At 48.4% G+C, this 230,686-nt stretch carries 206 protein-coding genes, 2 tRNA genes, 2 other RNA genes and 1 pseudogene (2 of these 211 only partly in view); 81 read left to right on the top strand and 130 right to left on the bottom strand.

The window, feature by feature from the left end; genetic code table 11:
- Positions 1–840 carry the 5' portion of a sensor histidine kinase gene (locus AC4QZR_RS07450; RefSeq protein WP_494480329.1) on the bottom strand. Its footprint begins 513 nt before the window's first position, so only the first 840 of its 1,353 coding nucleotides appear in the window; the start codon lies at positions 838–840; the stop codon falls past the left edge of the window.
- Positions 830–2,188, bottom strand: coding sequence for a sigma-54-dependent transcriptional regulator (locus AC4QZR_RS07445; RefSeq protein ID WP_494480328.1), 1,359 nt, complete (start codon positions 2,186–2,188; stop codon positions 830–832). Before AC4QZR_RS07445 ends, AC4QZR_RS07450 begins: the two co-directional genes overlap by 11 nt.
- A 289-nt stretch (positions 2,189–2,477) precedes the next feature.
- Here AC4QZR_RS07445 and AC4QZR_RS07440 point away from each other — a divergent pair, with 289 nt between their 5' ends.
- From AC4QZR_RS07440 to AC4QZR_RS07420, 5 genes are all read left to right on the top strand, one after another.
- Entirely contained in the window at positions 2,478–4,898 is a 2,421-nt protein-coding gene (locus tag AC4QZR_RS07440) for an ABC transporter permease (protein WP_494480327.1), read from the top strand.
- A gap of 187 nt (positions 4,899–5,085) precedes the next feature.
- Positions 5,086–6,339: an efflux RND transporter periplasmic adaptor subunit gene (locus tag AC4QZR_RS07435; RefSeq protein ID WP_494480326.1), complete on the top strand. Its 1,254-nt coding sequence runs from the start codon at positions 5,086–5,088 to the stop codon at positions 6,337–6,339.
- 130 nt (positions 6,340–6,469) lie between these two features.
- Positions 6,470–7,189: an ABC transporter ATP-binding protein gene (locus AC4QZR_RS07430; protein ID WP_494480325.1), complete on the top strand. Its 720-nt coding sequence runs from the start codon at positions 6,470–6,472 to the stop codon at positions 7,187–7,189.
- Positions 7,190–7,663: 474 nt separating this feature from the next.
- Entirely contained in the window at positions 7,664–7,825 is a 162-nt protein-coding gene (locus AC4QZR_RS07425) for a hypothetical protein (RefSeq protein WP_494480324.1), read from the top strand.
- Between the two features lie 166 nt (positions 7,826–7,991).
- Positions 7,992–9,836 carry a PLP-dependent aminotransferase family protein gene (locus tag AC4QZR_RS07420; RefSeq protein WP_494480323.1) on the top strand — a complete coding sequence of 615 codons (1,845 nt, stop codon included), beginning with the start codon at positions 7,992–7,994 and terminating at the stop codon, positions 9,834–9,836.
- Between the two features lie 304 nt (positions 9,837–10,140).
- On the opposite strand, the gene AC4QZR_RS07415 is transcribed toward AC4QZR_RS07420, so the two are convergent.
- From AC4QZR_RS07415 to AC4QZR_RS07400, 4 genes are all read right to left on the bottom strand, one after another.
- Positions 10,141–11,202, bottom strand: coding sequence for an LLM class flavin-dependent oxidoreductase (locus tag AC4QZR_RS07415; protein WP_494480322.1), 1,062 nt, complete (start codon positions 11,200–11,202; stop codon positions 10,141–10,143).
- Positions 11,203–11,375: 173 nt separating this feature from the next.
- Positions 11,376–12,122: an NADPH-dependent F420 reductase gene (locus tag AC4QZR_RS07410; protein ID WP_494480321.1), complete on the bottom strand. Its 747-nt coding sequence runs from the start codon at positions 12,120–12,122 to the stop codon at positions 11,376–11,378.
- Positions 12,123–12,150: 28 nt separating this feature from the next.
- Positions 12,151–12,987 carry an NADPH-dependent F420 reductase gene (locus AC4QZR_RS07405; RefSeq protein WP_494480387.1) on the bottom strand — a complete coding sequence of 279 codons (837 nt, stop codon included), beginning with the start codon at positions 12,985–12,987 and terminating at the stop codon, positions 12,151–12,153.
- Positions 12,984–14,369, bottom strand: coding sequence for an NtaA/DmoA family FMN-dependent monooxygenase (locus tag AC4QZR_RS07400; protein ID WP_494480320.1), 1,386 nt, complete (start codon positions 14,367–14,369; stop codon positions 12,984–12,986). Before AC4QZR_RS07400 ends, AC4QZR_RS07405 begins: the two co-directional genes overlap by 4 nt.
- A gap of 219 nt (positions 14,370–14,588) precedes the next feature.
- Here AC4QZR_RS07400 and AC4QZR_RS07395 point away from each other — a divergent pair, with 219 nt between their 5' ends.
- The 3 genes from AC4QZR_RS07395 (at position 14,589) to AC4QZR_RS07385 (ending at position 17,227) form a co-directional block, all read left to right on the top strand.
- Positions 14,589–14,939, top strand: coding sequence for a winged helix-turn-helix transcriptional regulator (locus AC4QZR_RS07395; RefSeq protein WP_494480319.1), 351 nt, complete (start codon positions 14,589–14,591; stop codon positions 14,937–14,939).
- A 525-nt stretch (positions 14,940–15,464) separates the two neighbouring features.
- Positions 15,465–15,962 (top strand): DinB family protein, encoded by a 498-nt coding sequence (locus AC4QZR_RS07390; RefSeq protein ID WP_494480318.1) that lies wholly within the window; start codon positions 15,465–15,467, stop codon positions 15,960–15,962.
- Positions 15,963–17,059: 1,097 nt separating this feature from the next.
- Positions 17,060–17,227, top strand: a complete 168-nt coding sequence (locus tag AC4QZR_RS07385; protein WP_494480317.1) for a hypothetical protein — start codon at positions 17,060–17,062, stop codon at positions 17,225–17,227.
- Between the two features lie 40 nt (positions 17,228–17,267).
- Here AC4QZR_RS07385 and AC4QZR_RS07380 read toward each other — a convergent pair whose 3' ends face one another.
- From AC4QZR_RS07380 to AC4QZR_RS07365, 4 genes are all read right to left on the bottom strand, one after another.
- Complete coding sequence (locus AC4QZR_RS07380) at positions 17,268–18,320, bottom strand: c-type cytochrome (RefSeq protein WP_494480316.1); 1,053 nt, start codon at positions 18,318–18,320, stop codon at positions 17,268–17,270.
- Between the two features lie 160 nt (positions 18,321–18,480).
- On the bottom strand, positions 18,481–20,136 hold the full coding sequence (locus AC4QZR_RS07375) for a bifunctional metallophosphatase/5'-nucleotidase (protein ID WP_494480315.1): 1,656 nt from the start codon (positions 20,134–20,136) through the stop codon (positions 18,481–18,483).
- 4 nt (positions 20,137–20,140) lie between these two features.
- Positions 20,141–20,599 carry a DsrE family protein gene (locus AC4QZR_RS07370; protein ID WP_494480314.1) on the bottom strand — a complete coding sequence of 153 codons (459 nt, stop codon included), beginning with the start codon at positions 20,597–20,599 and terminating at the stop codon, positions 20,141–20,143.
- 222 nt (positions 20,600–20,821) lie between these two features.
- Complete coding sequence (locus AC4QZR_RS07365; protein WP_494480313.1) at positions 20,822–21,208, bottom strand: hypothetical protein; 387 nt, start codon at positions 21,206–21,208, stop codon at positions 20,822–20,824.
- A gap of 161 nt (positions 21,209–21,369) precedes the next feature.
- Between AC4QZR_RS07365 and AC4QZR_RS07360 the strand changes: the two genes are divergently transcribed.
- The 4 genes from AC4QZR_RS07360 to AC4QZR_RS07345 all read left to right on the top strand — a co-directional run bounded on the left by AC4QZR_RS07360 (position 21,370) and on the right by AC4QZR_RS07345 (position 25,900).
- The gene (locus tag AC4QZR_RS07360; protein ID WP_494480312.1) at positions 21,370–21,762 is read left to right on the top strand and encodes a rhodanese-like domain-containing protein; all 393 of its coding nucleotides are present in this window, start codon (positions 21,370–21,372) and stop codon (positions 21,760–21,762) included.
- A 3-nt stretch (positions 21,763–21,765) separates the two neighbouring features.
- Complete coding sequence (locus AC4QZR_RS07355) at positions 21,766–22,704, top strand: YeiH family protein (RefSeq protein ID WP_494480311.1); 939 nt, start codon at positions 21,766–21,768, stop codon at positions 22,702–22,704.
- A gap of 99 nt (positions 22,705–22,803) precedes the next feature.
- Complete coding sequence (locus tag AC4QZR_RS07350; protein WP_494480310.1) at positions 22,804–24,252, top strand: bifunctional metallophosphatase/5'-nucleotidase; 1,449 nt, start codon at positions 22,804–22,806, stop codon at positions 24,250–24,252.
- A 127-nt stretch (positions 24,253–24,379) separates the two neighbouring features.
- On the top strand, positions 24,380–25,900 hold the full coding sequence (locus tag AC4QZR_RS07345) for a bifunctional metallophosphatase/5'-nucleotidase (RefSeq protein ID WP_494480309.1): 1,521 nt from the start codon (positions 24,380–24,382) through the stop codon (positions 25,898–25,900).
- 74 nt (positions 25,901–25,974) lie between these two features.
- Here the strand turns inward: AC4QZR_RS07345 and AC4QZR_RS07340 are convergent, their stop codons facing one another.
- The 19 genes from AC4QZR_RS07340 to AC4QZR_RS07250 all read right to left on the bottom strand — a co-directional run bounded on the left by AC4QZR_RS07340 (position 25,975) and on the right by AC4QZR_RS07250 (position 41,977).
- Positions 25,975–26,421 (bottom strand): DsrE family protein, encoded by a 447-nt coding sequence (locus tag AC4QZR_RS07340; RefSeq protein ID WP_494480308.1) that lies wholly within the window; start codon positions 26,419–26,421, stop codon positions 25,975–25,977.
- A 127-nt stretch (positions 26,422–26,548) separates the two neighbouring features.
- Entirely contained in the window at positions 26,549–27,184 is a 636-nt protein-coding gene (locus AC4QZR_RS07335; RefSeq protein WP_494480307.1) for a TlpA family protein disulfide reductase, read from the bottom strand.
- Between the two features lie 55 nt (positions 27,185–27,239).
- Complete coding sequence (locus tag AC4QZR_RS07330; protein ID WP_494480306.1) at positions 27,240–28,124, bottom strand: DoxX family membrane protein; 885 nt, start codon at positions 28,122–28,124, stop codon at positions 27,240–27,242.
- 144 nt (positions 28,125–28,268) lie between these two features.
- On the bottom strand, positions 28,269–28,631 hold the full coding sequence (locus AC4QZR_RS07325) for a hypothetical protein (protein WP_494480305.1): 363 nt from the start codon (positions 28,629–28,631) through the stop codon (positions 28,269–28,271).
- Positions 28,632–28,713: 82 nt separating this feature from the next.
- Positions 28,714–29,979 carry an MFS transporter gene (locus tag AC4QZR_RS07320; protein WP_494480304.1) on the bottom strand — a complete coding sequence of 422 codons (1,266 nt, stop codon included), beginning with the start codon at positions 29,977–29,979 and terminating at the stop codon, positions 28,714–28,716.
- Positions 29,980–30,079: 100 nt separating this feature from the next.
- A complete protein-coding gene (locus tag AC4QZR_RS07315; RefSeq protein ID WP_494480303.1) occupies positions 30,080–30,493 on the bottom strand; it encodes a DUF6691 family protein in 414 nt (137 codons plus the stop codon).
- Between the two features lie 49 nt (positions 30,494–30,542).
- Positions 30,543–31,100 (bottom strand): YeeE/YedE family protein, encoded by a 558-nt coding sequence (locus tag AC4QZR_RS07310; RefSeq protein WP_494480302.1) that lies wholly within the window; start codon positions 31,098–31,100, stop codon positions 30,543–30,545.
- An 80-nt stretch (positions 31,101–31,180) separates the two neighbouring features.
- Positions 31,181–31,507, bottom strand: a complete 327-nt coding sequence (locus tag AC4QZR_RS07305) for a rhodanese-like domain-containing protein (RefSeq protein ID WP_494480301.1) — start codon at positions 31,505–31,507, stop codon at positions 31,181–31,183.
- 172 nt (positions 31,508–31,679) lie between these two features.
- Positions 31,680–33,092, bottom strand: a complete 1,413-nt coding sequence (locus AC4QZR_RS07300; RefSeq protein ID WP_494480300.1) for an MBL fold metallo-hydrolase — start codon at positions 33,090–33,092, stop codon at positions 31,680–31,682.
- 127 nt (positions 33,093–33,219) lie between these two features.
- Complete coding sequence (locus AC4QZR_RS07295) at positions 33,220–34,083, bottom strand: sulfite exporter TauE/SafE family protein (RefSeq protein ID WP_494480299.1); 864 nt, start codon at positions 34,081–34,083, stop codon at positions 33,220–33,222.
- Positions 34,084–34,237: 154 nt separating this feature from the next.
- Entirely contained in the window at positions 34,238–34,885 is a 648-nt protein-coding gene (locus tag AC4QZR_RS07290) for a Crp/Fnr family transcriptional regulator (RefSeq protein ID WP_494480298.1), read from the bottom strand.
- Between the two features lie 21 nt (positions 34,886–34,906).
- Complete coding sequence (locus AC4QZR_RS07285) at positions 34,907–35,146, bottom strand: hypothetical protein (RefSeq protein ID WP_494480297.1); 240 nt, start codon at positions 35,144–35,146, stop codon at positions 34,907–34,909.
- Positions 35,143–36,132, bottom strand: coding sequence for a thioredoxin-disulfide reductase (gene trxB, locus AC4QZR_RS07280; RefSeq protein WP_494480296.1), 990 nt, complete (start codon positions 36,130–36,132; stop codon positions 35,143–35,145). The genes AC4QZR_RS07285 and trxB overlap by 4 nt, the downstream gene beginning before the upstream one ends.
- A 451-nt stretch (positions 36,133–36,583) precedes the next feature.
- Positions 36,584–36,895, bottom strand: a complete 312-nt coding sequence (locus AC4QZR_RS07275; RefSeq protein WP_494480295.1) for a rhodanese-like domain-containing protein — start codon at positions 36,893–36,895, stop codon at positions 36,584–36,586.
- Positions 36,896–36,953: 58 nt separating this feature from the next.
- A complete protein-coding gene (locus tag AC4QZR_RS07270) occupies positions 36,954–38,297 on the bottom strand; it encodes an MBL fold metallo-hydrolase (RefSeq protein ID WP_494480294.1) in 1,344 nt (447 codons plus the stop codon).
- 174 nt (positions 38,298–38,471) lie between these two features.
- The gene (locus tag AC4QZR_RS07265; RefSeq protein WP_494480293.1) at positions 38,472–39,869 is read right to left on the bottom strand and encodes a porin; all 1,398 of its coding nucleotides are present in this window, start codon (positions 39,867–39,869) and stop codon (positions 38,472–38,474) included.
- A gap of 56 nt (positions 39,870–39,925) precedes the next feature.
- Positions 39,926–40,768 (bottom strand): universal stress protein, encoded by an 843-nt coding sequence (locus AC4QZR_RS07260; protein ID WP_494480292.1) that lies wholly within the window; start codon positions 40,766–40,768, stop codon positions 39,926–39,928.
- A 53-nt stretch (positions 40,769–40,821) separates the two neighbouring features.
- A complete protein-coding gene (locus AC4QZR_RS07255; RefSeq protein ID WP_494480291.1) occupies positions 40,822–41,427 on the bottom strand; it encodes a class I SAM-dependent methyltransferase in 606 nt (201 codons plus the stop codon).
- A gap of 163 nt (positions 41,428–41,590) precedes the next feature.
- A complete protein-coding gene (locus AC4QZR_RS07250) occupies positions 41,591–41,977 on the bottom strand; it encodes a DUF302 domain-containing protein (RefSeq protein WP_494480290.1) in 387 nt (128 codons plus the stop codon).
- 428 nt (positions 41,978–42,405) lie between these two features.
- Between AC4QZR_RS07250 and AC4QZR_RS07245 the strand changes: the two genes are divergently transcribed.
- Together AC4QZR_RS07245 and AC4QZR_RS07240 are read left to right on the top strand one after the other, a co-directional pair.
- A complete protein-coding gene (locus AC4QZR_RS07245; RefSeq protein WP_494480289.1) occupies positions 42,406–42,888 on the top strand; it encodes a DUF2243 domain-containing protein in 483 nt (160 codons plus the stop codon).
- 6 nt (positions 42,889–42,894) lie between these two features.
- A complete protein-coding gene (locus AC4QZR_RS07240; RefSeq protein WP_494480288.1) occupies positions 42,895–43,698 on the top strand; it encodes a cytochrome c oxidase assembly protein in 804 nt (267 codons plus the stop codon).
- Positions 43,699–44,178: 480 nt separating this feature from the next.
- Here the strand turns inward: AC4QZR_RS07240 and AC4QZR_RS07235 are convergent, their stop codons facing one another.
- Positions 44,179–44,799: a GIY-YIG nuclease family protein gene (locus AC4QZR_RS07235; protein ID WP_494480287.1), complete on the bottom strand. Its 621-nt coding sequence runs from the start codon at positions 44,797–44,799 to the stop codon at positions 44,179–44,181.
- A 233-nt stretch (positions 44,800–45,032) separates the two neighbouring features.
- On the bottom strand, positions 45,033–45,689 hold the full coding sequence (locus AC4QZR_RS07230; RefSeq protein ID WP_494480286.1) for a GIY-YIG nuclease family protein: 657 nt from the start codon (positions 45,687–45,689) through the stop codon (positions 45,033–45,035).
- An 86-nt stretch (positions 45,690–45,775) separates the two neighbouring features.
- On the opposite strand from AC4QZR_RS07230, the gene AC4QZR_RS07225 reads away from it, so the two are divergent.
- Positions 45,776–46,033, top strand: a complete 258-nt coding sequence (locus tag AC4QZR_RS07225; protein ID WP_494480285.1) for a helix-turn-helix domain-containing protein — start codon at positions 45,776–45,778, stop codon at positions 46,031–46,033.
- A gap of 162 nt (positions 46,034–46,195) precedes the next feature.
- Here AC4QZR_RS07225 and AC4QZR_RS07220 read toward each other — a convergent pair whose 3' ends face one another.
- The 5 genes from AC4QZR_RS07220 to AC4QZR_RS07200 form a co-directional block, all read right to left on the bottom strand.
- The gene (locus tag AC4QZR_RS07220) at positions 46,196–47,671 is read right to left on the bottom strand and encodes an SNIPE associated domain-containing protein (protein WP_494480284.1); all 1,476 of its coding nucleotides are present in this window, start codon (positions 47,669–47,671) and stop codon (positions 46,196–46,198) included.
- A gap of 158 nt (positions 47,672–47,829) precedes the next feature.
- Positions 47,830–48,759, bottom strand: coding sequence for a BRCT domain-containing protein (locus AC4QZR_RS07215; RefSeq protein ID WP_494480283.1), 930 nt, complete (start codon positions 48,757–48,759; stop codon positions 47,830–47,832).
- 379 nt (positions 48,760–49,138) lie between these two features.
- On the bottom strand, positions 49,139–49,804 hold the full coding sequence (locus tag AC4QZR_RS07210) for an SOS response-associated peptidase (protein WP_494480282.1): 666 nt from the start codon (positions 49,802–49,804) through the stop codon (positions 49,139–49,141).
- A 62-nt stretch (positions 49,805–49,866) separates the two neighbouring features.
- Complete coding sequence (locus tag AC4QZR_RS07205) at positions 49,867–50,460, bottom strand: SH3 domain-containing protein (protein WP_494480281.1); 594 nt, start codon at positions 50,458–50,460, stop codon at positions 49,867–49,869.
- Positions 50,461–50,546: 86 nt separating this feature from the next.
- Positions 50,547–51,740, bottom strand: a complete 1,194-nt coding sequence (locus tag AC4QZR_RS07200) for an HNH endonuclease (protein ID WP_494480280.1) — start codon at positions 51,738–51,740, stop codon at positions 50,547–50,549.
- A 115-nt stretch (positions 51,741–51,855) separates the two neighbouring features.
- Between AC4QZR_RS07200 and AC4QZR_RS07195 the strand changes: the two genes are divergently transcribed.
- From AC4QZR_RS07195 to AC4QZR_RS07180, 4 genes are all read left to right on the top strand, one after another.
- On the top strand, positions 51,856–52,563 hold the full coding sequence (locus AC4QZR_RS07195; RefSeq protein ID WP_494480279.1) for a hypothetical protein: 708 nt from the start codon (positions 51,856–51,858) through the stop codon (positions 52,561–52,563).
- A gap of 1 nt (position 52,564) precedes the next feature.
- Positions 52,565–53,422 carry a toxin-antitoxin system YwqK family antitoxin gene (locus AC4QZR_RS07190; protein WP_494480278.1) on the top strand — a complete coding sequence of 286 codons (858 nt, stop codon included), beginning with the start codon at positions 52,565–52,567 and terminating at the stop codon, positions 53,420–53,422.
- A gap of 299 nt (positions 53,423–53,721) precedes the next feature.
- On the top strand, positions 53,722–55,206 hold the full coding sequence (locus AC4QZR_RS07185) for a fibronectin type III domain-containing protein (RefSeq protein WP_494480277.1): 1,485 nt from the start codon (positions 53,722–53,724) through the stop codon (positions 55,204–55,206).
- A gap of 121 nt (positions 55,207–55,327) precedes the next feature.
- Complete coding sequence (locus AC4QZR_RS07180; protein WP_494480276.1) at positions 55,328–59,674, top strand: NACHT domain-containing protein; 4,347 nt, start codon at positions 55,328–55,330, stop codon at positions 59,672–59,674.
- Positions 59,675–59,954: 280 nt separating this feature from the next.
- Here AC4QZR_RS07180 and AC4QZR_RS07175 read toward each other — a convergent pair whose 3' ends face one another.
- The 7 genes from AC4QZR_RS07175 to AC4QZR_RS07145 all read right to left on the bottom strand — a co-directional run bounded on the left by AC4QZR_RS07175 (position 59,955) and on the right by AC4QZR_RS07145 (position 69,792).
- Positions 59,955–60,587, bottom strand: a complete 633-nt coding sequence (locus tag AC4QZR_RS07175) for a recombinase family protein (RefSeq protein ID WP_494480275.1) — start codon at positions 60,585–60,587, stop codon at positions 59,955–59,957.
- Positions 60,588–60,874: 287 nt separating this feature from the next.
- Positions 60,875–62,899, bottom strand: coding sequence for a heavy metal translocating P-type ATPase (locus AC4QZR_RS07170; protein ID WP_494480274.1), 2,025 nt, complete (start codon positions 62,897–62,899; stop codon positions 60,875–60,877).
- A gap of 17 nt (positions 62,900–62,916) precedes the next feature.
- Positions 62,917–63,282 (bottom strand): DUF3703 domain-containing protein, encoded by a 366-nt coding sequence (locus AC4QZR_RS07165; protein ID WP_494480273.1) that lies wholly within the window; start codon positions 63,280–63,282, stop codon positions 62,917–62,919.
- Positions 63,283–63,312: 30 nt separating this feature from the next.
- Positions 63,313–63,762 carry a Fur family transcriptional regulator gene (locus tag AC4QZR_RS07160; protein WP_494480272.1) on the bottom strand — a complete coding sequence of 150 codons (450 nt, stop codon included), beginning with the start codon at positions 63,760–63,762 and terminating at the stop codon, positions 63,313–63,315.
- Positions 63,763–63,772: 10 nt separating this feature from the next.
- The gene (locus tag AC4QZR_RS07155) at positions 63,773–64,960 is read right to left on the bottom strand and encodes an efflux RND transporter periplasmic adaptor subunit (RefSeq protein ID WP_494480271.1); all 1,188 of its coding nucleotides are present in this window, start codon (positions 64,958–64,960) and stop codon (positions 63,773–63,775) included.
- 21 nt (positions 64,961–64,981) lie between these two features.
- Positions 64,982–69,367 carry a CusA/CzcA family heavy metal efflux RND transporter gene (locus AC4QZR_RS07150; RefSeq protein WP_494480270.1) on the bottom strand — a complete coding sequence of 1,462 codons (4,386 nt, stop codon included), beginning with the start codon at positions 69,365–69,367 and terminating at the stop codon, positions 64,982–64,984.
- Positions 69,368–69,474: 107 nt separating this feature from the next.
- Entirely contained in the window at positions 69,475–69,792 is a 318-nt protein-coding gene (locus AC4QZR_RS07145) for a DUF6660 family protein (protein WP_494480269.1), read from the bottom strand.
- Positions 69,793–70,368: 576 nt separating this feature from the next.
- On the opposite strand from AC4QZR_RS07145, the gene AC4QZR_RS07140 reads away from it, so the two are divergent.
- The 3 genes from AC4QZR_RS07140 to rhuM all read left to right on the top strand — a co-directional run bounded on the left by AC4QZR_RS07140 (position 70,369) and on the right by rhuM (position 72,554).
- On the top strand, positions 70,369–70,848 hold the full coding sequence (locus AC4QZR_RS07140; protein WP_494480268.1) for a LexA family protein: 480 nt from the start codon (positions 70,369–70,371) through the stop codon (positions 70,846–70,848).
- Positions 70,845–72,122 (top strand): Y-family DNA polymerase, encoded by a 1,278-nt coding sequence (locus AC4QZR_RS07135; RefSeq protein ID WP_494480267.1) that lies wholly within the window; start codon positions 70,845–70,847, stop codon positions 72,120–72,122. Before AC4QZR_RS07140 ends, AC4QZR_RS07135 begins: the two co-directional genes overlap by 4 nt.
- A gap of 273 nt (positions 72,123–72,395) precedes the next feature.
- Positions 72,396–72,554: a RhuM family protein gene (gene rhuM / locus AC4QZR_RS07130; protein ID WP_494480386.1), complete on the top strand. Its 159-nt coding sequence runs from the start codon at positions 72,396–72,398 to the stop codon at positions 72,552–72,554.
- Between the two features lie 1,306 nt (positions 72,555–73,860).
- Here the strand turns inward: rhuM and AC4QZR_RS07125 are convergent.
- The 6 genes from AC4QZR_RS07125 to AC4QZR_RS07100 all read right to left on the bottom strand — a co-directional run bounded on the left by AC4QZR_RS07125 (position 73,861) and on the right by AC4QZR_RS07100 (position 79,197).
- Positions 73,861–75,285, bottom strand: coding sequence for a hypothetical protein (locus AC4QZR_RS07125; RefSeq protein WP_494480266.1), 1,425 nt, complete (start codon positions 75,283–75,285; stop codon positions 73,861–73,863).
- Between the two features lie 298 nt (positions 75,286–75,583).
- A complete protein-coding gene (locus AC4QZR_RS07120; RefSeq protein WP_494480265.1) occupies positions 75,584–76,039 on the bottom strand; it encodes a helix-turn-helix domain-containing protein in 456 nt (151 codons plus the stop codon).
- A gap of 437 nt (positions 76,040–76,476) precedes the next feature.
- A complete protein-coding gene (locus AC4QZR_RS07115) occupies positions 76,477–76,785 on the bottom strand; it encodes a helix-turn-helix transcriptional regulator (protein WP_494480264.1) in 309 nt (102 codons plus the stop codon).
- Between the two features lie 118 nt (positions 76,786–76,903).
- Positions 76,904–77,836 carry a hypothetical protein gene (locus tag AC4QZR_RS07110; RefSeq protein ID WP_494480263.1) on the bottom strand — a complete coding sequence of 311 codons (933 nt, stop codon included), beginning with the start codon at positions 77,834–77,836 and terminating at the stop codon, positions 76,904–76,906.
- Positions 77,837–77,858: 22 nt separating this feature from the next.
- Entirely contained in the window at positions 77,859–78,926 is a 1,068-nt protein-coding gene (locus AC4QZR_RS07105; protein ID WP_494480262.1) for a site-specific integrase, read from the bottom strand.
- A 199-nt stretch (positions 78,927–79,125) separates the two neighbouring features.
- Positions 79,126–79,197 (bottom strand) — tRNA-Glu (locus AC4QZR_RS07100).
- A gap of 197 nt (positions 79,198–79,394) precedes the next feature.
- Between AC4QZR_RS07100 and AC4QZR_RS07095 the strand changes: the two genes are divergently transcribed.
- The 3 genes from AC4QZR_RS07095 (at position 79,395) to AC4QZR_RS07085 (ending at position 80,911) form a co-directional block, all read left to right on the top strand.
- Entirely contained in the window at positions 79,395–79,670 is a 276-nt protein-coding gene (locus tag AC4QZR_RS07095; RefSeq protein ID WP_494480261.1) for a hypothetical protein, read from the top strand.
- Positions 79,671–79,745: 75 nt separating this feature from the next.
- Positions 79,746–80,054 carry a hypothetical protein gene (locus AC4QZR_RS07090; protein WP_494480260.1) on the top strand — a complete coding sequence of 103 codons (309 nt, stop codon included), beginning with the start codon at positions 79,746–79,748 and terminating at the stop codon, positions 80,052–80,054.
- 146 nt (positions 80,055–80,200) lie between these two features.
- On the top strand, positions 80,201–80,911 hold the full coding sequence (locus AC4QZR_RS07085; RefSeq protein ID WP_494480259.1) for an SIMPL domain-containing protein: 711 nt from the start codon (positions 80,201–80,203) through the stop codon (positions 80,909–80,911).
- Between the two features lie 86 nt (positions 80,912–80,997).
- Here AC4QZR_RS07085 and AC4QZR_RS07080 read toward each other — a convergent pair whose 3' ends face one another.
- The 5 genes from AC4QZR_RS07080 to AC4QZR_RS07060 all read right to left on the bottom strand — a co-directional run bounded on the left by AC4QZR_RS07080 (position 80,998) and on the right by AC4QZR_RS07060 (position 85,282).
- On the bottom strand, positions 80,998–81,996 hold the full coding sequence (locus tag AC4QZR_RS07080) for a hypothetical protein (RefSeq protein ID WP_494480258.1): 999 nt from the start codon (positions 81,994–81,996) through the stop codon (positions 80,998–81,000).
- 181 nt (positions 81,997–82,177) lie between these two features.
- Positions 82,178–82,378: a hypothetical protein gene (locus AC4QZR_RS07075; protein WP_494480257.1), complete on the bottom strand. Its 201-nt coding sequence runs from the start codon at positions 82,376–82,378 to the stop codon at positions 82,178–82,180.
- A gap of 297 nt (positions 82,379–82,675) precedes the next feature.
- Positions 82,676–83,067, bottom strand: an RNA gene (rnpB, locus tag AC4QZR_RS07070) — RNase P RNA component class A.
- A 217-nt stretch (positions 83,068–83,284) separates the two neighbouring features.
- Positions 83,285–84,244, bottom strand: coding sequence for a DUF2027 domain-containing protein (locus tag AC4QZR_RS07065; RefSeq protein ID WP_494480256.1), 960 nt, complete (start codon positions 84,242–84,244; stop codon positions 83,285–83,287).
- A 114-nt stretch (positions 84,245–84,358) separates the two neighbouring features.
- On the bottom strand, positions 84,359–85,282 hold the full coding sequence (locus tag AC4QZR_RS07060) for a DUF2279 domain-containing protein (protein ID WP_494480255.1): 924 nt from the start codon (positions 85,280–85,282) through the stop codon (positions 84,359–84,361).
- Between the two features lie 605 nt (positions 85,283–85,887).
- Between AC4QZR_RS07060 and AC4QZR_RS07055 the strand changes: the two genes are divergently transcribed.
- A complete protein-coding gene (locus AC4QZR_RS07055; RefSeq protein ID WP_494480254.1) occupies positions 85,888–89,331 on the top strand; it encodes a pyruvate carboxylase in 3,444 nt (1,147 codons plus the stop codon).
- A 194-nt stretch (positions 89,332–89,525) separates the two neighbouring features.
- Here the strand turns inward: AC4QZR_RS07055 and AC4QZR_RS07050 are convergent, their stop codons facing one another.
- Complete coding sequence (locus AC4QZR_RS07050) at positions 89,526–89,858, bottom strand: tetratricopeptide repeat protein (RefSeq protein WP_253403519.1); 333 nt, start codon at positions 89,856–89,858, stop codon at positions 89,526–89,528.
- 67 nt (positions 89,859–89,925) lie between these two features.
- Between AC4QZR_RS07050 and AC4QZR_RS07045 the strand changes: the two genes are divergently transcribed.
- From AC4QZR_RS07045 to AC4QZR_RS07030, 4 genes are all read left to right on the top strand, one after another.
- A complete protein-coding gene (locus AC4QZR_RS07045; protein ID WP_494480253.1) occupies positions 89,926–90,666 on the top strand; it encodes an electron transfer flavoprotein subunit beta/FixA family protein in 741 nt (246 codons plus the stop codon).
- Between the two features lies 1 nt (position 90,667).
- The gene (locus tag AC4QZR_RS07040; RefSeq protein ID WP_188502713.1) at positions 90,668–91,648 is read left to right on the top strand and encodes an electron transfer flavoprotein subunit alpha/FixB family protein; all 981 of its coding nucleotides are present in this window, start codon (positions 90,668–90,670) and stop codon (positions 91,646–91,648) included.
- A gap of 19 nt (positions 91,649–91,667) precedes the next feature.
- Positions 91,668–92,267: a bifunctional nuclease family protein gene (locus AC4QZR_RS07035; RefSeq protein ID WP_253403524.1), complete on the top strand. Its 600-nt coding sequence runs from the start codon at positions 91,668–91,670 to the stop codon at positions 92,265–92,267.
- Between the two features lie 102 nt (positions 92,268–92,369).
- On the top strand, positions 92,370–93,671 hold the full coding sequence (locus AC4QZR_RS07030) for a NupC/NupG family nucleoside CNT transporter (RefSeq protein WP_494480252.1): 1,302 nt from the start codon (positions 92,370–92,372) through the stop codon (positions 93,669–93,671).
- Positions 93,672–93,934: 263 nt separating this feature from the next.
- On the opposite strand, the pseudogene AC4QZR_RS07025 reads toward AC4QZR_RS07030, so the two are convergent.
- Both AC4QZR_RS07025 and AC4QZR_RS07020 read right to left on the bottom strand, forming a co-directional pair.
- Positions 93,935–94,678: pseudogene (locus tag AC4QZR_RS07025) on the bottom strand (ABC transporter ATP-binding protein); the annotation flags it as partial.
- Between the two features lie 42 nt (positions 94,679–94,720).
- Positions 94,721–95,452: an MlaE family ABC transporter permease gene (locus tag AC4QZR_RS07020; protein WP_253403528.1), complete on the bottom strand. Its 732-nt coding sequence runs from the start codon at positions 95,450–95,452 to the stop codon at positions 94,721–94,723.
- A gap of 116 nt (positions 95,453–95,568) precedes the next feature.
- Here AC4QZR_RS07020 and AC4QZR_RS07015 point away from each other — a divergent pair, with 116 nt between their 5' ends.
- The 7 genes from AC4QZR_RS07015 (at position 95,569) to dnaN (ending at position 102,475) form a co-directional block, all read left to right on the top strand.
- Positions 95,569–96,276 (top strand): SDR family oxidoreductase, encoded by a 708-nt coding sequence (locus AC4QZR_RS07015; RefSeq protein ID WP_494480251.1) that lies wholly within the window; start codon positions 95,569–95,571, stop codon positions 96,274–96,276.
- 69 nt (positions 96,277–96,345) lie between these two features.
- Entirely contained in the window at positions 96,346–97,059 is a 714-nt protein-coding gene (locus AC4QZR_RS07010) for a hypothetical protein (RefSeq protein WP_494480250.1), read from the top strand.
- A 22-nt stretch (positions 97,060–97,081) separates the two neighbouring features.
- Positions 97,082–97,786 (top strand): SDR family oxidoreductase, encoded by a 705-nt coding sequence (locus AC4QZR_RS07005; protein ID WP_494480249.1) that lies wholly within the window; start codon positions 97,082–97,084, stop codon positions 97,784–97,786.
- A gap of 114 nt (positions 97,787–97,900) precedes the next feature.
- The gene (gene gldA / locus AC4QZR_RS07000; RefSeq protein WP_494480248.1) at positions 97,901–98,812 is read left to right on the top strand and encodes a gliding motility-associated ABC transporter ATP-binding subunit GldA; all 912 of its coding nucleotides are present in this window, start codon (positions 97,901–97,903) and stop codon (positions 98,810–98,812) included.
- A gap of 9 nt (positions 98,813–98,821) precedes the next feature.
- Positions 98,822–99,550 (top strand): gliding motility-associated ABC transporter permease subunit GldF, encoded by a 729-nt coding sequence (gene gldF / locus AC4QZR_RS06995; protein ID WP_494480247.1) that lies wholly within the window; start codon positions 98,822–98,824, stop codon positions 99,548–99,550.
- Complete coding sequence (gldG, locus tag AC4QZR_RS06990) at positions 99,544–101,244, top strand: gliding motility-associated ABC transporter substrate-binding protein GldG (RefSeq protein ID WP_494480246.1); 1,701 nt, start codon at positions 99,544–99,546, stop codon at positions 101,242–101,244. Before gldF ends, gldG begins: the two co-directional genes overlap by 7 nt.
- 106 nt (positions 101,245–101,350) lie before the next feature.
- A complete protein-coding gene (dnaN, locus tag AC4QZR_RS06985) occupies positions 101,351–102,475 on the top strand; it encodes a DNA polymerase III subunit beta (protein WP_253403551.1) in 1,125 nt (374 codons plus the stop codon).
- A 97-nt stretch (positions 102,476–102,572) separates the two neighbouring features.
- On the opposite strand, the gene AC4QZR_RS06980 is transcribed toward dnaN, so the two are convergent.
- Positions 102,573–103,613 (bottom strand): endonuclease/exonuclease/phosphatase family protein, encoded by a 1,041-nt coding sequence (locus tag AC4QZR_RS06980; protein WP_494480245.1) that lies wholly within the window; start codon positions 103,611–103,613, stop codon positions 102,573–102,575.
- Positions 103,614–103,691: 78 nt separating this feature from the next.
- On the opposite strand from AC4QZR_RS06980, the gene gldC reads away from it, so the two are divergent.
- Positions 103,692–104,033, top strand: a complete 342-nt coding sequence (gldC, locus tag AC4QZR_RS06975) for a gliding motility protein GldC (RefSeq protein WP_188502702.1) — start codon at positions 103,692–103,694, stop codon at positions 104,031–104,033.
- A gap of 63 nt (positions 104,034–104,096) precedes the next feature.
- Here the strand turns inward: gldC and AC4QZR_RS06970 are convergent, their stop codons facing one another.
- The 5 genes from AC4QZR_RS06970 to guaA form a co-directional block, all read right to left on the bottom strand.
- Positions 104,097–104,543, bottom strand: a complete 447-nt coding sequence (locus tag AC4QZR_RS06970; RefSeq protein ID WP_253403555.1) for a DUF4890 domain-containing protein — start codon at positions 104,541–104,543, stop codon at positions 104,097–104,099.
- Positions 104,544–104,759: 216 nt separating this feature from the next.
- Positions 104,760–105,296, bottom strand: coding sequence for a dCTP deaminase (gene dcd, locus AC4QZR_RS06965; RefSeq protein ID WP_253403557.1), 537 nt, complete (start codon positions 105,294–105,296; stop codon positions 104,760–104,762).
- A gap of 198 nt (positions 105,297–105,494) precedes the next feature.
- The gene (hemL, locus tag AC4QZR_RS06960; RefSeq protein WP_494480244.1) at positions 105,495–106,793 is read right to left on the bottom strand and encodes a glutamate-1-semialdehyde 2,1-aminomutase; all 1,299 of its coding nucleotides are present in this window, start codon (positions 106,791–106,793) and stop codon (positions 105,495–105,497) included.
- A 74-nt stretch (positions 106,794–106,867) separates the two neighbouring features.
- The gene (locus AC4QZR_RS06955) at positions 106,868–108,571 is read right to left on the bottom strand and encodes an ABC transporter substrate-binding protein (protein WP_494480243.1); all 1,704 of its coding nucleotides are present in this window, start codon (positions 108,569–108,571) and stop codon (positions 106,868–106,870) included.
- Between the two features lie 188 nt (positions 108,572–108,759).
- The gene (gene guaA / locus AC4QZR_RS06950; RefSeq protein WP_494480242.1) at positions 108,760–110,289 is read right to left on the bottom strand and encodes a glutamine-hydrolyzing GMP synthase; all 1,530 of its coding nucleotides are present in this window, start codon (positions 110,287–110,289) and stop codon (positions 108,760–108,762) included.
- 1,012 nt (positions 110,290–111,301) lie between these two features.
- Between guaA and ffs the strand changes: the two genes are divergently transcribed.
- From ffs to AC4QZR_RS06930, 4 genes are all read left to right on the top strand, one after another.
- Positions 111,302–111,399, top strand: an RNA gene (gene ffs, locus AC4QZR_RS06945) — signal recognition particle sRNA small type.
- Between the two features lie 208 nt (positions 111,400–111,607).
- Positions 111,608–112,264, top strand: coding sequence for a fructose-6-phosphate aldolase (gene fsa / locus AC4QZR_RS06940; protein ID WP_007654513.1), 657 nt, complete (start codon positions 111,608–111,610; stop codon positions 112,262–112,264).
- A 134-nt stretch (positions 112,265–112,398) separates the two neighbouring features.
- Complete coding sequence (locus AC4QZR_RS06935) at positions 112,399–112,602, top strand: hypothetical protein (protein WP_007654512.1); 204 nt, start codon at positions 112,399–112,401, stop codon at positions 112,600–112,602.
- Between the two features lie 7 nt (positions 112,603–112,609).
- Positions 112,610–113,323 (top strand): cell division ATP-binding protein FtsE, encoded by a 714-nt coding sequence (locus tag AC4QZR_RS06930; protein WP_253403568.1) that lies wholly within the window; start codon positions 112,610–112,612, stop codon positions 113,321–113,323.
- Positions 113,324–113,426: 103 nt separating this feature from the next.
- Here the strand turns inward: AC4QZR_RS06930 and AC4QZR_RS06925 are convergent, their stop codons facing one another.
- The 9 genes from AC4QZR_RS06925 to pseB form a co-directional block, all read right to left on the bottom strand.
- Positions 113,427–114,902, bottom strand: a complete 1,476-nt coding sequence (locus tag AC4QZR_RS06925) for a lipopolysaccharide biosynthesis protein (protein ID WP_494480241.1) — start codon at positions 114,900–114,902, stop codon at positions 113,427–113,429.
- 31 nt (positions 114,903–114,933) lie between these two features.
- Positions 114,934–116,247 (bottom strand): hypothetical protein, encoded by a 1,314-nt coding sequence (locus tag AC4QZR_RS06920; protein WP_494480240.1) that lies wholly within the window; start codon positions 116,245–116,247, stop codon positions 114,934–114,936.
- A 3-nt stretch (positions 116,248–116,250) separates the two neighbouring features.
- Positions 116,251–117,294: a pseudaminic acid synthase gene (gene pseI, locus AC4QZR_RS06915; RefSeq protein WP_494480239.1), complete on the bottom strand. Its 1,044-nt coding sequence runs from the start codon at positions 117,292–117,294 to the stop codon at positions 116,251–116,253.
- A 16-nt stretch (positions 117,295–117,310) separates the two neighbouring features.
- Positions 117,311–118,795, bottom strand: coding sequence for a UDP-2,4-diacetamido-2,4,6-trideoxy-beta-L-altropyranose hydrolase (gene pseG, locus AC4QZR_RS06910; RefSeq protein ID WP_494480238.1), 1,485 nt, complete (start codon positions 118,793–118,795; stop codon positions 117,311–117,313).
- A gap of 1 nt (position 118,796) precedes the next feature.
- Positions 118,797–119,606, bottom strand: a complete 810-nt coding sequence (locus tag AC4QZR_RS06905; protein ID WP_494480237.1) for a cytidylyltransferase domain-containing protein — start codon at positions 119,604–119,606, stop codon at positions 118,797–118,799.
- Complete coding sequence (locus AC4QZR_RS06900; protein ID WP_494480236.1) at positions 119,600–120,367, bottom strand: SDR family NAD(P)-dependent oxidoreductase; 768 nt, start codon at positions 120,365–120,367, stop codon at positions 119,600–119,602. Before AC4QZR_RS06900 ends, AC4QZR_RS06905 begins: the two co-directional genes overlap by 7 nt.
- A gap of 17 nt (positions 120,368–120,384) precedes the next feature.
- On the bottom strand, positions 120,385–121,284 hold the full coding sequence (locus AC4QZR_RS06895; protein WP_494480235.1) for an aldo/keto reductase: 900 nt from the start codon (positions 121,282–121,284) through the stop codon (positions 120,385–120,387).
- Positions 121,272–122,468 carry a UDP-4-amino-4,6-dideoxy-N-acetyl-beta-L-altrosamine transaminase gene (gene pseC, locus AC4QZR_RS06890; protein WP_494480385.1) on the bottom strand — a complete coding sequence of 399 codons (1,197 nt, stop codon included), beginning with the start codon at positions 122,466–122,468 and terminating at the stop codon, positions 121,272–121,274. The genes AC4QZR_RS06895 and pseC overlap by 13 nt, the downstream gene beginning before the upstream one ends.
- 195 nt (positions 122,469–122,663) lie before the next feature.
- On the bottom strand, positions 122,664–123,683 hold the full coding sequence (pseB, locus tag AC4QZR_RS06885; RefSeq protein WP_494480234.1) for a UDP-N-acetylglucosamine 4,6-dehydratase (inverting): 1,020 nt from the start codon (positions 123,681–123,683) through the stop codon (positions 122,664–122,666).
- A 299-nt stretch (positions 123,684–123,982) separates the two neighbouring features.
- On the opposite strand from pseB, the gene AC4QZR_RS06880 reads away from it, so the two are divergent.
- From AC4QZR_RS06880 to AC4QZR_RS06860, 5 genes are all read left to right on the top strand, one after another.
- Complete coding sequence (locus AC4QZR_RS06880; protein WP_494480233.1) at positions 123,983–125,056, top strand: glycosyltransferase family 61 protein; 1,074 nt, start codon at positions 123,983–123,985, stop codon at positions 125,054–125,056.
- A gap of 123 nt (positions 125,057–125,179) precedes the next feature.
- Positions 125,180–125,848, top strand: a complete 669-nt coding sequence (locus AC4QZR_RS06875) for a hypothetical protein (protein ID WP_494480232.1) — start codon at positions 125,180–125,182, stop codon at positions 125,846–125,848.
- 275 nt (positions 125,849–126,123) lie between these two features.
- Complete coding sequence (locus tag AC4QZR_RS06870) at positions 126,124–126,543, top strand: hypothetical protein (RefSeq protein WP_494480231.1); 420 nt, start codon at positions 126,124–126,126, stop codon at positions 126,541–126,543.
- A 33-nt stretch (positions 126,544–126,576) separates the two neighbouring features.
- A complete protein-coding gene (locus AC4QZR_RS06865) occupies positions 126,577–126,714 on the top strand; it encodes a hypothetical protein (protein ID WP_494480230.1) in 138 nt (45 codons plus the stop codon).
- 44 nt (positions 126,715–126,758) lie between these two features.
- Positions 126,759–126,968, top strand: coding sequence for a hypothetical protein (locus AC4QZR_RS06860; RefSeq protein WP_253403603.1), 210 nt, complete (start codon positions 126,759–126,761; stop codon positions 126,966–126,968).
- Between the two features lie 17 nt (positions 126,969–126,985).
- Here the strand turns inward: AC4QZR_RS06860 and AC4QZR_RS06855 are convergent, their stop codons facing one another.
- Positions 126,986–128,611 carry an AMP-binding protein gene (locus AC4QZR_RS06855; RefSeq protein ID WP_494480229.1) on the bottom strand — a complete coding sequence of 542 codons (1,626 nt, stop codon included), beginning with the start codon at positions 128,609–128,611 and terminating at the stop codon, positions 126,986–126,988.
- Positions 128,612–129,001: 390 nt separating this feature from the next.
- Here AC4QZR_RS06855 and AC4QZR_RS06850 point away from each other — a divergent pair, with 390 nt between their 5' ends.
- On the top strand, positions 129,002–129,877 hold the full coding sequence (locus tag AC4QZR_RS06850) for a hypothetical protein (protein ID WP_494480228.1): 876 nt from the start codon (positions 129,002–129,004) through the stop codon (positions 129,875–129,877).
- 5 nt (positions 129,878–129,882) lie between these two features.
- On the opposite strand, the gene AC4QZR_RS06845 is transcribed toward AC4QZR_RS06850, so the two are convergent.
- Positions 129,883–131,217 carry a glycosyltransferase family 4 protein gene (locus AC4QZR_RS06845; protein ID WP_494480227.1) on the bottom strand — a complete coding sequence of 445 codons (1,335 nt, stop codon included), beginning with the start codon at positions 131,215–131,217 and terminating at the stop codon, positions 129,883–129,885.
- Between the two features lie 246 nt (positions 131,218–131,463).
- On the opposite strand from AC4QZR_RS06845, the gene ffh reads away from it, so the two are divergent.
- Complete coding sequence (gene ffh, locus AC4QZR_RS06840; RefSeq protein WP_494480226.1) at positions 131,464–132,804, top strand: signal recognition particle protein; 1,341 nt, start codon at positions 131,464–131,466, stop codon at positions 132,802–132,804.
- Between the two features lie 195 nt (positions 132,805–132,999).
- Here ffh and AC4QZR_RS06835 read toward each other — a convergent pair whose 3' ends face one another.
- Positions 133,000–133,476 carry a nucleoside deaminase gene (locus tag AC4QZR_RS06835; RefSeq protein WP_494480225.1) on the bottom strand — a complete coding sequence of 159 codons (477 nt, stop codon included), beginning with the start codon at positions 133,474–133,476 and terminating at the stop codon, positions 133,000–133,002.
- A 413-nt stretch (positions 133,477–133,889) separates the two neighbouring features.
- On the opposite strand from AC4QZR_RS06835, the gene AC4QZR_RS06830 reads away from it, so the two are divergent.
- The gene (locus AC4QZR_RS06830; protein ID WP_494480224.1) at positions 133,890–134,489 is read left to right on the top strand and encodes a hypothetical protein; all 600 of its coding nucleotides are present in this window, start codon (positions 133,890–133,892) and stop codon (positions 134,487–134,489) included.
- Between the two features lie 71 nt (positions 134,490–134,560).
- The gene (locus AC4QZR_RS06825; RefSeq protein ID WP_494480223.1) at positions 134,561–135,454 is read left to right on the top strand and encodes a PhzF family phenazine biosynthesis protein; all 894 of its coding nucleotides are present in this window, start codon (positions 134,561–134,563) and stop codon (positions 135,452–135,454) included.
- Between the two features lie 6 nt (positions 135,455–135,460).
- Here the strand turns inward: AC4QZR_RS06825 and AC4QZR_RS06820 are convergent, their stop codons facing one another.
- Positions 135,461–136,024 (bottom strand): DinB family protein, encoded by a 564-nt coding sequence (locus AC4QZR_RS06820; RefSeq protein WP_253403628.1) that lies wholly within the window; start codon positions 136,022–136,024, stop codon positions 135,461–135,463.
- A 206-nt stretch (positions 136,025–136,230) separates the two neighbouring features.
- Between AC4QZR_RS06820 and AC4QZR_RS06815 the strand changes: the two genes are divergently transcribed.
- The 4 genes from AC4QZR_RS06815 to AC4QZR_RS06800 all read left to right on the top strand — a co-directional run bounded on the left by AC4QZR_RS06815 (position 136,231) and on the right by AC4QZR_RS06800 (position 139,070).
- Positions 136,231–136,950 carry a class I SAM-dependent methyltransferase gene (locus tag AC4QZR_RS06815; protein ID WP_494480222.1) on the top strand — a complete coding sequence of 240 codons (720 nt, stop codon included), beginning with the start codon at positions 136,231–136,233 and terminating at the stop codon, positions 136,948–136,950.
- 78 nt (positions 136,951–137,028) lie between these two features.
- Positions 137,029–137,979, top strand: a complete 951-nt coding sequence (locus AC4QZR_RS06810) for a YihY/virulence factor BrkB family protein (RefSeq protein ID WP_253403632.1) — start codon at positions 137,029–137,031, stop codon at positions 137,977–137,979.
- A 274-nt stretch (positions 137,980–138,253) separates the two neighbouring features.
- Positions 138,254–138,574 (top strand): hypothetical protein, encoded by a 321-nt coding sequence (locus AC4QZR_RS06805; protein ID WP_494480221.1) that lies wholly within the window; start codon positions 138,254–138,256, stop codon positions 138,572–138,574.
- A gap of 4 nt (positions 138,575–138,578) precedes the next feature.
- On the top strand, positions 138,579–139,070 hold the full coding sequence (locus tag AC4QZR_RS06800; protein WP_494480220.1) for a DUF2231 domain-containing protein: 492 nt from the start codon (positions 138,579–138,581) through the stop codon (positions 139,068–139,070).
- A 60-nt stretch (positions 139,071–139,130) separates the two neighbouring features.
- Here AC4QZR_RS06800 and AC4QZR_RS06795 read toward each other — a convergent pair whose 3' ends face one another.
- Positions 139,131–140,114, bottom strand: a complete 984-nt coding sequence (locus AC4QZR_RS06795) for a pyruvate dehydrogenase complex E1 component subunit beta (protein ID WP_494480219.1) — start codon at positions 140,112–140,114, stop codon at positions 139,131–139,133.
- 73 nt (positions 140,115–140,187) lie between these two features.
- Positions 140,188–141,975 (bottom strand): tetratricopeptide repeat protein, encoded by a 1,788-nt coding sequence (locus AC4QZR_RS06790; RefSeq protein ID WP_494480218.1) that lies wholly within the window; start codon positions 141,973–141,975, stop codon positions 140,188–140,190.
- Positions 141,976–142,105: 130 nt separating this feature from the next.
- Between AC4QZR_RS06790 and AC4QZR_RS06785 the strand changes: the two genes are divergently transcribed.
- Entirely contained in the window at positions 142,106–142,324 is a 219-nt protein-coding gene (locus tag AC4QZR_RS06785) for a PspC domain-containing protein (protein ID WP_303412854.1), read from the top strand.
- On the opposite strand, the gene AC4QZR_RS06780 is transcribed toward AC4QZR_RS06785, so the two are convergent.
- The 17 genes from AC4QZR_RS06780 to AC4QZR_RS06700 form a co-directional block, all read right to left on the bottom strand.
- Positions 142,319–143,341 carry a glycosyltransferase family 2 protein gene (locus tag AC4QZR_RS06780; RefSeq protein WP_494480217.1) on the bottom strand — a complete coding sequence of 341 codons (1,023 nt, stop codon included), beginning with the start codon at positions 143,339–143,341 and terminating at the stop codon, positions 142,319–142,321. The two genes, AC4QZR_RS06785 and AC4QZR_RS06780, sit on opposite strands and share 6 nt — an antisense overlap.
- On the bottom strand, positions 143,331–143,666 hold the full coding sequence (locus AC4QZR_RS06775; RefSeq protein WP_116544553.1) for a YbaB/EbfC family nucleoid-associated protein: 336 nt from the start codon (positions 143,664–143,666) through the stop codon (positions 143,331–143,333). Before AC4QZR_RS06775 ends, AC4QZR_RS06780 begins: the two co-directional genes overlap by 11 nt.
- Positions 143,667–144,014: 348 nt before the next feature.
- Positions 144,015–144,389, bottom strand: coding sequence for a nuclear transport factor 2 family protein (locus AC4QZR_RS06770; RefSeq protein WP_494480216.1), 375 nt, complete (start codon positions 144,387–144,389; stop codon positions 144,015–144,017).
- 14 nt (positions 144,390–144,403) lie between these two features.
- Positions 144,404–146,344, bottom strand: coding sequence for a T9SS type B sorting domain-containing protein (locus AC4QZR_RS06765; protein ID WP_494480215.1), 1,941 nt, complete (start codon positions 146,342–146,344; stop codon positions 144,404–144,406).
- A gap of 241 nt (positions 146,345–146,585) precedes the next feature.
- Positions 146,586–147,095 (bottom strand): hypothetical protein, encoded by a 510-nt coding sequence (locus tag AC4QZR_RS06760; RefSeq protein WP_494480214.1) that lies wholly within the window; start codon positions 147,093–147,095, stop codon positions 146,586–146,588.
- Between the two features lie 321 nt (positions 147,096–147,416).
- The gene (gene hutH / locus AC4QZR_RS06755; protein WP_494480213.1) at positions 147,417–148,922 is read right to left on the bottom strand and encodes a histidine ammonia-lyase; all 1,506 of its coding nucleotides are present in this window, start codon (positions 148,920–148,922) and stop codon (positions 147,417–147,419) included.
- Positions 148,923–148,930: 8 nt separating this feature from the next.
- Positions 148,931–150,337: a histidine--tRNA ligase gene (gene hisS, locus AC4QZR_RS06750; protein WP_494480212.1), complete on the bottom strand. Its 1,407-nt coding sequence runs from the start codon at positions 150,335–150,337 to the stop codon at positions 148,931–148,933.
- Positions 150,338–150,393: 56 nt separating this feature from the next.
- Positions 150,394–151,776, bottom strand: coding sequence for an undecaprenyl-phosphate glucose phosphotransferase (locus AC4QZR_RS06745; RefSeq protein WP_494480211.1), 1,383 nt, complete (start codon positions 151,774–151,776; stop codon positions 150,394–150,396).
- A 184-nt stretch (positions 151,777–151,960) separates the two neighbouring features.
- The gene (locus AC4QZR_RS06740) at positions 151,961–153,274 is read right to left on the bottom strand and encodes an O-antigen ligase family protein (protein ID WP_494480210.1); all 1,314 of its coding nucleotides are present in this window, start codon (positions 153,272–153,274) and stop codon (positions 151,961–151,963) included.
- A complete protein-coding gene (locus AC4QZR_RS06735) occupies positions 153,271–154,071 on the bottom strand; it encodes a glycosyltransferase (protein WP_494480209.1) in 801 nt (266 codons plus the stop codon). Before AC4QZR_RS06735 ends, AC4QZR_RS06740 begins: the two co-directional genes overlap by 4 nt.
- Complete coding sequence (locus tag AC4QZR_RS06730) at positions 154,061–155,293, bottom strand: O-antigen ligase family protein (protein WP_494480208.1); 1,233 nt, start codon at positions 155,291–155,293, stop codon at positions 154,061–154,063. Before AC4QZR_RS06730 ends, AC4QZR_RS06735 begins: the two co-directional genes overlap by 11 nt.
- A gap of 33 nt (positions 155,294–155,326) precedes the next feature.
- Entirely contained in the window at positions 155,327–156,172 is an 846-nt protein-coding gene (locus AC4QZR_RS06725; RefSeq protein WP_494480207.1) for a glycosyltransferase family 2 protein, read from the bottom strand.
- Positions 156,173–156,209: 37 nt separating this feature from the next.
- Complete coding sequence (locus AC4QZR_RS06720; protein WP_253403666.1) at positions 156,210–157,319, bottom strand: glycosyltransferase; 1,110 nt, start codon at positions 157,317–157,319, stop codon at positions 156,210–156,212.
- Between the two features lie 117 nt (positions 157,320–157,436).
- A complete protein-coding gene (locus AC4QZR_RS06715) occupies positions 157,437–158,681 on the bottom strand; it encodes a glycosyltransferase family 4 protein (protein WP_494480206.1) in 1,245 nt (414 codons plus the stop codon).
- A gap of 3 nt (positions 158,682–158,684) precedes the next feature.
- Positions 158,685–159,620: a nucleotide-diphospho-sugar transferase gene (locus AC4QZR_RS06710; RefSeq protein WP_253403670.1), complete on the bottom strand. Its 936-nt coding sequence runs from the start codon at positions 159,618–159,620 to the stop codon at positions 158,685–158,687.
- Between the two features lie 85 nt (positions 159,621–159,705).
- The gene (locus AC4QZR_RS06705) at positions 159,706–160,407 is read right to left on the bottom strand and encodes an FkbM family methyltransferase (protein ID WP_253403672.1); all 702 of its coding nucleotides are present in this window, start codon (positions 160,405–160,407) and stop codon (positions 159,706–159,708) included.
- A 1-nt stretch (position 160,408) separates the two neighbouring features.
- Positions 160,409–161,725 (bottom strand): flippase, encoded by a 1,317-nt coding sequence (locus AC4QZR_RS06700; RefSeq protein ID WP_494480205.1) that lies wholly within the window; start codon positions 161,723–161,725, stop codon positions 160,409–160,411.
- A 284-nt stretch (positions 161,726–162,009) separates the two neighbouring features.
- Here AC4QZR_RS06700 and AC4QZR_RS06695 point away from each other — a divergent pair, with 284 nt between their 5' ends.
- On the top strand, positions 162,010–162,963 hold the full coding sequence (locus AC4QZR_RS06695; RefSeq protein WP_253403676.1) for a chain length determinant protein: 954 nt from the start codon (positions 162,010–162,012) through the stop codon (positions 162,961–162,963).
- 78 nt (positions 162,964–163,041) lie between these two features.
- Here AC4QZR_RS06695 and AC4QZR_RS06690 read toward each other — a convergent pair whose 3' ends face one another.
- From AC4QZR_RS06690 to AC4QZR_RS06650, 9 genes are all read right to left on the bottom strand, one after another.
- Entirely contained in the window at positions 163,042–164,592 is a 1,551-nt protein-coding gene (locus tag AC4QZR_RS06690; RefSeq protein WP_253403678.1) for a bifunctional GNAT family N-acetyltransferase/carbon-nitrogen hydrolase family protein, read from the bottom strand.
- 158 nt (positions 164,593–164,750) lie between these two features.
- Positions 164,751–165,407 carry a CoA transferase subunit B gene (locus tag AC4QZR_RS06685; protein ID WP_253403680.1) on the bottom strand — a complete coding sequence of 219 codons (657 nt, stop codon included), beginning with the start codon at positions 165,405–165,407 and terminating at the stop codon, positions 164,751–164,753.
- Between the two features lie 11 nt (positions 165,408–165,418).
- The gene (locus AC4QZR_RS06680) at positions 165,419–166,117 is read right to left on the bottom strand and encodes a CoA transferase subunit A (RefSeq protein ID WP_494480204.1); all 699 of its coding nucleotides are present in this window, start codon (positions 166,115–166,117) and stop codon (positions 165,419–165,421) included.
- Positions 166,118–166,281: 164 nt separating this feature from the next.
- The gene (locus AC4QZR_RS06675; RefSeq protein WP_494480203.1) at positions 166,282–167,211 is read right to left on the bottom strand and encodes a bifunctional riboflavin kinase/FAD synthetase; all 930 of its coding nucleotides are present in this window, start codon (positions 167,209–167,211) and stop codon (positions 166,282–166,284) included.
- A complete protein-coding gene (gene truB / locus AC4QZR_RS06670; RefSeq protein ID WP_494480202.1) occupies positions 167,195–167,890 on the bottom strand; it encodes a tRNA pseudouridine(55) synthase TruB in 696 nt (231 codons plus the stop codon). The genes AC4QZR_RS06675 and truB overlap by 17 nt, the downstream gene beginning before the upstream one ends.
- Before the next feature lies 1 nt (position 167,891).
- On the bottom strand, positions 167,892–168,725 hold the full coding sequence (locus AC4QZR_RS06665; protein WP_494480201.1) for an undecaprenyl-diphosphate phosphatase: 834 nt from the start codon (positions 168,723–168,725) through the stop codon (positions 167,892–167,894).
- A gap of 4 nt (positions 168,726–168,729) precedes the next feature.
- Positions 168,730–168,957 (bottom strand): DUF3098 domain-containing protein, encoded by a 228-nt coding sequence (locus AC4QZR_RS06660; RefSeq protein WP_494480200.1) that lies wholly within the window; start codon positions 168,955–168,957, stop codon positions 168,730–168,732.
- 1 nt (position 168,958) lies between these two features.
- A complete protein-coding gene (locus AC4QZR_RS06655) occupies positions 168,959–169,858 on the bottom strand; it encodes a cell division protein FtsX (protein ID WP_253403697.1) in 900 nt (299 codons plus the stop codon).
- A gap of 92 nt (positions 169,859–169,950) precedes the next feature.
- Complete coding sequence (locus tag AC4QZR_RS06650; protein WP_494480199.1) at positions 169,951–174,483, bottom strand: translocation/assembly module TamB domain-containing protein; 4,533 nt, start codon at positions 174,481–174,483, stop codon at positions 169,951–169,953.
- Between the two features lie 39 nt (positions 174,484–174,522).
- Here AC4QZR_RS06650 and tsaD point away from each other — a divergent pair, with 39 nt between their 5' ends.
- The 9 genes from tsaD (at position 174,523) to AC4QZR_RS06605 (ending at position 183,994) form a co-directional block, all read left to right on the top strand.
- Positions 174,523–175,530, top strand: coding sequence for a tRNA (adenosine(37)-N6)-threonylcarbamoyltransferase complex transferase subunit TsaD (gene tsaD / locus AC4QZR_RS06645; protein ID WP_494480198.1), 1,008 nt, complete (start codon positions 174,523–174,525; stop codon positions 175,528–175,530).
- A gap of 187 nt (positions 175,531–175,717) precedes the next feature.
- Complete coding sequence (locus AC4QZR_RS06640) at positions 175,718–176,110, top strand: thioesterase family protein (protein ID WP_494480197.1); 393 nt, start codon at positions 175,718–175,720, stop codon at positions 176,108–176,110.
- Position 176,111: 1 nt separating this feature from the next.
- Positions 176,112–176,585 carry an SsrA-binding protein SmpB gene (gene smpB, locus AC4QZR_RS06635; protein WP_253403705.1) on the top strand — a complete coding sequence of 158 codons (474 nt, stop codon included), beginning with the start codon at positions 176,112–176,114 and terminating at the stop codon, positions 176,583–176,585.
- Positions 176,586–176,779: 194 nt separating this feature from the next.
- Entirely contained in the window at positions 176,780–177,556 is a 777-nt protein-coding gene (locus AC4QZR_RS06630) for a C40 family peptidase (RefSeq protein ID WP_494480196.1), read from the top strand.
- An 83-nt stretch (positions 177,557–177,639) separates the two neighbouring features.
- Positions 177,640–178,146 (top strand): HNH endonuclease, encoded by a 507-nt coding sequence (locus tag AC4QZR_RS06625; RefSeq protein ID WP_494480195.1) that lies wholly within the window; start codon positions 177,640–177,642, stop codon positions 178,144–178,146.
- Between the two features lie 1,228 nt (positions 178,147–179,374).
- Complete coding sequence (gene rpsA, locus AC4QZR_RS06620; RefSeq protein WP_494480194.1) at positions 179,375–181,264, top strand: 30S ribosomal protein S1; 1,890 nt, start codon at positions 179,375–179,377, stop codon at positions 181,262–181,264.
- 113 nt (positions 181,265–181,377) lie between these two features.
- The gene (locus AC4QZR_RS06615) at positions 181,378–182,370 is read left to right on the top strand and encodes a S41 family peptidase (protein ID WP_494480193.1); all 993 of its coding nucleotides are present in this window, start codon (positions 181,378–181,380) and stop codon (positions 182,368–182,370) included.
- 29 nt (positions 182,371–182,399) lie between these two features.
- A complete protein-coding gene (locus AC4QZR_RS06610; protein WP_494480192.1) occupies positions 182,400–182,945 on the top strand; it encodes a dihydrofolate reductase family protein in 546 nt (181 codons plus the stop codon).
- A 131-nt stretch (positions 182,946–183,076) separates the two neighbouring features.
- Positions 183,077–183,994 (top strand): pseudouridine-5'-phosphate glycosidase, encoded by a 918-nt coding sequence (locus tag AC4QZR_RS06605; protein ID WP_494480191.1) that lies wholly within the window; start codon positions 183,077–183,079, stop codon positions 183,992–183,994.
- A 17-nt stretch (positions 183,995–184,011) separates the two neighbouring features.
- On the opposite strand, the gene AC4QZR_RS06600 is transcribed toward AC4QZR_RS06605, so the two are convergent.
- Positions 184,012–185,070 (bottom strand): acyltransferase family protein, encoded by a 1,059-nt coding sequence (locus AC4QZR_RS06600; protein ID WP_494480190.1) that lies wholly within the window; start codon positions 185,068–185,070, stop codon positions 184,012–184,014.
- A 377-nt stretch (positions 185,071–185,447) separates the two neighbouring features.
- On the opposite strand from AC4QZR_RS06600, the gene AC4QZR_RS06595 reads away from it, so the two are divergent.
- From AC4QZR_RS06595 to cphA, 3 genes are all read left to right on the top strand, one after another.
- Entirely contained in the window at positions 185,448–185,810 is a 363-nt protein-coding gene (locus AC4QZR_RS06595) for a hypothetical protein (protein ID WP_494480189.1), read from the top strand.
- Positions 185,811–185,933: 123 nt separating this feature from the next.
- Positions 185,934–186,004, top strand: a tRNA-Cys gene (locus tag AC4QZR_RS06590).
- 857 nt (positions 186,005–186,861) lie between these two features.
- Complete coding sequence (gene cphA, locus AC4QZR_RS06585; RefSeq protein WP_494480188.1) at positions 186,862–189,492, top strand: cyanophycin synthetase; 2,631 nt, start codon at positions 186,862–186,864, stop codon at positions 189,490–189,492.
- Between the two features lie 186 nt (positions 189,493–189,678).
- Here cphA and AC4QZR_RS06580 read toward each other — a convergent pair whose 3' ends face one another.
- Positions 189,679–190,659 (bottom strand): DUF8428 domain-containing protein, encoded by a 981-nt coding sequence (locus tag AC4QZR_RS06580; RefSeq protein ID WP_494480187.1) that lies wholly within the window; start codon positions 190,657–190,659, stop codon positions 189,679–189,681.
- Between the two features lie 76 nt (positions 190,660–190,735).
- Here AC4QZR_RS06580 and AC4QZR_RS06575 point away from each other — a divergent pair, with 76 nt between their 5' ends.
- From AC4QZR_RS06575 to AC4QZR_RS06565, 3 genes are all read left to right on the top strand, one after another.
- A complete protein-coding gene (locus AC4QZR_RS06575) occupies positions 190,736–191,329 on the top strand; it encodes a methyltransferase (protein WP_494480186.1) in 594 nt (197 codons plus the stop codon).
- 158 nt (positions 191,330–191,487) lie between these two features.
- Positions 191,488–192,297, top strand: coding sequence for a 3-deoxy-8-phosphooctulonate synthase (kdsA, locus tag AC4QZR_RS06570; protein ID WP_494480185.1), 810 nt, complete (start codon positions 191,488–191,490; stop codon positions 192,295–192,297).
- Positions 192,298–192,369: 72 nt separating this feature from the next.
- Entirely contained in the window at positions 192,370–193,146 is a 777-nt protein-coding gene (locus tag AC4QZR_RS06565; protein WP_494480184.1) for a DUF695 domain-containing protein, read from the top strand.
- Here AC4QZR_RS06565 and AC4QZR_RS06560 read toward each other — a convergent pair.
- Together AC4QZR_RS06560 and apaG are read right to left on the bottom strand one after the other, a co-directional pair.
- On the bottom strand, positions 193,143–193,928 hold the full coding sequence (locus tag AC4QZR_RS06560; RefSeq protein ID WP_494480183.1) for an O-methyltransferase: 786 nt from the start codon (positions 193,926–193,928) through the stop codon (positions 193,143–193,145). The genes AC4QZR_RS06565 and AC4QZR_RS06560 overlap by 4 nt on opposite strands.
- Positions 193,929–194,162: 234 nt before the next feature.
- Complete coding sequence (apaG, locus tag AC4QZR_RS06555) at positions 194,163–194,549, bottom strand: Co2+/Mg2+ efflux facilitator ApaG/CorD (protein WP_220624232.1); 387 nt, start codon at positions 194,547–194,549, stop codon at positions 194,163–194,165.
- Positions 194,550–194,647: 98 nt separating this feature from the next.
- Here apaG and ung point away from each other — a divergent pair, with 98 nt between their 5' ends.
- On the top strand, positions 194,648–195,310 hold the full coding sequence (ung, locus tag AC4QZR_RS06550) for a uracil-DNA glycosylase (protein ID WP_494480182.1): 663 nt from the start codon (positions 194,648–194,650) through the stop codon (positions 195,308–195,310).
- Between the two features lie 204 nt (positions 195,311–195,514).
- On the opposite strand, the gene AC4QZR_RS06545 is transcribed toward ung, so the two are convergent.
- The 17 genes from AC4QZR_RS06545 to AC4QZR_RS06465 all read right to left on the bottom strand — a co-directional run bounded on the left by AC4QZR_RS06545 (position 195,515) and on the right by AC4QZR_RS06465 (position 214,298).
- Positions 195,515–196,285 carry a LolA-like protein gene (locus AC4QZR_RS06545; protein ID WP_494480181.1) on the bottom strand — a complete coding sequence of 257 codons (771 nt, stop codon included), beginning with the start codon at positions 196,283–196,285 and terminating at the stop codon, positions 195,515–195,517.
- Between the two features lie 29 nt (positions 196,286–196,314).
- Positions 196,315–196,680 (bottom strand): DUF2200 domain-containing protein, encoded by a 366-nt coding sequence (locus AC4QZR_RS06540; RefSeq protein ID WP_494480180.1) that lies wholly within the window; start codon positions 196,678–196,680, stop codon positions 196,315–196,317.
- A gap of 169 nt (positions 196,681–196,849) precedes the next feature.
- Positions 196,850–198,241, bottom strand: coding sequence for an IPT/TIG domain-containing protein (locus AC4QZR_RS06535; protein WP_494480179.1), 1,392 nt, complete (start codon positions 198,239–198,241; stop codon positions 196,850–196,852).
- Between the two features lie 107 nt (positions 198,242–198,348).
- Positions 198,349–199,461 (bottom strand): outer membrane beta-barrel protein, encoded by a 1,113-nt coding sequence (locus tag AC4QZR_RS06530; protein WP_494480178.1) that lies wholly within the window; start codon positions 199,459–199,461, stop codon positions 198,349–198,351.
- Between the two features lie 185 nt (positions 199,462–199,646).
- Entirely contained in the window at positions 199,647–200,747 is a 1,101-nt protein-coding gene (gene lepB, locus AC4QZR_RS06525) for a signal peptidase I (protein WP_494480177.1), read from the bottom strand.
- A gap of 18 nt (positions 200,748–200,765) precedes the next feature.
- Positions 200,766–201,482, bottom strand: coding sequence for a 4-hydroxy-tetrahydrodipicolinate reductase (dapB, locus tag AC4QZR_RS06520; RefSeq protein ID WP_494480176.1), 717 nt, complete (start codon positions 201,480–201,482; stop codon positions 200,766–200,768).
- Entirely contained in the window at positions 201,479–202,144 is a 666-nt protein-coding gene (locus AC4QZR_RS06515) for a DUF5683 domain-containing protein (protein WP_494480175.1), read from the bottom strand. Before AC4QZR_RS06515 ends, dapB begins: the two co-directional genes overlap by 4 nt.
- Positions 202,145–202,153: 9 nt before the next feature.
- A complete protein-coding gene (locus tag AC4QZR_RS06510; protein ID WP_494480174.1) occupies positions 202,154–203,071 on the bottom strand; it encodes a ParB/RepB/Spo0J family partition protein in 918 nt (305 codons plus the stop codon).
- Positions 203,072–203,083: 12 nt separating this feature from the next.
- Positions 203,084–203,866, bottom strand: coding sequence for a ParA family protein (locus AC4QZR_RS06505; RefSeq protein ID WP_220624246.1), 783 nt, complete (start codon positions 203,864–203,866; stop codon positions 203,084–203,086).
- A gap of 7 nt (positions 203,867–203,873) precedes the next feature.
- Positions 203,874–204,554: a metal-dependent hydrolase gene (locus AC4QZR_RS06500; RefSeq protein WP_220624247.1), complete on the bottom strand. Its 681-nt coding sequence runs from the start codon at positions 204,552–204,554 to the stop codon at positions 203,874–203,876.
- 300 nt (positions 204,555–204,854) lie between these two features.
- Positions 204,855–205,388 carry a YsnF/AvaK domain-containing protein gene (locus AC4QZR_RS06495; RefSeq protein ID WP_494480173.1) on the bottom strand — a complete coding sequence of 178 codons (534 nt, stop codon included), beginning with the start codon at positions 205,386–205,388 and terminating at the stop codon, positions 204,855–204,857.
- 151 nt (positions 205,389–205,539) lie between these two features.
- Entirely contained in the window at positions 205,540–206,367 is an 828-nt protein-coding gene (locus AC4QZR_RS06490; RefSeq protein WP_494480172.1) for a YsnF/AvaK domain-containing protein, read from the bottom strand.
- Positions 206,368–206,911: 544 nt separating this feature from the next.
- A complete protein-coding gene (locus tag AC4QZR_RS06485) occupies positions 206,912–207,406 on the bottom strand; it encodes a DUF6438 domain-containing protein (protein WP_494480171.1) in 495 nt (164 codons plus the stop codon).
- 14 nt (positions 207,407–207,420) lie between these two features.
- The gene (locus AC4QZR_RS06480; RefSeq protein WP_494480170.1) at positions 207,421–208,020 is read right to left on the bottom strand and encodes a hypothetical protein; all 600 of its coding nucleotides are present in this window, start codon (positions 208,018–208,020) and stop codon (positions 207,421–207,423) included.
- Between the two features lie 105 nt (positions 208,021–208,125).
- On the bottom strand, positions 208,126–209,967 hold the full coding sequence (gene yidC, locus AC4QZR_RS06475; RefSeq protein WP_494480169.1) for a membrane protein insertase YidC: 1,842 nt from the start codon (positions 209,965–209,967) through the stop codon (positions 208,126–208,128).
- A 34-nt stretch (positions 209,968–210,001) separates the two neighbouring features.
- The gene (gene pyrG, locus AC4QZR_RS06470) at positions 210,002–211,615 is read right to left on the bottom strand and encodes a CTP synthase (protein WP_253403789.1); all 1,614 of its coding nucleotides are present in this window, start codon (positions 211,613–211,615) and stop codon (positions 210,002–210,004) included.
- Positions 211,616–211,790: 175 nt separating this feature from the next.
- Complete coding sequence (locus AC4QZR_RS06465; RefSeq protein WP_494480168.1) at positions 211,791–214,298, bottom strand: zinc-dependent metalloprotease; 2,508 nt, start codon at positions 214,296–214,298, stop codon at positions 211,791–211,793.
- Between the two features lie 312 nt (positions 214,299–214,610).
- Between AC4QZR_RS06465 and AC4QZR_RS06460 the strand changes: the two genes are divergently transcribed.
- On the top strand, positions 214,611–216,227 hold the full coding sequence (locus AC4QZR_RS06460; RefSeq protein WP_494480167.1) for a tetratricopeptide repeat protein: 1,617 nt from the start codon (positions 214,611–214,613) through the stop codon (positions 216,225–216,227).
- A 6-nt stretch (positions 216,228–216,233) separates the two neighbouring features.
- Here AC4QZR_RS06460 and dinB read toward each other — a convergent pair whose 3' ends face one another.
- Positions 216,234–217,313 carry a DNA polymerase IV gene (gene dinB, locus AC4QZR_RS06455; protein WP_494480166.1) on the bottom strand — a complete coding sequence of 360 codons (1,080 nt, stop codon included), beginning with the start codon at positions 217,311–217,313 and terminating at the stop codon, positions 216,234–216,236.
- Between the two features lie 202 nt (positions 217,314–217,515).
- Here dinB and cysM point away from each other — a divergent pair, with 202 nt between their 5' ends.
- The 3 genes from cysM to AC4QZR_RS06440 all read left to right on the top strand — a co-directional run bounded on the left by cysM (position 217,516) and on the right by AC4QZR_RS06440 (position 220,241).
- Positions 217,516–218,403, top strand: coding sequence for a cysteine synthase CysM (gene cysM, locus AC4QZR_RS06450; RefSeq protein ID WP_494480165.1), 888 nt, complete (start codon positions 217,516–217,518; stop codon positions 218,401–218,403).
- Positions 218,404–218,466: 63 nt separating this feature from the next.
- On the top strand, positions 218,467–219,159 hold the full coding sequence (locus tag AC4QZR_RS06445; protein WP_494480164.1) for a type 1 glutamine amidotransferase domain-containing protein: 693 nt from the start codon (positions 218,467–218,469) through the stop codon (positions 219,157–219,159).
- Positions 219,160–219,386: 227 nt separating this feature from the next.
- Positions 219,387–220,241: a pirin family protein gene (locus AC4QZR_RS06440; protein ID WP_494480163.1), complete on the top strand. Its 855-nt coding sequence runs from the start codon at positions 219,387–219,389 to the stop codon at positions 220,239–220,241.
- Between the two features lie 169 nt (positions 220,242–220,410).
- On the opposite strand, the gene AC4QZR_RS06435 is transcribed toward AC4QZR_RS06440, so the two are convergent.
- Both AC4QZR_RS06435 and brnQ read right to left on the bottom strand, forming a co-directional pair.
- On the bottom strand, positions 220,411–221,520 hold the full coding sequence (locus tag AC4QZR_RS06435; RefSeq protein ID WP_494480162.1) for a pseudouridine synthase: 1,110 nt from the start codon (positions 221,518–221,520) through the stop codon (positions 220,411–220,413).
- A 142-nt stretch (positions 221,521–221,662) separates the two neighbouring features.
- Positions 221,663–223,003 carry a branched-chain amino acid transport system II carrier protein gene (brnQ, locus tag AC4QZR_RS06430; RefSeq protein WP_494480161.1) on the bottom strand — a complete coding sequence of 447 codons (1,341 nt, stop codon included), beginning with the start codon at positions 223,001–223,003 and terminating at the stop codon, positions 221,663–221,665.
- A gap of 611 nt (positions 223,004–223,614) precedes the next feature.
- Between brnQ and AC4QZR_RS06425 the strand changes: the two genes are divergently transcribed.
- On the top strand, positions 223,615–223,881 hold the full coding sequence (locus AC4QZR_RS06425; protein WP_494480160.1) for a hypothetical protein: 267 nt from the start codon (positions 223,615–223,617) through the stop codon (positions 223,879–223,881).
- Between the two features lie 91 nt (positions 223,882–223,972).
- Here the strand turns inward: AC4QZR_RS06425 and AC4QZR_RS06420 are convergent, their stop codons facing one another.
- Complete coding sequence (locus AC4QZR_RS06420; RefSeq protein WP_494480159.1) at positions 223,973–225,334, bottom strand: trimethylamine monooxygenase; 1,362 nt, start codon at positions 225,332–225,334, stop codon at positions 223,973–223,975.
- Between the two features lie 716 nt (positions 225,335–226,050).
- Positions 226,051–228,486: a zinc-dependent metalloprotease gene (locus AC4QZR_RS06415; protein WP_494480158.1), complete on the bottom strand. Its 2,436-nt coding sequence runs from the start codon at positions 228,484–228,486 to the stop codon at positions 226,051–226,053.
- Positions 228,487–228,677: 191 nt separating this feature from the next.
- On the opposite strand from AC4QZR_RS06415, the gene AC4QZR_RS06410 reads away from it, so the two are divergent.
- The 3 genes from AC4QZR_RS06410 to AC4QZR_RS06400 form a co-directional block, all read left to right on the top strand.
- The gene (locus AC4QZR_RS06410; RefSeq protein WP_180336466.1) at positions 228,678–229,202 is read left to right on the top strand and encodes a c-type cytochrome; all 525 of its coding nucleotides are present in this window, start codon (positions 228,678–228,680) and stop codon (positions 229,200–229,202) included.
- 84 nt (positions 229,203–229,286) lie between these two features.
- Positions 229,287–230,189 (top strand): SMP-30/gluconolactonase/LRE family protein, encoded by a 903-nt coding sequence (locus AC4QZR_RS06405; protein ID WP_494480157.1) that lies wholly within the window; start codon positions 229,287–229,289, stop codon positions 230,187–230,189.
- Positions 230,190–230,362: 173 nt separating this feature from the next.
- Positions 230,363–230,686 carry the 5' portion of an NAD(P)-dependent alcohol dehydrogenase gene (locus AC4QZR_RS06400; protein WP_494480156.1) on the top strand. The gene runs 723 nt beyond the window's last position, so the window shows 324 of its 1,047 coding nt (coding positions 1–324); it begins with the start codon at positions 230,363–230,365; its stop codon lies off the right edge, out of view.

Below are 230,686 nucleotides of genomic sequence, written 5' to 3'. Positions count from 1 at the left end.
TTTAATCGTACTTATACCTATTTCAAGGTCTTCCACGTCATTCTGGTTGATACCAGCGGCAATAGAGTGCTGCAACCTGTTTTTCAATGTATCAGCCAGTGAAGAAATTGGCGCCACTGAATTCATTATTTCATGCGTCATCACGTTTAGCAGCTTTTGCCACGCCTGTGATTCTGTCTCGTCCAGTGCTTCATTTATATTCTGAAAAGCGACCAATTTATACTCTATTCCATCATTCTGGAAGGTAGCAGCGGATATGAGTACTTTAATAGTTCTCTTATCTCGTTGAGTGGTATGGGCGGCGGCTATCTTCGTTTGTCCAGGTTGCAATTGCTGCACTTCCAGGTATAAGCCCAAATCCCTTTTTTCGAGCGCATGTACCGATTTCATGTGAGGCACGTGAAGCAGATTTTTAAGGGATTCGTTCATCAGCAAAATTTCACCACTACCAAGCGCATACGTCATAATGCCGGTATCTATTAGCTCGGTTATTTTCTGCAGGTTCTGATACTGCGTTTGTTTTTCAAGGCTGATGGTCTTGAAAGTAGAGTTAATCTCATTGAACCCATGCCTAAGTATTTTCAGATCTGAAGAGGCATGGTTCTCGTCGAAGAAAATAGAAAAATCGCGGTAATGGATGGATTGAATGAATTGCTGAAATTCTGCTTGTGCCCGTTTGTGAAACTGAATCAGTTCGTATACCTGGAAAATGATAACAGGAAGTGTAAATACAAGCGCCTCTGTCCATTGCTTTAGAAGCAATAAAGCCGGTAAACTCAGGCTAATCACTAATAGTGCTACCCGCAGGGAAAGCTTTGATTCGTAACTGTTAAAGCTCATACTTATTCAGTCGGCGATAGAGAGCGGTGCGCGTTATACCCAATTCTTTAGCGGCTTTCGTCATGTTGCCGCCATGCCGCTCCAACACGCGGTTGATCGTAGTTTTTTCCAGTTCTTCCAGGTTTGTTTCCGCTACAGTTTCTTCCATAAGAGGGGCTGTCTCGATTGGTGAGAAAAGAATGTCTTCTGCAGATAACAATGCGCTGTCTGCCATAATCACGGCCCGTTCAATAGCATACTGAAGTTCCCGTACGTTGCCCGGGTAATGGTAACGCAGCAGCTTTTCCTGTGCTGGTTTAGACAGTTCAAGCGTTGGTTTCATATATTTTGTGGCATACACTTTCATAAAGTGCTTTGCCAGCAGAATAATGTCGTTTCCTCGCTGGCGGAGCGGCGGAATAGTTATCTCCACAGTGTTGATCCGATAGATAAGATCTTTTCGGAAATGTACGTTATTCGCCAGATCTGCCAGTGACATATTGGTTGCGCAAAGCAGGCGTACGTCTATGTCGATCGGCTCATTAGTACCCACCCGAATCACCTGCCTGTTCTGCAACACACTGAGCAGTTTAGACTGTTGGTGCAGGGATATATTGCCTATTTCATCCAGAAAGATTGTTCCACCTTTTGCAGTTTCGAACCTGCCGGGCCGATCTTCTTTGGCATCTGTAAAAGCGCCTTTTTTATGCCCGAACAATTCCGATTCAAATAGTGATTCTGTCAGCGCGCCTACATCCACTTTCACAAAGGGCTTATCGGCACGTAGCGAATGTTGATGAATAGCTTTGGCTACCAGTTCCTTGCCAGTGCCGTTCTCGCCTAGCATCAAAATGTTGGCATCTGTTGGGGCTATTTTTCTGATCTTAAAAAAAATCGCCTGCATTACTTCGGATTCGCCCAGTAAATCAAAGGCAGGTATAGTAGAAGAGCGCTCAAGACCGGATGTTTTAGTACCGTTGGCTTTAGCGGAAATGGCAGCCTGGATGGTACCGATCAGTTTTTCGTTGAGCCAAGGTTTCACTACAAAGTCAAAGGCGCCTTCCTTCAGAGAGCGTATAGCCAGGTCGATGTCGCCATAAGCGGTTATCATAATAACGGCTGTGTCAGGTTTCAGCTCTTTTATCTTCCTTAGCCAGAATAAACCCTCGTTGCCAGTGTTAATGGAACTGACGAAGTTCATGTCCAGCAGGATAAGATCGAACGCTTTTTCTTTTAAGATGGAAGGAATATGCTCCGGGTTTTTTTCGGTGACAATTTCCTGTACCTGCGGCCTTAGCAACAGCCGGACAGCTGTCAGTACATCAGTGTCGTCATCAACCACCAGAATAGAAGCCCTCTTTAATTGCATACGCGAAAGTGTTTGGCAATGGAAAAGTATATAAAAACGGAATAAACTACAATTATGCCATTAATATAATACGCTGATTTAGAGAGAGTATAACCATATAACTACTTCCGACATGTACGTTTTCGCACACTGATCGCACGGTTCTGCACACTGAAGTCTTATAATTATGAGTAATACGTTGATAATGAGGTATATGTGGTTTTGGCATTTGTTCTGATAATGAGAGTTTGCCTTAAACCAGCGCTATCAAAACCATAAATGAACTTCAGAACTATTAAGCCATCAACGTATGTTTAGAAATTATTTCAAAACCGCTTACAGAAACCTGTTTCGCCACAAGGGCTTTACCATTATTAACATTGCCGGATTGGCTTTAGGTTTAACTGCTTGTTTGCTGATCGGCTTGTTTGTACACGATGAACTGCAATACGATAAATTTCTTCCGGAAGGGGATCAGGTATACCGTGTGTACAATGATATCTCAGCCCAGGAAGCAGGTTCTGTTTTGGCGGTTGTTCCACCCATGTTCGGAACCACTTTAGAGGAAAGCATACCGGAAGTAGAGAAAGTTGTACGCATCCTGATGCTGCAGTTTGATGCAAACAACCTGGTAGAAGTGGGGGAGAAGAGTATTTATGAAAAAGGACGCTTCTTTACTGATACTGAATTCTTCGACATATTTCAGCTTCCCTTCAAGTATGGTTCTCCCGAAAAAGCCCTGGAAGATCCCTCCTCCATCGTTATTTCTGATGCTTTTTCCGAGCGGTTGTTCGGAGACATAAACCCTGTCGGTAAGGAAGTGTCCATAGACAAAGAGCCCTTTATAGTAAGGGGCGTTTTTAGTACCACGGAAAGATTCCACTTACCTGTCAACTTTGTGCTTCCGATGGCAGCAGCGGAGCTACCCACCGAGCGAATGAAATCCTGGGGATGGCAGCAGTTTTATACCTATGTAAAGTTGAAAAAGGGAGCTGACCCACAGTTGGCGCAATCAAAATTCAGAGGTATAGTAGCAAAGCAAATTGATGAGGATACGAATCAGCCATTTAAATACCTGCCGTTCCTACAGCCCCTGAACGAAGTATACCTGTATTCTGCAGGTTTTAAGTTTGACCAATCGATTAAGGGTAATATTACATATGTGAAGGCACTCAGTGTTATAGCCATCTTTATCTTACTCATTGCCTGTTTTAATTTTGTGAACCTGGCAACGGCCAAGTCTTTGCAGCGCGCCAAAGAAGTGGGCGTACGAAAAGCCATAGGTGCCAGCCGAGGCCAGTTAATGTTACAGTTCCTTAGCGAAACCGTGTTGCTGACACTCATCAGTGTCATTTTTTCTGCTGCACTCACTTCCTTGCTTCTGCCTTCTCTAAATGCCTTCACAGGTAAGGAAATGGACTTCAACGTATTCACGAACCCATCCCTGCTCTTACTGTTGATTGGCCTGACACTGGTGGTTGGTATTCTGGCTGGGCTTTATCCGGCAATGGTTTTATCCGGTTTTCAGCCTGTAAAAGTTCTGAAAAGCGCCGTTGTGGTTGACAGTACTGTAGGTAGAATCCAGTGGTTGCGTCACGGGTTGATTGTGGTACAGTTTGCCTTGTCTATTTTCCTGATCATTAGTGCCAGTGTCGTTTACAAGCAGGTAGGATACCTGCACAACAAAGACCTTGGCTTTAACAGGGAGCAGATCATGTTTTTCCAGATGAGAGGAGATAATCTGTTCACCAACCATGAAACGTTTAAAAGCGAGTTACTGAAAGGGGCAGGTATAAAGGACGTTTCGATGGGCTATGGTTTCCCGGGTGATGCAACGGCAGGTGATGGCGTCATCGTGCCTCGAAACGGAGAGCAGGTCCGACACGCTACGACGCTGTTGATGGTCGATTTCAACTATATAAACACACTGGATATAAAACTGGTAGCCGGCCGGCCTTTCTCAAAGGACTTTAAAACAGATGCTGATCAGGCTTTTATGATAAACGAAACGGCCGTAAGAGAACTAGGCTTCGAAACGCCGGAAAAAGCTTTGGGGCAAACATTGATGTGGCCAACTTGGGATAATCAAGATTCCTTAAGGGAAGGAAAAGTGATCGGTGTTGTAAAAGACTTCCATTTTAAGAGTTTGTATGATAAAGTAGATCCAACGGTACTGCAAATATACCCTGGAGCTTATGTGAAAGTGGCCGTAAAAATGGATACTGAAAATATAGGCGGTTCTATAGAGCATGTCCAAAGTGTCTGGGACAAATTCTCGCCTGACTACCCTATGGAGTATATTTTTATGGATGACAACTTCGAAAAAATGTATAAAGCAGAAGATAAGCTGAAATCACTGCTGACCATTTTTACAGCCATCGCCATTTTCGTCGCCTGCCTGGGTCTGTTTGGTTTGGCTGCCTATGCTGCAGAGCGTCGAAAGAAAGAAATAGGCATCCGTAAGGTGCTTGGTGCCGAGACGTCAACCATCGTTGTTTTGCTATCCAAAGATTTTCTGAAGCTGGTAGTTGTGGCCGCTCTCATTGCTTTTCCGATTGCCTGGTATGCGATGCAGAATTGGCTACAGGATTTTGCCTACCGCATTGATGTACCTGTCTGGATATTCCTGGTAGCCGGAATCGTAGCAGCCTTCCTGGCATTTGTGACCATCAGTATGCAGGCTATCAAAGCGGCAACTTCTGACCCGGTAAAGAACTTGAGGGTAGATTAGGTATAGGCTAACCTTCTGTATTGATTTTAGAGTTGTACGGTAGTAGACACTCTACTGTACGGTAACGCACACTATACACACCAGTGTTTACTATTATTGTGAACAATCAATTGATAATAAGCTACTTATTTGTTGTGGCATATTAATTGGCAGAGCAGAACCAACACGATTAACCAAGCCGTTTACCATGGACCGCGTTTTAGAGAAAAAGAAATTCACCCCAAAAAAAATTGCTTTAATAGCTGGTGCTTCGCTTGTGTTGATAACTGTGCTTTACAACCTGCTTTTCGCAGATCATACCTCAAAATTAAATGTAGATACCAGCCGTGTTACCATTGGAACGGCACAAAGTGGGTTGTTTCAGGATTTCATAGCCATTGACGGAACAGTAGAGCCACTCAAGTCTTTTTTCCTTGACATAACAGAAGGCGGCCGCGTGGAGAAGATTTATACAGATGACGGTCGCATGGTAGAGAAAGGTGATACTATCCTAAAACTTTCCAATACTACCCTGCAGATAGATTTTATGACGCGTGAAACACAGCTCTACGACCTGATGAACGAGCGCCAGAATTCTGAAATCTCTATGAAGCAGGACCTGATTCGAAAGCAGAATGAATTAGCTGAGATTGAATACAACTTAGCCCTGGCGAAAAGAACTTATAACAGAAATAAGCTCCTGATTGCTGAGAAAGTAATATCGCAGGAAGAGTATGAAGCATCTAAAGACCTGTATGAGTACCAGAGCAAGCGACGCGCGCTGGCAGACCGCTCCGTGAAACAGGACACTCAACTGATGAAAGAGCGCCTACGCCAGCTGGATGAGTCCATCAGGAGAATGACGGCAAACATTAACATGGCCAGAGGTACCCTTAATAATCTATATGTGATTGCACCTATTGCCGGTCAGCTTTCCACCTTAACAGCAGAAGTAGGGGAGTCCAAATCGCCGGGAGAGAACATAGGCCAGATAGATGACCTGAATGGGTATAAAGTGAATGCCAACGTCGATCAGCATTACATATCACGCATTTTCCCTGGCCTCACAGGCACCTTTGATTTAAATGGTACATCACATCAGGTAAAAGTGGCGAAGCTGTTTCCTGAAGTGCAGAACAATACTTTCAGAGTGGATATGGAATTTCTGAATGGTGCCCCTCAAGGTATACGCCGTGGACAGACATTACAGCTAAAACTTAACCTAAACGATGGAGCCAAGGCAGTCTTAATACCGCGCGGGGGGTTCTATCAAAGCACGGGCGGTAATTGGATATTTGTGATAGATGATTCTGGAGATTTCGCTGTGAAGCGGCCTATCAAGCTCGGACGACAGAACCCGCAGTACTATGAAGTAATAGATGGCCTGCAACCTGGCGAAAAAGTGGTGCTGTCCTCCTATGAAAGTTACGGCAACATCGACAGGCTTGAATTGATTAAATAGAAATGGGATGAAACATGAAATTAGTCATGGTAGAGGTTTGAAGACCAATTCAAACCTTCAGGACTTTTACTTATGTATTCAGCGCGAAATAAGACTAAGAAAATAATTAAACATTTAATAACCCACCAACATGATCAACAAAGAACTAATCATTGAGACCGAGAACATTCAGAAGAAGTATGTAACGGATACTGTGGAGACTACTGCCCTTGCTGGTGTTAATTTACGGATTGCAAAAGGGGAGTTCGTTGCTATTATGGGACCATCGGGCTGTGGCAAATCCACCTTGTTGAACATACTGGGTCTATTGGATAACCCCACATCCGGCAGTTTACTGTTCTCAGGTCAGGAGATCGCCCAAGCAAGTGAGCGCCAAAGAGCTAAAATCAGAAAACAGCACCTGGGCTTCGTTTTCCAAAGCTTTAACCTGATTGACGAGCTGACTGTGGAAGAAAATATTGGCCTACCTTTGGTATACCTGGGGGGCTCCAAATCTGAAACAGAGCGACGTGTAACAGAAGCCATGGAACGCATGGGTATAGCGCACCGCCGCTCACACTTCCCCCAACAGTTATCCGGTGGTCAACAGCAACGGGTAGCTATTGCACGCGCCACGGTGTCCAATCCGAGTCTTATACTTGCCGATGAACCAACAGGTAATCTGGATTCGGTGCATGGCCGTGAAGTAATGGCGCTGCTTTCCGAATTAAATGAACAAGGTACAACCGTTGTGATGGTGACACACTCGCCTTCCGATGCAGAATATGCGCACCGCATAATTAATCTGTTTGATGGCCAGGTTGTAACTGAGAACCTGAACGTAAGAAAGCATGCGACAGAGCAACTTTAAGCAATTAGTATAAAGTGTTGAATACTCATACCTTTCATCCTGCCTCCCGAATCTTATTACCCTGTTCGTGCAATACAATTGTTATTTATATTTTCTGAATTAAGCTAGAAAGCTACTTGCTCAACTTCCGGCGTAACATGTAACATAGCAAAGTACATGTTGCCATCAATTTAATTGGTTTAGCACTGGCATAGTGTCCTGTATGTGGGCCCCATCAGCATTTATATGATTGCATCAGGTATAAGAAACCTGGTGACAACTGATATTTTTCAGTTATTAGTGGTTGTCTTTCTGCTGAGTCAGCTTTTTTGCTTTTCGGTTTGCGCTCTGGAGAAGATCACAAAATGCGGAGTGGCACTGCTAAGGTATAATTCAGAAAATAATTTAAATTCGTTTAAGCGTATACAAAAGAATAAAACAGGAATTAAGACTCAGCAGGGTTAAAAATTAGATACTGTAAAATAAAATTGGCTTATGAGTACCAGAGCAAAAGACCAACAGAAAAAGCAGCGCCAGAAAGAATTCCTGGAGAGGAAAAAACATCAGGAGTCTCTTAAAGTCGCGGCAAAAAAGGCTAAACGCGATGCCTCTAAACATGATGATAAAATTGATCAACTACCCTCAACCGAAGACTAAACTTGTCCCTTCCTTTTGAGAGATCTTGCGAATACTCCCTATTATGTTGAGAGCGCCTGAATAAATAGTTTGTTGGCTTAGTAACCTATTCGCCATATTAAAACTAGGCAGGAAGTTATATTTTCTTCTACTTTGTATATTATAAGCTTATCTCAAGAGGAAAATTATGGAAGGAAATAAAGTGCTTAATTATATACAAGATGTCATAGGAAACAGGCCAGCTGACTGGTTGAAGTTAACGACCCATCGCCTGGATATTTATAATGAACAATTAGCCAAAACCCAATTCTTAGAGCAGTTTGAAAGCTTATTTAAAGACGGTAATTCTGATACATCAGCACTCACCGCATTGCCCACAGCTTTCGATTACATTCGGTTAGGCCATCCACTATCTTCGGTACTGGAATGGACTATTGCTAAGCTGAACAATTTAAAGCCAGAAAATGTAATCAGTTTTTCATCGAAGACGGCTCCAATCTTGGCTGTTCTGAGAAAAAACCTGCTGGATCATAAGCACACCCAAATCGTTTATACCGGTGAGTTACCTGACGCTTTCGATGCTGAAGTGCTAAAGCATGTTTACGGGTATAAATTTGACGTAACGCATGTTGAGAAAGTAGAAGAGGTCTCTGAATTTAACGGCAGTACTATTTTCGTTTCACAAGAAGATGAAATTGGTAACGTTGATCGCAACCCGAATATTGACTTTTTTATTCAGGTTCATTCTCGATTTGGGAGTATCTTATTGGTAAATGGTGAACAAAACGGGCGCTATATCTCCGAGATTCAGCATGTGCGAAGAAGAGAGACCATTGCCATGACCCCGGCCGATTGTCTTTCTGCCTTGCAGCAGCTGGTAGGAAAACCATCTTCCGAGTATGAACAGCGTGACGTCGAGATCAACAAAGCGCGTGTCTTAGCGTCAATTAGAAAGATCACCGGAACCAAATCAAAGGCGTTGGTTGCTTCATCCGGGCTGTCTATGCAGTATGCGATCATGATGGGGCTGGTGCACGAGGCCCTGGAAAATCATAAAGGGAAGGCTATCAAATTTATTGTTCCTCCCAATTGCTATGGTGGAACGAACGACCAAGCCAGACGGGTAGCTGCTTGTCTGGATAATGTCGATATAGTGGACTTACTGGTTGATGGTGAGCATGATATGGTTCAAAGTATCGATACTGTGCTTGATAAAATTGCCAGCCAGGATGCTGTCCCTTACATCATCGCTGAAATTCCAACAAACCCCAGGGTCGAAGTTCCTGATCTTGCTAAATTAAGAGATGTTTTAAGTAAGAAGCGTAAAACCGTAGCCGGTGAAGTTGCTATTGATCCGGTTTTTATCTTAGATCAGACTTTTTGCCCGAATGTACAGTTTGCGAGTGAAGACGGAATACTCTCAACAATCAGGACCATTTCCTATGCTAGCGGATCGAAATTTCCGAGTGGCGGAAAAGTTACAGCCGGCTACTGTGTAGCAAACACAAAGGCAGATGCTTTGATGGAAAAAATAGAACAGCACTTAATCCTTTGCGACAACGAGGCGACAGATCTTCAGATGGAGATACTGGCAGAGCAACTGCCTTCCATGAATCAACGGATAGCTGATGCTTATAAGAACACACGAGCGTATGTAAATTTTATCAAAGAGGTTTTACCAGCGGCGAAAATCAATTTTGTTTCAGATGAGCTGGCTAAAGAAGGATTTACGCCATCCGTATTTTCACTGGATCTTCCTACAGAAGGGGAGACGGATGAAGAAAGGGAATCTTACAAAAGAGCGTTAAATTTAAAATTGATCAATTTAATGATCGAAAAGATTCCTCATCAAAGTAAATACTGTGTGAGTTATGGGCAGTTGAAAGGATGTTACTGGACGATACCCGCCACATCCACGCAGGGAACGACGAAAGAAGACGACAAAGATTATATTGCCCGTGTCTCACTATCTCCTGATTTGGATCTTGAACTGCATAAAAAAGTCTTTCTAGATTTTGTTGAGCAAATTTAAGCGCTGGTATTCAGGTCGTGTAGATCAGGAAAGTATACGCTGGTGCTCAGCAGATAGAAAAGGAGGGAAGCAGATTAAGAGTAACCTATGGACTATAAAAAAGCCGGTTCAGGTATACCTGAACCGGCTTTTTTATAGTCCATAGGATTGAATTATCGAACATTATCAACAACAATCTTACCCCCTTAAGTGATTTTCTGGGGGTATAATAGGAGCAGAGGTAATTGTTTTGATTAAAGCTTTAACTCAGTAATACAACAGCCCATTCTTTTCTAAAAGGTTAATAGATAATGTTTTCCGCTTCTTACCCGTGGTCGTTTAGCTCCGTCATAATTTCTGCAAAGAGTCTGGTAGATTTCAGGCGGTCATTTATATCGTACATGGTGGATACAGTTATCAATTCATCCACTCCTGTATCTTCCAGAAATTCCTGAATTTGCGTTTTTACTGTTTGCTTGCTACCTACAAAAGAATATCTGAGCATTTGCTGTAATGTTGGATGTTGCAATACTCCTTTCAACTCTTCAGTCATTTCAGTTGGTGGCTGTAATGGGTCACGGGATCCAGTTAACACCCCCACAAACATTCGAATCAGTGACGTGAATAGCTTTTCGGCTTCTTCATCGGTATCAGCAACCAGAACATTCACTCCGGCGATGGTATAGGGTTTTTCTAAAAACTCGGAAGGCTTAAACTCCTGTTCATAGATTCGCAGGGCGTTGTGTAAATGTGTGGATGCAAAATGACTGGCGAAAGCGTAAGGCAATCCCTTTTCAGCTGCTATATGTGAACTATCGGTAGTCGAGCCCAATACATACAGAGGAACAGATGTACCTTCGGCAATGGGAGCCCTTACTTTGGCAGTTTTATTTTCTATGGAAAAATACTGCTGGATCTTTTCTATTTCCCGGGGAAAGGAATGAGCAGCTTCCATAAAATCTGACCGGATAGCACGAGCAGTTGCCTGGTCGGTGCCAGGCGCCCTTCCGAGACCTAAATCAATGCGGCCAGGGTATAAATGCGCCAAGGTGCCAAACTGTTCGGCTACAATTAAAGGCGAATGATTGGGAAGCATCACACCGCCTGAACCTACCCGGATGGTGGTTGTGTTTTCAGCCACGTAACCCATGAGCAGTGATGTGGCGCTACTACCAATATTATCAGAATTATGATGTTCGGCAAACCAAATGCGCTTATAGTGATGCGCTTCCGCTTCTTTAGCCAATGCCAAGGAATTATGCAGGGTTTGCTGTATGGTCTCCCCCTGCGAAACAATGGCAAGTTCTAAAATGGAATAGGCTATTTCTTTATGATCCATCGTATTCAATGCTATCTTAGTTCTTATTACTTCTTCTTTACCGGGCATAGCTATTTACTAACCAGCTAGTTGATTAATTATGTCTACTCTTGGGGCTTTTCTCGTGGCCTCCAGGTTCAGTAGGAGTTCGGTATGCTTACTGAAATAGCTATTATCAGCACTTGAGATCAACACAAAGAAGCTGATAGTAGCTCTTCAGACTTAAACAAAAACAAATATAGCTACTGCAGGTTTCCAGCGGCAACCGAACGATTGATAGCAACCATATCTTCGTGAGAAGGAAACGTCGTTAGACTCTGAAATTTCTGCATTACAGCATCCCTGGCTGCAGGACCTTTCCCTTTTTCGGCTGCAGCAAGTGCTTGTTTTAGTTCTGCTGCATTTAGTTCAGTACAATAAGCAGGAGTTCCCGGTTCTTGTCTCCAGGATTCGGCTAAACTGCCTGCATCCACGGTATCAAAACCCAGCGCGTCAACCAACTGAGCGGCTACTTTTTTATGTGCCTCGTTATCGCCAGCGACCGATATAGCTATTCTACCTTCTTCGCCGGTTGCTTTGCCTTTGTGCTTCAGAGTGTACTCCAAAATATTATTGAACACTTTGATAACAGGTTTTCCTAGGATTTCAGAAATGTACTCACTTTCTGTCTTACCTTCTAAGCCAGCAAGCTCACCATCCCGAAATGGATAATAATTACTGGTGTCCATGATAATGACTTCCTGGGGTACGTCCTGAAGTAAATTCTTTGGCAGGTCTTTATAAGCCTTGAAAGGAATGGAGAAAATAATGACTTCTACGTCTTTCACCACCTCTTCGATGGTAGCAGGCTCTGCACCTAAACTAGTAGCAATTTCTTTAAGTATGGCCATATCCCTCGTGTTGGTAACTTTTACCTGATGCCCTGCAGCAGAGAGTTTACTGGCTATCGTACTTCCGATGGCACCTGTTCCGATTATTCCTATTTTCATATCGTATCTCTTTTAAACTGTTTCCTTATTAACTTAACGTATTATGCTTTCTTGGAGGCATGTTGTTGATCTCCCTAACAATGTCTACTGCATGATCTACGAATCCTTCCGGGTAATCTCCTGACAAAATGATTTTAAAGTAGTCTTCGCCAATGTCCTGCATTTTGCTAAATAACAAGTCTTGCTTTTCTCGTAGTGTTTCTCTCTCGGCTGCTGCCCGGGCCTTAATTAGCTCAGGTAGAGTGAGGTCGGTGCAATAGGCAGGGGAGCACGCCTGTTGACGCCAAGAATCTTCTAATAGTCCGGCATCTAAGGCGTCGAAACCGGCATCATCCACCAGGCCCATCACCACTTCTTTTGCTCTTTGCTCGTCACCCGACACGGCCAGCGCAATCCTGTCTTTACTTCCTTTGGGTCTTCCTTCTACCGCCAGGCTGTAAGCGCCAATATTACTGAATGCTTTTACAACCGGTCTACCGAACTGCTGCTGCACCCATACACTGTTCACCATGCCATTTTCCACGGCCTCGACTGTAGCATCCCGATTGGGCCAGAAGTTGGTCGTCTCCACGATCACGACATGATCGGCTATTTTGCATTCCAGTGTTTTTACCAGGTCAGGGATATTGCCAAACGGAATGGATACGACCAGTACATCCACATCCGTTGCAACATCTTCTACCTCTATAGCTCTTACGTTTGCCCAGTCAGCAATGGCCTGAATGCTTGCCACACCTCTGGCATCTGCTAGTGTCACGTTGTGTCCAGCTGTGCTAAACTTTCTTGCCAGGGTCTTGCCGATCACGCCGGCTCCAATTACTCCTATGTTCATGTTGGTTATTTTTAATGATGAATTATAGCTTATTTCTCGATGCTGTCTTTGCCCCGTTTCAAAACACGAGGGTCAACACCATACTGATCCGGAGCACCAAGATGCTCGCGTAAGGTCTTGCCTTCATAATCTTGATGGAAGAGCCCACGTTCCTGTAGAATAGGAACCACTTCATCCACAAAGGCATCAATGCCATCTTCGTTAATGTCGGGAGAAATCCAGAATCCATCGGCGGCACCTGCTTCAAACCACGCTTGCATATGATCGGCGGCCTCAATACCCGGTCCTACAATCACGGGATGATAATCAATCACCCCATGGGCGATTATATCACGCAGGCTCCACCCTTCTTTTGCGATCTTCAGGGCATGGCGGGAACGAGGGTCATAAGGCGATGGGCGCGCTGCGTCCAGTTGCTCTTTTGAGAGCGGTTCGTCAAGGCGGATAAGGTCAAGGCGTATGCCAAGCATTTGCTGAAGATACGCTACCCGTTGAGGGATGAGGCTTCCTGTGAGTTTGATTCTGCGATCTAGTGCCGTGCGTCTGTCCTTGGCAATGGTGGTCATAAGGCCGGGAATATACTTGATCTCGTCAGGGTTACGACCGTAACGCTTTGCCGCTTCCCGGAAAGCATTACGTTGAGCGCGTGCATCTTCCATGGTAAACGCCGCTCCAATGACTGCATTGGCGAAGCGACCCGCCAACTCATGCGCATTGGGGCTGCCTCCTGCGTGAAAGATTATGGGTTGGCCTTGTTCCGATGGGGGAATGTAGAGCGGCCCGCGTGAGCCTACAAACTTGCCTTTAAAATTGATGGGAACGATCTGCTCTTTATTTGCAAACTGTCCGCTTTCCTGGTCATGTACCCATGCATCTTTTCCCCAACTGCCCCAAAGTGCTTGGATGAGCTGGATGACCTCACGCGCCCGCCCGTAGCGTTCCTCACTGGACGGAATGCTTTTTCCGTAGTTTGCTGCGACAGCATCACCGCTTGATGTAACTGCGTTCCATCCCGCACGACCATGGCTCATCACATCGAGGGCCTTGAACTGCCTGGCAAGGTTGAAAGGCTCGTTAAATGTGGTAGAACCCGTCGCGACTAACCCAATACGCCTGGTTTCGCGTGCGACAGCTGCAAGGGTGAGCATCACATCAAGATTAAAACTAGGCGACTCGGTTTCCAGATCAGATAGGATAGCACCAGGGCCATCCGGCAAAAATATAAACTGAAACTTACCACGCTCCGCTGCTTGAGCCTGTTTAACACGCGCATCGAAACTTGTATAACTTTTGGGGTCAACTCCCGGCATACGCCAGGCTCCCGGCTGAGAGCCGTATCCATTTCCAAGGTGTAAACCGATGAGCATCTGTTTACCTGCCTTAGCGTTGTTATTTATTGATTCATTATAAGCCATGATCCTATTTTTTTAATTCCATGTATAACACCCGACCACAGCGAGCATCTGTATCCGTATTCATTATAGCAACTGCCAATCGTTCTTGAGGACCTGCAACTACAATCTCCTGCCTTGTAAATTTTAATCTTTGTCAGGTGTTGCAAAATTACAACTAATCACTTTCCTTTGTATAGTGCTTTCCCAAAGGAAAGTGAAATAATTTAAAATGGAAGAGTTATGGCTAATAAAATGGGATACCTGTCCTGCCTGGATACAGTAAAGCCGGTGCGGGATGCAATTGAGGTGATAAATGGCAAATGGAAGCTGCCCATCATCATTTCGGTGATGACGGGCAATGAGCGGTTCACCGATATACAGGAGAGTATTCCGGGGATCACTCCGAAGGTGCTGGCTAAAGAATTAAAGGACCTTGAACAGCATCAGCTGATCAAGCGGGTGGTGATAGACGATTACCCTGTGAAGATCCTGTATAAACCGGAACCCTACGCAGATACTTTAACGCCAATCATTGAGGCTCTGAAAGGGTGGGGACTCAACCACCGGAAGAAGATTTTCGAAAAGGAGTAATCTTGAGGTAAGTGTTTTGAAGAAGGCAAAAGTCAGTATTCTATAAATGATTCGCTGAAAATCAAATAAGCTGATGTGGTGATGTGATTGAAGAAGTGCGATACTAAGCGGCACAATAGGGAAAATCAACTCAAAGGTAAAATTATCGAACCAAGAGGGTCGCTCCATTTAATGTGGAGCGGCTTTTTTATGTTGAAGAAGTCCGTAGGTTGGAATTATCGAACTTTATTCTCAAGATTTAGTGTCAGTGAGTAAGTACCTGAAGGTGGTGGAGGAGCGGTAGATCCAACCTGTCTTGGCCTAATTTATTTTATGCTATCTCAGAATTCCCCCGAATTTGGAGATGAAAAGAGGCCTCTGCCAGGTGGCAATGCAAAAGTTGCCATGATGATGCCAAGGGTAGCAGATGCAGCACTCCTTTTACTTAATGACACAGCTTACTAAATAAACAATATAAGCTAAATGCATTGGCATTCGCTAATTCATTTAGTAATATTACTCTGTCTAAACCAATATAATGAACCTATGAAACTCATCGAAAAGCTTCTGAAGGAAATCGAGGAAGAAGGGCAGAAAACCCGCAAAATGCTGGTTATCGTACCAGACGACAAATACGATTGGCGGCCTCATCCCAAAAGCATGCCTGTAAAGGACCTTGCACTGCACATTGCCGATTTGCCCACATGGGTAACCTTAGCTGTTACAACCGATGAGCTCGACTTTGCTGCCAGCCCTTACAATCCTGGGAATGTAAATAACACAGAAGGGCTCTTAACGCTGTTCAAGAAAAATCTGGCAAAGGCCAAAGCAGATTTGGAGCAGGCGACAGAAGAGCAACTGGAAGAGCCCTGGACCTTGCGTAACAGTACGGTTGTGTACATGACCCTATCGAAGTATGAAACCATCCGCCATGCGCTGGCGCAAACAATTCATCACAGGGCGCAACTTGGCTTGTACCTGCGGTTACTGAACATTCCTATCCCGGGTAGCTACGGACCAAGTGCCGACGAGCAAGGCCTGTAGACAACAGCACATGAACTGTCTTGAAACTGGCAGCTCATGTGCTACCTTCAGCTTTCTCCTGTGGTATTGTAGCCCATTGGTTAAAAGCTTACCGTAATCTCGAAAGATATTACTTCTAATTGAGTATTTCCTTTATAACACTGATACGCTACATTTTTCCAGCCAGTATTTTTTAGCCGGAATGTACGGAAGGTCCTGGGCGTTGCGCTAAGTGAATTTCGCCTCCGGATAGCGGATTTACGAATTTGACTCGCCTGGAAATAAGTTGACTAAACGTCCCAAATAACAACCAATACTAAGGTTCAGGCTGACTTCTGTGTAAATGGTGCGCCTGTGGACTCACTTTGCTGTCTCATTAATAAAAACATTTTATCTGTTTTATGAGATGCGTAAGTGAAACATATAACTGAGGGTATGTCATCGTATGTCGCCAAAGATTCTCAGTAGAGACCAGGTTTTCTTCAATAAGCAAAGGACAGCTGGAGGGGCGATGCACTTACCGTAGCCTGTTCCCACATGCTCCCTAACAGCTTAGAATTCTAGTGACTCTGTAGTAGTGAGGAGTCTGCTTTGGCGTCCGAATAATGCCCGAAGTGAAATAAAAAAAGCCGCTTCAGTTTTATCCGAAGCGGCTTTCAAGTAGTCCGTAGGGGAATCAAAGGTTGGGTGTAATATGTTGTTTTCCAGTATTTTGTAGGTGAAGTTGCAGAAGTGGGTAACAACAGGGAAACAAATCTAACATTGAGCAACCGTGTTGAAGGTATTGTACTTTACCATCTGCTTAGGTTGTAAAATTATTTATCCACAATCACAATTTTTTTTGCAGTTGATACTCTCGATCACTCAATACCTTCTGCTTTATTTACTCAGGCTAAACATAACACTTAACGTTATCATTATAGAGAGCATACTTAGTTAAGTCGAGTTCATGCTATGAATTTTTATCCAAATTATGTAAAATCATCTCCTGAGCAGTAATTTTATTACGATTTCCTGGCATTCTCATCGAGAGTACAGCTAATGCCTCCTGCCTCCCTAACCATTCCCGGTTCATGGCTGCCGAGTAAAAGCTAGACCACATGAAGTAGCAAGCCATAATGGGCAACTGCCTTTTCACCGAACGTGCACCACTACGAGATGAGGTGCTGGACATGCTGCCCGCTAAACCGAAACTACTGGATCGTAAGCCAATTGCTGAGCGCTTTACGGCAAAGGTAGTTAGGTTTGTAGAGACGTTTATCAGTGGTATGAAACTTAGACGTTAGTTTCTGTTTGCTGTCTTAATTTTTAGCTTTTTGCCCTGCTTTACTTTCCTTGTGATGTAATATTTGGCTGAAAGGGGCCATATTTATGCTGTTCTTCACTAAAGCTGTCTGTATAAGGACCAAAGGGATGATCAAAAGGTTTTTTTGAAATATCAGGCCAGTCTTTGCTGATGTCTTTCTTTGGTCGGGGCAGCGAATTTACAAAAGCAGCCACGTCCCAAGCTTCCTCATCGGTTAGTTGGGGGTTGTCATACGTTGCTCCTAATGGCATGTTAGCCTTTACATACTTGGCAAAATTGGAGATACGGTATAAGCCGGCTCCATCGTTGTAACTGTTTTGTCCCCAAAGCGGAGGATACGTATAAACAGCACTTCCTTCTGGCTTCATACCCTCGCCTTCCACGCCGTGGCATACCTGACACTTCTGTATGTATATTGCCTTGCCCAATTCCGGGCTGGCCGGGCGATCCAGCATCTCTATCTCTATCAAGCCAGATCCCTTTACTTTTTCTCCCTTCCTTACATCCTTTCCAACCCATTGGATGTAAGCAACCATGGCCTTCATTTCTCTAGAGTCTTGAGCAGGTGCAGTTCCGTTCAGACTCCGCTCAAAGCAGTCAGCTACACGCTTCGTCACATCCTCTTCCACCCCGGACCGGGCCCGAACCTTCGGATAGGTGGAGGCAACTAATGAATAATTATTCCCAAAGGGTTTTGTTCCTGCATCCAAGTGGCAATTTTGGCAATTTAGTCCGTTGGATATGTGTAGCACACTGCCATCCGGGCCAAGGTACTGAGCGGTGTTCTTTACCAGTTCATTCCCGTAGCGTATTAGATCTCCCTCAGGGGTAGCAGGCAATGTCGCCAGGTCAGGGGCCCTCCACATTTCTTCTTCAGCTTCAGGAACAGCAGGAGCATCTGTTGTACTATCCGAGAAAACCTGTGTCAGGTCTGGTAGTAAAGTATGAACGGTGGTAGCACGTAAAGCTACTACTATAACTACCAGCAAAATTGTTGCTATGGTGCTTAACCCTATCAAACCGGTAAACCTTACCAATAGGCTTCCAAAGTCTTGCTCCTGATCTTTTTCCATGATGAATTAAATAAGGTGAATATCAGTACAAGCTATCGTATAGCCGTATCATAATATGTGATAAATGTCACATAGACAGTAGTTTTTTGGTGAATTTTCACCAAAAAAAAGAGCAGGAAGCATCAGCTCCCTGCTCTAACAAACACACTAAACTATTTGCTTATCTGAAAACGTAGTCCACGTTTGGCAACTGCGACAGCACAGGCGATTCCAGGTCAAGCACCTTGGCTCTTCCGTCAATTTTAGGAGATACCGTACCATTCTTTTTCAGGTACTCTTCCATCACATCGTGCACCGTATAATCCAGTACTTTTGGATCTTTAGCGTTCGGCATGCGGCACAGCACATGGTCAGGCTCACCGGTTCTGCGGCAGGCAGCCATAGTGTATTCTTTCTTCAGGTCGAGGGGTTTGCCACCTACCGTAATAGACTGCACGCGCTCTCCTTTAGGGGCATTGGCTTTAAAGGTAAGTTCCATCCCTGAGAAACGGATAACCCAACCCCCGAAGCGCTCCAGGGGCTTTTCCGCAAACACATTGTGCAGTTCCTGCTCCATCCAGTCTTTTATTTGCTGGCCGGTAGCCTTTCCTGTTTTCACGTTCTCATTCACAGGCAGCATGTTCCAGATGTCGCTATAGGTAATAGGTGCTTTACCAGATGCATCCGGTACGATCGGCGTTCCGAAACGGAAGCCATTTGAAATGGCAATGTCAGTACCCGTCTTCCAGCGAACCGCGTCGGTGATCATGTTGTCCAGGGCATTTTCCACCACTAAGTAACGGTAGAGCGGTTCCGTGGTATAGCCCAGCACTCTTTCCATCTGCTCTTTGTAGGGGGCCATCTGCTCGTCCACTATTTTTTGCACGATTGGGTCTGCCGGATATTTCTTTGGGTCTACATCAATCAGTTCGTAGTTCTGGTCTACTATTTTACCGTCTTTCACCTGTAGGTCCAGACGACCAACGAAGGAACCGAATCCGCCCGGCTCTACTACCTGTGCATACTTGCGCTTCAGCGGCTTTCTGATTCTCTCGTGCGTATCGTTGCCCAACACAAAGTCCACGCCTTCAATCTCAGGCTGATCAGCCAGGTATATCTGCTTGGAAATGCCTAGGTGCGTAACCAGGAACAGTATGTCCACGTCTTTTTCTTCTTTCAGCTCTTTGATAAGCGGTTGCAGGTTGTCCTCTAGCCCTTTAAAAACAAGGCCTTTGCTGAATACCGGGTTTTGGCGTACAGGCACTTCCGGGTCGTTGTAGGAGATAAAACCTAGCTTCACACCTTTCATATCTTTAATGATGTAAGGGGGGTAAAGCATGGCTGAAGTAGACTCATCGTAGATGTTGGCGCATACTACAGGCTTGCCATATGAGGCCAGTATGCTGCGCATCTTCTGGCTTCCGAAAATTACTTCCCAGTTGCCTGGAATCAGGAAGTCATAGTCCATCGCTTTGATGACAGGAGCAATGGCATCACCTTCCGACATAGCGGCCACGGCGCTACCCTGTATCAGGTCACCGCCGTCAACGATCACGGTGCCTTCCGGGTTTTCCGCTTTTACCTGCTTAAAGAGTGTCTGGATATGGGCCATACCGCCACGCTCTTTAAACACAAACTCCCCGTTTTCCACGAACATCTCCTGGTGGGGCATCAGCTGCCCATGGATGTCAGCTGTCTGTAAGATGGTAATGGTTTCAACGCCATTGGTGTTTGCTGTTGTTTCTCCCTGCTCCGTTGTTTGGCAGGAGGTCATCCAGATACCTGCAAGCGGAAGAGCAGTGAGTAATGTCTTTTTAAATAGGTTAATCATGTTCATGTTGTTAAGGTTGGATAACAAGGTATTCTTTAGCCTGCAGCTGGTATAACCGGATATAACCGTTAGAAATCACGGTCGCAGCTTTTGGCAGGGTTTTCTTATCTATCTGGTGTCTGTCCAGCGCAATTTGGCAAACAGTCACGCGGAAGGCCCCGTCTGTCTTTTCTTGGATGAACTTTCCTAATTCCTGTTCTGCCGTTATGTTTTTTACAGCGTTTCCAATGGCAATTACTTCGAAGTGCTGCACCGGTACACCAGAGTTTTTAAGCTGCTGATAGGTCTCCCAAGCACCTTTTAGATGCCTTTCTTCTTTGGCTAAGAAGGCATAGGTTCTGTGCTGTTGCAAGTCAGCCTTTTCTGTAGCAGTAAGCGGGGGAAGACTTTGGGCAAAGCTTTTACCGCTCGTTAGCCACATAAGCAAAAGCACAAGGAGAGAAAGCGCGGATAGTTGATTCAACTTCATATCATTTGAGTAAGTAGGATAATAGTATCGTATGGCGGAAAGCCTGCCGTATGGCTTTATCTCGCCATCGCATCATCTAAGGTTGTGGAAGGTTACTGCATGCCAATGCAAGGCTTGCGCAGATCCTCTCGAGCAGGTATGTTTTCTGAATAAAGGAAGGAAACGACATGCTATAGAGTTGACTCCCCGAAAGGAACGGGGCAGTAATCCAATTGGAAAAATCTAGCTAAGCCGGGGCGGGTCAGGCTCCAAAAATTTACTGGGGGAGTAGTAGCTTATCTGATTGAACCCGGATTTTTGGTATGCCAGGTATAGGGGTATAAACACAAAGGCATCAGCGGCTGCCGTACTAATCAATTTTACAGAGCAATGGATTTCAACAGCCCCTTCTTTCTGCCCGTTTTGATTATCCGGTGCTTTGTTTAGCAGTTGCTTTAAATAGATGGCATTCTCAGCCGATGCCACTAACTGCTTTTGAGCTTCTTTCCTCAGACAAACCTTCTTAATAGACAATCCCGCACGGTCTCCTGGCACGAAGCTGATGATGGTCAACGTCGAAAGATGTAGGATTAACATCAAAAGGGCCCATATGCGCAAGTAGTGTTTCAAGTACAGGTGTTTAAGTTTTACAACTCAGTTCTGCGATGATATTTTACAAAACAAGCGAAAGCGCATGAGCTTCACTGTGACATTTGTCACATAGGTTCAGGATGCAATGTGTGTACTTGCAAACTATCGACTTGTTAAAAGCTAAAAATAGAACGATGCCTATGAACTATGTAGTAAAACTAATTGCCTTCCTGCTGCTTTTTGGATTTAGCAGTTGTCGGCAGGAAACAGGTAGTACAAACGTAAACTTAAATGCAACCGAAGTTAAGCAGCTTCTTGCGTCTGATCAGGGCATGGTAGTGCTGGATGTACGCACACCATCTGAGTTTCAGGACGGCCACCTGGAAGGCGCGGTCAACATAGACTACACTTCGCCGGATTTTGAACAGGAAATTGCCAAACTGGATACAGCTGCCACCTACCTGCTGTACTGTAAATCCGGGAACAGAAGTAGTAAAGCTACAGCAGTCATGAAGGAGCATAATTTCAATCACATCTATAATGCAACTGTAGGATTTGACGCGCTCAAATCAGCAGGGATACAAACAAAATAAACCGTGGAGATTACAAGTAGAAGATACATTCAACTGGGCTTTTTCTGGCTCATACTGTTGCTGATCGTAGCAACTAACCTGATCAGTGCACCGCTTGCTCTGTTCTCAGGTATCATATTAGGCCTTGTTTTCGGTAATCCTTATCCTACAAGGCTGAGCAAGGTAACCAAGTATGCGCTGCAGGCATCAGTAGTAGGGTTGGGTTTCGGCATTAACCTCTATCAGGTAGCTGAAACCGGCTTGACAGGCTTCTTTTATACGGCCATCTCACTTATTGCCACAATGGTAGTCGGTTTACTCCTGGCAAAACTTTTTGGCGTGGAGAAAAAGCTGAATCACCTTATATCGGCGGGTACGGCTATTTGTGGGGGAAGCGCCATTGCAGCAGTTGCTCCGGCCATCAAAGCATCAGAAAAGGAAATCTCCGTAGCACTGGGTGTGGTGTTCATCTTAAACGCGCTAGCCTTGTTTGTTTTCCCGTTCATTGGCAATCAGCTGCAATTATCACAGGAACAGTTCGGGATTTGGGCTGCTATTGCCATACATGATACCAGTTCCGTCGTTGGGGCTGCCACGGAGTTCGGTGAAAAAGCTCTCGAAATTGCCACTACGCTTAAACTTACACGGGCGCTGTGGATACTCCCGATGGTACTGATCACAGGCTTTCTGTTTAAGTCTGAAGGCAAAGCAAACTTCCCGAAGTTCATACTCTTCTTCCTGGTAGCATCCCTGTTCAGCACTTTTCTGAGTGGCCTGAGTGAAGTGTATAATTGGCTGACCATACTGGCCAGAAAAGGCTTGGTTATCAGTTTGTTTTTAACTGGTGCAGGCATCAGCATGTCGCTGCTCAGAACCATCAGTATCAGGCCATTCCTGCAAGGAGTAGTACTTTGGCTGGTGGTGGCCACAGGTTCTCTGCTGGCAGTCTACTATGTGGTTTAACAGATTAGCAGGAGTATTTAATCCCGTCTATTTTAAAACACTAAACTCAAGGGCGACACAGCTAGTTAAACTTAGTTGAATAGCCTTACCTCCTCAACTATGCAAAAACAAATGAACTTCACCATTCTTCAGCTCAACGATACCCATGCCTACCTGGAGCCACACCAGGAGATGTTCTGGGAGGGTGGTACAACGAAATACCGTGGAGCAGGGGGCTTCGCTAAAGTAGCAGGGTACTTAAAGCAACTCCGCTATGAAAACCAGGATGCGGTGCTGGCACTGGATTGTGGAGACACGTTTCATGGCACCTATCCGGCTGTTGCTTCGAAAGGGGAAGTGATGGTACCTGTGTTGAACGAACTTGGCCTGGCCGCCATGACGGCCCATTGGGAATTTGCCTATGGTCCGGATCAGTTTAAGAAGATCACAGCGCAGCTGAACTATCCCATGCTAGCCATCAACATTTACGATAAGCAAACCGAGGAGCTGGTATACAAGCCCTATGTGGTACAGGAGGTGAACGGGGTAAGAGTAGGCGTGATTGGGATAGCCTGTAACATCGTCGATAAGACCATGCCACCCCATTTCAGTGAAGGCATTTACTTTACACTGGGTAACGAAGAGCTTCCCGGCTACATTCAAAAGCTAAGGCAGGAAGAAATGGTTGATTTAATTGTTCTGATTTCTCACCTCGGCTTCCCGCAAAACATGAAGCTGCTTTCAGAAGTTGAAGGCGTGGATGTCTGTCTGAGTAGCCACACCCATTACCGCACCTCTGAAGCTGTAAGGCAGGGGCAGACGATTGTGATGGAGTCCGGTTGTCATGGTTCCTTCCTGGGCAGGCTGGACTTGACCATTGAGAACGGCAAAATCTCCAAATATAAACATGAGCTGGTAGAAGTCTCAACCCAATTACCTGACGACGCTCACATGCAGGAGCTGGTTCAGCAAGCTGTTCAGCCTTACAAAAAAGAGCTAAGCCAGAAAGTGGGGGAGACGGCTACGGTGCTGGACCGGAATAATATCCTGGAATCTACCATGGATAATTTCCTGCTGCAAAGTATGCTGCACGCAACAGAAGCAGAACTGGCTTTTTCGAACGGCTGGCGTTACGGAGCGCCTATTGTGCCTGGGTCTGTTACCCTGAACGACCTGTACAACATCATTCCCATGAATCCGCTTATACAAACGGTGGAACTGACTGGGCAGGAACTGCAAGACATGCTGGAAGAGAATCTGGAGAAAACGTTTTCGCCGGACCCCTACGCACAGCAAGGTGGCTTTGTAAAACGGTGTATGGGATTAAGGGCCTTTATAAAAATAGAAGCACCCAAAGGCACCCGTATCCAAAAGCTTTTCGTGAACGACGAAGAACTGGACTTACAGCGAACTTATAAGGCTTCTTTCGTGACGGAGCAGGGTGTGCCTTCAGCGTATGGTACCAACCGCGCCGACGCAGGTATAAAGGCTATCGAAGCTATGAAGCAATACCTGGATAATCACTCACCTGTCCGTGCTGACCTGCTTGGCACTTTCATGGCTGTATAAAACTCATCAATCAATCTATAATATTATGAAGTTAAGTATGCGATCCGGTATCCCATTTATGATGGCGCCACTTATACTTGCCGGCGCCTGTACAAATTCAAAACCGTCAGCAACGGCTGCAAGCGAAATGACAGGAAAAGAACAGAAATCGATCAGCATTTTGCACACCAATGACATGCACGGCTCTTACATGCCTTTCCTGACGACTACGGATAATGCTACTGCCCAAACCGGTGACGCTGGTCGTGACACGCTTATCACATTCGATAAAGCAGCCAGGATAGGGGGCTTTGCGTATCTGGCCAGCGCTGTTAAAAAAGTACGAAAAGAGAAAGGTACTGATAATGTGTTGCTGGTTGACGGGGGCGATACCTTTAGTGACGATCAACTGGGCAACCTGACCAAAGGAGAAGCCATGATCCGCTTCATGAATGCCGTGAACTATGATTTGATGGCACTCGGTAACCATGATTTTGACTATGGTTTGAAGCGCACGCGGGAACTGGAGCAAATGGCAGCCTTCCCGATGCGGGCAGCCAATATTACAGATGACAACACGCAACAACCCGTTTTCGGAACGCCTTATATCATCAAAGAAAAGAATGGAGTAAAGGTGGCGATTCTGGCGCTTGGCTACCGCAACACACCTAAAACCGGTAACCCAGACAACGTGAAAGGACTCAGTTTTAAGGTGGGGCAGGAAGTCGCACAAACTTATGTGCCGGAACTTCGGAAAAAAGCCGACATAGTGGTGGTGCTTTCGCATGAAGGGACGGCGGTGGATTATAAAATGGCCCGTGAAGTAGCAGGTATAGATTTGATCATAGGCGCCCATAGCCACGACATACTCGAGCCAGGAAAGAAGATAGGGCAGACCTATGTGGTGCAGGCGATGTCTGACGCAGCGGTTCTGGGCGAAACAGAACTAGTAGTCATGGACCAACAACTGATTGATGTGAAAACGCATCATCATTGGCTTTGGAACGAGCAGGTGCAGCCTGATGCAGCCATGCAGGCGTTGATAGACCAGCAGCGCAAACCACACTTGGATAAGCTGCAAGAACATGTGGTGGAAAGCAAGGCAACTATCGGGCGTCAGTATAAATCTGAAAGCCCGTTTGATAAGCTGGTAGGCAATCTGCTGCTTGAAGGATTTAAAGGGGATGTGGCCATCATGCCGGGAGTGGGTTATGGTATCTCTATCAAGCCAGGTCCTGTGACAAGTGAAGAAGTATACAAGCTGTTGCCACACCCCTCCAGGATTGTGACCTTAACTATGACGGGTCAGCAACTAAAGCAGACACTGGAGCAGGCAGCCAAAAACCTAAAGCCGGCTAACAAACTGGAAGCGGTGGGTGGTCTTATTCAGACAGCTGGCATTCGCTATGAAATGGACCTTACCAAGCCAGACGGACAACGAATCAGCAAGGTCCAAATCAAAAACCAGCCTATAAATGACACTCAAAACTATAAGGTTGTCACGCACAACGGCTTACTCACCGGATTGCACAACTTCGATGAGATAGGCAAGGGGCAAAACATCAACAGAACAGCGCAACCATTAACCGACTTCATCATGCAGCAATTAAAGGAGATGAAGACAGTAGACATGCCAGCTAATATGGGCGAAGTGACCATCAAACGCTAAGTATAGTTGCACACCAAATAAAAACCCCGTAATCGATTGACTACGGGGTTTTTTTTATGAGGTACTGCCTAAGTTTAAAACTTAATATAGCTCCAACCTTCCTCCTGTTTAGTTACGATTTCACCAATCCCCATGGGTACGGTAGGTGTGTTCGGCAGCAGTTGGCTCTTTTCTACTTTAGCTCTTTTCATCGTATTCTCGCAAGCGGCAAAAACTACTCCTTTGGCCTGTAGTTCTTTTATGGTGTTGGTTTGGGTTGATTTTCCGGTAACCAGGAGGTTGAGTGCCTTGCCGTGTACCACCACTTCAATTTGTGCATCGGGCCAGCCGCGCTTGATGTTGTTGAGTTGTCTTATCAGGCCGGCATGCATGGTAGTGTCAGCTACCGACAGATCGTATACAATCTTGCGTTGCGAAGTTTGTTCCGTTTTTTTAGCCTGTGACTTTGTTTGTGCCTGGGCCATGGATATAGGCGCTACCAGCGTAGCCACCAGCACCAGCATAATCAGTTTCAGTTTCATAATTTGCTTGTTTAAGTGTAAGATTAGCTAAATTCTATAGGTTGGAAGAATAACTCTTGTAAGGCATCCTGTTGCAAGCCATACGTATAGTTTACGAGAAGTGAACTATACGTATGGTTTGCAGGCATTACTTTTTCACCATCCCCTGCAGGAACTCCACCACTTCAGGTGTATTGTAATCGGCCATACCTTCCTGCTTGGCTACAATCTTGCCTTCCGGCGAGATGATAAAAGTAGTAGGGATGGCATTCGAGTAAAACTCTTGCGGGAACTGGCTAGCCGGCATGTACACTGGGAACGTGTAGTCTTTCTTATCGACGAACTTCTTCACTTTCTCTATGCCGCCTTCATCTACCGACAGCATCACAAAGGCAATTTTATCAGAGTCTACCTTGTCATATAGCTTCTGGATGTTAGGCATCTCCGCGATACAAGGCGGGCACCAGGTAGCCCAGATGTTCAGGAATACCACCTTCCCCTTCAGGCTTTCAAAGGCTATTTGCTTGCCTTGCAGATCTACCATTTGAAAGCCTGCTCCGGCCATTTCTGAATTGGCTACTGCAGCCGCATCTACAACTGCAGTAGCATCTGGGTTCTGTAATGTTTCCGGCACGTCCGCATTTTTGATGCCCGTAGCCAGTAGTACGCGCTGTACCTGGCCAATAGCCTCGGTATGTAGACCGGTCAGGTATAAAAATCCAAAAACGACTAGCATCACCGCCCAGCCGGGTATGTCTTTTATCGAAAATTTCTTCTTATTCATAAAGTTATTTCATTAATGTAGCTAAGTTAGCCCAATCTTTCAGGATACTATGTGACTAAAGTTCCACAGTCGTATAGCCTTTTTGCTTAAGGTCAAACATATAGGTCAGGCCATTCGGCGTGACTTCCACACCATCCACCAGATCCGCAGCAGAAATATTGAACTGCTTCAGCGACATGCCGCAAAGCATGTACGTAACCCCGGCAGCTCTGCCTTTTGCTATCTCTGCAGCCATCGTACCATCCTTTTTGAAGGCTTCTACCGACTTTCCGCATGCCATCACCACAAAGGCTTCACGTTTATACTTGCTGTCTTTAGTAATCGTCTCTGCCGTATTCACGGCTGCTTTCAGGTGGTTTGGCTGGCTAATGAGCACGGCAAATTTAGTGTTAGTAGCAGATACAGTTGTAGCTTGCTGTGTGGTATTTTGAGCACTTGTCGTGGCGCAGGAACCAAGTAGTACCATCAGCCCAATAGCTACGATAGTTACATACCCATGCTTTTGTGCAGGTATCGTCATGATTTTCTTTTTCTGCTCCAGGAGCGTGTCTACACTATAGTACAGCGCACCATTTATGATAAAGAAAATGAGCAGACCAATCAGCGCCACGTTCTTGAACAAAGGCCCATAATCTCCGCTGCCTACCTGCACGGTCAGCGTAATCGGGATAAGGATGGCCAGCAGACCAAAAGCGGCCAGTTTTGTTTTAAAGCCTGTCAGCAGCATAAAGCCACCTACCAGCAGGCCAATGCCTGAGAGTAGAATCAACGTTTCAGCTGGCGCTATCCAAGTGGCCAGGTGTGCAAACGGCGCGTTTTCTAACCGGGCAGCTGCACCGGCAGTTTTCATAAAGTGGCTTACACCCGCCATGATGAAAATCAGGCTGCCCAAGCTACGCAGCACAAGGAATGATATTTTTTGTTTTGGAGTGGTTTCCATGAGTTGTGATTTTTCTTAAAATAACTTTTTAGATAAAGTATAAGCATACCTAAAGCTAATCTCTTTTTGGGGAGGGATAGGTATACCAGCACCAACTGTACCTGCGATCAGTTAAGCTGATGCATTAAATCAATCAAGGGTATTTTAAGAAAGCCGGGGCGGCTCAGGATCATATTCAAGTACAGGAGAAAGGTGCTTCCGAACCAGTCGAAGCATGAAATCGTGCTGTGGTGAAGAGGGGGAAAGAGGTTCTGAAGGCAGCTCATTTACGACAGCATACACCTGCTGGCTGCAATCTGAAGCTATACCTGCTGCGTTGTTTTGTTGATTGGGGTGCGTCTGGTGTTTGAGGCATTTTTTGGCACAAGGTTTATTACCAAAACGCTTGCTGTATTGACAGTCTTTTTTCAGCGCCGTCCGCTGTGCAAAGCTGCGTATACTACCGTTCTTCTGCATTGCGAAGAGCAGTAACGTAAGGCTTAAAAATAACAGCAGGTAGTTTTTCATTTTTTTATGCGTTACAATATCTGTCTAGAAAGAAATGTGAACAGAAGTCATTGTTGCTCGATCTTTACTTTAAAGGTTACGTTTAGGTAGCTTTCAAAAAGCTGGTGCTACATTCCTTACTATGCCACAGCAGTTTCCTGGTGCAGCACATCCTGTACTCTGATAGTAATCCAGCACCGACGGTAAGGAAGGCGGTGCCAATTATAACAGCTTCCAGCCCGAACAAATCGCCAAATATACCAGCAGCAACCGCACCGGCAACGTAGCCAAAATCACGCCAGAACCGGAAGATACCCAGGCTTTCTGGCCGCTGGTTTGGGTGCGTGTTCTCGGCTACCACCGATAAAAAGTTAGGATATACCAAGGCCGTGCCTGCACCCAATAGGATGAGCGCAGCAACCAGAATAGGATAAGAGCCGGCAAATAAAAGCAGGCCTATCGCCACTCCCTGCAGCATCATGCCCATACTCAGCAACTGCTTTTTACAGAGTACATCCCCCAATTTGCCAGTTACCAGCTGGCCCAGTCCCCATACCACCGGGTAAATGCCGGCCAGTAAGCCTGTTTCGGTCAGGGAGTATCCCTTCGTACTTAACAGCACTGGCAACAATCCCCATAGGATACCATCGTTCAGGTTATTCACAAAACTGTTCAGCGTAACAGAACCTAAATTTCCATGCCGCCAGGTGGTGTCTGTCCAGATGTGTTGTAGGAGCGGGATATTGGTCTGCTTCGTTTCGGTCTGTACATGGCTGTGCGTATCCCGCACCAGGAACACGGTCAGCAGCAAACCAATAATAGAGAAAGCAATACCCGGAACAAAAGCATAGGTAACTTCGCCGGTTGTAGAGGCGATATAGCCTGCCAGGAACGCTACCAAACCGACAGCCAGGTAACCGGCAAACTCGTTGATGCCCATGGCCAGGCCTCGGTTTTTTTCACCCACCAGGTCTATTTTCATCACCACCGTGGCGGACCAGGCCAGACCCTGGTTTATACCCAGCAACAGGTTGGCGAAAATCACCCACCACCAGTTGTTGGCGTAAAGCAGGAGCCAGGGCACCGGCAACGCGAAAAGCCAGCCAATCAGAAGCAGCTGACGGCGCGTATATTTTTTGGCCAGCTTGCCCATCGCTAGGTTAGCTGCGGACTTAGCAAGACCAAACGCCACGATAAACGATAAAAGCGCGGTGTGTCCGTTAATACCGAAAACTGTTTCGGCAAACTCCGGAATCACAGAGCGTTCTAGTCCCACCATCGCTCCAACAAAGCCGTTCACGAGCACCAGCAGCCAAAACTGCCTAGCATTTTCCCGTAAACCAAGTTGTGTTTCCGATGGTTGTGTCATGTTACCAATATAGTTTGTATGCCTATTTTTACTATGCAGGAAAGCCACCAGTTACAATACCGGTGACTCTCACAACACACTCAACTTTTAGCCAAATTTCTTAATGCGGTAGTCTGTCTTTAATAGCACCGTAGAGGTAAGTACCGGCAAGAGCACCCACTACTGCTATCAGGATAGACCAATACTGGAAGCCGATGTTTACGAACATAGGACCCGGGCAAGCTCCGGTTAATGCCCAGCCCAAGCCGAAGATCGTGCCCCCGATCAGATAGCGCGGAATAGACATTTCCTTCGGTGTAAAGACAATTGGGTTGCCCTGATAATCGCGCAGTTTGAATTTTTTGATAACATACGTAATGATGATACCCAGTACTACAGCCGTACCAATAATGCCATACATATGGAAAGACTGAAAGCGGAACATCTCTTGGATACGGAACCACGATATGGCTTCTGATTTACTCATCACGACACCGAAAAGTATTCCGGCAATTATAAATTTTAATCCTCTCACAGTATAAATCTCTTTGTTTAGTTAATGACAATGCTTCGTATTGCTTCCTTTAAAATATCAGGGGCATCAATACCCATGTGGTGAACAGACCACCAATAAAGAAGCCGATCACAGCAATGAGCGATGGCAACTGCATGTTAGAAATTCCGCTGATGGCGTGGCCCGATGTACAGCCACCTGCATAGCGTGCTCCGAATCCAACGGCAAATCCACCCAGTAGCAGAATCAGGAAGCCTTTAAGTGAAAAAGCACTCTCCAGGCTAAAAATTTCCTCAGGCTGCATGCCATCCGGCGCTGCAATACCCAATGCACTTAAATCCTGTATGGTTGCCTGTGAGATCTGTACCGCCTCGCCGTTTGATAAAAACTCTGAAGCGATAAAACCACCGATGATAGCACCTACCAGGAACAACAGATTCCAAGTCTGGGTACGCCAGTCAAAATCAAAGAACTTGACCGACTTACCGGCACCGCAGGCGGAGCAAATGGTGCGCAGGTTGGATGAGAAGCCGAATGACTTCCCGAAGAACAGCAGGATCAACATCACGGAGGCAATGACTATACCTGATGTATACCAAGGCCAAGGCTGACTCAAAAATTCTAACATTTCTTACTCGTTTAGTTTAGGTTCAGTGGATAGGGCGGAAGCCGGTTATAGGTTTCCCACATTCTCATTTTTATACTTTGTTATCTTGGCCAGGCACCGATACCGCCGGCCAGGTTATGCGCTTTAAAGCCTTCCTTGTTCATGATGTCGCAGGCAGAACCACTGCGGTTTCCGCTGCGGCAGAACACGAAATACTCCTTGTTCTTGTCCATCGTTTTGAGCGCCTGTTGGAACTGTGAAGATGTCACATCCAGGTTTTTGGCCCCTTTGATAGAGCCTGAGGCAAACTCACCGGCTGTTCTTACATCCAGCAGCTCCGCTTTGGCTGCGTTCTGGAACCTGGCTCTGAAAGTTGACCCATCCAGGTTCTCGTAGTTCTTGGGCTTTGATCCGAATATGTTAAACATGGCTCTTAATCTTTTAAATGCGTGTTGAAATTATGTAATAGTACAAAGGTCGGGATATTAGCATCCTTTGTCTGTGACTTTGGTCACGTAGGGAAGTGAAAACCTCTTAAACTCAAAGGCTGGCGCAGTATCACACTACGCCAGCGCTTCAAGTGTCTTGAACTATAAGAAATTACTTCAGCGTGCTCGGGCAGACAAAAGCTGTTTTAGGCACAGAGGTCTCAGCAATAGCCTTAAAGCCTCCTTCCACGTTAACGACATTCTCATAACCTCTTGCCTTTAGGATGGAGGCTGCGATCATGGAGCGGTAGCCGCCAGCGCAGTGCAGATACATGGTGTCTTCTTTCTGCAGTTCAGCTAAGTGTTCGTTCAGGTAATCCAACGGGGCACTTTGTGCTGTCTCCACGTGTTCTGCCTGGAACTCACCTGGCTTGCGTACGTCCACCACCTTGATGGTATTGTCCTGCTCGAACTGCTTGGCAAATGTCTCTGCAGCTATTGAGTTGATAGTATCTACTTCTTTACCGGCCGCTTTCCAGGCATTCACACCACCGTTCAGGTAACCGATCGTATAATCGTAGCCTACGCGGGCCAGCCTCGTCACTACTTCCTCTTCACGGCCCGATTCCGTTACCAGTAATATTTGCTGCTTGATGTCCGGTATCAGCGTTCCAACCCAGGGAGCAAAGTTGCCATCGATCCCGATGTTGATGGCGTTCGGGATGAAACCAGCTGCGAATGTTTCCGGACTACGCGTATCCAGTACCAAGGCACCTGTTTCGTTGGCCGCTGCTTCAAATGCTTCCGGCGAAAGAGCCTGCAGACCTTGCTCCAGTACGTTTTCAATGTTATCGTAGCCTTCCTTGTTCATCTGCACGTTCAGGGGGAAATAGCTTGGCGGCGGTGTTAAGCCATCTGTCACTTCTTTGATGAACTCTTCTTTGGTCATATCGGCACGAAGGGCATAGTTGGTCTTCTTCTGGTTACCCAGCGTATCGCTTGTCTCTTTGCTCATGTTCTTACCACAAGCCGATCCTGCTCCATGAGCCGGGTATACAATCACATCTTCCGTCAAGTTCATAATCTTGTTGCGCAGCGAGTCGTACAGGTGCCCTGCTAGTTGGTCCTGTGTTAAGTCAGATTTAGCGGCAAGGTCCGGACGTCCCACATCACCGATAAACAATGTATCGCCAGAGAAGAGCGCGTAATCTTTCCCGTTCTCGTCTATCAGCAGGTAGGTGGTAGACTCCATCGTATGGCCCGGGGTGTGGAGCACTTTTATAGTGACATCACCCACTTTCAATTCTTCACCGTCTTTTGCGATGTAAGCGTCATAGGTAGTCTTGGCATTCGGTCCGAAAACGATCGTAGCACCAGAGGCCTTGGCCAGGTCAACGTGACCTGAGACAAAGTCGGCGTGGAAGTGTGTCTCCAGTACATACTTGATGGTAGCGTTATCTTTCTCCGCTTTTTCCAGGTATGGTTTTACCTCCCGCAGCGGATCAATGATGGCGGCTTCGCCCTTGCTTTCGATGTAGTAAGCGCCTTGTGCCAGGCAACCGGTATAGATCTGTTCTACTCTCATGGTAGCTGATGTTTATAGATTTTGTTTTTTAGTTTCTTAGTACTGTTGTCACCCTTTTACCTTGATGACATTACAAATTTCGGAATAAGAATAGCCCTTGTCTGTGACTTTGGTCACGCAGTCAGGCTTATGCAAAAAATATTTCTTTGATGATGATGTAGACACCCATCACGAGCACAAACCAACCAAAAGAAGTCTTCAGTTTATCGGCGTGGATCTTAGTAGACAGGTAAGTGCCAATGAAGATGCCGGCAATAGAAATGGTGGAGAAAATGCCCAGAAAAAGCCAGTCGATCTCATAGTTGAATACATCCCCGATAAAGCCGAACAGCGATTTAACAGCGATGATAAGCAGCGACGTGCCCACGGCCATTTTCATATCCAGCTTACTGAAAAGTACCAGCGCCGGGATAATTAGGAAGCCACCGCCTGCACCAACAAGACCAGTAAGCGTACCTACCACCAAGCCTTCAGCCAGAATGCCACCATAGTTGAACTTTGGTTTCGGGTGCTTTTCAGCAGGATCGGTATGCTCTACATCCAGTTCAGTATCAATGTTCTCATCTACCACATCAGCGGGTTCTGCCGGTGCTTCTTTTTTCTTTTTGATCATAGAGATCGAAGCAAACACCATCAGACCGGCAAACAGGAGCATCAGCAATACGCCTTTGGTTACCGCCAAGTCACCTACCGTGAACAGGTTTTCTGGTATGGCTGGCACCAGGTAGCGTCGTGTCAGGTACACGGCCACAATGGAAGGTATACCAAACACGACAGCCGTCTTCATGCTGACCAGTCCTTTCTGGTAGAACTTGTAAGAGCCCACCAAACTGGTGAGGCCCACTATAAACAGGGAGTAAGCAGTTGAGATAACAGGGCTCAGGCCCAGCAAATAAACCAGCACCGGTACGGTGAGAATAGAGCCGCCTCCACCAATCAGGCCCAAAGACAGGCCGATGAGCATGGCTGCGATGTATCCGAGTATTTCCATTTCTTAACGTTTTATCTTGATTTCTGATACAAAGGTAGGGTGGTGCAGGAGGGAGTACAGTGACTGTTGTCACACAGGAATCTTTGCTGTAAATTTTAAAAGCAAAAGGCGACCTGATAAATCCTCAGGTCGCCTTTTGCTTTTGTCTTTCCGTTTAGACTATATCCAGGTCATGTACTTCTATGTAATTTCGATGTAGCGTGATTGCACCGGTTTGCTCTAACTTTTTCAGGAGCCTGGAAATTACCTCCCGGGAACTGCTGAGCTCGTTTGCAATCTGCTGGTGCGATAGTTTTACTTCATTTCCGCTTACTTTTATATGGCGTCGCAGGTAAAAAATAAGTCGCTCGTCTAAGGCTTTGAAAGCCACGCTATCCAGTGTTTGCAGGAGCTCCTCAAAGCGTTGGCGATACGAAGCAATCACGAAGTTGTGCCAGGTTTTATACTTGGCCAGCCACAGTTCTGACAGGTGAGATGGTATTAGGATAATCTCGGACTCATCCACTGCTTTTGCCATGATCTGGCTCTGTTCGTTGCGGGCGGTACATATCATGGAAAGGGCGCAGGCATTCCCGGGTTCCAGGTAATACATCAAAAACTCATTGCCTTCTTCGTCTTCGCGGTACACTTTCAGCAGACCCTTAGAAAGCAGCACAGTTGATTTAATGTACTGGCCGGTGCGCAGTGCTTCTTCACCTTCTTCCAGGTGCTTAAAGGTGCTTTGTGTCAGTATCTCTTCCAGCAGGGGCTGCTCTAACTGTGAGAACTTCTGCAGTAACGCTTCTTTATCAAGACTTTCCATATTTTATCCTTTACGTTGTCCCTATTCAATAGGTCCGGTGGTATCTTTTTTGTTTTGTTTAGGCAGGGGCACGCTACAGCCTGATGGCCCGCAACAGCCTGTATTCGTAAGCGCCTGCCCGAAAAGCAAAATGGCGAATGCACCAACCAGCATATCGCTTGTCGCGATCGCCTGTACCAGCAACGCTATACCTAGCGCCAGACGAATCCAGCGGGCCAGGTGCCAGCCAGTCAGCAGTTGATACTTTAAAGTCTTTATCATGCCTTTTCAGATAAGCTGAGCGTTGTATTCTGATCCTGTTCTATTGCATGCGCTGGCTCCAACGCTGCCAGATAACGTTCCGCATCAAGCGCCGCCATACAGCCTGATCCAGCTGCCGTTACAGCCTGGCGGTACGTAAAGTCCTGTACGTCGCCACAGGCAAACACCCCGTCGATGTTGGTTTTGGAACTGCCTGGAATCGTACGGATGTACCCGTTCTCATCAAGGTTCAGGTAATCAGCAAAAATATCAGAGTTAGGTTTATGGCCAATGGCGACGAAGAATCCTTTCAAAGGTATCTCCCGCATCTCGTTAGTGAGTACGTTTCTGACTCTGATTCCTTCCACAGCATGCTCGCCCATGATGTCATCTGTTACTGTATTCCAGAGGATCTCAATGTTGCGTGTCTTCTTTACACGTTCCTGCATGATGGTGGAGGCACGCATCTCGTCGCGACGAACGATCATGTATACTTTGTTTGCCAGGTTGGCCAAATAGGTGGCCTCTTCAGCGGCCGTATCGCCGGCGCCCACTATAGCCACATCCTGTCCCCGGTAGAAGAAACCATCACATACGGCGCATGCCGATACGCCACTACCATTCAGGCGCGCTTCTGATTCCAGGCCTAGCCATTTGGCGGATGCTCCGGTGGAGATAATAACAGCTTCGGCTTCTATTACTTTTTGGTCGTCTATCGTTACTTGATGGGGTTTAGAAGAGAAATCGACAGCAGTAGCGATGCCATAGCGCACATCCGTGCCAAAGCGCTCTGCCTGTCGCTTAAAATCCTCCATCATCTGAGGACCATTAATGCCGTCCGGGTAGCCGGGGTAATTTTCCACGTCGTTTGTGATGGTAAGCTGACCACCGGGCTGTAGGCCCTGATACAATACAGGGTTAAGGCCGGCTCTGGAGGCATAAATAGCAGCAGTATACCCGGCTGGGCCGGAGCCAATTATCAAAACTTTTAACTTTTCTTTTTCCATTGTAAATAGGTTTCTCTTAGCTAATGACAGTATATTTTACCGTCTTATAGCCTGTACAGATTTATCATATAAAGCTTCCATTCAATAAGGGAGCAGGAAGCTGTCTTGCTTTACAAAGGAAGCATTTTACTTAGCACTCGTCAGTGATTTTAGTCACATAGGATAGCAGTGAAGCCCGTAATGCTCCAGTGGAAGGACTGGCTTACATACACCTACTGCCAGCACTTCATGAGCACAGGCAGTAGGTGTATAGTCTTACTGTTTTCTGTAAGTCTAAGTAAACCTCCTGGAAACTAAAGCTCCCACAACAGTGCCGTATAGGGTGCTATTAAAAGGACTGGAGCTGATGGCACAACTACCGTCACACCCGTAGAAAGCATAGAAAAGATAGCCCAGTACACCGCCAGCCAACATGCTTAGCATTAGCCTGGAGCTTGCATTGATTTTTAACTTATTCAGTTTCATAAGGCCAGTTACCGATGCCACCACTCAGGTTATACAGTTTTGTAAAACCTTGTCCCGTCATATAGTTGCAGGCCTGGGCACTTCTATTGCCTGATCTGCAGTATAGTACATACGGCTTGTCTTTATCCAGCGCATTCACTTTTTGCGGGAACTGGGCGTCCATCAGGTCTATTACCTGCGCGCCCGGTATTTTGCCCTGGCTTACCTCCATGGGAGTGCGAACATCCACCACAACGGCATCAGGCTGCTTTTCACGAAGCTTTTTAAGCTCTTCTCCGGAAATATCTTTATAGTTCATGATTGTTGTTATAGTTAAGATAAGCAGGAGACCCTTATTTAGGATCTCCTGCTTTAGGTTAATTATTCTTAAGCTCTGTGACAGCTTCGCTCATGTCCAGCACCTTTACATCAGGCAGGGCTGACTCCACAATGCTGCTACCCGCTGCAGAGCGGTAACCGCCAGCGCAATGTACTACCACCGGTTTGTTGGTAGGAATCTCCTCTACTCTTTCGCGTAGTTCCGGTAACGGAATATGGATGGCCTTATCGAAGAACTTACCAGATTTTACTTCTGAGCCGTTTCGTATGTCCACGATGGTATAGTCTTCTTTGTTGGCTTCAAAAGATGATCTGTCAAATTTATCGCTCGTCTCACCAGCCTGCTGATCGTATACAAAAGCACCTTTTATCAGCAGCTCATAGCCGATCTTAGAAGCCTTCGAGATCAGCTCATTCAGTTGCTCTTCGCTTTCACCGATCAGGTAATAGCTTTCGTTAGGACCAACGATAGATCCCAGCCAGGTCTCAAATTTGCCACCGTTCTGTATGTTGATGGCGCCTTTGTAGTGTCCTTGCTTAAATATTTTTTCGCTGCGGGCATCTACTATCACAGCACCGGCTTCCGGCTTGTAGTTCTTCTCCAGTTTAGCGACACCTTCCACGCTTGGATTATAGTCAGGCGCGCCCTGCTTGTTCAGGCTCACATCGTAGCCAAAATATTTTGGGATAAAGGGCTGGTCTTCTGTCAATACTTTTACAAACTCGTCTTCGCTCATAGGCTTCAGGGCATAGTTTCCCAGCTTCTCATCACCGATGGTACTGCTGTTGGCATCGCTCAGGCCTTTACCGCAAAGCGAGCCTGCCCCGTGTGCTGGATACACAACCACATCATCGGCCAGCTTCATCAGCATTTCGCGGGTGCTGTGGTACATCTGGCGTGCCAGTTCTTCGCGCTTGGCAGTTACGTTACCTGCGCTCTCACGCAAATCTGGGCGGCCCACATCACCAATGAACAGCGTATCGCCTGTGAATACTGCTTTATCTTTACCCTCGTGTTCCAGTACGATACTAATGCCATCAGGGGAGTGGCCAGGTGTATGCAGCGATTTTAGCTTTAGTTCTCCTAGTTGAAGGGTTGCGCCTTCATCAAAGGTTTCGTGCGGGTAGTCAGCACCTACCAGGCTATGTGTGTAGATAGTGGCCCCGGTTTTCTGGTGTATCTCCAGGTGCGAGCTCACAAAATCGGCGTGCGGGTGCGTTTCTATCACCCCAACAATTTTGGCGTCGTGCTCTTTGGCATAGTCGTAGTATGGCTGCGGATCGCGGGCCGGGTCGATCAGGATTACTTCCTTTGCGCTCTCGCTCAGGATAGCGTATGCATAGTGGGCTAAGCCCTTGTCTTCAAACTGTTTAATTTTCATAGGTTCTCTATTATTTTATAGTTGAACTAAATTCTGATACAAAATTAAAGTATACGATACCTAGGTTCAGTGATGTTTGTCACACAACTAATGATACCTTATTAGCTTCTGATTCGATATGCATGGTAAGCGTACTACCTGCTATATGTAGCTGTAACTTATGCTCGAATAGCCTTAGAAGTTAAGTTGCGTTACAAAGTTCAGATTATGAAAGTTGGTGTTGTAGTACATGGCTTCGAGCGGCACATCTGTTCCTGGCGACGTTCTGCCCACATAAAGCAACCGAAAACTCAGTCCTTTCAGCACTGGTTTTGCAGGGCTATAATTTATGTCGGCTAACCAGCCAATGTAAGGGATGGCTCTATACTTGTTGTGCTTATAGTTCTCACGGTCCGGCATCCAGGTTTTGGAAGCAGCTGCTTCTATCGTTAGCCTGTCTGACCAGCGTTTTTTTACTTTCGCAACAAGTAAATCTGATTTGCCTGTACCTTCGATTCTGCCCCTGGAGAGGGTGGCGAAGAACTGCTCACGGCCCCATTCACGCGGAAACAGGAAGCGCCCATCACCATCTATGTGCAGGTAATTAAGTGATGTGTTCCAGCTTCCGGGCTCGTATGCTAACTGACCACCTACCAGCCATTGTTGCTGATCCGGGAAATAGGTATGTGCTTCTTCCGGGCTGCCCCCAATGCCTACTTGCATTTGGTAAATCCCTTCTATACCTGCTTTCACCTGCGGTATTATTTCTATAGTTGTCCGGCCATAGCTGGTGTTCGATACATTCTCGATCCAGTAGTTCCATATTTCTGAGTTAAAGCCGTGATGGGATTGATCTGAGTTAAGCTGTAGACCAGTTACGGCAACACCTTTGGTTTTAGTATGGTGGGCATAACCGGATCGATTGCCTTGTATATCAAATCCTGCAGGAAAAGTACCGATAGACTCACCCGCTTTAAACCATTCTACTGTACTTCTGGGTGAGAAGTGATCAAACCAGGCAAGTGTCAGTAGCGCTTTTTCCTGTACTGGAAAGTGAAAACTGATACCCTGAAAGGAGTAAGGCTTCATGCGGGTGTCCTGCGGGTTCATCAGGGGTGAAGTAAAGCTGAACCGACCAGCTTTTGCGTGCAGCCAATCTGTTTTGTACTCCAGGTATAGTTCGTCCAGGCGGTCCAGGTCGGCTTTGTTTTCCGGATCCTCCACATCAAAAAGCTCCAGCTCCAGCTTAGGGTGTTTGCCTGTTACAGGGTCCTGGTGTGCCATGCCCGACGAGAATAGGTTATAGGTAAACAATCCGGCAAACCCTAGTCTGAAACCATGGAAGGGAGCTGTCTTATAGGCTATTTCTGCACCAATGGCATTGGCATAGTTATCAGAGAGTTCTTTGTGGTTCCAAGTAGCCATAAAGTAATTCCGTACATGCCCGTGCACATTGCCTTTTTTGAAGAGTTCCTGTACGCTGTTTACCTGTACAGTATCCGGTTGATGAGTTTCGTGGTGTGTTTGGGCAGAAGCTGTGCCCCAACCAATACTGGCAGCCAGCATAGCCACCAGGGTAAATCTGTTACGCATTTTGTTTGGTGTAAAAAAGATGTGCAGCCTGAGCTGCACATAGAAGAGAAAGGTTGTTAGTTAAGATGATAGGTCATCAAAGGGCGGATGCAATGGTTCACCAGCGTTTCAGCGACACTACCATACAACAGATGGCTTATGCCTTTTCTAGCATGGGTGCCAATCAGCACCAGATCCATTTCTGATACTTCGTTAAAGCTGCGTACACCGGCCGGTACTTTGTAGTTGTGATGCAGGTGCAGTTCATAGTTTTGCAAGTTCAGTTGCTCCGCAAACACTTGCATGTTGTGCTTCAGTTGCTGGGCTTTGGCTTCATCTTCTTCATCTACGATCTCCAACAAGTGTAACTTCGCATGAAATAGCTGCTGCAGCATTTTGATAATCGCTACACTTTCCTCCGGTTGCTTCTCAGCTTCAAAGTCTGCTACCCACAGCAGATTTTGAATAGGGGTAATGGCCGCACTTTTATGGATGGTGATGACCGGAATATTGGTATACCTAACCACATGTTGCGCTTCTGAACCTGATACTTTTTCAAGCCAGCCATCAGCGCCGTCTGTACCCATGATCACCAAATCAATGTTTTTATTATTGGCATAGGTAGCGAGCGTTGTGGTTAAACCACCGAACAACACTTCGCTGGTAAAACTGAAATCAACATGTTGTTTCAGCTCTGTAAACATCTGCTCAGCCAGTTGCTGCTTTTGCTTTAGCTTACCTTTGTTCAGTGCTTCCGATGCATCTACAGAACCAGCCCATTCAGCGGAATTTACCTCTATGACATGCACCAAGTGCGTATTGATGGGCGTTTTGTCCATCAGGAAAGCCAGAAACTCGATCGCTCTGTAAGACACCGGCGTGAAATCTACCGGCACCATGATGTCTAATTTGTCTTTCATTTGAGTAGTGGCTGTCAGCCTTTATGTTTTAGTTTTTTTCTTTTTATGTTCACTTATTTATTTGCCTTCTTTTTAGCAACCATTCTGGTTACATAGCCTGCACCGCTGTGGTAGGCGCCTTCATGCAACTGTATGTCCAATTCCTGTAGTAACTTGATATCAAGCAGACTGAAGTCATCCTGTAGCAATTCGGCGGTATAGAGCATACTTTCATCTTTTGGTCCGCCGGAGCTATAGCTCAACTGATTTGGGTGGAAAGCTTCCAGTATCATAGTGCCACCGGGTTTGAGCCAGCTGATCACCTTCTGGTGCAGTTGCTGGCGCAGCGCAGGCGGAAAGTGGGCATAGATAAGCGCTACCGCATCCTGGCTCTCAGGCTCACAGTTAAAGTTCAATGCATCGGTTATTTGATAGTTTATAGTTACGCCACGCTGTTCTGCCAGTACCATGGCCTTTTTGTGACCTGCTTCACTGAAATCAAATGCTGTTACCTGCCAGCCTTTCAGAGCCGCATAGACTGCATTCCTGCCTTCGCCTTCAGCTGGCAACAATAGTTTTCCGGGCCGCATCTGCTGTAGTTGCTCCCTGAAGAACTCGTTCGGTTCAGCACCGTATACCATCTGTTCCTGGCTGTAGCGGTCGTTCCAGAAGTCTTTCATAGTCATGCTTTTTAAGTTGATTGATACAAAGATGGTATTTGACCTGTCCTGGTTCAGTGACATTGGTTACACAAGCCATTATTTTTAAATGACAAGCAGCCAGGTAATAAAAAAGACTGCACTTTTCAGCACAGCCTTTTTATAATTTATAGTTGAGTAATCGCTACAACTTGTTAATGGCAGTTTTCAGCTTTTGGCTTACTTCTTCTGCTAAAGAAGAAAGGTTCGGGTTATCTACGGCAGCCATAGTCTCCATCGGGTTGATAGCGGTAACTTCCACCTCGCCATTTTCATGTTCCTGCAGCAGTACATTGCAAGGCAACATCACACCGATGTTTGGCTCCTGCTGTATGGCCTGATGTGCCAGTTTGGGGTTACAGGCACCTAGTATCTTATAGTTCCTGAAATCAACTTGCAGTTTCTCTTTAAACTTCTCCTTCAGGTCTATTTCACTAATTACGCCAAAGCCTTCCTCTTGGAGGGCTTCCTTTACCTTGGTGGTGGCATCCTCAAAGGAACCGTTTATTTTCTTAATTAAGTGGTAACTCATAGCTTTTAGTTTCTTGTAGTGCTTAATCGTTTGTGTTTGTTATAAGTTGTTGATGTCACATCATAAGCATGACAATGCCCTGCAGAGCTCGTAAGCGAAAATATGGTTGCAGGCAACCTCGGGCTATGGCTGCTGGTTCTTTCACTGTTTTGGTGGCAATAAGCGCTGCTGCGTCCGCTGCCAGTGCCGACCGTTCAATGCGGTCTGTTGCTCCTATGGTGTACATCATAGCTCTATAAGCATAGTGGTGCTGGTTGTCAGCAATGGCTATTTCATAAACGCAGTGCTTCCAAGAGTGTTCCAGTCAAATGAGATTATTGCACACAGGTAAGCACCAGTACTTTATGCTTGGGAAGGGAAAATTTGAGCAGAACAACACATTTTACCCCGCGTAGTACGGTATTAGTATTGTTCACCAATTTATGTAGATGAACCAGCAAGCAGCGCAACATTTCAAACGACGGTCAATGCAGGCGGCGGCACTTGTAGGAGTAGGCATTATGGCAGCAGTGGATGAGATCATATTCCATCAGATACTCTCATGGCATCACTTCTACGATAGGTCTACTCTCAAGGTAGGGCTGATGGCAGACGGATTGCTTCATTCGGCAGAACTGATTGCCATTGTAGCCGGTTTCTTTATGCTTATGGACTTGAGAAAAAACAGAAGCCTGATTATCCTAAGAGCATGGGCTGGTTTCTTTCTGGGGTTAGGCGCTTTTCAGTTATTCGATGGGATTATTGACCACAAGGTATTGCGGTTGCACCAGATACGATACGTCGAGAACCTGTTGCCCTACGACATCACCTGGAATACAGCAGGTTTGATCCTATTGTTAATCGGCTTCTATTTACTAAAGAAGGCTAGAGACAAAGAGATTCAAAATCAGGAAAGCGTTGATCAGCCCTAACAAATCATGCATCTCTCATCCCATGCTTCCCATACTTTTCTCTTCTCAGAATGGGTCCCCTTGCTGATTATCGCAGCTGTTACTGTCGTATACCTGTATGCTACTCTGAAGGTAAATAACAGGAAAGTGGGCTGGAACCGGTGGAGAGCTTTCAATTTCATGTTCGGCATTGTATTGTTAGCCGTGGCCATGCTGCCTTCGCTTATGCAGTGGGCGCACCACGACCTGCGAGTTCATATGGCGCAGCACCTATTGATAGGTATGTATGGCCCTTTGTTCCTGGTCTTAGGGGCTCCTATTACGCTGGCCTTAATCGCGTTGCCCGTGGAGATCGCGAGAGGTGTTACGGCTGTACTCAGGAGTAAGATATTTTACTTTCTTAGTCATCCAGTCATTGCTCTTTTGCTTAACATGGGAGGGATGTATCTGCTATACCTGAGTCCGCTTTATGTATTGAATTTAAGCAATACATACCTGCATTACCTAATACACTTTCATTTTCTGGCTGCAGGCTACCTGTTTGCTTGGTCTATAATCGGTCAAGAATCGGTGCCTAAACGACCGGCCTTCATGGTCCGGTTATTCGTGCTCTTCGTGAGTATAGCAGCACACGCTTTCCTTGGTAAGTTTATGTACGCTTACCTGTACCCGCTAAACTCTCCACACTCAGGTACCCAAATTCAGCAAGCGGCCAAAATGATGTATTACTGGGGCGACCTTTCAGAACTGCTTTTGGCCATAGCCCTGTTTGGCATGTGGTATCAGAAACGATGCTCTAATGCTACAGCAGCGCCTCCTGCGCCATCATAATTTTTGCTATAGCTTTTACCTCACTTACTGCTTTATGTTTTGCGTAGCAAACCAAAGCCATAATGTGTTTGCAGTAGCCTGTCTATCTCGTTGCAGGCGCTGCCGAAATTTAGCTATGAGCCTAAACTTAAAAAATAGGTATTCGGCTGTGGCCAATAATTTTACTTTATAGAATTGGTGGGCTTCTTTGCTAAACATGGGTGTGGATAAATTTTCTTACCAGTTACATGTCCTAGTGTGCCCTTCATGATAAGTGGGGTAGTGGGGTATAGGGAGGAAATAGTAAAGATACCATAGGGAAATGGAAGTGGATATATACTGGAATGCAATTGTACTGGCATAGCAGAGGTATATTGTCATGGAAGTACCTCATGGGCAGGAACAGCAAATTATGAGCCTTGACAGAAACATGCAAATGGTGGTGTCCATGTAGAACAACTGAGACAATTACTTCTGTTGATTACACAAGTAAGTCGGATCTCACTTGAACAACGAAAGCTGGCTAGTATTATGAAGGCCAGTCTTCTTTCTAGCTATCCTCTCCTTCTGCATCCTTGCCTCCATCTGAGCTATCCGACTTGCGGTTTCTAAATGTTTCTCCTTGAAGTAGTCCCTGGATCCCTGAAGCTCACTAATCTGGCATTTAATGGCATTCATCCACACACTGCAGGTTGGGCATATCTGCGCATACAGGTCAAAATCTGGATCATTTAGCTTTTGCTTGATGAGTGGAATAAGTTGTAAGTTCAACTTTTCTTTACCCTCATAACCGCTCAGACCTAGTTTGTTTGTGCTGACATTGAAGCCATAGCCTGCATACGCGGCTCGGTGCTTTTGGATGTAATATGTTTCGCGTTCCTCCAATAGGCGTTCCTCGCAGTACTCCAAGACGCTAAATTCCATGTGCATGTGAGAGTGCTCCTGGGTGTACTCCTGCAGCATCAGGTTCGTATGCTTTCCCCTTTCAAGGGCTCTGCAGTGGTAGATGTAGCGCGTGTACAGGTTCACTGTCTTGCCGATGTAGATACGGCTGTCTATTGAGCTAGAAATTTTATAGACGCCGCTTGCGTTCTTTTGATCTTCAGGAACGTTAAATTCCATTGTGGTACAATTTAGAGTGATAGATTTTTGTTACTTTTTGATTGTTTGAACACATTCTATTTGCCTTCCTCCTATAAGCTAGACCTATATCTTATGCTCATGGACAGCCAAGAAGCTACATGGGCAATTCCTGCACTACTTCAAGGCTAAGGTGAATCGGGAATGAACGCCTTAGAATCTTGGTTTTTTATGGAAATAGCGGTAAAAGAGTGTATGCTTTTAGGCAAATCCAACTATTGTATTACAACTGGTGCGGAATCCGGATAAGTAAACAAACAGAGCTGTTTATATTGGGGCAGCACCGATCTTTGGGTCCTTGCTTTCAATTTTTTGTTGTCAGCCTTGGTCTTGGCTTTCTGAAGTTCAGTCTTGTATTCTTCTACCTTAGCGGCAAGGGCATAAAACTCTTTCGAAATGCCTCTATAGGCCTCCTCCAAGATTTGAACTCTGTCACGGTAGAAGTTCACCTCGGTGTGGTACTGCCTGTACTTGAGGAAGCCGAACTTCTCCATTAACGCAGGTATCAGGTGCGCATTGAGTTTGTACTCTTCCCCAAACCCTCTCATATCCGCCCCACCTGCAATGATGTTGAAACCGTAGCCTTGGAATAAAGCCAGATGTTGTTCTATATGGTGCAGCTCCCGCCAATGCAACATCTTCGTTTCACATAGCTCCACCAGGTTAAACTCAAAGATTTCTAGCGAATGCACGTTGACCAACTCCTGCATCAGCAGGTTGTCGTGGGCTCCGTTGCAGAAAGCTTTCCGATGGGTAAGATATCGGGTATATAAGTTTTTTGCTTTGCCAATGTAGACACGCTCATCCAGGGAGCTTTTAATCATGTAGATGCCGCTGGCTTTCTTTACCTCATCCGGTATATTAAACTTCATATGTGCTCAAGGATATATCAGCTATGAAAAATAATTGGATACATATATGATACCAGATAAGTGAGAATACTGTTTCACTTTTGAGGGTGAAAAATCCTACGGGCATACAGGCGTTCGGCTACCACCTCAGGAGGGTTCGTGAGGCACACGGCATGAGTCAGCAGGAATTGGCAGACCTAGCGGATATTTCCAAGCTAACGGTGCAGCGAGCTGAGAATGGTAAGTTTTCGATTACGTTGGATGTGCTCCTTTCTCTATCACGTGCCTTGCAGGTTCCACTGCCTGAGTTGTTAAATTTCCAGGTGCCAGAGCAGCCATTTTACGGCAACCAATCTTCAAACTAATATTGGGTTATGTTATTTACCGACGTTAAACAGTATAAAATAGGAAAGGAAGGTCATCGCCTTCCTTTCCTATTTTATACGCAACTCAATTAAGATGACTGCTCAAATGACACATGAATAGTCAATCATTGGAGTGGATCCGTCATGTCTGTGCATACAAGCTTAGAATAGCGATTCTGAAAATTCAACGGAAGTCAACATTGGCTCAGGTTCCTGCACAGGACCGCGAAGCAAGGCAAGTGTTTCTCTATACTCCCTTGCCTCGGCCAATTTAGTAAGATGAAGCTCTACCGTGGAGTGATTCTGGATCACTGCCGCTATTTCTTCCAGGCTGACATTAAAAAACTCTTTGCGGGTATTGATCATGTTTAGCCTCCTGTTATTAAAAACCTTGTGTAGCGTATACTCCAGGGTAGGAGCATCGTCGGAGTAAACCATGGCGTGTACATCAAACTCAAAGGGCACGGAGGCATCGCTGAGTTCTTTTACCCTGTCCAGTGGTTCAAGTCGGCGGGTCATGCCGATCTTGTACTTGTTCTCCCCAAATGAGCCGATGTTTGAAATGATATACACGTGACCGGACCTGGTGGTCTGGGCCCTGGAGATAGCCCGTTCCTTCGCCTCGTGGGCCTGCGCTAGCTTGAGCTGTAGCTCCAGTATCTGCCTACTCAGCTGTTCTACCTCATCACCTTGCGCCTTCTCAAGCCTTCTATGAGCTTGCTCTAAGGCTCTCTCAAACCGTCTTTCCTCATCCTCGGCCTCCTTCTGCGCTTTTTCAAGCTCCCTCTGTGCTTTCTCCTCTTCCCGCATTTGTTCGCGTATCATGCGCTGCTCCTCCTTTTCCTCGTACTTTTTAAGCTCCAGCTCGTGAGTCAGGTGGAGCTCGTCCAGTTTCAACTGTAGATACCCGTTGGTGATATGGGTTTGATTGGAGCTGCCGAGTTTATTGATTGCCTCATGGGCGCGCTTTATCCTTTCCTCAAAAAGGGTAATGTTGTTCCAGCGCACTTTGGCAATCAAGGAGTCAGACTCTCCGTTGAAGGCGCGAAGCATGAGCTTCATATACCGGCGAACCATAAGCTCTCCCTGCTTCTCGCTACCACCCACGGTCCAGGACGTGGTGCAAATTGCCGCCTTGTTCAGCTGGACAAGTTCTTTCTGCTTATTGAGTACCTGGGTTATTTTATCCTTGTAATCCTCCGAAGTATCCAGGTTGAAGATAGGGGTGTAGATGCCAAAGTCTATCAGATCCAGTCTGGAGTCATAAAGCCCCAGTTCATGCTCGAGCTTGGCCAGAAGCTCTTTCCCTGCTTGGTATTTTAACCTGAGCTCACCCGTTTCTTTTTCTATTTCAATGAGTTCCTTGTTCTTCGCCTCCTGGGCTTGAGCAATATCCTGCTGGATGTTGTTGAGGGTGGTGGCTTGAGCCTCAAACGCCTGATCAATCTCCTTCTGTACTGTGTTCAGCTCTTGATTCTTCGCGTCCAGGGCTTTCTCCATATCCGTAATGGGAGCGTATCGAGCAAGGGATAGCTGCAATTCCTGGATGTAGCTGCTTCTCTGCTGCAGCTTTTTAAATACGATAAATAAAGCTGCTCCAAGCGCAAGGATGATGAAGGAAGCAATGGCTAGTTCCATATTTTCAAGGTTAAGTTTATCTCACGGATGGTTTAAGTACTAGAAAGGGGTGGGCCTAAGGTAGACTAGGTGTGTATCTCCTAATCCAGCAGGCTAAATAATGGAACCCCTTGGTTATTCTTTTTGGTCTTGGATAATTGGTTTAGTAAGTCCCGGTTTCATTCGCCGGTCACATACTTCGTGTCTTCCAGTAAGTCCCAGAAATCGAACTCATGTATGAGGGTGATGTTTCGCCCTTGTTTGCGCATTTTAATGGCGTTCTCCACTTTGCGGCCATAGCAGGCGAAGGCATAGCAGGGATTGCCGCTGTCCCCTACAACCAGGTAATCGGTTTTCTGAGTCACATCTTTGTGAATCGACCCGCCCAGCTCACCGATCTCCTGCTCCAGCTCTTTCCTGGTGCCTCTGCTGAAGAGGCCTGTCAGGCAGAAGGTGCTGCCATCGAATGTTACCCTGGGGTTGGATGTGCAGAGACCGCTAATTTGGATGGAGGAGATGTGGGAGTTTATCTTTTGTGTGAGCGCTTGGTCATTTAGCAGTACAAATTCATTGAAGTAAGCCATCAGCCGCGTTCGCTCCTGGTCATCAATCTTGCCATCTGCCAGAACGTTGTTTACCAGGGTATTGATTTCATCATAGGGGTAGTAGGAGTTTAGGTGCTCGTGCTGCTCCAGCCACCTGTTCAAGGCTTGAACTTCTGTGTCCCGTATCACCCCATCCGAAAGAATGCCATGGCACAGCCCCTGCAGCGTTTGCAGGTCTGCCGTTGCCACGTCATAGAAAGCAAGGTTATGATCGGAGGAGTACCGATCACAAAGCCAGAACAGATCCTCCATCAGTTCGACCCGGTTACCACGATCTTGGATGGCCGCTTGGATGGTCTGCATCAGATTTTTAAAAGGGTTGCGATTGATGAGATCCTGATGCTTTTCACACCAGAGCAGCAGTTCGGTTAACTCTGTGCCATTGACTTCATTGTCTGAAGCGATACCCATCAGAAGGCCTTTTAAAGAGTTGATGGCCTTATCCATTTCACTTTTGCCTGTGTGTTTTCTGTAGCTGAGGCTCTTGTATTGTTCTGTTTCCATAGGTGGTTAGATTATTTCCTGTTAAGTGGAATAACAATATATATAATGTATTTAATTTAAAATAAAATTTATGCTATTTTTTGCAAAGATCTGAATAGCCTGCCCCCGAGTACGCTTTGAACTACTTCAGGAGCCCGTTGAAAATCAAAAAATAATTACGGGTCTTTGTTTAGATATCTCCTCAGGAAAGTGTGGGGGTAGCTTGGGTAAATGGAAACGGGTTGGGTTAGACGGGGTAGGTTGGTTTTGCGTAGGGGCTTTTGCTATGGCTGTCGACAGTCGAGCTGGTTTTTTAACAAGTGATTGAGGAATTTAACCCATGGCATCTACTTTAACCGATATGCAGGATTCAGCTTCAATATCTGCCGAATCACGTTACCTATAGAGAATTAATAACTTCTGGAGTATTATTCAGCAGTGAGTTCACTAACATTGAGACAGGATAGGCTTTCATCTCCTGGGCTGCATATGGATGTAGCAGGGAGAGCAGTTCCTGTTGTGAATCATTCTCGTCCAGCCATAGTTCTTCTGCCTCAGAAGAGAGCATCACAGGCATGCGGTCGTGGATCGGCTTTACCACTTCGTTTGCTTCCGTGTTGATGATCGTGAATGTATGCAGCACTTCGCCTGTCTCTTTATCAGCCCACTCGTCCCACAGGCCAGCAAAAGAGAATAACTCTTCGTTCTTAAGCAGGATTCTGTAAGGCACCTTGCCATGGTCGGTAACCTGCCATTCAAAGAAGCTATTAGCTGGTACCAGGCACCTCTTCGACGTAAGCAGCTTGTGGAAAGAAGGCTTTTCTGTAAGTGTTTCTGCCCGTGCATTGATCGAGCGCTTCACTGCTTTGGCATCCTTGGCCCAAAAGGGCTGCAAGCCCCAAGAGAAGAACTGCAGCGTATCAGGCTGGGTATTAGTCACTACAGGCAGCGCCTGGCTCGGTGCTGCGTTGTAGTGCGCTTCCTTTACCTTTAGGTGCTTCTCTAGAAGCGTTGCCGCCCTAGAGTTACCCTTTGCCTTTGGTAAAACAGAGTATCTTCCACACATCGCTAATATTGTTTAGTACTTGCAGTCAGAGTTGTTGCTAGATTAAACGTGTAAAGTTCAGCTTAGTAGCAAATCTTGCAAGGATCCATTTCACTTTGGGCTTGCTTCAGGGGAATCGGATCTACAGAAGCACTGCAACGGTTAAGACCACGACAGTTGGGGCTACTGTGATATTTAACTACGTTCCCGCTGTTGCAGAAGTAGACAGATGATCCTTTGGCCTTTGCCACAGTTCTGGCGCTGGCTCTGGGAGTGACATCAGGCGATTGGCTAATGGAGGCATGATATACGCGCTCTGGGTTTTGGTACGCAAAATCAAAATCTACACCTTCAGCAGTGACCTCTTCCAGGCTAGATACTAAGTATGTTGATTTTACAAACCCTATTGTGCCATTCACGCTGATCTGGTTCCATTCCCCGTCTTCCTCCAGTAAAGTGACCCTGCTTGGGGCCTTCAAAGCCATGATAGCCTTGGCGTCAGTAGATGGGTTCTGGCGCACATTCAGCTTAGTGGCATTCACATACATCGGAACTCCAGTGGAAGGAACTGAAGCGGCGATTGAAGCTTCCACATGGCTTGCGGTTTCCTGTGCTGCTACAGAAGTAGACACTAAAAGGATGAATAATAAGAGGTGGAATGGGTAGAGCTTTTTCATGCTTAGTGATTGGATGAAAGTATAGGTTTCAAATTTCTACTATCAGTCTTTAAGCAGTATATCATAGAGTTTTACTGCTTCTTCCGTTACGTTGGCTTATCTACAAAGACCTGCTTTCTATGATATTCCAGGTAGGGTATATTCTCATCAAACACCTTTCTTAATTTCAAGTCAGGTGAAACACCTAAGGAGCTATAAGTTTTTGTAGAAAGCTGCTTGGATAAAAGGACTGAGCCATCATCTAAAAAGCTGATATAACCTTTATCGAACAAAGAGTCTAGGTTTGGTGCCAGAAGTAGACCGTTGTATGGGTCCAGTCGCTCCCTATTGTCGGAGTCTTTCCAAGGCTTTATGTGGGAGGCTATTAGAACTTCTGGAAGATTAAGGGCCGTTACAGCGCAGGTCTTCCACAAGCTAACTAAGTTCTGTCTGTACACACCCTGCCCAACTCGGCTTGAGAGCAGTGCCTGACGCATAGTAGGCCCGCCTGTTGCCTTAAAGTTTAATTTAGGGACTGTGTTGTCATCATCTTCTTCCTCAGTGTTTCCTATGATTCTGAAAACAGCTTCCATCGGGGCGTCAGCATGCTCGGTGTAGTTTTCAAGCTCAATAAAGCCTTTATAGGTGAAATCTGAGCGGTGCTCGTCTCGGAAAAAGAGATGGATAGCATCTCCGTTTGGAGATGATTCAATTATTCTTCTGTTGTTTGCTCCCTTTTTTTCTCCCTCCCAGTACAAGTAGTCGTCGCTGATGTAGTTGACATATTGGGTATAGGAGGCTGGCTTGTCCTTGGTAACAAACAGGATGATCAGGTTAGTATTGGCAGGAGTTATTATGCCACGGCTTATGGCTTCACGTCCTCCATATCCCCACATGGAAGCGAGCAGATCTCGGTCGTAATTGCCGCCAACTAAAATATTCTCAAAGTTTACATTTATCCTGTTGCTGCTTTGTATAGGAGTTTTGCTGGATATAGCAACCTTGCTCCCAGACGACGGATCGCAGGTCTTACACGCTTTTGAAATGCTCTTGAAGTTTGGTTTCTCCTGGCTCAACCAACTTTCTATCTCAGCTACAGCACTAGCCCCTAGCTTGATGTACTCTCGCTCAGTGTATCCCCCATTGACTATGCCATTTGTGGTAGCTATGTGTGGGCATCCAGAAACATGGAGAACAGAGTAGTTGGTATTCTTCCTTCTTTCTGTGTTTACCACATACGCCATCGGATTTTGCTGCATCCAAAGCAGATAAGCAGTGTCGTTGTTTTCAAAAACTTCCATTATTTATCGAACCCTAAAGGTAGTTGCTGTTTCTAGCAGTAATAATGCAAAATATAGCTAAATATAAATATATTTGATACCACAGCCAAAGGGCTGATAGTCATTTCTAGTCTATATGAAGTCATACAGAAACAAACAAGAGGGATTCAAAGAGATCCAGAAAAGCGCATTGAAGGTAACCCTGCCTCTTCTCGTCCTGGCAATAGCTGTAGGTTTTGGGATCAGCTTTTACAATACTGACAGTAGTGATTTCAGTACTCTACCCTTCATGCTGTTACTGGGATGCGTGACTGTTGGATTTGGTATGTACAAAGGGCTGAGCAGGCAGCGTAATTTATTCAACAGCTACACCTTGACTGTGGGCGAGGACTTTGTGCAAAGAGAGCAGTACAACACGCCAACTGTAACAGTCAGTAAGGCTGAAATAAAGGAGATTGTGCGGTACCCTAATGGCAGCTTGCTTATTAAGGGCAATAACCCAACAGATGCCATTGTGGTAAGCGCACATGTGGAAGACTACGATGACCTGGTGGCAACCCTTCATGAGTGGAGGGAGATCAGGAATCACGAGACGTCGGCGCAACAGAAGTGGTTAGTACCCGTCATAGTGGGCGGGCTAGTACTGATGGCAACCGTTTACATTTCCACCAATAAATACCTGGTGCTGGTTTCCGGAACAGCGTTAGTGGCAGGCCTGATATGGTCGGTCTATCAGGTACAGGTAAGCAAGAACGTGGACCGGAAAACAAAGAGAGGCACCTGGTGGTCAATAGTGGTCATTGTTTCTGTATTGGGTATTATGTACGCAAAGCTGGTGGCGTAACATGAGATACCTGCTTCTGTTCTGCTTATTTATCTTGTCACTAGCTGCCTCTGCACAGGTCATTGATACAGTTACTTACTATCCCAATGGCAACCTTAAGGCCAAACGTGTTGTGAGGAATGATGAGGTTGTACAAGAGTTCGTGTATCTGGAGAACGGAAGCAGAAAGCACAGGTGGGACCTGGACAAAAATGTGGTATACTCTTACCACTCCTTTGGAGACACAGGGGACTCATCAGCCACATACTTCAAAGAACGAAGCCCATCTTACACCATCTATCAGTACTATGGCGACAGCCCGAAGCTGTTTTTTGTGGAGCGGTATCACAACCACATCAGGCACGGGCAGGCACAATACTTCCACAGAAACGGACAACTCAAAGCAGCGGGTAAATTTGAAGACTGGAAGAAGGTGGGTTTCTGGACTTATGGTGATGAAAGCGGAAGGCGGGATATCCAGTGGCACCTGATCAACCAGGGTTTCAATGAAGAAGGGCTATCGATATTTTACACAATCCTACCTTTTCTGCTGACGGTCCTGTTTCTTGTAACAATGGGTGTTCATCTAACGAGGAAAGGGCTGTACCCGGTCTTTTACAATCTGGTGGCCATATTACCCTTCGCTTTGTTTGCTTTTGGGTTATTAGCAGCCGCAGTGCGGGGGGAGGGTTTCTTTATCATCATAGGCACGGCAATTGTAGCCTTGGTAATATTGAGCCTGATCAACGTGGTCTGGGCGAGAAAGCTACGTGTGAGGCGCTATATGAGCCTGTTGCTCTTCTTTGCAGGATTGTTCTTTGGGGTGTTCCTTATCTGGCTGAAGGTGATAAGTGCGATTGCCGGAGCCGTTGTCATGTAATACGTGGTAAGCAGGTGTTTTCTTATCAGAAGAAATCCAAATAATGACTGGTGTTTGTTTTGAAACCTCCTGTTAGAGGATTGGGGTGCCTGAGGGAAGTTAAAGTGCTTTTAGTCGACTGATTAGGTCAGGATTTTAAATCAGTTCGGTGTTTACTTCTGTGATTAGGAAACTTCTATATTCCTTTATAGAAGTTATGAAACTGTACTATATTAGCAGCATACTTGCAGCAGAACAATGTCTCTGAGTGGCATACATTAAAGGTGTCAAAATTCACAGCCCTCCGAAAATAAGCTTTTATGAAGCATTCCCATAATGCACTACTACTGATCCTGTCGGTTTTCTTTCTTTCGATAAGCTGCTCAGAGTACAAGTCTGAAATTCCTGAGCCCGCACCTGAACCCATCAACGGCGCTCCACTCGCCTTTACCGTGGAAGTATCGGGTATTACTAAAAACTCTGCCCAGATAAAATGGTCCAAGGCTACTGATCCTGAGAATGACAAGGTAACCTATTCAGTAGTGCTCGTGGGAAAGGAAGTGGCTGCATCCCTGGATTCAACCAAACACTTAGTTGGCAACCTCACGCCCGAGACTCGGTATGATGGATATATACTGGCTAAAGACACACGCAATAACTCTACCCGCACCGACTTCTCCTTTACCACAGATGATGCCTACATCAAGTTCAACAAAAAATTCGCAAAGGATGGGGCAGCGTCCATAGAAGCTGTTAGTGAAACCTCTGACGGGGGGTACGTACTGGCGGGTTCCACCTATGATTATAGCCATAGCCTCTGGGTTACGCTCATCATGAAGATTGACTCATTAGGCGGTGAGCAGTGGAGTATGACCCATGACATGAGCTCAGCGTCCAGGAAAGTCGCAATGACAAAGACAAAGGACGAGGGATTCATTATCACGACTAATAAGTCACTGCTGAGGGTAGACCCTCAAGGTAGGCGAATATGGCAAACAGCACTGGATAAGGACATCGTCATCAAGTCAGTGCTAGAGACTGATGACAATGGTTTTGTTGCAGTCGGTCATTTAGGAGAGACCAAGCATGTTGCTGAGAATATCCGGACGCAGGCGATAATGGTAAAGTTCGATGCTGCTGGAAATGCAGTATGGGAGAAGATGTATGGTACGACCCTGTATACAAATGGGACGGATGTACTACAGATCCCATCGGGGGGATATTTGATGTTGGTAGAAAAAGAAACTACTGGCATAGGTAATAGAGATGAGGCGTATAGCGGGAGGATGAACATAGACTTTGGGCTGATACAGACGGACCCCCAGGGGGTTGTCGTCTGGGAAAAAACTTACGGGGACAACAGGTACGATTTTGCCGAACAGCTGAAAGCGACACGGGATGGTGGCTTCGTCATTGCAGGTAGCAGCTGGGGGACTTATGACTTTAGCGAAATGCGTGTCATCAAAGTGGATAAGGATGGAAATGGGCAATGGGAGCAGTCATTCAATAATGGCCACTCGTTTCAAACCAATGCAATTGCCTTGACCGATGACGGGGGGTATGCCATGACAGGATATTTGAAACCCAATTCTGGCAGTAGTTTCTACCTTGGTTTCTATAAGCTTGGCGCAAGCGGCGAAAAGCAGTGGGAGAAAAGTTACGGAAAGAATTTTCACTGGAACTACGGAAGCGATTTGATTCAAACCCCTGACAAAGGCTTTATCGTTGCAGGTTACTCAGCTCCTTTAAATGAAAAGGCACAGGTCTGGGTTTTGAAACTAAACCCTAGTGGTGAATCTGAGTAATCATTCACTTCAGGCTTATTAGCTAAATATGTCAGTAGCCTATTAAAGTTGTCCCAGGATTATAATAGGCGCTTGTATTATACTCTGATCTTTGTGCTTATCAACTTTTATAAGTTTAGCAATGCAACAACAAGTTTCTTATCAATGGCAACGTCGCTGGCTTTCAATTTCTTCTCATCCTTCAGCAAAGCATCCATACCCTATAGATAACACAGGTTATATAGCAGGTACTGAATGGGGCCCTGGATTAGCCATGAAGCCTGTCGGTATAACCTTAGAAGAGCTTGAACAGGATTTGTCCTGTGTAATTTTATTGGGTGAACCTGGAATAGGTAAATCATATGAATATGATAAGCTTAGGAGTGTTTTAGAAGATAGAATTGACAACTTGTTTTTGGATCTAGGTTCTTTCACAACAGAAGATACTTTACGGAGAGAAATAGAAGAATCTGCTGAGGTTGTGGAATGGCAGAAGTCAAATGCCATTCTTACTATATGGCTAGATAGCTTAGACGAAGGATTATTGCATATCAACAGATTACAAGATGGGCTTTTAAGAGTGCTGAAAAGACTTGATTTAAATCGCTTACGTCTTCGAATCACATGTAGAAATGCAATTTGGCCAGTTGCTTTTACAGAAGAACTGGAAAGTCGGTGGAAAAAACACAGAGGTCCAACATCAAAACACGTTTCCATATTTTTACTAAGTCCACTTACACAGTATCAAGTAAGGCAGGCGGCGGAGCAAGAAGGTTTTGATGCCGAACGATTTTTATCTGCTATTGCAAATGTAAATGCCCAGCCACTGGCAAGTAGGCCAGTTACTCTTCAGTTATTAATCGACCTTTATAAGGATTATCAGCCTACATTTGGTATATCCGAAAGTTTAGGTAGAGCAGGATTATACGAGCGTGGATGCTTAACATTATGTGAAAAGCCTAATCGGGAGCGTGAAGGACAGAATAAAATAGACGGGAGAGCCCGTTTATTGCTAGCTGGTTACTTAGCTTTTTTAGCCGTGTTGACCAATAGAAGGATAATCCATATGGATCCAGTTCTGGGCAACCTGGGAGCAAATGAACTCGATCCTTATGCTGTTGGGATAGGTTTGACAGCTAAATGGGAAGGTATTCAATCTCAAATTTCAGAAAATTCTGTACGGGATTTACTTAAAAATACTGGCCTTTTTACCGATGTAGCTAATAAGCAAATGGTTTGGACACACCAATCGTATGCAGAGTTTTTAGCTGCATGGTATCTGAATCTAACAAAGCTTCCTTCTATCAGTTTACGATCCATCTTCCGCTCATCCGCAGACCCTTCAGGAGGAATTGTTCCTGCTCTTCAAGAAACTGCTGCATGGCTGACAGAAATACAGCCAGCTTTTTGGAATGAAGTATTGGATATGGATCCAATGGCTTTAATACGGTCAGACTTACGAGGATTGAATAATGAACAACGTGCCGCTTTAGTACAAAGGTTAATAGAATGGTTAGGTAGCCTAGCATACCCGCCGTATAGAGAAAGCGGCGAAAGTAGCTTTATGCAGTATTTATCTCATCCAATGCTTGCAGATCAACTTCTCCCGATCTTATCAGATCCAGCTGCACCTAAAGCGCCTCAACGCTTCGCTTTGGATATGGTAGTAGCCTGTAAAGTAAGTGAGCTTCTAGTAACTTTCTTAAACCAAACTCTTGATATTTCTTTGCCCTTCACAATGCGATTGGATGCACTGAATATTTTAGCTGTATTAGCTAACGATGAGGCCAAGATAACGCTACGTTCTCTATTAAAATCACCTATACCTGAAGAAGATGTTAGAGACGACTTTAGAGGAAAGCTGTTGCTGATTCTTTGGCCCAATCACATTTCTGCTGATGAAATGTTTCCTCTACTATCTAAAGAAAAAGATGATCATTATGTAGGAGTGTATCGCCTATTTTTAGATCAATTAGAAAAAATAGAAAGCTTTGAGCTATCCCAGGCTACAGTCATTGCTAGTATGACGTGGTTAACAAATCATTTGCATAAAATCAAATTTCAATATAGACGTGAAAGATACTGGCAAACGATTAATCGCCTTGTGACACGAAGTGCTTGGCGATACATACATGTAACTGCAGTTATGCAGGTAATGGCTGATTTTTTTGTTACACTAAATGGCGAACATGCATACTATTATTTAGAAGGTTCAACCGATGAAGGTAGGGTGAATCTATTTAAGACTTTCCTTTATGGGAAAAACCGACCACAGCCACACAGTATAGTTCACAATCATAGTAGTCAGGCCGCACTTTTATCTCAGACAGATTGGGATATCGTGTATGCCCTTATTAATACATCTCTCTCTGCACCAGCAAGAGAATGGCTTACACGTGTGCTAATGTTTCTTTTGAAACAAACTCTTGATAATGAAATTAGAGCAGTGTATTGTCAACGTTATGATCAGCTGCTAGATGTAAAGCGAAGATATGCTTCTAGCAGAAAAGCGTTTTACTCATGGTTTAAAGTAGTAGATCTAGATAGCGAAGATGCGATAGATGGTAGAGAACATATCTTAAGTCTTAGGAAGGAGGAAAGAAAGAAGCTAATAAAAATGAAAAGGCGGCGGAAAGATAAGCTGCATTCAATAATAACAAAACGTAATCACCTTCAACAAATTCTAGCTAAAGGTAAATCGGCAACTTTCGATGAGTGGTATTTAGCGCTTGGCTATGTTTGCTCTAAAAGAGAGCAAACTGGTTTCCTTTCCTATAATGATATTTCCCAATCTGAAGGTTGGGGAAGACTCTCTGAAATACAGAAGAACAATCTGATTGCCTTAGCAAGTGAAATCGTTTCTCGTTACTCTGTTCCTCCTGAAAGATGGTATTCGATTGATAAAAACTTATATAGCTTCCCAGGTATAGCACTACACAGAGCGCTTCTGTTATGCCATAGTCAGCAGGTCTCATTTATACAAACTCTCTCTGTTGAGTTTTGGAGAAATTGGGCTCCTTTTCTTGTGCAAATGGATAGCTATGGTAATGATCATACCTATGAATTGAGCAAGCTAGCGGCCAGTGTTGTTCCCGAAATAGTAGATTCTGCACTCTTACTTAAAGCTGATGCATACGAGGGCAGGAAAGAGAACTTCTATAACTTTAGTTATTGGTATAAAGCTCTTCCAGTAGCAAAGTTTCCCTTACATATGTTGACGGCGATAAAGGCTGGTGTATGGGACGATGATTTTAGCGCTTCCCTACTTATAGAAATGTTAAAAGTAGACTTTCAGCAGGCTTGGGAGTACGCACAACAGTTAATACAAGAAGCTAACAATGTAGAATCTATAGAAAGGGAAAAGCTTTTAATTTCAGTTTACTCATGGCTCTTGTTTAAGCGTGACAAAGTCAGTCATGACGCATGGAAATATTGGGAGCATTTAAGTTGCAATCCAAGTTTAGCAGAGACCATAATAGAGAAATCCGTAAGCATCGCCACACGTGGAGATTTGTATTATCTAGCTTCATTTGGTGAACATGAGCTGCATTCATTCATCTTGTGGCTTACTTATGCATTTAGCCTTACTCCTGATGATAAAGATAACTGGAAAGACAAGAGTCCAAAAGGGAATTTTGTAGCACTACGTAATGAAGCTGTGATTGAGTTGGCCTCGAGAGGTACAGAGTTAGCTTGGCAAATACTTGAGCAGCTTTCAGAACAAATGGGCCAACCATTTTGGTTACGTTTTCGCATAGATCAAGTGCGGGAAAACTTACGACGAAATATGTGGAATCCAATAAGTTCAGATGCTCTGATAAAACTAAGTCAAGCCAGCAATCGACGTTGGGTAAAATCAGCAAGAGATTTGCAGGAGCTAATTTTAGAATCCTTAAGTCGCTTTCAAGCTGACTTGCATAATGAACTCATAGCTGCAGAAGTGCTATGGTTACCCCTAAAAGACCCAACGGACGAAAGAAAAACATTAGGTTATAAGGTAAGAGATGAGAATTTTCTATCCAACGTTATTCGCCGACACCTTGTGCAGGACTTGCGGCGATCAGACATTTTGGTTAAAAGAGAAGTTGAAATAAGGCCCTCATTTGGTGCCAAAACGGGACAGCGCACGGATATTTATATTGATGCCTTTACCATGGAGAAAGGCGATAATACTGATATAGTAACTGTCGTAATCGAAGTTAAGCTTAGCAAGAATGATGAGGTTGAGGAAGCGCTTAACGGTCAACTTGTACCTTACTTAAAAGACCAAAGTTATAAACATGGAATTTATATCGTTGGATGGCATTATGGTGAACATGATCCTAAGCCTTTAAGAAATAAATCACTTCCTGACTTACATGCATTATTGAAAGTGCAAACACATGCTGCAAATACTGATTACACTATAAAAACAATGCTTCTGGATATCCGCTTACCAGCTGATAAGGAAAGAAGCAGCATGGAAGATCATTTCTTTATTGCTATCTAACGGCCCATTAAATATGTTATTTGTTGAAGTCAATAAATCATGAAAAAAATTAACTTAATAAGCAGAAGTCTTGGAAGCTCCTTTTTATTATTGGGGGTGTCTTGAGGAAATGGAAACGCTTTTGGTCAGACTGGGTAGGTCTATTTTGCCAAGGCAATATTTGTTTTAGCGAATAATACAGGCTCTCATCCGCTAGCTATTAAAAAGGAAATTAGATCTGCAGTCCCTGATAGAATAACTTTGTCATAGATTATTAGCCTAATAGGATAAAGTGCTAGCCCTAGACCAGCTCTCCCATTGTACGCTTTACCTTCATCACGGTATTAGGTGAAACGGCACATAGCTTGGCAATCTCGCGTACTGAGCATCTGCCTTCCCTGAGGTACCCAGCTACCTTTTTGTTCTCATCCAGCAACTTGTCCGAAGTCTTTACGCTGCCTTTAGGTCTGGCAATGTGCTTACCCTGGCGCTTGGCTTCCTGTTGGCCTGACACGATCCGCTCCACCAGAGACTCCCGCTCCATCTGCGCCAGATCTGCCAGTATACCTAACACCATCATCGTTATCGAGTCTTTCTTTCGGTGCTTGTCCAGCGAGCGCAGGTTACGGTTTATCACATGCGTGCAGACGCCCAGATCAGCCAATTCCAGGATGATCTGGCGCACGTCCATGTTGTCCCTTCCCAACCTAGACAGCTCCAGACAAATCACCTCTGTAATCTCTCGGCGTCTTGCCAGCTCAAAGATCTTTTCCATGCCTGGGCGCTCGTACTTATTCTTCATGCCTGATACGGTTTCGCACACGGTATAGACCACTTCAAAGCCATGACGGGTAGCGTAGTCGTTGAGCTCAGTAACTTGGCGGTCGGTGTTCTGCCTGGCAGTGGAGACACGGGTGTACAGGACGGCTTTCATATGCAGTTGAGTTAATGGTTATATAGTCTGCTGTAAATATAATAACTGTATCATAATAAGCTACTGCTTTATGTAATACAGTTGGTGTTGATAATAATACTCGCAGGGAAAGCTAAAAGGCCGACTAATTCAGTGATACTTTTTTTGATACAAGACATACACGTTGATGAGCGTGTTACATCAATTTGGCTAACTATGCTGATAAGTGTCCTGTTTATACTTATGGTTTTAGAATAAATAAGGAGACCCATACCCAGCTCTCCTTATTATTGACTACATGAGTGTTATTAAAATTTCATCCGCTGTATCCGCACCGCATTCAAGATAGCCAAGAAAGCAACCCCAACATCTGCAAATACCGCTTCCCACATGGTTGCCAGTCCACCAGCCCCTAAGATAAGCACGATAGCTTTTACGCCGAAAGCGAGCGCAATATTTTGCCACACGATCTGTTTCGTTTTCTTACCAATCTCGATAGCAGTCGCTATCCTGGCAGGGTGATCTGTCTGGATCACCACGTCTGCCGTTTCAATAGCAGCATCCGAGCCAAGCCCACCCATCGCCATACCTACATCGGCCAGGGTGATTACAGGCGCATCGTTGATACCATCGCCCACAAAGGCAACTGTTCGGCCTTCTGCTTTTAGTTTTTCTACATGGGCTACCTTATCCTGGGGTAACAGCCCACCGTATGCTTCATCCAACTGTAGTTCTTTGGCTACCTTCTGTACAATGGAGTCTTTATCGCCCGAGAGCATCACCAGTTTCTTCACACCCAGTTGCCGCATTCGTTCAACAGCTAGTGGCGCATCTTCCTTTGTTTTGTCCGCAATGGTAATGTAACCAGCGTAAACACCGTCAACCGCGACCAAAACAATCGTCTCCACAATCTCTTTTATGCTCGGGTCATACCCGACCTCAAACTTATCCAGCAACCTTCCATTACCTACCAGCAGTTCTTTACCGTCCACTGTTCCTTTCAAACCATGACCGGATATTTCTTCTACCTGGCTTACGGCATGTTGTTGATAGGTCTGCCCTGCCTCGGCAACAACAGCCTGGGCAATCGGATGGGTAGACTTGCTCTCCAATGCTGCCACAGCAGATAAGAACCATGCTTTATCGGGCAGTACCGTTTCAATCTGCTGCACCTGGAAAACACCCTCAGTAAGCGTACCGGTTTTATCCATCACAACAGTGTCTACCTGTGTCATCAGGTCCAGGAAATTAGAGCCTTTGAATAGCAAGCCGTTACGCGAAGCAGCCCCGATGCCACCGAAATAGCCTAGTGGTATAGAAATAACCAGCGCACACGGGCAAGAGATAACCAAAAATATCAGCGCCCGGTAAAGCCACTGGTTAAAGTCATAGCTATCGAAAACAAAGTAAGGGATAAACGTAAGCCCTATGGCCATGAAAAAGACAATAGGCGTGTATACTTTGGCAAATTTGGTAATGAACTGCTGTGTTTTGGCTTTGCGGCTACCCGCTTCTTCCACAAGTTTCAGGATCTTTGACAGCGCGCTATTCTCATAGGCAGATGTGACCTTGAGTTCAATCACCTGATCCAGGTTGATCATCCCGGCCAGCACTGTTTCGCCTTTTGCTTTGGTATCCGGTTTGGATTCCCCTGTCAGGGCCGCGGTATTAAAAGAAGCGCGTTCGGTCAGCAACTCCCCATCCAATGCTATTTTTTCCCCGGCTTTCACCTGCACTGTCTCGCCTATTTGTACCTCTTTCGCTTTTTTAATAACCACGCCATTATTCGTAACCACGCCCACTTCATCCGGCCGGTTGTCAATAAGTGCTTTTATAGAACGTCTGGAGCGTAGTACTGCGGCTTCCTGGAAGTGCTCACCGATCACATAGAAAAGCATCACGGCTACTCCTTCGGCATACTCTCCAATGTAGAAAGCCCCAAGTGTGGCCATGGTCATCAGGAAAAACTCATTAAAAAAACTACTTCGAAGGCTCTTAATCGCATGCCACACCACACGCCAGCCAACCAGCACATAGGCAATGCTATAACTTAAAAGGCGTACGTAGCCTGTAAACCAAGGCGTATCCAGGTAGTCCAGTAGGATGCCTCCGAGTAGCAAAATAAGGCTAATAGCTGTCGGGATATAGGATGCTTTTGCCTCTTCTTCTGCGTGGGCATGCTCGTCAGCACCCTTTACTTTAGTTTTCCCATCCTCCGAGCAACATTCTGCACCTACATTGGGTCCTGGTGCTTCTGCGGTCCGGGGAGAAGTGATCTCCAATGGCTTAAAGTCTTCTTCTATGTTATTACTTGTTTCAGTGTTCTTATTCATAGTTCTTGTATTAATAGTTATTGGGTAGCATGAATGATCTGCTGCAAATCATCCGGAATCGGCAAAGGTTTTAGTGGTGGTACGTTTGCCCCACCGGTATTGCCGAGTGGGATCATTCCAGCCCAGGATTTAATGCCTCCTACTAACAGGCGCGGCAATTGTCCAATGACTTCTTTTACGTCTCTGGTTTTAAAGCCAAACCAAAGCATTTGCCAATGTACAGCGGTGTGTGCAAGCGGGTAAGGCTGCCCCAAAATATGCGCCCGTTCCAAGTGTTGCCATGCTTGCAATATCAGTCCTTGGTCCCAACTAGTGTGGTAAGCCCTTAACTCTTGCTGGTAATAAGGGCGGAGCTTCGCTGGCATGTTCCAGTTAAATTTCATCGTGTTGTCCTTCTAGTTTCTATTACAAAGCTACTGCCCCTTAGCCTGCAATTGCATTGCATTTTCAGCCTTGCACCTCCCACAAATGCCCTTCACGATCAGGCTCACTTCCTCCGACGAAAATTCAGTAGGTATAGAAATATCAGGGATGCGAGCGGTGGGCAAGCAATAGGTTTCGGAACACCGGCTGCAATGGAAGTGTACATGCAGGTCCTGATGGTTCTCCGTCTGACAATCATCTGCACACAGCGCATACTTTACCGAACTGCTACCATCGGCAATACGGTGTACCAATCCTTTTTCCTCAAAGGTTTTTAGTGTACGGTACAAGGTGATGCGGTCTGAACGGTGAAATGCGGCTTCCAGATCATTCAGGCTTACTGCTGCTCTTTGGGACTTGAGATAATCTAATACCAGCAGGCGCATGGCCGTAGGCCGAATGTATTTTGCTTGCAGCAGCATGTCTAGGTTTTGTAGCATAGCTTCTAGCTTAATGATGGCCACCTTCTTCTTCGGCGTTTCGCATTTTAGCCAGCAGCGAGTGTGCGCCTTTCGTTACAAAGTTACTGGCTGCCGTATCGACTCCGGCAGGAAGGGCGATCTGCACAAAGCCTCCTTCTTCAATACCACGTTCTACAGGCACCATGCGAAATTGCTTCATCACGGCATCACCTTCTTTTGCCTGCCCAGTGTATAGAAAGACATAACTACTATTATTTTCCTGCACCACTGCCGCTTCCGGTAAAGCCAGTACCTGCCGGTTATCCAGCGCTACCTGAGCCTGCACGTACATGCCGGGTACCAGGTCTTTGTCTTCCTCTTCCATGTGCGCATGCACCTGTACGGTCCGTTCCGGGCTGATCTCTTTACCGATCAGGTAGATCGTAGCCTGATGATTCATAACTGTTTCACCCGGAAGCGAATAATGTACTTTTTGTCCGTTTTTTAAAGTAGCCAGGTCTTTCTCAAACACGGTCAGCTCTACGTGCATGTGGTCGGTATCGGCAATGCGGAATAGTACATCCGTAGGGGCCACGTATCGTCCCACATCTGCATTCACAAAGGTTATGTATCCTTCTAGCGGTGCATAAATTGGCAGAACACGTTTGATCTTGCCATTTCGCAGTGAGCCATTGGTAATGCCGATGATGGCTAAACGTTCCTGCAAGGCCTGCACCCGCGTTTGTATGCTTTTATACTCTGCCACGGTCTGTTGGTAGGTTTTAGCTGCGGTGACTTGTTCTTCATGTAGCTCTTTTTGCCGTTTGTATTCCAGCTCCAGATAGTCCAGGCGATTTCTGGCTTCCAGGTAATCTTCTTGCAAGGTCACAAATTCCGGGTTTTCGATCGTAGCCAGCAATTCTCCTTTCTTCACGTAGCGGCCTTCCATTACTTCTGTTTTCCGGATGAACCCGCCGAGTGGAGCAGTGACCGAAGACATGTTTTGTGGGGGCAGATCCAATTTACCCGTAAGGGTCAGCATGTTGCTCAGGTTCCGCATTTCGGGTTTACCTAACACAATGCCTGCGACTTGATACTGCTCTGTGGTAAGTTCTGCCCTGTCGGGCCTTTCTTCTTCATGCGCTTCCGTCTCTTCCTGTGCCGGTTCTGCCGTATTGCCACAGGAAGTAAAAGTTAGAAAGCAGGTAAGGTATGCGATATAGATGATCCTTTTCATGTCGGATGATTTCTCTTGTGATTATAGTTGATTTTCCAGGATGTACTGTACTTCGATGACAGCCCTGTCATAAGCATAAAGCGTTTCCAGGTAATTGGTCCGGATGGCGAGTCCCCTGTTCAGGTTCAGGATGTAGTCCTGGTAACTGATCTCTCCGGCGCGGTAAGCTTTCGTGGCCTGGGTGATGATAAGCTGTGCCTGCGGCAGGGCAGTCTTTTCGTAGTAAATTAGGCTACTTTGTCGTTTTAGAGCCTGCTGTAAGGCAACTTCGACATCCGCCCGCAACTCATTGCGCGTTTGCTGCAGGTTCAGCTTTGCCACATCAGCCTGTATTTTAGCAGCCTCAATGCGACGCTTCTGTGGTTTTATCCAGAGTGGGACAGCAACCCCAACAGAAACTTCCTGTGGCGCTTCAAAGGCTTCAGCACCGCTAGCGTGGCCCCCTAAGGTGCGATTCGTATACCCAAGCTGCAGGTCTGGCAACATCTTCGCGCGCTCCAGCTTGGTTTCTGCCTGCTGAACGGCTACTTGCTGTTGTGCCAGGCGAAGCCTTGGGTTCTGCTCTAATTGCGCTTCGGTTATGGTAGGCAAAGGAAGCCGGTTCAGCACCGTATCGGCAGTCGCTACAAGCGTATCGGTTACCAGCAATGCCTGTAGCCTTTCCTGGAAGACAGCAAGATCTGTTTCCGCCTGAAAAGCGTTATTGCGCACCTCAGACAGCTGTGCTTCAGCACTTACTTTCTCCAGCAGGTTCGTCTCACCGGTGCGTAGCCTGACCTGTGCGGCTTTAGAAAACTGTACATACAGGCTGTCCTGGTAGGTAAGTAAGCGTAGTCGTGACAGGGCATACACAAGGCCGTAATAGTTGAGCCTCACATCGCGGATAACTTCCCGCTGGCGTTGTGTAAGATTAACTCTGCTGACTTCAATCAGTTCATCGGCTAACTTGGCCTGCCTGCTATAGAGAGTCGGCAGTGACAGGGACTGCGAGACAGAAATCTCGTTGTCATAAGTACCTGTAGCCAGTTTTCCGGTTGAGAACCGTACTTGCGTTTTGTCCAGATTCCAGGAGGCTTCTTGCAAGGTTTGACTTCTTTTTACGTCTAGGCTGGCAGCGCTTACTGTAGGGTTCTGCGCAAGCGCACGGTTCACTGCTTCCTGTAAGGTATAATGCTTCACAGGACCTTGAGCAAGGGCAGCCGGTGCCGAGCTTAACAGAAAACCAAAGCTTGCAAGGATCAGGAACAGGGAGACAGCAGCAGTAGAGAAATTACCACCGCCTGATTTATTGTTTCTGCGTTGCACGTAATAATTTTCCAACAGGATGTAGAGTACAGGCAATACCACCAGGGTAAGCAACGTGCTCGTTACCAGTCCCCCGATCACTACCGTAGCCAATGGTTTCTGTACTTCCGCTCCCGCCGTATTTGAGAGCGCCATCGGCAAAAAGCCTAACGATGCCACGGTAGCTGTCATCAGTACCGGTCGCAACCGGATCGCCGTACCGTTCAACACCACCTCCCGCAAACTTATACCCGGGTGCTCTTTGCATTGCCTGTTAAACTCGGCAATCAGCACAATACCGTTCAACACAGCTACACCAAACAAAGCAATAAACCCGACTCCGGCAGATATGCTAAAGGGCATACCGCGCAGCCACAAGGCGAGTACTCCACCTATAGCAGATAAAGGAATAGCTGTAAATATCAAAAGAGAGTGTCGCACAGACCGAAAGGTCAGGTATAGCAGCAGGAAGATGAGTAACAGGGCTGCCGGAACAGCAACCGAGAGCCGCTTGTTGGCTTGCTCCAGGTTTTCAAACTGGCCTCCATAGGTAACAAAATACCCTACGGGTAGCTGTACTGCGCGATCAATCTTTTCCTGTACTTCCTCCACCACGCTGGCAATGTCACGTCCTCGCACGTTAAAGCCTACGATGATGCGTCGTTGGGCATCTTCTCGCTGAATCTGGTTAGGTCCCTGTCGGTATTGGATGTCGGCCACCTGCGTGAGCGGCACCTGCCCTCCGGTTGGAGTAGTGACATAAAGCTGCCGTACATCGTTAATGTCCTGCCGTTCTTCCTGGGTAAGGCGCACCACTATATCAAAACGGCGGTCCCCTTCATATACCATCCCGGCGCTTTGTCCGGCAAAAGCAGCGTTAATGGTTTGATTGACTGTTTCCACGTCCAACCCGAATTTGGCGATCTGGTCGCGGCTAATGTTGACGACGACCTGGGGAAGCCCTGATACCTGCTCTACATAGAGATCTTCCGCTCCTTCGACCGAGGCCACCACGCGGCCTACTTCCTGCGACAACCGGGTTAACTCGGCCATATCTTCCCCAAAGATCTTGATGCCTACGTCCTGCCGCACCCCGGAAATCAGTTCGTTTGACCGCAGCTGTATGGGCTGGGAAACACCGAAGGTGACACCCGGAATGGCTTCCAGGGCCTCGGTCATCTGGCTGGCCAGCTCTTCGCGGGTGTCGGCGCTGGTCCACTCGTCCTTGTCCTTCAGTATAATGGTCACATCCGCCGCTTCCATCGGCATCGGGTCTGTCGGTATCTCGGCAGCCCCGATCTTGCTGATCACTTCCTTTACTTCCGGAAACCGCTCTTTCAGGATGCGGGAAGCCAAAGATACTTTTTCGATGGTCTCGGACAGGGAGCTACCTGTTAGCAGCCTGGTTTCCAGCGCAAAGTCACCTTCATCCAGCGTGGGTATAAACTCGCTGCCCATGCTGGAGAAGAGCAGCAGGGCTATGGCAAACAAACCGACAGCCAGCAACAGCACCAGCGCCTTCATCCTTAAGGCCCCCTTGATAACGGGACTGTAAAGGCTCTGGAAGAAGTCCATCATCCTGTCAGAGAAGTTACGCTTGTGCGCGGTGTTCTTGCTCAGCACCAGCGCCGACATCATCGGAACGTACGTCAGGGAAAGAATGAAAGCACCCAGAATGGCAAAGGAGACCGTCAGCGCCATGGGCCGGAACATCTTTCCCTCTATTCCCACCAATACTAGGATAGGCAGGTACACGATCAGGATGATGATCTCGCCGAAAGCAGCCGAGGTGCGGATCTTGCGGGCCGACTCGTACACTTCCTCGTCCATCTGGGCCTGGGTAAGCCTCTTATCACCACGCAAGCCCAGGTGGTGCATGGTGGCTTCCACAATAATCACGGCGCCGTCCACAATGATACCGAAATCTATAGCCCCCAAGCTCATCAGGTTACCCGTCACATTGAACAGGCGCATCAGGATGATGGCAAACAGCATGGCCAGGGGTATGACAGAGGCCACCACCAGACCGGCGCGAAGGTTCCCCAAAAAGAGCACGAGCACAAAGATCACAATAAGGGCTCCTTCGATCAGGTTGCGCTCCACGGTACTGATGGCTCTTCCGATCAGCTCACTCCGGTCTAGGAAGGCTTCGACGGCCACTCCCTCTGGAAGAGTCTTTCGGATCTGTTCCATGCGCGTTTTTACCCGCTCCACCACCTGATTGGTGTTCTCCCCTTTGAGCAGCATCACAATGCCGCCCACCGCTTCGCCCTGGGCATCGGTCAGGGCCCCGTAGCGGTTGGCTGTGCCAAACTGCACCTGGGCTATATCTGAGATAAGGACCGGCGTGCCGTCAGAGGTGTTGCTGACGACCACTTTCTCCACTTCGCTCAAGCTCTCGATCAGCCCTTCGCTGCGCACAAAGTAGGCGTTGGGCTTTTTGTCGATGTAGGCCCCGCCGGTGTTGCCGTTGTTGCGCTCCAGGGCTGTGAGCACATCCGTGATACTCAGGCTGTGCGCCTTGAGCCTGTCAGGGTCTATGGCGATTTCGTATTGCTTTAGGTAGCCGCCGAAACTGTTCACCTCCGCCACGCCGGGCGTGCCCAGCAGCTGCCGACGAACGATCCAGTCCTGAATGGTGCGCAGCTCCATGGCGGAGTACTGCTGCTCATAGCCCGGCTTGGCGTGAACCACATACTGGTAAATCTCGCCCAGTCCTGTGGAGATAGGCGCCATCTCGGGGCTGCCGATGCCTGGCGGTATGTTCTCGGAAGCTTCCGAGAGCCGCTCCGCCACCTGCTGTCGCGCCCAGTAAACGTCCACGTTCTCTTTGAACACAATGGTTACCACGGAGAGCCCGAAACGGGATATGGAGCGCACTTCCTCAATGTCCGGGATGGTGGACATGGTCTGCTCCACGGGAAAGCTGATGAGCCGCTCCACTTCCTGGGCTGCCAGCGAAGGGCTGGAGGTGATGACCTGTACCTGGTTGTTGGTGATGTCCGGGATGGCATCGATGGGCAGCTGCGTCAGGGAATAGCCGCCCCAAATAATAAGCGCAAGGGTCATCAAGCCGATGATGAGCTTGTTGTGAATGGAAAAATGAATGATTTTATCTAGCACCTTTACTGTTTTTAGTACACAAATAGACATAAAGGAGCAGGTCCATGCCGAAACCCTCCGCGTGCATGGCAGCGGGAAGGCATACTACTCCTAAGGAAAACTAAAAACTAGACTTTAGGCGGATGCCAGAAAGGGAAGGATGGCGATGAGAACTCTCGCGCATGATATGGACTGTTATAAGCTACATGTTTTGGCTCAAGTAAGGAAGCCTCATAAGGCAATGGCGTAAAAAGAGAAATGCCACCGCAGCAATTGCATTCGCACAAAGGAGAGCACAGGTCAGCCTGTTGCTCGGCATCGTTGTGTGTGTCATCTACAGAGATGGATGATGTCGTACCTGTTGCATAGGCCGTGCCGCTGTCCGTGCAGGGGAGGCACGCCAGGGTGAGGATGATCATAGCCCATAGAATGGTCAGATACTTCATTTTACAAAGATAAATAGAAAATTTGTTTGCACCTAGTCTATAGGTACTCCCTGAAGCTATGTAAGGTTCGTATCTTGAGCTGATTCTGGTCTGCTTTAAGCATACAATCTTCTAAGTATTGTAGTGGCTGTGTTTTTAACCAGTCAAGGCCTACATTGACGATAGGGTGCAGAGAAGGGTGCAATAGTTTAACACCTTTATGCCTTACCTGACATAGATCTACTACCTGTGATCATTCCTTTGGTATCTATGTACATACATTTAAATGGAACAACCCTTACACTACTTTCTTCAGTCCTATAATACCCTACAAACAAACTACTTATCGTCAGCCACTCCTTTACAAAGAAACCGAAATTAGCCTTTAAAGGTAGCTTTTAGATTGTCATAAGATTCGAATGAACTGTTACTACTTAGATACAAATATCATTTATATCTGTAATAGCTATGTTTATAATTTGCTCTGTTGTGCAATATTAACTTCAGGTGTGGGAAAAGTGTGAATAAAATAAACTAAAAAAATTAGCGTATTGCCGGCTTTTATCCGTATTTGCTAAATATATTAGTTTTATATTTATGACACCTGACGGTATGTGCGAAGCTAAAGTAATCCCCCTCACCCCTGATATACTGGAGCTGCTTGATTTCGAAGTGCTGGAAGACTTGGAGCTGCCTCTGTTTGCGTCCTATGTCTCGGCCGGTTTTCCCTCACCTGCTGATGATTACCTGGAGGACCGGATTGATTTAGGCAAGTACCTGGTGCAGAACCCCACTTCCACTTTTATGATGCGGGTAAAGGGCAACTCCATGCAGGACGCCAACATTCACGACGGGGACCTGCTGGTGATTGATAAAGCGCTCAAACCGAGTGACGGCTTGCCGGTTGTCTGTTTCCTAGACGGGGACTTTACCGTGAAGACCTTCCGCAGTATCAACAACAGGGCTTTCCTTTACCCGGCTAACCCCAGCTACAAGCCCATTGAGGTAACGGAGGACATGGACATGCGCGTGTGGGGTGTGGTGGTGTGGATTCTGCACAGACCCGTGAAACTATGACCAGCCTCTTCGCCCTCTGTGACTGCAACAACTTCTACGCCTCCTGCGAGCGCGTCTTTAACCCAGCCTTGAACGGGAAGCCGGTGGTGGTGCTGAGCAACAACGACGGCTGCGTGATAGCCCGCAGCAACGAGGCCAAGGCGCTGGGCATACAAATGGGGGACCCGTTCTTCCAGATACGGAACCTGGTGGAGCACAAGCACGTGCAGGCCTTCTCCTCCAACTACGTGCTCTATGGGGACATGTCGGACCGGGTGATGCAGACGCTGTCGCAGTTTACGCCCCATGTGGAGGTGTACTCCATAGACGAGTGCTTCCTGGACCTGGGGGACTTTTATGACATCGACCTGTTCAGCTATGCCTGGAAAATCAAACGAACGGTGACGCAATGGACCGGTATCCCTATCAGCCTGGGCGTGGCTCCCACGAAGGCGCTGGCAAAGGTAGCCAACAAGCTGGCCAAGAAGTCGGTCAAGGCAAACGGGGTACTAGTGCTGACGGATCCTTACCACATCCAAAAGGCGTTGGAGGCGACAAAGGTGGAGGATGTATGGGGCATCGGCGGCCAGTATGCCAAATTCCTGAAGAAGCGAGGTGTAGTAACAGCATATGACTTCACGCAGCTTACTGAGAACTGGGTCCGGCAGCACATGACAGTGGTGGGGGTGAGGCTGCTCAGGGAGCTGCGGGGGGAGTCCTGTTTGGAGTTAGAGGAGATCGCGCCCCCCAAGAAGGGCATTTGCACCTCCAGAAGCTTCGGCACCAAACTAAGCACGCTGGAGGCAGTGCAGGAAGCCACCGCCAGCTATGCGGCCAAGTGTGCCAAAAAGCTCCGGGGGCAGAAAAGCTGCGCCCGACTGGTGACCGTCTTTGTTCAGACCAACCGCTTCTCGGAGAGTGACAGGCAGTACTACAACAGCAAGACTGTCTGCATGCCAGTGGCTACCAACTCCGATATGGAGCTGATTCACTATGCCACGTTGGCGTTGAAGGCCATCTACAGAGACGGCTACTTTTACAAGAAGAGCGGCGTCATCGTGACGGAGATCATCCCGGAGGACCGGATACAGTTCGACCTGCTGGACACGGTGGACCGGGATAAGCACAAACGCCTGATGGAGGTGATGGATGGGCTTACCGACAGGTTCGGGAGAAGCAAAGTGATGGTGGCGGCACAGGGCCTGAACAAGGAGTGGAGCTTGAAGTCAGACTACCGGTCGCCTTACTATACCACTCGGCTGGGAGAGGTGCCAATAGCTAATCTCGTCGTTTAATCATTTCTGGAACGAAGGTTTAGTATGTTGTTGAATCCTCATTTAAAGCAGAGCTTCAACCTCAACTATACCCTTTCGACTCCCGTTACGTATCGTACAAAATGTTTCAGCTATATGCTAACACACATCTTGTATGAGGTGTGTTGCCTCGGAAACATGGTATTATGCTCAAGAAGATTCATGAAATAATGTAAGGTTCCAAGCTATGCCCATAAACCATATGCCCCTGGAGTCCATCCTTCTCCTGTATACAAGCCCCAATCACCAGCTTCCATTCAGGCAACCCAGTTCTGTAGCTGGATGACTTCAGTGATCAAGCTGTTCATCGTCAATGGTTATGTCATGGATGACATGCGCCTTAAGCAGACACATCAAATAGGTAATGGTTTTTTGTTGGAGTTACTAGAGCATATGCAGGAGATACAGGATTGATGGTGGACGTTTCTGCTAATTAGCGAAGCGTATGAAGCTGGTTAGGCAGGGGTACCCTCTCCGGTAGTAACATGATAATGTGAGGCTACCATACTTAAAAGTCTATAATGGGTAACGGCTAAAGTACTAATCTAGACTTATTTTAATTTCTGTAAGCCAGCATGAAAAAATTGCTTCAGGAAACATTATGTAAGAGATGTACTGCCATAACAAGGGTTTTGATGCTTCCACTGCTACTGCTTGAGTAAGTCGCTAACTTGTCTACGTGTTCACTACAATCTTCTACGGATCGTAAACAGGTAGCATATAAGGCCATAGCGCAGCGTATAAGCCGATGACCTGTCACAGGTAGCAGGCATGTGCCGTAGGATGCACGCTGTATTAGATCTGATACATCGTGTGTCCGTGGGATGTACGCTGTAGCAGATTTAATAGAGCGTACGTAGGATGTACGATTTACCCGCGTACTACCTCTGTACCTACGACCTCCAAAAACAGGCCCCTGAGAGGCTGGAAACGGCCCTTTTTTAGGCCCTTTGTTCCAAATGGATGTGTTTTGCCCAGCGTAGGTCCTTCGGCACATGTACGACCAGGGAACAGCCACCAAGCCTTTTGCCCTTACCCGGTAAACCCCTACAAACAGCTGCCACCGCTCCCCGTCTAGCGCAATCTCCTCTTGTTCTCTCTACTCCACTCTTGTGGCAGAAGACACCAACTGCAGAATGAGAATGGCCTCTTGAGGCAGTGAGAGCCTATTTTAGCTCCTGCAGGCCTACTCATTCTAAATGCCAGGAGCAGAGAAGTTAATATGTATGTAGTCGGTGACACTTGTTTGTTCTGACGGCTGCCTTATACAGCACCACAGCCCCCACTCACCCTCTATTATCTTTCCTTTTTCTGCTTCTATTCTCCTTATGTAGTTACTTTTAGGCACCGTATTCCTTTTCAGTGGTAGGGTGCACGAACCCACCATCCCTTTTTTCTCTTCCTTTCTTCTCTCTATCCTTCTCCCTATGTAGTCACTTTTGTGCTTGGGAACAGAAGGAGGTGGTCGCATATGTGTACACGGAGGAGTGAAGTCCTGGGATAGGAGGTATGATGCAACTGATCGGTATTGGCGGTGGATCCCGACCAGTTGCAGAGCCAATATAAAAAGTAGAAGAAGAGTGATGAGACTATCTAGCCTTGAACCGTGCACGGTCTAGGGGGCTCTACTTAGTAGGGGAGAGGTCCTCGCATTGCTTATGTAGCATTACGGAAGCCGTGTCACTTACCCTATTTATATAATAGACATGTTCTGGCTTGGTTAAAAAGGGAGGTCATCATGATTGAAATCTTCTGCTATGAGGGTGGGAACAAGACCGAACCTGTCGAAGAATGCTTCCTTGATAAGGCGCATGACAACGGGCACTTTGTCAGCCGTAGTGACAAGGGCATCGTGGATTGTTGCTACGAAGAAGCCCTCGTCATGCAAGCAGGCGATGTTGCCGCACACTGTATCAATCATTATTTCGCTTTCCAACCTCATCATCTGGTGAGATAGTCTACTCACCCCGACACGCTCCTTTAGGGCTCTCAGCTCTTTATATACATTCGGGAAGGTTTCTCTGAATGTGGTAGCTATCAGATTGCTCGGTTTCTCTGCAATAGCATTTTCACTGTAAAAGACACTTGAGAATAAGGCTTTTTTAAATTCTGCACGAGCATGCTTTGTTGTACCATGCTTGGCGATCATATAGTCATAAAACTCTCTGTTGGAGGTTTTTTCTATGTAAAGCGAAACGTCTTCAGGGATTTGGTTTCCCCAGTTTAAAGCAGCATTAGCTTTCAGGTGGCATGCGAAGAGAAACGGCTGGCATTCTCCGATATCTACCAAACAGAGGTGCTCTCCACTCCTGTGATGAACGAAGGGCCGGTACTCTTTGGCTAAACCATTCAGATTAGTCGTTAACCTGCCTGTTTTTTCACATCTTCTGAATGTAATTGCCTGTACATTACCAGTCAAAGCCAGGGAAAAGCGGTGTACATTATAGAACTTATTATAGACGGATTTGCTGAACTCTAGCATAGGAAAAACCACCGGTAATGGAGAGTTGGGTATAGGGTGGTATACAAAATCTTCGAATTTCATTCTTTTAAAGCCCTTCTTAAATTGTTGCCAGCCCAAAGCTATTGCTTGTGGGTGTTGCTGAAGCGCATGATCAAAAGCCTTGCCCCAAGCTATACCTAGGTTCTGCATCTGACGGAACAAGAAATCGATGGTAGGGGATTCTTTCCTCAGGGTATCCATTCCCTGCGCTCTCACCTTAGTTATCGCTTTCCATTTTTTGAGCAAGGGCTTGTTTAGGAGCTGGTATACCTGAGGTGTCGTATTTCTGTATGTTTCAGTAAAACGGTAGCCCAGGCATTTGCCGGGCGTGGTCTCAGTGCCTATAGTATAGGTGTCATCACACTCGATTATGCCCCATGTGCGCAAGTCATTTTTTATTTTTGTCGCTTCCTTGGTTGTGAGCAGAAAACGTAGCTGTCTGCTATCTAGCCGAATAAAATCATCGATATTATATCGTTTATCGTTTGAGCCTATCTCATAGAGGATATGACAGAAGCAGGCGTACAGATGAAGCCGTTGTCTTTTCTCCTTTGTAAGAAAGTTTTGCAGATGCAAGTTACCAGGCAACAGGAGTCCTTGAGCTGGCAAGTGTTCTTTGCAGCTACTTGTTTGTCGTATCATTTTGGATAATGGAATTGAATAGCCGCAGAAAGGGCATCTAGCTGCAGGGCAGATATGTTTCGGTTCGCTGCTAATTTGATTAAGATGATTATCTTAATATGTTTATAAACCGAGGAAACACGTGTTGCTGATTGGTTTAAGGGGATAGTCTTAACCTATATGTAGAAGAGAGGGCTCCAACATGCTTTATAAATTATACATGAGATGGCAGAGTCTTCAACAGCATGCCACCCTCTGAATCATACTTAGAAATAGTATTTAAATGCAGAGCCTAACCAGTATTAAGCTCTGCATTGTATTAAATCATCCTTCCTACTAAAAAGTAAATATTGTTGTTAAATTGAATTGGAGCTATCTCGCCAGCTTTTATCCATTCAAGTATAGTAGCCTCTGAAACTTGAAAGGCAGCAGCTGTTTCATGCAGGGGTAACAGTTCTTGTTGAATTTCATCATTTGCTTGAGGTGGAGATGCGTTTTCTAAGGCCTTTTTGAAAGCTGCCAAGGGCAGAGAGAGGTCGGATAAAACTCCTCTTATAGCATGTTCTGGAAGTTCTAAATTGGTCATAACTTCACAGAAGATTTTATTGACTAGTTTTGCCATCTCCTCCGAAATTAAATAACTTAACTCTACACTCTGACCAATGGGAAAGGCGTGGTGCCTTTGCAAAGCGGTGATTACACTTGGAGAAACAGAAAATATTTCTTCTTTGGGGACTCTAGTTTCTGTTAGCTTTCTTGGTTGATGCTTTTTCATTTGATATAAATTGATACTTTCTATAGGGTAATCATTAATAATAAGACATTGCTATGTCCTGTGTTTTGGGATGGTGTTTTTAGTACGAGCCGTGTCTGTTTAACTTGTATCTGGAGGAGATGTGTACTCGCTTAGACGTCACGATGGTATTATCATGCATTGCCCAACCAGCCTGCAATAGCTCATCTTTTCAGCAGTTCCATTTGGCACCTTTATAAGCTTAACCCATGAAATGCAGCAGATATCGCTGGGATTGCACGTGGTAGGGCTATTTTTTACAGGGAAAAAGGGATAAGTAGAGCGGGCAACTACCCGTCCGCTGTACCTACTTGCAGTTATGGTAGTTGGGACAAAAACAGTAAAGGAGCATGGCAACCCTATTGTATTGCACTTAGATTCCCTGCCTTCCTGCCAAAGCAGCAACGAGATAATTGCCGTTACCATCCGCGTACTCTGTTGAGCGTCACGTGCGTGGCAGCATCCGCCTCGATGGAAGCCATTGTTCGCACCGGATTGCGCAGCATCCAAGCTTCCAACTCATATCTATCGAAACTGATCATCTTACCCTCAGGTTTGCTGTGCGGAATAGACCTGGAGGCGGTAAGCTTGTAGAGGTTAGATAACGAACGGCCAGTGTATATGACGGCTTCGTCTAACGTGAGCACCCTCTTTTGGCTAAGGTATGATTGGGTGATAAGCGCCTCGATGTTGGCCAGGCGCTGTGTAAGGAGTAATAGTTCTTTCATTTTCAACTTCACATAAATCTTTATGCTGCAAAGCTGTGAAAGAAAATGTCAACTTGTAGTTTACCGTTTTAAGGGAAAGAGATGGTCAAGGTAAAGGTAAATAGGTAAAGGAAAGCACTTATAAACCTTTTGATAATTTGATTATCAGCTTATTAAGTGGGCCAGTGAGTGAATCTAATCCAACAGCACTATTAGTTGTTTTCAAGCTTTTATAACTAAAATTATCACCTTTTTTTGGTTTAAAAAGGCTACAAATCAGCTTCAGGGGTAGTTCTTCACAAGTTTCTAGAAATTTCTTATTACATAGAAATTTTATGAAAATAATCAATTCCCTGACCCCTCCGAACCAGGTTATTGGTCCTTCACATAGCCCCATTCCAAAAATACTTGCAAAAACCTCAAATTTACATCTCACCTGTTTACCCACCATATTATGGTACAAAACCCAGAGTTGGGCTTCAGTACCTAACCAATAGAGCGTCTCCTGTTCTTTTTTATGTTGTTTAGGGGATGTAAACTGAAAAGCTATTCCATCACTGAGTTGTTTGCCAACCTGATCAATTTCTCGGGCTCTATGAGCGCAGTAGCAGTAAATGTCATCATCACTAACACCTATATATAAGGATGGTGGAAGTTCCATTTTACCTTTGATTTTATAAGGGGCTATTTTGCTATAACATGGCTTTACCGTCCAATATATCTTTGGCTTTATTTCTCTCATGAGGGGTTCATACCTATGTACCATATACCAAACTACAAATCCTTCCAATTGTGGTGTGATACAAAATTTCTTTTCAAGGTCTCTTTGCAACTCTGCTCTTTTTTCTTCGAAAGAGGGCTTTATTTTATTATAAATTTTAAAAGCAAATGAATCTATAAACGCTCGCGGATCCTGGCCTCTTTCGACAAACATAAATTTTAGCATATCAAAGTACCTTTCATTTTCAAGTACCATATTAGCTGGGTTTATTTCCTGATAAGGAATTTCAGGTAGATTCTCATCATAAGGACCTGTGTAATATGAAACAAAGTGTGCTTTTCTTTTTTCCATAAGGGCAATCGTTTATAATTATTTATCCATCCAATTGAAATGTTAGTTCGGGCAAACTGTTCACAGCTTGCTCCGTTAGGGCCTTTACGACACGCACATACTTCTGTGTTTCAACCAAAGATGAGTGTCCCATCAGGGAGGATACAGTATTGACATCGTTTTTGTAAATAATAAGGTTGGTGGCAAACGAGTGCCTGGCCACATGGAAGGTGATGTGTTTTTGCACTGCTGCTCTTTTGGCCCAGCTTTTAAGCGATTTAGAAATTCCTGTATGGGAGGGAAGGGTGAAGATTTTCTCCTCTTCGCCTTGAGCCTGGCCCAGTAGCTTCTGTGCAGAGGCATTCAGCAGCATGATCACCGGCTTCCCGGTCTTAGCCTGCGTTACTTTCAGGATGGTGTCGTTGATGTTGCCCCAGGTGAGCTCTTTGATGTCACAGTAGCGCAGACCCGTGTTGCAGGCAAAGAGAAAGGCACGCTTTACTTCGGTGTTACCGCAGGCGGCAGTTGCTAACTTCTGGATCTCCTGCACTGAGAGGATGTCTTTTTTGACGCTGATACCTCTTCTGTTGAGCACGTCTGCCGCAGGATTAGTAGTCATAACTTTCTCCCGAACGGCTTGGCGGAGCATCTTCTTATACTTGGAAAAGTAGTTGACCGGCGTCTCACCATTAAGTTTCTGGCAGAGATACTCCTTAAAGTCAATGCAGAGCTGTTCTGTCAAATCAGCTGGCTTGATGTAGTTTTTGCCTACAAAGGCCTTAAAGTACTGCAACGAGGCAGTAGCCAGGCGCTTGTCCTTCTTGGGGTAGTTGGCTACGAACTGCTCGTAGTATGAGAGGAAGTTAATGCTCTTCTGAAGCACAGTTTCAAAGCCATGCTCGGAACTGTTGATTTGTAGCTCACGCTTGGAGCGGATGCTTTCCGCTAGCTTGGTGATGTCTTTGTTGTGTTGCTTCTCGGATTCGTCTTTTGGCCGCTTGTAGGTGTAGAGCTTGAGGAACTCGTACTTTCTTTCACCTTCAGAGTAGTAATCCAGGTAGAGGCTGATCTTGCCGTTGGCCAGCACTTTTTTTCGTAATGTTACGCTCATTTGTCTTTGTTAGAAGGGTTGATTTTCCTTTAAAACTTCCGTTGATTGGAAGCAAAGTACAAAGAAACGGGTAACAACCGAGTAACAGAAACAACGCAAACAAGGGCAAAGAAGAGAAAGGGAAAAGATGAAAATGTGCGAAAACAAGAAAGGAAGGCCATTTTAGCCTTCCTTTCATTTCCCTTGTTTGCGGGTTTTGTAGTCCGTAGGGGAATCGAACCCCTGTTGCCAGAATGAAAATCTGGAGTCCTAACCCCTAGACGAACGGACCGTGCTACTGTATTGCGGGTGCAAATATACAAGCCTATTTTTAGGAAGCAAAATTATTTTTAAAAAATGGACCACACCGCTTCGCCTATACCTGAGAGGCGCTTTCGTGAGGCTGAAGCGAATGCCCAAGCTAATCGTTTTTGTAAACTTCGTCTTATCTTGTGCCGTTATACCTTCATCCGTTAAAATTTAAATACTATGTCAAAAAGAGCATTCTATACTGGCGTAACGCCAGAAGCATACAACGAACTGAAAAGCAAACTGCAGACCTATGGCATGAATTTGCAGGGCAACAGTGGCCGCATAGACGAGAAAGGCGTCAACGCTAATTTCAATTACGATCCTGACACGAAGTCGCTCGAGATCAGTGACCTTTCGGTAGGTTTCCCGGCAAGCATGATGATAAACTCCGACAGTCTGATGCAGCGCATGAACGAGATGATTACGAAGTACGGAGGCCGTGCTGAGGGTTAGGCCATATCCTGACGCAGATAATGCCGTATAAGAAAACCACTTAAACGTAATACCTAAACGAAACCGAAAATAACTATGGAAAACGATAACAAGAGCAACCAGAATGCCGACAAAAACAAACAAAGCCAGGGCAAGAAGGAACAAAGCGCTCTCAGACTCATGCAGCCACACGACATGTCTAAAACGGTAGAGTCGGCGATGCACGTGTTTCAGGGTAAGCACGACAAACTGCCTGAACTATTACACGATGTAGGTAAACTGGTGTTGCAGGGCGCCCGCCGTATGAGCACGACACAGCTTATCCTGACAGCAGGTGCTGTAACACTCGGTGCTGTGCTGGTTGCCAAGTACGTGGCTGACCAGGATTTCGACTTCGAAGCTTAATAGCCGTTTACAACTAAACAGAACCCTTCACCCACTTGTGAAGGGTTTTTTTGTGCCAACTCATTTCTGGTACGGCCTTTGTAATTGGAGGCTATATAGCATGATGCTATATTTACTACCACGTTTCTAACCTTTTAATTAAAATTATGAAAAAAGTATCCTTTGTCGCTCTTATGTTTTTGCTGGTAGCTGTGTTTCCGGCAGTGGCCCAGCAGCAGATCATGCCTCCGCTTATCAGTGTGAACGGAATAGGGGAGGTGAAGCTTGAGCCAAATGAAGTCGTGATTACCCTGGGAGTGGAAACTCGCGAGAAGACCCTGGATCAGGCCCGTAAGCAAACCGATAAGCAAGCGGCCGCCATTATCGCGTATTTGCGCAAGCAGGGCGTGGATGCCAAAGATATCCAGACCTCTTTCGTAAACCTGCAGCCTATTTACGCTGGTACAGAATTTGGAAAAGCGCAGCCCGAGTTTTATCTGGCTCAGAAAACCATGACCATCGTGATCAAAAAGATCAACAAGTTCGACGAACTGCTGTCCGGTTTGTATGACAATGGTGTAAACCGCATCGATAACATTTACTTCAGAGTTTCTGACCTCGAAAAGCACCGTGCTGAGGCACGCAAAAAAGCGGTGGCCGATGCCAAGCAAAAAGCCAATGCCCTGACAGCGGAGTTAGGAGCTAAAGTCGGTAAAGTGTACTCTATTAGTGAGCATACCTCCAACGGCTCGCCACGGAACGGTTATGGGAAAATGTCGATGGACATGGAAATGGCACAAGGCGGAGGACCATCCATTGCTGGCGGCGAAGTGATTGTGACATCTAATGTAAGCGTAAGCTTTGTGATCGAGCAATAGTCTGTACAGGTATACAGCATCAAAAAGGGCTCCCTGGCATTAGCCAGGGAGCCCTTCTTATTTGGTGTCAGGTATAACAAAAGTGCTTAACTCAGGTTTTGAAAGCGCTCCATTGGTCTGAAGTTGTTCTGGTCATCCAGCAGAAAACTTATTGGATTTTTGGGATCAGCCAGAATCTCTTTCTCTCGGATATCCCAGGGCTTAAGCATTTCCTCCAGCATGTGCGCATAAGCAGTCATCTCCCAGGGATTAAAAACCTCGTTTGTCACATCGTCTATAATAGTGTCGAGTGTGATGTGCGTGTCTCCCGGCTTGAGCGGTCGCTCGAAATACTCAGGAATCACATTAAAAATATAGGCTGCATAGAACATCCGCGCTTTAAACTCCGCTACCTGAATCGGGTGCAGTTGCTGTCCCTGTGTGAGGCGATAAAGTTTGCCGAGGGCTTTGCCAATAATGCGGTTGTCGAGGAGCGTGCAAACGAGCACAACCGGGCCCAATTTGATACTGAAGGCCATAGTGGTCAGTTCATCCTGATACTCAAAGGGCAACTCGTCCTCGGCAGGGCTCACCTCCAGTATAAACAACGAGCAGGGCAGGAAATCAGTGAATTCCATGGGCACGCGCATCGACTGCAGCACCTTGAAAAATTCGCGGAACTTGCCCAGCATTTTCGGGTTTTCGCTCACCGGGTTCTGCGGCATGATCAGCGGGTCGGCTTCTTTGATCAGCTCGGTGATCAGCGTGCCATAATACATCTTGCCGATCCACTGGAAAAGCTTTTTGGAATCCAGCGCCTGCAGTCCGGCTATACCTTGCTCACTGGCCGCAGCTATTTCCTCTTCCAGCGGGATGACGTGCTGAGTATGGCAATGATCACAGCAGGGGATGGTGAGCTCCCCATAGGTCGTGATACTTTTATCGAGCAGAAGCAGTTCCTTGTCGCGTAGCTTATACCTGTCCTGCAGCCACGTCGCAAATACAGGCGTTCGGTTATCGGGCTCGGTATGTGCCCCGCATAGGAAGCAGTGCTTGTCGCTGAACTGCATATTGGGGAACGGATCGTATAGTTTCAACTCAGTCATGATCTTGTCGTTTGGAGGTGCAAAGATACGAAGAAGAGCTTGTCAGAATCAGGATTTTGGGGATTAAAGGATCGACAGGATTCTCGTGCACGATTAGCCTGCCCCTCCCTTTGTCGAGGGTACCTACCCCCAGAGGAAAATTTTCTGTTGTTACTTTACAGGTATAGCTTCGTTGTTTCTATTACAGATCATGCTCTGGTATACCGAGTCCAACCACCCCTAACCCCTCCTTGTCTAAGGCGGGGAATCTGTTGCTGCCAATTCTTGGGTATAGGTGTCGTAACTGCAGTTTCATGTGCACGATTGTCATCCCCCTGCTCCCTTCAAGGGGGGACCTTCTGCCATTGCCAGTCTCAGGTATAAGCGCTGTAGTTTCTGTCACGGATCACTGGCAGGTATAGCAAGAGTTACTTGCACCGAAGCGACATAGGTATAGCATCAGCCCAGTGCACCTTTCGGCGCTCCACTGTCTGAGCGTTCAGCGAGTTTGGGGAGTCTTGACTTTTTTGCTTACTGGGGGTAGGGGCCCTCGATTTTTGTGTCAAGACAAAAAGTGAGGGCCCGCCGCACAGGCTAACCTATACAACAATACCGGATAATATACTAAATAGCAGTTGCAGCGCTAGTAGGGAAGGAGAAAAGTGATTAAAAATTAATCTAAGAGAAGTGTGAAAGAAAATTTAACAGCAAGCCTGTAAGCCGGGTTCTGTCGTCAGGCCAAAGCCCAACGTCTTATCATTTATCTAGGCCTGCACTCGCGCGCAGGCTCCATCGACCTACCCACTGACATCGGACGAGCAGCCCTTAGCTCCGCCGAAGCGAGGCGCTGTCAGCCTATTTGGTCTTTCAACTCCTAAGGTTTACCCAGCCGGACTGGTCACCCAGCCGCTGGTGCGCTCTTACCGCACCTTTTCACCCTTACCAGCACAAGGCTGGCGGTTATTTTCTGTGGCACTGGCTGTAACCTTCCCGTCTCCCGGAAGGCCCCTTCCCGTTAAGAAGTAAGATGCTCTGTGTTGCCCGGACTTTCCTCTCCTCCCTTGTGGGAGCAGCGATAAGACGGCTTGCTGTTAAGCTTTCTATACCTGCAAAGGTATAATTAATTGTTGATGGTTAAATTGTTAAATTGTTGGAATGTTGGATTGGTTCCAATCTGCGAGAAGCTATATGATTCCTAGTTAACACCTCATTAAGCCAAGACTTTCGCAGGAGGTGAAAAGAACAAACAACAATTTAACCATCAACAATTTAACAATTCACTAACTCACTAAATCACTCATTCACTCAATTATCTAAGTCTCACCAACGTCGCGCCATACCCAAACTTCTCTTTCTTAGCGTCTTCAAAAAAGCGGATGCCTGGCGTTCGGCTCAGGATTTTCTGGATTTCCTTGCGGAGCACGCCGTTGCCTGAACCATGAATAAAGATGATCTCGTGCATATTGGCAGCCATGGCGCGGTCCAGCGCGTCCTGGAATTGCTCCAGTTGCAGCTTTAGCATGGCGCTGTTGCTCATACCTGTATGGTCTTCGACCAGCTTTTCAATATGCAGGTCTACTTCGTGCTCGGGCGCCTGTACTTTTATATTCTCTTGTGCTGCGGGCTTTTCGGAAAGCTGCTCTTTTATCTTGTCGGTGTCTACAACCACCGGTTTGGTGTCGAGTTGGAAGAGATAGGCTTCTTTGTTGAGCACCGGAGCGGTTTTCTTGCTCTTGTAAAAGGAATTGGCGCGGAACTGTACCTTCTTGGTTACTGGCTCAAACAGACCCGGAGCGCCGTTGCGGTGCTGCAGGAACTGTACTATCAGTGTCGGCCATTTCTCAAAGTCCTTCATATGGTAATGAGTTACGACGCGGCTGGCTTTTGGAGCCAGCTTGTCGTTCTGTAGTCCACGGTACTGGTTGTTGCGCTCTTCGCCGGAGGTAAAAAGCACATCGTAGTCGGTATTGTTCACAACCGTGGCAGCCAGCAGTTCTTCAGACTGGTGCACCATGGCCAGGTAAATGCCTTTCTCAGCCAGCACAGGCGCCGGTGGCTCTTTGCGGGCCGACGGTTTTGAATAGGCCTCCGGCTCTGTATTTCGGAAGGCTTTGGCTTCCTCCGGCGCGATCAACACGATCTCCCGACGAGAAACAGGTATAATGAAGTCGTTGTCGATGGCGACTTCTACAATGTTATTGTCCATTATGCGGGTAATGATGCCTTCTTCACGGCCTGACATCAGGCGCACGCGATCTCCTACGTTCATAGTCTTATGTGTTTTATGCCAAGGTATGAGCTGTTGCTGGCTATACTTTGGTGTGTAAGTACAAATTGATTTTACACAAAGATACGATTTGTGCGGCGGAATAAACGACCTGATTTAGAAGTATACCGGATGGAAACGCAGGCCGTCTGTGCGGTTGTACTCCAGCGCCGGAGCCGGGATTTTGATGATGCTGAGTACGTATAGCGTGGTGTTGAGGACTTTGCTGCGACCTTTGAAGTGCATCAGGTTAAGGTCGGGACTAAGATAAAACTGCCGACGTGCATTAAACCCGCGGGCCTTATTCAGCTCAGGGTCGTTGTATACCATACCCTCCGCGCCGTAGCCTACAGCTATACTTAGCCACTTGGGGTATTTGCTTTCCTCCTTCAGAAAATCTCCCACATTCACAGAGAGCCAATAGGTCTGCCCGTTGTAGTCCTTGAGCGCTTGCTCAGCTAAGGTATGGCCCAATACATTTGGTCGTTCTGCAGCATAGCGGGTGGTCTGGAAGGAGAACTTAGGCATGATGCGAACCTCCCGCCAGGCCAGTTCCTGTGCCACCACCGCAGCCGAGCCGACCGTGTTGGCAATCGCGTCACCAACCGAGGCGCCATAGTCCGCCTGAAATCCGTCGAAGATCTCGATGGGTGTTTGCAGAATGATGCCGGTCAGGCCGCCGTACAGGATGGCTTTTTTATCGGGTACACCCGCCCAGCGCATTAGGTCTATACCTGCGCGACTCTCGTGGAAGGCGCCCCAGAAGTGACCGGCTTTGTCCATTTGCTTCCATTGCCGGTTATCGTTAAAGAAGTGGAAGTTCGTTCGCTCCTGATCTTTGTACCACGCTTTGTTCAGGGATACCAACATGGCCGTATAACCCACCGCAAAGCCGGTGCCAAGGAGCAGCGGCCTTTCTTTGTTCACAGCAGTGGCCGTAGAGTCAGATGCGGCGGCTATACCCTGCAAGGGTTGGAGCAGGAGCAGCACCCAAAGCCAGAAAAGAAGCAGGTAGCGGTACATCAGGCCAAAGATACACATAGCTTGCACAAAACACCCGCTGCCTGACCCTGGCTTTGAAGTTTAGTGTGATTATCATCTTGCTTTAATTCGGCTTTAAACGTAACGCCACACCGTCGTCATGCTGGAGTACCCCAGCAGGTATACTGGTTAAAAGTGAGCCGGAACACCTGAGCACTTTCTTGCTTCAGTTTTACGAGCCGAGCTACCTCAGACATCAAATTATAAAGCGTAAGCAGTTTTTTGTTGAGAATATAAAGGTCAGTTTGTTTTTCAGTTTGGTAGCGTAGCTGCTTAGGAAGTGGCGCTATTTTTTAGCTACACCTGATTTGTGGGGAGATAATATGCTAATTTTTATATATATCCGTGATTTACAATATATTGCAAAGATTACAGCTCATCAGGTATAGCGAAGGGTGTTTACCCATCGAATTTACAATATAACCTTATCTGGAAAAAGCCTGTATTAAGGGATGTTTTCAGAACGGCAGACTACTCCATTTCCCGTCTGTCCTTGTCTATACCTTATATTATAGTGTTGCTTATACCTATGGCGCATTGGTTTTCCCCTTTTCGCCCTTTATCCATAAAAATATAGTGCAGCTATACCTTACATCTCACCTTATATGAAAATCAAAAAAGTACTTGTTGCTAACCGCGGCGAAATTGCCATTCGTGTGCTCAGGGCTTGTACGGAGCTCAATATCCAGACGGTGGCCATCTATACCTACGAAGACCGCTACTCCCTGCACCGCTACAAAGCCGACGAGGCCTACCAGATCGGCAAAGACAACCAGCCGCTGCAGCCCTACCTCGACATCGACGGCATCATCAAGATCGCTAAAGACAACGGCGTAGACGCCATCCACCCGGGCTACGGTTTCCTGTCCGAGAACCAGCATTTCTCCCGCAGGTGCGCCGAGAACGGTATCATCTTCATTGGTCCGCGGCCGGAGGTAATGGGGTCTTTAGGGGATAAAGTATCGGCCAAAAAAGTGGCGGTAAGCTGCGAAGTGCCCATCATCCAGAGCAGCGACCTCGACCTGAACACCTATGAAACAGCACGGGAAGAGGCGCACCGCATTGGCTATCCGCTGATGCTCAAGGCTGCCGCAGGTGGTGGAGGGCGCGGCATGCGCGTGATCCGGGATGATGAGCAGCTGGAGAAGGGCTTTTTCGAAGCCAAGAACGAGGCACTGAAAGCTTTTGGTGACGATACGCTCTTCCTGGAGAAGTACGTCGAAAATCCGAAGCACATTGAGGTGCAGATCGTAGCCGACAACTATGGCAACATCACGCACCTGTTTGAGCGCGACTGCTCTGTGCAGCGCCGTTTCCAAAAGGTGGTGGAGGTGGCACCGGCCATCAGCCTGAACGAAGAGACACGCCAACAGCTCTACGACTACTCCATCCGCATCTGCAAGGCTGTGAATTACAACAACGTGGGCACGGTAGAGTTTCTGGTGGAGCCGCACAACAATAACATCTACTTCATCGAGGTGAACCCACGCATTCAGGTGGAGCACACGGTGACGGAGATGATCACAGGTATAGACCTGATCAAAACCCAGATCTTCATCGCCGACGGCTATACCCTGGACCACGAAGAAGTGCTTCTCGGCCCGCAGCATACGGTGCGGGCAAACGGCGTGGCCATCCAGTGCCGCATTACCACCGAAGACCCGGAGAACGATTTCAAGCCGGACTACGGCACCATCATCGCCTACCGCAGCGCCGGTGGTTTCGGCATTCGTCTCGACCAAGGCAGCGTGTACCAAGGCGCCAAGATCAGCCCGTTCTTCGACTCGCTGTTGGTGAAGGTGTCGGCGCAGGCCCCAACCTTGCGCCATGCCGCCATGAAGATGTCGCGCACGCTGGACGAGTTCCGTATCCGGGGGGTGAAGCAGAACATCCAGTTCTTGCAGAACATCATCACGCACCCAACCTTCATCTCAGGCGACGCCACGGTAGATTTTGTAAAGAATCATTCGGAACTGTTCGTCTTTAAAAAGAGCAAAGACCGGGCAACAAAGCTCATCAGCTTCCTGGCCGATGTGATCGTGAACGGCAACCCCGACGTGAAGAAGCCGGACCCGAACAAGGTGCTCACAAAACCGGATTTCACAGGCTTCAATCTGAACAAAACCTACGAGCCGGGCACCAAGGATTTGCTCACGCAGCTGGGTCCGGAGGAATTCTCGAAGTGGCTGCGCAACGAGAAGCAGATTCACTATACTGATACTACCTTCCGCGATGCGCATCAATCGCTACTGGCGACGCGCATGCGCTCTTTTGACATGCTCAAGATAGCCGAGGCCTACGCCAAAGATCACCCACAGACCTTCAGCATGGAGGTATGGGGCGGCGCGACCTTCGACGTCTGCCTGCGCTTCCTGCACGAGGACCCGTGGCGCCGACTGGCCGAACTACGCGAGGCTATACCTAATATTTTGCTGCAGATGCTCATCCGTGGTTCGAACGGGGTAGGGTATAAGGCCTATCCGGATAACCTGATCGAGTCGTTTGTGGAGAAATCGTGGGAGACGGGCGTGGATGTTTTCCGGATCTTCGACTCGCTCAACTGGATGAAGAGTATGGAGCCCTGCATCAACTTTGTACGCAAACGCACGGGTGGTCTGGCCGAAGGCGCTATCTGCTATACCGGCGACATCCTCAACCCAAGCAAGACCAAGTATACCTTAGAATATTATCTGCAACTGGGCAAACAACTCGAAGTTGCCGGGGCGCACATTCTGGCTATCAAAGACATGGCCGGCCTGCTCAAACCTTACGCCGCGCAGGTGCTAGTAGAGGCGCTCCGCGATACCGTGAAGCTGCCGATCCACCTGCACACGCACGACACCTCCGGTGTACAGTCTGCCACCTACCTCAAAGCCATCGAGGCAGGGGTAGACGTGGTGGACGTGGCCTTGGGTTCGATGTCTGGGCTAACCTCGCAGCCGAACTTTAACAGTATGGTGGAGGCCATGCGTTTCCAGGAGCGGCACCGCGAGTTTGACCAGAAGAGCCTCAACCGCCACTCCAACTACTGGGAGACGGTGCGCGAATACTATTATCCGTTTGAGTCGGGTTTGAAAGCGGGCACAGCGGAGGTATACCACCACGAAATTCCAGGCGGACAGTACTCCAACCTGCGTCCGCAGGCCAATGCGCTTGGTCTGGGTGATAAGTGGGAGTTGATCAAAGATACTTTTGCCGATGTAAACCAGCTGTTCGGCGACCTGGTGAAGGTAACCCCAAGCTCCAAAGTAGTAGGCGACATGGCGCTATACCTGGTGTCCAATGGATTAACGACAGTAGATGTGCTGGAGCGTGGCGACCAGATATCTTTCCCGGAGTCGGTGCAGTCGCTGTTCCGCGGTGATCTGGGCCAACCGGTGGGCGGCTTTCCGAAAAAGCTGCAGTCCATCGTGCTCAAAGACGAGCAGCCTTACGATAACCGACCAAACGAGCACATGGAGCCGATAGACCTGGAAGGGGAGTTTAAGAAATTCCAGGAGAAGTTCGGCGAAAACACGAAGTACACCGATTTCCTCTCGCACCAGCTCTACCCCAAGGTATACGAGGACTTCCACAAGCACTTAGAGCAGTACGGCAACGTTTCCAAAATCCCGACGCGCCTGTTCTTCTATGGCATGCAGCAGGGCGAGGAGGCCATCATCGACATTGCCCGCGGCAAGTCCATTGTGATTAAATACCAGTCGCTGGGTCACGTGGATGAGGACGGTATGCGCACTGTATTCTTCAAGCTCAACGGCCAGACGCGAAACATAGAAGTGCGTGATAAGTCGGTAAAAGTAGAGCGGGTGCAGCACCAGAAAGTAGACAAAGGCAATCCGAAGCACATCGGGGCGCCACTACAAGGGCTGCTCTCTAAGATACTGGTGGAGAAAGATCAGGAGGTGAAAAAAAACACGCCGCTATTCGTGATTGAGGCCATGAAGATGGAAACGACCATCACTGCTTCAGAGGCGACCAAAATCGCCGACCTGCACTTGGCGGAGGGCTCGCTGGTGAACACCGACGATCTGGTTGTGAGTTTATCGTAGTCACTTGAAGGTATAAAAAAGAAAAGCCACCAAACCTGCAAAGGAGGTGGCTTTTCTTTTTACTATCTTAAACCTTCGGGAGCTATATCAAGTACGCTACAAGAGTCAAAAGAAAAACATTTCGCGGAAAAGAAGGTTTTATACTTGCAGATATGCTGCATGCATACTATTTTTGATTCATAGCGCAAAAGGTGCTATTCGTCTTCGTAGTCAAGGCCTGCAAACTTGTTATAAGCCTGTTGCAACTCGGCAAATGCGTGCATGTTGCCTTCCTGACGGCTGATCAGCATCCCTTTTTTGTAGGTCTGCTCGGCTTTTTCAGACTGCCCAAATTCGGCGTATAAGCTGGCCGCATGGTAGTAAGTGCCTACGTAGCGCTCGTGCTCAGACAGAAGTTTCTCGTAAAACTCCATCGCTTTTTGCGGATCGGATCCACGCAATTCTGTCGCTATCGCATAGATCGTAAATGGATCGTTTGGATCTTCTTCGTAGAATTTGAAGAGCTGTTCTAATCTATTTTGAGACATTTCTATTTGGCTATATTTTAACTAACTTCGCACAAATCTAATTTTAAATAAGCTAACATTTCTAATCATGAAAATATTAGTTTGCATCAGTAACGTTCCGGATACCACATCCAAAATCAACTTTACTGGAGATAACAAAGAGTTCGACAAAAACGGGGTGCAGTTCGTCATCAACCCTTGGGATGAATACGCACTAACCCGCGCCATTGAGCTGAAAGAGGCCAAAGGCGGCAGCGTAACCGTGCTGAACGTGGGCGAAGCCGACGCTGAGCCGAACATCCGCAAGGCACTGGCCATTGGCGCCGACGACGCTATTCGCGTGAACGCACACCCGAAAGACGCTTTCTTCGTGGCGCAGCAGATCACTGCCATCGCCAAAGAAGGCGGTTACGATATGATTTTGATGGGCAAGGAGTCCATCGACTACAACGGCTTCCAGGTGCACAACATGGTAGGCGAAATGATGGGTATACCATCTGTAACGCCAGCCTTCAAGCTGGACATGGTAGACGACAGCACGGCCCGTCTGGAGCGTGAGATCGAAGGCGGCAAGGAAGTGGTGGAAGTGAAGCTGCCATTCGTGGCCAGCGCCCAGCAGCCGATGTGCGAGCCCCGCATCCCGAACATGCGCGGTATCATGACGGCCCGTACCAAGCCATTGAAAGTAGTGGAGCCTGCAGGCGCTGAGGCCAAGTCGGAGTACGTGAATTACAGCAAACCTGAGAAAAAGAGCGGCGTGAAAATGATTGACGCAGAAAACGCCGGCGAAGTGATTAAACTATTGAGAAACGAAGCTAAAGTACTGTAATATGTCTGTATTAGTATTTGTAGAAGGTCTTAACGGAGAGATCAAAAAGTCCTCCCTGGAGGCAGCGACCTATGGCAGCCAGGTGGCGCAGGCCATGGGTACCTCCGCAACAGCTGTAGCCATCGGCGACGTAAACGAAGACGCACTGGCCAGATTGGGCGAGCAGGGCATCAGTAAGGTATTGTACGATGCCGATGACCGCTTGAAGCAATTCGTGGCTGACGCTTACGTGAAAGTGATTGCCAAAGCGGCTCAGCAGGAAAACGCCAAAGTACTGGTGTTCTCCAACTCCAACATCGGTGCTGCGGTAGGATCCAAACTGGCCGTACGCCTGAACGGTTCACTGGCTACCAACGTAACCGAACTGCCTAAAATGGACGGTGGCAACTTCATCGTGACACGCGGTGTGTTCTCCGGCAAAGCCTTTGCTGACGTGAACCTGACCTCCGATGTAAAGATCATTGCCGTAAAGAAAAACAGCACCGACATCACAAGCAACGCAGGCAACACGGCTACGGTAGAGAAGCTTTCCGCTGACTTGACTGACGCTGAGTTTGCAGCTGCTCCTAAGGAGACCGTGATGCAGGATACTTCTGGTGGCGTGCTGCTGCAGGAGGCGGAGATCGTGGTGTCTGGTGGCCGCGGTATGAAGGGACCTGAGAATTGGCACCTGATCGAGGAACTTGCCAAAGAACTAGGTGCGGCAACCGCCTGTTCTAAGCCTGTGTCTGACATTGGCTGGCGCCCGCACCATGAGCACGTTGGTCAGACAGGTATCACCGTAAGCCCTAACCTGTACATCGCGGCTGGCATCTCTGGTGCCATTCAGCACCTGGCAGGGGTTAACTCTTCTAAAGTGATTGTCGTTATTAATAAGGATCCGGAAGCGCCGTTCTTCAAAGCCGCTGATTATGGCATAGTTGGCGATGCGCTTGAGGTGCTTCCTAAACTGATAGAAGCTGCTAAAGCTTTAGACAAATAGACTTAAGAAGAGCTTAATTGTGAAAAAAATACAGCTAGAGATACTCGGGCTCTCCTCCAGCCAATCGCAGACGGGATCGTTTGCACTGGTACTGGGCGAGCGTGATGGAAACCGCAGGCTACCGATCATCATCGGTATGTTCGAGGCGCAGTCCATTGCCATACAGATAGAAAAAATAAACCCCAACCGTCCGCTCACGCACGATCTGTTCAAGACCTTTGCCGAGCAGATGAGCGTGAACATCACCGAGATCCTGATCTCTGACCTGAAGGAGGGCGTGTTCTATTCCAAGATCATGTGCACCGACGGCGAGAAGGAATTCGAGCTGGATGCGCGCCCGTCCGATGCCATTGCCATCGGCCTGCGTTTCGGGGTGCCTATCTACACGGTGGAAAGTGTGCTGTCGGAAGCTGGCATTATTTTGAGTGACCTGGAAGAAGAGGAGGACGAGAACGAAGAAATGGCTGTGAAAAGCACTTCTTCAGCGTCTTCAAGTACGAAGGAACCACTCAACCAGACATCGGTGGATGACTTGAACAAAATGCTCAATGAGGCCCTTGAAAAAGAGGACTATGAGCGTGCCGCCAAGATCCGCGACGAGTTGAACAAGCGAAACTAGCATAACATACGCTATACTTTAAAAGTCCTTCCCCTAATCGGGGTGGGACTTTTTGTTTTAAAAGATATTCGCCTTACTTTTGGCCAAATTTTTTCAGCCTGTATGTTTGATATTTTTCGAGGTGGGATAGGACTACTGGTCCTGTTATCCATCGGCTTTTTGTTTTCCAGAAGTAGAAAATCAATTGACTGGAAGCTTGTAGCCTACGGTGTGTTCCTGCAAATCCTTTTCGGAGTGCTGGTGACACAGGTGCCACTGGTAGCAGATGCGTTTGCTTTTGTAAGCAAGGCCTTCGTCAAGCTTTTAAGTTTTTCAAACGATGGCGCCAGGTTCCTGTTCGGTAACCTGGCTGACCCTTCTCAGAACGCTGGTCTGGGCTTCATCTTCGCCTTCAACGTTTTGCCGACCATTATTTTCTTCTCGGCTGTATCCTCGGGACTCTATTACCTGGGCGTGCTACAGAAAATTGTATTTGGTATTGCCTGGATCATGTCAAAGGGCATGCGACTGTCAGGCGCGGAGAGCCTCTCTGCTGCCGGCAATATTTTTATGGGGCAGACGGAAGCACCGCTATTGGTGCGCCCGTTCATCAGCCGTATGACGCGCTCTGAGCTGATGTGCCTGATGACAGGAGGTATGGCGACGCTGGCTGGTGGTGTACTGGCGGCTTATGTGTCCTTTCTGGGGGGCGACGACCCTGCGCAACAAGCCATATTCGCCGCTCACCTGCTCACGGCCTCCATCATGAATGCCCCGGCTGCTATCGTAATGTCCAAAATGCTTGTTCCTGAAACCGATAAGGAGCAGATAAATACGCGCCTTGAAGTAAATGAAGAACAGCTGGGCGTAAACATCATTGATGCCGTTTCTAAGGGCGCTGCCGATGGTCTGCGACTGGCTGCCAACGTGGGTGGTATGCTGCTTGCCTTTATCGCGGTTATAGCCTTGCTCAACTATGTACTGCTTAAGCTGGGAGGCGTGACAGGGTTAAATGACTTTGTCGTGGCCAGCACAAACGGAAGTTTCAGCGGGTTCTCGTTCCAATACATACTCGGGCAGGTTTTCCGTATTTTTGCCTTTATTATGGGTGTTGCGTGGGAAGACACCCTGCAAGTGGGGAGTCTGTTGGGGCAGAAGACAGCTGTAAACGAGTTTGTGGCTTACTTGGACCTTGCCAACATGAAAGAGGCGGGCACCCTTTCCACCAAGTCGATTGTCATGGCCACCTACGCGCTCTGCGGTTTCTCTAACTTCAGCTCCATTGCCATTCAGGTGGGAGGTATAGGCGGTATGGCACCAAACCAGCAGGCCAATATTTCCAGATTGGGACTTCTATCACTGTTAGGAGCGTCTGTGGCCTGTATGATGTCTGCTACGGTGGCAGGTATGCTGTACAGCCTGTAATATTACCTAAGTACCCATAAAAAAGGCTCCCGCTATACCTGAGCGGGAGCCTTTTTTATATTTTACAGGTATAGCCATACCTTCGCTTATACCTATACCTGATGGTTGCCAGGCTGGGTCGTAGCGGTTGGCCCTTCCGGATTTTCAGGCTGCGGAGCAGCCTGCGTTTGCACAGTTTCTTCAGATGGGGCAGGGGTATGGTTCTCCGCCTCGTGCCTGCGTTCCTCTTCTTCGCGTTCTTCCTCGCGCTCTTCTTCTTCCACCTTTTTGGCATCGCGCATCAGGCGGTTGGCGAAGATAAAGTCATTGAGTTCCTTGATGTCGGTATCCATGATCTCGTCGCGTGTGCCTTCCCAGAGCTTTTTGCCTTCGTACAGGAACATGATTTTGTCCCCGATCTCAATCACCGAGTTCATGTCGTGCGTCACGATGATGGTGGTAATGTTGTACTCTTCTGTAATCTCTTTGATCAGCTCGTCAATCTTAAGGGCGGTTTGCGGGTCGAGACCGGAGTTAGGTTCGTCGCAAAACAGGTAGGTGCAGTTTGGGGCGATGGCGCGGGCTATACCTACGCGCTTCTTCATACCACCACTGATCTCCGAAGGCATTTTTTTGTTGGCACCTTCCAACCCAACACGCCGCAAACAGAAGTCCACGCGTTCCCTTCGTTCCTCTTTGCTCATCTCGGTGAGCATTCTGAGCGGGAACTCCACATTTTCTTCTACCGTCATGGAGTCAAAGAGGGCTGAACCCTGGAAGAGCATGCCGATCTTGCGGCGGATCTCCTGTCGGATATCGAGCTTGTTGTTAGTGAAGTACGTGCCGTCGAAGGTTACGCTGCCAAGATCGGGCTTGATGAGACCGACGATGCACTTAAGCAGCACACTTTTGCCGGTACCACTAGCGCCAAGCAACAGGTTGGTCTTGCCTGTCTCGAAGACGCCGCTTACGCCATCCAGCACTTTCTTGTCGCCAAAAGCTTTATGTATGTTGTGTATTTCAATCATAAGAATTCAAAATAGGGTAAAGGGGGTTTCGCAGCCGACTGCCTAGAGCAGTATGTAAGCGAGCACGAAGTCACCGATCAGGATGGCGATCACGCTATTGGTCACGGCTGCGGTACTGGCCGCCCCTACTTCCAAAGCTCCTCCAGAGGTATTGTATCCGCGGAAAGAGGAGATGGTGGAGATCAGGAAGGCAAAGACCACCGACTTGATCAGGGCAAAGGTAATATTGTAGGGTATGAACTGGTCGCGTATACCTGTGATGTACTCCTGTGGCGTCAGCTCACCGGAAAGTGTTCCGGCCAGGTAGCCACCCAGAATCGAGAGGAACATGGCTAGGATCACCAGCATCGGGAAAACAAGGATGGCGGCCACCACCTTCGGCAGCACCAGGTATGAGGCCGAGTTGATGCCCATTACTTCCAGCGCATCCACCTGTTCGGTAATCTGCATTGTGCCCAGTCCGCCGGCAATGCTGGAACCAACCTTGCCTGCCAGCACGATAGAGGTGATGGTAGGGGCCAGTTCCAGAATGGTCATTTCGCGCACCATAAAACCGATGGTAGAGCGGGGAATGAAAGCATTATCCAAGTTATAGGCTACCTGCACGCAGGTTACGGCGCCAATGAAGGTGGAGACGATGGCAACGATTAAGATAGAGTTGATGCCGATCAGAATAGCCTCGTCTAAAGTGCGGCCAAACAGAATCTTAGCGGATTCTTTTCGGGTGAAGAGGCTTTGCATGAACAGCAGGTATTTCCCAAAGGATTGTAGCATACAGGCGATACGTGTTAAACAAGGTATTAAACGTGTTTCTAAACAAAAATACTGTTTAAATGCCTATATTACGGTTAAATTTCTAAAACGTATTATCTAATAGCTATATAGAGCACATGCAGCAGTATATTTTGGTGACAGGTGGCACAAAGGGCATCGGCCGGGCCGTGATCGAGCAATTCGCGAAAGCAGGTTTCCACATCATTACGTGTTCCCGAAACGAGAAAGACCTGAAAAAGCTGAAACTGGAAATTGAGGAGCGCTATACCTTCTCCAAGGTTTTTTACCAAGAAGCCGACCTAAGCGATATGGGCTCGCTGAAAAACTTCATTGCTTATGTGAAAGGCCTCAAAGTGAGGATAGAGGTGATCGTTAATAACAGCGGCCTTTTTATACCTGGCAAAGTGCACGAGGAGGAGGACGCGGCGCTGCCGATGATGATCAACACTAACCTTTACAGCGCCTACTACATCACCAAGGCCTTTGTTCTGGATATGAAAAAGCGCCGGAGTGGGCATATCTTCAACATGTGCTCCACGGCCAGCATCACCCCCTACACCAATGGCGGCTCTTACTGTATTTCTAAGTATGCTTTGCTGGGTATGACAAAAGTGCTGCGTGAGGAGATGAAAGAGCATGGCGTACGCGTAACAGCTATTCTGCCAGGCGCTACACTCACTGCCAGTTGGGAAGGCGTGGACTTGCCGCCGGAGCGCTTCATGCGAGCCGACGATGTGGCCATGGCCATTTACGGCGCCTATACCATGTCGCCAAACAGTGTGGTGGAGGAAATCCTGATCCGTCCGCAACTGGGGGATATTTAAAGTTTAAGAGTTTTAGAGTTGGGAAGGTATAGCTGGTTGGTATTTTGTTAGAAACAAACTTATGCCTATATGAAAAAAGCATACCTGTTACTACTCGCGCTGGGAAGTGCCACGCTGTCCTTTGGGCAGAAAATGGAATATAGTGCCCAGCTGAATTCCGGACTCTCCAGGTTCGGTGGAGAGTCTGCTACCAGAACAACTGCCATGAGCCTTAGCAATAGCTGGGGTGGCAGTCCCGGGGTGAGCAATCCGTATGGCAGTAGGTATAACGTAACGTATGGCGCCGGCCTGCAGGCACAGTACGTTACTGGAGGCGGCGTTTTGGTAGGCACACAGGCTGGATACGAGCAACTGCGCACCTTGGCCAAAATAGATCGAGCCCTCGGCCAATGGTCACACAGTTCATCCATGGCATATCCAGCAGATGGAAAGGCAGTGATCCTAGCTGACTATATCAATCTGCAGCCCTACATTGGTTGGCGGATCAAGGAGAGCACTATAGACCTGGACTTAACCCTGGGCTCCGACATTGGCTTTGGTCAGCAGATGAAAGAGCGATCAGAAGCAACAATGGAAGACGGGACTGAAATTAAAGTAAAGGAGAACCGAAGCGAAAAGATCACCGATTTCAGGCCGCGGCTAGGTATAACAGGCTACCATGGACACTTTGGTATGTCCATGAGTTACGCGCATGGCATCAAAAACTACCGGGCTAATATGGAGGGTGCCAACATGAAGTTATATACCCGGGTATTCCGGATAGGCCTGCTCTACAAACTATAAACTCCCCTAAATATAAAACTAAATGAAACTGGAAAATAAGATAGCCGTGGTAACCGGCGTAAGCCGAGGAATAGGGTTGGCAACTGTGAATGCATTGCTGGAGCAGGGCGCAAAAGTGGCGGGCTGGGGAAGAACAGCGCCGGAAGTGCAGCACGAGAATTTTGAGTTTGTAGAATGCGACGTTCGTAAGGCCGACTCAGTACAGATGGCCTATAAGCATACTGTAGAGCATTTTGGTGGTCAGGTGAGTGTGCTGGTCAACAATGCAGGCCTGGGCCGCTCCGCCATGCTCGAAGACCAGGACCTGGATGAGTGGCACCTGATGTTCGATACCAATGTGCACGGCCTCTTTTACTGCACCCGCCTGGTGGTGCCAGGTATGAAGGAAATGGGAGAGGGGCACATCATCAATATCTCTTCCATTGCGGGCACTACAGGTATAGAGCAGATGTCGGCTTACTGCGCCACCAAACATGCGGTGCGGGGTATCTCGCACTCGCTCTACAAAGAGGTGCGCGATTATGGCGTAAAGGTTACCTGCATCTACCCTGGCTCCGTGCAAACCAACTTCTTCGACAGTATCGACAGCGTGACCGTGAACGATAACATGATGCGCCCAGAAGACATCGCCTCTACTATCCTGCATTGCCTGGAATCGCACGCCAATTACCATCACGTCGACATTGAGGTGCGTCCGTTGATGCCGAAGGGAAGGAAGCAGGTATAGCAGATATTTGGAACAGCTTTTGTAGCTTTGCAAGCCTTTATTTAATGAATAATTAACAATGACGAATGACTGATAACTATCCGTTATTCATTCGTCATTGTTCATTCGTAGCAGATGTCAGTTGAAGTAAAGAACCTTACCAAAATATTCGGGTCGCAGCGGGCCGTCGACGATATTACCTTCTCCGTTGGGCAAGGTCAGATTCTGGGCTTCCTGGGGCCAAATGGTGCCGGCAAGTCCACCACCATGAAGATCGCGACCTGCTACCTGCCGCCTACCAGTGGCACGGTGCTCGTGAATGGCTACGATGTCGTGCAGGACTCCATTGCTGTGCGTCGCAGCGTAGGCTACCTGCCGGAGCACAACCCGCTATACCTGGATATGTATGTGCATGAGTACCTGCAATTTGTGGCTTCTGTTTATGGCCTGAAAGGGCGCCAGTCAAAGGAGCGTGTGCAGGAAATGGTGGAGCTGTGCGGACTCACGCTGGAGCAGGGCAAGAAGATAGGAGCGCTTTCCAAAGGTTACCGGCAGCGGGTTGGACTGGCACAGGCGCTGGTGCACGATCCGCAGGTCCTTATTCTCGATGAGCCTACCACCGGCCTTGACCCCAACCAGATCGTAGAGATTCGGGCGCTGATCAAGCGCATTGGCCAAGACAAAACCGTGATCTTTTCCACCCACATCATGCAGGAGGTAACTGCCATTTGCGACCGTGTCGTAATCATCAACCGCGGCAAACTGGTAGCTGATAGTGATGTAGCCAGTCTGCAGGCCGGTGCCCGCAACGAGAAGACAACTCTGGTGGAGTTTGAGCAGCCTATACCTATCGAAGCCCTGGAGCAGGTGCCGGGTGTACTGACGGCTACGCTTACAGAGGGCGCAACCTACCGGGTAGTGTCCCGCAAGGATACTGATATCCGCGCTACCATTTTTCGGGTGGCTGCCGAGCGTCACTGGCCATTGGTAGGCCTGCGCCACGAAGAAAACTCACTCGAAAAGATATTCCAACAACTGACGAAGTAGGTATCATCCATGCTCGCTATACTTAAGAAAGAATTTAACGGCTTCCTGAATACCCTGATCGCCTATATCGTGATTACGGTGTTTTTGGTGGCCATCGGCATGTTCATGTGGGTCTTCCCCGAGAGCAACGTGCTCGACTACGGCTTTGCCGACATGCAGACGCTGTTTAACATGGCCCCCTGGCTGTTTCTGTTCCTGATTCCAGCCATCACCATGCGCACCTTTGCCGAAGAGAAACGTGAGGGCACCATCGAACTACTGCTCACCAAGCCGATCTCAGATCTGCAACTAATCCTGGGCAAATACTTTGCCGCGCTCCTGCTGGCACTCTTCGCCCTTATACCTACCCTGTTCTACTACTATACCGTGTACGAACTCGGCAATCCGCAGGGTAACGTGGACTCTGCTGCTGTAGTAGGCTCATACCTGGGGCTGGTATTTCTGGCGGGCGTGTTTGCAGCCATCGGGGTTTTTGCCTCTTCCGTTTCCGATAACCAGATCATCTCGTTCGTGATCGCCATTTTCCTGTGCTATATCTTTTACGCTGGCTTCGAGCTGATCGCTTCTATACCTGTATGGGGCGGAAACGGCTACTTCATCAGCCAGTTAGGTATAGAATATCATTATTCGGCCATCAGCAAAGGGTTGATCGACTCGCGTGACGTGCTGTATTTTCTGAGTGTGATCGCGATTATGATTCTTTCCACCAAACTTGTCCTAAGCAGCAGAAAATGGTAACAGAGCAGGCAACGATACCTAAAAGCAAGCGCAGCCGCGACCTGACCCGCTTTCTTATCGCACTGGCGGCCATTATACTACTCAACGTACTGGCAGCCAACTTTTTCTTCCGCCTCGACCTGACCGAGGACAAGCGCTATACCATTTCGCCTGTTACCAAGCAGATGTTGTCGGAGCTTCCTGAACCGGTGTTTGTAGAGGTATACCTGGAAGGCGAATTCCCTGCAGGCTTCAAGCGACTGCAGCAGTCGGTGCGGGAGACACTGGACGAATTCCGCATCTACTCGGGTGGTAACGTGCGCTACGAATTCATCGATCCGAATGAGATAACAGACGAGCAGCAGCGGACAGAATTTTTCCAGAAACTGGCAGCTTCAGGTATCCAGCCAACGAACCTGCGAGCCAGTGAAGGCGGAAAGCAAGTGGAGCGTCTCGTGTTTCCGGGTGCACGTATTATGTACAAAGGCAAGGAAACCGGCGTGATGCTGCTGAAAGGTAACCTGGCTGCTTCCCCTGACGAGCGGCTGAACCAATCGGTAGAAGGAGTGGAGTATGAACTGGCCACGGCGATCCGCAAAATGGCTTTCCAGGGCAACAAAACTATCGGCTATATCAGCGGACAGGGGCAACTGGAAACGCAGAATGTGACGGACCTGCTCGGCTCTTTGCAGGAGTTTTACCGGGTAGCCCGCGGCGAATTGCGCGATATACCTTCTCTGGAGGGGCTGGATTTGATCATCATTGCCAAGCCAACCGAAGCTTTCACCGAAGCCGACAAGTATAAGATCGACCAGTTTATCATGAACGGGGGCAAGGCCGTTTTCTTCGTGGATGCCCTCAACGCAAACATGGACAGCATAGGAGCAGGCGGCATGTTTGCGATGCCTTACAACCTGAACCTGGATGATCTGCTTTTCCGCTACGGCGTGCGCCTAAACCCGACCATGATCATGGACCTGAACTCTGGTTTTATTCCTATCGTGACAGGGTATATGGGTGAGCGGCCACAGACGGAGATGATCAACTGGCGCTTTTACCCCTTGCTCAACACTTTCAGCAAACACCCGATTACGCGTAACATTGATGCAGTATACTCCAAATTCATCGGAACGATGGATACGGTGCGGTCTGATGGGATACGCAAAACTCCGCTGGTCTATACCTCGGTTTACTCTCGTGTTTTGCAGCCGCCTGTGCCGCTCACACTCGAAGAAGCCCGTATGGAGGTGAAGCCGGAGCAGTACCAGGCCGGCCCGCAGCCAGTAGGTTATCTGCTGGAAGGTGCTTTTACTTCGCTCTTCCGTAACAGAAGAGCACCGGAGGGAGCCGCGAACCCGCACGTGAAAGAGACAGGAGTACCGACCAAAATAGCAGTTTTCTCGGATGGTGACCTGGTGCGCAATGAGGTAAATCCACGTACCGGACAGGCTTATGAACTGGGCTTTGACAGGTATAACAACGTGACATTTGCCAATCGCGAGCTTGCCATGAACACGATTCACTACCTGCTGGATTCAGAAGGTTTGATCAATGTACGCAGCAAAGAAATCCAGCTACGTCCGTTGGACAGGGTGCGGGTGAAGGAGGAGCGCACTTACTGGCAACTACTCAACCTGGTAGCCCCGATTGTGCTGCTAGGCCTGTTTGGGGTGGTGCGTTACTACCTGCGCAAGCGACGCTACGAGCGCTTCTAATTTTTTTGCCCTGTATGTAAAGAAATTGTGAAATGCCGGCCCGTTTCAGGTAGTATAAATGCGAAAATTTTTTAACTTTGTCCAAATAACATTATAGCTATACATAATGAAATTTATCGTCTCTTCTTCTGCTCTTTTGAAGCAGTTAGCCAGCATAAACGGCGTAGTGACCAACAACCCGGTGGTTCCTATCCTCGAAAATTTCCTGTTCGAAATCAACGACAGCACTCTCACCATCACAGCCAGTGACCTGGAGACTTCCATGATCACCGAACTGCAGGTAGAGGCGAAGGAAAGCGGCCGCATTGCTGCCCCTGCCAAAATTCTAATCGAGACGCTGAAGAACCTGCCAGACCAGCCGGTAACTTTCACGATCGACGAAGAAACCTATACCATTGAGATCAGCTCGGCAAACGGACGTTACAAGCTCTCCGGCGAAAATGCAACCGACTTCCCGCGTATACCTGTGGTGAAGGGTGGCAGCGCCATCGAGATTCCGTCTAACGTGCTGGGTCGTGCCATCAACAAGACTATTTTTGCAGTAAGCAACGACGAGCTTCGTCCAGCCATGACGGGTATCTATGTGCAGCTGCGCACTGATAACGTGACTTTTGTCGCAACAGATGGTCACCGCCTGCTGCGTTTCCGTCGTACGGACATTGCTACGGCCCAAGAAGCTTCTCTGATCATTCCACGCAAAGCTTTCACGCTGTTGAAGTCTACGCTGCCTTCTGAGGCCACTGCTGTGCGTATGGAGTTCAATCAGTCAAACGCTTTCTTTAGCTTCGATAACATCCGGATGATCTGCCGACTGATAGACGAGCGCTACCCAGACTACGAGAACGTTATTCCGGTACAAAACCCGAACAAACTGGTGATTGACCGTGCCGCTTTGCTGAGCTCTGTACGTCGTATCTCCATCTACTCCAATAAAACCACGCACCAGATTCGTCTGAAACTGTCAGGTTCTGAGCTGCAGGTGTCTGCCGAAGACCTGGACTTCTCTAACGAGGCAAACGAGCGCCTGACTTGCCAGTATGACGGTGAGGACATGGAAATCGGCTTCAACGCGAAGTTTTTGATCGAAATGCTCAACAACATCGACGCGGATGAAATCTCCTTTGAACTGTCTACACCGAACCGTGCCGGACTGCTCATGCCGCTTGCAAATGAAGATAATGAAAATGTTCTGATGCTGGTGATGCCTGTAATGCTGAACAATTACGTATAAGAAGATAATTTCTCCTAATGCAGAAAGGCGGACCGTTTTGGTTCGCCTTTCCTGTTTTTAGGGGGTAATACTTTTATGCTGACTTATCGCCTAAGCACTATTTTGCTTGCTGCAGTTTGATATACACCGGGAAGTGATCGCTATAGCCACCCAGGTATAAGGTATGGGACCAGGTCTGGCGAGGCGTATCCTTATACCTGCCAAACGTGAATTTTGCAAACTCAGGGTCATGGATCTGGGCCGAGCCGTGTACATAATGCAAGCCGGTTTGCATATTCATCATTGGCTTAGTGACCATGATCTGGTCGCGCATCTTGTTGTCGTTGCGGGTGTGGTAACTGCCGTTCCCCTGTACAAACCACAGATAGAACGTGTTAAACAACTCGTTTTGATAAGCCGGATTAGGGCGCCCAGTAGCCCTTAATACCTTCTCTACACTCACAGCATTAGGTTCGTCTGCAAAGTCCCCCAGCACGATGATTTTGGCGTTTTTATCTGCTTTCTGCTGCAAGTCCAATTGGCGTCGGAGTTCAGCCGCCGCATCACGCCTGCGGGCTGCTCCCAGAGCAGAGCTGCCGCGGTCTTCCGGCCAGTGGTTCACATATAGCGTAACAGGCTCTCCAGACAGGGTGCCTCTCACCTGCAGGATGCCACGCGAAGCGAATCCCCTCTCTGAAAACCTGATGGGCAGGTTGGTCTGCGAAGTAGGCTTAAATACCCTTGGGTTGTAAAGCATGGCCACATCAAGTCCCTCCGGGTCAGGCGAGTCGAAATGGATGATGTTGTAGCGGCGCTTGCGAAGTGGGGAAGACTTCACAAGGTCATCCAGCACCTGGCGGTTTTCCACCTCAGAAAGTCCGATGATGTCGGGGCCGCCCTTACCTCCAATAGTTTCAATCACTTGTGCAATATGGCGTATTTTGGTCTTATACCTGTCCTGATCCCACTGCATAACCCCATCCGGTGTGAAGCCGTCATCATCGGTTTTGGGGTCATTTTGAGTATCGTATAGCTTCTCTGTATTATAAAAAGCAACAGTATAGAGTTTCGGTTTTTTGATAGATGAGGTTAAGCTGGCGCATCCTGAGAGGATGGTCAGGCTAAAAAGAATGAAGAAGGTTTTTATTCCGTAGCGCATCGCGTAACTTTGTACTTGGTTTTAATATTCAAGCATAGTACGAGATATATATAGCACAAAGTTTAAAAAGAAAAGAAAATGAAGAAATCTGAGATATACTTTAGCATTGCGCTTGACGAGCAGCGTGTACCGGAGGCTATTAGCTGGAGAGCCACTGACGCAGGGGAAAAGATCCATTTTGCCAAGGCTATCAATATTTCCCTGTGGGATCGCGACGAAGCAGGTACGATGAAAATTGACCTTTGGACAAAAGACATGCCGATCGACGAAATGAAGTATTTCTACATCGATACGATCGGTGCCATGGCACAGAGTATCGCCACTGCTACCAGCGACAAGGTAATGGCCGACAAGATGCGTGCCCTTTGCGAGGACCTGATGAACCATGTGGAAACGGAGCGCAAAAAGGAAAATAACTAGTCTATAAATAAAGAAAGCCACCCTAAGAGGTGGCTTTTATGCTTTTGAAAAGTTTGGATCGGTCTAGTTAACGTTAGAAGCAATCGCGTTCTTATCGGCTTTCTCGTTAGTAGCCATGTTTTCAGAACCTTGCTTGTCCAGGCTTGAAACGAACTCGCTGTCAACTTTAGAGTACATTTTGCGGTCACCAAAGTAATCGTTGTACTGCACGGTGCTCAGGATATCTTCGAACTCCAGATCACGTACGGCCAGCACTTTTTTGCACTGCTCTGCAATTAACTGCTCGTTGCCCTCGTGCTTCTGCTCAATCTCAGTGATTTGGGCAGCTACATCCATGTTGATCTCTCTAACCTTATTTGCCTGGTAGTTATTCAGACGAAGTTCACGAATCATCTGCTCAGAAAGGTGATTGGCACGCTTCTCAGCAACAACAGTTATATTATTGCCTGTAGCAAATGCGCCGAATACAGTTCCGAATACCATCAATGTCGTTACCAGTAGCTTTTTCATAATCTTTAGTGTGTTTGGTGTTTTCAATGCTTTTCCAGATTCTTTTTCTGAGGCAGCGTAGTTTTAAAACGCGGGTTGTTTGTAAATGATTCCGGTATTTAAAATTTTTTTTGCCTAATCCCTCAGTGTCGAATACAAGCTGTATAGTACAGAAATAATGCCAAAGAGGTCAAATAGCTAACCATTTGACCTCTTTTTTTGATTTTATTTTGGATTTTACCATTCGTTCCGCCACATCATGGATTCAACGGGTTTAGTCGTGCGGTTGTTGTATTTGGCGTTTGCCTTGCTGTTGTAGTAGTTCTCGATGCCTCCTTTAACTTCAAAGTAAATCAGCTGTCCAATCGGCATGCCATGGTATACGCGCACCTGCTGAGTTACGGAGATCTCCAGTGTCCAGGTATTGCAGAAGCCTACATCACCTTTGCCAGCGGTGGCATGGATGTCTATACCTAAACGACCTACACTAGACTTGCCTTCCAGGAAAGGCACGTGCGCGTGTGTTTCGGTATACTCCAGCGTTACACCCAGGTATAGCGTATTGGGCTGCAGCACAAATCCCTCCTCCGGAATCTCAAACACATCGATCTGGTTATGTAGACGGGCGTCCAGCACTTCATCGCGGTAAGTGGCCAGGTAGCGGCCCAGGTGTACGTCGTAGGAGTTTGTGCCAAGGCCGGAGCGTTTGAATGGCTCAATCAGAATAGTGCCTTTCTCGATCTCTGCTAAAATCTGCTTATCTGTAAGAATCATGAGGGTGCAATGTTATGACCGTAAAAGTAAGCAAAATGGTTGATTGTTGGATTACTGAATTGCTGTATTGTTAAATTGTTGCTTGAGTCTAGGGGTGAAGCTATACCTTGTTTGTAGGTATGATAGGTATAGCAAGAAAAAAGACGGTAGCCCATTTCTGAACTGCCGTCTTCTTTTGTCTTATTATTAAGGTATAGCTTATTGCTGTAAAGCTTCCTGTAGTGCTTCGCGGTTGACTTTGATATACTCTTCTACCAGTTCGTCTGTTATAGCTGTAGACACGAAGAGTGACTCGTACTGCGAAGGAGCCAGGTATACGCCTCGCTGCAACATGCCATTGAAGTAACGGCCAAACATGGCAGTATCAGAGGTTTTGGCGCTTTCGAAGTCTGTAACAGGCTGCTCTGTGAAGAAAATGCTAAACATAGAGCCCACGTGGTTAATGGTGAAGTTCTTGCCAAGTTCCTGCATGTTCTGCTTCATCCCGTTCACCAACTTGGTAGTGGTCTGCTCCAGGTTCGTGTATACCTCCGGATGAGCCTGCAGGTACTGCAGCATGGCCATACCTGCCGACATCGCAATCGGGTTACCCGATAGCGTACCTGCCTGGTATACTGGTCCGGCTGGCGCTACAAAGTTCATGATCTCTTTCTTACCGCCATAAGCACCCACTGGCATACCGCCTCCGATGATCTTACCGAGTGTGGTCATATCCGGCGTAACACCGAACAACTGCTGCGCGCCACCTGGTGCCAGACGGAAACCTGTCATCACTTCATCAAATATCAGCACAATGCCCTCTTTGGTACAAAGATCACGCAAACCCTGCAGGAAACCCGGCGCTGGCAGCACCAGGCCCATGTTACCGGCCACAGGCTCCAGGATGATGGCCGCTATCTGATCTTTGTTGGCTTCCACTAGTTTCTTAACTGCCTCCAGATCGTTGAAAGGAGCGGTGAGCGTATCGGCGGCAACGCCCTGCGTAACGCCCGGGCTGTCCGGCACGCCAAGGGTGATGGCGCCGCTACCAGCAGCAATCAGGAAAGAATCACCGTGGCCGTGGTAGCACCCCTCGAACTTGATCATTTTATTACGACCGGTATAGCCTCGGGCCACACGCACCGCCGACATAGTAGCTTCCGTACCGGAGTTTACCATGCGCACCTTCTCAATCGACGGTACCATGTCCACGATCAACTCCGCAATCTCGATTTCTTTGCGGGTAGGGGCCCCAAAAGATAGCGATTGAGGTATAGCCTGCTGCACAGCTTCCTGCACTATTTCAGCGGCATGGCCCAGGATCATCGGTCCCCAGGAGTTGAGAAATTCCATGTAACGGTTGCCATCCTCGTCGTACATATAGGGCCCTTTGGCCGAAACCACAAAGCGCGGATTGCCGCCCACTGCTCTGAAGGCACGGACAGGAGAGTTTACTCCGCCCGGTATGGAGTGCTGTGCCCGCTGGAAAAGCTCTTCGCTGATTGGTGCTATTTTCATGATGCTGAGTTCTTAAATAGTGAATGAAATAATTTGATCAGGCTGCTATACCTTAATTTGTGCTGCCGAAAGCCTTAAAAAACCGGATTAACGACAGTAAGCTTCAGGTTCTCCAGCTTGGTGATCGGTATGTACTGGTTGTCGCGGCGCACTTCGTTGAGGGCTGCATGATTGGTATACCCTATACCTTGGTAGAAAACACCCGGCTTGATTCCCTCTGACCCCAATGCCAGGTTAAAGCGCGTTCCGTAGTTCTGAAGTAAAGTTCCGAAGTAATACATCATCTCGAAGCCGGCGTAAGCATACGGCGAAGGCGGCATGTTATACCTGGCTGCATACCTTTTGCGGAAGTGACGCACCGCCGGACTCATCTGGTCAATGTATTTCGAGTTCACAAAGTAAATTTCCAGGTCATCCAACTGGCGCAGTGTTAGTTGCCCTATACCCAACCAGTTTTCAAAAGTCATCAGCGGGAGTGTGGCAGCTCTCGACTGCAGGGTGCTGACCGTATTGGCAGCGGCCGTCATCTTGTCCGAGAAGACAGCCAGATGGCCTATACCTTCCAGTTTCAGATCTTTGAAAACAGCGGCGGTGGCGGCGCTTTGGGCGGAATTTATTTTTTTATAAGTTGCTATTTTCCCTCCCAGCTTCAGGAATTGCTCGCGGTAGTGCTGGCTAAAAGCGATGTCATCTTTGTTGTCCTCGTACAGGATTACGGCCGTTTTAGGCTCAAAGGTATTGTAAGCATAGGTGGCAGCCTGTTGCGCCTGCGTTGCTACAGAAGACTCAAACAGGAAAATGTTCGGATTCTCACTAGCTACTTCCAGATCCTGCGAAAGCGGATTGACTACGTTCACATTGTTCTGTGATGCAAAGCGTGCAGTAATTTTGGCGGATGATCTGTAGACAGGGCCGATAACCAGATCCATACCTTTCAACTCTGAGGTCTCCAGAAGGCGCTTTACGGCTGTTGTGTCTGTACCCGCATCATAAGCATACAGGTTAATGTTGATACCCTGGCGCTTGAGCGAATCCTGGGCCATCTTCATACCGGCATAGAGGTCAGTGGCGAACTGGTTTCTGCGAGCTGCCTGCCCCAGGTCCTGGTCCAGCTGAAATGGCATGAGGGCGGCAACATTATATGCCTGCTTGCGCATAGCATTGGCGCTCAGGTACCGGTTGCGATCCAGGCGGTGCTTCGAAACAATGCTTTCCAAAGTAGATTTATCCTCAGGACGATACCAGCCTGCTATCAGCTTGTCAGCATAAGTCTGGGCCACGGCTTTGTCGTCCGGGTAGCGCTGCATTAACTGCTCAAAAGCGCCGCGGTCGGTGATCCGCATCAGGTAGTGACGCTTCAGCTTTTCGGCATCGGCTTGCAGCTTCGCAGATCGTATGCTGTTCAACTCGGCCAGCGCCTGTTCGTATTCACCTTGCTCAAAAAGTACATTGCCGAGCAGGTAGCTTGCTTCGGGCTGGTTGGGCCAGTTTGGGTGCTGACCCTGAAGCTGCTGCAACATGCGACGGGCTTCCGGCAGTTTGTTTGCCTTGAGTGCCGCTACGGCATAGAGGTAGGAAGCCTCGGGAGCGTATTGATTCTTAGATCCGGCCTGCGTGACGGGCAAAAGCTCGGCCATAGCCTTGTCGTAACGCTCCTGATCTATCAGTACCTTGCCATTGCTATAGGTCGTGCTATAATCCTGCTGAGCCTGTGCCGGCAGTGCAAGCACAGCCAAAAGCAGCACACCCGCTGCATGCTTCAATAAGCTTCCTTTCATGTTTTACTTTGATTTAGTGAATGAGTGAGTTATTGAATGAGTGATTTTTGATTTGGTGTGTGATTGATTCGATTAAATAAAAGGCCGAACCTATACGCTTCTCAATAGCCGTTTCATTAATGTTTAGTCAACAATTCAGCCATTTAACAATTCACTCAACCACTCATTCACCCAATCACTCCATTAATTTACTCCCACTCGATGGTTGCCGGTGGTTTTGAGCTGATGTCGTACACCACGCGATTGACACCTTTTACTTTGTTGATGATCTCGTTGGATACATCGGCCAGAAACTCATACGGCAAACGGCTCCAGTCTGCTGTCATCCCGTCGATAGAGGTCACAGCTCGTAGCGCTACTACATTTTCGTACGTACGTTCGTCACCCATCACACCTACCGACTGCACCGGTGTCAGGATAGCGCCAGCCTGCCATACCTCGTCGTACAAGCCCGACTTTTTCAGGTTGCTGATGAATATATGATCTACCTGCTGCAACACATTTACTTTTTCCGGCGTGATATCGCCCAATATACGTATTGCAAGGCCCGGGCCAGGGAAAGGATGGCGGCCCAGAATGTTGTCGTCGATTTTCAGGGTTTTACCTACCAGACGCACCTCATCTTTAAAGAGCGCCTTGAGTGGCTCCACCACTTTCAGTTTCATGAAATCAGGCAGACCACCTACGTTGTGGTGCGACTTAATGGTTGCCGAAGGGCCTTTTACGCTCATCGATTCGATTACGTCCGGGTAGATCGTGCCCTGTGCCAGCCATTTCACGTCCTCAATCTTGTGCGCCTCGTCGTCAAACACCTCGATGAACAAGCGGCCAATGGCTTTGCGCTTGCCTTCCGGATCAGAGATGCCGACCAGTGCCGTATAAAATCTGTCCTTAGCATCAACGCCTTTCACATTCAGGCCCATGTGCTTATACGAGTCCAGTACCGACTCAAACTCGTCTTTACGCAACAATCCGTTGTCTACAAAAATACAGTACAGGTTCTCACCGATCGCCTCGTGAATCAGCATAGCGGCCACACTCGAATCCACACCACCTGACAGGCCAAGTACTACTTTGTCATTGCCCAGTTGCTGCTTTAGATCTGCTACAGTGGAGTCTACAAACTGCTCGGAGGTCCAGTCCTGCTGGCAACCGCAGATATGCACCACAAAGTTGCGGAGCAAAGTTTTGCCTTCGTCGGAGTGTGTTACTTCCGGGTGGAACTGAATGCCGTAGGTTTCCTGGTCACGCAGTTTATATGCGGCTACGCGTACGGTTTCTGTACTGGCTATTACTTCAAAATTATCTGGAATTTCTTTGATGGTATCACCATGCGACATCCACACAACCGAACCCGGAGTGAGTTCTTTCATGAGGCGGTTAGCAGTGTGCAGTTCCGTAAGTCTGGCACGGCCGTATTCGCGGATGGTGGAAGGGGTAACTTCGCCCTGTTGCTCGAAAGCGATCAGTTGTGCGCCGTAGCACACGCCAAGCAGGGGCAGTTTGCCCATAAACTGGCTCAGATCGATGGTAGGGTGTTCGTGGTCACGTACCGAGCAGGGGCTACCCGATAGGATAACGCCTTTAACATCTTCGGTGAGTTCCGGAACATTATTGTAAGGGTAAATCTCACAATATACATTTAGCTCGCGCACCCGTCTTGCGATCAACTGGGTGTACTGGGAGCCGAAGTCGAGAATCAGTATTTTTTCTGGCATGCGCAAAGGTAAGGTGTATTAGGCTTTTTTGCCAAAAATAGGGGAGATATGTTTTGAGAGGTGTAGTAATGTAGAGGTTTTGCGCCAAAGCGGCGGGATCTTTGTGTATGTTGTGAGTAGAGGTGCCGAATTTGATTCAAGAAGTGTTCGCTAATGGCTGATGGTCATGGCGCGAGCGTCATCGCTCGTGTCGTTTATAGAGGGGCCTCTGGCCCAAGTATACCTACTGGCTTTTGCAGGTATAGCAAGCTGTAATGTTTTATAGCTTCGCCTGTGCGGCGGGCACTTACTTTTTTTCTTGACAAAAAAAGTAAGCAAAAAAGTCAAGACTCCCCAAACTCGCTGAACGCTCAAACAGTGGGTAGTCATTTAGGTGCACCTGGCTGATGTGATTTGTTTCACGGCCTAAGGGGCAAGTTACTCTTACTATACCTGTCAGTGTTCTGTGACAGTAACAAAAACTACAGCGCTTATACCTGGAAATTGCAGTGGCTGAGATTCCCCTCTTGGGAGGGGCAGGGGGGTATAATCAGCAGGAGTAGCAAATTGCGGCAACTACAAAGCTATACCTGTAAGTTGGTAATGGCGGAAAGTCCCCCTTTGAAGGGGGCAGGGGGATGTTAATCGTGCACCGCTCCTTCCCCTGTTCTTAGTTCTTAGAGGAAGGCTGGAATGGGGTGAAAGTTCCCCTCTTGTTTTGAGGTAGGAGTCCTCTATAAAAGGAGGAGTTGGGGGAGGTAATTCTCATGGGCTAGGAGAGGTAACTCAAATCTGTTCATCATTTTTAATCCTGAGAATCCTGATTCAGACAAGCTATACCTACGAAGCCCCAAGACACAAACAAGTTTGAAAGAGGCTACGAGATATTTACATTCCCCGCCACATAGGTATAACAATCATCCATATAAAATTAAACCGACTGAGTAGTAGCAAGATCGACTCCCACTAGTAACCCTGATAGATGATTCTTTAGAATAAATTTGCGCTTCAAGATAATTTCTGTACTTTTGTAACGGCAAATCGGCACGGCCAGCTCCCGTCGAACTCCCCCAGGGCCGGAAGGCAGCAAGGGTAGATGGTTGATGCGGCGCGATGTTGGTTTGCCACTTTTTTTTGCCCATACTTTTCTGACCGGCTCCCTGCCGGTCTTTTTGTTTTAATCCCTGATGCCCCCTTTCCTATACCTAAACTCTGTGATACAGCAGCTTAACCTGTCTTAAAGGCCTTATACCTTAATTGTCCTGCATCTTTCATACAATGTCTTTTGACTTAGGGCATATTGCGTTAGATTTGTAGGAAAATCTACATCCTCAGCATTATGAAATTCTTTGTTGATACTGCAAACCTGCAGGAAATTCAGGAAGCGCACGACCTCGGTGTGCTCGACGGTGTTACCACCAACCCATCGCTGATGGCCAAAGAAGGCATCTTCGGACACGACAACGTGATGGCGCACTACAAGCAGATTTGCGAGATCGTGGATGGCGACATCAGCGCCGAAGTAATTGCTACCGACTTCGACGGCATGGTACGCGAAGGCGAACTGCTGGCCGAACTGCACCCGAACATTGTGGTGAAGGTGCCAATGACGCGCGAAGGCGTGAAGGCGATCCGTCACTTCAGCGAGCGCGGCATCAAAACAAACTGCACGCTGGTATTCTCTGCTGGTCAGGCTATTCTGGCGGCTAAGGCGGGTGCTACCTATGTGTCTCCGTTTGTAGGTCGTCTAGACGACGTGTCAACAGATGGTTTGCAACTGATCGAGCAGATCGTGCACATCTATGGTAACTATGGCTACCAGACGCAAGTGCTGGCTGCTTCGGTACGTCACGTAATGCACCTGGTGCAGTGCGCTGAGCTGGGTGCCGATGTGGTAACCTGCCCGCTTTCTGTGATCACAGGTCTTCTGAACCACCCGCTGACTGATATTGGTTTGCAGAAATTCCTGGCCGACCACGCTAAAGGCAATAAGTAATATTGAATGACTAATGAGAAATGGTTAATGAGGTGTAGTGAAAAAGGTATAGGCCTAATTCATTATACTTCATTAATCATTATCCATTCTATATCCTATAGTTTAAATCATTAGTCACGCTTCATTCATACAAGATGTACATCATCAAAGTAAAGGGCAAGGCCAAAATTCCGGATTACATTCAGCTGCGCGACGATAACTTCGTGCTGATTGCTTATTTTAGGGCAGACCGTCCGCTTAAGAACCTCGACCGCTATGGTTTGGAGGGAAAAGAAGAGGCGCTGGCTGCGCTGATTGAGTCCCTCGAATTTGGTAAACTGCAACAACTAGACATTTAATTTTCTTATGAGCTTTTCTTCCTCTACCCCTGTGGTGTCGCTGCGCGACGTGGCTATTTATCAGGACGTGAACACCGTGTTGAGCAGTGTCAATTTTGACATTGACAAAGGTGAGTTTGTATACCTGGTAGGGCGCACTGGTAGCGGAAAAAGTTCATTGCTCAAGACCCTATACGGTGATTTGCCGCTTCAAACGGGCGTAGGCAACATTGCCGATTTCAAACTGAGCAAGCTCCCACGTAAGCAAGTGCCTTTTCTGCGTCGCAAGATCGGTATCGTGTTTCAGGACTTTCAGCTGCTTTTTGACCGCACAATAGCTGAAAACCTGGCCTTTGTACTGAAAGCCACAGGCTGGAAAGATAAGTCGAAGCGTAAGCAGCGCATTACGGAAGTGTTGATGCGAGTTGGACTGGATGCCGCTGCCAATAAACTGCCGCACCAATTGTCCGGTGGTGAACAGCAACGCATCGTGGTGGCCCGTGCGCTCCTCAACGAGCCGGTTATTCTGCTGGCTGACGAACCAACCGGTAACCTCGACCCGATCGTGGCAGACGGTATCATGCAGCTCTTTAACGAGATCAATAATAGTGGCACGGCCGTCCTGATGGCTACGCACAACTACGAGATCATCAACCGCTACCCGCACCGCGTTCTTAAGTGTGAAAACGGAAAAGTACTCGATTCCAAGGTAGAGACCTTCAATCTGACCACTGGTTACTAAACCCAGTTCTCCTGATTTTATAGTAGAAGGAAGAGCTTTTACAGAAGTCCTTTCGGATAGGTATACCTTTTCCTAAAACTTTTCATAGATGTCAGATCAAGACTTAAGTAAGTCTTCGCCACTGTGCGAGGATCCACTGGTTCATGTCCGGGTATACCTTGAGGCCCAGCATCAGGCCCATGTAAATGACGGTGATCAGTAGCGAGCGCACCAGAATATCCAGGTATAGGTTGCCAAGGTATGGCACCAGGTAAGAGGCTCCCAGCGCTACGGCCGCAATGACTGTCACTCCCAGTGAATTCCAGGCAAAAGGCTGCATTTTGTAGAGCCACTGCACAAAGAACAGGCGCAGCAGGTTGATCGTCACATAGGAGATCATGGAAGCCATGGCCGCCCCGTTGATGCCATACAGTGGAATGAAAACATAATTCGTCCAGATCGTCAGGCCAGCCAATACCACGTTAAAAAGCAGGTCCCAACGATATTTCTCAGAAGTAGCCAGGATAATGCCGTTTATACCTGTTGCCAGGTCGATGATGCGTGCCATGGACAGGAAGAGCACCACGTACTTACCCGCCCGGTAGGTCTCTGGCATAAAAGAAAAGAGATTATCAATATTGGCCCAGATGCCGATGAAGAGCAGCAAACCCACGATCAGGTTGATCAGCGTGATCTGCTTGTAGAGCCGCTCCATACCTGTCATATTCTGGTCTTTCCAGTACTCAGCCACCTGCGGGAAAGCGATCTTAAAAATAGAACGAGCCGGCACCATGATGGCGCTGGTGATAAAGAAAGCCGTGGTATAAATACCGTTGTCGCCCAGACTGTAAGAGCTGATCATGATCTGGTCGACAGTGGTGATGATGGTGATGGAAATATTGCCTAAAAAGGTGAAAAAACCATAATAGAGCATTTCCCGGAGGGGAACGATGCTGAGCGCTGCCAGACGCGGACGCAGAAACAATTGCTTCAGCCAGACTGCATACACTACGAGTGAGAGCGTGATTACCGCATTGATGACAATGTAAAGTAATACGAATTGCCTGAACTCAATCCAACCAAATGCATAGAGCCCGATGAGCAGCGTGGTGAGGATGCGTAGCAGAAAATCCTGGGCAAAAGACGAGATAATGGTCTTGAACAGCGAGCGCAGGTAGGCTGTGAGCAGGTTAAAGAGCAGCGTGAAAAAGGCCAGCGGGATCACAAAGTAATAGTAATCGAGCAGGAGAGGGGAGTTCTCGATATAGTAGTCGATCACGACCGGCTTAAAAAGCAGGAAGAGCCCTGAAATGGCGCCGAAGCCCAGCACAGGTATAGCGAGCATCAGAAACAGGAAGCCATGGTGCTCTTTGCTTTTGTCCCGGAAATAGGGGAAGTAACGCACACTCATGTTCACAAAACCGAGCGCCGAGAACTGCGCAAACATCACCGAAATCTGGATCAGTAGGCGTGTCAGACCTACTTCTTCTTCCTCCAGGTAGTTTGGAAAAAGCAGAATGGTGTTCACATAACCGATCGCAATGCCGGCATATGAGATCACGGTGTTCCAAATTCCCTCGCGCTGGAGATGTTTGCTCATGTTTCTAATTCAGGCCACAAAGGTAGACGATTCAGGCAGAGTTGCCAGTATGAAAGCGATAGCTCCTGTCCTCAGTCAGCATATTATGGATAAGCCCACTTGCCTTTTCGCCGCTTCTCCCGTCATACTCGGTTCCCACCGTCGCATTGTAGTACTTTGCCCGCAGATATACGTCTGGCTTTTGCTGTATACCTTGCTCCAGCAAGGGCTTGAGTCTAGTGTATGAAACCGCTTCTTCCACAAGTTCATTCGCTACATAGCCGTAGTAGTCGTGCAGTTCCTCTTTTGGGTTGAAGTTGAAGTAAACGGACCACACATTCAGTAGCACGGCCTCCAGGTGTATACCTGAGTTACCGCTGATCAGCATATCCAGCTCCCGGAGGTACTCAAAAACGGACTGCTGCCTTGCGTTGGAAAGGCTGATGTTTGGACTAATGCCGGTGGCGAAGGTATAGCTGCGTTTGTCGCGGGGGTGGGGGCGCAGCAGGATACGGAGCTGCGGATAATCACGGTTAATTTGGCGAACCAGCTGTTCCACTTCCTCCACCCGGTCCATCAGGTTACAGGCTATACCTAGTGTTTGCACCTTTTGGTTCTTGTTACGGAGCTGTACAAACTTGTCGACTTTAGGCATGCCTATAAACTCGACCCGCCCGTGTACCGGACCGCACTGCTTGTACTTGTCGAGCGAGTCCTGCCCCTCCAGTAGATTTAAGTCAAAAGCCAGCGGGGGGAATAAATTGCTCACACTCGAGTGCTGCACATAAACAGTAGGTATACCTAATTCCTTCGCTGCCAGGAGCATAGCCCGTGCGTCGGCGTTATGGTCGTTGGCAAATACGATGGCCTGTGGACGGTATTGCTTTAGCTTTTGCAGGTATACCTCATAAAAGCCAACGGCATCGTAGAGCAGGTCTAGGAAACGCATAGTACTGTGTTTCCTATGCGAGAGAAACTGAAAGAAAAGCGGCAGAAACTTGTAGTAGTATAACAACTTTTTGCGAAGCGAGAGTCGGGCCACTTGCTGGTTATACCTGCCAATGGCTTTGCTCTGTCCTGCTACCATCACGGCGTCGGGTATAGCTTTTTCTAAAAAGTGCAGACTATCATAGTTGTTCTGACTCACCACATAGAGCCATACCTTGCCCTGTAGTCGCTCCGGCTGCTCCACTGATCTGAACAAGTTGCCAAAAAGTCGCACCAGGGTATAGCCGGCCATGCGCAGCAGTCGCTTCAAGGGATTACTGGGGGAGGCTGCATTTTTGGCGCTTTCCGGGAGGTTATAGAAACCTTCGGAAAAGTGCAGGTATAAAATGTTGCTGTACAGGGTATACCAGTCTTTCATGTGTTATACCATGTCCCAGCTAAGCGGCGTACCTGCTCTGATATCCTGTGCGGCACTCTTACCCAGCAGATCTTCGAAATGCTTCGGCGCCAGCCCCAGACCCGGTCTGATCACGCGGATATTCTCTTTGGTGAAGGTTTCACCTGCCTGAATGTCTTTCGAAGCATAGACAGAGCGCTTAAAAAGACGACTTTTCTCCTCCGCCCGCTGCACGCCGTACTGCACATGACCCATCGCCAGCCAGGCCCTTTCCGACTCCACCACCAGCGTCTGTAATTCCGCAGGCTCCAGCGAGAAAGCAGAATCCACGCCGCCGTCTGCACGGCTGAGCGTAAAATGCTTTTCGATGACGGTCGCTCCCAGTGCCACAGCAGCTACCGAAGCGCCCACACCCATGGTATGGTCTGAGAGGCCAACCTGCAGGTAATATAAGGCACTCAGGTGCGGGATAGTGCGCAGGTTGGTATTTTCCGGCGTGGCCGGGTAGGTGGAGGTGCACTTGAGCAGGATCAGCTCGAGGCAGCCTTCTTCCCGAAGCACCTGCACAGCTTCGGCCACTTCCTGCACGGTAGCAGCGCCGGTACTCATGATCACGGGCTTGCCCGTAGCCGCCACTTTGCGCAGCAGCGGGTGATCCGTGTTCTCAAACGAGGCGATCTTGTAGGCTGGCGCATCCAGACTCTCCAGGAAATCCACCGCAGTTTCATCGAAAGGGGAGGAGAAGGCGATGATGCCGCGCTCCCGCGCCCGTTCAAAAATAGGCTGGTGCCACTCCCAGGGGGTATAAGCTTCTTTGTAGAGGTCATACAGCTCACGGCCTTTCCACAAGGAACCCTCATCCTCAATAGTCAGGGCGCCCGGCAGCGTCATGGTGTCGGCGGTGTAGGTCTGCAGCTTAATGGCGTCGGCACCCGCGTCCGCGGCGGCATCCACGATGGCCAGCGCGCGCTCCAGCGACTGGTTGTGGTTGCCCGACATTTCGGCGATGATAAAGGGCTTATGGGAAGGGCCGATCAGACGGCCGGCAATACTGATATCGTTGATCATGGTTTTTGTTTCTAAACTATGCGCTGGCTGTTGGCTGCCAGACAAATCGGAATGCCTTCGGGTGAGCAGGATCTGCTTCTCCGTACGCAAAACCGGCTTTCTCAAATGACCGCACAGAGGCTTTGTGATCCTGCTGCACCAGTCCTTCTACGAGCTGCACATCAGGTCGGTCCTGCAGGAGCTGCTGTATACCTTTGAGCAACACGGTGTGCCCTAGTCCATTACCCCGGAAGTCTGCTGCAATCAGGTAGCTGATCGTGGCTGTGCTGCTGTTGATGTCGAAGCGGATATGGGCGGCTGGTGTTCCGTCGGCTTCAGCAAGATAAAGGATGGCGTTGGGGTTGTCAAGTTTAGCCTGAAACCAGCGCGTGTGATTTTCCAGCGGAATGGGCTCAGAATTGAATGAGTGCCGGCGCACCTCGGGGTCATTGGCCCAGTCAAATAGCAGGTGCAGGTCTGCAGGTATAGCCAGCCTAAATTTCAGGTTATTGGCCAGGCGCAAGCCTCGGAAAAGCGCCAGCAATCGCTCCGGGCTCTTGCCGTCGAAGTACTGTCGCTGTGTGGTGAGTTGTGCCTTAAACACCTCTTCAGTTATACCTTGCTGCAGTGCTTCTGAGAGGTTACAATAGTCTTGGGCTATACCTGTCGTTGTCAGGAATTGGTGTATACCTGCCTGGTTGTCGGCAGTTTGCTTCACAAACAGCAGGCCTCCCACGGCGGCATATTCATAAGAGATGCCGCTGGCGGAGGTAACGGCAGCCTGGCATCTGGCCATCAGCCGGCGCAGACTTTCAGCGGAAAGGTCGCGGTGCAGTTTGGCTTGTGGAAGTTCTTTCAGATGCTGCTTCAGTTCGTGCAAATGGGTATAGGCGCTGCCTACAACCACCTCTATTTGTTTCACAGCAGGTATAGCCTGTAGCATTTCCAATGCCTGCAAGGTATGATTATCCGGATCGGCACCACCCATGCAAACCAGCACACACAGCTCACCTTCAGGTATAGTCCGGGCAGCTTTTGCAGCTCTCAGGAAAGCAGGACGGAGCAGTGCATAGTGCGGCCCCAGCAGTAGTCGGGTATAGGGTGCAGTTTTATATAATTCTGAAGATACTCCACCTGCCTGGTTGATCACCACATCGGCTACGAAGGTATAGGCATGAATATCGTCGATACAGACCAGCGTCGCACCGCGGGTTTTTATGTTTTGCTGATAAGCGGTACCAAAGGTATAGCCATCCAGCACCACGATCTCTTCTTCTGAAACATAGGCATCGAGTTCGTGCACAAAACGATCAGCATCTGGCTGAGTAGGAGGAAGCACAATGATGCCATCGCAGACTTCCCGAATACGCTCCTGCAGCGCCTGGTCAGGCGACTGAATGGCAAACACGCACTCAAAATCCTTGCGCAGCATGTGCACCAGCGCTAGTGAGCGCGTGACGTGCCCCAGTCCGATGCGGCTGTTCCCGTCTGCTCTGAAAATGATGCGTGTTTTCCTGTTCATGCTATTGTAGTTTAAGCAGTGCTCTGGTAAATCCTCCGGCCTGCAGCAGTTTCCTGGCAGCTGCCAGTTCCTCTTCTTCGGAGTTGAAAACTTGCCGTTGCGAATTGCCCGCGTTTATTTCCTTCAGCCAGGGGTGCTCCTGCAGCAGCCTTTCAATCTGCTCGTGCGATACCTGCTGACCTGGTTTCCAGAGCCGCTCCATGATCATAGAAACTAATGCGTAGTCCGTAGGATAGTCTACGGTCAGGCGCAGCTGTTCGATGGGAGAGGTATAAGGCAATGCTTGCCTCATGAAACTGGCATCCCTTCTGATATAGGGCGTCACGTGCTCCCGGTCGGCGGCTTCGGTAGCCTGTACGGCGGCTGTTTCCAGGGCTTGCCGTGTGAAAACTTCTACATTGGTACCAAGCGGCAGGCCTGTGGTGATGATATAGTCTGAACCTGTTGTAATTAGCTGCGCCACTGCCTGGTTGATCGTTTCCGGCATCACAAAAGGGTTATCCCCCGTCAGGCGTACGATCACATCCAGTTCAAAAGTCTGAGCGGTCTGCAGGAAGCGTCCCAGTACATCATCGGCCGCACCACGCAGGCAAGGTATAGCCTTCGCCTCGCAGAAAGTTTCGATGACATCGTCAGCGCTTCGGGTGGTGGTGGCGACGATCGTTTGCTGCAAGGCTGTCGCGTTACGGGCATTCGTTACCACATGCTCCAGCAGACTGATTTTTCCGCTGAAAGGCAGCGGCAGCAGCGCCTTTCCCGGCAATCGCTCCGAGCCCAGGCGTACCTGTATGATGGCGCCGACATTTACCATGCTGTCCAGCCTCCGTCCAGCACCATGTTCTGACCCGTCATAAAGGACGAGGCGTCTGAGGCCAGGTATACGAAGGCGCCCTTCAGATCATCCGGCTGGCCGATGCGCCCCAGTGGATTCTTGCGTTGGAGTTGTTCTATAAATTCTTCGTTCTGCTGTACCTGCTCACTTGGGAATGGCCCCGGCGTAACGGCGTTGACAGTGATATTATACTTGCCCAGGTAGCATGCGAAGTAGCGCGTGAGCTGCAGCACACCGGCTTTGGCGGCTCCGTAGTGCGGCGGATTCAGGAAAGCCGGGCTGTCGTCGTAGATGCTGAAATCCGGAGAAACCATACCGTACATGGAAGACACGTTGATGATCCGTCCGCCGTTCTGTTTCAGGTATGGGATCACCTCCCGGATGCAGCGGTACACACTGTTGAGGTTGCCGTCGATGCCGTAAGCCCATTCTTCATCCGTGAGCTGCTCGGGCTGCTGTCCTTTGGAGTAAAAGGCGTTATTCACCAGCACATCAATCCGGCCTTCTGCCTGCTGTACCTGCGCAAAAGCGGCTGCAACAGTGGCTGTATCTGAAATATCGCAGTAGGCGAAGGCAATCTTCAACCCGGTATACTGATCAAAAGCCTCTCTGAATTTCTCCTCGCTCCGGCCCAGTACATAAACGGCGGCACCGGCTTCTGCTAGTCCCAGGCTGATGGCGGTGCCCAGATGGCCGTAGCCGCCCGTAACGAGGGCCACTTTGCCCATTAAAGAAAACATATCAGTCAGATTGCTGCTCATCGTGCGGGCCACTTGTAGGGTAAAAGTATAGTTTCGTTTTCTTCTTTCAATTCTAAAAGCGCAGTATAAAGTGCTTCGGGCAGCGTTGTGCTGCTATAGCGGATATTCTCCTGCAGGGTCTGTAGACTCTCCACACCGATCACCACCTGTGAAATATAGGGATTTGCCAGCGCAAAAGCCAGACAAACCGCCCCGACCGGGACTTGATAGGCGTTAGCCAATTGTTGTAGCCGCTCCAGTTTGGGTGAAGCCTCCTGCAGGTATGGCGGCAGCTCGGTCGGCTGCATGAAAAACAACCCCTGCAGGTATACAGAGCGCACATGCGTCTCGATCCCCCGCTTTCTCAGCTCAGGCAGCAGCTCTTCGAAGCGCCTGTCGAAGATGCTGTAGGGAAACTGAAGGATATCGATTTTCGCCTCCTGCTTTAGCAGCGCTTCGGCCTCGGCCGGATGATAGAGTGATACTCCCACCTTCTCTGCCAAGCCTGATGCCTTGAGTTGCTGTAAGTCGTCGAGTGCCGATGGTTTGTTGCTATAGCTGGCGTAGCTGTGCAGCAGGTAGCCGTATAACTTCACCATACGCAATTGCTCCAGCGATTCGTGACATGCCTGAGCGATGCTTTTATCCGGTTGGTTGGGCGGGTACTTGGAGATGATGCGGAAGTTATCAGGGGAGGTGCTGAGCACGTTGCCCAGACATTGCTCACTGCTGCCATAGGCTGCTGCCGTGTCCAGGGTGTCTATACCTGCATTGTGCGCTTCGGCCAAAATCCCGGCCACCTCCGTCTCCGGCACCTGTCCGCGCTGGTTGCTGATGCCGTAGGGGAGCCCAAATTGCGCCGTGCCCAGGATCAGCCTGTGTGTATGTGCCTGACCCGTCAAACTTATTTGTGGCAAAACTCCTTCACCTTCTCAATCACGTATTGCTGCTCTTCATCCGTCAGGCTCGGGTACATCGGCAGACTCAGACACGCCTCGTAATAGCCTTCAGCCTTTGGGAAGTCACCTTTCTTGTAGCCCAGACTGCGATAGTAGGGCATGGTGTGGGCCGGGATGTAATGCACCTGCGCAAAGATGTTGTGCTCCCGCAGATAACCGTAGAGTCCTTTGCGATCGGCCACCTGGATCACGTATAGGTGGTAAGCGTGGCCTGTCTTACTTGTTTCTGTCAACGCCGCCGGATTAGTGCCCAGCACCGCTATACCTTCAAAACCTGCAAAAGCCTTGTCGTATACCTTGGCAATATGCCTTCTTCTGGTCATGCCTTCGTCAGCGCGGCTTAACTGGGAGAGACCCAAGGCGCAGAGCATATCGGGAATTCTATAATTGTAGCCTAGTTCCTGCATTTCCATGTACCACCCGCCGTGATTTTCCTCCAGCAACTCCGGGTCGCGTGTGATGCCGTGGGTGCGGTAGAGTAGGAGTTTTTTGTAGAGTTCTTCGTCGTTGGTGGTCACCATGCCGCCCTCGCTTGTGGCGATGTGCTTCACAGGGTGGAAAGAAAAGATGGCCAGCTCGGCAAAATTACCGTTGCCGCAGAACTGCTTTTTGCCTTTGCTATCAATGAAAAAACCGCCGGGGGAGTGGGCCGCGTCCTCAATGATCCAAAGCCCGTGCTCGTCGGCGAGCTTGCGCAGCTCCTCCAGGTTCACCGGGTTGCCGGAGAAGTCGACAGGTATGATGCCGCTGTAGTAACCTTTTGGCTTGCTCTCTACCATTTGACGTACCTTGGTAATGTCGATCAGGGCAGTAGTCGGGTCGATGTCAGCAAACTCGACTATGCCGCCGCAATAGCGCACGCAGTTGGCCGAGGCCACGAAAGTGATGGGTGTGGTAATCACGCGGGATTGCTCATTTACACCCAGCGCCATGGCGCAGAGGTGCAGTGCGGCCGTGCCGTTGCTCACCGCCACAGCGTACTTGGCGCCCACGTAGCGGGCAAAAGCCTGTTCAAACTCCGCCACCTTCGGCCCCTGCGTCAGGAAATCCGACTGCAGCGTCTCCACCACTGCCTGCACGTCGGCCTCAGTAATGTGCTGGCGACCGTAAGGTATAGGGCGCATTTGCTTTTCGTTCTGCATAGAAGAAGATAAGTGCTGAAGCGTTAAACTGCTTTCGAAGGTATAGGAGTAATCCAATTCCGTCTGCTTCATGATTCCCTTGTCATTTCGATCCTTGGGAGAAATCTGAGATAGCTTAGTGACTCTGCAATAATCCAGATTCCTCAATTCTTTCGTAATGGCAGCCGGAATCTAACAATTCACTCATTCACTATTTTACACATTAAAATTCGGGTCCACGTGCTGGCGGATCTGGTCGCGGAGCTGCTCTACACTGAGCCATTCGCTGTTGGTGCCGGAATTATACTTGAAACCCAGTTCCACCATCTTTCCGTTATGCGCTTTCATAAAATCCTCTACTGTCCAGAGCGGGGTAGAAGGCACGATCACGTAGTATTTATCGAGCTCCACCGTACTCAGCGAGTCTGTTTCGGTGATCATCTCTTCGTGCAGTTTCTCGCCCGGACGTATACCTACCACTTCCTGCTTACAGTTGGGACCAATGGCCTCGGCCAGGTCGGTGATCACATAAGAAGGAATTTTCGGCACAAAGATTTCACCGCCCCAATGGTGCTCCAGCGCATGGAAAACCAGTTCTACGCCTTCTTCCAGCGAGATATTGAAACGGGTCATCTCCGGGTGAGTAATTGGCAGCACACCTTCTTCACGCTTTTTCAGAAAGAAAGGTACCACTGAACCACGGGAACCGATCACGTTGCCATAACGCACCACCGAAAACTTGATGTCACGCTTGCCTTTCATGTTGTTAGCGGCTACAAACAGTTTATCAGAACAAAGTTTAGTAGCACCGTAGAGATTGATCGGAGCAGCTGCTTTATCGGTAGACAGCGCCACGACATGCTTCACGCCAGTGTCAAGGGCGGCGTTGATGATGTTTTCGGCACCCAGCACGTTTGTCTTGATACACTCCATCGGGTTGTACTCAGCGGCCGGTACCTGCTTCATGGCAGCGGCGTGCACAATGATGTCGATACCTTCGCAAGCCCGTTTGAAACGATCGCCGTCACGCACATCGCCAATAAAATAGCGAACAGAGTTATACTTGCTGTGCGGAAATACCTGCGACATCTCAAACTGCTTGAGCTCATCGCGGGAGTAAATGACTACACGTTTCACGTCCGGAAAACGAGCGTATACCATCTCCACGAACTTTTTGCCGAACGAGCCCGTGCCGCCTGTTACGAGTATAGCTTTATTATTTAGGTCTAATGCCATGCTTACTTTTTACTTTATACCAAGGCTCAGGATGTGTAACCCACGCCAAGGTGCAAGTTAAATATTTAATTGTTGATCTGTAATTGTTAAATGAGTGGATGTTTAATTTATAGTCGCAGGTTGGTTGTTGCCTGGGGATAATGTTATTTGCTGTTTATATATTGGGAGATTAATTGTTGATTGCTGGTTGTTAATTGTTGTTTATGCATGATTCGGACAGGTCGCGACCTTTTCCTACGATTATTAACTCCTGAATTCCCAAACTCCACTGTTTCATGTTGAAAAAAGCTTTTTTCGGGTTGCTTCATACGCTAGGCTATTACTCCCGCTATACCTCGGTGTTGCATCATCCGGGCAAACAGGTGCTTACTCCCAGCTATGTGCTCGATTTTGATGAAGAGGAGAAAGCTTTTCTGGAGGACTCAGCTCGCAGCTTTAACTATGCCATCGACTATAGCCTGGGCTATCGGCAGAAAGAACAGTATTTGATACGGCTGCAGGATGTAGAGGTGATCGGCAACTCTGGTGCAGTGGTGCTGGATGGGAAAGTTGTGGTGGAATCGGTGGGGGAGGTAAGCCGCCTGGCCAAATCGGATGCATTTAAGGAAGTGTCGTTGCTGCTTCCAAAGCAAAAGAAAGGCCGCTATAGCTCCGTGCTTTTTCTGCCTTGGGCTGACAACAACAATTACCACTGGTTTTTTGACTGTCTGCCACGGCTATACCTTGTGCTCGAACATACAAAGGAACCGATCAGGGTGATCATGCGCCGCGATATGGCTGCTTACCAGCTCGACACGCTGGCTTTTGTGCTGAAAGACTACCCGCAAGCTGAGGTGGTCTACATAGACAAACACGAAAAATGGGGGGTAGAGGAGTTCGTGCTCTCTTCGTTTGTGGCCAATGCGCAAAGTGGCTATCTGCCCCGCGAGATTGCTGACTGGCTGCGACATAAGGTATGGCAGGGATATGGAGTACAGCAAAGCAACCGCAAAAGACGCGTGTACATCAGTCGCGCAAAAGCCAAAACCCGTCGTGTGCTGAATGAGCAGGAACTGCTGCCTTTGCTCGACAGGTATGGTTTTGAAGTGGTGCGGGCAGAGGAGTTGACCTACCAGCAGCAGGTACAGCTCTTTTATGAAGCCGAGGCAGTCGTAGCACCCCACGGCGCCGGCCTGACCAACCTGCTTTTTTCGGAACAATGCCAGGTGCTCGAGTTGCACCCAGCCAACCTAATCAAGACCCACTACTTTTTACTCTGCAAAGCACTTGGGTTCAGGTATAGCGCGGTGGTTGGTACAACAGGAGATAAGATGGAGAACTATACAGTGGCAGTGCTAGAGGTGGAGGCTTGGTTGAAAGGTATAGGAGTTTAGGTATACTTAGTTAAATTGAAGCTTAACGATGAATATTCAGGAATGAATAGCACCCAAATATGGTGCAGATTAGCTAAAGGATAGACTTCCGTTGAACTGGGATTTAGTAAAAAATTCTAAGCAATGAAAGATAAAGCACTGCCATTTGTCCTACTCTTTTTACTATCGGTTAGCAGCAGTGCTTTTAGTCAGGGCGCAGAAGAAAAAATACGTTTTCACATTGCTCCCTTTGATTTTTTCGACCCGATAACAGGCGTTCTCCAAATTGGTGTCCAGAAGAACCTGCATCAGCGATTGGCATTGTCTTTAGACCATGGGTTCAAAATGCAGACCTTTCGGAATCTCGTAACGGACGGTGAAAGCGAAAGGAAGAATTACAGGTACTCTAAAACGAAAGCGGAGTTAAAATACTTTGTTGAGAAAAATGCATCGGTTTCTTCATCATACCTATCCGTGGAAGGTATGTATTTCCCGCAGAAATATGTAAAAGAGAATGATCATCTAATTATAAATAATACCTCTTACAGGTATGATTATTCGGATATAAACAGGGCAGTCTGGGTTACAAGTTTAAAGTATGGGATAGAGATTAAATTCAACAGTTTTGTACTCGACCATTTCTTTGGTTTAGGGCTAAGGCGACTTTCTATAGAGCACCAACCTTCTGGGTTAACAGAGAATGAATATTTTGCAGAATCAGATGTCTGGTTCCCGCCCATTGACCGAAAAGAAGGCGTCTTTTACCGACCGCATGTATCAATGGGAGTAAAGGTCGGTTACATTATCAGGTAATATCTTTTATCAACCACACTCATAAGTTAGCTACACCAACTTATGGTCAAATATGCTGTGCTATCGGCCAGGGGCAATTCGGACATTTAATGACAAATTATACCTTTCTCAATAAAGCCAAGTTAATCAGGACATTCGTTTGGACAGCAATAATCCTTACGATTGCGTTCTGCATATGGGCCTATTACAACTGTGATAGTGGGAATTGCTATAACAGTTCAGACTTTATTTTTGGACTTATCACGACTTTATTCATCCTGCCCACAATCTCAATAATGTTAGAGACAACACAGGGCTGCATAGAATATCGAAGGACTGAAAAATTCTTTAATAGCATTCCGATGAGTGAGCTATTTAAAAATGGATTCAAAGCAAGCTTGACCGAAAAGGAAAGCAAATGGTTCATGTCCAAACTAAGCCTTGTGGGACAGTTCGACAATTACAACATGATTTGTGAAGTTGAAAACGGGAGACTTCGGGTAATAGCAAAGACAAACTATGACCATTTGGATAAGTGGGACGACAAAGATATAGATTCCATTCAGCAATCATTCAGGCATGTAAGGTTTGAGTATGACGGAGATGGAATTGCAACTTCTTTAAAAGTAAGTGAGGTAAAGAAAATGACTTACAACGGTCTGGAGAGTCATCTAAAAGAATTCGTTAAGATGTTGAAAAAACTAAAAATCGAGTAAAACCGGCAGCATACAACCACCGGCGTCTTCCCAATGGAAGGAAAATCCATACCTCCGGCCTATCTGGTAGAGCCCACCGTGGAGGATTTCCTGAAAGGAGAAGATACGGTTTTGAACTATACCTTGCATTTGATCAAGCAAGGTATAGAACTTAAAGTCGAAAATCATTAGATTTAATTTCCCAATAACTTCGACAAACCTAAAAATAACAAAACATGAAATTTCTGAAGATCCTATACCTGGTATTTGCTGCTGCCATGTTAGTAGATTTGATCACCTCCTTCAATACCACACAAGAAGTGTTCAGGGTATTGTTCTGGGAGACGAACATCTGGTGGTACAGGATCTATAAACTCTCTTTCCTGTTGCTATTTGCTACAGCTTTCTGGGAGCAACAGAAACGCGAGAAGTTAAAAAGTCAATAAACTCAAGGCTTCACTTTTCAAGCTTCTTCCACCAACCCCAGTTCCCGGGTTGAGATCTCCCGCATCTCCATTTTCCGGATCTTACCTGTTACAGTCATCGGGAAATCCTCTACAAACTTCCAGTACTTTGGTATTTTGAAGGTTGCGATCTGCCCTTTGCAGTAACCCGCAATATCTTCGGAAGTGGCATAGAAGCCATGGCGGAGTTTCACCCAGGCCATTACTTCTTCGCCGTATTTGTGGTCCGGCACGCCAATTATGTGCACATCCGAGATCGCTTCGTGGGTAAGCAGAAACTCTTCTATCTCGCGCGGGGCAATGTTTTCGCCTCCCCGTATGATCAGGTCTTTGATGCGGCCCACCATCTGCACGTAGCCTTCCTCGTCCATCACGGCCAGGTCGCCGGTGTGCATCCAGCCATTTTGCAGTACACGCGCCGTCGCCTCCGGCATATCCCAGTAGCCCAGCATCACCGAATAACCACGGGTACAGAGTTCACCTTTCTGGCCGCGCGGCACGATCAGACCAGTCTCCGGATCTACAATCTTTACTTCGAGATGCGGGTGTACCTTGCCAACAGTCGATACACGTTTTTCCAGCGGGTCGTCCAGCTGGCTCTGCGTCGAGACCGGTGAGGTTTCGGTCATGCCGTAGCACACGGTTACTTCCCGCATGTTCATCCGCGACTGCACCTGTTTCATGGTTTCGATGGGGCAGTTGGAGCCCGCCATCACGCCGGTGCGCAGCGTCGAGAAGTCGTATTGAGAAAAGTTCGGGTGCTCCAGCTCGGCAATGAACATGGTCGGCACGCCATAAAGTGAAGTGCATTTTTCTGCTTGCACGGTTTCCATCACCTGTTCCGGATCAAAGGTCTCGGCCGGGATGATCATGCAGGAACCGTGCGTGATGCAGGCCATATTCCCGATCACCATCCCGAAGCAATGGTAAAATGGGACAGGTATACACACCCGGTCGTGCTCAGTATACTTCAGTGTTTCTCCAATAAAAAAGCCATTGTTGAGGATATTGTGGTGAGAGAGTGTGGCGCCTTTGGGCAAGCCGGTAGTGCCCGAGGTATACTGTATGTTGATGGGGTCGTCGAACTGCAGAGTCGCTTCCCGCTCTGCCAATTCCTGATCCGTCACTGCCTGACCGGCTGCAATAAAGCGTTCCCAGTCGCGCTCCATGATCACGGTGCGGGTCGGATATTCACAATCAGGACGAATGTGGTTAAGCATTTCCACATAGTCGGTCTGACGGAAGTAATGCGATGCAATGAGCAAACTGATCTGGCTTTGCTTCAGGGCATACTTCAAATCGTTGGTTTTGTAGGCCGGATTGATGTTAACAAGCACCGCACCCACCCGGGCTGTGGCAAATTGCACGAGCACCCACTCCACCCGGTTAGGCGCCCAGATACCCACCCGGTCGCCCCTTTGTATACCATACGCCATCAGACTTTTGGCTACTTGCGTTACCTGCTCCCACAGTTCCCTGTAAGTAGCGCGGTAATTTTGCGTGACCATGACGAGGGCTTCGCGGTCGCCAAACTTTTCTACTGTGTTGCGCAGGCTCTGTCCTATGGTTTCGCCGCGCAGCGGCGTGGTGCTCACGCCATTGCTATAGGAGGGGTTGCTGTTCATGAAATTTTACTTAAATTCTGAAGAGGATTATACCTGATGTGAGATAGAATCCGTGTTTAGACATTTAAGTTACAGATCGCCTTCCAAAAAAGCACGTGAAATGTTGCTAATTTGCTATAGCTGGATGCGTAAATGGCCTCTGCTTCTGATAGGAGCTTAATTTGCTGTATTCATTTATAACCGAACGAAGGTATAGCAAAGCCAATCGGGCTGCACCAACGATTCTAATCAAGCATAAGCTGCTGTTGTGCATCAGATGAGTATGGGATAGTAAATTAGTTTTTACTATCACGAGTACACATAATATACAACTATTGGAATAATAATTACTTGTATAGAATATTAACAATACCTTGTATTTAACGTCCCACCTTTAACAAAACTTAAATCATGACGAAACTTTACAGATCTTCCCTGATCCTGGTTGGCTTAACGTTCATGTTCTATAGCTGTGATTCCAACAAAGACGATACAGCTATACCTACTCAGGAAGAGGTAGATTATGTTGTAATAGATGCCAATACCACAGATGTTCCTGTCAAACCTAGTAAATATGATGAATTGGATGGGATTTTCAGATATATGGAAAATTATTTCTTTACAGCTGGGCCACCTTCTCAATTTACGGTTGATAAAGGGTACTTCATGGCCTCGTATGTCGGGAAGGATACAAATGGCCCCCATGTCCCGCTACAAAGCAGCAAAATAAACGGGCAGCCCATGTGCACAGAGACCTATATTAATAATATCTGTGACTCCTCCAAACCCTCTACATCTTGGCACCTCTTCGGGAACCAGCATGAGGTAAGAAATTTAAAATGGGAGTACTTAAATAGTGATAAGAGTAAGGGGTACAGGGTGGAGATGACTGATGTTCCGGAAGCTGCTAAATGGCATGCAGTACCTACGCGTATTTCATTTGATGAAGAAATTAAATTTCAATTCGAAAGAAATTCTGTAAAAGACAGCATTATAGTCGGTCTGTTAATTGTCCCTAAAGAAGGCATAGGTAAAGTCCTTCCATCACCCTCTATTAATCGTAGTCGACAAATCGGCTATTTAGTAAAACCGGGCGAAACATCTTTTACTGTAACGAAAGAAAGACTTGCAAGCCTCTCACAATCAGCTTTAGGCACTCCCACAGCTGCTGACTCCGTTTTCCTTAACCTCAGAACAACCCGCCACGTCATCAAAGTTGTTGATAAAAGGGAAATATTAATTTCCTATGTAGTGGATGAATTCAGACCCGTTACGGTAGACTGGTAAGTTGATTATACCTTAGCTCTCACCACCAACCGTTTCACCACCTTGGCCAGCTTCGCCGTCAGTTCACGTCTCGAAAACTGGGCGTGATTGAGGTAGGGCAGGTCAAGGTTCGGGTTGATGGACCAGGCTTTGCTCATAAGCATCAGGTGGTCGAGCATGAGCTCGTGGGCCGTGTAATGGAAAAGTCGGCCGGCACCACACTCGTCAATAATCCGGTCGGTGTCGGAGTGCACGGGGCCAAGGCAGATGATCGGTTTGTTCGAAGCCAGGTACTCAAACAACTTGCCCGGCACGTTAGAATACACAGCGGGAACATCGGCTATGGCCATGAGCAGCATCGTGCTTTCCATCAGGTACTTGATGGCCTCGGTGTGCGGTACATGCGCCACAAATTCTGTTATACCTTCCAGCCCGGTCTTGCTGATGCGCTGCTTCACCCCCTCCGATACTTTGCCCACAAAACGCAGCTTATACCGGATGTCGCTGTTCACCGATCGGAGTTGTGAGATCACTTTCAGAAACACATCGATGTTATAATTCTCGGTGATCGTGCCTGTGTACGTAATCAGAAACTCGTCCTGCGGTGGGGTAGAAGGGTAGATGAAATCATCCTCGTCGTACCCGTTCGGGATCACGTGAATCTTGTCCGGGTCAATCTTAGCTGGTTTGTTGAGGAAAAGGCGCTTGGTATCTTCGCTTGTCACAATAACAGCATCGGCCCGCTCCAGCACCTGCAATTCGTAATTCCGGTCGATGCGTTTGGCAATCGGAGTGTGGTAGAGCTGGTCGTAGTAATGGATGTTCGTCCAGGGGTCGCGGAGATCTGCGATCCAGGGCAGTCCATACTTTTCTTTCAGCTTCAGGCCGATCAGTTGCGTGGAGTGCGGCGGACTGGTGGTCAGGATCGCCTGATATTGGCCACCCTTTAGCAATTCGTCAGCTTTTTTGAGGGCATGTTTGTTCCAACCCACGCGGGCGTCCGGTATAAACAGGTTGCCACGCACGAACTTGAACACTTTGTCCAGAAAGCCGGTTTTGGCTTCTTCATTGGCAAAGCCGCTGTAAGGAATTTCCTTCTTGCCAGAAAGTTTCTTGTAATACTCAAAGGGCTCGGAGGTGGCGGTACGGTATACGGCTGTACCTTCGGGCACTTCGCTCGCAAAGGTATGGTCGAGCACCGGGTAAGAGGCCTGTTTCTCGTCAACGGTGAGCACGCTGGGCTGCACGCCAGCGTGTGGCAGGTATTTGCAGAACTTCAATCCACGCTGCACGCCCGGCCCGCCCGAAGGAGGCCAGTAGTAGGAGATGTATAGTAAATTGATCTGGTCTGTTTTTTCCAAAGCGATCGGCAAAATAACTTCTTTCCCAAAGATAGCAAAAGCGTAATTAAAATTTGCGCACAACTGCTCCTCTATTTCAGCCTCAGGTATAGCGCAGGCAGTAAGCAGCGGGACTCCATAACCTACTCGATGACCTGGCTTATTGTTTCACACGCCTATTCTGCATTTATCATTTGTCATTCATCAATACTATAGCAACTATTCCTGATATTCCTTAGTTTTGTAGGTAAATCCAGAATTAGAGAGATGTTTGATAATTTAAGTAACAAACTAGACCGCGCCTTTAAAACCCTCAAAGGCCAGGGAAGCATCACCGAGATCAACGTAGCCGCCACCATCAAAGAGGTACGCCGTGCCTTGGTGGACGCCGACGTAAACTATAAAGTAGCCAAAACGGTAACCGACAAGATCAAGGACGAGGCCATGGGCCGCGATGTACTGATCTCTGTGTCGCCGGGCCAGTTGATGGTGAAGATCGTCTACGAAGAACTGACTGAGCTGATGGGTGGCCAGAAGCAGGACATCAACCTGAAAGGCGAGCCGGCCATCATCCTGATTGCGGGTCTGCAGGGTTCTGGTAAAACCACTTTTACTGGCAAGCTGGCGAACCATATTAAAAAGCAGGGCCGCAGCGTCATGGTAGCTGCCTGCGACGTGTACCGTCCGGCTGCGATCAATCAGCTGCAGGTGCTTGCCGAGCAGGTAGGCGTAGAGGCCTATACCGAACTGGAGAACAAAAACCCGGTTCAGATTGCCCTCAACGCCGTTGCGCACGCCAAAAAGACAAACAAGAAAGTAGTCATTATCGATACCGCCGGTCGTTTGGCCGTGGACGAGGCGATGATGAAAGAAATAGCCGAAATCAAGGCGGCCGTTAAACCAACCGAAACCATGTTCGTGGTAGACTCCATGACCGGTCAGGATGCGGTGAACACAGCCAAGACCTTTAATGAACGCATCAACTTCGACGGCGTGGTGCTGACCAAGCTCGACGGTGACTCCCGTGGTGGTGCCGCCCTTTCGATTCGTGCCGTAGTGGAGAAGCCGATCAAGTTCATCTCCACAGGTGAAAAAATGGAAGCCCTCGACCTGTTCTACCCGGATCGTATGGCCCAGCGTATCCTTGGCATGGGTGACGTAATCTCCCTGGTTGAGCGTGCACAGCAGGCCTTCGATGAAGACGAGGCGAAGCGTATTAACAAAAAGATTCGCAAAAACCAGTTCAACTTCGATGACTTCCTGACCCAGCTCGAGCAAATCAAGAAGATGGGTGACATCAAAGACCTTGTAGGTATGATCCCGGGCGTTGGCAAAGCTCTGAAGGATGTGGAGATTGACGAAGGTGCCTTCAAACCGATTGAAGCGATCATCAAATCGATGACACCACAGGAGCGTGAGAATCCGGACATGATCAGCGGTAGCCGCCGTGCTCGTATTGCAAAGGGCTCCGGTACAGATATTACGCAAGTGAACAACCTGATGAAGCAATTCAACGACATGCGCAAGATGATGCGCTCCATGAACAAGATGGCCGGCACCAAAGGCGGTATGGCCAACCTTGCCAAAATGATGGGCGGACGTCGCTAGTCGGTTTTTAAGGTATAAGCAGAAAGGCTGAGCAGGTATACGCTCAGCCTTTTTGCGTTTATGGCAGGATGTAATCGCAGCTATACCTTAACAGGCCCTGTCCTATACCTGCATCATTACGCAGGCTATACCTGAAGAGCTTCATGTTATACCTGCATTATACCTGAGAAACCTTAGGCTATAACTAAAACAGGTTCAGTACACTTGCTTGTCTTCTTTCTTTGCCCACCTTGTAAAAGCTTCCTGCGCTTCCTCCCGTAGCATCTGTTCCATCGGGATAGATCGGTCGGACGCGTCCTTGTCGATCTCGTCGTAGATGAACTGGTCGTCGAAGCCAGCCTTTGCGGCATCGTCTTTGGAGTTAGCGTAGTATACCCTGCGGGGACGGGCCCAGTAAATGGCACCCAGGCACATGGGGCAGGGTTCGCAGCTGGTATAGAGCTCGCAGTCCGTCAGCTGGAAAGTGCCCAGTGCCTGACAGGCTTTGCGGATGGCGTCCACCTCGGCATGGGCGGTGGGGTCGTTGGTGGCCAGCACATTGTTATACCCGCGGGCTATGATCTCGCCGTTTCGCACGACCACCGCACCGAAAGGCCCGCCGAAACCAGCTTCCATTTTCTCAACGGATAGCCTGATGGCTTCCAGCATAAAGTCTTTTTGTTGTTCTGTCATAAGGATACGCTTCACATTGCACCATACGTTATACCGGAAGTGAACGGTTTAGGAAGGGGCAATTTGTGAGTGGGAAAATGCAGGAAATCTTAGCCGGAACCCTATCCAAATCCTGTACAGGTAAGTATATATAATAGCAATAGCTTACACTACACTTGTGCCTTTTAACGCATACTCGTAGTGCAAGCTATTCTAGCTGTTGCTGCACCCTGACAGGAGAGCAGCCGATAATTTACTTTTATGTACTATCCGGTTATGTGATTAGATAGTTTATAATTGGATTCTTACAACCTTTCAGAATTAATTACGAACCAATTATAGTATTAGTTTTGAATACAGTAAATACGTAGGTATATTTTCTTGTTCAAACGTCGGGAAACGGAAATACTCGATAACAAATGATTAATAGTTGTATGGCTTCAGATTTTCGATTGCGCGTGTCACGATTTTTTAAACTGGCAATGCCGTGCTTCAGGGGTGGCGCTCTAGTACTCTTTTTTCTCCTGTTTGTGAGCGGGTGCACGGCCACGCGCGAGCACGAGATAGAGGGGGACGTAAACGAATTCCGGTCCTGGGTAAACGCCCAGACCAGCAAACTGGAAGAACGGACGGAAGAGGACTGGAAAAGAACGAAAGAAGACTTCAAGCAGCGGACCGAGGAGCTGGATCGTAAGCAGGAGGGCTTTTCAGAAAAGCTGCGAACTGACTATGAGCAGATCAAAGCAGATTTCAAGGCCCGCGAAAAAGAGCGGGACAGCCTGGCAAACCGTGAGGCTGAGATAACGAAATGGGAACGCGATCTACTGGGGCAGTACGCTAACGGCACAGCATTAACCGCAGCTAATATTGAGCAGGCCTATCAGAACTTTATGAGCAATGTGCGGGCAAGAAACAAAAACTGGGAACAACAGGACTGGGAGATGGCAGCTGCCGTGCTTGAAGAGTTGAACCAGCGCAAAGAGGCCTTCGACGAACTGCCCGACGAGACCGAAGTCCGCATTAAAACCATCTAGATAGAGTTTGCCGCGCTGAAAGAAAGCGAAACGGCTAAGTAGTAAAATACTTTTTTAACCGCACACACCCTATGTCCGATACGCAGACCTTAACACCCGAGCTATACCTTGTCAAAGCCTTTACAGAGCAACCAAACGGAGGCAACACGGCCGGCGTGGTGCTTTTTGCAGACAGGCTTCCACGTGAAAGGCGCCAGAAAATAGCCGCCATGCTGGGGCTTTCCGAAACAGCTTTTGTATCAGCCTCAGAAGTAGGGGATGTGAAAGTGGAGTTTTACACACCTCTCAAGCAGATTCCGCACTGCGGGCATGCAACGGTAGCCGCCTTTAGCCTTCTGTGGCAAAAGGGACTGCTGCTAAACGGAAGCGCCGTGAAAGAATCCATAGAAGGCACCCGCCAGATCAGCTTCGAAGCGGGTAAGGTATACCAGGCGCAATTGCCACCGCAGTACACTCCAATCGAAGCGGCTGGTATTAATCTGCACCTGATCGCTGAGGCGCTTGGGCTTCCGGAAGGTTTCAGCTTTCCTTCAGTACCTGTCATTGCCAGCACGGGTGTTCCATTTTTATTGGTGCCTGTGACTGACGAGCGCACCCTTCACAATCTGCAACCTGACCAGGAACTTATTCGCGCTGTATCAGACAAAGCGGGTCTGGTGGGCTTCTACGCCTTTACAACAACTGCCGCTTTGGCCGATGCAAGCGCCCGTATGTTTGCCCCGAGTTACGGTATACCCGAAGAGTCAGCCACCGGCATGGCTGCGGGTCCGCTTGCCTGCTACCTGCACGATCATCTTCAGCAAAGCAAAGCAAATTTTCTGATACACCAGGGTTACCTGATGCGCCATCCGTCCCCAAGCCAGATCGAGGTGATGCTGCAATTGGACGGAGAAGGTCACATCATGGGTTTGCGCGCCGGGGGAAGCGGATTGGTGATCAGGAAAATGGAGTTAGGAGACTTTTAGGGCCGGCTACTGGAGCCACTGCCGACGCAGGCGGGTGATCTGCCGTGCGTGGTGGCTGAAGTGATCCTGCAGGAAATCAAGTGTTTGGCAGATGTTGAGCATACCTGCGTATGGGTGCCTGAAAACACACTTATCCAACTGTTGCTGGGGTAGTTCGGTCAGCGTATCCTCCAGTTGGTAACGGGCCGCGTCCCACTGTATGCGCAACGAGTTTAAGCTGGCGTAGGCGGGTACTTTCGCGACTGCGGCAGGTGCTTTAAACTTCATGCCCGAATGCAGCGCAACACGAAGCAACAGCGACCTAAGGCTGTGCGCCAGCGAGGCAGACTCCAGTTGTTCCTCCTGCACTTTGCGTTGTATGTAGCTGTTGGTCAGTTGCTCCACCTGAATCAGGTGAGCCACCGTTTGGTTGATAGACCACTTGCCAGCATAGGCGGGCCGGTTAAGAAGATCTTCATCTAACCCCTCCAACTCCCCGATCAGCTGGTTACGCGACTCTTCCAGTTTCAGGTATCGGCTTTCAAGCAATGGATTCATCAATTGAAGGTGGCTATAGGTGGTTGTGCTCATAGGTAAACGTAGGTTTAGGTCGATTATTGATTGCCAATCTACATAAATTTCTGATTAGTGCAACGGGTGGTGCTGTTTTTTTATACCTAAATGGTTGATTATAAGGTCGGTGATTTAATATGGAGTAAAATATATAATTGGATAAGTTCAACTTTAGTGCAACAAAGGAGGATAATTCTTTTCTTTGCAGAAAATATACAAACAGCATGGAGATGACTAATGACCCGGTAGGGGCTGCTATACAGGAATTTATGGCAGGTGACCGAAAGGCAAAAATTGTGGTGGAGAGCAACCTGACAGAGGATGATGAGATAGAAGTGGCTTACCTGTTCCGGACACCGGAAGAAATGCCGGAGCTTGAACTGCTGGCGCTGGAGCAGTGCCGGGGACGTGTGCTGGATGTAGGCGCCGGCGCCGGCTGTCATAGCCTTGCTCTGCAGCAGCGTAGGGTGGATGTAACGGCCCTCGATCTTTCGGCTGGTGCAGTGCAGGCCATGCGGGAACAAGGGATTAAGCAGGTGCTACAAGTGGATATCTTTAAACTGAGTGGTCAGCGCTTCGACACACTGCTGCTGCTCATGAACGGCATAGGTATAGCCGGTGACCTGGAAGGGCTGGAGCGCTTTCTGGAGCATGCCAAAACGCTTCTTAACCCTGGAGGGCAGATCCTACTCGAGTCCTCGGATATTCTGTACATGTTCGAAGAAGAAGATGGCTCTTTTCTTCTTGACCTGAATGCAGGCTACTATGGAGAGGTCATCTATAATATGCGCTACAAAACACACCAGACAGGCGAATTCAAATGGCTCTTCATCGATCCGGCTATACTGGAAGACTATGCAACTGAGCATGGCTATACCTGCGAGCAGCTGTATGAAGGAGAATACGGCAACTACCTGGCCCGGCTGTCGCTGCTAAAATCCTAAGCCGATTTGTGCAGGAGGCTATACCTTTAACAGCCACTTAACCGTATGCGTGTAAGGTATAGCAAAAAGGTAAACCTCATGCGAAAAAGGCTTACGACAACCTGGGAACTCACCAAACAGACCTTCAAAAAGTTTATCGATGACAACCCGCTCGACTATGCGGCCATCATCGGGTTCTACACCATTTTCTCCTTGCCGGCCGTGCTTATCATTACCATTCGCATCGCAGGCGCTGCTTTCGGGCAGGAGGCCGTGCGGGGCGAGGTGGTGAAGCAGGTGGGTGGTATTGTGGGGCGCAACAGTGCTGCCCAGGTGCAAAGTATCATCGAAAATGCCAGCCAATCGGAGGCCAGTACGATCGGTACAGTGATTGGGGTGCTCGTGATGGCCTTTAGCGCCACGACGGTGTTTGTGGCACTGCAGGATTCGCTCAACGCCATCTGGAAAGTAAAGGCCAAAGTAGAGAAAGGCTTCATGAAACTTGTGATCGGGCGTCTGCTTTCTCTGGCCCTGGTGGTAAGTTTTGGCTTTCTACTGCTGGTTTCGCTGTCAATAGACGTAGTGCTCGGACTTGTGTACGATTACCTGCGGCAGGAGCTCTCAGGTATAGCCGTATACCTGGTAACCATTGGCAACATGCTGGTATCTATCGCCATCGCTTCGGTTATTTTCGCCGCCATCTTCAAAGTGCTGCCCGATGCCCGTATCCGCTGGGCTAACGTATGGGTGGGGGCCGTTGTCACGGCCATTCTGTTCACCCTGGGTAAATTCGTACTTAATATCTATTTCCAGCACGACCCGCTCGCCGATACCTACGGGGCTGCCGGTTCGCTGGTGCTCATACTGGTATGGGTGTACTATACCTCTATCATCTTTCTGCTGGGCGCCGAGTTCACACAGGTATACTCCGAAGCACACGACCGCGGCGTCAGGGCCTCTGACACAGCTGTAAAGGTAGAGAAGCAGGAAATAGAGCAGGACCAGGATACAGGCAAAGTGGAAGTGAAGCGTGATTCGGGTCTGAACTGAGGAGCCATACCTTGTTCTAATACCTGCGACAATAGACCCTGCTGGATATTAATCCAATCAAGAAAGTCTTTTGTCAAATGTCAGCATCACGCCAACCAAAGGCAAGGTATAATCCGGCAACATACATCTTGTTTTACTTGTTGAACAGCCGAATTCTTAGGAGGAGGTATACAAATAAAATATGTAGCGTATAAAATGTGTTGCATTGCCTGCAGACATAGTCTATGCTATGTGTGAACAGAAACCATGATTATTAACCTTAATCCTATACCTTATGAAAAACCTGAAATCCTGGCTGGCTTTGTTTGCCATCCTATCCCTGTTTATGTATAGCTGCGATAGCGGCGGCACCGATGTGGTGGAGTCGGGCACATACCAGGGCAGTGTAAAGAAAGCGGTGCCTGACAAAACAGAGATCTATGTGCAGACCGATGACAACAGGACCCTGGAACTCTACTTCACTGATGCTACTACGCTCACCCGAAATGGTGAAACCGTGGCTTTTGACCAACTGAAGGAAGGCAGCAGGGTAGAAGTGCAGGTAGAGAAAGTGGGCAAGCGCTTGGACCCCGTGGCCGTGCGCATTTTGGACTAGACCTATGGAGGAGCTGCTGAGCTGGCGTACTGAGGCCTGGCATCCACTTACGGTGCATTTCCCGGTGGCGCTGTTGCTCTTCGCTACCCTGGCGAAGCTGCTTGCCGTGTTTCTGAAGCCGCAGCCAGCTGCCTTTTGGCATCGCATGGGCGCTTACCTGCTCTATGCGGGTACAGTAGGCGCCTGGTTCAGCATCTACACCGGCGACCTGGCCGATGGTATTGTGTCCCGGAAACTGTGCGACCCTACCGTGCTGAAGAGCCACGAGCTGGCTAGTTACAACCTGGCCTACCTGTTTACAGGAGCCGCGGTGCTCAATCTGAGTAGTATGTCGGATTGGGTGAAGCGGTATAGCAGGCTGCTGTCGGCAGTAGTGGTACTGCTCATGCTGGCAGGAAGCGGATTTCTGGCGTATACCGGCCACCTCGGTGCAAAGCTGGTGTATGAGCAGGCCGGAGGCGTGCAGGTGCCACCATCCGACTGTGCCGGATTTTAAATCAAAACGGCCCCTGGTTCCAAGAACCAGGGGCCGTTTTTTTATGAATTTCAGTTTAGCTTACGCTTTCTGATACGTTACTTGCTTTACAGCTTCGATCGTACGCGCTACGTTTGGCAACGATGCCTCGATCAAAGTAGGAGCATATGGAAGCGGCACATCACGGCAGGTTACACGTTTCACTGGAGCATCCATATAGTCAAACGCGTTGCTCTGGATGTGGTAAGCCAACTCAGCAGAAATAGAGGCCAGTGGCCATGCTTCTTCTACCACCACCATGCGGTTGGTTTTCTTAACAGAATCAATCAGCGTTTTGTAATCAATCGGACGCACGGTACGGAGGTCGATCACTTCCGCATTGATGCCGTCTTTGGCCAGTTCTTCAGCGGCAGCCAGGGCCACTTTCATCATCTTGCCAAACGACACGATGGTCACGTCCGTACCTTCGCGCTTGATGTCAGCCACACCGATTGGAATCAGGTATTCTTCTTCAGGCACCTCGCCTTTGTCGCCGTACATCTGCTCCGATTCCATGAAAATAACCGGGTCGTTGTCGCGGATAGCCGACTTCATCAGACCTTTGGCATCGTATGGGTTTGATGGAACCACTACTTTAAGACCAGGTGTGTTGGCATACCAATTTTCGAAGTTCTGGGAGTGTTGCGAAGACAGCATACCGGCGCTGCCAGTTGGTCCGCGGAACACGATAGGGCAGGAGTACTGACCACCTGACATGGACATCATTTTGGCGGCAGAGTTAATCACCTGGTCAATGGCCACCAACGAGAAGTTGAAGGTCATGAACTCAATGATCGGGCGTAGGCCATTCATGGAGGCACCTACGCCAATACCGGCAAAGCCAAGCTCGGCAATAGGAGTGTCAATTACACGCTCCGGACCAAATTCGTCCAGCATGCCCTGGCTCACTTTGTAGGCGCCATTGTATTCGGCTACTTCTTCACCCATCAGGAAAACGCTCTTGTCGCGGCGCATCTCCTCAGACATGGCTTCACGAAGGGCTTCTCTAAACTGTATACTTCGCATAGTAATGTTAAAATCTCTGTTCAGCTGGTAAAATTAAGATAACTCTTTCAATTTGCAATGTATAAGCGTCAACTTATCGTATCATCGCTTCCCGGAAGGCCTGTTTCCCGTGGTAAGCGGCAAATTCCGGGTCGTCGAAGGCGCGCTCCATGTAGCTGCGGTCGCGCTGTATGGCCCGGCGCAGGTGAATGCGCACCATGCCCTCGTTTTGCATGCGGGCACCCAACACGGCCAGTGAGTAATGCGCCAGCGGATCTTCCTCCTTCAATTCCAGGGCCTTTTCATAATACTGGCGGGCCCCTTCGTAGTTTTCCTTCAGCAGGTAGCTCAGGCCCAGATTCATGTTCGTCTGGTAATCGTCTCCGGAGTAGGTCAGGCTGTGAATGGCTTCGTCGTACAGACCCATTTCCATTTCCAAAGCGGCTTTGTCCGTAAAAATGCGGTGCAGGAGCTCCTGCTCTCCCCCCATTTTGATGGCGTAGTCATAGATCTGAAGCGCTTTCTCACGCTCACCACGGAGGTGGTACGCACTCGCCAATGCATAGTTTACCTCGGCAGTAGGGTTGCGGAAGCCGGCAAAGTTCAGGTTGTGAATGGCTTTGTCGAGAAGTGCTTCTTTCGCCTTGGCGCGATATTCCTTGCGGGCCATCTCGGTATATACCACGCCCAGGTTGTAGTAAGCGGGCCATTTGTCGGTGGTCTTTACGGCAGCTTCGTACAGCTTGCGGCGCTCGGCAAGCAGGGGGGTCAAGGTAGCGGCATATTGCAGTTCCTCGGCCGTGAGCACTTGCGCACTGATGCTGTCGTCGGCAATGCGGCGGGCCAACAGGTATAGCTCGTAGTCGGGTTTGCGGGTGCGGTTGTAGTCCACCTCCACGCGGGCAAAACGCATCGTTGGATAGATGTATTTGCGTATGTAGTCAAAGGCCGCGCTCTGCTGCAGGGCGTCAGCTTTCTGCTTATCAGTCCCCGTGCCCTGTAAGATCGTGGAGACTTCCTGCTTCTGTGCCTTCGGCAGAGCCGATTTGTTTACGCGCTCCAGCAGGGTTTCCCAGTTAGTCGGTTCTGTCTCCGAACTGATCTCAATTTTTTTGCCGGAGTAGTCGAGCAGACTTGCCTTGCTGCGGTAGTAGTCGGCCAGGGCCTTTGCGCGTTTCCGGGCCAGTTCAGTGCCTTTCTCGTTTGGCGCCTGGCTGCCGATCACTTTGATGGTCTGCCGCTTGACCGTGTCCATGGCGTACTGGTCCAGCACCGGCAGGTTCTCCCCCAGGTAGCTTTTGGTGGTGAACTGGTTCTCGTCGAAGTAAAACAGGATAGTGGCCGGACCATCAGCAACGGTTTTGTAGTTGTCGGGCACATAGGTATAGTCGTTGCTGCGCACCATCAGAAGGGCTGTGGTGTTCAGTCCGGTTGCCACCTGTTCTTCCGGGGTATAGGCTACCCGGTCGCGTTTGCGCTTGTTGATGGCGGTGCCCTGTACCAGCAGTTTACCCTTGTTTTTATGCGGCGCATAGGGGAAAGCGAACTCCTGTGTGATGGTTGGGCGGCGGTTTTCATAGAGGTAGTTGCCTACATCGAAGTTGAGTGCGCCCAAGTGTTCGCGCTGCTGACCGGCAGCTTCGTATACCACATCGATCTTGTAACGGTAGTCCTCATTCTTTTTGAGCATCTTCTCCGGAAGGGTGGCCTTCAGCTCAAATACCACCGCTTCGCCATTGGCTACAAGGGGATTGGGCGTCACTTCAATTTCCTGTTTTTCGGCTTGTTTTACCATGCGCTGCAGGGTGCAGCCTGTGTTGGCTGATAGCATCGCCACAGCCAGTGGCAGGAACAAAGCAACTTTTTTTTTGTTGTGTTTCATATCAGATTTGGGTAACCAACGTAAGATATAGCTGGTACAGGCGTTGTTTAGCAGCTGTACCATAATTTTCGTCGATATTTTTTGACGAAAATCTATTAATTTCCTACTTTTAAATTTAAATCAAACGAAAGTGAAAAGGCTACAATACTTTATCGAATCTCAGGCTTTTGGTGTCTGCGCCATGTTGGGAGAGAAGCTTGGAATAGCCTCTAGCAGCATTCGCCTGTCCTTCATCTACATTTCGTTTTTCACACTGGGCTCGCCTGTTATCCTGTATTTCATAATGGCCTTTTGGATGAACGTAAGCAAGCACCTGCGCCGCGAACGCAGCACTGTCTGGGACCTATAGCTCCCGCACCGTGCGCCGCTGGCGCACAAAGTACTGCCACACAATACTTCCCCTGTAAACGCCTGACATAGCCGGAAAAGTACCTTTCAGCTGCTGTTCTTTTCTGCGCTTGCGCCAATACTTGCTGTTACGCAGCAGATCGGTGTGCGCATTGAGCACCGCCTTGGCGTCAGATGCCTGGCCGGCTACCAGCATACGCAGGGCGGCTAGCCAGTCCAGCAGGATGCGTATAACAACAGTTGAAAACAGCTCACCGGCTGGTAGGTTTTTATACAGCAGCGCCATACCATTTCGGAAGTTCAGGTAGGTTTTGCGCGGATTTGACTTGTGCAATGTGCCGCCTCCCACATGGTATACCTGGCTGTGCCCGTTGTACATCACCTTATAGCCCACGTTCTTGGCGCGCCAGCAAAAGTCGATTTCCTCCATGTGCGCAAAAAAAGCAGGCTCCAATCCACCCAGTCCGTGAAACAAGTTGGCCCGCACAAACATGCAAGCGCCCGTTGCCCAGAACACCTCGACTATATCGTTATACTGCCCTTTGTCTTCTTCCAATGTCTCAAACAGGCGTCCACGACAAAAAGGATACCCGAGCGCATCCAGCATACCGCCGCCTGCACCTGCATACTCAAAAAAGTCGGGGTGCTGCTGCGACACGATCTTGGGTTGGCAAACGGCAATGTTCTCGTCGGATTCCATTAACTGGATGATCGGCTCCGTCCAGCCAGGTGGCACGCCCACGTCCGAGTTGAGCAGCACGTAGTACTTGGCATCCACCTGACGCAGGGCGATGTTATACCCTTCGCAGAAACCGTAGTTGTCGTCGTTTTGAATAATGCGCACCTGCGGAAAGTGCTCCTGTAAAAAAGGGATGGAGCCATCGGTAGAAGCATTGTCGGCCACGATGACTTCGCAGCCAGAACTGTTTTCCACTACCGATGGCAGAAACTCCTGCAAATAACGGAGTCCGTTCCAGTTAAGTATGACAATAGCCGTGAGGCTGGGATTAGAGGCCAAAGTTTCCTAAATCTAAACCGGGGATGTTAGGTAAAAGGCCTTCGGTGCTCTTCTTCATTTCTTCCTGCGCACGCTCACCCGCTGTCAGCATGGCATTGTTCACGGCGGCTACCACCAGGTCGTTCACCATGTCGCGGTCGTTCGTGTTCAGAATGGAGTCGTCGATCTCAATTTTGAGGAGCTTGCGCTGCCCGTTTACGGTCGCCTTCACAAGGCCTGCGCCCGACTCGGCAGTAACGGTAATGTGCTGCAGGTTGTCCTGCGCTTCTTTCATCTTGGCCTGGACTTCTTTCATCTTGCCCATCATGCCCATCATATCAAACATAGTCTATCTTCTTTTTGGTGTACTGTTCAGGTATAAACGTCCCCCGGCCGCCGGGGGTATACAAATATACAAGCATATCTTTTAATCGGGAAATAAAGGGAAGAGAAGGTCCTGCCGATAGTCTAGTACCTGTGGAGAATCAGGCTGAAGCTATACCTGCCAGGTATGGCAAATATTCTACTCAAAGCTGGTAGATTAGCTGAGGCAGGGCCAGCGTTTAAGGTATAGAGGTTCTGATAGAAGAAAGGTCCAGCTTTTAATGGTGAAAAGGTAATTGAAAGCACTCTAGAGGCCTGTTTGCTTAACGCATCATTGTAATGATGTCGGTACGGCGCTTTGTTTCACCCATCAGCTGTAGTCCTCAATGGAAATGATCCTGTCCTGCAGAAAGCCGAAGATCGTCTTCCCCTTCAGTTCTAAAGTATCGCCTGCTTTCAAGTTTTCGGAAAAGTCCGTTGCCAGTACGGCCCTGTAAGCGATCGTGACTTCTGCCGTGTTTTCCTGCTCCTGATAATGAAGCACCACTTGCTCGCGCTCCTTGAACAGCTTTGCAGCTCGCTCGGCCTGTTCCCGAAAGGCCCCTATACCTTGCAGCGAGAGGTTGACTTCGCCATTGGAAATGTTTCTGAACGCCACCTCCTCGTGCAGGTATAGCAGCATGCCCTGCACATCAAAGCGGTTGTAGGCACTGATGTAGTTTTCGATGATTTCTCTTCTGGTCATATACTGATTACAGTTTAGCGGAGCAATGTAACAGTGCCAATGCGCTGCTTTGGCTCCCCTGAGTTACTTACAACATTTACTTCGTAAGCATAAGCCCCGGCAGGCTGCGGTTTGCCCTGGTAGGTACCATCCCAGCTGGTGTCGCGGTCATCGGAAGTAAATACAACCTGCCCCATGTGGCTGTATACCTTGATGCTGAAGGATTTAATAAAGCGGCCTTTCACTTCGAATACATCGTTCAGGCCGTCGCCGTTGGGGGTGAAGGCATTGGGAATATGCACCTGCACGGGCTGCCGGATGATTACGGTATTGGAGTAAGAGTTGGCACTGCCATTGCCGGAAGTTACCCGGATGCGGTATCGCAGTTCCTGCAGTTCATCGCTTGGGCTGCGCTCCAGGTAGGTGTTGCCTGTAACAGGTATACTGCTGACAACGCGGTTGTCGGCGTCCAACAGCTCCAGGGTATAGACGCCAACCCCATCCGGAAAACCCACGTAGCCCGTCCAGCCCAACGTAATGTTCGGGGAGTTTTCCTGGGGAAGTGCGATCAGGTATACGGGGCAGGTGGTGTTGCTGAGAGTCGAGCTGCGTTCACAGGGATTGGAATAGCCGGCGCGGTAACACACCGGACTCAAAGGCTGCAATTGGTCCGTAAATACCGTTTGCTCGCTGGTGGCAAGATCAGTAAATGGCACCCCGTCAATGCTGCGCTGGTAGCGAACCTGTTGGGCTGTCTGGCCGTCCAGAATGGTCAGGGTGAGTTGTATCTGGTTGTTCTCGTCATAAGTGCTGTAGAGGTAGCCGACAGGTGGGGTGGCAGTGGAAGTGGCCTGCAGACAGCGGGAAGCAGAGATCGAGCGGCTCAGTCCGTTATTCGAAATACTATTCACCTGATAACAGTAGTTTTGTCCGCAGCTCAGGTTAGGGTCAGTGTAGGTGGTCGTGCTGCTGTTCAACTCCGCAGTCTGATTGCCGTCGCGGTATACCTGGTACCCCTGCACAGCTCCTGCTATATTTGACCAACTGAGGTTTGCCAGTTCATTGCCTGCCTGCACACCCAATACGAGGCTGCTGACAGGTGCTGAAAATATCGGCAATCGATTACCACAATTATCAGCAGGGCGGATCCGGAACTGTATGGGTTGCCGGGTATCTACGTTGCCGATTCTGAAGTCAGCCAAACTGGTTTGAGTGAGGGGTGAGGTTGTGTGGATGGCTTCGAAATTGCCGTTTGCTGTTGCGCGTCGTTCCAGCACATAGCGGTATCCTGGCTGCAGGTTTTCGAACGTAAACAGAATTTCACCATCTGCCGCCTCCCGCAGAACTTCCAGCTGCCCGATGACTGGTGTGGGAGGAGTAGGCAGGAGTGTAAGTGTGTTCGAACTACTTCTCTCGCAGGAGCTTCCCATATATTTCCCCAGCACACGAATGGTATAGGAAGAAGCCGTGCTCTGGTAGGTATAGCGCGCCTGTTTGCCGGCAGCCACGCCATTCACCACGCTGTTGTCGCCGTAATCGATGTCGTAGGCATCATACCCGATATCTTCAATGGTAAGCTGCACGGAGCGATCGGCGCAGGCCTGTACGGAGAACTTCGGAGTAGGGGTGGCTACAACTTCAAATTCCTGAGGTTCTATGGTCGTGGGGCTTCGATTAATAATTTGGGTAATAATGTACTTTCCTGGTGTCGTATAGGTATACTGGAAGCGACCATCAGTTCCACGACTAACCAATTCACTCTCAATGTAATTTTGAGGGTCAAATGCTTCAGGACCCGGATCATAGAATGTTGTAAATTGTACATTTTGGCCGGAGTTGCAGTCCTCAAAAAAAACAGGTATACCGACGCAGATCACTTTCACTTCTACGCCATTCTGGATTGCCCGGAAGCAGCCATCCTGTCCCCAAACAGGTATAGCAGCCAACAAAAGCGATATAAACAGCAGCAGTCTCAAGCGTTAGGTATAGGTGTGCTACGAATATAGCGATACGAGGAATAGGAGAAAAGCTTATACCTGAATTTCAGGTATATGAGCGCAGTGATTTAGCTGATTTTATGGGGTGCTTTATTTGGGAGTGTGGTATTTGAACTGGAGACTTTGATTATGCCGGTCATTAACCTGGTATTGATGCGGTGTACGTTACTTGATTCGTATCAATACACTGTTACGAGTTCAACCATCGAATTTGATAATACTAGGGTAAAAATCTAAAACTGTAAACAAACAAGGCTACTCCTCCAATGAGGAAGATGAAAGAAAGCAATGCATACTTCCGTTTCTGTTGGCTTGACCATTTTTCAAACTGTTTGAAATAAGCCAGATATTTATCCTTTTTAAAAACTGTCAAATGGCAGATCATATAAGCCAATGCCATACAAATCACAAACGGCCGCCAGGAAAAACTGATTGGGTTTGTGAGGAGACTATTAAGCATTAAAAAAACTGCCCATATTATCAGAAGCATGATTACAGTCAGTCCGACCCCTGAATTCTGAATACTAAACCCAAACCTTTTATCGCTCCACAGGCCATCCACTACTTTCTTGTGGCTTGTTCCCTGTGCTTCAAACTTTCTTTCTACCGCAGGTATTTTTCCTAGTAGATTAAATGGATTGACTTTATTAATCAGTAGGTGACGTTTATAATCAGCTTTGTACCAACAGTAATGGATGACGTTCAATACGAATTCAATTTTCTTGATCATGTTATAATGCCTCCGGCGAATGCTTTTGATAAATCAAATTCTGAATTAAAGTACCTATTCATAAATGGTTGTTACTATATCTTGCTCTTAATTCTAGCGGATTGCAGGTATAGAAAGATTAGGTTCTAAACCTTATCATCAATTGCGGTCAGTTTTCTCTCTGTCGCTATACCTATATTTTCTTCTTGAGTGAAAAGCTACATCATTCCTTAACGTTATCAGATTCGCTCCATTCTGGTGGGGACTTTCAAAGAGGTATAAAAGAGAAATCCGCAACGGCTTTCTGTCCTGCTGCGGATTTCCGGAAATCTAAAGTGCCGTCTAAGCTAGTACGGTTGGCAACTGACACGCTTTGAGAAAAGCCACGCTGCGTTCCATGTCCGGATGCATCACGCGGTCGGTACTCACGAACGGAATCTGCTCCCGGAAATCGGCCACTAGTTGTTCCAACTGAGGGGCGGTACGTAGCGGACGTCTAAATTCCATTGCCTGCGCAGCGTTCATCAGTTCAATGGCCAGCACGCGCTCTACATTTTGCACCACCTTATACAGCTTCGTAGCCGCATTGGAGCCCATGCTCACGTGGTCTTCCTGTCCGTTAGACGATGGGATGGTGTCGATGGAAGCCGGGGTGCAAAGCTGTTTTGTCTGGCTCACAATAGATGCGGCGGTATACTGCGTGATCATAAAGCCGGAGTTCAGGCCAGGTTCTGCCACCAGAAAGTCTGGCAAACCGCGGCTGCCGGAAATAAGTTGGTAGGTACGGCGTTCGGAAATGCTGCCCAACTCCGCTAAAGCTATTGCCATAAAATCCAGCGCCAGCGCCAACGGCTGCCCGTGGAAATTACCGCCTGAAATGATCTCGTCCTCGTCCGGAAAAATGTTCGGGTTGTCGGTCACGGAATTGATTTCGGTCAGAATCACTCCTTCAGCATAGCTGATGGCGTCTTTGGAAGCGCCATGTACCTGCGGAATGCAGCGGAAAGAGTAGGGGTCCTGCACGTGTTGCTTAAACTGGCTGATCAGTTCGCTACCCTGCAGCAGGTGGCGGAACGTGGCGGCCGTCTCCAGTTGCCCCAGGTGCGGACGCGCCTGGTGGATCAGGTGGTTAAACGGCTCAATGCGCCCATCAAAAGCGTCCAGCGACAAGGCGCCCACCACATCGGCCGTGCGTGACAAACGGCGACCCTGCAGAAGACAATGCACTCCATAGGCACTCATGAACTGGGTGCCGTTCAACAAAGCGAGGCCCTCTTTGGCCTGCAAAGCGACAGGCTCCCAGCTAAACATCTCCAGCACATGGCGGCTCTCCAGTCGGTAACCCTGATAATATACCTCTCCCAAGCCGATCAGCGGCAGGCAAAGGTGCGCCAGTGGAGCCAGGTCGCCACTCGCTCCAAGCGAACCCTGCTGGTACACGATCGGGTAAATGTCACGGTTATAAAAATCGATCAGGCGCTTCACCGTCTGGAGCTGCACGCCACTGTTACCATAGGCCAGCGACTGTATTTTGAGCAGGAGCATCAGTTTCACCACCTCTGCCGGCACTTCGTCGCCCATCCCGCAGGCATGCGACATCACCAGATTGCGCTGCAGCTGTTCGAGGTTATCGTGCGAGATCTGCTTTTTGTAAAGTGATCCAAAACCTGTATTAATGCCGTAGATGCTCTTGTCTGTGCTCGCGATCTTGAGGTGCAGATAGTTGTAGCAGTGCAAAATGCGCTCCTCCGCCTCCTGTGACAGGGCCAGGCTATACCTGCGGTTGATGATTTCCTCGATTCGCTCCAGGCTCAGGTGCTGACTGGAGATATGGTGAATGTCGCTCATGTTATTGTTTAGTTTGCTTCAGATTTCAGCTGGGCGATGATGTCGTCGATGTAAAGCTCGTCCTGTTCACCGGTCTGCATGTCGCGGAGCTTCAGTTTGCCGGATGCCATTTCTTCGGAGCCTACCAACAGCACAAAGGGGATGTTTTTCTGATCCGCATAGCTCATCTGCTTCTTCAGCTTGGCAGTTTCCGGGTATAACTCAGAGGCTATACCTGCGTTGCGCAGTTTCTGCAGCAGAGGCAGGGCGTATCGCTCCGATTCTTTATCGAATTGCACAATCAGCACTTTGGTGCCAACCTCGCTGCTGGCCGGGAACAACTGCAGTTCCTCCAGCACGTCGTAGATGCGGTCCACGCCAAAGGAGAAACCCACACCCGATACGCCCGGCATACCGAACATGCCTGTCAGGTTATCATAACGACCACCGCCGCTGATGCTGCCCATGTTGGCGTTATTCACCTTTACCTCAAAGATGCAACCGGTATAGTAGGAGAGGCCTCGTGCCAAAGTAACGTCCAACTGCAGGCGCGGCTGACCAGATGGGTTCTGAGTTGTAAGGGCGTCACTGCCCAGATTCTCCAGGTACTCCCATACCTCTAGTAGGTCTTTCAGTCCGCGCTGTCCTTCTTCAGTGTTGCCAAGCAGGGTTTGCAATTGGTCTAGTATCTCTTTGTTCGATCCTTTCAGATCATAAAGCGGCTCCAACTTGTTCACAGCGCCCTCGGCTATACTTCGTTCCAGCAGCTCTTTGCGAACACCTTCTGCCCCGATCTTGTCGAGCTTATCGATAGCCACGCAAATGTCGCCCTCACGGCCTTTTTCACCAATGGCCTCAGCTATACCTGCCAGTATTCCCCGGTGGTTGATCTTGATCGTGAAATCTGTCATACCTAGGCTGCCCAACACTTCGTCTATCATCTGCACGATCTCCGCCTCGCACAGCAGGGAATTGGTACCCACCACGTCGGCATCGCACTGGTAAAATTCGCGGTAGCGACCACGTTGCGGACGGTCGGCGCGCCAAACCGGCTGAATCTGGTAGCGCTTGAAAGGGAAGCTGATCTCGTTGCGGTTCATCACCACAAAGCGGGCGAAAGGCACTGTCAGGTCATAACGGAGTGCCTTCTCAGAAATCTTGCGGGTGATGTGCTTAGAGCCCTGCTCTATGTCAGCGGCAGTTGCCTTGGCTAGGAAATCGCCGGAGTTCAGTATTTTGAAGATCAGTTGGTCTCCCTCGTCGCCGTATTTGCCTGTGAGCACAGAGAGCTGCTCCATGGCGGGAGTCTCAAGCGGCAGGTAGCCGAATTTCTCGAAAGTGCGCTTGATGACGCCAAATATATAGTTGCGCTTGACCACCACGGCGGGGCCAAAGTCGCGGGTTCCTTTAGGTATAGAAGGTTTTTCCTTGCTCATGTTTTCAACTTTGAAGGCGAAGTTACTAAAACAGGAGCAAATGCACGGACTGATTTTTAAAATGCGTTGTCTTCCCCGCGCACCATATTATACACAGTATAGAAGACGATTTTTAGATCCAGGAAGAAAGACCAGTTCTCGAGGTAAAAGATGTCGAGCTTCACGCGGCCGCGTATTTGGTAGTTTGAACTAGTGTCACCACGATAACCGCGTACCTGCGACAAGCCCGTTATACCTGGTTTGATGAAATGGCGCACCATGTACTTCTCCGCTACCATGGCATATTCCTCGTTCACCTTGAGCATGTGCGGGCGAGGCCCCACGATAGACATTTGCCCCATGAATACATTAAAGAACTGCGGTAACTCGTCCAGACTGGTTTTGCGCAAAAAAGCACCGACGCGCGTGATACGCGAGTCGCCACGTCGGGCCAGCAACGAGTGCGCTTCATTGTTTATGTACATAGACCGAAGCTTCCAGCAACGAAATGTTTTATAATTAATACCGGAACGCTCCTGACCAAAAAAGACAGGCCCCCTGGAGTCAAGCTTTATGAGCAAAGCCAGTAGAGGGATCAGCCAGGAAAGCACCAAAATGATCACAATAGAGGAGAACAGGATATCAAAGGCACGCTTAATCACCTTATTGAACGTATCATCAAGTGGGATGGAACGGAACACCAGCACAGGAAGCATGTCATGAAAGTCCAGCTTCATGCGGGTATGATGGAAGCTGCCCGGCTCTGGCAAAAACTTCATACGGATAAGGCGGTCGTCGGCATCGTTCATTAATCGGATGATCTGATTACGAGGAAGCTCAAAAGGGGAGCAGTAAATCTCGTCGATATGATTTTCCTCCAGATAACCCGCAATATCAGCTATTGAGCCGAGCACGTCCGGCTCACCTACGGCCTTGTCATCAAAGAAACCCATAAAATGGTAGCCATACTCCGGATGAACCTCAAAAAAGCGACGAAGCTCTTTGCCGGCTTCTCCCATCCCCACAATCACTACAAACCGTTTGTTATAGCCTTTTCTTCGAAAATGCCGCAGCAGGATAAGTACTACAAAACGGTAGAAGGCTACAAAGCAAGCCAAAAAACCATAGTGCATGAATAGAAACTGGCGAGTTAAGCCCTGGAGGTCAAATAATTGTATGATGGTCTGAAACAGAAGTATATACAGCAATATAACCTGTAGAGCATTCAGCAGGAGTCTATTTATAGACACTGCACGATAAATTTTGAAAGTTCCTAGCAGAAGAGAGCACGTATACCAGGCAGATAGTGCATACAACAAAAGTTGTATGTAGCCTGAAAATGTCAGTGTAGCAGTTTGTTCTACTGTTACCTGATAGGCGATAGCAAATGAAAGCGCGATAGAGACCGCGTCGCCAACCGCATGCAGCGGTCTGATATATTTATTGTATAAGCCGGACATAAAAAGATCGCTACAAATATATCAAAAGAATAATTTATACTCCATGTATGTTTTGTGTGCTTATTACTTATGTCCGTAAATAAGTAGTTTTACTGCATTTACCTGTAGCAAATTAGAAACAGGAGTAGCACTCGTATAATATAATGTGACAGTTATTCAGCAACTCTAGAGCCTTTAAGTCAATCTAACGCGGGACATTATAAACTGTCCCATTAGTCGACCTATTGAATGCAGTGGCTTTCAGCAAAATGAACAAGAAAAAGCAAAAGAATATAACACCCTGCGCACTAGATAAAACTGATTCCGTGATCGAACAAGCTATGATTAATATAACAAAGCATCCTAACAGCCAACTCCTATTTTTGAGAGCGATAAAGAGGGGAAGCAGGTAGCAGCACAACAATACTGCTAAACCAGGTATACCAATTGCAACAGCGGTGTCCAGAAATTGATTATGGGGATCGAAACGGTTCTCTGCAGCATAAGTGAAGTTCCTGTTTCGGTAGGCTTCTACTAATTCGTCTTTCACATCACCTGTGCCCACGCCAAACGGGTTTTGCCTGATTACATCAACAGCACACACCCATTTGGCTAGCCGTAGGTTTAACCCGTTCCATTTGGCCTCACTGTCTTCTCCTGAAAAGTGATAAATATCGGCTGTATTGGAGAAATCATAGCTTATGTTGCGCAGGCTCTTGAAACGTGACACCGTCTGGGGAAACACTATAGAAAGTCCAACTATAAATGCCAGTAAGGCTGCGACCATTGCTAGCGTATATTTAAGCCTACCATACCTGACACCAACACCGACCAGACTCGCGAATAGAATGAGAAGCAGGATGCCAAGGGAAGTTCGGGAGGCTAAAAGGAAAAGAAAGAACAGCAAAAATAGTATGACCACCACCGACAAAATCTTCCTCCTCCATCCTATACCTGAAAACTGCTCCCAAAGGTTATGGACGAGTATTAGGATCGAAAAAGCAACATAAATCGCATAGTAAGACGCCTGTTTCCCCATAATGGACACCAGCCCGTCGCTGAAAAAATAATTAAAGTCATTCTTCTCCAGCACGACAAGGGTTTGGTACACAAGTGCCACAAGGCTAAGTACTGCACAGGTATAAGCGAATGTGAGCAGGGACTTATGCAAGTAGTCCTGTCTGATGGTGGCTGAGCCAATCAACAAAGGGAAAACTAGCAAAGAGGATCTGGTTTCCAAACTCTTGATACCGACTCCAAAATCCTCTGTGTAAAGAACGCCGACCAGGTATAGTGCGAACAGCGCGAGAAATGAAACGGTTACCCGATTTGCAACTAATTTTTGATACTTCGCCTTGAAATTTCCCTCCAGGAGCCACACCAGCGCAAACAGTATGATGGATATGTTAGTAGGGGCCTGCTTTGGAGAAAAGAGCGACACCGCTATCAAAAGCAAGCTGAAGAAATAGCCTCTTTGAATGAGTGTTTCCTTTTTAGATGTCTGGATGAGTGCTTTCATTTAAGGAGTATGGCCTTAGCTTTGGATACAAAGCTGTAGGGTAGGGCACGTAAGGTCAGATTTCTGAGCAGGCCAGCAACAAAGTATAAAGAAGGCGTTCTGTTATCTAATAATATTCTTATTTTACTTTTAAGCTGAATGTTTCGCTTCGTGTGTGAAATACCGCCCGGATTGATTTCACAGTACGTCAGCACTTCTTGTATGATATATGTTTTATACCGTTGAATAAACCTGAAAAAGAACGCGTAATCCTCGGCGGCTTTGTAGTTGACAGGGTATGGGCCTATTTCGTTCAGAGCTGCTGCGCGGAACATCACAGATGGGTGTATAAAACTGCACTTCAGGTACATGTTTTTAACAATGTCCTTATGCTCGGAAGGGGCCTTGTAGGTATAGACTTTCTTCCCCTCTCCGTCTACAAACTCGACCCATGAGCCGATCAGGTATACCTCAGGATGCGCGTCCAGGTACTGCTTTTGTTTTATAAACCGGTCGGGAGCACAGGTGTCGCCACAGTCAAGCCGGGCAATGTACTGATATGGCATCTTCTCCTGTATATACTTCAGCCCATTGTTAAGCGTCCTTTCTATCCCTTCGTTTACCTTGTTATAAAGGAACGTAATCCTCAGCCTATTCCGGTACAATTGTTGGAGCCGATATTCATCCGGCTTGGTATGGCTGCCATCATCCACTACCAAGATCTGGATAGGCGTAGGAAAGACTATTGAGTTCAACGAGCTCTCCAATCCTGCCGGATTGTTATAATGCGGAATCAGGACAACGATATCATTGCTCATTGGCAGCCAACTTAATTTTGTTTGTTTCAATCTTTAAAAACAGGCCGATATACAACCAGATCAACGCATCAGTGCCTCTGAACTGAATAAGAGATGCAATAAAATAAACCAGAATGATAATGGCCAAGGGATTACTTAACCGGGACTTGAGAGCCTTGATGCTGATATTATACACCACGATAAGGTATAAAAGCAAGCCAATAATGCCAAACTCGATCAGGAGCTGCATGTACAGGTTATGCAGGTTGTCTTCCTCATAGTCAATTCCTGATATCGACTCTAAGGCGTAAATGCCATTGCCGGCACCATAGCCCATAAATTTGCTATCCCAGAGCGCTGAACCATAATATTGCCACATCGCAAATCGGCCACCCATACCCTTGTCGCTACTGCTGCCGAACTCTGTGAACCGCTGCAGAGCGTATACCTTCTCGGCCAGGTTATCCAAATCAATGAAAAGAATGAAAGCCAGCACTGCCATTAAACCCAGCATAACAATAGCGCGTCGCTCCTGTTTGGAGGTTGTGGAAGATATAAATTTGAAACCGGCTACCAGAATAGCAATCACAACGCCAACTCTGGAGGCATAAATCATGCTAACTGCCAGTGTGACAATTAGCACCAGGTAGAAGAGCCTTTTCCGGTTAATGAAAAGGGCCGTGTTCAGCCCCATCCAGGTTGCTTCCAGGTTTGTGCCCCCTCCATAGAGGGTATAAATGTCTGGGTGACCGTCCGGGGCTTTCATAAAGCGCTTAATCTCCGGGATATGGAAGAAAAGTTTGCCAACAATGATGATGAAAACAAGCAAAGCCGCCTGCTGGAGGACTTTAAAGACTTGCTCTTGAGTAATGGTCCCTGCAATGTAGTAACCAATAACAAAAGCGTATAAGGCGAACAGGTGATTTACCAGAAGCCTGTTGAACGGGTATACCAGAAAAAGCAGCAGGGAAATTAACGTTATACCTGCAAAATACTCAAATACATAGGATGGAATTTTGAGCAGCTCGCTCTTTGGCTTGTAAAAAAGGAAAGGTATAAATAAGAGCGCAAAATAGTGGTAAAGCTTGATTGCTGTGCCCTCAACCAGTATCCAGCCCGTCAAACCCAGGTTCTGCAGGTTGAGAAACAGAAAGAACAGAAATAGATATAAACCGAAGCTGTTTACCGTGAGTCGCATCTTAGTTAATAGGATCAGCGCAATGTGCTGCAAAGTGGCTGACAAAATGTAAAATTAGGAAAATAATGTTCCCAAAAACTAATATTGCTTCTTTATAGGGGAGATACGGGTCCGGTAGAAATGGTTTATAAAAGACAAGGGCGTGTCAGTTAAAGCCTGCGAGATCTTGTACCGCATCATGGTCCAGTAGTAGTAAATCTGATGAGTGATCCTGTTGCCAAATACCTCGTTCTTTGCTCTAAGGACCTCGCGATAACATCCTTCTATATTTGCCGATACCCCGCCTAGCCTCATATTGGTGATAATAAGATCCACGTAAATGAACTTCGCCCCAGCATTGTAAAAGCGTAGTAACAGGTGGTAGTCCATTGCCAGTTTATAGTTGAGGTCAAAGACGCCATACCTGTCGTAGAGGGTCTTGCTGACGAATACAGTGGGATGGTTCAGGCTCATTTCCAGGGGCAGGATGTCCAGATTGGGCCTTGCCTGGTGCGCTTTGCTGCCGTCCTGGTTCCAATACTGCTTGTTGCCGTGCAACACACTTTCCGGCTCATAGTGGGCGACCATATTGGAGATGGCCTCCGGCTCATACCAGTCGTCGGCATTCAGTATACCCACCAAGTCTCCCGTGGCGAGGGTAATTCCTTTATTAAAGGCATCGCTTATACCTTTGTCAGGCTCGCTTTTCCAATAAGCCAGTTGACTGTCGTATTTCCTGATGATATCGAGTGTACCGTCCGTAGACCCACCATCTACTATAATATATTCTATGTTTTTGTAGCTCTGTGAAAGAACGCTTTGGATGGTTTGCTCTAAGTACTTCTCACCATTGTAGACAATGGTGATCACCGACACTAGAACACCCGTTTGCGATCTCGTTTCAGATTTATTTAGGCGGTATCCTCCTGACAACGTGTGGGCCATGGTATAGTAAACTTTGTAAACAGATAAGGCTAAGGCTCTACATCACCTTAATCATGTGGTCTTTACCTGCAATTTGGGCGTACAGGCGCTGGTACTCCTGGGAAACAATACGTATGTCATATTCTTTTTCACTCCATTCCCGGGAGTTTTGTTCCATTTGGCGAAGGTTCTCCCTGTTTTGCATAAGCCACTGTATTTTGCTGATGGCCTCTTCTGCTGTCAGAAAACTGAACCCGTTATAACCATCCTTTACCAGATCTCTGTTTCCCACGCAGTCTGACAGAAGTAGACATTTTCCTAAACTAAGAGCTTCCAGAACTGAAAAAGGCAAGCCTTCCCATAAAGAAGTGGACAGGTATAGGTCACCTGATCTAACGGTGCTCTCTACTTCTTGTTTTGACAGCCAACCCGTAATATCAATATTATCGGCACTCAGAATTTCTCGTTGTACTTTCTCTCCTTCGCCTATCCATACAAATTTTACATCCTGCTGGTTGGCAAAAGCCATGGCTATACGGTTAAACAGTAAAGGATTTTTCTGCTCAGTGATCCGGCCGCAGGTTACGATCGTGAAGGGCTTTCCCGGTTCAGTTGGCTGAACTGGGGTAGACCAGTCTGGTAGAGCAGTACCGTTGTTGATAAAAGACGTTTTGATGCCGATCTCTTCATAACTGTGCGCCTCTGAGGATGAGCAGCATACCACTTGGCCAGAAAGCTTGTTGGCAACTTTCTCCAGGAGGATGTAGAGTGATTTCTTTTTGGGAGAAACATCGGCACGGGCAAAGGGAGCGCCATTCGGGGTATAGATCACCTGCTTTTTACCTAACAGGAAGCAGGCTGCCCTGCCTATAAAACCAGCCTTGGAAGAATGTAGGTGAACAACATCAGCTCCTTCAATGCCTTTCAAAATTTGAATCAGTTCCGTCAAAGCTTTGAGGTCCTGACCAGGCCTGATTTCCCGCTGGGCATTTTTCCAGTGTATGAAACTGACTCCTTTCGGGAATTTAGCTTTAACTGCCTCAGCGCTGGTTTCATCCACCCGCTCTCCATGAATGACAACATGCTCGCAGGAAGTGTACTGTGTCAGCAGGTTAATAAAGTGTGCCGTGCCGGCTGCAAAACACTCAACTACATGGACTACTTTCATGGAAAGGGTGTGGTAAATAAGCTTGAACAGCTACAAAACTAAAGATTGTAAATGAAAGGTACGTTAGAATTGCCAATAAACTCCTTTGGTAAATATATAAGCAAGTTTCGTAACCTATTATGAACCAATGCCTAAAGCTTTTTTATACTGTTCTAAATAAGCCTGGATTACTACACTTACATCAAAAGCGCTCACCGCTTTCTCTCGTGCAGCACGGCCGGTGGTCTCATTGTTTTTATTTGAAAGCACCCAGTCAATTCCTTTTGCCAAATCAGCGGTGCTGTATGGCTCAGCAAGATACCCATTGGCTTTATGATCAACAATATCGAGAAGCCCCGTAGTTCCGAACGCGACAACAGGGGTACCGCAGCTCATGGATTCGGTTGCAGCTTGACCAAAAGCCTCCTGATAACTCGGGACAACCGTAACATCGGCCGCGCTGTATATTATTTGTAATGCGATGTTGTCGTGTATCGTACCCAAGTAGTGAGTTTCTATACCTGTTTCGAAAGGTATAGCTGGCTTGTTGCTACCGATGATCAATAGCTCTACATCTTCAGTTTGAATTCTGTTCAGGCTATCTAATAAAAGGGTGAAGCCCTTATTCTGGTCGCCCAATGCGTTTTTTGCGCCGAATAGTATGAACTGTTTCTTTTCCGGTAGGTTTAATATGTTTCTTGCTACCGACTTAGCAACAGGCGAGAAGGAGCGGGTGTCGAGAGGTATAGGTATAGGAACGACTTTTCTTTCGCCGAGTAACTTACTTGCTGCAGCAGATTCTGCCAGCCATTTACTAGGTGCGGTGATGGAAAAGTTCTTAATTTTGGAATAGGTTCTTTTCTTGCGGTTAAAAACGATACTGCTTAAGTCGCGTTGCCGCCTAGAACCTAGAACAGGGCAGCTACCGCAGCCATCCAAATACCTTTCGCAGCTAAGCCTTACGTGACAACCACCTGTAAATGCCCAGCTGTCATGCAACGTCCAGATTATAGGAGACTTGATCCGTGCGATTTCTTCGATGCTCATCATGCCCTCGCCTATCCAATGCAGATGCACGATATCAGGCTTCAGCGCATTAATTCTGTTAGCTATGCCGCTCATAGGAACCCAGGCAGCCGAAAAGTGGGCTTTTGGACCGTTTGTATAGAAGAGCTTTGGCAACTTGTCCAAAAAAGGTCTGATAATAGCTGCCGCCTTTTGCATAGACGTACCAGGCCCCATTACAGTGCAGTCATCAGTTTCTTTTGACTGCACGAGCATATGGCTGTCTATTCCTGTTTGCAATAGGGCCTTGTGAATTCTGGATGCAGCACGTGCGGCACCCCCTTGCGTTTCAGATGTATTTACATGCACTACCCTCATCCGCTACATCCCCAATACAAGCCTGCGCAATTTGTTGAAAGCCCGCGTTGTGGCAGACTTGCGGTTAAAAGCATGAGTATAAAGCCACTGGTCATACCCATTGTCAACAAATTCACTCAAGTCAACTTCTACTTCATGGGCAGGTATAGCACTATGTGTTGGATCAACGGCTACTAAGTGAGTTGAGTCTTCCCCAAAACCTATATTGGACACCATATTGGTGTTAGGAGAAATGAATTTGGCATTATTCATCAACATTTGAAAAGAAAGTTGGTAATCCCATGTGTTTATTTCTCCAATGGCTGTTTTATGAAAGGATCGCTGAAAGTATCTTCTAGTATCTTCAGGTGCATCTCGCAGCGCAGGGACATCATCAATATTGCCCGTCCAGTTTTTCATCTGTCTATCGTACTTTTCCCAGACACGCCTCCAGGTTGCCCATCCCCAGATCAAAGGAAAACTGACCAAAGATGCTTTGTCGGCAATAGCCTGACTTACAGGAGCCCGGTAATCCCCGGTTATACCATATATGTTTTCGTGGTCTTTGTATTTAATCAAAGCTTCCTCTGCATACCTAAAGAAGCTCTGGCTTGGTAAACAATCATCTTCCAGGATAATGCCGCATTCTTCGTGTTCAAAAAACCAGGAAATTGCGCCACTTACGGCTCTTCCACATCCAAGGTTTGTGAGTCGGAATAGGGTTTTTACCTCACAGTCCCAATCAACATTGTCTGTAATAAATGTTCTTACTGCCTGCACCTTCTCAAGTTCGCCAGCTACATTTTCTCTGGGGCCATCCGAAGCCAGGTATAGCCTGGGCGGTCTTGACTGACGTATAGATTCAAAGACTTTCCGGGTGGTTTCGAGTCGGTTAAAGACAATGAACAGAACTGCGGTATGCAGTGAATTGCCAACAATAGGGTTTTGGGTACTTTCCATCTTAAAATGAGTAGCGCAAAATAGCCTGTGTATTTATGTTAAGAAGCGTCTTTTAGCGCTAAGAATAATATGCAAATGTTAATCTCTATTTCGTGTTTTCTCTCCTGTCCAGCTGCTTGTTTTTATACAACAAGGTATTAGGTGTCTTACAGTAGATCCCATAATTCTTTTCGGTGAGGAACATATGGACAGGCGATTCAAAGATATCCTCCATCGTTGAATGGAGAATTTCAATCAGAACAACAGCAGGTCTGTATTTCACCCAATCGTTTGATTCCAGCACCTCAAGGTCTAAGCCCTCAACGTCTATGGACATAAATGATATTTCCACTCCCGGGGGAATGTAAGTGTCAAGCAACTCGCCAAGCGGGAGAGTCTGTACATCTTTTTTGTCTATAATCTTATAGCTGGTCTTATTGTCCCGTTCCTCAGAGAGTTTTTTGTCGAAGCCATTAAGAGCAGGCTCATCAAACATGTAGTATGTTAATGTTTGCTTTGTTTTAGAGATGCCGAGCTCTAAATTGATGTCATGAGGACGGGTTTCACGAAAGAGCTTCATGCTATCAGGCATTGCATCTATGTTAATACCCCGCCAGCCTTTTTTATAGAATATGTATGTGTTAGAGAACCGTTTGGGATGATGAGCGCCCACATCAACAAAAAAGCCAGTGGGAGCATACTCAAATATCCTGTCAAGCAACAGATCTTCCCCTTCCTGAGAATAAGATACTCTTCCATATCTTAAATCAATGACTTTGTTTATGTAACGCTTAACTCTCTGATACATATTAAATATTGTTTATTTCCCTGGGAGGAAGTATACCTTTAAGGTATAGTAAGTTTATGGATCGTGTGCTTCTGAAAATAAAATTACTTAAAAAAGAAGAAATTGCATAAGAGATCAATGTAGCTATGGCTGCTCCATTAATGCCATAACCTGGTATTAGAATTACATTCAAAATGATGTTTGATGTAAGGCCGAGCACGGTTCTATAAAGCGTTACTTTCGTCTGACCCTCTATCACCAGTTGCTGACTACTTGCCACGCCCAGGAAAATAAAGATAGTAGACCAGACATGGATAGTCAGAACCGGTGTTGCCTCCTGGTACTGCTGCCCATATAACAAAGAAATTATCAAAGGGCTGAGAAAAGTCGTCACGATTGCCAGGATAATACTACTGTAAATCAAAATGCTGTAGAGCTTCACTAACTTTTTGTGATACAGCAATGTGTCTTTGTATGCACTTACTAAGGAGGGAAAAACAGAATTGGTAATGACTACCGGCAAAATAGAGAAAAGCTCAGTGATACGGACAGCTGCTGAGTAATTACCGACAGAAGCAGAGCCTAACATATTCTTTATCATGAGCTGGTCAACCCTCATGTAGGCTATTACGGTTAAAGCTGAAATAATGAGAGGCCAACTCGACTGCATTAGCGATTTAGCAATAGTAGCATCCCACTGCCATGAGCTTAACCTGACTGCTAAACTTTTATAAGAGTAGCCTAGTAAAAACATGGCGGCTAGTCCCAGATCTAATAAAATGGCCAGCGCAAAATAGCTTACCGGATAATCATTAAGAAGGAGGTATACTTTAAATAATGAAGATAGAAGTAGCGCTGTGTTCTTGAGTATTACCGAAATTTTTGATCTCAGATGGGCCTGCAAATACAGGTCTACCACATCCACGGATTGAAAAATCAGGCCAAATCCAAGAATCAGTATTATCCCAAAAGATTGCTGGTCTTGAGCATATTCTAATCCGAACGCTGCAGCAATAACGATGATAAGCGCGATGACTGCACCAAAAAGTCTAAGTAAAAAGCCGGTACCAAGGAGCTTGCTTTTCTCATATTCTCCTCTGACAATCTCTCTTACCAGCGTAGTGTCAAGGCCGAGGCTTACAAAAGCGGAGAATATGGCGATAAAAGCTTGCCCATAATTCAGTTTACCAAATTGGTCGGGCCCCAAATGCCTTGCTATCCAAATTCCGATAATAAGTCCAGAACCTATTCTTAGTCCCTTATCAAAAAGTAGCCAGAGGATGTTCGTAGCTATTTTGCTGGAGCCCAGTCTTAAAAATTTATGTACAATGGTAGTCATCAGGCACCTCGGCCTATTTACATCATCTAACATAAGAGTAATGTGGTATGGGCCTTAGCAAAATTATGTTTTCAATATGTCAAGTTAGAGTAAATCAGATGTCTACTAATGCTTGTTGTTCAGTACAGCGCGGAATCTACTAATCTTCGAAGACAGCTGTTTTTAAGTAAGCTCCTGAGGCACAAATAGCAATTTAGATTAGTCCCATTAATGTTTCTGAAGTCGTGATGTCACACTTCTAATTGTAATAAATGCAAAGCTATTAAAAATATTTACCTTTTAATATGGTAAATATTGCATCTGAAATTTTAGCGGTATATTTGGCAAATTTTGATGGTATGCAACAATTCAAAGAGCGTGAGCAAATGCCCAAGGCAAACGATGAGGTAGATCTGATTGTTTTATTTGATTTAATAAGAAGATTTTTCAATAAAGTCTCCAGAGGCATTGCGTTTACTGCTAGGGCTGCGAAAAATAATATAGGATTACTTCTGATTTTCATATTGTTAGGAAGCGGAATCGGGTACGGATTGACTCTAATCACCAAAGCTTACTATACCTCTTCCATGACGCTGATGCTGGCTAACATCCGAAACGAATTTATTGAAGATCAGCTAAATAAGTTGTCTTTGATGGTAGCAGAAGAGAACTACGAAGCAGTAGCTGAGAGGCTGGACATTAACACTGAGGCTGCCCGCCAAATCAAAAAGATGAGTTTCTCAAATCTGGACCAGGATAGGATTCAGGAGGATAGCGTACTGACCGGTTCTCCTTTCCGAATTGAACTGTCCTTATACGACAGGACTCTTTTTGAAACCATGGAGCCTGCTTTCACCAATTACCTGGAGAACAACCGGTATTTTGCTAGGCAGAAGAGAATAAAGCAGCGCCAGGTAGAGAATATGGTGTCTAAACTGAAGGGTGAAATATCTTCTATCGACAGCATGAAAACGAATGTCAGTGAGCCTAGAGGCCCGGTGAATGGATTTGTGTATGGACAGCCAATCGACCCGACCAATTTATACCGAGAGAGTATTACGATGTACAAAGAGCAGGTAAAATTGGAGGCCGATTTGGAAAAGCTCGACAATGTCGAAATTGTAACAGGATTTGTACCGAGATTACGTCCTACAGGACCAAATCTGCTTAGCTACATTGCTATCGGAGCCTTGATTGCATTTGTAATTGGTTGTATAGTGGCACTGAATCGGGAAGCCAAAAAGCAGGCAACTGCTTAATGCTAACTAACTTATTGTTTTAAAGCAGAATTCCCGCTTCTTTAGGAGAAGCGGGAATTCTGCTTTAACAGTATACTATTACTCTTCCTGCCTTAAAACCCAGCTCAGATTATAAAGATCCTTACGGCGGTCTTTCAAGTTTCTTACACTACCGGCTGTATTCAGGTCCTTGAGCAGGTCCAGGTCTAGGTCGGCGATCAGGGTCATCTCGGTGTTCGGAGTAGCTTCGGCTACCACGGCGTCGTGCGGGAAGGCAAAGTCGGAAGGTGAGAAAACAGCTGATTGCGAGTACTGGATGTCCATATTCTCCACTTTGGGTAGGTTGCCTACGCTACCTGTAATAGCCACATAGCACTCATTCTCGATGGCACGGGCTTGGGCGCAGAGTCGAACCCGGAGGTAGGCGTTCTTGGTGTCAGTCCAGAAAGGCACAAACAGGATCTTCATGTCCATGTCAGAGAGCATGCGGGCCAGCTCTGGAAACTCAACATCGTAGCAGATTAAAATGCCGATCTTGCCGATATCCGTGTCAAATATCTTGAGTTTGTGACCACCGCGCATACCCCAGTAATGCGACTCGTCTGGTGTGACGTGTAGCTTGTACTGCTTGTCGTAGGTGCCATCGCGGCGACAGAGGTAGCTCACGTTGTAGAGCTTGTTGTCGTAGTACTCCGGCATGCTGCCCGCAATGATGTTGATGTTGTAGGAGAGGGCCATGTGGATCATGCGCTCCCGGATCTCATCCGTGTACTCAGCCATACTTCGGATAGCTTCCGATGGTGACTCCTCGTTGGTAAGTGCCATCAGCGGCGCGTTGAAGAACTCGGGGAAAACCACCATGTCGGACTTGTAGGAGCTGACGGTGTCCACAAAGAACTCCACCTGTTGCATAAAGTCGTCAATGTCTTTGACGGCCCGCATCTGCCACTGCACAATACCGATGCGGACGATGGTCTTCTTGCCGCCCAAGAGCTTTTCCTTTTCTTCATAATACACATTGATCCATTCCAACAGGGTAGCATAGGCGCGCGACTCGGTGTCGTCCGGCAGGTAGCCTTTGAGGATCTTGCGTACGTGGAAATCGTTGCTGAGCTGAAAAGACAGCACCGGGTCTGAGAGTTCCTTATTTCGCACCATCTCGATATACTTGGCCGGCGTCAGTTTGTCGGCGTAGTCCTTGTAGCCAGGTATACGGCCACCGGCTATGATGCCACGCAGGTTCAGATTCTCGCAGATTTCCTTACGTGCGTCGTAGAGGCGGCGGCCCAGGCGCATGTTGCGGTAATCCGGGTGCACGAACACGTCGATGCCGTACAGGGTCTCGCCCTCAGGGTCATGCGACTTGAAAGTGCCTTTGTCGATGATCTGGTCGTAGGTGTGCTTATCGCCATACACGCTGTAGTCTACAATCAGGCTGAGGGCCACGGCCACAACCTTGCCTTTGTCTTCTATACAGATCTGCCCCTCTGGGAATTTTTTGAGGAGGTTGGAAAACTCTTTGCGGGTCCAGGCGCCATCGATGTTCGAGTACACCAGGTCCATGATCTCTTTTACTTCTTTGTAATCTTTAAGCTCCAGCTGGCGCAATAATAGCCGGTGCTCAGAGTTCGCTTCTATTTTTTCACTCATGTTTCAGGATTGGGGTTGCTTGCCTCAGGTATACGTGAAGCAAGTATCGTTTTGATATGATATTTTAATTGAAATCGGGATTTACCGACCTGAGGCAAATTTAAAAAGAAAAAGCGCAGCTTTGACACTGCGCTTTCAATAGGATAAGTATAGCTTTCTTAGAGCTGCACTTCCGGAATGTCTCCTTCCACGATCAGGCGTCCTTCGGTTGCCTTTTGAATTTCTTCTACTGTCACACCAGGCGCGCGCTCCAGCAGTTTGAAGCCATCTTCGGTTACTTCGAGCACTGCCAGGTCAGTTACAATTTTCTTGATGCACTTCACGCCCGTGATCGGCAGGGTGCATTCCTTCAGCAGTTTTGACGAGCCGTCGCGGGCGGTATGCTGCATCGCTACAATGATGTTTTTAGCAGAGGCCACCAGGTCCATGGCGCCGCCCATACCTTTCACCATCTTGCCCGGTATCTTCCAATTAGCAATATCGCCCTGTTCTGACACCTCCATGGCGCCCAGGATGGTTAGGTCCACGTGCTCCCCCCGGATCATGCCAAAACTCTCGGCAGAGCTGAAGATGGAGGAGCCAGGAAGCGTTGTGATGGTCTGCTTGCCAGCGTTGATCAGGTCGGCGTCCACTTTGTCTTCGGTAGGGAAGGGGCCCATGCCCAGCAGCCCGTTCTCTGACTGCAACACCACTTCCACGCCCTCCGGAATGTAGTTGGCCACCAGCGTAGGTATACCGATGCCCAGGTTCACGTACATCCCGTTCTTTACTTCTTTTGCGATTCGTTTCGCTATTTGATTTTTATCAAGTCCCATGTTGCTGTGATTTAAGCAGTTCTAACTGTGCGCTGTTCAATACGCTTCTCGTACTTCTCGCCCTGGAAAATGCGCTGCACGTAAATACCGGGCGTATGGATCATGTTCGGATCCAGTTCGCCGGCAGGCACCAATTCCTCGACCTCTGCCACCGTTATTTTGCCGGCTGCTGCCATCATCGGGTTGAAGTTGCGGGCCGTGCCTTTGTAGACCAGGTTACCGGCTGTATCGCCTTTCCAGGCCTTCACAAACGAGAAGTCAGCCTTTAGCCATTGCTCCATCAAATACATTTTGCCATTGAACTCACGGCTCTCTTTGCCTTCGCCTACCTCGGTGCCGTAGCCGGCAGGGGTAAAGAAAGCAGGTATACCGGCACCACCGGCACGGATGCGCTCTGCCAGCGTACCTTGCGGAATCAGCTCAACATCCAGTTCTCCACTCAATAACTGACGCTCAAACTCGGCATTCTCGCCCACGTAACTGGCAATCATCTTTTTGACCTGTCGCTTTTGCAAGAGCAGCCCAATGCCATAATCATCTACTCCGGCGTTATTAGAGATACAGGTTATGTCTTTCACGCCCAGGCGCAACAGTTCGTGTATGGCGTTCTCAGGGATGCCGCACAAGCCAAAGCCTCCCAGCATGAAGGTCATGCCATCCTGTACGCCCTGCAGGGCTTCCTGTACGTTCTTTACAGTTTTATTTATCATAGTTTATAATGTGCTTACGCCCTGCCAGGTATAGCTATACCTGCATAGGCAGCTGTTAAACGATTGATTCTATAGAATAGGTAATATAGATAGAAAAAAAGCCATATACAACGTATGGCTTTTCGTTTTTTAGGTGAAATAGGATTTATATAAGGTGAAATACCTTATGGGGCTAACGTACGCAGACTAGCTTCCTTATCTCTCGCCAACTGTGCCTTCAGAGCATCCAGACCGTCGAACTTCTGTTCCTGGCGCAGCATTTTTACAAACTCAACAGTTAGGGTTTGGCCATAAAGATTACCGTCAAAATTGATTAGGTGCACTTCCAGGGTAAGGTGTGAACCGTCCACAGTCGGACGAACGCCAATGTTCATCATGCCCGGCAGGCGCTGGCCTTCGTGCCTGACCCAAACGGCATATACGCCATGGGCAGGTATAAGCTTGTGCGGCGTAGGTAGGGCGAGGTTGGCGGTCGGGAAACCGATGGTGCGGCCAAGCTTATTACCTTCCTCCACAGTAGAGGTTAGGGTATAGGTATGGCCCAGGTAGCGGTTGGCAGTCGGTATGTCTCCTGATTCGATTGCCTTGCGGATTTTGGTGGAGCTCACGCCAATGTCGTCCACATCCTGACGCGGAATCTCTTCCACCTCAAAACCATATTGCGCGGAACGGGCTTTCAGGTGCTCAAAGCTGCCCTCGCGGTTCTTGCCGAAACGGTGATCGTAGCCGATAACGAGGACTTTGGTATGGATCGCTTTCACCAGCACGTCTTCTATAAAAGTGCGGGAGCTCAGGCGGGAAAATGCTTTGGTGAACGGGATGATCAGCAGGTAATCGATGCCGAAGCTACGTAACTGCTCCACGCGCTCCTCAATGGTGGAAAGCAACCTGAGGTCGTTGTCCTCTGGGAAGAGCACCAGGCGCGGATGCGGCCAGTAGGTGATGACCACACTCTGACCGTCGGTCTGGCGGGCGCGTTCCTTCACCCGCTGCAGGATTTTCTGATGGCCCACATGCACACCATCAAAAGTGCCGCTGGTCACCACCGGGAAACTCAGTTTAGGAAATTCAGCTATATCACGAATTACTTCCATTCGCTTCGAGTTGGGCTCTTCTGATCTGCTGTATGTCTTCTATGGTAAGGGCATCTTCCAGCTTATACTCGCCGATACGGGTACGCACGAGCGCCGAGAGGTGTGCGCCCACACCCAGCTTCTGTCCCAGGTCATGCGCCAGGCTACGGATGTAGGTGCCTTTGCTGCAGATCACTTTAAAGGAGATAACTGCACCTTCTATGTTCGTGATCTCAAATGCTTTAATCGTAACGGTGCGCGGTTTCATTTCAGCCTCCTTGCCTTTTCGGGCCAGGTCGTAGGCGCGCTTGCCGTCTATCATCACTGCCGAGTAAATAGGAGGGATCTGCTCAATGGTGCCTACAAAGCTATCAGCAGCTGCCTGTATATCGGCTGGGGTAAGGTGGCTGATGTCTTTGCTTTCGCTTACCGGCGTTTCCAGGTCGTAGGAAGGCGTTGTCTGGCCGAGCGTGATAGTGCCGGTATACTCTTTTTCCTGCGCCTGTATCTCGTCAATGCGCTTGGTGAATTTGCCGGTGCACAGGATCAGCAAGCCCGAAGCCAGAGGGTCGAGGGTGCCGGCGTGGCCGATCTTTTTTACGCGAAGGGTGTTGCGCACTTTCTTCACCACATCAAACGAGGTCCAGGTAAGTGGTTTGTCAAGTAACAGGATTTCGCCTGCTTCGAAGTTGTAATTCATGTTATACTCTTAAGTCAACACCCATGGCCAGCAGCGCCAGCAACGCTATACCTAGTGCTATACGATAGTAGCCAAACATCTTGAAGCCATACTTGGTCAGGAAGTTGATGAAGAACCTGATCGCGATCATCGCCACAATAAAGGCGACTACATTGCCAATAAGCAACAGTCTAAGGTCATCGCCCGTGATCACGTCGAAGCTGTTCCTAATTTTTACGAGGTCGAAGGTGACGATGTCTGATATTTCCAGCTTCAACAGGTCTTTGACCAGCTTATAGCCAGCCGCGGCCAGCATGGTGGGCACTGCCAGAAAAAAGGAGAACTCAGCGGCTGCTTTGCGGTTAACGCCCTGCGTCAGGCCACCGATAATAGAAGCCGCCGAACGAGACACCCCCGGAATCATGGCGATGCATTGGAAGAAGCCAATGACTAAGGCATTCTTGTAAGTGATATTGTTTTCCTGGGCATGGGCAAACCACTTGTCCACGAAGAGCAGCACCACACCGCCCGCTACCAGCATGACGGCCGTGATGAGCACGCTTCCCAGCATGGCGTCGATCACATCGTTGAGCAGAAAGCCGATGACAGCCGCAGGTATAAATGCCAGGAGCAGCTTCTGGTAAAACGCAAAACTGTTGATAAAGCGCTTCCAATACAGCACTACCACCGACAGGATAGCTCCGAACTGTATGTTCACAGCAAATATTTTAGTGATCGATAGCTCGTTGATGCCCATCAGGGCCGAAGCGATGATCATGTGCCCTGTAGAGGATACAGGTAAAAATTCGGTAAGTCCTTCAACTATGGCTAAAATAATAGCCTGCCATTCACTCATCTAACTAATCTTCTGTTTTTTCGTGTGTTCTATCTTTTACCATGATCGCAAACAGCTCGATCACAAAGCCGGCCATTACTACAATGGGGCCCAGCGTAATTCCCAGAAAGCCTAGTCCGTACTGTTCCTTATCGAGCGTCATGATGATAAAACCAACGGCCAGCACAACAATGCCAACCAGCATCAGAATGTAGTTTTTTTTGCCAAAGGCAAGCTTGCTCTTATTTTCCATATTAATATAGTTCGTCAAGTGAAAGGCGCAGGTACTTGCGTACAGCGCGGTAAGAACTCAGGAAACCGATTACGGCACCCAGCACAATCAGTGCAATCATGAGCATGTACAGCTGCTCTTCGTCTTTGAGCAGGCTCAGCTCCGTTATCTCGCGGTAGGCGTACTGCATCAGTGCAAATAACAGGACAGAGGCAATTATACCACTGATGATGCCTTGAAAAGCTGCGCGGTTAAGGAAAGGACGCTGTATAAAGAATGAGGTGGCGCCCACCAATTGCATACTCCGGATCAGGAAACGCTGTGAGTATAACGCCAGTTTGATGGTATTGTTGATCAGGATGATCACCACCAGCACCAGTATACCTGCAAAGCCAAGCAGTAGGATGCTGATTTTCTGGATATTACTGTTGATTGATTCGATCAGACTTTCGACATACTGCACCTCATACACCCCCTCAATCCCTTCGATGTCGTTTTTTATACCTTTAAGCTGGGCTGAGCTGGAACTCTCGGCGTTGATCCGGAGCACATAGGTGTCACGCAGCGGGTTGTCTCCCAGAAATGCGGTAAAATCCTCACCTGTTTCTTCCAAGAAGGCCTTGGCGCCCTCTTCTTTTGAGAGGAACCGTACCTGGGCCGTATCGCCCTTGTAAGCGACATATTCTTTCGCGGCCAGGGTTTTCTGCAAGCGGTCGAGCTGTACCTGCGTTAGGTTGCGATCCAGGTATACCTGCATCTCGATGCTTTCCTTCACGATATCCGACAGCTTGCCGGCATGAATAAGCAGCGTGCCGAACAAGCCGATCACAAACAAGGCCAGGGAGATGGAGAACACCACCATGGCATGCGGGTAATTACCGAGCTTCTTCTTCTTAACTGTCCTGGTTGTAGTTGTTGCCATACGATACGCTTCCGTGCAAAAATAGAAATATTATTTAAATATGAGGAGCTTCTGACCAGCTAATGCAAAAAGCCCGGCTGGTGTTCCGGGCTTTACAGGTTCATGCGTGGGTCAGAGTCGAGGATGATAGGGACTTTCTGCTGCTCCTGACGGCGTTCGCGGCGCCTTTCCCGGTCTCGGCCAAAGAGCTCCCGCAGATTATCGAAGTGCTTGGTGTGCAGCAAACTGAGCCGCTGTGTGTTGGTAATACGCCCATAGTTGGTCGGCAAAGTGTTGTACTCCAGACGCCCGCGCAATTCGCCGCTCTTTGTAATATAGTACTCGACAGACCAACTGCCCTGATAGGCGTTGCGGTAGGTGCCACCTGCCTGCCCGGCTTGTGGTGTCGTGTTAGACCCGAGACCTGTCTGGCTGCTGACACGCAGACGACCCTGGAAGAAAGAGTAGCTCAGCCTCAGCTGCAGGGCAGAGAGGTCATCCTGGCTGATGTCCCCCAAGCCGATGTCTATTTCCAGGTTGCTGTCAATAGAGTTCAGGAAGCCGCTCAGCTGGCCGGTGAGTAAACTGCCCAAGCTGCCACCCACTGCCGCCGCCCCCGGGTTCTCACCGAAGAAAGTGCCGGGCGGAGCCAGCCTGCGGAGCACCAGCAGGCTGAATACCTGCCTGTTCAGTTCATTTTCATCGTTCCTTATACCTAGCAGGATCGGCTCAAGGGCCAATCTTGCATTGGCAGGCAGGTTTTCGAAATCAAGGTTCAGTCGTATGTCCGGCGTCAAAATGGGGCCTTTCAGGTCAACGATGGCTGTTACCGGATAGCTACCCTGTATGTTGGCTGCTTGATCGCCGTTTTGCACCAGGTTGTCTATTCGGGTGTTTTGAACGTAGGTGGCCCGGATGTCCATGACCCCGTCGAGCGGGTCGCCGTTCCAGGAGAGCGTACCGCCCGGTGTTACCCGGAATTCGCGTGACACCACGCCCTCCAGCAGGTTGAGGTTATAGGCGCCGTTGGCGATCACGAAGTTGCCAAACATGTTAAACTCACCCCGGGTATCAATAGTCATTTGAATCTGCCCGCTGCCTGAACCCCGGATCACGTCACCAGTTTGCCGGTCGATAATGATCTCAAAATAAGCGTCGTCGGTCACGTCGAGGTCAAAGTTCATGTTGATGCCGGACAAATCTACCTTTTGTTCTTCTACAGCCACGGCTACACCGGTTGAGTCGCTTATGTTGCGGTTCACGAAGCGGATGAAATCTTTACGGGCCAGGTCAGTCTGGTTGTCAAGCGGCACTACAATGCGCGTGTTGGCATTGCTCCGGGCATTCACGTCTATTTTGAGGTTGTCTACTGGACCCAGTACAGTAGCGATACCGGTACCGAAGGCGGTGCCATAATAGAGCTCGTTCTGCTCGTAGGTTGTGTTTAGGATCATCAGGTTCCGGAAGCGGGCGTTCAGGTCGAGCACCATGTTCTGGAAACCATCGTGGGCGATGCCGCCGGTCACGTAGCCCACATTACCGTAGAGGTCACGCAGCTGCGCATTGCGGAAGCTGATGCTGTTGGCTCCAAAGTATACGCGGTCGGAGAAGCGGTAGGTAGTGCCAAGGTAATCGAAGCGGAACTGCCCGCCGGTCACCATTACCGAACCGGTCAGCACCGGCGCCGACAGCCTACCCAGCACCCGGATGCGCCCTTCCATGGTGCCTTCCATCTCTGACATGATCGGTTTGAGGATCGGCTCCACGATCTTGAGCTGGGTCTCGTCCAGCACGGCTAACATATCCAACTGTTCTTCTTCGGCGCGGGGGTAGTAGTTGCCGGTAAGTGTCAGCACCTTCTTATTATTACGGTCAATGTCTACATCCACCACCATTTGCTGCTGGGCGTTGATCCAATCTCCTTTGCCCTGTATGTCACCGATCAGCACATCGTCCAGGTAAAAAGAGTCTACCCGCATACCTGCATTCAGGATGGCATTGTTATAAATGTCCTGGGCTGTGAGCTCGGCATTAAGCGTGCCCCGGATCTGCTCCGGCATGAGCGGATTGAAGTTGCGCAGGTCGAAGTTCTTGATGCTGGCTACCAGCGTGCTGCCCGGGTCACGCCCGACAGCCCCGTCTACCCGTATGATCTGGTTCTGGTTAGAAAGTATCAGTTCTTCAAAATCCAGCCGCTTTCCGTTTTCGCTGATGTAAATCATACTCCCAGGCTGGAAGGCCCAGGGGGTTTCGCGGAGCGTGATGTTCGATCTGCCAAATACAACTTGCAAACGGTCCTGCAGGAAATTCACATCGCCTACCACGGTCGCCTGGTTATTATAGGCTGGCTGCAGCAGGTTGGTATAAAACCCGATGGTGCGCTCGCTCCAGATGGCTTCCAGCAGCAACCGTTCTGTTTCCCCAACAGAGGGCAATAGCTGCTTGTCAGAGGTGAACTGGGCACTGGCCAGTACATCCGGACTATTCTGCAGCTTGGAAGTGCTAAGTTCTATGTCATTTTGGTAGAGTGTGACATCGTCATATAATATCGTGTCCACTCGCGCATAGGAAGTCAGGATGACCGTGTTGCCATGCCGGAAGGAGCCTTCCATCTTAGAGAAGTCAGAAATGGTGAGCTCCGGCACAAATAACTGAAGCAGCGGATTGACCCGCCTCAGGTATAGGTCATAGTCAAGACTGTACTCGGGCTGGGCATCCGGGCGCTTCCGTCTGTAATAAGCTGCCGTAGTGGCATCATTACTCTCAAAATTCAGTTTGTATTCCTGTACCAGTTGTTTCAGGTCGTCGATCAGGGCAGAATAGTTGAAGTCGCCGCTCACGCGTAAAGCCAGGGGAGTAGAGCGAACGGTCAGGCTGCGTATACCTTCGCCAATGTGCGACTGCACCTGGATCGTATCCAGCGCGATGCGTTGGCCTTCGTAGGTAACGGAAGCACTATCGAAAAAGGCAGTGCCTTGGAAGTCGTCCAGTCGGAGGCCCTGGAAGTTGAGGTCGGCATTCGCCTGCACGATAACAGACTTATCCGTAATGCGGAGGGCTTTCAGGTCGGCTTTGTTTAGGTCAGCTCTCAGGTTAAAGGCCTGGTTGTTGTTTGCCAGGTTCACCTCTCCGTTGGCCGTAAAGGCCAGGTTCGGATCATTAATGGCAAAGCGGCCTTCGTAACGCTGATGACTGAAGGTGCCATCGGTGCGGATATTGCGGTAATTATAATCCAGCACATGGAGTTGGGCAATGTCGGCATTGATCTGCAGGCGGGCATCCTTCATTGTAAAGCCGGAACCGACCACGCGGCCATCCATTGTGATTGTTTTAATGGCATCGGCCTCACCAATCAGGCGACCTATGTGGAAGTTCTGGGTTTTGAGGCGACCACGGTAAGATGAGGTATTGGTAGCCCGGTTGATCTTCATGTTGATATCTGACTGCACATTGCCCAGCGCCGTGACAAAACTACCGTTAGCCACGAAGTCGTTGTAAAAACCCAAAAAGCGCCCGTCAATTTTCACGGTACCCAGCCGGGAGGCGATGGCATAGGCATCGGCAGGCAGAAATTGTTTGATGTCTTCCGCATTCAGAGTCGAGGGCTGTAGACGGATGTTGGCAAAGGTTTCTCCCCAGTTGGGTAGCCCATCCACGTTCATAGTGCCTACAATGTGCGTGTTCTGTCCATACTTGATGTCCAGGTTGGACGCCATGAACTCCGCCACGTTGCCTTCGACTTCGGCAGAGGCGATATAGGCATTTTCATCGTAGTCCCGGAGAGGGGGAGCAAACAGGGCGATATCTCGGGAGTAAAGGTGCGAGTCCTTGATGCGACCAGTCACAGTCACGCTGTCCATGAAGTAGGAGAAGTTGCCGAAGCGGTTGTAGTCGAAGCGGATGTACTCCTTCACATTGCTGTCGTTCACCCGCAGGTCGAGCTCGTCCCATTCCCAATAAGTGGAAGCGTAGGTCATCAGCACATCGAGGTTGTGCAGGCGTATACCTGACGGACGTTCGCGAGCGGTCAGATCCGAAACCCTTACCTTCAGCGTATCACCGGGCTCAAACTCCGTGAAGCGTGCCGAGATGCTGTCGATGGCCAGGTGAAAGTAATCAATGCCGTAGTCGGTGCGGGGACGGTTAAAATCGTCGTAGGTAAAGGCACCGTTCTTAATAACCAGTTCATCAATTGAAAACTCAAAAGGCTGCGAGGCTTTAGTGGTGTCTTTGGTGATCAGGTCGCCGAGCGATTTCAGGAAGGTGGACAGGTTAAGGTAGTCGGTGCCTTCATACATTGCCAGGTTAGCCCGCGGCTCTTGTAGTTCCAGGGTAGAGATGCCGAGGTTGTTTGGCTGGAAGATAGAAAACAGGCTGACGTCGGCTTCGGCACGTCCTACATAGAACAGCTCCTTGCCCCGATAGTCGAGCACCTTCACCTGCTCCAGAATCACATTGCTGAAAAACTCAACATCTACCCGCCCGATGGTGACCTGATGGTCAATGGTGCGGGAGATATACTCGGCCGCCTTCTGAGCGACCCTGGTTTGCACGCCCGGGTAGCGAATGGCCACAAAAACTACCGCAAATGCCACCAAAAGCAACAGGATTACCGCCAAAACTATTTTTAGAATAGCTTTTCCCATAACTTTGAAGAGATTTATGGACTGTTCTTTTTCCAAAAGATGACCGAACCTACAATATTAGCGATTGAATCTTCGTGCGACGAAACGTCTGCTGCGGTTATACGTGGCGGCAAAGTTTTGTCGAATGTTATTGCTACTCAGGCCGTTCATGAAAAATATGGCGGCGTTGTGCCAGAGCTTGCTTCGAGAGCGCACCAACAGAACATCATTCCGGTGGTGCAACAGGCTTTGAGTACAGCAAATGTAAACAAAACTGACTTAAATGCAGTAGCTTTTACCCGTGGTCCGGGCTTGTTGGGCGCGCTGCTGGTCGGCAGCTCTTTTGCCAAGTCATTTGCGTTGGGCCTCAACATCCCGCTTATCGACGTGAACCACATGCAGGCGCATATCCTGGCACACTTCATCGACGATCCAAAACCCAACTTCCCATTCCTGTGCCTGACCGTGAGTGGCGGCCATACCCAGATCGTACTTGTAAAAGACCACCTGGACATGGAGATCATCGGACAAACCACGGATGATGCTGTAGGAGAGGCCTTCGATAAAACGGCCAAAATGCTAGGGCTCCCATACCCAGGCGGACCGATGCTCGACAAAACGGCGGCACAGGGCAATCCGAAGGCTTTTCCATTTCCGGTAGGCAACATGCCTGGCTACGACTTTTCGTTCAGCGGTATCAAGACCTCGGTGCTCTACTTCCTGAAAGATAAAACGAAAAATAACCCGAACTTCGTACAGGAGAATCTGGCTGATATCTGCGCCAGCGTGCAGTATACCCTGATTAAGACCCTCCTGAAGAAAGTGGTGCAGGCAACCAAGGACTTAGGTATAAAGGAAGTGGCTATTGCCGGTGGGGTTTCTGCTAATTCAGGCCTGCGACAGACCTTGCAGGACTACGCCAAAAAGTACGATTGGAACGTCTACATCCCGGCATTTCAGTATTGTACCGATAATGCAGGTATGATAGCCATAACAGCTCATTACCAGTATATTAAAGGTGAATTTGCTGACCAGTACGTGAGCCCGGAACCGAGAATGAAACTTTAGTTTATTTAGTGATTGAGTGGTGGAGTGAATGAGTGATTTTATAGGATATAGGTATTGGGACGTGGACAGGTCGCAACATTTCAGAATCGTGCACAAATAATCATACACGGACATCCATCAACAATTCATTAAATCACTCATTCACTAACTCGCTTAATCACTCATTCACAAAATCACTCAATCAAAAATGAAACAACCCTTCCAGATCGGTGACACCAAGGTATACCACAAAACGGTATCGGCGGCGGACTTTGCCCGTTTTGATGATGGGCTGGTGCATGCGGTTTGCTCTACCTTTTCGCTTGCTCAGGCCGCTGAATGGGCTGGGCGTTTGTTTGTGCTGGAGATGAAAGAAGAAGATGAAGAAGGTATAGGTACCTTTCTGACTATCAATCATAAAAGTCCGGCATTTGAGGGTGATACTATTGAAATAATTGCTCTGCTGAAATCGCAGGAAGGTAATAATGTAATTTGTAGCTTTGAGGCCCGGGTGGGGGATAGGCTGGTGGCTGACGGGGAGACCGGGCAGAAGATTTTAAAGAAACAAAAACTGGCCAGCGTGCTGGCTCCAACAAAATAGCATGACGAAAGCAAAAGATAAAGAAAGAATCAAGAAGCACGTCAATATCCAGAACAGAAGGGCTTCTTTTGAGTTTCAGTTCCTGGACAAGTATACGGCAGGCATCATGCTCAAAGGCACCGAGATCAAATCGATCCGTGAGGGGCAGGTGAACCTGCAGGACGGCTATTGCGTGCTGCACAACGGCGAGTTATACCTGCACAACGTGCACATTTCTACCTACACCGAAGGCACGCACTACAACCACGAGCCTATGCGCACAAGGAAACTCCTGGTGAACAAGAGCGAACTTCGAAAACTGGAGAAGGGGGTGCAGGAACAAGGAGTAACGATTATACCTACACGGATGTTTATAAGCGAACGCGGTTTTGCTAAAGTAGAGGTTGCACTGGCACGCGGTAAGAAGCTGCACGACAAGCGAGAAGACATCAAAGCAAAAGACATAAAACGCGAACTGGACAGAAGCGGGTATTAGTGAGTTAGCGATTGAGTGGATGAGTGATGGAGTGAATTTTTAGAGAGCTCTGAAGATAAGGTGTTGCCAAAGTCGCCTGCATTCAAATGTTAGTTCAAGCTTTTCACTCATTCGAAATTCAAAACAATACTCACTAATTCGCTCATTCACTCACTTGTCAAATCACTCCATCACTCATTCAAAAAATCAAAAGAATGGACTACGGAATATGCATGCTCAGTCTGGTTCCAATGCGCGCTGAGGCTTCTGATAAAGCGGAAATGGTAACGCAGGTGCTCTTTGGGGAGTGCCTGGAGGTACTCAGCAAGCAGGGCAACTGGGTGCAGGTAAGGTTAGCTTCGGACGATTACACTGGCTGGATTGATTTCAAGCAGTACGTTCCTGTGTCGACGGGCTATTACCAAGAGTGGAAGGCGGCGCAGCACCCGCGGGCGCTCGACATTGTGCAAGTGGTTAGCAATGCCGATATGCGGATACCAGTAGGTATAGGCGCTTATTTGCCATTTTTCGATGGTATGAGCATGCGCATCGATGGCCAAAGCTTCCAGTACAGTGGCCGTGCCACAAACCCTGCTGTGCCGGTTACGACAGCCCAGCTCGCAAAACTGGCCCTGGGCTTCCTGAAAGCGCCTTATCTGTGGGGTGGCAAGTCCATGTTCGGGATCGATTGTTCGGGCTTTACGCAGCAGGTATACGGCCTATGCGGCTACCAATTGCCCCGCGATGCCAGTCAGCAGGTGGCAGTAGGGGATGAGGTACACTTCGCTACCCAGACCCAACCCGGTGATCTGGCCTATTTTGCCAATGACGAGGGCCGTATTACCCACGTAGGCCTTATGCTGGAGGGGCAGCAGATCATGCACGCCCACGGCGAGGTCCGTATCTACACCCTCGACCATAATGGTATTTACAATGCTGAGCGCAAGCGTTATTCCCATAAGCTACGTATCATCAAGCGTATTTTTTCCTGATTTTCAGCGTTTTTCTTTGAACATAGGCTATAACGAGTTAGTTAATTCTCGTAGAAGCTATAGCATTAGTTCAAAGCAAGGCCATGAGAGACAAAGTGCTGATATTAAACCAGGACTTCAGCGCGATCGCCGTCTGTACGGTGACCAGGGCCTTTTTGCTCGTGTATCTCGAAAAAGCGGAGCTCATCTCCAAAGCCAACGGCGCTGTTCTGCGCACTGTCAACACTTCTTATCCTGTTCCCTCGGTCATCCGGCTGCAACGCTATGTGAAGGTGCCTTACTATGGTATAGCGCTCAGCAGACACAATGTGCTGCGGCGCGATAACTTCCTCTGTCAGTACTGCGGCACCAACCGCAACCTGACCCTGGACCACCTGCTGCCCCGTTCCAGGGGAGGGGAGACCAGCTGGTACAACATCGTGACGGCTTGCTCCAGGTGTAACTCCCGAAAAGGTGATCGCACCCCTGAAGAAGCCGGCCTGAAACTGCACCGCACCCCCTCTCGTCCATCCCTCTATACCTTCCTGCAACAGCACTTGAACGACTCGAATGAGGACTGGCAAACTTACCTGAAAGTAACTAAAAAGTAGGAGTATATAGTTGCTAATATATTTAGTCAAGTATTTTTAGTATGTTGGTATTCAGATGTTACTGGTAGTTGACTTATAGTTAAGGTGTGATATGGTTTTTGACTTTTCGTGTCTGGGGCCTGAAAGCCACTTCGCTGCTCTTACGGTTGGTTTGAGACCTGCTTTTCAGTGAAGGTTCCAAAGATATCAGGTCTAGATTAGGTATAAGGTCTGCCTCTATGCAGAGGGGTGGCTGGACATGATCATCAGTTCAAGGTCCTTCTTTGTGGAGGGGTCCTTCGCCTAGGGGAACATTTGGGTACCACTTCCCGGTATGTCACGCTGAATGGATCTTGGTTGAAGGGAGAACAAGCAGTTGCTATAACACATTCCTGTCCGTCCATTTAAAGAGACCCCATGCCCCGGAAAGGGTGTTTCTGCTGGTGCCGTTTCAAGGTATAGCTTCGTGGTTACATAAGTACCTTCACAGTACCGCGTCCAACCAACCTTAACCCCTTCTTGTCCTTTTAGAGGGCATCTCCCCCCAGGCGGGGAGCCTGTTGCTGCCATTTGATAGGTATAAGCTTCGTAGCTGCTATTCTCATTCCCCTGTCCCCTTCGAGGGGGGGCTGCCATTACAACTTCACAGGTATAGGTAATGTAGTAACTGTTATAAACCATTGACAGGTTTAGCAAGGCTAACTTGCATTGAACTTACAAAGCAGAAAGCTGCATCCTATGCATCCTTGTCGATATTGTGTTGGGGATAGGAGCCCTCGATTTGTGTCAAGAAGAAAAGTAGGTGCCCGCCGCACAGGGTAAGCAATGAAACAACGCTTTTTGCTATACCTGCAATGGCAGTTGCCAAAAGGTAGCGTACCTATACCTATACCTATACCTATACCTGTGCCGGAGGCTCCACTATAATAGACACGAGCGAGGACATTCACTCATCTAAGGACCTGCAGTCCAAGAAAAGGTATAGACTATACCTAGTGTAAGCACCTTTGCGACACCTTCGCATCAAAAGCAATACAACCAAATGTCAATCCCCTCTATTACAGCAACTTAATCCCAAGCAGTCTTGTTGGAACTTATCCTATAAATATTAGCTTGTTTTCTAAGTATTTCTTACTTTTGCCCCTTCATTCGAGTGAATGGCCCCGACAACACGTTCGGGGAAATGTAAAACCAAACCAAACCGGCTTATTGCTCTACGTCGGTGGCTTCTTCAGAGCAGTAAAACATTATGAGTAATTCTCCAGACAATTTTGATTGGGACAAGTTTGAGACCCATGGTTTCGGTGGCGGCTACAGCAAAGACGAGCGCGCTGAAATGGAAAAAATGTATGACGACACCCTGACTACTGTTCAGGAGCAGGAGGTTGTTAAAGGAATCGTGGTAGGCATCACTGAGCGTGACGTGATCCTGAACATCGGTTTCAAGTCTGACGGCCTGGTGCCGGTTTCTGAATTCAGAGACCTGCCTGAGCTGAAAGTGGGCGACGAGGTTGAGGTGTTCATCGAAGACCAGGAAGACCCGAACGGCCAGTTGATCCTTTCCCGCAAGAAAGCGAAGATCGTTAGCGCTTGGGCTAAGATCTATGACGCGCTTGAGAACGACAACGTTCTGGAAGGTGTAGTGAAGAGAAGAACCAAAGGTGGTCTTATCATGGACCTCTACGGTGTTGAAGCCTTCTTGCCAGGTTCTCAGATCGACGTGAAGCCGATCCGTGACTTCGACGTGTTCGTTGGTAAGAAAATGGAAGTGAAAGTTGTGAAAATCAACGCCGCTTTCGACAACGTGGTTGTATCTCACAAAGTACTTATCGAGAAAGACCTGGAGCAGCAGCGTGCAGCCATCCTGAACAACCTGGAAAAAGGTCAGGTTCTGGAAGGTGTTATCAAGAACATGACAAACTTCGGTGTGTTCATCGACCTTGGTGGCGTAGACGGTCTGCTTCACATCACAGATATCTCTTGGGGACGTATTAATCACCCAGAAGAAGTATTGAACCTTGACCAGAAGGTGAACGTGGTAGTGCTTGACTTCGATGATGACAAGAAGCGTATTTCTCTTGGCATGAAGCAGCTTACTCCTCACCCATGGGACGCATTGCCAGCTGAAATTGAAGTTGGCTCACGCGTGAAGGGTAGAATCGTGAACGTGGCTGATTACGGCGCATTCCTGGAGCTTATGCCAGGTGTTGAAGGCCTGATCCACGTTTCTGAAATGAGCTGGTCACAGCACCTGCGCAACCCACAAGACTTCATCAAGCAGAACGACGAAGTTGAGGCAGTTGTGTTGACGCTTGACCGCGAAGAGCGCAAAATGTCTCTGGGCATTAAGCAGCTTACTGAAGATCCTTGGACAAAAGAAGACGTTATCACGAAGTATGCAGTTGGCACGAAGCACACTGGCGTAGTTCGTAACCTGACTAACTTCGGTCTGTTCCTCGAGTTGGAAGAAGGTGTTGACGGTCTGGTACACGTTTCTGACCTGAGCTGGACTAAGAAGATCAAGCACCCATCTGAGTTCGTGAAAGTTGGTGAGAACCTAGACGTAGTTGTTCTGGAGCTGGACGTGGCGAACAGAAGACTGGCCCTTGGTCACAAGCAACTGGAGGAGAACCCTTGGGATACGTTCGAGTCTGTATTCAACATCGGTTCTGTGCACAAAGCTACAGTTCTTGAGAAGTCAGACAGAGGCGCTACACTGGAGCTGCCATATGGCATCGAAGGTTTCTCATTCCCGAAAGGTCTTGCTAAAGAAGACGGTTCTCAGGTAGAGGCAGGCGAAACGCTTGACTTCCGCGTAACTGAATTCTCTAAGGATGACCGTAAGATCATCCTTTCGCACACGGCTACTTACTCTGAGGCTGACAACGCGCGTATCGCGAAGGCCACTAAGAAAGCTGCCCCTGCAGCTGCTGGTGAGAAGAAAGAGAAAGCTCCTAAGGTTCAGAAAGAAGTAGAAAACAAGTCTACTCTTGGTGACCTGGATGCCCTTTCTGCCCTGAAAGAGAAGATGCTGGACAACGAGAAAGAAGCTGGCGTAAAGAAATTGGAAGCTGCTGCCGCTAAAAAGGCAAAAGGTTCTGATGACGAAGCGTCTGCTGAAGAAGAGAACAACGCTTAGTATTAAGCTTGTCCTATAATGAAAGGCCCCGGAGCAATCCGGGGCCTTTTTTTATTATCTATAATAATATATATTTATATAAATTGATTTATGCTTTAAAAAAATTTCAAGCTATGCGCCTCAAGCAAGCTCTCGCAATTCTCTTCATGATTGGTCTCCTTGCTTGTAAAAAGGACGATGACTTACAGATCCGCAAGGACCTTCCTCAACTTCATATAGAGGAAATCATTAATATAGCAAAAAGAGAAGCTGTATACCGACACCAGATCAATTGGGAGGATATCGAAAAAAAAGTGAAGGCAAAGGCAGCTAACGCTAAAACAATAGAGGAAACCTATCCAGCGATTGAGCTGGCCTTAACACTTCTGCAGGAATTTCACAGTATGTACGTAAGCCCAATCGGAGAGATTGTGCATAATCCAGATAGAGGTTGCAATGAAGCTTTTCCTAATCCTGTGCCTAGGGATGAGGAAATTGGGTACATTAAAATCAATAGCATGGCTGGAACTGATCCGAGAGCATTAAACGCTTATGTCAAAGCTATGCATGATTCCATTCAGATTGCTGATGAACGGGAGGTAAAGGGTTGGATAGTCGATTTAAGAGGTAATAGAGGTGGTAATATGTCACCTATGCTGTTAGGGGTTGGCCCTATTTTGGGGAATGGAATTGCAGGTTATTTTGTGGATACTGACGATGTGTGGAAGTGCTGGAAGTATGACGATATCGGCCGACTCTCCGTTTGCTCGACTAGCAAAGAAAACGGGGGAAGTATGAAACATGAGGAGGCATATAGACTAATAAGGACTAACGTTAACCCTTACCCTAAAGTAGCGCTACTGGTCGATGGTGAGGTTGCCAGTTCAGGGGAAATAGTGTTTATATCATTTATAGGCAGGCTAAACACCCGTAGTTTTGGAAGCCCAAGCTGCGGCGCATCTACTGAGTTGCGATCATATCGTCTTAACAATGGTGCACATTTAATGTTAGCCAGAGCTCTATTTGCTGATAGAAACCTTAAAATGTATGGTAAAGAAGTACTCCCGGATGAAATATTACCTGATAAAGAGGCTGTGGCACGCGCCATAGAGTGGATTAAGGAATAGATATAGGAAAATAGGAATCTCTCCAAACTATGCGAAAAGTAATCTTAGACCTAGCCGTAACTCTCGACGGATATATCGAAGGGCCCAATGGCGAAATAGACTGGTGTATCCTGGACGACGACATGGACTTTCAAGGCTTCTTGGCAGGTATAGACATGATCCTTTACGGGCGGGTGAGTTATGATATGTGGGGGAACTACGAGGCAGAGGAAAACGCAAATGAATCAGAGAAAGCCATCTGGGAAGCCGTGCATTCTAAAGAGAAGATCGTTTTCTCCAGTCAGCAGCGGCAGGATAGCAAGACCACCTTTATTTCCTCCGCTATACCTGAAAAGGTTACCGAGATGAAACAGCAGGACGGTAAAGACATTTGGTTGTATGGAGGATCAAAACTCATCACGACTTTTATCCATAATGGGTTAATTGACATTTACCGCATTTCCGTGCATCCAACCGTATTAGGAGCAGGCAAACCGCTGTTTCAAGACCTGAAGGAAAGGATAAATCTCAACCTGACAGAGGTGAACAGGTTCAGATCCGGGGTGGTGCAGCTGATTTACGAGCATAAGGGCTGAATAACAAACTGTTAGACAGGTATACCTGGCGCATTCTTCAGCGCGTAAATTATTTAATCATGTATAAGATGAAAAGCTCTAGTTGAGTTCAATATCCAAATTAAAGAATCCCTCAAAATCAGAATAACTCCATGAACCCATACCTGGAAATTCTTCCCGAAGTGCAGCAGGCCCTGACCGATGGTAAGCCCGTTGTAGCGCTGGAGTCGACGATTATCGCGCATGGAATGCCGTACCCGCAGAACGTGCAGACGGCTTTAGAGGTAGAGGCAGTGGTACGGGAAGCAGGCGCTATACCTGCCACCATCGCCATTCTTAATGGCAAGTGCTGTGTGGGCCTAACGCAGCAGCAGATCGAGCACCTGGGGCAGGCAACAGATGTTTGGAAAGTGAGTTTGGTGGATATGCCTTATGTCATCAGTCAGCGACTTGATGGCGCTACGACCGTGGCAACCACCATGCGCATTGCCGCCATGGCAGGTATACGGGTGTTCGTGACGGGCGGAACCGGAGGCGTGCACCGGGGCGCTGAGACGACGATGGATATTTCGGCAGACCTAACTGAAATGGGGCATACCTCCGTTGCGGTGGTGTCGGCTGGTGTTAAGTCCATCCTGGATATCGGGCTGACGCTGGAGTACCTCGAAACACAAGGTATACCGGTTGTTACTTTCGGGCAGGATGCCTTCCCTAGCTTTTACTCCCGCCAAAGTGGCTTTGCCTCTCCCTTGCGACTGGATTCTCCCCGTGAAATAGCTGATCTGTTGCGTATAAAGTGGAATCTGGGTCTGAATGGAGCTGTGCTAATTGCTAATCCTATACCTGAAAAGTTTGAAGTGCCAGCTCCTGAAATGGAATGGTACATTACCCAGGCCCTGCATGCCGCCGCGCAGCAGCACATCAAAGGCAAAGCCGTTACTCCTTTTCTCTTAAAGTATATCGCCGAGCACAGCCAAGGCGAAAGCCTCGAAGCCAATATTGCCCTGATCAAGCACAATGCCCGACTGGGCGCAGAGCTGGCCGCTGCTTATACCCAGGTTAAGGTATAGTTTGAGTCCTGCTATACCTATTTGGTTGGGACAGTCTCTGGCTTGGCAAAACCACTGACAGGTGTTTTCTTCTCTTGTGGAAGAGCATGACCTGACCGCTGCTTATACCAAGTCTTGAGATGGCTCACAGCCGGTTTTTCAATATAGGTTGTGATCAGCCAGGCTGCAGTGAGCGAAATGGCCAGCGGCGGCACAATCACCAGCAGGCTGTCGCCGAACAGGTGCCGGGTCTCGTTTATGATCACGTAGCCGATAAACTGGTGGATCAGGTATAGCGCGTAGGAAATGCTCCCTAAAAAGAGCAGTACCTTGTTCACCAGGAAATCCATTTTGCCCATCAGCCCCAGGTAAAAGACAGCGAAGAATGAAATCACCACCAGAGTATGCGGCAGTCCCTCCGGCAGGTATAGGGCCACAATGGCAGCGATGCTGAACAGCAGATGTCCGAGGATAATGTTTTTCTTTTCAGGTTGCTTCATGAGCAGGTAGAAGAGGATTCCCGCATAAAAGAACACGCCGTGATAGAGGTTGAGCAGCGCACCAACCGGACCAAAGCTGAACGCATACTTGTGCACCAGACTCAGCAGCACCCAAACCGGACCTACCCACAAGATGCGCTTCAGGTTGTTGGTCATGAACAAACCGAGCATCATCAGATAAAACATCCACTCCGAGAAGAGCGACCAGTATACCCCGTCCACATCCGGCACGCGGGCCAACTTCTGGAACATGGTCAGGTTCACGAGCATGTCTGTAAAGGTGGTCTCGAAGCCGGGCAGTCCGAAGGTCTGCACCACCACAAAGGTCGTGATCATGCTGAACCAGTAGGTCGGGTAGAGTCGAATACCCCGGTTAAAGAGAAATTCGCTGCCACTCTTGATTCTGTCGAAGCTGAAGAAGATCACAAAGCCGGAGATCATAAAGAAAAGCTCTACCCCGAACAAGCCATAGTCGAAGTCGAAGGAAGGAGAGAAGCGGTGGCCGTACAGGCTGCGATAAACGGAAGTATAGTGGAAGAGGGCCACTGAGAGTGCGGCAATGCCCCTTAATGCGTCAAGGAATAGAAGTCTGTTCATAAAGGTAATCGTTACGGGCTCTGAAGGTATAGGGCCGTAGCCTGGTTCCTTCCGCACCGCTAACTGGCTGATACGGCCAGAATTTATAGAGTGTTATTGTAAAGGGTAACAGCCCAAACAAGCCTGGGTACGGCTGCCTGGCCGTGTCTGTTTCGGACTATGCCGGATGTGCATAGCGGTTTTTCAGAATATACCTGGAAAGAAGCGATAAAGTTATGGCAGGCGCCAAGAGTTTTTAAGCAGGCGGAATTGACCGTATGTCGGATGGGTTTTGGTTTTGCGGCACCTTTTTGGTAGCTTGTCGGTTGTAACAAAAGCGCCATGGTCTGCCAAATGGATGGCAGGGGCAGAAGGCTGCACAATTTTTAAATCATTGCATGAAAACTACCGTTAATGTACTGCTGGCTGCTGCCCTGATTGGTTTTAGCGCTTGCTCAGAAGACAATAAGACAACCAGCACAGCTGCCAGCCAGTCAACCACTGCACCAACAAGCAGTAACGCTGCTACAGCTGCACCAGCAGGCAACGTAGCCCTGAATCCGGAGCACGGTCAGCCGGGCCACCGCTGCGATATCGAAGTGGGCGCACCGCTAAACCTGCCAGCACAGCCCAGACTGACGGCACCGCAGCCTGCTTTCCAGCCGCAGGTATCTGGTTCTGTTGCCGCCGGCACCAACCCGCCTCACGGCCAGCCTGGTCATGACTGCGCTGTACCGGTAGGAGCTCCGCTTCCTAAATAATCTTACGCATTCTATTTAAAAAATAAGGGGCTTATACTTAGCGCTATACCTGATAGCGCTTAAAAAATATAGCCTGATTGTTTGATAAGCATACATCTCTGCTTATATTTGCACTCCAATCAGGGTAACGTGGCCGAGTGGCTAGGCTCAGCTCTGCAAAAGCTGCTACAGCGGTTCGAATCCGCTCGTTACCTCTTCTTAATCGCCCGGTCGGTATTCCTGACCGGGCGATTTTTTTGCCTTTCATTCTAAATCCCACTTTACTTAGCATCACAAGCCATGGCGCGAGCGTCCATGCTCGTGTCTGCTATAGTGGGGCCTCTGGCCCAGGTATAGGTATAGCTTGCTTATGCAGGTATAGGAACCTATTTTGTTTTATAGCTTGCCCTGGCCGGGCGGGCCTTACTTTTTTCCTTGATGAAAAAAGTAAGCAAAAAAATCAAGACGATTTTAAACTCGCTGACCGCTCAAACACAAAATCGTCGTTGGTGCACTTGGCACCATTGTCTGCTCCGTTGTTTCAGTGCAAGTAAGTCTTGCCATACCTACCACTGGTTTGTGACAGTAATTACAACGAGTTATACTTATAAATTGGCACCGGCGGGAAGTCCCCCTTTGAAGGGGGCAGGGGGATGTTAATCGTGCACACTCCTTCCCCTGTTTTGGGGGTAGGGGCCCTCGATAAAAGGGGAAGGTTGGGATGGTGTTAATTTCCTACAAAACCTATACCTGAAGAATTGGTAGCAGTAGCATAAAATCCCCCTCCAGTTTTGGAGGTAGGGGCTCTCTACAAAAGAAGCTGCTAGGGAAGGTAATTTCACTATATATACCCACCACAAGCCTCTATCTCTTTACCCAATCCATCTCTGAGGCCTTTCTATACCTAAGTAATTATCACCCAATAACTTTAATTCGGTTGTGCTGTTTTTTCTAAACGGGCTATATCCTTTGTCAAAGTATAACGTATTGCAAGCAGGCAATTTCACGGTTGCCGTATATCTCAATACCTACAACATATCTGACAGGCAAAACAAGCTGCTTACCCATTCCCATGAAGATTACAGACTTGCGCATCATGCGCGGACCAAATTACTGGTCTGTTGAACATCCCAAAATTATCGTACTGAAGCTGGACCTGGAAGAACTGGCTGATACCCTTACCGACGAAGTACCCGGCTTTGCTGTTCGATTACAGCGAATGTTTCCCGAAATGTACAATCATCGCGCCTCCGAAGGCGTGGCAGGCGGCTTCTTTAAGTCAGTGGAGGAAGGGACTACCTTTGGCCACGTGCTGCAGCACATCGCCCTGGAACTACAAACACTGGCAGGTATGGAGAGCGGCTACGGGCGCTGTTACATGGCGCACGAACAGGGCACGCACTTCGTCATTTTCTCTTACCAGGAGGAGCGCGCCGGAGAGTATGCTGCTCATGCTGCACTCCGCATCACCGAAGCCCTGATCAAAGGCGAGAGGTATAAACTTGATGAAGACATAGACCGGCTGCACCAGATCCGGGAAGATGAGTACTTCGGCCCGAGCACTTACTCGATTGTATCAGAAGCGCAGAGCCGCGGTATACCTTATATCCGCCTCAACCGGCACTCGCTCATACAGCTGGGCTATGGCGTCAACCAGAAGCGCATTCAGGCCACCATGACCTGTGGCACTGCCTGCTTTGCCGTGGAGATAGCCGGTGATAAAAACGCCACTAAGGAACTGCTCGACGAAGCCGGTATACCTGTTCCGAAAGGCACTATCGTGTATGATCAGGAGGAATTGAAGCAAGCGGTTGACCGGTTGGGCTACCCGCTGGTGCTTAAACCACTCGACGGCAACCATGGCAAAGGCGCCACCATCAACATTACCAATTGGAAAGATGCGCTCAAAGGACTGGCTTCAGCGCAGCAATTCTCAGAGGGTGTGATCGTCGAGCGCTACATTCAGGGTTTCGATTTCCGCTTGCTGGTCATCAATAAAAAGTTTGTGGCGGCTGCGAAACGTACGCCGGCCATGGTAACCGGAGACGGTACCTCTACAATAAAGCAGCTGGTAGATCGGGAGAACAAAGACCCGAGAAGGGGTGTGGGGCACGAAAAAGCGCTTACCCGCATTAAAATTGATCAGCAAACCAAAAATATTTTAAAGGCCAAAGAGCTTACTACTCAATCGGTTCTGCCTGCAGGCGAGGTGCTATACCTGAAAAGTACGGCGAACATAAGTACTGGAGGCACTGCAACTGACGTTACTGACTTAGTAGATCCTTACAACATCCTGATGGCAGAGCGAATTGCCGGTCTGGTGGGGCTGGATATCTGCGGCATCGACGTGATGACAACTGACATTGCCATCCCGCTGAACGAAGCGGGCGGAGCGGTACTGGAAGTGAATGCGGCGCCTGGTTTCCGGATGCACATTTCACCGACTTTCGGACTGCCGCGCAACGTAGCCGAGCCGGTCATTGACATGCTTTTTCCGCATACAAAACCGGCCCGCATCCCGATTGTTGCGGTAACAGGCACTAACGGGAAGACGACCACGACGCGCCTGATCGCGCACATGGTCAAGAGCAAAGGCTACCAGGTAGGGTATACTACCACTGAGTGTATTTACATACAGGACAAACTGCTCGAGAAAGGCGACACCACCGGGGCTTACAGTGCTCAGTTTGTGCTCAAGGACCCGACTGTAAATTTTGCAGTGCTGGAGTGTGCCCGTGGCGGCTTGTTGCGCTCAGGGCTGGGCTTCGATCAGTGCGACATCGGCATCGTGACCAATGTAAGCTCCGATCACCTGGGTCTGCGCGACATCCATACCCTGGAGGACCTGGCTAATGTGAAGTCGGTAATCCCGAAAAGCGTGAGCAAGGACGGATACGCCATCCTGAACGCAGATGATGACCTGGTATACGCCATGGCGGAGGACCTGAAGTGCAAGGTGGCTTTCTTCAGTATGGACGAGAACAACCCGCGCATACTCAAGCACATTGCGAAAGGCGGACTGGCGGCTGTTTTTGAAAACGGGTACATCTCGATCTTCAAAAACAGTTACAAGATCAGGATTGATCGGGTGGGGGATGTGCCGCTGACCTTCGGAGGAAAAGCGAAATTTAATATAGAGAACATACTGGCCGCCGCGTTGGCCGGCTATGTATCGCATTTTGACATAGAAGACATTAAGCGTGCCCTGCGCACCTTTATACCTTCACCGGATAAAACGCCGGGTCGCATGAACCTGTTCCAGTTCCCGAACTTCGAGGTGCTGGTGGACTACGCGCACAACGTGGGCGGACTGAAGGCCATAGGCGGCTTTATGGAAGACTTGGACGTGTCGCGCAAGGTTGGCATCATAGCCGGTGTTGGTGACCGTAGAACGCAGGATTTCTACGAGTTAGGCCAAGTGGCAGGGGAGATCTTCGACGAGATCATCATTCGTCTCGACAATGACCTGCGCGGAAAGACAGCCGAAGAGATTACTTTGCCAATGCTGCAAGGTATAGAGGATGTGGCGCCGCACAAGCAGGTGAAGGTGATACCGGAAGAAATGCGCGCTATCGCTTATGCGCTTGAAAACGCTGAACCAGGCTCTTTTGTGGCGATTTTCACTGAAGATGTGCACGAATCGGTGAAGATGGTGGAGAGCTTTAAAGTAATACAACACCGCAGCAGTATGCTGGTGGAATAAAGATTTTCTTGTTGATTAAATTCTAACGCCTGCGTTAGAGAATTTCATGTGAACGATGGACTAAAACCCTTTCCTCAGGAAAGGGTTTTTTTATGGATATACCTATACCTATACCTATCTGAGGCTTGGACATAAAAAAAGCCCCGGCCAAACAGACCGGGGCATTCAGACTTAAGGGCTTAAATGTTATTTCAGTACAAAGCTGGTTGTTCCGATCAGGTAACCGTCAGCGTAAAGTTCAATGGTATGCTGGCCTTTTTTGTACTCGGCGTTTTTGCTGTACACAAAGCTCACCTGCTGTTGCGTGTTATCAAACACGATGTCACGCTTGGCAGTGTAGTACATGTCCTGTCCATCGATATCGAAAGAACCTGAACCAGTAGACAGGTTATACAAGGCTGCTCCGTCCGGTTCGATCAGACGCATGTAGATCGTCTTCGGCTCGCGTGGTGCCACGTCGTTTTTGCCCAGGTTAAAGGCTACACGAATCTTTTCCACGTTTCTGATTCTGAACTCGTTGTCTTTATCATCCAGCTCTTTGCCGCGCTTGTTTACTATCTGTACATTCATACGCTGTGCTTCGAGTCTGGAAGCTACTTTTACTTTTTCCACCAGATTATCGTTAGTCGACTTCATAGTGGTCAGGCTGTCGCTTAGGCGGTTTTGCGTTGTTTTGAGCGATGTGTTTTCCGTGAAGAGCACTTCATTATTCTGCTTGAGCGTAGCAATCTCCTGGTCTTTCTGCTTCAGTTGCTGCTCAAAGGCCGTTGCACGGTCGCGGAAACGGCGCTGGTCAGCTAAACTGTAGCTGCTTTTACGAAAGCCGCGCAGTTGGGTCAGGTCAGACGAAATAGAGGCAATCTGGGCTTCCAGTGAGTCATTTTCAAGTCCCATCGCCTGAAGTTCCTGGCTCTGACGCTCGAAGTCGGCCTTCAGGGCTTCGTAAACTTTTATCTGGTTCTCCAGTTCTTTATCTTTCACACGGATCACCTCGGCCTGCTCCTCGTTTTTCTCTTTTTTCTGATAATTCATGTAAAGCAGGATGCCATTGATACTGATCAGGATGACAAGGAGGCCACTAATCAAAAGTTTGCGGTTGCTTCGTTTTTCAGAAGGGTTCATGGGCTGATGTTCGTTTTGGGTGTCTTTTTTTTCCAGCGTACTCATAAGTTAAGCTTTTAATGTCTGGAATGGTGCGTATGCGAGTTTCAAATTTAAGACTTTTGTGCTATTATCATACAACATGAAACAAGAATTTAATGCCGACTACTGGCAAAACCGCTACCAACTGGGCCAGACGGGTTGGGATGTTGGGGCTATAACGCCGCCACTCCGCGAATATTTTGATCAGTTGCCTAACACTGGCCAACATATACTGGTTCCGGGCTGCGGCAATGCCTACGAAGCGGAGTATTTATTCCGGAAAGGCTTTGTGCATACCTATGTAGCCGATGTTGCCGAGGCGCCCCTGCAACGCTTTTCCGAACGGGTACCTGACTTTCCCAAAGACCAATTGCTGCTGCAGGACTTTTTTAAACTTGAAGGCAAATTCGACCTGATCGTCGAGCAAACCTTCTTTTGCGCGATCGAACCGAAGCGCCGAGCTGACTACGCCCGAAAATGTGCTGATCTGCTTGTGCCAGGAGGAAAATTGGTCGGCCTGCTCTTCGATACGACGTTTGAGCACGCCGGCCCACCTTTCGGCGGCAGCCGCGAAGAGTACCGCACTTATTTTGAGCCCTACTTTGAGTTCCTGTATTTCGAAACTGCCTACAACTCCATTCCGCCGCGGCAGGGGAGGGAGCTATTTGTAGAGTTGAGGAGTTTGAGAGATTAACCTGTAGGGACAGGTCGCGACCTGTCCGAATCGTGCACAGGTATAATTTGTCAGAATCAGTATTCACTCATTCACACAATCACCAATTCACTCATTTCTTTATTCCCCCGCATCTGACTAAATTTGCAGACCGAAAGGTATAAACCAAGCAATTAACCATGTTCGAAATACCGAAATTAAAACATACTGGCTCCGGCAACTTCTTCCTGATGGCTGGGCCTTGCGCAATTGAAGGCGAGGAAATGGCCCTGCAGATCGCCGAGTGCCTTGTTACGATCACAGATAAACTGGAGATTCCGCTGATCTTTAAAGGCTCTTACCGCAAAGCTAACCGCTCCCGCCTGGATTCTTTTACAGGTATAGGCGACGAAAAAGCGCTGCGCATTTTACAGAAAGTAAGCCAGACCTTTGACATCCCTACCGTTACCGACATTCACGAAAGCAACGAAGCAGCCATGGCGGCTGAGTATGTGGACGTGCTGCAGATCCCGGCTTTCCTGTGTCGCCAGACCGATTTGCTCGTAGCTGCTGCTAAAACCGGCAAGGTGGTGAACATCAAAAAAGGACAGTTCCTCTCCGGTGAGGCCATGCGCTTTGCTGTGGACAAAGTACGCGAGTCAGGAAATGACAAAGTGATCCTGACTGACCGTGGTAACAGCTTTGGCTATTCTGATATGATCGTGGACTTCCGCAACCTGCCTGAAATGCAGACGAATGGCGTGCCAGTAGTGATGGACGTGACCCATTCGTTGCAGCAGCCGAACCAAAGCTCCGGTGTGACAGGCGGCAAACCAGCTCTGATCGAAACCATTGCCAAAGCCGCCATTGCTGTTGGGGCCGACGGTCTGTTCATCGAAACGCATCCGCAGCCATCTGTGGCTAAGTCAGACGGAGCCAACATGCTGCCGCTGGACCAGCTCGAAGATCTGCTCAACAAACTGGTACGCATCCGTCAGGCTATTCGCTAAAAAGCTGATAAACGTATAAAAGGAGAGCATTGACGGTGGTTGATGCTCTCCTTATTTCTTTAGATTATACCTATGACCATACCTGCCCATACCCCCGAGTGGGAAGTTTATTTCTGTGATATTAACGAGTGTCCGGCCTGTGTGAGTATCGATCTGGCTTTCGAAAATCTGGCTCCTATACCTGATAAAGACCGTGCTTTTGAACTGGTTGTCGCGTTGCAGCAACCTGACGAAGACGGCTTTCCGGAAGATGAAGCCGAGTGGGAGCAGCTGGAGGCGATAGAAGAAGCGCTGGTGGAGGAGTTTCAGAACTCGCTGCAGGCCGCTTTTGTGGGCAAACTGCTGCACGACGGCAAACGCAGCTTTTATTTCTACAGCGGACAGGAGGCTTTGCCCGAGGTGATCGCCACCAACATCATGCAGCAATTTCCGGCTTATACCTTCGCTTCCAACACCCTCCATGACCCGGATTGGGGCCTATACCTGGACTTCCTGTTCCCGGAACCTGCTGATATGCAAAGTATCAAAAACAGCCGCATTTTGCGCATGATGGAGGAGCAGGGAGACGAACACTACATTCCACGCCCAGTGTCGCACTTCATAAGTTTCGCAACGGAAGGGGACCGTGCGGCTTTTAAAAGCGAGGCAGAAGGAGCGGGCTATGCCCTGGTGCAGGAGGGTGAGAACCAAAATGAGACAGATGTTCCGTTCAGCGTCGTGATAGCAAAAGTACAGGCTGTTACCGAAGAAGAAATCCATACAACTACCTTAGGGCTTTGGCAGTTAGCTGAGGAGTTTAAGGGCGTGTATGGCGGCTGGCAGGCGCAGGTGGTGAAGGAGAACGATTAATACAGCAGCGTAAAATGCTCTTTCGGCTGCGTTTTACGGAAGAATACTAGCCCGATGTAGAATAAGTCGACGGTTTGGCATACCTGCGGGTGCTGCTTGATTTCCTGCCAGGCCTGCTTCATTTCGGGTGACCAATACAGATCATCTACCACAAACACGCTGTTCTCATGGTGCTTGCTGAGGCAGGCTTCGAAATAGCGCATGGTGGGTTCGTAGCGGTGGTTTCCGTCAAAAAAGGCAAAGTCCAACTGCTCCACTTGCTGCAGTTGCTGCGGCAGTGTATCATCCAGGTTGCCGATCACCTGCTGCACGTGCTGCAGACCCAGCTTTTCAAAATTTGTTTTCGCTTCCATTGCGATGGACGGGCAGCCCTCGAAGGTATAGACATTTGCCTCTTTGTTTCCCATTGCCAGGTATGAGGTGGTGATGCCAAGAGAAGTGCCCAAGTCAAAAATAGTGGTAGGTTGAAAATGTGCTACCAGCCTGAAAAGGAGCTGCGCATATTTGGCGGGTTTGGCAGAAGTGCGGGCAATGTAGCTGATCTTGCGGTTTTTCTTCAGTCCAGCCTTAGGCCCTGCCCCAAAATCTGTGACAGGTATAGCGCGATCTTCAAGAAGCAGTGCACTGCGTAATTCCTCAATTAGGGCATATGAATAATAGTCACCTTCGTGCAGAATCACGTTCTGGTAAAGATCAAAAACGAAAGGGGAGTGAACGCCGTGCAGCTTAAAAGCCCTGAGGCGGTAGAGCAGGTAATTTGCCGCAAGGTGGAAGGGGAGCAATTTTTGAATTGTTAAATTGTTGATGGTTGAATTGTTGTTTCACTATGTAAGCAATCCTTCTGTGATAACCACAGATTGTGAGAAACTACAAATTTAAAGGTATAGCCGAATTATCAATGAAACAATTGATTCAGGTATGGAGGATTTAACAATTAAGCAATTAACAAATATGTAGGTATAGCGAGATCAACAATCAGCAATTAAACAGGTATAGCGAAAACAGCAATACAACCATCAGTTCAGCTTATAAGGAACAATGAGCGAAAACTCAGGTATAGTCACATGAAATTTTTTGCCGTCGACCATGCGCTCCATCAGGTAAGTACCGCGCATTTTGCCCATACCTGTCTTCAGGTTGCAGCCTGACACATACTCATGCGACTCGCCGGGCTCCAGCACGGGCTGCTGGCCTACCACACCTTCTCCTTCCACTTCACGCATCGTGCCGGTGGCGTCGTGTATGTACCAGTGGCGGCGCAAAAGCTTCACCGTGAACTCACTGTTATTCTCTATACTGATCTTATAAGCAAATACGAAGTGCTGCTGTACCGGACTGGAGTAATCGGGCAGGTAGTTGGTCGTGACCGTTACTTTTACTCCTTCTGTAGTTTTTGTATCCATGTTACAGAGTTTTTTGTATAATTAGAATCTGTTTCAGGTATAGCCTTCTGGGGCCTGCTACCTGTTACCAGTCAAACCCCATACCCCTACAGACTAGCATGAATGTAAAGATAGAAGAAAGCTGGCAGAAAATCCTGCAAGATGAGTTTGAAAAGCCTTATTTCAAAAACCTTGTGTCATTTGTTAAAGACGAGTACACCTCACAAAAAGTTTACCCGCCCGGTAACCAGATCTTTAATGCTTTTGAACACTGCCCGTTTGATCAGGTAAAAGTAGTTATTTTAGGACAAGACCCCTATCATGGACCTAATCAAGCAAACGGATTGGCTTTTTCGGTGAAGGATGGTGTGCGTATACCTCCCTCGCTGGTCAACGTTTTCAAGGAGATCAAAAACGACCTCGGCAAAGATCTGCCGACTACCGGAAATCTCGAACGCTGGGCGGAGCAAGGCGTTCTTTTACTCAACGCTACCCTGACAGTGCGTGCCGGTGATGCAGGTTCGCACCAGAAAAAGGGTTGGGAAGAGTTTACCGATGCCGTGGTCCGCAAAGTGAATGACCTGAAAACCGGTGTCGTGTTCATGCTGTGGGGAGCCTATGCGCAGAAAAAAGGCGCTTTTATTGATGAAAGCAAGCACTTGGTACTCAAAGCAGCCCACCCATCACCCTTCGCCGCCGATCGCGGCTTCTTCGGCACGCATCACTTTAGCAAAGCCAATGAATACCTGAGAGCACAGGGCAAAGAGCCAATTGATTGGTAAAAGCTTTTTATACCTGATTCCTTTAATGTTTCGAACCACATTTTGTCATCTCGACGGTAGGAGAGATCTGGATAATTGTAGAATGCTACATGTGATCCAGATTTCTCCCTTTGCTCGAAATGACAATAAAGCCAAACATAAAGTAAAAGGGGCTACAGGTCCCTCTATACCTGGTCACGAGCGAGGACGCTCGCACTGTATACCTTACTTCCAGTTTGCAGTCGAGAACTGAGCCGGGTCAAACCAGCTTGGGTTCACTTTTTTAGGGAAGGAGATGTTGAAGTACTCTTCGCGCAGAAACAACTGGCCGTTGTTTTTGAACACGATCTCCGTCGCCACCATATTCCCCTCTATTTCCTGGTACTTGTTCATCTCCACATCGCGTGCTACGCCGTTGCTGTTCGTTAGAATGCGCACCATGTAAAGGTTCTCTTTGTCTACCCAAAACTGACTGCGACTTTGGTCACTCGGGTCGGTTGTGCCTACCACATAGGTATCGCGGTCCTGCCAGGTAGCTTCCGTAAACTGGCTCAGGTCGAAGTTCAATTCCTGCGCCTTGCTGATGGTAGTGGCAGGATCGTAGAAATACACATCGAAGCTCAGCAACACGAGCGGGTGGATGGAATACTGTTTGTTCACCATCTTGCCTTCCTTAAAGGTATAGACCGTGTCCTGGTTGTAGATCACGCCGTTGCCCGTCTCAAAGCCATCGAAGCGGATGTGCAGGTTGGCGGGATAGCTGTAAATTTCCTGCCAGATCTCTTCACGGCTCACCTGATCATCTTTATAGAAAATAGCCCGCTGGTCGAAGGCAAAGTTCGGATACCACTTGTTTTCCCAGTGGCGGTACATGGCCTCGATCACTTGCTGTCCGGTTTGGGGTTTAGTAGCGGTTGTTGTCATTTTTTGGGTGCAAGCTAGAGTGAGGAAGGGGAGAAGCAGGTATAGAATGCGGGAGATTAGGTTTATTTTCACGGTTTTATCGGGTTTTATTCATTAGGTTTTTAAGCGGTTCTCAGAATTTTCTCCATCTTTTTACCTTTTGCCAACTCGTCCACCAACTTGTCTAAATACCTGACTTGTTTTGTCAGCGTGTTTTCAATTTCTTCGATACGGTAACCACAGATCACTCCTGTTATGAGGTGAGCATTTGGGTTCAATTCTGCCTGCGTAAAGAATGTTTCAAACGTCGCTTTTTGGTCGATCAGTTCTTGAAGTTTATTATCATCAAAGCCTGTCAGCCACTTTATCACCTGATGCAGCTCATCTTTTGTTCTGCCTTTCTTCTCAACTTTTGTGATGTAATGCGGATAAACCGACGCAAAAGTCATCTTGGCTATGCGTTCATTGTGCTCAGGTGTTGTCTTCATCTTTTGTGTTGTAATTGCTGATTGAACAGTTAAGCCCGTAATTTAAAAGTTGGGAGGTTGATAGAGTTATAATCGACTGATTAATAGAGTGCGCTTAAAAGTAACTCCCTTTTGACTGATCGTAAAGGGCTCCATGTCGACAGTAAGTAAATATTGCTCGATTCTTTTTTTAGTTTTTGATAGGATTGAATTCCCAAATTTCTCTTAATGAACTAGAATATTTAGTGGAGCCGGATAATAAATACCCTTTGCCGTTTATTCCAAAACTTGTATTAACAGCCATGCTTGTAGGACAATTTTGAAATTGTATCCAACTATCATTGAGTTGATCATATTTCCAAATTTTATTAGAAACATAACCATCTCCCCATTCAAAATTACTTCCAAGTCCCACATAAGCAGCACCATCAATTACCATACATGCATAAGAATTATATGCATCAGACGGGAGTGGCTTTTTTCTTTCCCATGAATCTGAGAGAGCATCGTACTTCCAAAAAGTATTAAATGCAAATGCCGTTTGACTGATTCCCAGATAACCTGAGTTCTCAATTGTAAACGAAAAATTTCCCCATACTGGGCTAGTTGTTTTGGTAAAATCTTCCGGGAAATCTGCTTTTCGAATCCATGTATCACTATTCGGAAGGTATGACCATAATTTTTGATTTCTATAGCATGATCCTATAAATCCCATTTGATCAAAACTGAAGGTGAAGGCGTAGTCATCACGCTCAATTTTATCCGGAAAATCTGCCTTCTGAATCCAACCATCGCTGTTCGGATTGTATTCATAAAAACCATTTTCTAGTAAGACATAGCCTTTGTTAGAAATGGTAAATGCTTTGGGATATCGGCCTGTACTGTGTGGTAAATATAATGTTTGCCAGGTTTTATTTGATGAGTTAAACTTCAATCCAGTTGATGAGTTTGGATTAAGAATATAGGCATTGTCACCAATGGTGAATGTTGTCGAAGCAGGATTTATGTCATGTGTAAAGTTTAGCTTCAACCAAGGGAAATATAGATCAAATTTATCCTTAGAATTTGCAGGCATACCAGCAGTTATAACTGTGATGTCTACTTGTTCGGGTTCCGTAACTTTAGGTACTTTGACGTATATTTTTGTAGCTGTAGCCGAATCAACTTTTGCAACATGTCGCCCAAATAATACAGTGTTGCTTTTAGCTGAGAATCCAAAATTTATTCCAGTAATTTCAACGCTTGTGCCTGCTGAACCGAACTTAGGATGGAAATCATGAACTTCAGGTGGTTTACTTCCCTCGCTCGTAAAGGACAATTCTGAACCGTAGACAAGCATGCTTTCAGTTCGGATGAATGGCCGAACATAATAAGTTTGACCCTTCACTAAGCCGGAGTTAATTTCCAGCACAAATTTCCCAGTTACTAATTCTGTAGAAATATTTCTAAAATCATCAACATCTATACTTAGGTTTGGATGACTTCCCCATACAAACCCATGAGATGAAGCCTTTTCGTTTCCTAGGCTTTTTACATTAGCGGAGAACTTTGCACCAGACTCAGAAGCGGTTACATCTTCCATTAAAACAATCGGGTATTCCTTTGGTGCGATCTCTGCATCCTGGCATCTTACCAGAAAAATGAGTCCAAGGAATAATATAGTAAGCCTGCTTACTGGAGGTTTCATTATCAAAAGGAAAAGCTAGCTATAAATTCTAATTGTGTTTTTTGAAATGTAATGTCATTTCCAGGAAATTGATTAAACCTAAGCTCTCCCGCAGCAATTTTTTTGAAATCTAAATTGCGTTGCAATCCTATTCCCAGAGAATAGCCGACCATACTTGTAGAGATTAGTGGCTGCTGATCAGCCTTGTTGATTGTAATTACATTTTGATCAATAGAAGATCTGTATACACTGCTCTTATTTGTCAGGTGATATAAATAAGAGCCTCCGGCATTAATAAATGGTCTCCAGGCCAAAGTTGGCAGCGTATAACGCAACAATACCGGTATATTCAAAGAAGTCGTGTTAATGACAACATCTATATCAGATTGAGGAGAAGCTGAATTAACTGAAAAGCCGTTTTTTGTAATATTAACTCCAGTATTTAAAGAAAAGTAACTACGTTCAATAGGGAGATCGGCAAAAACTCCAAATAAGGCTGACGCACCAGGGACGAAAGAAATTTCATTGAGGTGTTCTTTCGACATACCTGCAGGTACATTCAATGACGTTCTGCTGTACCCTACAATTACACCAAATCGTGGATAAGGCAATGGCCGATTATTACCGTTGTTGTACATCGAAATAAGTTGGGAAAGCGATTTCTTATTGTATTTGACCAGCCGCACCTGCTCACCTTTCCATCTATAGTCACTTGTATGTTCTAGTAGGTGCTTTCGAAAATCTTCCTTAGATATTTCAACAAAAACAGCACTATCCTTTTCCAGAAAATATGTTTTAATGCCTTCTCCGATAAAATAGTAGAGCGTAATTTTTCCATGTTCAAGTCGTTCTAGGAAGACCTTTTTATTCTGTCCGGAAACCGAAATATTCTTAGATAGGTATACCGTGCCATTTTTGAACCCATATTCTATCAATTCTTCAGCAGAATAACTTATTTCACTATCTCCCTTTTTCATTCGTACAAATTGCGCATTCTCTTTGGGGGTTCCTGCTTTCAATTTAATTCCAACATTTACTAAAGTATCAGTCATGATGTAATCACTTTTCTGGGAGTGTGCACAATGAATCGATAAAATAAGGATTGCAGTAATCAACCAGCTCTTCATTTTTCTCATCTAATTCTTCGTTCTGAAAGTGATCTTGTGTAAAGGGGTGGTTTGGAGGTATACCTTTACTATTGAATAAACCCCCATACCAAATATACAGTATTCTAGATATAAAAATCATCACCCCTAAAAACAAAAAACCGCCAGCTCCTTTCAGAACTGGCGGTTTCATTTCGTATACCTATACCTATACCTTACTCAATCGTCTTAAACAGTCGGCTCCATCTGATCTTGTCGAGGAAGCCGCCGTATGGGTCGGTGGACATCCAGATCATAACGGCCTTGCCCACAATGTGGTCAGCGGGTACAAAGCCCCAGTAGCGGGAGTCGAGGGAATTGTGGCGGTTGTCGCCCATCATAAAGTAGTAGTCCTGCTTGAAGGTATAGCTCGTGGCTTCGGCACCATCAAGGTATAGCTTGCCGTCACGTACCTCGGCGTTTTCGTTGCGCTCGTAACCCACGATCACCTTTTCGTAGAAAGGCAGTGTTTCAGACGTAATGGCCACTGTGGCGCCTTCTTTCGGGATGTAAAGCGGGCCAAAGTTGTCTTTGTTCCATTCGTACTTGCTCGGCACATGCGGGAACACCTCGGCATCACCTTTACCCGACTCGTCCATCAGGAGCGTAGCGTCTTTAATGAAATCGAGCTGGGCGAGGGCCTTTGCTTTCTCAGGGGAAGTGTCCACAATGTAGCCGCCCTGCCACTGGATCACATCCGTAATGTCACGCTCCAGGAAGAATTTCTCTGCCAGGCGCTGCTCGGTAGAGAGGAAGTACTTGTACTGTATCTTCTCCGGATTCTCAGCAGCTTGGCCGTTGATGTATACCTGCATGTTGCGCAACTCGATGGAGTCGCCGGCAATACCGATGCAGCGCTTGATGTAATTGGTGCGCAGGTCAGCCGGATGATGCTCCTCCGGTGGGTAGTTGAACACGACCACATCGTTGCGCTTCACTTCAGAAAAGCCAGGCAGTCGGTATGACTTCAGCTGAATGGCGTCAGAGTAGGAGGGGATGTTGGTGCCCCAGATGGTCTGGTGCGTGAGCGGCACCTGCAGCGGCGTGATCGGAGTGCGCGGACCGTAGTGCAGCTTGCTTACAAACAGGAAGTCCCCTACCAACAGGGTTTTCTCCATAGAAGGTGTCGGGATGGTGTAGGCCTCGAAAGTAGCCCAGCGAATTAAACTGGCCGCTATAACGGCAAACAGGATGGCATCACCCCACTCACGTGCAAAGCTCTTTTTCTTTTTAGGCTCCTTACTAACGGGCTTCTTCTCCCAAAACTTTACTTTCATTTATAAAGTGTTTTGTTTCTACAGGTTGAGCATGTCTTTCATGCCGTAAACTCCCTGGCGGTCTTTGAGCCATTCGGCTGCCATCAGGGCACCTTCGGCAAAACCGGCACGGCTATGGGCAATGTGGCCCAGTTCTATTTTGTCTACTTCTGATGCATAAGTCACAATGTGGGTACCTACCACATCCGGCTCACGCTCCGAAATAATGTTAAGCTTCGACTTATCTGAATCATCGTCAGCCGCCCAGCCTTGCAGGGCAGGGTAGTTGGCCAGTATACCTTCGGCAGTAGTTATACCTGTGCCGCTCGGCTTATCGACCTTCTGGAGGTGGTGAATCTCACGGATTGACACCTGATATTCCTTATAGGCCTGCATTTTACTGGCAATATATTCGTTAAAATGGAAAAACAAATTAACGCCCACGCTATAATTAGATGCATAGAAGAAAGCGCCTTTGTTTTCATGGCACAAAGATACAGCTTCGTTATACCTGTCTAGCCAGCCAGTAGAGCCCGAAACCACAGGTATACCTTGCTTTAGGCAGTAAGAAATATTGCCGAAAGCAGCTTCCGGGTGGGTGAATTCAATGGCAACATCCGTATTTCCCGAGCTGTATTGCTGCAGCGTTTCAGTGTTGGTATGGTCGATGGAGCCGGCTATCTGATGGCCTTTGGCAAGGGCCATCTGCTCAATGGTTTTCCCCATCTTGCCATAGCCTATCAACAGGATTCTCATTTAGTTCGGGTGTATAAAGTAAGGGTAAGTCCGGGCGTAATGCCGTTGGAGGCTGGCGTGCGGAATACGTCGGGCTGCACGCGCAAGCTCAGGTTGTCACTCACGTCAAATTCGCGTAGGTGGCCGTGCACATACGCTTCTGCTATCTGCATACCGTAGGCCAGCACCGATATAATAATGGTCAGGTCGCGGTTACGGCGGTAAAAGTCGCGGCTCGAACGCAGGTTCTTGGTTCCGACGGGCACATCGGCACCGTATATTCTGTCAAAATAATACGCGTCGTATACCTGAACGAATTGGTCGCTGCGCCCTGTCCGTATGTTCAAAGCCGTCCGGAAGTCCTGGTACTTGTTGTTGTTGTCGATGATAAAGTAGCCCAGCACACCGCCGGTGGCATAAATGATGGGCACTTTCCACCAGGCGCCGTTGTATACCTGGCCCGCGCCTGGTATAACAGCCGAGAAAAGCGCCGCGCGGCCGGGCCGCCCCAGGTTTTTGAAGCCGCTCAGGAAAAACTGCTTCTGCTGCGCGGTATCCACTTCAGAGGTTATGACCAACACCGAGTCCGGGCCGGATGTGACCACCTGCGCCTTGGCCTGCGACGGCAGCAGCTGCGAAAAGAGCAATCCCACCAATAAAGCTATACCTGGCGCTAACCTCATGCTGTTCTCTTAGTAGTTCAGAATCTCCAGAATACGGTTCAGTTCCTCCACCGACACAAACGGAATCTTGATTTCACCTTTGCCGTCGTTGTTGGCCTTCACTAGTATTTTGGTGCCAAATTGCGAAGAAAGCTTTTTCTCCACGCCCTTCAACTCATCATCATACTTGCTGAAGACCAGTTTTTGTTGCGGATCAGGCTTTTTACTCGCATTCTGCACGTTACGAACCAGTTCCTCCACTTTACGCACCGACAGCTCTTCCGCCACTACTTTGCGGAAGATTTCCAACTGCTTGTCGATGGTATCGATGTTGATCAGGGCTCTGGCATGGCCCATGCTGATCACGTTGTCGCGCAGGGCGATCTGGATATCCGGCGGCAACTTGAGCAAGCGCAGATAGTTCGTAACGGTCGTGCGCTTCTTGCCTACGCGGTCACCCAGTTCCTCCTGCTTCAAACTGCACTCGGTCAGAAGACGCTGGTAGGAGAGGGCAATCTCGATCGCATTCAGGTTCTCGCGCTGAATGTTCTCGATGAGGGCCATCTCCAGCATCTGCTGGTCGTCGGCCTTGCGGATGTAAGCCGGAATCTCGGTCAGGCCGGCCATTTTGGCGGCCTGGTAACGGCGTTCACCCGATATCAGCTGGTATGTATTCTGATCAAGCTGACGAACGGTGATAGGCTGAATAATGCCCTGTATGCGGATAGACTCAGCCAACTCTTCCAGCGCCGTCTGGTCAAAATGCGTGCGGGGCTGGAAGGGGTTCGTCTGTATCTGGTCAATGGCTATATCTGCGATGGTATTGACTTCGTTAATGGTGGTAGATTCGGCAGTTTTGCCGGTGTATTTGTTACCCTCCAGAAGAGAGCCAAGGCCCCGGCCGAGACCGCCTTTGCGTACTGCTGCTTGTTTCTTGTTATCGGACATGGAATCGTAAGGTTATTTCGCCAGCGCAACGCTGTTCTTCTCTGCTATCTCACGGGCGAGGTTCAGGTAGCTCACAGCCCCTTTGCTTTCTGCATCATACAGTATAGCAGGTATGCCGAAGCCCGGAGACTCGCTCAACTTCACATTTCTAGGTATAATGGTGTCGAATACCATCTGCGGGAAGTGCGTTTTTACTTCTTCCACTACCTGGTTGCTCAGACGCAGTCGCACGTCATACATCGTCAGCAAAATGCCCTCGATAGCCAGCTCCGTGTTCAGGCGCGTCGTAATGATTTTTATCGTGTTGAGCAGCTTCCCCAAGCCTTCAAGCGCAAAATACTCACATTGTACCGGTATCAGTACCGAGTCCGCAGCCGTAAGCGAGTTCACCGTAATCAGGCCCAGCGAAGGAGAACAATCAATTATAATGAAATCGTATAGCTCTCTAAGCGGACCCAACACCTCACGCATCTTCTCCTCGCGGTTTGGTACGTTGATCATCTCCACCTCGGCGCCCACCAGGTCAATGTGCGAAGGCACCAAATCAAGCGTTTCCAGGTTAGGCGAATTCAGGATGATATCTTCTATATTCGCTTCACCTACCATGCACTCGTAAATGTTGCTGCTAATACTGGCCGGATCGAAGCCGAGTCCCGATGTGGCGTTTGCCTGTGGGTCTGCGTCAACCAGCAATGTCTTATACTCGAGGGCTGCCAGGCTCGCAGCCAGGTTTATGGCTGTGGTGGTCTTGCCTACGCCACCTTTTTGGTTTGCAACCGCTATTATTTTTCCCATCTACAAATTATAGGTTTATAGTCTGACCTATCTCCATCAATATTAGTTCCTTGCCGGCCATCTGTGCCACTTCTTTCACTTCCTCATGATCGATTTCGATATATGGGAAAGTGTCGTAGTGCATACCAATCACCTTGTCTACCTGCACAAAGTCAGCTGCTACCAGGGCATCGTGGATGTCCATGGTAAAGTTGTCGCCGATCGGCAGTAAAGCAAAATCCAGGTCAAACTGCTCCGGGATCAGCTTCATGTCGTAGGTAAGGGCCGTATCACCGGCAAAATAAAATGTCTGATTCTCTGTTTCCACCACAAAACCGGCTGCTATACCTGCGTACGTGCCATCCGACAACGAGCTGGAATGCACGGCGTTCACCATTTTCACGGTGCCAAACGGCAGGGTTACCTTACCGCCGGTGTTCATCGGGTGGGTCTTTTCTATACCTTTGTCCTCATACCAGCTCACGATCTCAAAATTGGCTACAATGGTGGCACCGTTGTTTTTAGCAATGCGCTCAGCGTCGTGCACGTGGTCCTGATGACCGTGCGAAAGGAGGATATAATCTGCCTTGATGCTGTCTACGTCAATGTCCTTAGCCAGCTCGTTGGGAGAGATGAACGGGTCGAATAGAATGCGGTGCTCACCGATTTTGAAAAGAAAGCAGGATTGTCCGTAATACGTTATTTCCATTGTTTGCAATTTTTAATCTGTTAGCCCATTCCGGGTATAGAACTTTTACAAAGATACATTTTTTTACACAGGACCTATGATGTTCCACGCGCTGAGGCGTATATTTTTATCCACGATTTTGGGGGTTATCCACATTCTGGGACGGGCTGCCGGAGAAGGGGCTAGTCAGGGAATAGGCGCATTTTAAGCGATATAAACGCAAGTGGGTCCGACTGCCTGGTAAGCTGCCGGACCCGCTCGCTTCTTGGGTTCGATTCATCCATAACGTTCCGTGGAACTATATATTTTAATCCGCTCCGATTAATGAGAGGAGCGTTCGGGTCCTTCCGGGCTACTTCTCTTCCGCTCGACGCGTATTTCTTCCCGCAGCAGCTGTACGTGCTCGGTATTATGCTCTTCGGTACGTCTTTTGGTCACATGAATTTCTTCTACCACCAGCAAACGTTTCTCTACGACTAGCACTTCCTTAAGCACAGGTATAATCATTTTATCGCCTTCGTAACGCACAGGTGGAGGAGCCACATCCACATACTGGTTTATTTCAACGCGCTCAATTTCTGCTTCTTCGTGTATGATGGGCAGGTCCAGGTCCACATTTTCGCGGTGTACCTCTTTGGCAATGTGTACGCTGCTTGTTTCCCTTACTTCTTTATCCACCCGCACCTGCTCTTCTATCACTGGTATGGTCTTGTTGTATTCAATGTCGACATCCAGTTTTTCCCGATCATCGGGTATATACTCATTTTGTATGTCACGTCCTTCCAGGGGGGTGGACTGGTCTTGGCGCAGTTTCTCGTCAAATTCCGATTTAAGTTTATCTGTTTTCTTGTTCATAGTGTATGGGACCTAGTTTCATCAATTTACTACGGGCGTGGCAAGGTATAGTTCCTGACTTTCTGCTTGTTAATAGCCAACGTCACTTCTATAAAAAAGCAAGAGGCAGCCACATGATGACTGCCTCTTGCCTTAACTACAAAAAATCTCCCTAAATATTCCGAGGGCTACCGGGTTTGTTGCCCGGGGTGCGAAGGTTCTGATCTCTATCCCGATCTTGTTTATCTATTTCAACATCGGTTTTGCGTACGGTACCTCTTACGGTTTCGTCACGCTCTTCTGTGTGCTTGCTGATCTTCACCTCTTCTACTACGCGGGCCTCTTTGTTCACAACAGGTACCTCAGCGCGTTCTGTGATATTGATCTCTCCTTCCTTGAAATTCTGGAAGTCACGGTCGGTAGCTGGTCGGTTCACCTTGTTGCGTTCAATGTCAAGGTGCTCCTCCCGCAAACGCAGGTGCTCTTCTACCGGGCGCTCTACGATGCGACTTCTCATGTGCACGCCACCACGCTCTACTTCGCGTTTTCCCACATTCAGGCGCTCTTCCATAATCGGAATCGTCTGATTCAAATCCCCGGACTGTTCGGTGTGTGATGTGCCCTGTGGCGGTCTGTTCAAACCCGCTTGCGGACTAGTATGCTCGTCCACGTCCACGGCACCACAAGAATCCAGTACTTCGGCTGCTCGCTCCGCTTCCTGGCGTGAATCGGCATGTACCGTTACTACCCAACCTTTGCGGGCTGCCTGTGTATGTTTGTTGGCGTCGTCGTTCTGGCCAAATAATGATCCGAAGAAACCACTTACGCCGTCGTTGTCTCTATTTGTTGTACTACCGCCCACATGCTTCGCTGAAGCAGAGGCAGGGTTTGCTATATCTACCTTATCACGGCCTATATGGTGCGTGCTTTCTAACTTCTGCACCGCAGCCTGTGCGTCTATACCTTCTTTAAAAATACCAATCACGGTTTGTCGTTCCATAGTTCTGTGTGTTAAATTGTACATTGAAGTAATTTGCTTTGTAAAGCCGGGATACTTCACAACCCCAATATGATCATCTGCTGGAAAATCTATTTCCCTTGTTTCGTTTTAAGATCTAAGCTGCAATTGAGCCTTGTGCCCGTATGGGAATCCAAGTGTCCCAATAAAATGTGGTGCTATCATTTTGTTAAATTCAGAATCCCGAAGAGAGCTATTTCATGTGTATATAGCTTATATTGAATTAAAACTTATCGTAGTCAATTATTTAAAAATTTAAATATATAGCATAAATAAATATTAATTTTCAAATAGGGCTCTTTGTCTTGATGCTGTATTTTTTTACGGCCTTAATAGGGTTTGGTTATTGATTTTTCAAAACAACAACACGAGTTTGTCCTATATTTAAATCTAGTGTTATTAAGATACAGCGGGTGAAAATGGGGCTGCCGCGGTATCAGGCAACCATTCGGGACTTGATGGCTGCAAGAACAGGGGGATGAGAAAAAAATGAGATGGGTGGGAGTTGTTTTTTATTTCTCAGCCTTTATCGGATGGGAAGCCTTCTCTTTGCTTCCGCATCAGTTAAGCCCATAATCAGGGTATGGACTTTCTCCTGGAAGTCCAGTAGAAGTTTAGGTCCTCCTTCTTCCTGCTTCACGCGTTTTACTTCTTTGCCAGCCTCGTAAAAAGTTGTGATCGTGGAGGGCATGTCGCTCCAATTGGTAAGATAAGTATCTTTAAGCGAGGTATAGTTCAGTTGCAATATCTCCTGGCGAAGCTCTTCCAGTTGCCGTTTCGAGAGTGTAAAGGTCACAGTGTCGATGACCGGAACATCGCTATACCCCGTGTAGCGGATGCTGCCATTCTCCAGAATGGTCGCCTCGTAGGAGGGGCAAGTGCCGAGACAAGGCGTTTTCTGGAAGTGCAGCAATGGAGCACCCGGTGATTGCATATTACTGTTCTGAGCAGCACTGCAGCCAGTCGCCAATATCAGTCCCAGGCCAAGTCCCAGTTTCAGCAGGTATAGCAGAGTGTGCATAACGGTAAATTCGGTTATTGTCCCTGGGGTAGTTTACGGAATTTGCCCTCCTCCAGTACATAAGCGGCCGGCTCGCAGTAGGGGCACTCTACGTAATTGTGGGACGAATCGGGTGGATTAACGATAAAGATCCGACTATCCGGACTAAACTGCGCACCCGTGCTACTCTGTAACTTGTCGAGCACTTTACCGTCCTGGCGGTCTACCACATAATGTTCCTGGCAAGTGGGGCCACATTCCATCGTGACCACCGTATACCTGCCGGCAAAGTTTATACCTTGTTTCAGGCCCTCCTGCAGGGCTTCGCGGAACTGGCGGGCGTCGGTATGGCTGGCTTCATCCAGAGGAGCCAGGCGCCCCCGATACGCCTCCTGCACCCGAAATGCCTCGTCGCTCTGATAGGCATCCATGCGCAGGCGGTAGCGCTCGTATATTTCCGGGTTCTGTTCCAAGGTGTCAGGCCCTCGCAAGGAGTCACGTTGCAGGCGCTCTTCCAGTTTGGGGTGTGTGCTGGCAATTGTCTTTTCTTCTTCTGTCTGTTGCTGACAGGCTGCTCCCAAAATCGCCGCAAAAGAGAGGGGCAGAAGGAGGTGGGGTAGTCGGTTCTTTCGCATGGTATCAATATAGGTATAGGCCTATACGCAAAACCGGCAATAGGGTCAAACAAAAAAGCCCCGAATTGCTTCGGAGCTTTTTTGTCAGGTATAGCACAGAGGTGCTTATTTCTTCAGTTTCGGGTTGTTGCGGCGCTCTTGCTCTTTTTCAGAGGCGGCACGCATGGCTTCCTGCATACGCTCGGTAAACGACGGGCCTCCCGTTTTCTTCTTGTCTTTGCGCTTGTCGCGGTTCTCTTCCAGTTTGGCTCTGATCTTGTCTTCGTCCACAAACTTACGCATCAAAGCCATTTGACCGAAGGTCACCATGTTCGACACAAAGTAATAGAAAGAAAGACCTGCTGGGAAGGAGTTCAGCACGAACATGAAGATGATCGGCATCATGTACATATAGTACTTCATCGGGCCCTGCATCGAGACGTTCATCTGGTTGTTCGACCAGGTATAGAGAATAGTGGAAGCCGTCATCAGCAGCGTGAACATACTCACATGGTCACCATAGAACGGAATGGTAAACGGCAGGTTCACGAACACGTCGTAGGTTGAGAGGTCATCTGCCCACAGGAAAGCCTCCTGGCGCAGCTCGATCGAGTTCGGGAAGAAGTTGAACATCGCAAACAGGATCGGGATCTGCAGCACCATCGGGATACATCCGCTGAGCGGGTTTACGCCCATCTCGCCGTACAACTTCATGGTTTCCATCTGTGTCTTCTGCATGTCGCCGTCGTTGCGCTCTTTTATGGCGTCAATCTCCGGTTTCAGCACCTTCATCTTCGCCATCGACATGTGCGACTTGTAGGTAAGCGGCAGCAGGATCAGTTTGATGTAGAGCACCAGCAGGATGATGATGATGCCGTAGTTGCCAATGTAGTTCTCCAGGAAGTCGAATGCCGGGATGATGATCCACTTGTTCACATATGAGAAGATTCCCCAACCCAAGTCCAGGTTCCTGTTGAACTCGTTGCCCATGTGCTTCAGGATCTTGTAATCATTGGGGCCGAAGTAGAAGGTAAACTCGCCTTTGCCGCTCAGCAGGTCAGCCGTCGGGATCAGAATCTGGGAGTTCAGCGCTTTCACTACCAAGGAATCAGCGGGATCGGTCACGGACTCCAGTTTAGCGCCAGCAAAGGTGTTGGTGGCGATAATGCCCGCGGTAAAGAAGTTCTGCTTGTTGGCTACCCACTTCATCGGCTCCGAAATGGTTTCCGTTTCCGTACCTTCCGAAATAGACAGGTGATCGAAGCTCTCGTCGGCTGTGTAGTAGTTGATAGTAGACTTGGCCCTGTTCTGCGGCATGTCTTTCTCCAACTGCTTCAGCTGATCGTTCCAGGTCATAGTCACATTCTCGCCGCTGATCTGGTTGTTGAGGCCTTTGAAATCCAGTTTGTAGCCTACTTCAAAGCTGTTGTCCACCAAGGTATAGATCTGGTCGATGGTCTGGCCATTGCCCAGGTCGGCGCGGTAGGTGATGGTTTTGGCAGGCACATCGCCCACGTTCACCGTCTGCACTTCCGATGGCGAAAAATACAGGTCGGACAGGCGGATGTTCTTGCCGTCATTGGTAGTGAACTGTACATCTGTCTTGCTGCTTTCCTTGTCAAAAAGTACCAGCGTATTGCCTTTGTAATCTTTGTAATTCTTCAGAACCACTTCCTCTACCTGACCGCCTTTGCTGTTAAAAGAAACAGTTATGTTCTGGTTTTCGAGGGTGGTGGTGCTGGCTTCGCCGGTTCCGGCTGCGCTGAAACTACCCAGGGCGGCTGCACGGCGCACCTGCGCCAGCGAGTCGTCCTCGACAACAGCAGGCCCCACCTGCGCCTGCTCTACCTTGGCTGTCTGGTCAAATGCCGGAGTGTTGGCTTCTTCGTTCGTACCCGCGAAGAAGAAGGAGTAAGCCAGCAGGAGCACGGCAATCAATCCAAAGCCAATAGCTTGATTTCTATCCATCTAATGAAAATAAATAATGTGTTTAGGTTAATGCTTACTTCGATTTAGTGTAATTCATGGCCGCTTTCACAAACTTAACAAAAAGCGGGTGCGGATTAACCACAGTGCTCTTTAATTCCGGATGGTATTGTGCTGCCACAAACCAAGGGTGATTTTGTAACTCAATTATCTCTACCAATCCTGTTTCCGGATTTATACCGGTCGCCATCATGCCCGCCTTCTCATAATCCGCTAAGTACTTGTTGTTGAACTCGTAACGGTGACGGTGGCGCTCTGAGATTTTAGCTTTACCGTATATTGAAAATGCTTTTGAGCCCTTCTTTAGTTCACAGGTATAGGCACCCAGTCGCATGGTACCACCCATTTGGGTAATGTTTTTCTGGTCCTCCATCATGTCGATCACCGGGAACGGTGTTTCCGGCTCCATTTCGGTGGAAGCGGCTCCCTGCAGGCCCAACACGTTGCGGGCAAACTCCACGGCGGCGCACTGCATGCCCAGGCAGATGCCCAGGAACGGTATACCTGCCTCCCGCACAAAGCGTATGGCCTCCAGTTTACCTTTAAAGCCGCGTTCGCCAAAGCCAGGGGCTACCAGCACGCCGTCCATACCTTGCAACAGACTGGCCACGTTCTCGTCCGTGATGTTCTCTGACTGGAACCACTTGATGTTTACCTTGCACTCGTTGGCCGCACCTGCATGCACAAACGACTCTACAATCGACTTATAAGCATCCGGCAGCTCTACATACTTGCCTACCAGGCCAATTTTAACTTCTGCTGTCGGGTTTTTGAGGCGTCCCAAAAACTCTTTCCATCTTTCGAGTTCCGGCTCACCACGCTGCGGCAGTTTCAGTTTGGCAATCACACGCTCGTCTAGCTTTTCTTTGCGCATCAGCAGTGGCACATCGTATATCGTCTCCGCGTCAATTGACTCGATCACGGAGTTTTGATTGACGTTGCAAAACAGCGCAATTTTTTTGCGCAGGTCGACAGGGATATGGTACTCCGAGCGGCAAACCAGGATATCGGGTTGCACGCCAGCCTCTGACAGGTCGCGCACAGAGTGCTGTGTAGGTTTGGTTTTCAACTCACCGGCTGCTTTCAGGTATGGCACCAGGGTCAGGTGGATCACACAGGTTTCGTGTACACCAAGTTCCCAGCGCAGCTGACGCACGGCTTCAATGAATGGCAAGGATTCTATATCGCCCACACAACCGCCTATTTCCGTGATTACGATGTCAAATTCGCCTGATTCGCCCAAAAGCAGCATGCGTCGCTTTATCTCGTCAGTGATGTGGGGGATAACCTGCACCGTTTTGCCCAGGTAGGCACCTTCACGCTCCTGTGTGATCACATGGTAATAAATGCGGCCGGTGGTCACATTATTCGCCTGTGAGGTAGGCACATTCAGGAAACGCTCGTAGTGTCCCAGGTCGAGGTCGGTTTCGGCGCCGTCTTCCGTCACGAAGCATTCGCCATGCTCGTAGGGGTTGAGCGTGCCCGGGTCGATGTTGATATAGGGGTCGAATTTCTGGATTGTTACAGAGAAGCCCCTTGCCTGCAGCAACTTAGCAAGAGAAGCGGAGATGATACCTTTACCAAGTGAGGAGGTAACGCCCCCTGTAACAAAAATATATTTAGCAGCCATAAGTTAGGTTAAACTTTATGGGCTACAAAGGTACAAGATATATTTGATTTTACGGTACGGTACCCCATTGTTCTGTTTTTTGCATAGGATATCTTAGTTAATATTCAACAGAAAGGACAAATAAAAAGCCCCAGCCAATCTGGCCGGGGCTTTCTCTATCACAAAAACAGGAAAATTAACTTTTTGGGTTCAGGATGTTGTCGATCCGTGCCAGTGCGTCCTGCAAATGGTACTTCGTCATGCTATCCTTCGTCTTTGGCAAAGTAGCCTTGATCTGGTTGCGCAGAGTTGTCAGTTCGCCACGCACCATTGGACGGATGTCTGATTGGGAAACCTTTACCGTCGTAACGCCTGCAAAAGCGCGCGCGCTGGCCGGAACAGATGGTTGCTCTTCTTTCATCAGGAACTCCATGCGATCGAGGTAGCCGCGCTGCAGGTTGCGGCGGTACATGTCTACGTTCTTGCCGCTTCCGATCTCTGACCACACGCCATTGCGCAGGTCTGCCATCATCTCAGGCAAGGTATAGGTTTTGTTGCCCAGCGCCGCCTGCGATTCCAGCAAACGCTGCATACGGCCCGGCTCCAGTACGTTGTTCAGGATATCCACCTGCGCCGTACGAATTCGCTCCACTGCACCAGCCGACTCGATCTTACGCAGGATGTTCTGATCCAGCATCCAGGTCGGTGTAGCGAGGCCTTGCTCGTTGAGGAACTTCATGGCGCGCTGCTGCTTCTCTTTCGGTACGGCTGCATATACGTCACCTTTCTGGTCGTAAGTCTTGTAGTTTTCGTACACCCCGCCAATGTTAGCCGTTACGTGGCCCATGTAGCGGTTCCACTGGCCCAGCACCTGGCCGTACATCTCCTGCAGGTCGTCGTAGTTCTTGTTTTCCTCTTTCGTCCACTCCATCAGGTTTGGCATGATGCGCTTCAGGTTCAGGATGCCGTAGTGACTGGCCAGCATGGCGTCATCACCCAGGTCTTCAGTCTGAGAAGAAGGGTCCACGGTGTTGCCTTGCTGACGGCCGAAGCGGTACATCGGGTCGTCTCCCTTTTCCAGTATCCACTGCGATAGCTTGGCTACGTTGTCATAACCGTTCATCTCCGGGAAGTAAGTGTATCCCCATTTAACGGAGTGCTTGTCATACACGCCTATACCCGGCATAAGGGCTACCCCCTTGTCCTCCGGCTGCGCCACGTAGTTGAAACGGGCATAGTCCATGATGGAAGGGGCGGTACCCATTTGTTTGGTAAACTTGGCATCACGCAGTTTTTCTACTGGGAAGGCAGCACTGGAGCCCATGTTGTGCGGCAGACCCAGGGTATGGCCTACTTCGTGCGCAGACACAAAACGGATCAACTCACCCATCACTTCATCTTTAAACTTAATGCTACGGGCATCCGGGTTTACGGCAGCTGTTTGCACAAAGTACCAGTTACGGAGCAGGTTCATCACGTTGTGGTACCAGCCGATGTGGCTTTCCAGAATCTCGCCGGAGCGCGGGTCGTGCACGTTTGGTCCGTAAGCGTTCTGTGTTTCAGAAGAGAAGTAACGGATTACCGAGTAACGCGCATCTTCGGTGCTGAACTCCGGATCTTCTTCCGGGGTAGGCGCATCTTTGGCGATGATTGCATTTTTGAAACCGGCAGCTTCAAACGCTTTGTTCCAGTCCTCTACACCCTGCTTCAGGTATGGGCGCCACTTCATTGGCGTAGCCGGGTCGATGTAGTAAACAATTGGCTTGATAGGCTCTACCAGTTCGCCGCGGGCATAAGCTTCTTTATCTTTTGGCTCCAGTCTCCAGCGTACAATGTAGCGGCGCTTGGCAGCACGTTGCTCATCGGTGCCATAGTCCGTCTGCGACAGGGTAAAGTATCCTACACGTTCGTCAAAACGACGGGCAGGCATCGGCACTTTCGGCAGCAGGAGCATGGAGTGGTTCAATTCTACGGTGATGGTACCGGCATTGGAATTGGCAGGCGGATCAGTTGCTTCGTAGGTCATTAACGAACGCGCCTCGATGTTGAGCGGGAAGCTCTTGATGCCCTCTACAAAAGAACGTTTGTCATCCAGTCGCTTTACTTTATAAGAATCACGCTGGCGCTTGTTCAGACCAAGGGCCTGCACGTCTTTCGAGAAGAAATCGGTCACCTCTACAACAGAAGCACCATTGTTGAAGGCTTTTACATCGAAGGCCTGTATAACAGGAGCCAGGTTGGAGTTCTGTACCGAGTGGAAGATTTCCAGCGTGTCGCTGGCCACGTTCTGGTACGAGATCAGGCGCAGCAAAATACGATTGCCTTTTTTCTCCCAGCGCAGCATCTGGCGGTTGAGCTCCTCACCACCGTAACCGAGATTAGTAGCGGTTTTAGCTATACGGCTTACCATCAGCATGTCGCGGTTCAGGAGCGTATCCGGAATTTCGTAGAAGTACTTCTCGTCGATGCGGTGCACCTTGAAAAGGCCTTCGTCCGTCACAACGTTGGGGGTGATGACACTGGCATAAGGTTTTACGCCGTTGTCGTCTTTTTTAACTGCCGGGGCAGCCTGTGTTGTGGTGGCTTCCTGCTTGGCTTTTTTCTTCTTCTTTTTTTCCTTGCTTTGGGCGAAGGTAGTAGGTGCTATTAGCGCACCAGCCAGAAGCAGCGTAGCCAGCCGGGCATAGCGTACATTTTTGCTCATAATGGGGTGAAGGATTAGGTTAGTTTTGGATTAGTATTTCACAACATACCTTTTTCAGGTATAAGATACAAGACTAGGCTACTGTAGAATGGTTTAATTAGGTATGCGGGTATAACTCGATTTGCCTATTATCATCAGAACAATGCTATAATACATGAACATATTACAGCAAAACGAGTAAGAAATTAAGATAGGCTATACCTTACGTATACCTTACCCGAACCCTTCCTATTAAGCATTTCACAGCTTAATTTCGACGTGTATCGTCCTTGCTTCTGACTCTCATTCTTTCCAAAATTACACACTAACAGCATGCGAACATCACTTGTTATAGCCATCGTGTGGTGCATTGTCTTTGCTATACCTAGCCATAAAGCAACCGCACAGGGACATGCAACTAAACACGGCACCGTGAATCTTAAGACCTCTTGTAGCGAGCAAGCGCAAAAGCATTTTGACAATGGCCTGGCGCTCATGCACCACATGATGTATGAGGAGGCAGAACAGGAATTTGCCTCTGCTGCAAAAGTCGCCCCGGATTGCGGCATGGCGCAATGGGGCGTTGCTATGAGTTACATCCACCCGCTGTGGGGCGAGCGCCCTACCGATGACAACCTGGCGAAAGGGAAAGTAGCCGTAGAGAAAGCGCAGTTGCAAAAACAGCTGACAGATAAGGAGAAAGCGTACATCAAGGCTGTGTCTAGGTTTTATGAAAACTGGGAGAATACCAGTTACGCAGACCAGTTGAAAGCGTTTGAAGCAGGGTATAAGGAAGTGCATGAAGCATACCCGGATGAAGTAGAGGCGGCCGCTTTTTATGCATTAGGTCAGCTGGGCACGGCCCCGAAGACAGATAAGACGTTTGCTAAACAGAAAGAAGCCGGAGCTCTACTGGAGCAACTGCACACCAAAAACCCAGACCATCCGGGATTATTCCATTACATTATCCATGCCTATGACAACCCCTTGCTGGCCAACAAAGCCATTAAAGTGTCGCGTGAATATGAGCGTATAGCCCCGGATGTGCCACATGCCTTGCACATGCCGAGCCATATCTTTGTCCGTTTGGGTCAGTGGACGGATGCCGTGGACTGGAATATCCGATCAGCTGATGCCGCGCTCCGGCAGTCACCTAAAGAGGCGATGTCTACGCATTACCCACATGCCCTGGATTATATGGCGTATGGCTACCTGCAACAGGGGCGTGACAAGAAAGCACAGGAGGTGGTAGACAAAATGAAGGCTGTCCCTAGCTATACCCCAACCTTCGCGACGGCCTATGCGCTTGCCGCTATACCTGCCCGCCAGTCGCTGGAAAGGGGCAAATGGGCGGAAGCCGCTGCCTTGCCTGTTCGATCGCCCGAAAGCTTTGCCTGGGACAAATATCCTGCCGCCGAAGCCATTACGCATTTTGCCAGAGGTATAGGAGGCACCCGTTCCGGTAACGCAGCGGTGGCGGAAGAGGCGATTGCTGCCCTCGAAAGACTGAAGACGCAGTTAAGCAGCGCAGGCGATACCTATTGGGCAGAACAGGCCGAAGCCCAGCAAATGACAGTGAGCGCATGGCTGGAGTATCAACGGGGAGATAAGAACAAAGCGCTGGCCATGATGCAGGAGGCGGCAGACAAGGAAGATGCATTGGACAAACATCCGGTTACACCGGGAGCCGTACTACCTGCCAGAGAATTGCTCGGGGATATGCTGCTGCTGAGCAAAAAACCAGCAGAAGCCATGGTAGCTTATGAAGCAAGCCTGAAGGTATCGCCCAAACGGTATAACAGTCTCTACGGTGCAGCTATTTCCGCTGAAAGAGCCAAAGACAAGGAGAAAGCCAGGACTTATTATATGGAATTACTGAAAATTTCTCCGGAGGCCGATGGAAACCGGGACAGCTGGGCACAGGCCAAAAAGTTCGCAAGCAAGAAATAAGGCAAACTAAAACTCCAGCGTCAGCTGGTAGCCTTCCATTTTGTCGTGCTGGTAGAGGAGGGAAGAGGCTGTTATACCTAGTAAACGCACCGGGTAGGCCGGCAACTGGGGCGTACGCAGCAGATCGCGGGCGATGGTGAAAATAGCGTCGGCTGATTTTATCTCACCCAGAAAAGTCTTGCTGCGGGTGGTCTGGTTGAAATCGAAGTATTTGATCTTGACCGTGATGGTTTTGGCCGTGGTTTGCAGCCGTTCCATATCATGCGCCACTTCCTTCGCCAGCCTTTCCAGTTCCGGCAGCATCACTTCCTCCTCTGTCAGGTCTACCTCAAAGGTGCGCTCCGAACCGATGGATTTGCGGATGCGGTGCGGCTGCACCTCCCGCTCATCCTGCGCGCGGGCGATGCGGTAGTAGTAGCGCCCCGTTTTACCGAAGTGTCGCACCAGTTCTTCTTCGCTTCGTTCACGCAGGTCGGCGCCGGTGAGGATGCCCATGCTCTGCAATTTGGCTGCTGTTACTTTCCCGATGCCATAGAATTTCTCGATGGCCAGCGCAGCCACTACGTCCTCGGCTTTGTCCGGCGTGATGAGCGTAAAGCCGTTGGGCTTGTTCATGTCCGAGGCAATCTTGGCCAGAAATTTATTGTAAGAAACTCCAGCAGAGGCGGTCAGGCCGGTTTCTTGCTGAATTTTGGCCCGGATCTCGTTGGCGATAATGGTGGCGGAAGGCATACCGATCTTGTTTTCGGTCACGTCGAGGTAGGCTTCGTCAAGCGAGAGCGGCTCTACCAAATCGGTATAGGAGTAAAAGATTTCTCGAATCTGTCGCGACACGGCGCTGTATACCTCAAAGCGGGGCTTCACAAAGATCAGCTGCGGACAGCGCTGCGCCGCGATCTTGGAGGCGAGGGCAGAGTGCACGCCATACCTGCGAGCCTCGTAACTGGCAGCAGCCACCACACCCCGTGCCCGCGAACCACCCACTGCCACGGGTTTTCCGCGCAGCTCCGGGTTGTCGCGCTGCTCCACGGAGGCAAAAAAAGCGTCCATGTCGATGTGAATGATCTTGCGGATAGGCGTATGCATTAGGATGGGTACAAAGATAATAGTTTAGGAGTTGAAGAGTTTGAGAGTTTAGGAGTTTATTGTGATTTAAGAATGATATGTCCTATACCCGTGCAGAGCTTTCCCCGGGTTTTATGCCTGCTTCACTAACCATTGTGGGACACGATGGTTCCAATTCTAAGGTTGAACACGTACTAGGTATACAGATGCAAAAAAGACAGATATGACGACACACACGCTGCTGGATTTTATCGGTAACACGCCTTTGGTGGAATTGCGACACATCTCACCAAACCCGAAGGTGAAACTACTGGCCAAACTGGAGGGGAATAACCCCGGCGGTAGCGTGAAGGACCGCGCCGTTTATGGCATGATCAAAGGGGCGCTGGACAGGGGCGAACTCACCAAAGGTACTCGTCTGATCGAGGCCACCAGCGGCAACACAGGTATAGCACTGGCCATGATCGCACAGCTGTTCGGGGTGGAAATAGAACTGGTGATGCCTGCCAGCGCCACACCCGAACGGGTAAAAACCATGGAAGCCTATGGAGCAAAAGTAACCCTGACCCCAGCCGAGGGCTCCATGGAGGCGGCAATTGACTATGTGCGTGAGAAAGAAGTGAAAGGAGGCTATCTGGTGCTCAACCAGTTCGGCAACCCGGACAACTATGCCGCTCATTACCACAGCACCGGCCCCGAAATCTGGCGCGACACAGAAGGAGCCGTCACACATTTTGTGTCGGCCATGGGTACGACCGGTACCATTATGGGGGTGTCGCGCTACCTGAAAGAGCAAAACCCATCGGTGCAGATCATCGGCACCCAGCCCACGGAAGGTTCCCAGATTCCCGGCATACGGCGCTGGCCGGAAGCATACCTGCCCAAGATTTTCGAACGGGAGCGGGTTGACCGCATACTGGACGTGTCGCAACAGGAGGCTACCGCCATGACCCGTCGACTGGCCCGTGAAGAAGGCGTGTTTGCCGGTATGAGCAGCGGCGGGGCTGTAGCAGCGGCCATCCGACTGGTCTCTGAGCTCGATAAAGGCGTGGTGGTATGCATCATCTGTGACCGGGGAGACCGTTACCTATCCTCACAACTGTTTAGCTAAAACATTGCCCACCTAAATCTGGTTGAAGAGATTGACTCAAACATCATCTAAATAACAACAACTATGAACGTATTATTTGTATTGACATCACACGATCAATTAGGCAATACCGGCAAAAAGACCGGTTTCTGGGTAGAGGAGTTTGCCGCCCCTTACTATACCTTGGCTGACGCTGGGGTGAAAGTGGAGCTTGCCTCTCCGAAAGGCGGTCAGCCACCGATCGACCCGAAAAGCACCGAAAAAGATGCCCAAACCGAGGCGACCAGGCGCTTTTACGAGGACGACGACCTGCAGCACAAACTTTCCCGCACCAAGAAACTGAGCGAAGTACGCGCCGACGATTACGATGCCATCTTCTTCCCGGGCGGCCACGGACCGCTCTGGGACCTTTCCAACGACAGAGACTCCATTCGCCTGATCGAAGACTTTGCAAAGCAGCAGAAGCCTGTGGCAGCCGTTTGCCATGGACCGGCTGCCCTGATGCAGGCCAAAGGCCCGGATGGCGAACCCCTAGTAAAGGGTAAAAAGGTGGCTGGCTTCACCAACACCGAGGAGGAGGCCGTACAGTTGACTGATGTAGTGCCATTTCTGGTCGAAGACCGCTATCAGGAACTGGGCGGCATCTACTCCAAAGCCGACGACTGGCAACCATACGTGGTAACTGACGGATTGCTAATCACAGGGCAAAATCCGGCTTCTTCGGAGCCAGCTGCAGAAGCCTTGCTTAAAATGCTCAAAAAAGAGAAGGCGGCTTAAGCTCCCAGATTTCCGTATACCTGACTATCAGTGTAGCGTGAAAATCCCACCCAATCCAATATGGAAACGGTGGGATTTTTATGTTAAGTAAAGTGTCTAAAGCTTATACCTGTCGTTGACTTTAGTTCTTACGTTATGTTTAGCAGAATCCGGATTTGAAACAAACGAGCAGATTTTGGGTAATTGATGTATATACATTAATTTGCAAGTGAACTATAATTAGTCTTATGCGAAAGATAAAGAAATTACATAAAGCAGTGCATGCGCCCATGGGGGACCTGGTGACCTACCGCGCTATACCTACGCACGAAGTAGAGTACATCGACCCGTTCCTTTTTCTGAACCACCACGGCCCGCAGGTATACAAGCCCGGCAACAGGGGGCTGCCTTTCGGTCCGCACCCGCACCGTGGCTTCGAAACGCTGACTTTTATTCTGGATGGCGACATTATGCACCAGGACACAGGCGGCGGAAAGGATGTTATCGAGGCGGGCGGTGTGCAGTGGATGACGGCCGGCAGCGGCCTGATTCATGCGGAAATTTCGTCTGATAAATTCAAGCAGGAGGGCGGGCCTTTGGAGATTCTGCAACTGTGGTTCAACCTGCCTGCTCAACACAAAATGGCAGCCCCTAAGTACATTGGCCTCCAAAAAGATAAGATTCCGGTGGTAGAGCTCGATAACGGGAAGGTACGCGTCAATGTGATCTCTGGCAGTTGGGGAGAAGTGCAGGCACCTATCCAGAATCTGAGCGACATTCACATGGTGAGCATTGAGTTGCAGAAAGGCGGTGAATTCATTTACAACATACCTTCAGAGCGCAACATCTTCTTCTACGTGGTGCGGGGCGCTGTCAAGGTAAACGGCGAGACGGCTGAAAAACTCACCTTGGTGGAATTTGCCAACGAAGGGAAGGAAGTGAAAGTCGAAGCGGCCGAGGACGCCTACATTCTCTTTGGCCATGCCCATCCCTACAATGAGCCCGTCGTATCGCACGGACCATTTGTAATGAACACCGAAGAGGAGATTCGGGAGGCCTTCCGCGATTACCAACTGGGTAAAATGGGAACCTGGGAAGGGTAGGAATAAGATAGTTGAATAATTTAACGCTGCGGTTGTAGGGACAGGTCGTGACCTGCGCACTCTTGCACCAAATTCACATTAGCAAAACACTTTAATAAAAAAGCTCTCTTCCCGGTCAGGAAAGAGAGCTTTTCAGGTATAGCATCAGCTAAATTTTGAGCAATTGGTCTTATCTGCCGCGCTTCGGACCACCTTTGGGTGCATCTCCGCGCTTGCCGCCGCTTTTCGGAGCCGCACTTCTGCCAGGCGCTGATTTAGGTGCCGCTTTAAAGCTACCGCCACGTGAGTTCGAGTTCTTGCCCGGGCTGCCGGCGCCGTCTCTGGCAGTGCTTGTCCTTCTGGTATCGCTACTGGCTCTGCTGGTGCCGGGTCTTTTCGCTCCTTCACTTCCTTTAGCCGATGCTCCGGGTCTGCTGCCTCTGGCAGGACCTTTGTCCGCGCCACTTCTGGAGGGCGCACCTGAGGCACCGCCTTTTGAAGAGCCACTGCCACTTCTCGTACCGGACCGCTCGCCACGGACAGGTCGGTCGTAGGTGCTTTCCGATGTTTTCCGGCTGCTCGTTCCCTTAGCACCGGGCACGAGGCTGGTCAGGCTGTTTACTTCCTGCGGTGTGAGCACGCGCCAGTGGCCGGAAGGCAACTTGGCCAGTGAAAACTCACCGAAACGTACGCGCTGCAAATGTACTACCTTATATCCCAGGCTCTCGCACATGCGCTTTAAGTAGTGGTCGGTGCCCGGTTTTAGTATAATGCGGAATCGTGTTTGTGTTTCTTTCGATACGGAATTGTTTACCCGCTCTTCTCCAGGTATAGGAGCGCCGCCACCGCTCATCTTCTGCAGAAAATCAGCCGTGATCATTTTGTCCACGGTTACGATATACTCTTTTTCAAACTTGTTGTCGGCGCGCTTCACACCGCGCACAAAGTCACCGTCGTTGCTTAGGAAAATGATGCCCTCCGCCTCACGTTCCAGCATGGCGGTCGGTTCCAGCGTAGCCGGGAAGTTGATGGCGCGCACCACATTGTCGCGCACTGCCATATCGGAGGTGGCCGACATGTTGGCTGGTTTGTTGAAGATCAGGTATACGGGCTTCTCCTGTTTCACACGCAGCATCTCGTCGTCGATGCGCACTTTGTCTTTCGGCGTTACTTTCATGCCGGAGTCGGTGGGGATTTTTCCGTTCACCGTCACACGGCCCTGTTCTATAAGTTCGTCTGCATCGCGACGGGAGCAAAAGCCCGAGTCGCTAATGAATTTATTCAGTCTTTTTGGTTCCATGTTGTTCGAGGCGTCCGTGAACTTTTTATCAGCACACTTATTTACGCCAATCCTTTAAGAAGAAGCAAAATTACGGGAAAATATAGGTTTACCTACTTCTTTGGATCAACCAAAAGATTTCCAGCCGACCAGTGCAGGCAGACTATTCGTTTTCGAGGGCGTAGGGGGCCTGTCTCATGGAAACAACAAAGCCGATCATACCACCAACCAAAGCTGGGATAACCCAGCCCATGCCAAGGCTGTAGAAGGGCAGGTAACGGAGGAATACATCGCTGATGCCTAACTCAAATCCTGCAGCGCTCAAACCTTCTACGATGCTCACAACACTCGTCAGCAGTACCGACCAGGTATAGACGGCGTGTCTGTTGCGGAGTACTGAGCCGAATAAAGTCAGTATGATCAGGACGATCACGATCGGGTAGATGGCCACCAGCACAGGTATAGAGAAGGAGATGATCTGCGTCAGGCCTACATTCGATATGAGGGCACTCACCAGAGTAAGAATCAGCACATAGTTTCTGTAGGAGATAGAAGGGCGCAACTTATGGAAAAAGCTGGCACAGGCCACTACAAGTCCGATGCTGGTGGTCAGACAGGCAAAGATTATAGCAATACTTAGGATCATGCTTCCGGATACCCCGAACTGCAGATCAGAGATACGGCTGATGATGAGCCCTCCGTTTTCTAGATGGCCGAGTGCCTGTACGCTCGTGGCACCTGAGTAGGCCAGACCCACATACACCAGAGCCAAACCGGCTGCTGCAATCAAGCCCGCAGTGGTACATACTTTCGCAATTTGTCTCGTACTATCGATACCCTTGGAACGGATAGCGTTAATTACGATCAGGCCAAATATGAAGGAGCCAATGGTATCCATGGTCAGGTAGCCTTCCTGAAAGCCTTTGAAGAAGGGAGCTGCTTCGTAGGACGCTAACGGAGCCTCAATCTCACCGAGCGGGGAGATAATGTTTATGGCCAGCAGAAGGGCCAGGATGATGAGCAGGACCGGTGTGAGAATTTTACCGATCGTGTCTACAACTTTGCCAGGGTTCAATGCCAGTAGGTAGGTTACCGCAAAGAAAATGATAGAATAGAGCACCATGCCCCAGGAAGAAGTTCTCAGACCCTCAGACAGGAATGGGGCGATGCCGATCTCGTACGAGACCGTACCGGTTCGGGGAACTGCAAAAAGAGGGCCTATGGTGAGGTAGATCACAACCGGGAAAATAAGTCCAAAAAGCGGATGCACCTTCGAGGAAATAGACTGTACGTCTTCGTTTTTGGACATGCCGATGGCGATGACGCCCAACAAGGGAAGCCCTACACCGGTCATCAAAAATCCGATAATGGCAGGTATGAGTTCAGTGCCAGCCGCCTGGCCCAGTGACAATGGAAAAATAAGGTTGCCAGCGCCGAAGAAAATAGCGAATAGCATCAAGCCAATAAAAAATGTTTCTTTAAATGAGATTGTTCCTGCTTTCACTATATTTTATGATCGGTGGGAGGATATATTTAACTGTACTGCAAGTAAATATCCAATCGGGCAAAATCCTACATTTATCTTGTGTTTAGTGTCAACAGCAAAAATTTCAGTGCTAATTATCACTTTGGGGTTTAGGTTCATAACGACTAAACAGCCTTCGACCGATGCCCCAACTTTCCAGTCTCTGTGTGCTCTGATAGGAATAGGTGTGCTTATTTGATGAAGGCGGAATGAGCGTTTTCGGCGCACTTATGAAGGAAAAGCCGGTTGGTGCAACCTTCTCTTGTTGAATGAAAGCTGGTAGGGCTTGTCTCCATGCAGCATTAAAAATTAAGGAATCATTATATTTCTTAATATTGAGTGCAAACCGTAGGCTGCACGTTTTGCCCCTGATCGGATCTCACAACGTGTATATAAATAGACTTATACGATCATCCTCTAAAAGTTCCAAGTGATTTACTCAGCGCATATTTTATTTAGAAGATGAACTGGTTGATTATGTGATGCTTATTACGCCCCGAGGCCAACTCCTATACCTGCGGAGTTCAGGTTTGAAACCATTTTAGCCCGCTCTGGCTTATATATGCAATTACCCGAAGCAACCACCCATTATGCTGGAATACTCCATGTTCGAAAGGCTTCCTTACCGGAGCCAGCGCGAAGCCCTTAAAAAAGAAGGCACGCTCATAGCGCGACGCCAGGTAAACGGGTATACCATCCTGCTTTACATTTTGGAACATACTTTTGTGGAGGTATGGACGGGCACGGAGGCCGAAGTGGTGACTACCTTTAAGAAATCCTCAAATGCAATGGCAGTTTTAGAGCCCTACATTGAGGCAATGGAGTCGGTAGATTGGTTAGGAGAGAACGAGGTTTGACCACGGCAGATGTAAAAAGCGCTTGTTTAAAACAAAGAAGGGAAGGCTATAGGCCTTCCCTTCTTTGTTTCAGTATACGATATACCTCAAGCTATACTTGCTCCATCACCGGAACTTCCTGCATGTAGCGCTCGAAGCTGTCGTCCATCTCGTCGAGCCATCGGGTGTGGTGTCTGGCAGCCTCCGTGCCCGTCATCACCGAAGTGTAGGTCTTATCGCGGTAACGTAAAATGTCCTCTTCCTTGTCTAGGAGCCACTGCTTGAAGAGGGTTGCCACTTTGTCCAGGTCAATATTTGGATAGTCGGTCATGTTCATCAATTCGCGCACGTATGCCGTCTGGAAGTCAATCTCATCATCGTGGTTGCAGTTCGCCGTGGCTTTGTTCAGCCACAGGTTGATATCTTTCTGTCTTTCCTCCTTTTCTGGCAGCTGAATCTTGCCCTGGATCACGTCGCGCGCGTACCAGGCTTGCACATCAAACATATTGAAGGTATAGTACTGGTCCTGCATGCCCAGGTAGATAAGTTGGGGCAGTTCGCTGAAAAATACGCCTTTGTAGATCTTGTCCGGGTAGAGGCAGTTTTTTGTTTTCAGGCGCATCTCGTCGGGCAGATAGGGGAATTTGTGCTGGTAGCCGGTGCACATCACTACGGCATCGTAGCGCTCCTCGGTGCCGTCGCTGAAGTGGGCTATATCACCTTCAAAATGAGTGAGAAGCGGAACTTCCTTCATACCTTCAGGCCAGTCCATACCGATGGGGTTGCTGCGGTAGCTTAGGGTTACCGAGTTCGCACCATGCTTAAAGCTCTGTACCCCAATGTCCTCAGCCGAGTAGCTGCTACCGATGAGCAACACGTCCTTATCCTTAAAAATATCTGCGCCACGGAAGTCGTGCGCGTGCATGATCAGGCCGGGAAATTCCTCAATGCCTTCGAAATAGGGCATGTTAGGAGTAGAGAAGTGGCCGGAGGCAACGATCAGATAATCGAAGTCCTCGGTATAGGTCTTGTTATTGGCCAGGTCCTCCAGCACTACAGAAAACTGTTGCGTGTCTTCCTTGTACTCTACCCAGCGGGCTGTTGTGTTGAAGCGGATGTAGTCGCGCACGTTGCACTTGTCAACGCGTCCCTGGATGTAGTCGAACAGCACCGGGCGGGGCGGATACGAAGAGATAGGTCTGCCAAAGTGCTCATCGAAGGTATAATCAGCAAACTCAAGGCACTCTTTCGGCCCATTAGACCAGAGATATCGGTACATGCTGCCGTGGATCGGCTCGCCATACTTGCCCACACCCGTACGCCAGGTGTAGTTCCAAAGGCCGCCCCAGTCCGCCTGCTTCTCAAAGCAAACGATTTCAGGTATAGTCTCGCCTTTCAGTTCTGCTGATTTAAACGCGCGTAACTGCGCCAGGCCGCTTGGACCGGCCCCGATGATTCCTACTCTTAACTTCATGTATACTTAAAAATGGTGAATGCAAAATGCAATATTCTGCCTCGAGATATGTTTCAAAAAGTTATTGTTTTGTGATCGGAAAAATCACAATTTCGGTTTTCTGTGCGAGGTTAATACCTGCAGGGTAGAAAACAGAAAGGGGGCAGGAAGTATAAAAAAAGAGGCGTTGAAAAGGTTGCCTTACAAAAGAAGCCGGCTAGCCTGAACTATACTATCAAAGTGCCCTTCTGAAATATTCATATCTCTATATGTCAGAATGCCTGTTTTACAAAGATACAAAATGCAATGGAATAATTATAATTTGACTTTTAAGTTATTGTCTGTAGGTATAGGCTAAAATTGAATTAAGTAAGTTGAAAATTTAAAATGTGCAAACATTTTGAAAAGCTCATCTATTGGATTTTTGTTAGTGCCCGTGCCAGTGGACGATATGGCTAGAAGGAGAATGTTGGTTGATGTAAGCAATTGCCAGTCAGTATGTAAAGCGTATTCGAATCTGGAGCTAAGTTAGCTTGCGATCGCTTGGATTAAAAGATAAAACAGGGAAGGCAGAAGCGCGCTGTCAGTCAGGCAATTAAAAAAAATTGGAAATTTGGTAAGAAAGCTGATTTGGTCGGGAAGTAGAAGACAGTGCGTCAGTTTTATCCTGGAGATAATCAAAAAAAACCGCCCCTCCATAGTGAAAGGGCGGTTTGTCTATACCTATACCTTGATATTTACTCACATCCAATATACTCTCCACTGCCGATCGGAGCACCAGGAGGCAGGTTCAGCATTTTAGCCGGCTTCACTTCCTCCGGTTTTTCCATGCGTGCCAGCGCGAAATCCAGATGTGCTTTGTAACCGGTATCGCGTGTGCGCTTGGCCTGACTGGTAGCATGTTGCTTGATGTCGGCAATGGCACTCGTGGCAATGGCGCGAGCCTGGTAAGAGGCGTTCTCGTCCTGTGCCAGGGCCATCAGGTGGGTAAGCACCACCTGCTCGGTTTGCAGTTGCACCTGTGCGGCCAGTCCGTTCTGGCGCCTGCTTTTCCAGGTGTTCGCTATAAGTTGGCTGGTGACATCCTGCAGACTGAGGGTATTATGACGGGCGCCAAACTCTAACAACCGCGTGGCACGCTGGGGGTGCAGCAAAAATGAAAGCGAGAACTCAGCAGAGGCCTGTGCTACTGCCAAGGGATCGAAGGTGAGGCCGGTTCTCTTTGTGAATAGTTCCCGGTTGTTGCCCAGACCCGGCGCACGCGGCGGTATCAGCGCAATGATGTTTTCGGGCAGGGTGAGCACTTCCGGTGAAATGGTATGAAGCATGGCATCGAGGGCTTTCTGCTGCTCTCTTTTATCGAGCACTTCGGTTACTAATTGTTTGTCGCCACGCAAGGCGTAGGTATAGCGCATTCCTCCGATCAGTTTGGCAGCTGCCTCGGTCTGGTAACGGTGGAAGTTATAGATTGGTACCAGTACATCCTCCAGCATACTCATCGGCGCATTGGTTTTTATGTTCTTCTCAGAGAAATTCTGAAGGGCTTTGCGACGTACATCGAGCACTCGCATCAGTTCATCGCTTGCATTCGTGCCGTTGTCCCAAAGGTGGGCGGTGGGGTGAGCGCCACCGGGAGCGCGGGCATCCGTGTCCGAAATAAAAGTTAAACCCTGGGCGCGACCCTGTGCCAGCAGCTCATCCAGTGCTTTCTTCTCGTCAGTTCCTTTCGGGAAGTGCTGATAACCATAAGTGACGGCCAGCTTGTCCCATTCACCAATGTTGGTGCCATAGGCATTGCTGATGTTGATCTTGCCGGCTCTGTCCAGCTGCACCTGCGGGTGCGGGTAGTCCATAACGGAGGCATTGTTGTTAGCGTCGTAGTTATGCATGATGCCCAGCGTATGGCCCAGTTCGTGCGCAGACAGCTGCCTGATGCGGGCCAGTGCCATCTCCATCATAGCTCTGTTCTCCGGTTTTCCATCTTCATAAGGTGCCAGCAATCCCTCCGCGATCAGGTAATCCTGACGTACACGCAAAGAGCCCAGCGACACGTGCCCTTTTATGATCTCACCGGTGCGCGGATCTATAACAGAAGCGCCGTAAGACCAGCCGCGGGTGCTGCGGTGCACCCACTGGATCATGTTGTAGCGAACGTCCATCGGGTCTGCTGTGTCAGGCAACACCTCCACCCGGAAGGCATCCTTATACCCGGCCGCCTCAAAAGCCTGGTTCCACCACCGGGCTCCATCCAGCAGGGCAGAGCGGATCGGCTCCGGCGCCCCATTGTCCACGTAGTACACGATCGGCTCTACGGCTTCCGATACCTTGGCCGAAGGGTTCTTTTTCTGCAGACGATGGCGGGCAATGTAACGCTTTTCAATGTTTTCGTTTACCGGCGTGGCATAGTCGAAGTAGGAGATGCCAAAGTAACCGGCTCTTGGATCGGCCTCACGTGGGGTATAATTGTTGTCGGGCAGTTCGATAAAAGAATGATGCTGGCGAAGGGTAACGGCCTGCGGGTTGGGAGCTACGCTGCGCACAATAAAGCCACCATTGTCGCTTGTGAAAGTCAGGGTAGACTCGAACTCGGTGTTTTTGGGGAAGTTTTTGGTGCGTGGCAGGTATAGCGCCGAGCGGCTGGCGTCGAGGCGGTAGGTGCCCTGGCCCGCTCGCTTGATGCTGCCGATGACATCATGGGCATCTTGCAACAGAAAGTCAGTTGCGTCTACCAGCACCCGTTTTCCATCCGCTGCCTCCGCCTTAAAACCCCATAAAACCGATTGCGCAAAAGATTCTTCCACGGCGCGGGCTTCGTTCTGATTGTCAGTAATGGCTCTGTAGCGCAGGTTCGGCTGCACGAGCAGCACTTTAGGACCAACTTTTTTGAAGGACACAATGCGCTCGCCACCCAATTGCCCGCGGTCGAGCCCAATGTCGTTGGAGCCGAGTCCGCCCGGCAGTGAGTTCACATACAGAAAGTCATAGTCGAGCTTGTCAATCTCGAGCCATACCTTACCGCTTTGCTCATCCCAGTAAAAGGGGAAAAAGCCATTGAATTTTTTCATCCCCGCGGTTTTGGAGGCAATGCTGGGCAGGGTTTGCGCTGCAACACTACCAAGTGCTAAGAATGGGAGGAGCAGGAGGAGGAGCAATTTTTTACAAGTTAATGTCATAGAGTCAGGTATAGGGTGATGTCGCGTCTGCAGGCTTAAGTTACACATTTCAGGTATAGGATCCCGGAAATATAGTGTAAATTGCATCAAACGATCACCTGATCTGAAACATAAAACTTTAAGAGCTCAGGTCAGTACATATTCTCTAAGTGCTCTTTGAGTAAAACCAGTACAAACAAATAATTATCCCTATGAAAAAGATTCTGATGGCCATCTCAGCCTTCGCGCTTCTGTCAGCCTGCGGCAATGAACAGAAGTCAGAGTATGAACGCTACTACGACAGTGACTACCAGCCCGACACAACCGCCGTAGCCTCTCGTCCGCAACCGCCGCGTCCGGCCACAACGCCACCTGCTGGAGGCGCCACACAAGGGGCCCAGACAACTCCGGCCGGCACACCGACCGGACCGGAAACGACCGCGACAGCTGAACAGCCAAAAGAGGCACTTGCCGGACAGTATGCGAAAGGCGAAAAACTGATTGCCGGATCGGACTGCCTGGCCTGCCACAAAGTAGACCAGAAAGTAGTGGGTCCTTCGTATGAAGAAGTGGCGCAGAAGTATGAGGCCAACGATAAGAACATCACCTACCTGGCTGGCAAGATCATCAAGGGTGGAGCCGGTGTTTGGGGACAGATTCCCATGCCTCCACACCCGAACCTGAGCGAAGGCGATGCCAAGGAAATGTCCCGCTACATCCTCTCACTCCGCAAATAAGTTGATTGAACGAAGCTGTCCCGGTACCTGTGCAGGTATAGGGACAGCTTTTTTTATACCTATACCTAAGCAAACCGATACGCCATGAGCAAAGCCAAAAATTACAGTGAACTGGAAGCAGAACTGGTTCTCGACGCGAAGGCGACGCTGGGCGAGGGGGCGATCTGGCATCCGGCCGAAAAACGCCTTTACTGGGTGGATATTGAAGGCCGTGAACTGCACCTGTTCGACCCCACAACCGACGAAGATACCGTCTGGCCTGTTGGGGAGCGGGTGGGCACGGTGGTACCCGTTGTGAATGGCGGAGCCCTGGTTGCCCTGCAGAATGGGGTGCACTTCATCAATACCGAAACAGGCGTGCTTTCATTTGTAGCCAATCCCCTTGAGCAGGATGATATCCGGTTCAACGATGGAAAATGCGACCCGGCCGGCAGGTTTTGGGTAGGCTCCATAGCCCTCGACTCACGGGAAGGTGCCGCAGCGCTCTACCGTATGGAGCACAACGGGCAGATGACACAGGTGCTCGACAACCTGAGCAATTCCAATGGCCTGGTCTGGACTGCTGACAAGCAGCGCATGTATTTCATAGACACCCCAACCCGTAAAGTACAGGCCTTTGCCTACGACCACGACACGGGAATCATCCGGAAAGAGCGGGACATAATTACTATACCTGAGCAGGAGGGCAAGCCCGACGGGATGACCATTGACGAAACAGGACGGCTCTGGATCGCGCTCTACGGTGGCGGTGGCGTGGGCTGCTGGGACCCGGAAACCGGGGAGATGCTGTTGAAAGTTACGGTGCCTGCCCCGCACACCACCTCCTGCGCCTTTGGCGGTGCGCGGCTTGACACCCTCTACATCACCACCGCCCGCGACGGCCTGGACAAAGACCAGCTGCACCAATACCCGCTAAGCGGAGGCATCTTTGCCATAAAGCCCGGTGCAAAAGGCGTGCCGGCAAACTTTTTCCTGAGTCGTTTGTAAGGTATAGGCTGTCTTGGTGAAGTATTGGCGATGACACTCCGGCTTTAGGTTCTGCTGCTGCTGTGAATTTCGGCAAAAGCTATACCTGCCAGGTATACCTGTACCGTGTCACGCTACGCCGACCGACCTGCAGACCTATTAACTTTTAACTCGTAACTTTTAACTAAAAAACTATGATTCAAGCAAAAGCATATGCCGCATTCGACCCTACCAGTCCGCTCGGGCCTTTCAGCCTGGAGCGCCGCGAAGTAGGGGAGCATGACGTGCTGATCGATATCAAATACTGTGGCGTGTGCCACTCTGACCTGCACCAGGTGCGCGACGAGTGGGGCGGTGCCATGTACCCGCTGGTGCCCGGCCACGAAATTGTGGGTGTGGTGACGAAAGTGGGTTCCGGCGTTAAGAAATTCAAAGAAGGTGACCTGGCCGGTGTGGGCTGCTTTGTGGACTCCTGCCGTACCTGCGACAGCTGCAAAGAAGGGCTGGAGCAGTATTGC

Source organism: Pontibacter sp. YIM B11418, from assembly GCF_059278805.1.
This window is presented reverse-complemented; position numbering and strand designations above follow the sequence as displayed.

Excerpts from the sequence above, each read along its gene's own strand:
- AC4QZR_RS07250 (WP_494480290.1), bottom strand. The coding sequence starts at position 41,977 with ATGAGTTACCACTTAATTAAGAAAATAAACGGTTCCTTTGAGGATGCC.
- AC4QZR_RS06700 (WP_494480205.1), bottom strand. The coding sequence starts at position 161,725 with ATGACTACCATTGTACATAAATTTTTAAGACTGGGCTCCAGCAAAATA.
- AC4QZR_RS06980 (WP_494480245.1), bottom strand. The coding sequence starts at position 103,613 with ATGCGCTACGGAATAAAAACCTTCTTCATTCTTTTTAGCCTGACCATC.
- AC4QZR_RS07295 (WP_494480299.1), bottom strand. The coding sequence starts at position 34,083 with ATGGAAATACTCGGATACATCGCAGCCATGCTCATCGGCCTGTCTTTG.
- AC4QZR_RS07385 (WP_494480317.1), top strand. The coding sequence starts at position 17,060 with ATGGGCAACTGCCTTTTCACCGAACGTGCACCACTACGAGATGAGGTG.
- AC4QZR_RS07080 (WP_494480258.1), bottom strand. The coding sequence starts at position 81,996 with ATGACTGAGTTGAAACTATACGATCCGTTCCCCAATATGCAGTTCAGC.
- AC4QZR_RS06410 (WP_180336466.1), top strand. The coding sequence starts at position 228,678 with ATGAAAAAGATTCTGATGGCCATCTCAGCCTTCGCGCTTCTGTCAGCC.
- apaG (WP_220624232.1), bottom strand. The coding sequence starts at position 194,549 with ATGGATACAAAAACTACAGAAGGAGTAAAAGTAACGGTCACGACCAAC.
- AC4QZR_RS06925 (WP_494480241.1), bottom strand. The coding sequence starts at position 114,902 with ATGAGCAAACATCTCCAGCGCGAGGGAATTTGGAACACCGTGATCTCA.
- AC4QZR_RS07230 (WP_494480286.1), bottom strand. The coding sequence starts at position 45,689 with ATGAAGTTTAATATACCGGATGAGGTAAAGAAAGCCAGCGGCATCTAC.
- AC4QZR_RS07430 (WP_494480325.1), top strand. The coding sequence starts at position 6,470 with ATGATCAACAAAGAACTAATCATTGAGACCGAGAACATTCAGAAGAAG.
- AC4QZR_RS06695 (WP_253403676.1), top strand. The coding sequence starts at position 162,010 with ATGGTAAATATTGCATCTGAAATTTTAGCGGTATATTTGGCAAATTTT.
- AC4QZR_RS07380 (WP_494480316.1), bottom strand. The coding sequence starts at position 18,320 with ATGGAAAAAGATCAGGAGCAAGACTTTGGAAGCCTATTGGTAAGGTTT.
- tsaD (WP_494480198.1), top strand. The coding sequence starts at position 174,523 with ATGACCGAACCTACAATATTAGCGATTGAATCTTCGTGCGACGAAACG.
- AC4QZR_RS06460 (WP_494480167.1), top strand. The coding sequence starts at position 214,611 with ATGCGAACATCACTTGTTATAGCCATCGTGTGGTGCATTGTCTTTGCT.
- AC4QZR_RS07410 (WP_494480321.1), bottom strand. The coding sequence starts at position 12,122 with ATGAAAATAGGAATAATCGGAACAGGTGCCATCGGAAGTACGATAGCC.
- AC4QZR_RS07005 (WP_494480249.1), top strand. The coding sequence starts at position 97,082 with ATGAAACTGGAAAATAAGATAGCCGTGGTAACCGGCGTAAGCCGAGGA.
- AC4QZR_RS07420 (WP_494480323.1), top strand. The coding sequence starts at position 7,992 with ATGGAAGGAAATAAAGTGCTTAATTATATACAAGATGTCATAGGAAAC.
- AC4QZR_RS07370 (WP_494480314.1), bottom strand. The coding sequence starts at position 20,599 with ATGAAGTTGAATCAACTATCCGCGCTTTCTCTCCTTGTGCTTTTGCTT.
- AC4QZR_RS06710 (WP_253403670.1), bottom strand. The coding sequence starts at position 159,620 with ATGGAAAGTACCCAAAACCCTATTGTTGGCAATTCACTGCATACCGCA.
- AC4QZR_RS06850 (WP_494480228.1), top strand. The coding sequence starts at position 129,002 with ATGACGAAACTTTACAGATCTTCCCTGATCCTGGTTGGCTTAACGTTC.
- AC4QZR_RS06875 (WP_494480232.1), top strand. The coding sequence starts at position 125,180 with ATGAAAGATAAAGCACTGCCATTTGTCCTACTCTTTTTACTATCGGTT.
- AC4QZR_RS06655 (WP_253403697.1), bottom strand. The coding sequence starts at position 169,858 with ATGGCAACAACTACAACCAGGACAGTTAAGAAGAAGAAGCTCGGTAAT.
- cysM (WP_494480165.1), top strand. The coding sequence starts at position 217,516 with ATGACGACACACACGCTGCTGGATTTTATCGGTAACACGCCTTTGGTG.
- AC4QZR_RS06820 (WP_253403628.1), bottom strand. The coding sequence starts at position 136,024 with ATGAGCACAACCACCTATAGCCACCTTCAATTGATGAATCCATTGCTT.
- AC4QZR_RS06930 (WP_253403568.1), top strand. The coding sequence starts at position 112,610 with ATGAGCTTTTCTTCCTCTACCCCTGTGGTGTCGCTGCGCGACGTGGCT.
- AC4QZR_RS06565 (WP_494480184.1), top strand. The coding sequence starts at position 192,370 with ATGACCATACCTGCCCATACCCCCGAGTGGGAAGTTTATTTCTGTGAT.
- AC4QZR_RS06800 (WP_494480220.1), top strand. The coding sequence starts at position 138,579 with ATGGAGGAGCTGCTGAGCTGGCGTACTGAGGCCTGGCATCCACTTACG.
- ffh (WP_494480226.1), top strand. The coding sequence starts at position 131,464 with ATGTTTGATAATTTAAGTAACAAACTAGACCGCGCCTTTAAAACCCTC.
- AC4QZR_RS07175 (WP_494480275.1), bottom strand. The coding sequence starts at position 60,587 with ATGAAAGCCGTCCTGTACACCCGTGTCTCCACTGCCAGGCAGAACACC.
- hisS (WP_494480212.1), bottom strand. The coding sequence starts at position 150,337 with ATGAGCAAGGAAAAACCTTCTATACCTAAAGGAACCCGCGACTTTGGC.
- AC4QZR_RS06575 (WP_494480186.1), top strand. The coding sequence starts at position 190,736 with ATGAAACAAGAATTTAATGCCGACTACTGGCAAAACCGCTACCAACTG.
- lepB (WP_494480177.1), bottom strand. The coding sequence starts at position 200,747 with ATGAAAGTAAAGTTTTGGGAGAAGAAGCCCGTTAGTAAGGAGCCTAAA.
- gldA (WP_494480248.1), top strand. The coding sequence starts at position 97,901 with ATGTCAGTTGAAGTAAAGAACCTTACCAAAATATTCGGGTCGCAGCGG.
- AC4QZR_RS07235 (WP_494480287.1), bottom strand. The coding sequence starts at position 44,799 with ATGGAATTTAACGTTCCTGAAGATCAAAAGAACGCAAGCGGCGTCTAT.
- gldC (WP_188502702.1), top strand. The coding sequence starts at position 103,692 with ATGAAGAAATCTGAGATATACTTTAGCATTGCGCTTGACGAGCAGCGT.
- AC4QZR_RS07390 (WP_494480318.1), top strand. The coding sequence starts at position 15,465 with ATGAAACTCATCGAAAAGCTTCTGAAGGAAATCGAGGAAGAAGGGCAG.
- kdsA (WP_494480185.1), top strand. The coding sequence starts at position 191,488 with ATGTTCGAAATACCGAAATTAAAACATACTGGCTCCGGCAACTTCTTC.
- AC4QZR_RS06835 (WP_494480225.1), bottom strand. The coding sequence starts at position 133,476 with ATGACAGAACAACAAAAAGACTTTATGCTGGAAGCCATCAGGCTATCC.
- gldG (WP_494480246.1), top strand. The coding sequence starts at position 99,544 with ATGGTAACAGAGCAGGCAACGATACCTAAAAGCAAGCGCAGCCGCGAC.
- AC4QZR_RS06830 (WP_494480224.1), top strand. The coding sequence starts at position 133,890 with ATGGCTTCAGATTTTCGATTGCGCGTGTCACGATTTTTTAAACTGGCA.
- AC4QZR_RS07115 (WP_494480264.1), bottom strand. The coding sequence starts at position 76,785 with ATGAAAGAACTATTACTCCTTACACAGCGCCTGGCCAACATCGAGGCG.
- AC4QZR_RS07120 (WP_494480265.1), bottom strand. The coding sequence starts at position 76,039 with ATGAAAAAGCATCAACCAAGAAAGCTAACAGAAACTAGAGTCCCCAAA.
- AC4QZR_RS07160 (WP_494480272.1), bottom strand. The coding sequence starts at position 63,762 with ATGCTACAAAACCTAGACATGCTGCTGCAAGCAAAATACATTCGGCCT.
- AC4QZR_RS07165 (WP_494480273.1), bottom strand. The coding sequence starts at position 63,282 with ATGAAATTTAACTGGAACATGCCAGCGAAGCTCCGCCCTTATTACCAG.
- AC4QZR_RS07090 (WP_494480260.1), top strand. The coding sequence starts at position 79,746 with ATGGAAAACGATAACAAGAGCAACCAGAATGCCGACAAAAACAAACAA.
- AC4QZR_RS06480 (WP_494480170.1), bottom strand. The coding sequence starts at position 208,020 with ATGCGAAAGAACCGACTACCCCACCTCCTTCTGCCCCTCTCTTTTGCG.
- AC4QZR_RS06415 (WP_494480158.1), bottom strand. The coding sequence starts at position 228,486 with ATGACATTAACTTGTAAAAAATTGCTCCTCCTCCTGCTCCTCCCATTC.
- AC4QZR_RS06900 (WP_494480236.1), bottom strand. The coding sequence starts at position 120,367 with ATGTTTTCTTTAATGGGCAAAGTGGCCCTCGTTACGGGCGGCTACGGC.
- AC4QZR_RS07155 (WP_494480271.1), bottom strand. The coding sequence starts at position 64,960 with ATGAAAAGGATCATCTATATCGCATACCTTACCTGCTTTCTAACTTTT.
- AC4QZR_RS06465 (WP_494480168.1), bottom strand. The coding sequence starts at position 214,298 with ATGAGCAAAAATGTACGCTATGCCCGGCTGGCTACGCTGCTTCTGGCT.
- AC4QZR_RS06680 (WP_494480204.1), bottom strand. The coding sequence starts at position 166,117 with ATGATAAATAAAACTGTAAAGAACGTACAGGAAGCCCTGCAGGGCGTA.
- AC4QZR_RS07345 (WP_494480309.1), top strand. The coding sequence starts at position 24,380 with ATGACAGGAAAAGAACAGAAATCGATCAGCATTTTGCACACCAATGAC.
- AC4QZR_RS06740 (WP_494480210.1), bottom strand. The coding sequence starts at position 153,274 with ATGAAAGCACTCATCCAGACATCTAAAAAGGAAACACTCATTCAAAGA.
- AC4QZR_RS06855 (WP_494480229.1), bottom strand. The coding sequence starts at position 128,611 with ATGAACAGCAACCCCTCCTATAGCAATGGCGTGAGCACCACGCCGCTG.
- AC4QZR_RS07360 (WP_494480312.1), top strand. The coding sequence starts at position 21,370 with ATGAACTATGTAGTAAAACTAATTGCCTTCCTGCTGCTTTTTGGATTT.
- AC4QZR_RS07010 (WP_494480250.1), top strand. The coding sequence starts at position 96,346 with ATGAAAAAAGCATACCTGTTACTACTCGCGCTGGGAAGTGCCACGCTG.
- pseC (WP_494480385.1), bottom strand. The coding sequence starts at position 122,468 with ATGCAGAACGAAAAGCAAATGCGCCCTATACCTTACGGTCGCCAGCAC.
- gldF (WP_494480247.1), top strand. The coding sequence starts at position 98,822 with ATGCTCGCTATACTTAAGAAAGAATTTAACGGCTTCCTGAATACCCTG.
- AC4QZR_RS06515 (WP_494480175.1), bottom strand. The coding sequence starts at position 202,144 with ATGAGGTTAGCGCCAGGTATAGCTTTATTGGTGGGATTGCTCTTTTCG.
- AC4QZR_RS06825 (WP_494480223.1), top strand. The coding sequence starts at position 134,561 with ATGTCCGATACGCAGACCTTAACACCCGAGCTATACCTTGTCAAAGCC.
- AC4QZR_RS07050 (WP_253403519.1), bottom strand. The coding sequence starts at position 89,858 with ATGTCTCAAAATAGATTAGAACAGCTCTTCAAATTCTACGAAGAAGAT.
- AC4QZR_RS07445 (WP_494480328.1), bottom strand. The coding sequence starts at position 2,188 with ATGCAATTAAAGAGGGCTTCTATTCTGGTGGTTGATGACGACACTGAT.
- AC4QZR_RS07320 (WP_494480304.1), bottom strand. The coding sequence starts at position 29,979 with ATGACACAACCATCGGAAACACAACTTGGTTTACGGGAAAATGCTAGG.
- AC4QZR_RS06440 (WP_494480163.1), top strand. The coding sequence starts at position 219,387 with ATGCGAAAGATAAAGAAATTACATAAAGCAGTGCATGCGCCCATGGGG.
- AC4QZR_RS06760 (WP_494480214.1), bottom strand. The coding sequence starts at position 147,095 with ATGATCAAGAAAATTGAATTCGTATTGAACGTCATCCATTACTGTTGG.
- AC4QZR_RS06510 (WP_494480174.1), bottom strand. The coding sequence starts at position 203,071 with ATGTCCGATAACAAGAAACAAGCAGCAGTACGCAAAGGCGGTCTCGGC.
- AC4QZR_RS06615 (WP_494480193.1), top strand. The coding sequence starts at position 181,378 with ATGCGCCTCAAGCAAGCTCTCGCAATTCTCTTCATGATTGGTCTCCTT.
- trxB (WP_494480296.1), bottom strand. The coding sequence starts at position 36,132 with ATGGAAAAAGAAAAGTTAAAAGTTTTGATAATTGGCTCCGGCCCAGCC.
- AC4QZR_RS06485 (WP_494480171.1), bottom strand. The coding sequence starts at position 207,406 with ATGCACACTCTGCTATACCTGCTGAAACTGGGACTTGGCCTGGGACTG.
- AC4QZR_RS07210 (WP_494480282.1), bottom strand. The coding sequence starts at position 49,804 with ATGTGTGGAAGATACTCTGTTTTACCAAAGGCAAAGGGTAACTCTAGG.
- AC4QZR_RS07240 (WP_494480288.1), top strand. The coding sequence starts at position 42,895 with ATGCATCTCTCATCCCATGCTTCCCATACTTTTCTCTTCTCAGAATGG.
- AC4QZR_RS06595 (WP_494480189.1), top strand. The coding sequence starts at position 185,448 with ATGAAAACTACCGTTAATGTACTGCTGGCTGCTGCCCTGATTGGTTTT.
- AC4QZR_RS06955 (WP_494480243.1), bottom strand. The coding sequence starts at position 108,571 with ATGAAAGGAAGCTTATTGAAGCATGCAGCGGGTGTGCTGCTTTTGGCT.
- AC4QZR_RS07305 (WP_494480301.1), bottom strand. The coding sequence starts at position 31,507 with ATGTTTAACATATTCGGATCAAAGCCCAAGAACTACGAGAACCTGGAT.
- AC4QZR_RS07260 (WP_494480292.1), bottom strand. The coding sequence starts at position 40,768 with ATGAAAGACAAATTAGACATCATGGTGCCGGTAGATTTCACGCCGGTG.
- AC4QZR_RS07045 (WP_494480253.1), top strand. The coding sequence starts at position 89,926 with ATGAAAATATTAGTTTGCATCAGTAACGTTCCGGATACCACATCCAAA.
- AC4QZR_RS06810 (WP_253403632.1), top strand. The coding sequence starts at position 137,029 with ATGCGAAAAAGGCTTACGACAACCTGGGAACTCACCAAACAGACCTTC.
- AC4QZR_RS06665 (WP_494480201.1), bottom strand. The coding sequence starts at position 168,725 with ATGAGTGAATGGCAGGCTATTATTTTAGCCATAGTTGAAGGACTTACC.
- pseG (WP_494480238.1), bottom strand. The coding sequence starts at position 118,795 with ATGAACAGGAAAACACGCATCATTTTCAGAGCAGACGGGAACAGCCGC.
- AC4QZR_RS07275 (WP_494480295.1), bottom strand. The coding sequence starts at position 36,895 with ATGAACTATAAAGATATTTCCGGAGAAGAGCTTAAAAAGCTTCGTGAA.
- pyrG (WP_253403789.1), bottom strand. The coding sequence starts at position 211,615 with ATGGCTGCTAAATATATTTTTGTTACAGGGGGCGTTACCTCCTCACTT.
- AC4QZR_RS06775 (WP_116544553.1), bottom strand. The coding sequence starts at position 143,666 with ATGTTTGATATGATGGGCATGATGGGCAAGATGAAAGAAGTCCAGGCC.
- AC4QZR_RS06660 (WP_494480200.1), bottom strand. The coding sequence starts at position 168,957 with ATGGAAAATAAGAGCAAGCTTGCCTTTGGCAAAAAAAACTACATTCTG.
- AC4QZR_RS06805 (WP_494480221.1), top strand. The coding sequence starts at position 138,254 with ATGAAAAACCTGAAATCCTGGCTGGCTTTGTTTGCCATCCTATCCCTG.
- AC4QZR_RS07245 (WP_494480289.1), top strand. The coding sequence starts at position 42,406 with ATGAACCAGCAAGCAGCGCAACATTTCAAACGACGGTCAATGCAGGCG.
- AC4QZR_RS06770 (WP_494480216.1), bottom strand. The coding sequence starts at position 144,389 with ATGACCAGAAGAGAAATCATCGAAAACTACATCAGTGCCTACAACCGC.
- AC4QZR_RS07145 (WP_494480269.1), bottom strand. The coding sequence starts at position 69,792 with ATGAAGTATCTGACCATTCTATGGGCTATGATCATCCTCACCCTGGCG.
- AC4QZR_RS06630 (WP_494480196.1), top strand. The coding sequence starts at position 176,780 with ATGGACTACGGAATATGCATGCTCAGTCTGGTTCCAATGCGCGCTGAG.
- AC4QZR_RS06495 (WP_494480173.1), bottom strand. The coding sequence starts at position 205,388 with ATGAACAAGAAAACAGATAAACTTAAATCGGAATTTGACGAGAAACTG.
- AC4QZR_RS07265 (WP_494480293.1), bottom strand. The coding sequence starts at position 39,869 with ATGCGTAACAGATTTACCCTGGTGGCTATGCTGGCTGCCAGTATTGGT.
- AC4QZR_RS07020 (WP_253403528.1), bottom strand. The coding sequence starts at position 95,452 with ATGCTACAATCCTTTGGGAAATACCTGCTGTTCATGCAAAGCCTCTTC.
- AC4QZR_RS06690 (WP_253403678.1), bottom strand. The coding sequence starts at position 164,592 with ATGAGTGAAAAAATAGAAGCGAACTCTGAGCACCGGCTATTATTGCGC.
- AC4QZR_RS07140 (WP_494480268.1), top strand. The coding sequence starts at position 70,369 with ATGACACCTGACGGTATGTGCGAAGCTAAAGTAATCCCCCTCACCCCT.
- AC4QZR_RS06675 (WP_494480203.1), bottom strand. The coding sequence starts at position 167,211 with ATGGAAGTAATTCGTGATATAGCTGAATTTCCTAAACTGAGTTTCCCG.
- AC4QZR_RS07425 (WP_494480324.1), top strand. The coding sequence starts at position 7,664 with ATGAGTACCAGAGCAAAAGACCAACAGAAAAAGCAGCGCCAGAAAGAA.
- AC4QZR_RS06505 (WP_220624246.1), bottom strand. The coding sequence starts at position 203,866 with ATGGGAAAAATAATAGCGGTTGCAAACCAAAAAGGTGGCGTAGGCAAG.
- AC4QZR_RS06600 (WP_494480190.1), bottom strand. The coding sequence starts at position 185,070 with ATGAACAGACTTCTATTCCTTGACGCATTAAGGGGCATTGCCGCACTC.
- hemL (WP_494480244.1), bottom strand. The coding sequence starts at position 106,793 with ATGAAAATAGCACCAATCAGCGAAGAGCTTTTCCAGCGGGCACAGCAC.
- AC4QZR_RS07400 (WP_494480320.1), bottom strand. The coding sequence starts at position 14,369 with ATGGCTTATAATGAATCAATAAATAACAACGCTAAGGCAGGTAAACAG.
- AC4QZR_RS07335 (WP_494480307.1), bottom strand. The coding sequence starts at position 27,184 with ATGAATAAGAAGAAATTTTCGATAAAAGACATACCCGGCTGGGCGGTG.
- AC4QZR_RS06970 (WP_253403555.1), bottom strand. The coding sequence starts at position 104,543 with ATGAAAAAGCTACTGGTAACGACATTGATGGTATTCGGAACTGTATTC.
- smpB (WP_253403705.1), top strand. The coding sequence starts at position 176,112 with ATGACGAAAGCAAAAGATAAAGAAAGAATCAAGAAGCACGTCAATATC.
- AC4QZR_RS07285 (WP_494480297.1), bottom strand. The coding sequence starts at position 35,146 with ATGATAAAGACTTTAAAGTATCAACTGCTGACTGGCTGGCACCTGGCC.
- dnaN (WP_253403551.1), top strand. The coding sequence starts at position 101,351 with ATGAAATTTATCGTCTCTTCTTCTGCTCTTTTGAAGCAGTTAGCCAGC.
- AC4QZR_RS07435 (WP_494480326.1), top strand. The coding sequence starts at position 5,086 with ATGGACCGCGTTTTAGAGAAAAAGAAATTCACCCCAAAAAAAATTGCT.
- AC4QZR_RS07200 (WP_494480280.1), bottom strand. The coding sequence starts at position 51,740 with ATGGAAGTTTTTGAAAACAACGACACTGCTTATCTGCTTTGGATGCAG.
- AC4QZR_RS06860 (WP_253403603.1), top strand. The coding sequence starts at position 126,759 with ATGAAATTTCTGAAGATCCTATACCTGGTATTTGCTGCTGCCATGTTA.
- AC4QZR_RS06540 (WP_494480180.1), bottom strand. The coding sequence starts at position 196,680 with ATGAAGACAACACCTGAGCACAATGAACGCATAGCCAAGATGACTTTT.
- AC4QZR_RS06905 (WP_494480237.1), bottom strand. The coding sequence starts at position 119,606 with ATGGTAAATGTCGGCGCCATCATACAGGTACGCCTGGGCTCGGAGCGA.
- AC4QZR_RS06725 (WP_494480207.1), bottom strand. The coding sequence starts at position 156,172 with ATGGCCCACACGTTGTCAGGAGGATACCGCCTAAATAAATCTGAAACG.
- AC4QZR_RS06605 (WP_494480191.1), top strand. The coding sequence starts at position 183,077 with ATGAACCCATACCTGGAAATTCTTCCCGAAGTGCAGCAGGCCCTGACC.
- AC4QZR_RS07040 (WP_188502713.1), top strand. The coding sequence starts at position 90,668 with ATGTCTGTATTAGTATTTGTAGAAGGTCTTAACGGAGAGATCAAAAAG.
- pseI (WP_494480239.1), bottom strand. The coding sequence starts at position 117,294 with ATGATCAACGATATCAGTATTGCCGGCCGTCTGATCGGCCCTTCCCAT.
- AC4QZR_RS06745 (WP_494480211.1), bottom strand. The coding sequence starts at position 151,776 with ATGTCCGGCTTATACAATAAATATATCAGACCGCTGCATGCGGTTGGC.
- dinB (WP_494480166.1), bottom strand. The coding sequence starts at position 217,313 with ATGCATACGCCTATCCGCAAGATCATTCACATCGACATGGACGCTTTT.
- AC4QZR_RS07030 (WP_494480252.1), top strand. The coding sequence starts at position 92,370 with ATGTTTGATATTTTTCGAGGTGGGATAGGACTACTGGTCCTGTTATCC.
- AC4QZR_RS07015 (WP_494480251.1), top strand. The coding sequence starts at position 95,569 with ATGCAGCAGTATATTTTGGTGACAGGTGGCACAAAGGGCATCGGCCGG.
- AC4QZR_RS07135 (WP_494480267.1), top strand. The coding sequence starts at position 70,845 with ATGACCAGCCTCTTCGCCCTCTGTGACTGCAACAACTTCTACGCCTCC.
- AC4QZR_RS06790 (WP_494480218.1), bottom strand. The coding sequence starts at position 141,975 with ATGAAACACAACAAAAAAAAAGTTGCTTTGTTCCTGCCACTGGCTGTG.
- dcd (WP_253403557.1), bottom strand. The coding sequence starts at position 105,296 with ATGATTCTTACAGATAAGCAGATTTTAGCAGAGATCGAGAAAGGCACT.
- AC4QZR_RS06535 (WP_494480179.1), bottom strand. The coding sequence starts at position 198,241 with ATGGAAGATGTAACCGCTTCTGAGTCTGGTGCAAAGTTCTCCGCTAAT.
- AC4QZR_RS07095 (WP_494480261.1), top strand. The coding sequence starts at position 79,395 with ATGTCAAAAAGAGCATTCTATACTGGCGTAACGCCAGAAGCATACAAC.
- AC4QZR_RS07190 (WP_494480278.1), top strand. The coding sequence starts at position 52,565 with ATGAGATACCTGCTTCTGTTCTGCTTATTTATCTTGTCACTAGCTGCC.
- AC4QZR_RS06865 (WP_494480230.1), top strand. The coding sequence starts at position 126,577 with ATGGAAGGAAAATCCATACCTCCGGCCTATCTGGTAGAGCCCACCGTG.
- ung (WP_494480182.1), top strand. The coding sequence starts at position 194,648 with ATGAATGTAAAGATAGAAGAAAGCTGGCAGAAAATCCTGCAAGATGAG.
- AC4QZR_RS07395 (WP_494480319.1), top strand. The coding sequence starts at position 14,589 with ATGGCTAATAAAATGGGATACCTGTCCTGCCTGGATACAGTAAAGCCG.
- AC4QZR_RS06500 (WP_220624247.1), bottom strand. The coding sequence starts at position 204,554 with ATGGAAATAACGTATTACGGACAATCCTGCTTTCTTTTCAAAATCGGT.
- cphA (WP_494480188.1), top strand. The coding sequence starts at position 186,862 with ATGAAGATTACAGACTTGCGCATCATGCGCGGACCAAATTACTGGTCT.
- AC4QZR_RS06610 (WP_494480192.1), top strand. The coding sequence starts at position 182,400 with ATGCGAAAAGTAATCTTAGACCTAGCCGTAACTCTCGACGGATATATC.
- AC4QZR_RS06685 (WP_253403680.1), bottom strand. The coding sequence starts at position 165,407 with ATGGGACTTGATAAAAATCAAATAGCGAAACGAATCGCAAAAGAAGTA.
- rpsA (WP_494480194.1), top strand. The coding sequence starts at position 179,375 with ATGAGTAATTCTCCAGACAATTTTGATTGGGACAAGTTTGAGACCCAT.
- AC4QZR_RS07375 (WP_494480315.1), bottom strand. The coding sequence starts at position 20,136 with ATGAACATGATTAACCTATTTAAAAAGACATTACTCACTGCTCTTCCG.
- AC4QZR_RS06720 (WP_253403666.1), bottom strand. The coding sequence starts at position 157,319 with ATGAAAGTAGTCCATGTAGTTGAGTGTTTTGCAGCCGGCACGGCACAC.
- AC4QZR_RS07185 (WP_494480277.1), top strand. The coding sequence starts at position 53,722 with ATGAAGCATTCCCATAATGCACTACTACTGATCCTGTCGGTTTTCTTT.
- AC4QZR_RS07270 (WP_494480294.1), bottom strand. The coding sequence starts at position 38,297 with ATGAAAATTAAACAGTTTGAAGACAAGGGCTTAGCCCACTATGCATAC.
- AC4QZR_RS06870 (WP_494480231.1), top strand. The coding sequence starts at position 126,124 with ATGTTAGAGACAACACAGGGCTGCATAGAATATCGAAGGACTGAAAAA.
- hutH (WP_494480213.1), bottom strand. The coding sequence starts at position 148,922 with ATGAGCGACATTCACCATATCTCCAGTCAGCACCTGAGCCTGGAGCGA.
- AC4QZR_RS06445 (WP_494480164.1), top strand. The coding sequence starts at position 218,467 with ATGAACGTATTATTTGTATTGACATCACACGATCAATTAGGCAATACC.
- truB (WP_494480202.1), bottom strand. The coding sequence starts at position 167,890 with ATGAATTACAACTTCGAAGCAGGCGAAATCCTGTTACTTGACAAACCA.
- AC4QZR_RS06530 (WP_494480178.1), bottom strand. The coding sequence starts at position 199,461 with ATGAGAAAAATGAAGAGCTGGTTGATTACTGCAATCCTTATTTTATCG.
- AC4QZR_RS07205 (WP_494480281.1), bottom strand. The coding sequence starts at position 50,460 with ATGAAAAAGCTCTACCCATTCCACCTCTTATTATTCATCCTTTTAGTG.
- AC4QZR_RS06420 (WP_494480159.1), bottom strand. The coding sequence starts at position 225,334 with ATGAAGTTAAGAGTAGGAATCATCGGGGCCGGTCCAAGCGGCCTGGCG.
- AC4QZR_RS07195 (WP_494480279.1), top strand. The coding sequence starts at position 51,856 with ATGAAGTCATACAGAAACAAACAAGAGGGATTCAAAGAGATCCAGAAA.
- AC4QZR_RS06650 (WP_494480199.1), bottom strand. The coding sequence starts at position 174,483 with ATGGGAAAAGCTATTCTAAAAATAGTTTTGGCGGTAATCCTGTTGCTT.
- fsa (WP_007654513.1), top strand. The coding sequence starts at position 111,608 with ATGAAATTCTTTGTTGATACTGCAAACCTGCAGGAAATTCAGGAAGCG.
- AC4QZR_RS06425 (WP_494480160.1), top strand. The coding sequence starts at position 223,615 with ATGCTGGAATACTCCATGTTCGAAAGGCTTCCTTACCGGAGCCAGCGC.
- AC4QZR_RS07350 (WP_494480310.1), top strand. The coding sequence starts at position 22,804 with ATGCAAAAACAAATGAACTTCACCATTCTTCAGCTCAACGATACCCAT.
- AC4QZR_RS07255 (WP_494480291.1), bottom strand. The coding sequence starts at position 41,427 with ATGAAAGACTTCTGGAACGACCGCTACAGCCAGGAACAGATGGTATAC.
- AC4QZR_RS07340 (WP_494480308.1), bottom strand. The coding sequence starts at position 26,421 with ATGAAACTGAAACTGATTATGCTGGTGCTGGTGGCTACGCTGGTAGCG.
- AC4QZR_RS06715 (WP_494480206.1), bottom strand. The coding sequence starts at position 158,681 with ATGAGGGTAGTGCATGTAAATACATCTGAAACGCAAGGGGGTGCCGCA.
- AC4QZR_RS06795 (WP_494480219.1), bottom strand. The coding sequence starts at position 140,114 with ATGCGAAGTATACAGTTTAGAGAAGCCCTTCGTGAAGCCATGTCTGAG.
- AC4QZR_RS06490 (WP_494480172.1), bottom strand. The coding sequence starts at position 206,367 with ATGGAACGACAAACCGTGATTGGTATTTTTAAAGAAGGTATAGACGCA.
- dapB (WP_494480176.1), bottom strand. The coding sequence starts at position 201,482 with ATGAGAATCCTGTTGATAGGCTATGGCAAGATGGGGAAAACCATTGAG.
- AC4QZR_RS07110 (WP_494480263.1), bottom strand. The coding sequence starts at position 77,836 with ATGGAAAAAAGAAAAGCACACTTTGTTTCATATTACACAGGTCCTTAT.
- AC4QZR_RS07055 (WP_494480254.1), top strand. The coding sequence starts at position 85,888 with ATGAAAATCAAAAAAGTACTTGTTGCTAACCGCGGCGAAATTGCCATT.
- AC4QZR_RS06735 (WP_494480209.1), bottom strand. The coding sequence starts at position 154,071 with ATGAGCAATGATATCGTTGTCCTGATTCCGCATTATAACAATCCGGCA.
- AC4QZR_RS07325 (WP_494480305.1), bottom strand. The coding sequence starts at position 28,631 with ATGAAAAACTACCTGCTGTTATTTTTAAGCCTTACGTTACTGCTCTTC.
- AC4QZR_RS07065 (WP_494480256.1), bottom strand. The coding sequence starts at position 84,244 with ATGAACGTAGGAGATCGCGTGCGCCTGATGTCAGGCCGTGAAGAAGGC.
- AC4QZR_RS06405 (WP_494480157.1), top strand. The coding sequence starts at position 229,287 with ATGAGCAAAGCCAAAAATTACAGTGAACTGGAAGCAGAACTGGTTCTC.
- AC4QZR_RS07290 (WP_494480298.1), bottom strand. The coding sequence starts at position 34,885 with ATGGAAAGTCTTGATAAAGAAGCGTTACTGCAGAAGTTCTCACAGTTA.
- AC4QZR_RS07170 (WP_494480274.1), bottom strand. The coding sequence starts at position 62,899 with ATGAATAAGAACACTGAAACAAGTAATAACATAGAAGAAGACTTTAAG.
- AC4QZR_RS06625 (WP_494480195.1), top strand. The coding sequence starts at position 177,640 with ATGAGAGACAAAGTGCTGATATTAAACCAGGACTTCAGCGCGATCGCC.
- AC4QZR_RS07300 (WP_494480300.1), bottom strand. The coding sequence starts at position 33,092 with ATGAGAGTAGAACAGATCTATACCGGTTGCCTGGCACAAGGCGCTTAC.
- AC4QZR_RS06640 (WP_494480197.1), top strand. The coding sequence starts at position 175,718 with ATGAAACAACCCTTCCAGATCGGTGACACCAAGGTATACCACAAAACG.
- AC4QZR_RS07105 (WP_494480262.1), bottom strand. The coding sequence starts at position 78,926 with ATGAGCGTAACATTACGAAAAAAAGTGCTGGCCAACGGCAAGATCAGC.
- AC4QZR_RS07440 (WP_494480327.1), top strand. The coding sequence starts at position 2,478 with ATGTTTAGAAATTATTTCAAAACCGCTTACAGAAACCTGTTTCGCCAC.
- guaA (WP_494480242.1), bottom strand. The coding sequence starts at position 110,289 with ATGCCAGAAAAAATACTGATTCTCGACTTCGGCTCCCAGTACACCCAG.
- AC4QZR_RS06815 (WP_494480222.1), top strand. The coding sequence starts at position 136,231 with ATGGAGATGACTAATGACCCGGTAGGGGCTGCTATACAGGAATTTATG.
- AC4QZR_RS07085 (WP_494480259.1), top strand. The coding sequence starts at position 80,201 with ATGAAAAAAGTATCCTTTGTCGCTCTTATGTTTTTGCTGGTAGCTGTG.
- AC4QZR_RS07060 (WP_494480255.1), bottom strand. The coding sequence starts at position 85,282 with ATGTGTATCTTTGGCCTGATGTACCGCTACCTGCTTCTTTTCTGGCTT.
- AC4QZR_RS07330 (WP_494480306.1), bottom strand. The coding sequence starts at position 28,124 with ATGGAAACCACTCCAAAACAAAAAATATCATTCCTTGTGCTGCGTAGC.
- AC4QZR_RS07415 (WP_494480322.1), bottom strand. The coding sequence starts at position 11,202 with ATGCCCGGTAAAGAAGAAGTAATAAGAACTAAGATAGCATTGAATACG.
- AC4QZR_RS07215 (WP_494480283.1), bottom strand. The coding sequence starts at position 48,759 with ATGGAAACAGAACAATACAAGAGCCTCAGCTACAGAAAACACACAGGC.
- AC4QZR_RS07125 (WP_494480266.1), bottom strand. The coding sequence starts at position 75,285 with ATGATACGACAAACAAGTAGCTGCAAAGAACACTTGCCAGCTCAAGGA.
- pseB (WP_494480234.1), bottom strand. The coding sequence starts at position 123,683 with ATGGCATTAGACCTAAATAATAAAGCTATACTCGTAACAGGCGGCACG.
- AC4QZR_RS06435 (WP_494480162.1), bottom strand. The coding sequence starts at position 221,520 with ATGGAACCAAAAAGACTGAATAAATTCATTAGCGACTCGGGCTTTTGC.
- AC4QZR_RS07180 (WP_494480276.1), top strand. The coding sequence starts at position 55,328 with ATGCAACAACAAGTTTCTTATCAATGGCAACGTCGCTGGCTTTCAATT.
- AC4QZR_RS06705 (WP_253403672.1), bottom strand. The coding sequence starts at position 160,407 with ATGTATCAGAGAGTTAAGCGTTACATAAACAAAGTCATTGATTTAAGA.
- AC4QZR_RS06935 (WP_007654512.1), top strand. The coding sequence starts at position 112,399 with ATGTACATCATCAAAGTAAAGGGCAAGGCCAAAATTCCGGATTACATT.
- yidC (WP_494480169.1), bottom strand. The coding sequence starts at position 209,967 with ATGGATAGAAATCAAGCTATTGGCTTTGGATTGATTGCCGTGCTCCTG.
- AC4QZR_RS07220 (WP_494480284.1), bottom strand. The coding sequence starts at position 47,671 with ATGGAACTAGCCATTGCTTCCTTCATCATCCTTGCGCTTGGAGCAGCT.
- AC4QZR_RS06920 (WP_494480240.1), bottom strand. The coding sequence starts at position 116,247 with ATGAAAGACTGGTATACCCTGTACAGCAACATTTTATACCTGCACTTT.
- AC4QZR_RS07310 (WP_494480302.1), bottom strand. The coding sequence starts at position 31,100 with ATGTTAGAATTTTTGAGTCAGCCTTGGCCTTGGTATACATCAGGTATA.
- AC4QZR_RS06580 (WP_494480187.1), bottom strand. The coding sequence starts at position 190,659 with ATGAGTACGCTGGAAAAAAAAGACACCCAAAACGAACATCAGCCCATG.